Consider the following 230686-nt stretch of genomic DNA (forward strand, 5'->3'; position numbering starts at 1 on the left):
AGCGTCACTCAGTGGCTGGCCATTGGTGCAATTATCACGGCTTCGGTGGGCGCAACGATGTCGATGCGCAAAGAGAGTCCTGCGCTGGTTGCCGCCGACTGATTTGAGAAATATTTTCATTTAAATCAAGACTGGTCATTGTGCCGCACATCCACGATCTTTAAGCTGTCATGGAACGTCAACTTTTATGTTATCTAATTGACAAGACAGGGACGCAAGGGAGCATCAGGAAGAAGCTGCAGAAATTGACCCGGGCGATAGATCCGGCACGTATTAAGGACGGGAATGAAACGAATTTTGCTCATCCTGGCCATAGTGGCCATTGCCGGATGCGCGGCGACTGCAAAAACTGAAGTCAAACGCGGCAAGAAAGGCCTGCACATCAATTGCTCTGGCCTCTCATCATCCTGGGATCAATGCTATAGCAAGGCGATCAAAGCCTGCGGCGAAAAGGGCTACAAGGTAATTGCCCGCTCTGGCGAAGATGACGCCGAGCCTGGCGACTACCTGTTCGGGCTCAATCCAGCGGGATACACCAGTCGCAGCATGATCGTGATCTGCAAATAAAGAACATTACGTACAAAGGGCAGCCAGATGGCCGCCCTTTGTGCTTTTAGGCATTCTCCGTATCAGATCGCCTGGGTGCGGTTCAGCAACCATTGCAGTGCCGCCCCGTCGAGCAGCGGCGCAAGGCGATCACGCACCTGCTGATGGTAGCCGTTGAGCCAGTTTCGTTCGCACTCGCTCAACAACTCCGGCAGCAAGCAACGCGTGTCAATCGGGCACAGGGTCAAGGTTTCGAACTCAAGGAAGTCGCCAAACTCACTACGCCCCACTTCGCGATTGAACACCAGGTTCTCAATCCGAACCCCCCACTGCCCAGGCCGGTAGGTGCCCGGCTCGATCGATGTGATCATCCCGGCCTGCATGGCTGTTTGCGGTGTGCTTGCCGCTTGGTAGGCAATCACCTGCGGCCCTTCGTGCACGTTCATGAAATAGCCAACGCCGTGACCTGTGCCATGACCGTAATCGACCTGATCGGCCCAGATCGGCGCGCGAGCAATGGCATCGAGCAAAGGCGAAAGAATGCCGCGTGGGAATCGCGCACGGGACAGGGCAATCACCCCTTTGAGCACACGGGTGCAATCCTGTTTCTGCGCTTGACTCGGCGCCCCTACGGGCACCATGCGGGTGATGTCTGTCGTCCCTCCTAGGTATTGGCCGCCCGAATCAATCAATAGCAGGCCATCACCTTCAATACGCGCGTGAGACGCTTCAGTTGCCCGATAATGTGGCATGGCGCCGTTGGCGTTGAACGCCGCAATGGTCGCAAAGCTCAGGGAAACGAAACCCGGACGGCGCGCGCGGGCAGCACTGAGCTGCTCATCGATCGTCAGCTCCGACACTGGCTCACGCCCCAACGCCGCCTCCAGCCAGGCAAAAAACTCGCACAACGCTGCGCCGTCCTGCTCCATCGCATTACGAATGTGAGCCAGGTCCTCGACACTTTTTTGCGATTTGGCCAGGGTGGTGGGGTTGAGCCCTTCAACCAGGCGCACTTGGGCAGGCACATTGTCGATCAAGCCTTGAGTGACCCGAGCAGGATCGACCAGCAACCGACTGCCCGCCGGCAGTTTGGCCAATGCCCAATGGATGGCTGCATAGTCGCGCACATCGATGCCTTCGGCTGCAAGCGCGTGGCGCAGATCATCGTCTAGCTTGTCTGGCGCCACGAAGAGTGTTGCCTTTTCCATGTTGATCAACGCAAACGACACAAACACCGGATTGTAGGGGACGTCGCTGCCACGCAAATTGAACAGCCAGGCAATATCGTCCAGGGTGGCAATGAAGTGGCAGTCAGCTCCCCGCTCACGCATCACCTGGCGCAACTGCGCAAGCTTGTCTGTGCGACTGACCGTAGCCTCCGGTGGCAGGTGGGCATACACCGCGTTGCCCGGCAAAGGCGGGCGCCCTTCCCAAACCTGTTCAAGCAGATCTCTGGACGTCAACAAACTCGCGTTACGGGCAGCCAGGCGCTCGCGCAGTTGACGCGCTGAAGCCAAGGCCATGACCGCACCGTCAACGGCTACCACGCCACCCTCTTTGACCTGTTCACCCAGCCATTCCAGGGGCCCCGGCTTGCCTGGCTGCAGTTTCACCAATTCAATACCGCTACCGGCAAGCTCTTTCTCAGCTTGCTCCCAATAGCGGCTATCCGCCCACAAGCCGGCGAACTCCGGCGTCACAACCAAGGTACCGACCGAGCCGAGAAAACCAGACAACCATTGCCTGCCCTGCCAGTACTCCGGCAGGTATTCGGACAGGTGCGGATCAGCCGAAGGCACCAGCAAGGCGTCGATCCCTTCTCGATTCATGACCTGACGCACTGCTGCCAGGCGTACGTGCACAGCGCCTTGCGGTGAAGATTGGGTGTTCATGCTGACTCCTGCTACCACGGCATCCGTTGTTATAGCCGCAGATAATGGAACAGCCTTCAGCCTCCGGCAACCGCCCAGAACGGCTGTGTCTGTAACGAAGCTTTGATTGCTGCCACAGCCTGATCGATATCGTCCTCCTGAGTGTATCGACCAAGGCTCAGGCGAATGGTCTGGCGCGCGGCCTGCGCCTCAATCCCCAATGCCAACAAGACGTGCGAGGGCTGGTTGCTGGATGAATTGCAGGCCGATGTGGATGAAAACGCCAGGCTGTCAGCCAACGACGCAAAATCAGGGCTCTGAGCGTTGAACGTCAGGCTCAGGGTATGCTCGATACGCTGGGAGGGACTGCCGTTAAGTACCAACCCGGGAATTTCAAGCAGCTGGGCTAGCAGCCGCCTGCGTAACAGAGCAATACGCTGCACCTCTTCATCCTGTAAGGCTGCCGCCAAGGCAAACGCTACCCCCATGCCGGCAATCTGATGGGTAGCCAGGGTGCCTGATCGCAAGCCGCCCTCGTGCCCTCCCCCATGTATTTGCGCGCACAGCAATGGCCGGGCTCGCTCACCGACGTACAAGGCACCCACACCTTTGGGCCCATAGACCTTGTGGGCAGAGAATGACATCACATCTACAGCCCACTGCTTCACATCGATGGTTAGCTTGCCAACCCCTTGTGCAGCATCCACATGCAACAAGGCGCCGTGTCGACGAACGAGCTGGCCGATGCTGGCGATGTCATTGACGGTACCGAGCTCATTATTCACCAGCATCAACGAGACCAGCACCGTGTCATCGCGCAGCGCAGCCAATACCGCTTGCGGACTGATCAGGCCCTGAGCGTCGGGTGCCAGGCGCGTCACCGCAAAGCCTGCTTGCTCCAGTTGCGAGACGGTATCCAGCACGGCTTTGTGCTCAATCTGACTGGTGATGATATGGCCACCCTGATGGCCCTGGGCGAGCCCCTTGAGCGCAAGGTTGTTGGATTCGGTAGCACCCGAGGTCCAGATAATCTGCGACGCTTCGGCCCCCACCACACTGGCAACCTGAGCGCGTGCCTGCTCTACAGCCAGTCGCGCCTCACGGCCGTAGCGGTGCGACCCGGACGCTGGATTGCCGAAATTGCCTGAAGCACCCAGACACTGGACCATCACCGGGATGACGCGCTCGTCGACGGGTGTCGTTGCGGCGTAGTCGAAATACAACGGGAAAGGGTTCATCGCTGCAGGCTCTCTGGTTGTCCATGTCGAGTGAAGTAGCCGGCGCCTTTATATAAAGAAGGCTGACCGTGGTTTCATAGTGCCTTACCACGCCATAGAACAATAAATTATTATAATTACTATAAATATAACCAAAAAATAAAATCAGGATTGCTGGTGAACTTCCGGCCTCCTCAGCCTTCACAACAGTACAGTCCTGATCCGGGGAAACCACCACACGCCCCGGCACCTGCCGCCGAGGAAATGCCCATGCCTCGATCGACCGATCACAAACAGGGCGTCGTGCTGCTCGATACGCGCCAGCACACGCCTGATCATGAGCACAGCGTGCACCTCAAGCTGGCTGAACGCCTGGCGCAGCTGCTCCATACACAGGTGGTGGCGCCCGAAGCATCACCTTCGGCGCACGACAATCTTTACTACCTGCCCACCGAGACCCTGATTGATCCGGCCCGCTACCAGGAGATGGGCATCGTCTCGGACCAGGACCTGTTCGGCGGCATGGTGGCCAGGCCCTATATGGCCACCAAGGCCATTTCCCACCCCTTACCCGCCAATGCCCGCTACCCATTGGGCTGGACCGATGATTTTGCTCGTCAAGCCAGCGATGCATTGCTGCGTGGCTACACGGTATTCAGTTTGGCAGATGCCCGAAGCGCCGCGGCACTGTTACTGCGTGACGGCCCATTACGGATTAAACCGGTGCGAGCCACCGCAGGGCGAGGCCAAACGGTGGTCACTTCGATGGCGCAAGTCGAAAACGCGCTGTGTAACCTGGACGAAAAAGCGTTATCGCTCTGGGGCCTGACACTGGAGGAGAATTTGACTCAGGTGCAGACGTACAGTGTCGGGCAAGCTTTGGTCGCTGGCATTTTGTGCAGCTACTACGGTACTCAGCAGTTAACCCGCGACCATGACGGCGAAGAAATCTACGGCGGCTCGGACCTGGTCGTGGTGCGGGGCAACTACGACAACTTGCTGCAGCTTGAGCTGGAAGACCCGCTACGCCTGGCCATCACTCAAGCCAGGCTCTATGAACAGGCGGCACTGCAGAACTTTCCTGGTTTTTTTGCCTCGCGCCGCAACTATGACGTGGCCCGCGGCCTGAACCACGAGGATAAAGCGCGTAGCGGAGTGCTCGAGCAATCCTGGCGCATTGGTGGCGCCAGCAGTGCCGAAGTGCTGGCGCTGCAGGCATTTGCCGCGGACCCGGCGCTGTCGCGCATCCGCGCCTCCACCCATGAGGTGTTCGAAGCACCCAAGTTGCCCGACGACGCAATCATTTTCTATCAGGGGGATGACCGTGAACTCGGCAGAATCTGCAAATACGCAAGGCTGCGCGACTATGACCATCCATAGCGAAGCCATTGAAATCAACGTCGGTGACGAACGCATCGCCGCAACCATTCTCAGCCCCGGCGACAAAGTACCGGGCATTCTTTTTGTTCATGGTTGGGGCGGCAGTCAGCAGCGTGACTTGGCTAGAGCCAAGCAGATCACCGGCCTGGGTTGTGTATGCATGACTTTCGACCTTCGCGGCCACGAGAAAACCGCCAGCCAGCGCTTGAGCGTCACCCGTGAGCACAATCTGGCAGATCTGCTTGCCGCCTATGATTGCCTGGCCAATCACCCGGCCGTCGACACCCAGGCCATTGCGGTTATCGGTAGCAGCTATGGCGGCTACCTGGCCACCCTGTTAACCGCCCAGCGTCCGGTCAAGTGGCTCGCCCTGCGGGTACCGGCCCTGTACTGGGATGACGAGTGGACACTGCCTAAACAGGGCCTTGATCGCCAACGTCTGAACGACTATCGCCGACGGCCACTGGGCCCTGCCGACAACCGCGCACTGGGTGCCTGCGCCGAATTTGCCGGCGATGTACTGCTAGTCGAGTCGGAAAAGGACGATTATGTACCGCACAGCACACTGATGAGCTACCGCTCGGCATTCGTCAGCGCTCATTCACTCACCCACAGAATCGTCGACGGTGCCGATCATGCACTGTCCAGCGATCGTAACCAGAAAGCCTACAGCTCGATTCTCAGCGCCTGGATCAGCGAAATGGTCATCGGTGCGCGCCTCGATCACTACCCTCACCACTCCCCTTGGTACTCTTGAGCTACCGGCACTTGGCAATGCAGGCCGTCGCTGCTGCTACGCACCAGGCTGCTGAGGGTTTGAAACGCGGCGAAATTCACACCTTTAGCCTGATGCTGACGAATCAGTTGCAAAAAGGGCTCCTGCTCGAAACTGCTGGCCGCCGACTCCCAGGCGCTGCGCGACTGCCATTGCAGGTACTGCATCACACGGCGACCATCCATGCTGGCCTGAATACTCGCGCCGAGCAAACCCTCATGGCGCAGGGCCAATGCCTCACTGCGCTCGGTCAGTGCCTGGGCCAGGGCGTGCTGGTGGGCAGGTATCACTTCGAATTCGATCATCTGGTTAAAGCACAGGCTGCGCTCAGAAACCATCATGGGCATGTTCTCCCTGTCATTGAACTTGCGATACGACGGCAGGCAGGGTAAAACCTCGAGTTAACTCAAGGTCAAGAGATTTATCCGTATGATCCAGCCTTGTACCGCCGAGAAGGTCATGACCGTTGGCCAACTAGCGGCCCGCAGCGGGGTTGCGGTCACTGCCCTGCACTTCTACGAAAGCAAAGGACTGATCCACAGTACCCGCAGCAGCGGCAATCAGCGCCGCTATCCCCGAGAAACCCTGCGCCGCGTGGCAGTCATAAAGATGGCCCAACGCCTGGGCATCCCCCTGGCCACTATTCATGCCGCATTGCAGACGTTGCCTGTTGGCCGCGCGCCCAGTGTTGCTGACTGGCAACGGCTGTCCGAACAATGGCGCCAAGACCTGAATCAACGAATTGAAAAGCTGTTGGTGCTGCGCGATCAGCTCGATGGCTGCATAGGATGCGGCTGCATGTCGCTGCAAAGCTGCCCGTTACGCAATTGCAATGACCAACTGAGCGAGCACGGGCCCGGACCGCAGTTGCTGCAGCCTGGCCCGGAAGCGGCTGAATGAAACGCCAGCCTTCGCTCAGCCAACGCTATCAACGGCCCGCCGCCGATAGTCGCTCGGCGCAAGCCCTGTGATTTTGTAGAAGACTTTGCGAAAGGCTCCTGGGTCTTGATAACCCACACCCCAGGCTATCTGGTCGATGCTGCGGTTGGTGAACTCCAGCATCCGGCAGGCACGCCCCACCCGCACCTGCTGGCAATATTCGGTTGGCTTGAGGCCTGTGGCACTGCGAAAACGACGCAGAAAAGTCCGCGACTCCAGGCCCGCACAATCGGCCATGACCTTCAGGTTGACGTCCCGCGCACCGCTGCTTTGCAACCAGTGCTGCACCTTGAGCACCGCTTCGTCACCGTGATCCAGGCGTGGACGAAAGACGCTGCCTGGCGCAGCACCGCTAACACGTTCTACCGCCAGAAAGCGCGCGGTTTCGGCAGCCAGGGTTTCACCCTGAAAACGTTCGACCAGTTTCAACCCCAAATCCGTCCAGGCCATTAACCCGGCCGAGGTGATGATGTCGCCATCGTCGAGCACGGGCAGGTTGGCCTCGACGTTCACCGCCGGAAAGCGCTCTGCCAGCGATTGCGCAAAATTCCAATGCGTCGTGGCTGGCCGGCCATCGAGCAGACCACTGGCGGCAATAAAAAACACCCCGACGCAGACTGAAACCAGCAAGGCACCTTCGCGATGCCAACGACACAGGTCCTGTCGATAGCGCTCAAGCAACTCAGGTGAAGGGGCCTGCGTCAGGCTTGGTGGAATGATCATTACCCGGGGCTGGTGCTGCCCACCCGCAAGGCTGTCGAACACCACCGTCAACTGGCGCTGCTCATTCTCGCTCCAATGGCTGACGCGCAGCGCTGGCCGCTCCAGTGCCCCCAGTTCCAGACGCAAGCGATTGGCGATGGCAAACAGGTCGGTCAAGCCATGCACGGCAGCCGCCTGCGCACCGGGGTAGACCAGCAAACCGATTTCCAGGGTGTCGCGACCTTTGTCCATTGTCAGTTTTTCCCGCCAATTTGTCGTTCGCGCCAATCTGCAAACGTACTGCCCAAGCCTATAACTATCACCTCATCACAACCACTCGTACCCGCACTGAGGTTTTTACAATGAGTAAGCATGCACTGATCGTTATCGACATTCAGAACGACTACTTCCCAGGTGGCAAATGGACCCTGGAGGGTGCGGACCGCGCCGCCGACAATGCCGCCCGCGTGCTGGCTGCGACGCGGGCGAAAGGCGATCTGGTGGTGCATGTGCGCCATGAGTTCGAGTCAGCCGATGCGCCGTTCTTCACACCTGGATCAGAAGGCGCGCGCATTCACCCCAAGGTTGCGGCCCAGGCGAATGAACCGGTAGTGCTTAAGCATAAAGTCAATTCATTCCTCAACACCGAGCTCAAGGCCTTGCTCGACCAGCACAACATCGCAGCCGTGACGGTCGTCGGCAGCATGAGCCATATGTGCATCGACGGCTTCACCCGTGCAGCGGCTGACTTTGGCTATGACGTCAGCGTGATCCACGATGCCTGCGCTACCCGTGACCTGGAGTTCAATGGCGTGACAGTTCCTGCTGCACAGGTGCATGCTGCCTACATGGCCTCCCTGGCATTTGCTTACGCCCAGGTGATTGCCACTGAAGACTTCCTGGCCAGCAATACCCGCTGACCCCGTTGCGGGGCGGCCTGCTACGCGCTTCACCTGGCGTGCCCCGCAGATCAGATCACAACGTTACGCACAAAGCGCGTGGCGACTTCACCTTCATTGCGATAGGCGTGAACGCAGTTACTGGCGTAACTGAAAAAGTCTCCCGCATGCAAGTGGTGAAGCTGGTCACCAATGGCCAGTGTCAGGCAGCCCTCGGCCACATACAGTTGTTCGCTCCAACCGTCAGCGTCGGCCTCGCATTGATAGACCTCGCCCGGTTCCAGACGCCATTCCCACAGTTCCACTTCACGACTGGCAACGGAGCTGGCCAACAACACCGCCCTGCTACCGGGATGAACCCCGGCCCAAGCCAGCTCGTTGATGCGGCTCGGATCACGGTTGTCGGGGGCTTGAATCAGATCGCTGAAGGCAGCCCCCAGTGCCTCGGCAAGGCGATCCAGGGTGGTCAGGCTGACATTCTTTTCCCCGGCTTCAATAGCGACCAGCATGCGTCGACTGACCCCGGACTTTTCTGCCAAAGCACTCTGGCTGAGTTCAGCGGCGAGGCGCAGGCGTCGAATATTCTGACTGACATGCTGTAGGACGGAGGCACGCTGGCTGGTGTTTTTGTGCACTATATTGCTCACAGATTGGGTTTGCGCAGTATACTGCCCACTTCGCCGCAATTGTGCGTCGACCCTCTTCCGTGTGCAAGGCCATGAACTCGATCAACAGCACAGAACGTCCTTCCGTCTCCTTTCGGCTTAGCCGGGCTGAGTGGGTACTGGTGTTTATCACCATGCTCTGGGGCGGCACCTTTTTGCTCGTCCACAACGTTATGACTGTCAGTGGGCCGATGTTCTTCGTCGGCCTGCGCTTTGCCGCTGCTACGTTATTCGTCGGTCTGGTTTCGGCGCGGGCGCTGTCGGGGCTGACCGCTACAGAATTCAAGGCCGGCGTGCTGATCGGTGTATCGATCATGCTGGGCTATGGTTTGCAAACTTACGGGCTGCAGACGATCAGCAGCAGCCAGTCGGCGTTTATCACAGCCTTGTACGTACCCTTTGTACCGTTGCTGCAATGGCTGGTACTGGGCCGCCGCCCGGGGCTGATGCCCAGCCTGGGCATCGGTTTGGCCTTTTTCGGCTTGATGCTCCTGGCCGGCCCCGAAGGCGGCTCACTGCAGTTCAGCACCGGCGAAATCGTCACCCTGGTCAGCGCCGTGGCAATTGCTGCAGAAATCATCCTGATCAGCCGCTACGCGGGAAAAGTCGATGTGCGCCGGGTGACCGTGGTGCAGTTGGCGACTGCTTCGGTGCTGTCATTCATGATGGTCGTGCCGACCCGGGAGCCACTGCCGGACTTTTCCTGGTTGTTGCTGCTCAGCGCGCTGGGGCTGGGGGCGATGAGCGCGATGATCCAGGTGGCCATGAACTGGGCGCAAAAATCGGTATCACCAACGCGGGCAACCCTGATTTACGCAGGTGAGCCGGTCTGGGCGGGGGTCGTTGGGCGCATCGCGGGGGAGCGGCTTCCCGGCATTGCCCTGCTCGGTGGGCTGCTGATCGTGATCGCGGTGATTGTCAGCGAACTGAAAATCAAACGCCGGGATCACATGGACGATGCGTTTGAAACGCCTGCTCAAGGGCGAGAAGCCGAAGGCTAACGGCCAAATCCGGTCTATCCTTTGAAAAAAACTGTTATAAAAAAATCGTTTGATACAGCGTGTTTGTAGAATTCTGCCACAGCTTGTGTGTTGGTGATCGACGGTGCGCCACGTATGATCCCTTACAAACTTCTGCAGATTAGATATCTATGTCCTTGATAGTGCTACTGCTTCTGCCGTTTATCGGCAGCTGCCTGGCGGCTGTCTTGCCGCACAACGCCCGTAATAGCGAGTCGTTGCTTGCCGGGCTGGTCGCCTTGGTGGGCACCGTCCAGGTCGCTTTGCTGTACCCACAGATCGCCCACGGCGGGGTGATCCGTGAGGAGTTCCTATGGCTGCCAAGCCTGGGCCTGAACCTGGTTCTGCGCATGGACGGCTTCGCCTGGCTGTTCTCCCTGCTGGTGCTGGGCATCGGTACGCTGGTATCGCTGTATGCGCGCTATTACATGTCGCCACAAGATCCGGTCCCCAGGTTCTTTGCCTTTTTCCTGGCGTTCATGGGCGCCATGCTTGGCCTGGTGATTTCCGGCAACCTGATCCAGATCGTATTCTTCTGGGAACTGACCAGCGTCTTTTCGTTCTTGCTGATCGGCTACTGGCACCACCGCGCCGACGCCCGGCGCGGCGCCTATATGGCCCTGATGGTTACCGGTGCTGGCGGCTTGTGCTTGTTGGCGGGGGTGCTGCTGCTCGGCCATGTGGTTGGCAGCTACGACCTGGACAAGGTCCTCGCTGCCGGCGAGCTGATTCGCAGCCATGCCCTCTACCCTGTTCTGCTTCCTCTGATTCTCCTCGGCGCACTGAGTAAAAGCGCACAGTTTCCCTTCCACTTCTGGTTGCCCCATGCAATGGCGGCGCCCACTCCGGTTTCGGCCTATCTGCACTCGGCGACCATGGTCAAAGCCGGGGTATTTCTGTTGGCGCGTCTCTGGCCGGTGCTCTCCGGCAGCGAAGAATGGTTCTGGATCGTCGGCGGTGCAGGCGCTTGCACCCTGTTGCTGGGCGCCTTTGCGGCAATGTTCCAGAACGATCTCAAAGGCCTGCTGGCGTACTCAACCATCAGCCATCTGGGCCTGATCACCCTGCTGCTGGGCCTGAACAGCCCACTGGCAGCGGTCGCAGCGGTGTTCCATATCCTCAACCACGCGACCTTCAAAGCTTCGCTGTTCATGGCTGCCGGGATCATCGACCACGAAAGCGGCACCCGTGACATCCGCCGCCTCAGCGGCTTGTACCGGCTGCTGCCGTTCACGGCAACGCTGGCCATGGTCGCCAGTGCCTCGATGGCAGGTGTGCCACTGATGAACGGCTTCCTGTCCAAGGAAATGTTCTTTGCCGAGACGGTGTTCATCAGCTCCAGCGCCTGGATTGAAGCGGCATTGCCCGTGATCGCCACCGTGGCTGCAACCTTCAGCGTGGCCTATGCCCTGCGCTTCACTGTCGATGTGTTCTTTGGCCCACCTGCCACCGACTTGCCACATACCCCCCACGAACCTCCACGCTGGATGCGTGCGCCAGTCGAACTGCTGGTGCTGACCTGCCTGGTGGTGGGCATGTTCCCAGCGCAGTCCGTCGGCCCATTGCTGGCTGCGGCCGCGCTGCCGGTGGTCGGCGGCACACTGCCCGAGTACAGCCTGGCCATCTGGCATGGCTGGAATGCACCACTGATCATGAGCCTGATCGCCATGAGCGGCGGCATCGTGCTCTACCTGCTGCTGCGCAACCAGCTCAAGCTGGGGCGTTTCCCGCACCCGCCTTTGATCGAGCGGTTCAATGGCAAGCGCCTGTTCGAACACGGTCAGGTGCTGTTGATGCGCGCGGCGCGCCGTTTCGAACGCGTAATGACCACCCGACGCCTGCAGAAGCAGCTGTTCATGCTGGTGCTGGTAGCGTTTCTGGCTGGCCTGCTGCCAATGCTGCAAAGCGGCTTGAGCTGGGGTGACCGGCCAAAAATTCCGGGCTCAGGCGTGTTCGTCACGCTTTGGCTGATCGCCATTGCCTGCGCCCTGGGTGCGGCCTGGCAAGCCAAGTACCACCGTCTGGCCGCCCTGACCATGGTCAGTGTGTGTGGCTTGATGACCTGCATCACCTTTGTCTGGTTCTCTGCTCCAGACCTGGCGCTGACCCAACTGGCGGTCGAAGTGGTCACCACGGTGCTGATCCTGCTTGGCTTGCGTTGGCTGCCACGTCGTATCGAGGGTGTTTCACCTGTGTCAGGCAGCCAGGAGCAGGCGCGTGTCAGACGCCTGCGCGACCTGATTCTGGCGGTACTGGTGGGTGGCGGCATGGCGCTGCTCTCCTACGCGATGTTGACCCGGCCAACGCCCAACGACATTTCTTCGTTCTACCTGAGCCGAGCCCTGCCTGAAGGCGGCGGCACCAATGTGGTCAACGTCATGCTGGTCGACTTCCGCGGCTTCGACACCCTCGGTGAAGTCACGGTGCTGGTCGCCGTAGCGCTGGCAGTGTTCGCCCTGCTGCGCCGCTTCCGCCCGCCGCGCGAAAGCATGCAACTGCCAGCCCAGCAGCGCCTGCTTGCGCCTGATGTGGTTACCGACCTGGTCAACCCGCGCCAGGCGGCCGACACGGCCCTTGGCTTCATGATGGTCCCTGCAGTACTGGTGCGCCTGTTGCTGCCGATTGCCCTGGTGGTGTCGATGTACCTGTTCATGCGTGGGCACAATCAGCCTGGCGGCGGTTTCGTCGCGGGGCTGGTGATGTCGGTGGCCTTCATTCTGCAGTACATGGTGGCCGGCACTCAGTGGGTAGAGGCGCAAATGAGCCTGCGACCGCTACGCTGGATGGGCACTGGCCTGCTCTGCGCTACCCTGACCGGTGGCGGGGCAATGCTGCTTGGCTATCCGTTTTTGACCACCCATACCGCCCACCTGCACCTGCCGTTGCTCGGTGATATTCACGTGGCCAGTGCATTGTTCTTCGATGTCGGTATTTTCACCGTCGTGGTCGGTTCGACCCTGCTGATTCTCACGGCCCTGGCTCACCAGTCGGTACGCGGACACCGTCCGGCCGCCCAACCCAAAGCCCTGCAGACAGGAGCCGCCTGATGGAAGAAGTCATAGCAATCGCCATTGGCGTACTCGCAGCCTCAGGTGTCTGGCTGATCCTGCGCCCACGGACCTTCCAGGTGGTGATGGGCCTGTGCCTGTTGTCCTACGGGGTCAACCTGTTCATTTTCAGTATGGGCAGCCTGTTCATCGGCAAGGAGCCGGTCATCAAGGACGGCGTACCTCATGACCTGTTCAACTACACCGACCCGCTGCCTCAGGCACTGGTGCTCACGGCCATCGTCATCAGCTTTGCCATGACTGCACTGTTTCTGGTGGTGCTGCTGGCCTCTCGCGGCTTGACCGGTACCGACCACGTGGATGGCCGGGAGCCCAACGAATGAGCTTCATGAACCAACTGATCATTGCACCGATTCTGCTGCCATTACTCACTGCAGCGCTGATGCTGTTGCTAGGCGAAAAACGCCGGCCACTCAAGGCCCGCCTGAACCTGCTCTCAAGCCTGCTGGGGTTAGCGATTTCGATTACCTTGCTGGTGTGGGTTCAGGCCCAAGGCCAGGCCAGCGCCATCGGTGTCTACCTGCCGGGCAACTGGCCGGCACCCTTCGGTATCGCCCTGGTGGTCGATCGGCTTTCCGCCCTGATGCTGGTGCTGACCGGTATTGTCGGCATCAGCGCCCTGCTTTTCGCCAGGGCCCGCTGGGACAGCGCCGGGGCCAGCTTTCACGCACTGTTCCAGATTCAGCTGATGGGCCTGTACGGCGCCTTCCTGACCGCCGACCTGTTCAACCTGTTCGTCTTCTTCGAAGTGCTGCTGGCCGCGTCCTACGGCTTGCTTCTTCACGGTTCCGGACGGGCACGGGTCAAGGCCGGCTTGCACTACATCGCCATCAACCTGTTTGCCTCGTCCCTGTTTCTGGTCGGCGCGGCGATGCTCTACGGCGTCACCGGCACCCTGAACATGGCCGACCTGGCGTTGAAAATCCCGTTGGTGCCGGAGGCCGACCGCGGCTTGCTGCATGCCGGCGCGGCCATCCTGGCCATCGCCTTCCTCGCCAAAGCGGGCATCTGGCCGCTGAACTTCTGGCTGGTGCCAGCCTACGCCGCCGCCAGCGCACCAGTGGCCGCACTGTTCGCGATCATGACCAAGGTCGGCATCTATACCGTGCTGCGCCTATGGACCTTGCTGTTTTCCGGCCAGGCTGGCGCTTCATCATTCTTTGGTGGCGACTGGCTGGTCTACGGCGGCCTCGCCACCCTGGGCTGTGCCGCAGTGTCGATTCTGGCAGCGCAGCGCCTGGAGCGAATGGCCGGCCTCAGCATCCTCGCTTCGGCGGGCACCCTCATCGCTGCCATCGGCTTCGGCCAGGTGGCCTTGACCTCCGGCGCCTTGTTTTACCTGGTCAGCTCGACCCTGGCACTGTGCGCACTGTTCCTGCTGGCCGAGTTGATCGAGCGCTCACGCTCAGCCAACGAACTGCCGCTGGATGACGACGATTGCCACCCCTCGCCGCTGGAATCACTGCATCCCCCCAAAGGCATCAACCTCGACGACGATCAGAACGCCGTCATCGGCCAGATCATTCCATGGACCATGGCTTTCCTGGGCCTGAGCTTCATTGCCTGCGCCCTGCTGATCATCGGCATGCCGCCACTCTCGGGCTTCATTGGCAAGGTCAGCCTGATTGCCGCCCTGTTCAATCCTCTGGGCCTGGGCACCACACCCGAGCAGCCACTTTCAGCTCAAGGCTGGGCTTTGGTGGTGTTGCTGATACTCTCCGGCCTGGCGTCGATGATTGCCCTGACCCGCGTCGGTATCCAACGCTTCTGGACACCACAAGAGCGGCCATCGCCCGCGCTGCGCTACTACGAATGTGTTCCGATTGTCGTTCTGCTCGGCCTGTGTATTGCCTTGAGCGTGCGCGCCGAACCCCTGCTGCGCTACACCCAGGACACTGCAGCAAGCCTGCAGGACCCTGAACAATATGTCAGTGCCGTGCTCAGCACCCGGCCAATCCCCGGCCCTACCAGCCAGGCCGCCAGCGCACAGGTACAGCCATGAAACGCGTATTTCCCGCCCCACTGCTGTCGCTGTCACTGTGCCTGTTGTGGTTGGTGCTGAACCTTTCGCTGAGCCCGGGCAATCTGTTGCTGGGCGTCCTGTTGGGTGTCGCTGCACCGCTGCTGATGGCTCCCTTGCGCCCGGTATCGGCACGCATCCGTCATCCCTGGACTGTGCTGCGCCTGATCGCGCGGGTAGGCGTTGATGTGCTGGTCTCGAACCTGCAGGTAGCACGTGGCGTTTGGGCGGCCAAACGCCGTGCACCGCAGTCGCGCTTCGTTCACATCCCACTGGACCTGCGTGATGCCCATGGCCTTGCGGCCTTGTCGATGATCACCACGGTGATTCCGGGCACCATCTGGTCAGAGCTGGCACTGGATCGCAGCATCTTGCTGTTGCATGTTTTTGATCTGGACGATGAGGTGCAGTTCATTGAACATTTCAAACAGACCTATGAACGTCCGCTGATGGAGATCTTCGAATGACTGGCCTGCTTGCCAACGCCATTCTCGCCAGCTTGTTCATCTTTGCCCTGGCCATGGCCCTGACCCTGTTCCGCTTGTTTCGTGGCCCCTCTGCCCAGGACCGCGTCCTGGCGCTGGACTACCTGTACATCCTGGCCATGCTGATGATGCTGGTCCTGGGTATCCGTTATGCCAGCGACACCTACTTCGAAGGGGCACTGCTGATTGCCTTGTTCGGCTTTGTCGGCTCGTTCGCCCTGGCCAAGTTCCTACTGCGTGGCGAGGTGATCGAATGAGCAATGTGAATGAGCTACCCCTGTGGGTCGAGGTGCTGGTTGCGGCGCTGTTGCTGCTCAGCAGCCTGTTCGCCCTGAGCGGAGCACTGGGCCTGATCCGCTTGAAAGAGTTTTTTCAGCGCATGCACCCACCTGCCCTGGCCTCAACCCTGGGCACCTGGTGTGTCGCCTTGGCATCGATTCTGTACTTCTCGATGCTCAAGCATGAGCCTGTGCTGCATGCCTGGTTGATCCCGATTCTGATGGCAATCACTGTACCTGTGACCACCTTGCTGCTGGCTCGCGCGGCGCTGTTCCGCAAGCGTATGGCTGGCGATGAAGTGCCCGAAGAAATCAGCAGTGGCCGCGATCGGGGCCACTAAGCGCTATTGGGTCAGCGCTTGCAGCTCGCGACGTACCATCGCCGCGTACTCAGGCGGGCTCAACTGATACAACTCAGTAGCCACCCAGTCAAACCACGCGCCCTGTAATCGCGGGCGCTGTGCCAGCCACTGCTCGGCTTGCTCACGGGCCTGAGCCTGGTGCAACGCATGGAAATCGGCGCGCCCCTGTGGCGCACTCGCCGAATCACTCATTCGCTGGCCTTGAACGTGGTCAGTTCACCTTTGCGCCATTTGGCGGCCTTGCCAGTGGCGGTCTTGAGGATTTTGCCCAAGCCTTCCTGAAGCTGTTGGTGAGCGGCAAAGATCATCACTACACCCTGACCTTCACGCAAGACAATACCCTCGCCTTCAGGTACTGAAACAAATGCGTAGTCACCCAAGCCATACACCGTCAGCTTGATGTCGCGGAAACGAACTTCCAGCTTGCCACCTTCACGGCTCGGCAATACTGCGGCGCGAAAATGATCGCCTACCTTCAGTTCCAGCCGCTGTTTATCATCGACAACCATCGCTGTTTCAGTGTCGATTTCGGCCATGTACAAGCCTTCCGCGTTTTGTTCGGTGACATAAACAAAACGCGATTGAAACTGTTTGACCAATTTGGCCCGAAGATCGCCCAGCACAAACAGGGCATGTGTATCCAGATTACTGACTGCCAATGAACAATTCCTCAAACCGATTACACGACGCCACCGCAGGAGCAACAGGGCTCCGTGAAGGCACGTCACTTCAATGTCGAAGTCTGAAAGACTAATGGGTAGATGCACGAGATGTCTGTGCGGATGGGCCTTGCAGCGTGCAGGAATTATCCCCCCTGCGAGCCAGCTTGGGCCACACGACAGGCATTCGGCAGATTTCCGTCAATGGAAACGTACTTTCTGACATCAAAACTGTCAGGAAAGTGCGATAGATACATCCTGGCCCCTCGGCAGAACGGGCGCCCGGATCTGATCTACATATCACAGGGAAGGAATATGCACGAAAACACCGAAATCCGTCGAGAGGCAAGCCGCATTTCTTACATCAACAACAATAGCTCAGGCCCATCCGCGAACGGCAAGCGCCATATAGTGATACCTGCTGGCATCAACTTCTTTCATATCACCGAACAGGCCACCGGGCAGGTGAAGGGATTCCGCTGCCGGCATACCGACGCCTGTGAACTGGCGCGAACACTGGAGCGTTGAACGCATGTTCAAACGGCCTGGCGCGCTGCTCCGGGCCGTTGATCACTGTGTAACTGCATCAGCCATGCGTTTTGGCATTCGACGGCTTCAGCACGACTACCGAAGGCTGTGCCGCGCCGCTCGCCATTTACCAATACCACCCAGCACACCCGCTTGCCCTGCGCCTGCATAGACGCAGGAACGCCACTGCCAATCATCACCGCTACATCGACTTGGCTATTCATCATTCCCTCCGGAATTTAATTAGCAACCTAACGATGTGCTCATCATACGCCCGCAGTGGCAGCGGAAAAAGCTATTGCCGACATAGCTGTGTTGCATTAGCCGCAACAAAGCCCGGGCGATAAACGCCAAGGCCCCGCGGATCGCTCCTCGGGGCCTTGGCCAGACTGCCGGTCAGATCTGACGCTGATGCTTGTCGATCTGCTCGTGGCGCTCTTGGGCTTCGATGCAGTACTTGGTAGTTGGGCTGATCAGCAGGCGCTTGAGGCCAATCGGCTCGCCGCTGTCGTCGCACCAACCAAAGCTGTCGTCTGCGATACGGCCCAGGGCCATTTCCAGTTGCGGCAGCAGGCGCTGGTCACGCTCGATGGCGTTGACCAACCAGTGGCGCTCTTCCTCGACCGAGGCAGCATCGGCCGGGTCAGCCGGGCTGTCCAGGCTCTCGATGGTAATGCGGCTCTGTTCGATGCGCTCCTGGGTCTCGACTTTCATCGACTTCAGCAACTCGGTGAAGAACGCCTGTTGCTCGGCGTTCATGTAGTCATCGGCCGGCATGGCCAGCAACTTTTCCTTGGTCATCGATTTCTCTATGAAAATAACGTGCATTTAAGCGATTGGATTGCCATCACCGACAGTTCGCCGACGGCGGAATTCTTCAAGCACCCTGCGGCACTCTATTTCGAGGGGCGGCAGTCTAAGGCGCCGCGCCGCACTGGGCAACAAAAATGACAGGGCAATAAGCCGAAACGGCCCGGAATCCGCCAATCGGCTGTGCCGAACCTGCCACAGGCACTGCAGAGTGCCACTGTTTATCCAACTTTGGACAGTGCGCCGGCTAATAAGCTGTAACAATTACCCGGCGATCAAGCCAATAACTGGCTTAATACTGCGCGCAACTTGCCAGGCTTCACCGGCTTATTGAGCAACGGCGCCTTCAAACGCTGCATGGCCCGGCGACTTTGCTCACTGCGATCAGCAGTGATCATCACGGCGGGAATGGCACTGGCGAAATGTGTACGCAGATCACGCACCACATCACACCCGGTCAAGCCCTGGTCAAGATGAAAATCGGCCAGTACCAGTTCAGGCGCTGTCCCGTCCAACGCCGTCAGTGCATCCTCCAGGTCGCAGGCCGTGACGACTTGGCAGCCCCACTGGGCCAACAACGCAGCCATGCTCTGGCGGATGCTCAGCTCATTATCGAGCACCAGCAAACGCCGCCCCGGTAGCGGGTCACCCACATGGGCCTGAGGCAGTAGCGCTAAAGGTGGTAGCGGCTGCCCGGCAGACAGCGGCACTTCGATACTGAATACCGAACCTCGCCCCGGCCAGGAACGCACCTGCACCCGATAGTCGAGAATGCGGGCAATACGTTCAACGATTGCCAACCCTAAACCCACCCCCTTGCGATCCGCTGCGCGGCCAACATCAAGCTGGTTGAACTCAAGGAAGATCGACTGCAAGCGCTCCTCGGCGATACCACGCCCGCTGTCCCAGACTTCGATGCGCAGATGGCTACCGCGTTGCCGCCAGCCCAGCAGTACGCGACCGCGCTCGGTGTAGCGACAGGCATTGCTGAGGAAATTGCGCAAAATACGCGTCAACAAACGCAGGTCGGTACGCACCACCCGCTCGCCGCCGCGCACCTGCAACCCCAGCCCTGCTGCCTCGGCCACCGGCTGAAACTCCGAAGCGAGCGGACGCAACACTTCATCCAGGCGATAAAGGTCAAGATCGGGTTTGATCGCGGCCTGGTCCAGACGCGAGATATCCAGCAGGTCGGTCAGTAAGTCTTCGGCACCTTCCAGCGCCTGGTGCGCTCGCTCCACCAACAACTGCTCTGACGCTGCAAGGCTACGCTCGCGCAGCGTCGAGATCAGCAGACGGGCAGCATTGAGCGGCTGCAGCAGGTCATGGCTGGCCGCGGCGAGGTACTTGTCTTTGCTCAGGTTAGCCGCCTGCGCAGCATCACGCGCTTCGATCAACTCATTGGTGCGCTCGGCGACACGCTGCTCCAACTCGTCGTTGAGTTGCTGCAGGCGCGCCTGCGCCTGCTTGCGCTCGGTGATATCAGCCACGAAACCTTCGACAACGCCCTCTTCATCAGGGCGCAACAACAGGTTCATCAATACATCGATGCTACTGCCATCACGCCGTCGCAAGCGGGTCTCATAGCCCAGCAGCGCATGCTCACGCTGCAGCACCTGAACGATTGCGAGCAGTTCACTGGCACCACCAACGAACAGTTCACTGGCCAGGTCCAGGCGCGAGAACATCACCGCCTGCGGGTCCGGATAGCCAAGCATGCGCGCCAGGGCCGGATTGGCCGCACGCATGCCCTGCTCCAGGCTGGCCTGAAAAATCCCGTGCACCGCGTGTTCGAACAGCCATTTGTATCGATTGCGCTCAGCCTCCAGCTCATCCAGACGTGCCGCCAACTCCGGGTAGTGGCTTTTGCGTACGGTGTGATTGCTCAGGCCCAGCAGGCCCGCCAGCGCATCACCCTGTGGATCAGAGGGCTTCGCCATAAACAACCTCGACATCACGCTGACTGGAGCTGCGCGGGTTGGTCAAAATGCACGGGTCGCCCATGGCATGGCGGGACAAGAACGGAATGTCGCTGCTGCCAACGCCATGCAAACCCAGGGTTTCATGAAAGCCCACGGCATGCTTGAGGGCAATCAAATGCTCAACCAGGCGGCGGCGCACCTGTTCATGGTTAAGCCCGCGGCAGTCGATCCCCAGGGTCTGGGCAATGACCTTGAAGCGGTCCGGTGCGGCGCTGTAGTTGAAGGCCACCACATGCTCTACCAGCACCGCATTGCACAAGCCATGGGGCAGATCGAGAAAACCACCGAGGCTGTGTGACATCGCGTGCACGGCGCCAAGGATGGCGTTGGAAAACGCCAGCCCGGCCTGCATGCTGCCGAGCATGATCTTCTCGCGCAGGGCAATATCCTGCGGGTTGGCAATCATTTCCACCAAATGCCCATTGATCAGGCGTATCGCCTCCAGGGCATGCGGGTCGGTCAATGGTCCATGCCCCGTGGAAACGAACGCCTCGATGGCATGCACCAGCGCATCGATACCGGTACAGGCCGAGAGGAACGGATCCATGCTCAAGGTCGTTTCCGGATCGATCAGCGATACATCCGGCACTACCGCCTTGCTGACAATCGAGAATTTCATGCGTTGCTGCTGGTTGGAGATGATCACGAACTGTGAGACGTCGGCTGAGGTTCCGGCTGTGGTTGGCACCAGAATCAGCGGTGGGCTGGGCACCCGAATGGTGTCGACCCCCTCGAACTCGAGAATGTGCCGGCCATGGGCGACAACAATGCCGATACCCTTGGCGCAATCCATCGGACTGCCACCGCCAACGGCAACGATCACATCGCATTGTTCCTGGCGATAACGCTCTGCACCGCTCATGACTTCTTCAACCCGCGGATTAGGCGAGACTTCGGCAAACAGGCTGTAGTCAATGCCTTGCCCTTGCAAGCTGGCCTCGATGTCGGCCACCCAGCCGGCGGCGATTACCCCTGGGTCACTGACCAGCAACACCTTGCGGGCACCGAAGGTCCGCGCGTAATTGGCGACATGATGCCGACAGCCGGCACCAAAGATGATTTCCGGGGAAACGAACTTGCGCAACTGGCTCAGATTGGGGCTCATGCAACGCCTATTCTTGTTGTTCTAGGAGTAGTGAGCCTCAGCCTAAAGCATCCAGCCGGCATTGCAATGTGCCGCTCCAGGCGCCCAGCACCGGCACCCGCCGTGGCAGGCAATGGCGGGTGCCGGTGACAGTATCGACACGCAGATCAATCAGCGATTGGCGAAGTACATCGTGACTTCAAAACCAATACGCAGATCGGTGAACGCAGGTTTCTTCCACATAGATACAGCCTCCTCTGGCACCACTCAATTGCGGCGTATTCAGTAATACACCGATGCCGGGCAGGCTCAAATGCTACTTTCGAACCGATTTCGACCCGCTACCGGACAATTGGCCGGGTGCTAAATAACTACCGCACGCAGGCTGTGCCCGGGCGGCTTGATAGCCGTTCTCTTTGCATTGAGCACGGTAGCAACCATGAAAAATCTTGAAGCAAATTCGCTGCAAGTCGGCCTCTTTGACTGCCGATTGACGCGCACCTTCAGTGAGCGCCCAACGCTTTTTACCGTCGCGGGCCAAGTCCTGAGCGAGCAGTGGCAGTCTCGCAACATAAGCGCCCATGCCCCCCTGACGTTGTTCCTCTCCAGTAAAACCACAACGCCGCAACAGCGTTTCATTCGCCCGTTGCAGCACGTACTGCTGGAGCGCTACTGCCGCCGCCAGACACTCAACCTCGATGCCTACCAGGACATCATTACTAGCGATCCTGATAGCCAATGGGGGCTTGAAATTGACTTGCACAGTGTCGAACTGCTGATCAACGACTGCGGCCCGCTGATACTGGATATCTTTCAACAGGCACTGATCGATTACTGGAACACTGCCGACGACTCAGAGCAGACACCCTGGCAGTGGTACACCCAGTACCTGGCCGATCAATACCACGCTATCGTCGAGGCGAGCGTGAAGACGCGGGCACTAACGCCGGACACCACGCACATGGCAGGTCTGGTCAAACTGCACAGTGCCAGCGATGCCCACGATCGCCACGCAGACAGTGAGCACCCGAACGTCTCGTTGCTAACGCTTGACCTGAGTACGCGCGGGCAGCTTGACGCCGACCTGGCTGGCGCCTTGTTGATCGAGCCTAAGCACCCTGCCAACCAACACGCCTCAGTGTTGCTCTACACCCTGACCGGCCAGTTGGTTGCCTTTGCCTCACGCCAAGCGGTGTTGGAAAATCTTGCCCAGCGTTGGCCACAGCAACCTGAGCATACCCCGCAGGTTTACCTGGAACCTGCGCCCGTGCATATGTTTGAACAACAGGCCCGCGCCCTGATCGACCAACAATTGCGCGTCATCAATACGCTGGCTGGCAACTGTCGCTCGCAGTACGATGCCGCGCAACTGAGCATTGATATCGATCGCCTGACTTCAATGCTCGACATTTGCAATGGCAGCGAACCGGCCTACCGTCAACAACTGATGGGCAAGCTACCTGACTGGCTGCGCAATGCCGACAACCCGACACTGATCCGTTTCAGTTCGATGCTAAGCGCCGTGGCCAAGGGTTACGCGCATGCCAACGGCACGTTCTGGCTCGATGATGTTGATGATGCCGAACACTTTGCCTACAAGAAACTGACGCAACAGCTGAGCGCCGACCACCCCGACAACGAACTCGAGCCTTGGGACGTCGACGTGATCAATCATCAGGTCGAGGCGGCGGCAATCCCCGGCCAGGACAGCCTGATCACTGATGGGCTCATCAAAACGGTGCACTTCTCTCTGGCGCAATTGGCGATTGCCAACCTGGGGCTGCTCAAACCCGGGCAAGTCGAACTCAAGACACACTCTGGCAGCCCCTTACCCAGCTGGTTTACCGAAGATTATCTGCGTACGCTGATCAGCGAACTGGATATCGCTACCCGCTACCCACAGATGCTGCGCAGCACACTGCTGGCAGACGAACCGCAACGTCAGCGGCGCCAGCGCCTGCTTGCCGACCAGCTCGCCACACAGCTACCCGCCCTGGCCATGGAACGCCACCTCAATGGCGGGCATCTGAGCATCACTGCGGTTGACGGTATCTGCCAGGTGTTCCAGCACGTTTCCAGCAACGCGCAGAGCACTTGGGTAATGCGCTCTCTCGGGTTCATCAGTGAGCCTGGCGCCACCCCCGACCAGGCTCAAAACACCTGGCTGATCGAGGCCAGCGAAGGCACCTGTGTCCTGTACCGTCCGATGGCTGTAGAACCACTGCTTGAATTCGCCGATCGCCGGGCACTGTTCACTGCTATCAGCACTGCCGGTCAGTTGCAGGACGACCTGCTGCAGCGCTTGCCAGCGACCGCCCGACGCATCTATGCCCACGGCGGCTTCCACGAGCCGCACTTACCGTTTTCGGTCGAAGACGACTTCACCGTACCGACCCACACGCCTGCCCCGCCTCAACTGTCGAGACAAGCACCGCTCACCGACCTGGCTGCTGCGATCTATCCAGCTTGCGTCGAAGAAGCCATCACGCGCTTTGAGGAAAACGCCCACAGTACTCGCGAGACCCGCTGGGCGCGTTGGGAGCAATTGGGCTGGCTGTTGTTCAACACGCTGCTACCGCTGGCTGGCGCCACGCTGGCGCGTGCAACCTGGTTGGTACAGATGGAAATGGCCTTGATCCAGTACGTCGACGCCGCCAACAAGCGCGACCCAGCGCATCGGCGTGTCACTCTAGCCAATCTGCTATCGAGCGTCGCCCTGCTGGTGCTCAGTCACACGCAACGACCGCTCAAATTGGGGGCTCAGCCCCTTGAGCCAACCAATCCGGCCAGCGCCGAAGCACTTGAGATAAACCCAGCACAAACCGCTGCCCTGGACTACAGCTGGTCACAACCCGCCCAGCAGTTGAGCGCAGTACAACGCCAGGCACTTGAGCCGCTACAGGCCACACACTCGATCAGCGAACTGGGCATGCCGATCATCAGCGGCGCCAAGCGTGGTCTGTACCCGTACAACGACCAGTTGTGGGTGAATCTGCAGGGTACGATCTATCGGGTTGAGCTCGACCCGCACAGCGATCAGCCGCGTATTGTCAGCCCTGCCACTGTACAAACAACGGGTCCATGGTTGCGTAGAGATCAGCAAGGACGCTGGCAACTCGACCTTGGCTTGCGCCTGCGTGGCGGCATGCCGCGCAACAGTCGAATCGCGCAGCGCAAAGCCGAAAACGAAAGACAGGTAGAAGAATTGCGCTCGGCATTCGAGGCGATCACCGCCCACGTGTCGCAGCGTCAGAAGGAGCTCAACAAGCTTGCTCAGGTGGTCGATAAGTTCCAGGAACTTACCATCCTCAACAGTACTGCCGACAAGTTACGCACACTGGATACCTACTGGACTGAATACCTGAGCACGCTCAAGGCAAAAAATGCTGTTGCACCGTTGGTGAATTACAAATCCGCTTTGTCGCTTGGCCTCTTTCAGAGGTTTGCTATCCAATGGACCAAGCAAAAAGCGCTCGTCAGCATATTGAATTTGCACAAGCAAAAATTCGATGTGTACATGAGTCAGATCAAGGCTGAGGCAGCATCAGAAGCACCGGCTGTTGGGGAAGGCGCTGGTCTTGAGGTCAATTGGCGTGCAGCGTTGCAGATTCTCGATGACATGACGCCGCAACTGGATGACATTGTGCTCAGCAGTGAACAGCTTCCGCCGACCCGTGAGCAATTGCGTCAACTGGACAGCAACTACAAGCCTGAGATTCGCGAGATGAACCTGAGCGCGGAACAGCTGCTCATGGAAAACCCGGACAGGAGCATCTTCTACGCCCATACCCTGCGCCTTGAGGTTAACTACCAGAAGTTGCTCCTCAACCCCGAGCACGAGCCACGCATTGCCGTGCTGCTCGATCGTTTCTGGAACAACTTGAATCTGTTCAAATCCCAACGTCTGCGCCTGTACGCGCTGGAAGACGTCGGTGAAGAGCTGAAGGCTCAACTGCTCCGTGACATGGCCGCGATCCTTAAAGGTGCCATCCGCCGCCTGGATAACCTGGCGTATGAGCTGACGGAAAACAAACAACAGAAAATCATTCTGGCGCTGCGCAAAGACCTGGCCTTCGCCACTCAAAACGTGGAAGCGGCGGTGACTGACTACCTCCCCACCGCCACCGTCGAACAGCTGCAACAGAAAACCCCAGGCTTGATCGAAACACGCGATCAAGGGCTGCTGCTTGGCACACCGCGCGAGGGCGACGACAGCCTTGTCGACATTTACGACGCCAACGATACAAACCGCCTCGCCACCTACCGCCAGGGGCAAAGCGGATGGGAGAAGGTCTCTGATGCCCCTTCCCCCGCCGCGCCCGCTGCCAGCCAGCAAAGCTGGGCGCGACTGCTGAGAACAAGTGAAGAACTCATCCACAATGCCAACCGCGACCTGAGGTTTCTGGAATCACGCGCTGCGTGGGACTACATACCTGCCGATATCGAAGACATGCTCGAGCATCAGCAGCAGCGCATTGCCGCCCAACGCGACGCCCTGCGCCAGCGCCTGAGCGAAGACACCGCTATCGGCAAGCCCGTGGATGATTCGGCGCAGCAGACGATCGACAGGCTGGACACACAGACTCACGTACTGACCGAACAGGCCCGTACATTGCGGATCAACGCGGCCCTGAGGCAAGCACCGAGGATGGGAGAACTGGAGTACTTGTTGCAACACAACCAGGTCAGCATTCAGGCCAGTGGTGCACGTAAGCTGCTGCCCAAAGTGAAGGGGCGGCAGGACGACTACTTTGACGAGTACGAGATCCGCCACAACGGCCAGCCGCTGTGGTATGCCCACTTTCATTACCGAACCCGTGACGCCGCCAAAACCGCTTTCGTTGCCGGACACCTGAAGAGCGCCAGTCAGCGTTACCTGCGTGGTCAGGTGCAGGTTGACGCCGCCACCGGAAAAACCGTTGAAGTGCATCGCAGCCCCATCAGTACGGGCGCGGCGAAGCAGTACTTTTTCAACCTGTAGCACAAGCAAACGGGCCGCTATGCGGCCCGTCGTTCAAGCGCAAGATAGTCCGAGGATCAGCGATCCTTGAACTGCGCTTCGCGCTTGGCGACAAACGCCGCCATACCTTCCTTCTGATCTTCGGTGGCGAAGGCAGCGTGGAAGACCCGACGCTCGAAACGCACACCCTCGCTGAGGGTGACTTCGAAAGCGCGATTGACGCTTTCCTTGACCATCATGCTCACCGGAATCGACTTGCTGGCGATGCTTGCCGCCACCTTCAGGGCCTCTTCAAGCAATTGCTCCTGAGGCACCACGCGGGCCACCAGGCCTGCACGCTCGGCTTCTTCGGCGCCCATCAGGCGACCGCTCAAGCACAGCTCCATGGCCTTGGCCTTGCCGACGGCGCGGGTCAGACGCTGAGTTCCGCCCATGCCCGGCAGCACGCCGAGGTTGATTTCCGGCTGGCCGAACTTGGCATTGTCGGCGGCCAGAATGAAGTCGCACATCATCGCCAGCTCACAGCCACCGCCCAGGGCAAAGCCCGAGACCGCAGCAATGATTGGCTTACGCCGGTTGGCGATACGGTCAGCATCGCTGAACAGGTCATCAACGTAGATCTGCGGGTAACGCAGGTCGGCCATTTCCTTGATGTCGGCACCGGCAGCGAAGGCTTTGGCAGAGCCGGTGAGCACCACGCAACCGATCGCCGGGTTGGCCTCAAGCTGATCCAGCGCCTGATTGATCTCACCGACGATCTGCGCATTCAGCGCGTTCAGCGCTTGCGGTCGGTTAAGGGTGATCAGACCGACCTTGCCGTGGATCTCCAACAAAATGGTTTCAAATGACATGCAAGCTGCTCCCGTCAAAGATTGCGCGCAATAACCATGCGCTGAATATCGCTGGTACCTTCGTAAATCTGGCAGACCCGCACATCGCGGTAAATCCGCTCCAGCGGAAAGTCACTCAGATAGCCATAACCGCCCAAGGTCTGCAAGGCATCCGAGCAGACCTTTTCGGCCATTTCCGAGGCAAACAGCTTGGCCATCGACGCTTCGACCAAGGCCGGACGCCCGGCATCACGCAGCGCTGCGGCATGCAGCACCATCTGCCGGGCCACGGCAATGCGGGTGGCCATATCGGCCAGGCGAAAGGCCACGGCCTGGTGCTCGATCAGCGCTTTGCCGAAACTTTCACGCTCGCGGGCATAATCGCGCGCCACTTCAAAGGCGGCACGAGCCATACCTACCGATTGCGAGGCAATGCCGATACGCCCGCCCTCGAGGTTAGCCAGGGCAATTTTATAGCCTTCACCCTCCTCACCCAGACGGTTGGCCACCGGCACACGCACGTTGTCGAAAACGATCTGACAGGTATCGGAAGCATGCTGACCGAGCTTGTCTTCAACCCTGGCAACCTGGTAACCCGGTGAATCGGTGGGCACGATAAAGGCGCTGATACCGCGCTTGCCGGCGTCAGGGTCGGTTACCGCGAACACAATCACCACCCCGGCATTCTGCCCGGAGGTAATGAACTGCTTGCAGCCGTTAAGAACGTAATGATCACCGTCGCGGCGCGCCCGGGTTTTCAGGCTGCTGGCATCAGAGCCCGCTTGCGGCTCGGTCAGGGCGAACGCGCCCAGCATCGCACCGCTGGCCAATGGCGTGAGGAACTGTTGCTTCTGCTGCTCGTTACCGAACTTGAGGATCGGTACACAGCCTACCGAGTTGTGCACGCTCATGATGGTTGAGCAGGCGCCATCGCCCGCAGCGATTTCTTCCAGGGCCATGGCATAGGCTACATAGCCGGTATCGCTGCCGCCCCACTGCTCTGGCACCAGCATGCCGAACAGGCCCAGTTCAGCCATTTCTTCAATCGCTTCTTTGGGAAAGCGATGCTCTCGGTCCCATTGCTCGGCAAACGGGCGCAGACGCTCTTGAGCGAATTGACGGACCGCGTCGCTGATCTGCTGTTGTTCTTCATTGACTAGCATGGTGCACCTCAGTACAGACACTCGACGGCCATCGCGGTCGCTTCACCGCCACCAATGCAGATGGCCGCCACACCGCGACGCAGGCCTTTCTGGCGCAAGGCCGCCAGCAGGGTCACCAGAATACGCGCGCCCGATGCGCCGATCGGATGCCCCAGGGCGCAGGCGCCACCGTGGATGTTGACCTTGTCGTGGGGCAGGTCCAGGTGCTTCATGGCCGCCAGGGTCACCACGGCAAAGGCTTCGTTGATTTCGAACAGATCGACGTCGGCCAGGTTCCAGCCGGTGCGCTTGATCAGCTTGTCGATCGCGCCAATCGGTGCGGTTGGGAACAACGCTGGCGTATCGGCAAAGGCGGCATGGCCATGAATCACCGCCAGCGGCTTGAGTCCCTGTTTTTCTGCCTGTGAACGGCGCATCAACACCAGCGCCGCCGCACCATCGGAAATCGAACTGGAGTTCGCTGCAGTCACCGTACCGCCGTCACGAAATGCTGGCTTGAGTTGCGGGATCTTGTCCAGGCGGGCTTTCGGTGGCTGCTCATCGTCGCTGATCAGGCGTTGAGTCTTGCCTTCGGTCACTTCTACCGGAACGATTTCACTGGCAAAGCTGCCGTCTTTGATGGCCTGTTGTGCGCGGGTCAGCGAGGCGATGGCAAAGTCGTCTTGTTGCTGGCGGGTAAAGGCGTTGGCCGCTGCGCAGTCCTCGGCGAAGGTGCCCATCAGGCGCCCTTTGTCGTAGGCGTCTTCAAGGCCATCGAAGAACATGTGGTCAATAATTTTGCCATGCCCCATGCGATAACCGCTGCGCGCCTTGTCCAGCAGGTACGGCGCGTTGGACATGCTTTCCATACCACCGGCCACGACCACATCGGCGGTACCGGCCAGCAGCAGGTCATGGGCCATGATCGCGGCCTGCATGCCCGAACCACACATTTTGTTCAGGGTGGTGCAGGTGGTGGATTTATTCAGCCCGGCGCCCAGGGCAGCCTGACGCGCGGGCGCCTGGCCAAGGCCGGCAGGCAACACGCAACCAAACAGCACTTGCTCGACGCTGTCGGCAGCAACGCCGGCACGCTCTACAGCAGCGCGAATAGCAACGGCGCCCAGCTGCGGTGCGGTGAGGCTTTTCAGGTCACCTTGCAGGCCACCCATGGGGGTGCGCACAGCGCTGACGATTACAATCGGGTCATTGGCGAGGGTCATGTCTACTACTCCTGCAATTACTTGGCGGCCATGCGCAAGGCACCGTCGAGACGGATCACCTCGCCATTGAGCATGCTGTTTTCGATGATGTGCCGGGCCAGCGCCGCGTACTCTTGCGGGCGCCCCAGGCGTGGCGGGAACGGCACCCCGGCGGCCAGCGAGTCACGTACTTCCTGGGTCATGCCGGCCATCATCGGTGTTTCGAAAATGCCTGGGGCGATGGTCATCACGCGGATGCCGAAACGCGCCAGTTCACGTGCTGCCGGCAAGGTCAGGCTGGCGATGGCGCCCTTGGAAGCGGCATACGCCGCCTGGCCAATCTGGCCGTCATAGGCAGCAATCGACGCGGTGTTGATGATCACCCCACGCTCACCATCCTCACTGGCTTGACCTTCGGCCATCACCGCAGCGGCCAGGCGTAGCAGGTTGAAACTGCCGACCAGGTTGATATTGATCACCCGGCTGAAGCTGTCCAGGCCGTGCGGGCCGTTCTTGCCCAGCACCTTTTCCGCGCCCACCACACCGGCGCAGTTGATCAGCCCGTGCAGGCTGCCGAACGCCGCGACAGCCGCATCAACCGCGGCCTTGGCAGCGGCTTCCTGGCTGATGTCGGCCACGGCAAAGTGCGCCTTGCTGCCCAGTGCCTGGGCTTTGGCCTGCACCGCTTCGGCGTTGAGGTCGACCAGCATGACCTGTGCACCGGCGGCGATGAGCATTTCGGCGGTAGCGGCGCCAAGGCCCGAGGCCGCACCGCTGACAATGAAGTTTTTATTGGCGATCTGCATGATGCTGTGTCCTCAAGCGCTGGCGGTCTGGGCCAGCGCAGCGTGTTGTTTGGCAATTTCCTGGTTACGCAGGATGAAGCGCTGCAGCTTGCCGCTCGGGGTCTTGGGCAGCTCGCTGACGAATTCGATTTCCCGTGGATAAGCGTGGGCATACAGGCGCTGGCGCACGTGCTGTTTCAGGGCTTCAGCCAGTTCCTCGCCGGGTTGTTGACCGCTGGCCAGCACCACGAACGCCTTGATCAGTTCGGTGCGCTCCGGATCTGGTTTGCCCACCACCGCCGCCTCGATCACTGCAGGGTGCTCAATCAGTGCACTCTCGACATCAAACGGCCCGACCCGGTAACCGGAGGTGGTGATCACATCATCGCTGCGGCCAACGAAGCTGATGCTGCCATCGGCGTTGAGCTCAACGGTGTCACCACTGAGGTAGTACTTGCCGACGATCGATTTGGTAGGCACACCGTGATAACCACCGAACCAGCACAGCGGTGACTGCTCGCGGTCAACAGCGAGAATGCCCGGCTGGCCGGCAGGCAACTCCTGGTGCTGGTCATCGAGTACGACAATGCGGTGGCCGGGGATGGCATAACCAGCCGCCCCCAGGTGCACCGGGTGCTGTAAACCGTGGTGGTTGCACAACACCATGCCCAGTTCGGTCTGGCCGTAATGGTCATGGATGGTCACGCCCAGTTCCTGGCCGAACCAGCGGATCACTTCCGGGTTGAGCGGCTCACCGGCGCTGCTGACCACCCGCAAACGGCCCTTGATCGGGGCTGAGAATGCATCACCGGCGGCAATCAACAGCCGATAAGCCGTCGGTGAGCCTGCCAGGTTGCTGATGGCGTACTTGTCGATCACCCGGCAGGTGCTCTCGACGCTGAACGGACCATCGAAGAAGGTGGTGGAATGGCCGAGCGCCAACGGGCCGGTCACGGCGTAATACAAACCATAGGCCCAGCCCGGATCGGCCAGGTTCCAGAAATTGTCTTCATCACGCAGGTCGATGGCGTCGCGCATGTAGCCCTGAAAGGCGACGATGGCGCGCAGCGGCACCAGCAACGGCTTGGCCGGCCCGGTGGTGCCGGAGGTGAACATCATCAGAAACGGCGCATCGCCGTTGAGCAGCACCGGCTCGCACAGGTCGCTGGCAGCCGCCACGGCTTGATGGAAGTCCAGGTCGCTGGAGCCGCTTGCAGCGTCGATACAAATGATCGACGGGCACCCCTCCACATCATCGAGCTTGCCGCGATTGCCGCGATCAGTGATGACCACGCGCGCACCGGACTGATGCACGCGATGTTCGACCGCTTTAGGCCCGAACGCAGTGAACAGTGGCTGATAGACAGCGCCCAGGCGCCAGGTGGCCAATACGGTAACCAGCAGTTCAGGAATGCGTGGCAGCAAACCGGCAACCCGATCGCCTGGCCCTACTCCCTGAGCGCGCAGGACATTGGCGAAACGTGCAGCCTGCTGTTGCAACTGCTCGAAGCTGTACTGGGCACTCTGACCGTCGCGGCCTTCCCAGTTCAGCGCAATCTTGCCGCTGCCAACATGGCGATCACAGCATTCGACACAGGCATTGAGCCCATCGAGGCTGCCGTGCAGGGCTGCCTCAGCCACCTGAAGATAGTCAAAGCCGCTCGCGGCTACAGCGTAATCACGCATCGTCAGACTCCTGGTTGTTATTGTTGGAGTAGCACCATGAATCTGACGATAGTCGCGCTGGATGGCCCCCGGGACAATGGCCAAAGCTGTCAAACTGGATGACTGGTTTGGCCTGGCCCTGGGTGGGCTTCAACGACCTCCTTCACCCGCCAGGTCAGCAGCCAGTGCTTCCTGGGTGAGCTTCAGGGCCAAGGCCTTGATTGCCTGCTCGCGCTCGCTGGCCAGTTGATTGGCCTGCTGCAGGTAGGCACCTTCGCTCAGGTCTTCCTGATCGCTCAACGCATCGAGCCGCGTCCAGAACGGTTGCTCGACCGTAGTGAATCGCTCGGCATACTCACGACGCAAGTGTTCCAGCCAAAAATCCCGCTCACTGATAAATTGCGCCAGCGCAGCGCTGCCTTCAGCTTCACGGACAGCCGCAGCGGCGTCGGCAAGCTGCGTTTCGCTGACTCTGGCAATCTCCTCAAACTGCATGGTGCTGGGCTGGCCCGGCAAACCAAGCTGACGCGCAAGGCCGCTGCGATAGGCCAGGCTCACTTCGATTTCATCGACACCGCGCCCTGCTGCAATTCGCGCGGCGATATCTGCACGGGCAATCCGCTCGACCTGATCCAGGCGGAACAAGCGCCTTGCCAGGTCAAGCCGAGCAGCCTGAGCGCTGCCGAGCGTAGTGTTTTGCAAGGCACGTGCAACAAACACCCGAACCTCCAGGGCACTGAAACACGACGCAACACTGTCGACACAGGTACGCGGATTGCCGGCCAGGCTGAACAGTTCCTGACGTAGTTCAGTGCTGCGCTGCGCCGCTTCGAACATTTCCCAGACCCGGCGTTCAAGATCTTCCCGGGCCCGGCGAAAGTCACTGGTCCCGGAGAGTTCACTGATCAGTTGAAAGAAGTCATCACTGCCCGGTTCGGCCCGCAGACTGTCCCATAGCGTGAGGTGCTGTTGTTGTACCTCTGCATCTGCGAGCTGCGTCCACAGCTGCCGAGAAGCCTGTTCACCCTCCTCTTCGGCCTGTGCAGGAACAGAGTCGGGCGCAGCCAGGCGTTGTTGAACCGCAGGGCTCAGGGCATTGCCCTGCATCGCAAGCGTTCGTCGGAACGAGCGAGGCGCCTGCAGGATCATTTCCGGAATAGTGCTGATGCGGTTGTTACGCAGGTCGGCATACTCAAGAAACGAGCATCGGATCAACCCCGACGGGACTGTCTGCAACGCACAGTTACGCAGGTACAACTCGCTTAGGTGCGACAGATTGCGCAGCTCCAAACTGACTGCCCCAAGCGGGTTATGGCATAACATCAAACTCTGCAACTGCTGCAGGCTACCCAATATGCCTGCGCCAAGCTGGGTCATCTGGATCATATTGTTGTTCAACTGCAGCACCCTCAGCTCTGTAAGCCGGACAAGGCTTGCCGGTACAGTGGTGAGGCGGTTGCCACTCAAATTCAGCCGGTTAACCCCCCTAAAACAGCGCAGAAATCCAGCAGGCAACAGGCGCAACTGCAGGTTCACCAGCGTCAATTCCGTGACATGAGCAAATTCGACCCGTGCAGGAATCTCCGGTAACGTCTGAATCGCGCTACCGATCAGGGACAGGCGCATACCATGCGGATTGCCATGGCGGTCGATGGACCGATCACCCTGCAAGCGCCAGCAACGACGCAGTTCGTCGGCAACCGAGCGACGCGTAGCAGGCCCGGAAGCTTGCCCAACCTCAGCTTCCCAGGTCACCAGGGCCGCATCCAGTAACTGGAACTCCTGCTCCTGGTCCAGCAAATTGTCAAAGGCTGAGCCTGGCGCTTGCAGCAACAGGTTCAGAAAATCTTCCACCTGTTGATCAGTGAAGCCGAGATACAGGGCCCGAATACGCGCACGCAGTGTGGCTTCTGCTTGACTGCGCCCCTCCCCGCGACCACTGAGCAAATACCCCACCCGGCCATCTGCCAGGCGTTGTCCAGGGTTGAACCAAGGCTTGATCTGCGGCCATCCCAGCATACGCTCCAACGCTTTAGGTTGCGTAGGCATCCAGCGCTGCAGATCTTGCCGTACCTGGTTGGCGGCACTGTTGGTATCCCAGCCCAGACGCGTCCGATCGGCTTGCGGCAAGACCGCAAGCAGCACCTCAGGCAGACCGGCCGGATCATCGACCTCAACATCCAAAGCGCCCCCCTGTTCGTCGCTCAGCTCAAAACGCCCATCGCGCCACACCATCACCCAAGGGTTGCGGTTCTGCGGATCAAGCACCGCAAGGCGGCGGCCATATTTAGAGCCTTCGCGCAGCTCAAGGTTGACAGTGCTCGGCCAACTGGCGTGTTTACGAAGCAGGTTGAACACCAGATCCACCGTGTCGGGCTGATAGCTTTGACCTAGAAACAACCCTTCACGCATCCGGGTCAGCCGGGCATGGCGCAGCAGCGAACGCGCCTGCTCCGCCAGTGCCAGGGGAATTTTCCGGCTTTCGGTGATGCGCAGCCGCTGCGCATCACCCGCTTGCCTGAGCAAGTACGACGCGTAAGCATCGGGCAACCCGGGAAAATCCCGCTGAATCACCGCCAGGCCATCCTCTGCGGGCACATATTGCCGGGCGAAATGCTCAAACAGCCCCGAGCGCAACTGTCCGGCCTTTGCCACAACTTCAGCGCGCTGCTCGGCATCGCTCAGCCCTGCGGGATCAATCTGCGCCAGGCACCAGTTGTAGAACGCCTTCTCGGCTTGCTGTGTCGGTTGCTTTTCAAGATCGGCGAAAAAAGCATCGACCCGAGCATCGACACTGAAGCGCTCCAAGGTGTCACGCAGGCTCACCGGCAGCGCTCGATTCTCGACCAACAGACCGCGCAGTTCATCTTCATCGACACCTGCAACCTGCAGAACCTGCTCAATACGCTGCGCATCGAGACTCGCCGCGTCAGGCCACAGCCGACGCAACAGCCGTGCACTGCCTTGCCACTCCAGTGGTCGTTCAAAATCCAGGCGCCAACTACGCTCGCCATTGGACTGCAACCAAGGGCCGTAGGCGTCCTCCCGCTGAGGATGCTGCAACTGCCAACGACCCTGACGCTGGCGAACCTGGTAATAATTGCTTTCGTGCCGCCACCAGTAGCGTTGACCATCACTGTGCAAACCATTGCTCTGCACCTGGGCCAACTCGGGTACGCCGCTTGCGATGTAGGGTTGCAGGTCTTCAGACCACAACCGTGGCGCATCGGCAGCGTTGCTGACCGGTACCAGCCCCTCAACAAAAGCGCTGCGCGCAAAACCTTTGGCAATGACATGGGCACCGCCAGCGACCGCAGCCCCAACTGCCAGGGTTTCAGCCACACCTAGTAAATGTTCCAGCGCCTCATGCTGACGGCCACGTGACCAGTCGCGCACCCCTTCGTAGGTTTCCGAGGTCAATTGCACGACCGTCTGAGCCAGTAACAGCGTGCCCAGCACCGGGACGAAAAAACCGGCCACATTGAGCATCACCAGCCCCGCGTTCTGCATCGCTTCCAGGCGCTTTTCCGAGGCTGCGTGATCGGCATCATCAGTCGGCACCAGCAGTTTGCGGGCATCGTCCTTGATGCGCTGAACCTGCTGAGTTGCCAGGCTTGCGAAGATATCACCAACAGGGGCCTGCCCAGCCACTTGCAGGTCTGGTACGGGATCTGCGAGACGCTTACGCAAGGTATTGAGCATTGCCGGTAACTGCCCAAGGTTGACCCGGCGCCGCAGGTACTGCTCATCCTGTGCGCAGCGCAACTGCGTAGCCAGGGTATCGTTCAACGACTGCCAGGACTCGAACCCGTAGAGCTCCCGCTCGGGCGCTGCGGGCAGGTACAGCACCACGCGAAGCACCTGGCCATCGGCATCTTGCTGCTCAACTGCCAATGCGCCATCAATGGCGCAGTCGAGCAGCCGGAACTGCAACACCTGCCAGCCGGAGCCCGGCGTGTGAAGTTGCGCGGTGTCAGCCACCAAGCGGCGTAACATCTCCAGTTCGGCCGCGGTAATCTCACCCTTCATCGAAGCAATTTCTGCCGCCAGTGCCAGCCCGCTGCGCTTGTCCAGCGTCAAGGTGGTCAGTGCCTTGGCATCAAAGGCCTGATCAAGGTGCGACTGATAACTCTGCCCTATGTCTTCCTCACGACAGAACAGGCTGATAGCGTCGGTTTCTGCACTGACCAGATCAGCCTGACTGGTAACCGGGTCGGGATCTATATCAGACGTGGCCAGGCCTGAGCCGAGGTAGAAGCTCGCATCTGACTCGAAGTTCTGCATCAGTCGCTGCAACGCCGGTTGATGAATAAAGCGGATCGAGTCCTCAGGCAGCAGCCCGCCCACAGGGACACGGAATGAACGCCTTACCTCACGCCAGTAAAGCGCACGAATATCGTCAATGAGTGCCAAAGGCCCCTGCAAAAAAGGCTCAAGCTGGTTAACGGCATAAGCATCCGGCGAGGTGATTGCAGCCACCAGCGTATGTAACTGCTCTTGCGTGTGCTTATGTGCGCCAATGCGCGCGCGTAATGCGTTGATCTGCTCGGGTGAAGCCTGCTTCAACCAGGCGGGCAGACGCGCCTTGATAAAGTCATCGGTTGCATCGGTGATCTTTGCTTCCACGGCAGCGCTGGATTGCTTGGGGGGCATGACGGTCGTCCATCAGAGGAATGAACCGTCAGCCTCCGCCGTTCAGGCCGATCAATGCAGCAGGAAAGCCCTCGCCTTCAAGCCTGTGCCTGGCCCTGCAAAATCACCGTTCGATAATGCCCCGGGTTACACCCGAACCACTTGCGAAACGCCTTGTAGAACGAGCTGCTGTCAGCAAAGCCCAAACGCTCGGCAATTTCCGCAAAGCTCAGCTCGACTTCCGCCAGCCAGATGATCGCCAGCTCCCGCCGCACGCTGTCTTTGAGGCCTTGATAGGTCTGGCCTTCTTCGGCCAGGCGGCGACGCAGGGTCGATGCCGACAGACACAGTTGACGCGCCAGGCTATCGGCATCGGGCCAGTGGCCGGGGGTCATCTGCAACAGATCCTGACGGATGCGCCGCGCCAGGCTGGCGGGGTCGCGGTACTTGACCAGAATGTTGCCCGGCAATTCGCACAAAAAACGCTGCAGTTCTTCCTCGCTGCGTTTGAGCGGCAGGTCAAGGCAATCGGCAGCGATGATCATCCGTGTACGCGGGCGATCGAATTGCAGATTCTCCGAGAACATCACCCGGTAATCATCGCAAAACGGCGGCTCGACACAGCGCAGCTCGATGGCCAGGATCGGAATGCGCCGCCCGGCCAGCCAGCAGGCCACGCCGTGGACAATCATCCAGAAGGTGAAATAGGTAAAGGCGCGGCGCGGCTGCTCACGCGGCTCGCCAATGACAATCTCGGCCAGGCTTTGCTGACGGACCAGGCTGGGTTGCACATCTTCGAGCATCAATGACAGAAAGGCCAACGCCGTTTCCAACCCGGCGCCGAGCGTTGGCTGCGCCATCGCTGCACGACAGAGAAACGCCAGGCTGCCACTGCGCAGGCCACGCGGGTCCATGCCGAAGAATTCATCATGGCCACGCCGCGCCAGCAATCGCCAGAGCTGTGCGTAGGCACTGGCCGGCACCCGCGCATCGGCCTGTTCAAGCAGCGCCGGATCGATGCCGATGCGGTTGAGCAGCGCCTGCGTCGGCGCGCCCGGCGCACAGCTCTGCAGCAATGCCTCGCGCACCAATTGCATGGAGATGGTGTCTTTGCCCGCCATCAACAGTTTTTCGCCTTACCCGACTGGTTTGACCGCCATCTTAGGGGCCGCAAGAAAAAATGCCAGCACCGCTTCACGGGCTGGGTGCCAGGCTCAGGAATGCCTGGATCAAGCGCAGTTCACGGCGACGCTCCAGACAGCCGATCATGTGCTGGTTGACCAGGCCTGCCCCGATGATCTCGCGCGCCACCACGCGCGGGTCATGGCTCATCTCTACCGACGAGACGATTCCGATACCCAGCTCGGCGGCGACCGCTTCGGTTACCGCCTCACGGCTGTCCAGCTCAAGCAGCACCCGCGGCTGCACCTTGGCCTGCACACAGGCCTGGTCAAAGGTGCGTCGGGTGATCGAACTGGGCTCGCGCAGTACCATGATCTGCCGGTCCAGGGCACTGAGCGCCAGTGCCTGGCGGTCTGCAGCCAACGGATGGCCGGCCGGCAGCAAGGCACAGATCTGCGATGCGCCCAGATGTTGCAGGTACAGCCCCTTGCGCGGCTCGACCTCGGTCAGCACCGCCACGTCCGCATGTTCACTGAGCAGCGCCGCCAAGGTCTCCTGGGCATTGCCCAAGCGCAAATTAACGGTAATGCCGGGATAGCGCGCACGCAATTGCGCGAGCATCGGCATGACCCGGTGTGGCCCGTCGGCCGCGACTTCCAGGCGCCCGGTGAGCAACTGGCGATTGGCCTCAAGCATGGCCTGGGCTTCCTCGGCCAGACCAAACATGGCCCGCGTGATCGCCGCCAGGCGTGTGCCCTCCTCAGTCAGCTCGACGCGCCGGGCGGTGCGCCGCAACAAGGTGATCTGGTAGTGCTCTTCCAGGGCCTTGATATGCCCGGTGACCGCCGGCTGGCTGATGAACAACCGCGCCGCAGCACGGGTAAAACTGCCCTCGCGGGCCACCGCATCGAACGCACGGAGCTGAAACAGGTTCATATCTATCGGCCTGACTTATGGCTGGCATAACAACAAACAATTTGATTGATGACGCGCAGAATTGCAACTTAGGCCCCGTAGTTTCAGCCCACCGCTTGTGAGGAACTTCGGAATGAGCAACGCCCCTATCCTGCTGACCCCTGGTCCATTGACCACCTCGTCCCGCACCCGCCAAGCGATGATGGTGGACTGGGGCTCCTGGGACCGTGATTTCAACCAGCTGACCGCCAGCCTGTGCGAGCAACTGCTGGCCATCGTCAACGGCGCCGACAGCCACCACTGCGTGCCCCTGCAAGGCAGCGGCACCTTCGCCGTGGAAGCGGCGATCGGCACCCTGGTACCACGTGATGGCAAGGTTCTGGTGCTGATCAACGGTGCCTATGGCCAGCGTCTGGCGAAGATCTGCAAAGTGCTGGGCCGTGCCTACAGCACCTTTGAAACCGCTGAAGACGAACCGACCACCGCTGCCGACGTCGACCGCCTGCTGGGCGCTGATGCCAGCATCACCCATGTGGCACTGATCCACTGTGAAACCAGTACCGGCATCCTCAACCCGTTGCCCGAGATCGCCCAGGTCGTGGCCCGCCACGGCAAGCGCCTGATCATTGATGCCATGAGCTCCTTCGGCGCGCTGCCGATCGATGCCCGCGAAGTACCGTTCGACGCCCTGATCGCCGCCTCCGGCAAATGCCTGGAAGGTGTACCGGGCATGGGCTTTGTCTTCGCCAACAAAACTTCGCTGGCTGCGGCTGAAGGGAACTCACCGTCCCTGGCCATGGACCTGCAAGACCAACACGCTTATATGGCCAAAACCGGCCAATGGCGCTTCACCCCGCCAACCCATGTGGTTGCCGCGCTGCATGAAGCACTGTTGCAGTACAACGAAGAAGGTGGTTTGCCCGCCCGCCACCAGCGCTATGCCAGCAACTGCAAAGTGCTGCTCGACGGCATGGCGGCCATCGGCCTGCACAGCTTTCTGCCGGCCGAGATCCAGGCGCCGATCATCGTCACCTTCCACGCGCCGAATGACCCGCGCTATCAGTTCAAAGACTTCTACGAGCGGGTCAAGGCCAAAGGCTTCATCCTCTACCCGGGCAAGCTGACCCAGGTGGAAACCTTCCGCGTCGGTTGCATCGGCGTCGTTGGCCCGGACGGCATGCAAGCCGCCGTGAACGCCGTGGCCGACGTGCTGCGGGAAATGGAAGTACTGGACATCTGAACCGCCGACCCTCTTTCTAGGAATGTGCACATGAACTACAGCAATCCAACCCAACTGCAAGCCGCCATCCTCGACTGGGCCGGTACCGTGGTCGACTTCGGCTCCTTCGCCCCGACGCAGATTTTTGTTGAAGCTTTCGCCGAGTTCGACGTTGAGGTGTCCATCGAAGAAGCCCGCGGCCCGATGGGCATGGGTAAATGGGACCACATCCGCACCCTGTGCGATCAACCGGCTATTGCCGAACGTTATCGCAAGGTGTTTGGTCGCACCCCGACTGACGACGATGTGACCGCAATCTACGAACGCTTCATGCCCTTGCAGATCGAAAAGATCGCCGTGCACTCGGCGCTGATTCCCGGCGCCCTGGATACCCTGACGGGCCTGCGCAACGAGGGCCTGAAAATTGGCTCCTGCTCCGGCTATCCGAAAGTGGTGATGGACAAAGTGGTCGAGCTGGCCGCACAGAATGGTTATGTCGCCGACCACGTGGTGGCCACCGATGAAACGCCGAACGGTCGCCCTTGGCCTGCCCAGGCACTGGCCAACGTGATTGCCCTTGGCATCGATGATGTTGCCGCGTGCGTGAAAGTCGACGACACCGTGCCAGGCATCCTCGAGGGCCGCCGTGCTGGCATGTGGACTGTGGCGCTGGTGTGTTCGGGGAACGCCCTGGGCCTGACCTACGAAGGTTACCGTGCCCTCGCCTCGGACAAGCTGGACAGTGAACGCAAGCGCATCCACGCACTGTTCGAAGGTTCACGCCCGCACTACCTGATCGACACCATCAATGAACTGCCGGAAGTTATCGCTGATATCAATAAGCGTCTGGCGCGTGGGGAGATGCCGCAGGCGGTGTAATAAACAGAGCTTTGATCGCGGGGCAAGCCCGCTCCTACCGGGTAGGAGCGGGCTTGCCCCGCGAAGCTTTACTCCTGATACCGCTCTACCCACGCCGCATATCTATCGATAAAGCCCTGCAGGAACGGCCGCGTCTTCTCCGACAGCTTGCCATTCTCATCAAACAGACTCGCCGCCCCGCCGATGTAGGCCTCCGGCTGTTGCATGCACGGCACATCGAGAAACACCAGGGACTGGCGCAAGTGATGGTTCGCGCCAAAGCCGCCCACCGCCCCCGGCGAAACACTGATGACCGCGCCAGGCTTGCCACTCCAGGAACTTTGCCCATAGGGCCTGGAGCCCACATCAATGGCGTTTTTCAGCACCCCTGGCACCGAGCGGTTGTATTCCGGGGTAACGAACAGCACCGCATCACTGTCGCGCAGTTGTTCACGGAAGGCGGTGTAGGCCGCCGGCGGTTCAACATCGATGTCTTCGTTGTAGAGCGGCAAATCGCCGATTTCGACAATTTTCAATTTGAGGTTAGCGGGCGCAAGCTCCGCCAGTGCCAGGGCGACTTTGCGGTTGAGAGACGCCTTGCGCAAGCTGCCGACAACGACGGCTACCGAATACTCCTGACTCATGGCAATTTCCTGACATAGAGGACAAAGGAACTTGTAGGTATAGATGATCTGCCCAGCGGCGAAAGTTTTTTTCCGAGCGGGCAAAACTACAGGGGTAATCGGTGGTCTATGCCTGACAGAAAATTCCTAGAGGTTGCACGGTAAATGACAGCAGTACTTGTCGGACGGTTTCATGCACGGGACGCAGAAGGCCGCATCTACCCCGTTCATGAGTTTCAGGAAGCCATTCCGAACGCCGACGGTAGCGCCCCTTCCCTGCCCATTACCACCTACACCCTGGCTATTGGCGATAAGGTCAATCATTTGGGTGATGACCGCTTCGAACTGGCCCGTACCGGCGTCGAGATTATCCGCATCCCGTGATGCAATCGACGGTATAGACCCGCCCGTGCGCCCCGGTCTGATGCTGCAGGCCATGCACATCAGCGACAAAACCGGGGAAGCCGCTGTCGAAGGCCGCGGCGAATGCCAGATAATCAATGATCGAACGCGTCGCTTCGGTGAAGCGCTCGCCAGGCATCACCAGCGGTATACCTGGCGGATACGGCACCAGCATGACTGCGGCGACCCGCCCAATCAGTTGGTCGATCGGCACCGCCTCTACCTCCCCGCGCACCATCCGGTCATAGGCGTCAGCAGGCTTCATCACCACTTCGGGCAAGCGTGTAAACAGCCGCTTGAGCTGTTTGGCCGTGGCATTGCTGCGGTAACAGGCGTGCAACTGATCACACAGGTCACGCAAACCCAAGCCCTGATAGCGCAGTGGATCAAGGCGGGCGACACAAGGCAGGCTCTCCAGCAGGTCGGTGTTGGCGTCGTAGTTGCGTTTGAACTCCAGCAACTCCGTCAGCAAAGTGCTCCATTTACCCTTGGTAATGCCCATGGAGAACAGCACCAGAAAGGTATAGAGCCCGGTTTTTTCCACCACCAGGCCTCGCTCCCAGAGAAATTTGCTGACCACCGCCGCCGGAATGCCATGTTCGCTCAATGCACCACCCGCATTGAGCCCGGGCATAACCAAGGTCACCTTGATCGGATCAAGCAACACATAGTCATCGCTGACCTCGGCAAACCCGTGCCAGTCGGCGTGCGGCGCCAACAACCAATCGCTTGTGCTGAGTTGATGCACACCCTCGCCCTGGGGTGGCTGCCAGATGCTGAACCACCAATCGTCGGCGGCAATGTGCTGGCGCAAATTGGCCATCGCCCGGCGAAAGCTCAAGGCCTCGTCGAACATTTCCTGCATCAACGAACGCCCTGCAGGCCCTTCCATCATGGTCGAGGCCACATCCAACGACGCCAGGATGCTGTATTGCGGTGAGGTGGAAATATGCATCATGAACGCTTCGTTGAAACGGTCACGGTCCAGTTGCCGGGTGCCCCCATCCTGCACATGAATCATCGACGCCTGGCTGAAAGCCGCCAGCAGTTTGTGTGTCGAGTGCGTACTGAACACTAAGGGGCCATCCGCGCTACGCGACGTGCCCATGGCATAGCGACCGGCAAAAAACGGATGGAAGGCCGCGTAGGCATACCAGGCCTCATCGAAATGCAGCACTTCGACACTGTTGCCCAGCACCTGCTTGATCAACTCGGCGTTGTAGCACAGGCCGTCATAGGTCGAATTGGTCACCACCGCCAGTTTCACCTTGGGCTCGCGCCCCTGGGTCAAGGGGTTGGCCTGGATCTTGGCGCGAATCGATTCCGCGCTGAATTCACTCAGCGGAATCGGCCCGATGATCCCCAACTCATTGCGCTCTGGGCACAAGTACAGCGGGATCGCACCGGTCATGATGATGGCGTGTACCACCGACTTGTGGCAGTTGCGGTCAACCAGCACCAGATCGTCTCGTCCGACCATCGAATGCCAGACGATTTTGTTGGCCGTGGAGGTGCCGTTGATCACGAAAAACGTGTGGTCGGCCCCGAAATTCTTTGCCGCTCGGCTTTCAGCTGCCGCCAAAGGGCCGGTGTGATCGAGCAACGAGCCCAGCTCAGGTACCGACACCGAGAGATCCGAACGCAGGGTGTTTTCGCCGAAGAACTGATGGAAAGCCAAGCCGACCGGGCTTTTGCGGTAGGCCACGCCGCCGCCATGCCCCGGGGTGTGCCAGGAATAGTTGGACTGTTCGGTGTGCTGCACCAACGCTTTGAAAAACGGCGGCAACAGGCCATCGAGGTAGTTGTGCGCTGCCCGCGCCACTTGCCGGGCCAGAAACGGCACGGTGTCTTCAAACAAATACAGAATGCCGCGCAGCTGATTCAATTCGCTCATGACATCGGCCGGCGCATTTTCCAGGGTGACCTGTTCGCCCAGGGCAAAGATCGGCAAGTGCGGTGCGCGCATCCGCGCCAGGCGAATCAGCTCAACCATGTTCTGCAACAGATGGCGGTTCTCACCCGCACCTTCGGCGGCAATCAGCATGCAGGCCAGACCGTGATGGGTCGAGGCAACCAGGCGGCCTTCGCTGTAATCGACTGCCGAAAGAATGGTGAAGCCGTCCTGGGCCAGCTCTTGGGCAATACCGCGTACGCGCTCGCCCGCTACCGAGTCGGTCTTGATATCGCGGTGAACGATCAGGACAGGGAACTTGAGGTCCTTGTACATGAGGGGGCGTCTACTCCGAATGACACGCTTGTCATTTCAGGGTAGAAGCTTGCACGCCCCCTTGCGCGGCAATCTGCCTCAGGTACGCTCGGCCAACTGCTGCCACAACGCCGGGCCACCGGCCGACTTGGCAATGGCTTCCAGGCGAGCGAGGTGAGCTTCAAGCTCTTGCTCGGTGGCCTGAATGATCCGGCCCGGTTGCCGGCCGCTGAGGCGACGAATTTCGCTGCCGCGGCTGCCTTCACCGCCTTCCTCGCCCTCTGCGCCCTGCCCGGCCAGCGACAGGCTGGTCTGGCCGCCCGTCATGCTCAGGTAGACGTCAGCCAGCAGCTCCGAGTCGAGCAATGCGCCGTGCAGCTCACGGCCCGAGTTGTCGATACCGTAGCGTTTGCACAAGGCATCAAGGCTGTTGCGCTGCCCGGGGTGGCGGGCGCGCGCCATCATCAGGGTATCGAGGATGGTGCAATGCTGTGAGATGTCAGCGCGATCATGCTGACCGACCAGGGCGAACTCGTTGTTGATAAAGCCAACGTCGAACGCTGCGTTGTGGATGATCAGCTGAGCGCCCTGGATGAACTCGAAGAATTCATCGGCCACTTCGGCAAAACGCGGTTTGTCGAGCAGGAAGGCGTCGGTGATACCGTGTACGCCAATCGCCCCTTCGTCGCTCTCGCGGTCCGGCTGCAGATAGACGTGAAAGTGACGCCCGGTCAGACGTCGGCCCATCAATTCGACACAGCCGATCTCGATGACGCGGTGGCCGTCGGTAACCGGCATACCCGTGGTTTCGGTGTCCAGGACGACCGACCTGTTGCTCTGAATCTCCACGCCGGTGGCCTCCTGTCGCCTACAACTTGCTTGGTGAAAGCCGCGCATTCTACCTCAGCTCGCGGCCAAGTGGCGGCTGGTGTTCTCAGCGCAGCCCGCGCACTTCGTCAACACCACGGTTGGCCAACTGGTCGGCACGCTCGTTGCCATGATGGCCAATATGCCCGCGCACCCATTTCCAGGTCACTTTGTGGCGCCCTACCTGTTCGTCGAGCAGTTGCCAGAGGTCGGCGTTTTTAACCGGCTCTTTGGCGGCGGTTTTCCAGCCGCGCTTCTTCCAGTTGACCATCCACTCGTTGATGCCCTTCATCACGTACTGGGAGTCGGTGACCAACAGCACCTCACACTCGCGCTTGAGGGCTTCCAGGCCCTTGATCGCGGCCATCAGTTCCATGCGGTTGTTGGTGGTTTCCGGCTCGCCACCCCACAGCTCCTTCTCGACGCCCTTGCAGACCATCAGGACGCCCCAGCCACCCGGGCCAGGATTGCCCTTGCAGGCACCATCGGTAAAGATTTCGACGCTATCGCTCATTTACAGCCTTTTCATCAATGATTGTGGCCTGCGTGATGCGCAGGGCCGGACACTCAGGGTTCGGAGTGGCGTCGGTTGACCTTGGCCATCGGCAAGGGCAGCAGTTTGCCCATGGGTTCGCGGCGTTCCAGGCGCAATGGCCGCAAACCGACCACCATCTTGCGCGCTACCAGCAGATAGACGCCACCCCCAGCACCTTGCCAGCCGCTGGCAACTCGCTCCCAGCCCGCAAGACGCTGTTGCCAGGCCGGCGACGCGAGCGGCGGACGATAGCACCCGAACCGGCGTTTCTCCAGCGCGAAGCCCAGCAGGTTAAGCCAGTCGCCGACCCGTGACGGGGAAATACAGCGCGCCTTGCGCAACGCATCGTGGGCGAACACACGACGCACGCCCCAACTGCTCCAGGGGTTGATGCCGATGATCACCAGATGCCCGCCCGGGCGCACACTGCTGGCGGCTTCACGCAGCAGGCCATGGGGCGACAGGCTGAAATCCAGGCCGTGCTGCAACACCACCACGTCGGCAGCGTGTTCGCTCAGCGGCCAGGCCTGTTCTTCACAAACGATCTCGACCCCCGGCAACGGCGCGCCAAGACGCACGTTGCGTTGCACCTGCGGCGCTTTCGGCGGCGGCTCGGCACAGGGCCCGTAGTGCACCAGATAACCGCCAAAGTAGCGCCCCAGCTCGTCTTCGAGCAGGCGCTGTTCTTCATGAAGCATCAACTGCCCCAGAGGGCCGGCGAACCAGTCGCGGGCCAGGCTGATCAGCTCCAGCCACTGCGGATCGGCCTGGGCGAAGGCTTGATCGGTCATTGCAGTCTCCCTTGAAGGTTCTCGACAGCGTGCATAGCTACTAAGATGCACCCATGTCCAACGTTTGGCGAATTGCACCATGATACAGATCGATGCCCTGCGCGCTTTCACCGACAACTACATCTGGTTGTTACAAGACACTGCCAACCAGCGTTGTGCGGTGGTCGACCCGGGCGATGCGGCACCGGTGCTGGCGTGGCTCACCGCCCACCCGGGCTGGCAGCTGAGCGACATCCTCATCACCCACCACCATCACGACCATGTGGGCGGTGTCGAAGCCCTGAAGAAAGCCACTGGCGCCCGGGTCTGCGGCCCAGCCAACGAACGCATCCCAGGCCGCGACCTGGCGCTGGACGACAATGCCAGCCTCAACGTTCTCGGCCTCGACCTGCAAGTGCTGGCCGTGCCTGGGCACACCCTGGGGCACATTGCTTATTATTGCGGGCAAACGGCCACCCCGCTGCTGTTCTGTGGCGACACGTTGTTTGCCGCAGGATGCGGACGCTTGTTCGAGGGCACCGCCGAGCAAATGCACCATTCGCTACAGCGCCTGGCTGCTCTGCCCGCCCAGACTCTGGTGTATTGCACCCATGAGTACACCCTCAGCAACCTGCGTTTTGCCAAGGCGGTGGAGCCGGAAAACCAGCACATTGCCCAACGTTTTGACGACGTTACCCAACTGCGCGCGCAAGATCGCATCACGTTGCCATCAACCCTGGCACTGGAAAAACTCACCAACCCCTTTTTGCGCACCGCCGAAACATCCGTTAAAGAAAAAATAGACGAACGGAGTGCCCGCATAACCCCTACGCAAAGTGCTGTTTTTGCTGGATTACGGGCTTGGAAGGACAGCTTCTAAGCAGCGGCTGCTAGGACCCAAAAGTTCTCAAAGGTTGACCACAGGGGGGCCGCTTTCTAGAATCGCCCGACATTTTTGCCCGGAACTTTGTCCTCGCCAATGTCGTCCAATAGCCGCAGAACCTTCAATTCCGTCGCCCTGACGCGCCTGGCCCAAGCCAGTGCGCTGGCCCTGGCCGCCACCCTGGTGGGCTGCCAGAGCACCCGTCAGATCGACGAATCCGAGAGCGTTCGCGCGCACAACTACCAGGCGCGGATGAAGCAAAAACCGGTGTTCGTGCCGGTCAAGCAAGCCGAGCAGGCGCCTCAGGATGTCTGGGAGCGCATGCGCCAGGGCTTCGCCCTGCAAGACGACATGGCGGTCAATCCGCGCATCGAACAGCAACGCCTGTGGTTCGCCAGCAACCCGTCGTTCCTGGAAACCGCCGGTGACCGTGGCAGCCTGTACATCCACTACATCGTCGAGCGCCTTGAAGAGCGCAACATGCCGCTGGAACTGGCCCTGTTGCCGGCGATTGAAAGCGCCTACAACCCGATGGCCTATTCCCGCGCCCATGCGGTAGGCCTGTGGCAATTCATTCCCTCGACCGGCCGCCACTTCAACCTGCGTCAAACCCGCTTCTACGACGGCCGTCGCGACATCACCGCCTCGACCAACGCGGCGCTGAACTACCTGACCCGTCTGCACGACATGTTCAACGGTGACTGGTTGCTCGCCCTGGCGGCCTACAACGCCGGCGAAGGCACGGTCAGCCGGGCGATCGAGCGCAACGAGCGGCTCGGCTTGCCTACCGACTACTGGAACCTGCCTCTGCCGCAGGAAACCCGTGACTACGTGCCAAAACTGCTGGCGCTGTCGCAAGTGGTCATGACCCCGCAGGCCTATGGCGTCAACCTCAACCCGATCGCCAACGAACCCTACTTCGAAGCTGTCGCCATCAACGACCGCCTCGACTTGTCGCGGGTCGCCGAGCTGGCCGAGATCGACGAAGACGAGCTGTTCCAGCTCAACCCGGCGTTCAAGAAACGCATGACCGTCGATGGCCCGAAACAACTGCTGGTGCCCACAGCCAAAGCGCAGATGCTGACCGCCAGCCTGTCGAACCTCAAGCCTGAAGAGCTGTTGTCCTTGCAGCCTAAAAAGGCCGTATTCGAAGCGGCCCTGGCTGAAGCAACGCCGCGTACGAGCACCACTCGCAACAGCCGCTACCGGGTCAAGCGTGGCGACAGCCTGGGCAGCATTGCCAAGGCCAACAAGGTCAGCGTCAAAGACCTGCAGCGCTGGAACAAACTCTCCGGCCACCGCCTCAAGGCCGGCCAGACCCTGGTGATGCAAAGCGCCCAGCCGGTACAGGGCAAAAACCAGAAAAAATCCACCCAGTACAAGGTCCGCAAAGGTGACTCCCTGTACCTGGTGGCCAAGCGCTTCAACGTCGAGATGCAGCACCTCAAGCGCTGGAACCCTCGCAGCGGTCACGCCCTCAAACCCGGCCAGACCCTGACCGTCTACCTGCCGCACTAAGTCCCAGGTTTGCTGTAGGAGCGGGCTTGCCCCGCGATGCGATGTGACTGATACACCGCAATCGCGGGGCAAGCCCGCTCCCACCAGGCCATCTCCGGTCTTTTTCCAGTCCATACAAGCTGTTACTGTAGCCGCAACAAAGCCCAAGCCGCCTGGATCGGATCGCCGACTTGATACGTCCCCTCCTGTTGCTGACATTCAGCCTGGCCTTGAGCTTTCCTGCGGGCGCCACAATCAGCGAAAGCCACGGTTACGCCCAGTTCGGCACGCTCAAGTATCCAGCCAAATTCACCCACTTCGACTGGGTCAATCCGCAAGCGCCCAAGGGCGGTACCTTGCGTGCCATGGCATTCGGCACGTTCGACACCCTTAACCCCTATACCTTCAAAGGTTCAAGCCCGGTTACCACCCCCAACTTCTTGCAGTATGGGGTCACCGAGCTCAACGAGCCGTTGATGGTCGGCACTGGCCAATACGACCCGTCGGGCGATGAACCCACCTCCAGCTATGGCCTGATCGCCCGCTCTGTGGAGTACAGCGAAGACCGCAGCTGGGTGGTATTCAACTTGCGCGAAGAAGCGCGATTTCATGACGGCCAACCGATCACCGCCAGCGATGTAGCGTTTTCCTACCGCACGCTGCTCAAGGAAGGCCACCCGATCTATCGCACTAACCTGCAGGAAGTGAAACGGGTCGACATCCTCAACCCGCGACGTATCCGCTTCGTGTTCAAACGCGCCGGTAATCCGCTGCTGATCCTGCGCCTGGGCGAGATGCCGGTGCTGCCGGCGCATTACTGGAAAGGTCGCGACTTCAAAGCCACCACCTTCGAACCGCCGCTGGGCAGTGGCCCCTACCGCATCACCCAGGTTCAGCCGGGGCGACGCCTGGTGTTCGAGCGTGTTGAGAACTATTGGGGCAAGGACCTTGCAGTCAATCGCGGCAAGTACAACTTCGCCCGCGTAGAGTATGAGTTCTACCGCGACAGTGCCGTGGCCTTCGAAGCCTTCAAAGCCGGCGAGTTCGATATCTATATCGAACATCAGGCCAAGAATTGGGCCAACGGCTACAACTTCCCGGCCGTGCGCCGTGGCGAGGTGATCAAGGCACAAATCCCGCACAAGATCCCGACCCAGACCCAAGGGCTGTTCATGAACAGTCGCCGGGCCACCTTCAGTGACGCGCGGGTTCGCCAGGCCCTGGGCCTGATGCTGGATTTCGAGTGGACCAACCGCACCTTGTTCAGCAGTGCCTATCGCCGTGCAAAGAGCTACTACCCTAACAGCGAGTTCGCCGCCAAGGGCCTGCCGGTGGGGAAGGAATGGTTACTGTTGGCGCCCTACCGGGATGAGTTGCCTGCGGCGATGTTCACCGAGCCTTACCAGGTCAGCCACACCGACGGGCGCGGCATCAACCGCCAGACCCTGCGCAAAGCACTCGGCCTGCTGACCCAGGCGGGCTGGAAACTCAATGGCCAGCGCCTGGTCGACAGCCAGGGCAAGCAACTCAAGCTTGAGCTGTTACTGGTGAACCCCAACCTCGAGCGGATTCTGCAGCCGTATGTCGAGAACCTTGCCAGTATCGGCATCGACGCACGCTTGCGCACTGTCGACCGGGCCCAGTACAAACAGCGCCTGGACCAGTTCGACTTCGACATGATCCTGATGACCTTGAACCAGACCCTCAGCCCGGGCCTTGAGCAGTGGCTGTACTTTCACTCCAGCCAGGCCTCGACCAAAGGCAGCAAGAACTATGCTGGCGTCAAAGACCCGATCATCGATCACCTGCTCGACACCCTGCTTGCCGCCAACAGCCGCGATGAACAAGTGGCGGCGGCGCGGGCCCTGGACCGGGTATTGCTGTGGCACCACTACATGATTCCCAACTGGTACCTGGATAACCATCGCCTGGCCTACCGCAATCGGTTCGCCTTCGTCGCCACGCCGCCCTATACCCTGGGGCTCAACAGCTGGTGGATAAAGCCTTCGGAGAATGCCCAATGATGTCACTGCCCGACCTGCGCCTGAAGGCCTGCGCGGTGCTGCTGGCCTGCTTTAGTTTCCAGGCACTGGCCGCCCCGCAACATGCACTGACCCTGTACGACGAGCCGCCGAAGTACCCGGCAGACTTCAAGCACTTCGAGTACGTCAATCCGGACGCCCCTAAAGGCGGCACCTTCCGCCAGGCCGGTTTTGGCGGCTTCGACAGCCTCAACCCGTTCATCAACAAAGGGGTGCCGGCCGATGACATCAGCCTGATCTACGACACCCTGATGACCCAAAGCCTCGACGAGCCGTTTACCGAGTACGGGCTGGTGGCCGGCAAGATCGAAAAGGCCCCGGACAACAGTTGGGTACGCTTCTACCTGCGCCCCGAAGCGCGCTTCCATGACGGCCACCCGATACACGCCGAAGACGTGGTGTTTACCTTCAACACCCTGGTCAACAGTGGCGCCCCGCTGTTTCGCACCTACTACGCCGATGTTGCCGAGGTGATCGCCGAAGACCCGCAGCGCGTACTGTTCAAGTTCAAGCACAGCAACAACCGTGAGCTACCGCTGATTCTCGGGCAACTGCCGGTGCTGCCCAAACACTGGTGGGAAGGACGTGAATTCACCAAGGGTAACCTGGAGGTCCCCTTGGGCAGCGGCCCTTACAAGGTTGCCGAGGTAAAGGCAGGGCGCTCGATCCGCTACGAGCGCGTCAAGGACTACTGGGGTAAAGACCTGGCGGTCAACCGTGGTTTCTACAACTTCGACGTGATGACCACCGACTACTACCGCGACAGTTCGGTGTCGCTGGAAGCGTTGAAAGCCGGCCAGTTTGACTACCGCCTGGAAACCGCAGCGAAAAGCTGGGCCACCGCCTACGACGTGCCCGCTGTCCGCCAGAAACGCCTGCTCATGGAAGAGCTGCCCAACGGCAACCCGACCGGCATGCAAGGCTTCGTCTTCAATATTCGCCGCCCGCTGTTCCAGGATGTCCGGGTACGCGAGGCGCTAAGCCTGCTGCTGGACTTCGAGTGGACCAACAAGCAACTGTTCAACGGCGCCTATACCCGCACCGGCAGTTACTTCGAAAACTCCGACATGGCCGCCCGCGGCTTGCCTGATGCCGCTGAACTGAAGATTCTCGAGCCGTTGCGCGGCAAGATCCCCGATCAAGTCTTCACCCAGGCTTTCAGCAATCCGGTGACCGATGGCAGCGGCATGATCCGCGAGCAGCAACGCAAAGCCTACAAACTGCTGCAGGACGCCGGCTGGCGCATCGTCGACGACAAGATGGTCGATACCCAGGGCAAACCGGTGTCCATCGAATTCCTGCTGGCCCAGACCGAGTTCGAGCGCATCCTGCTGCCGTTCAAACGCAACCTCGCCGACCTGGGCATCGACCTGGTGATTCGCCGGGTCGATGTGTCCCAGTACATCAACCGCCTGCGCTCGCGTGATTTCGACATGATCGTCGGTGGCTACCCGCAGTCCAACTCACCGGGCAACGAACAGCGCGAATTCTGGCAGAGCGCCGCTGCCGACAACCCCGGCAGTCGCAACTTCATCGGTCTCAAGGATCCGGCCATCGACAGCCTGGTCGAAGACCTGATCAACGCCGACTCACGGCAAAGCCTGATCGAGCATTGCCGGGCCCTGGACCGGGTGCTGCAGTGGGGCTACTACGTGATCCCCAACTGGCACATCAAAACCTGGCGGGTGGCGTACTGGAACCACATTGGCCATCCGAAGGTATCGCCCAAGTACGACATCGGCATCAACACCTGGTGGATCAAGCCGGATGTCGAGCCGTCGATACCCTTGAACCCTGCGCCAGATGCGCCACCGACCGAAGGGACGCACTAGCATGCTGGCCTATATCTTTCGGCGTTTGCTGCTGATCATCCCCACCTTGCTGGGCATTTTGATCATCAACTTCGTGATCATCCAGGCTGCCCCCGGCGGCCCGGTCGAGCAGATGATTGCCAAGCTCGAGGGCTTCGAGGGCGCCACCAGCCGTATCGCCGGTGGCGGTGCCGAAGTTTCGGTGGCCGGCTCCAACTACCGTGGCGCCCAGGGCCTGGACCCGGCGCTGATCAAAGAAATCGAAAAGATGTACGGTTTCGACAAATCGGCACCGGAACGCCTGTGGATCATGATCAAGAACTACGCCCAGCTGGATTTTGGCGAGAGCTTCTTTCGTGATGCCAAGGTCATCGACCTGATCATCGAAAAGATGCCGGTGTCGATCTCGCTGGGGCTGTGGAGCACCCTGATCATGTACCTGGTGTCGATCCCCCTGGGGATCGCCAAAGCCACCCGCCACGGCAGTCACTTCGACGTCTGGACCAGCTCGGCGATCATTGTCGGCTATGCGATACCGGCATTCCTCTTCGCCATATTGCTGATCGTGGTGTTTGCCGGTGGCAGCTACCTGGACTGGTTTCCGCTGCGCGGCCTGACCTCGAACAACTTCGATGAGCTGAGCACCACCGGCAAGATCCTCGATTACTTCTGGCACTTGGTGTTGCCGGTCACCGCGCTGGTCATCGGCAACTTCGCCACCATGACCCTGCTGACCAAGAACAGCTTCCTCGACGAGATCAACAAGCAATACGTGGTGACTGCCAAAGCCAAAGGCTTGAGCCCTAACCGGGTGCTCTACGGCCATGTGTTCCGCAACGCCATGCTGCTGGTGATCGCCGGTTTCCCCTCGGCATTCATTGGCATTTTCTTCACCGGCTCGCTGCTGATCGAGGTGATTTTCTCCCTCGACGGGCTGGGCCTGATGAGTTTTGAGGCGGCGATTAACCGAGACTACCCGGTAGTCTTCGGCACCCTGTTCATCTTCACCTTGCTGGGCCTGGTGGTGAAACTGATCGGCGACCTGACCTACACCCTGGTCGACCCGCGAATCGACTTCGACAGCCGGGAGCACTGAGATGAACCTGTCCCCTCTCAACCGTCGACGCTTCGAGCGTTTCAAAGCCAACCGCCGCGGCTGGTGGTCACTGTGGCTGTTCCTGATCCTGTTCGGCCTGAGCCTGGGCGCCGAACTGATCGCCAACGACAAACCGCTGGCAGTGCGCTACGACGGCGAATGGTATTTCCCGGCGCTCAAGCGCTACCCGGAAACCACCTTTGGCGGCGAGTTTCCGCTGGAGGCCAACTATAAGAGCCCCTACATCCGCGAGCTACTGGCAGCCAAAGACAGCTGGGTGCTCTGGGCACCGATCCCGTTCAGCTACCAGAGCATCAACTACGACCTCAAGGTGCCTGCCCCGGCGCCACCTTCGGCACAGAACTGGCTGGGCACCGACGATCAGGGCCGTGACGTGCTGGCACGGGTGATCTACGGCTTCCGCATCTCGGTGCTGTTCGCCTTGACCCTGACCATTCTCAGCTCGATCATCGGCGTGGTGGCCGGCGCCGTGCAGGGGTTTTATGGCGGCTGGGTAGACTTGATCGGCCAACGCTTCCTGGAAATCTGGTCGGGCCTCCCCGTGCTGTACCTGCTGATCATTCTCGCCAGCTTCGTGCAGCCAAACTTCTGGTGGCTGCTGGGGATCATGCTGCTGTTTTCCTGGATGAGCCTGGTAGACGTGGTACGCGCCGAGTTCCTGCGCGGGCGCAACCTGGAGTACGTTCGCGCGGCCCGCGCCCTGGGCATGCAGAACGGCCCGATCATGTTCCGGCACATTTTGCCCAACGCCATGATCTCGACCATGACCTTCATGCCGTTCATTCTCACTGGCGCCATCGGCACCCTGACCGCGCTGGACTTCCTCGGCTTCGGCCTGCCGCCGGGCGCACCCTCGCTGGGTGAGTTGGTGGCACAGGGCAAGTCCAACCTGCAGGCGCCCTGGCTCGGCATCAGTGCCTTCGCCGTGCTGGCGCTGATGCTCAGCCTGTTGGTATTCATTGGCGAATCGGCCCGCGATGCCTTCGACCCGAGGAAATAAGATGAGCAACCCAACCTTGATCGAAGTGCGTGACCTGTCTGTCGAGTTCGTCAGCGGCGAGCAAACCCAACGCGTGGTCGAAGGCATCAACTTCGACATTCGCCGCGGCGAAACCCTGGCGCTGGTGGGCGAAAGTGGCTCAGGCAAATCGGTGACTGCCCATTCGATCTTGCGTCTGCTGCCCTACCCGCTGGCCCGCCACCCCTCCGGTACCATCAAGTACGAAGGGCGCGATCTGCTGACCCTGGACGAAAAGCAGATGCGCAGTATTCGTGGCAACCGCATCGCCATGATCTTCCAGGAGCCGATGACCTCGCTCAACCCGCTGCACAGCATCGAAAAGCAGATCAACGAGATCCTCCTGCTGCACAAGGGCCTGCGCGGCAAGGAGGCCTCTGCACGCACGCTGGAGCTGCTTGAGCTGGTGGGCATACCTGAGCCGCAGAAACGCCTCAAAGCCCTGCCACACGAGCTCTCAGGCGGCCAGCGCCAGCGTGTGATGATCGCCATGGCCCTGGCCAACGAGCCGGAACTGCTGATTGCCGACGAGCCGACCACCGCCCTGGACGTCACGGTACAGCTGAAGATCCTTGAGTTGCTCAAATCGTTGCAGGCGCGCCTGGGCATGGCCCTGCTGCTGATCAGCCATGACCTGAACCTGGTCAAACGCATTGCCCACCGGGTGTGCGTGATGCAGCGTGGCTGCATTGTTGAACAGGCCGATTGCACAACCTTGTTCCAAAACCCGCAACACCCTTACACCCAGATGCTCCTGGGCGCCGAACCCAGCGGTGGCCCGGCAGACAACCCGGCAGGCAAGCCGATGCTTGAAGTCGAAGACCTGCGCGTGTGGTTCCCGATCAAAAAAGGCCTGTTGCGGCGTACCGTTGATCACGTCAAAGCGGTGGACGGCATCAACTTCAGCCTGCCCCAAGGCCAGACCCTGGGCATCGTTGGCGAAAGTGGTTCGGGCAAATCTACCTTGGGCCTGGCGATTCTGCGCCTGCTGGGCAGCCAGGGCGGCATTCGCTTTCAGGGCACCGCACTGGAAGGCCTGAATCAACAGCAAGTACGCCCGTTGCGCCGGCAGATGCAGGTGGTGTTCCAAGACCCGTTCGGCAGCCTCAGCCCGCGCATGTGTGTCAGCGATATCGTGGGCGAAGGTTTACGTATTCATCGAATTGGCACCGCAGCCGAACAGGAGCAGGCGATCATCGCTGCTCTGCAGGAAGTCGGCCTGGACCCACAAGCCCGCCACCGCTACCCCCATGAGTTTTCCGGCGGCCAGCGTCAGCGCATCGCCATTGCGCGGGCCCTGGTACTCAAACCGGCGTTGATCCTGCTGGATGAACCCACCTCGGCACTGGACCGCACCGTGCAGCGTCAGGTGGTGGAACTGTTGCGCTCGCTGCAGAGCAAATACAACCTGACCTACCTGTTCATCAGCCATGACCTGGCGGTGGTCAAGGCGCTGAGCCACCAGTTGATGGTGGTCAAACAGGGCAAGGTGGTGGAACAGGGAACGGCAGCGCAGATCTTCGCCGCCCCGCAACACACCTACACCCGCCAGTTGCTGGAGGCGGCGTTCCTGGCACCGGTAGGAGCGGGCTTGCCCCGCGATACGGTGTGACTGATACACCGCAATCGCCGGGCAAGCCCGCCCCTACCACAGGAAACAGAAAAGGCCGCATAAGCGGCCTTTTCTGTTTCAAGCGTGGATCACTCAGTAGCGAGTGATGTCCGCCTTGGCTTCCAGCTGCTTGCGGTACGCCGCGAAGTCCTGCTGGCCAGCACGCGAAGCGAGGAAACGACGGTAGGCCGATTTCTCTTCGTCAGTGGCAGCAGCACCGTCGTTGACACCGTTCAGACGCAGTACCACCAGGCTACCGTCGTTCAGCGCTACGCTGCTGTACACCGGCTTGTCCTTGGCTTCTGGCTTGGCCATGCGGAACACTGCCTGCAGCTCAACCGGGTCAATGCCCTCCTGGTTGCGCGAGACCGCTTCCTGCACCTTCCAGCCCTGACCGTCCTGAGCGGCATCCGGCGCGATGGTGCCATTACGCAGACCCGCGATCAACGCATCAGCCTTGGTTTTCAGCGCAGCAGTTGCCTGCTCTTTGGCCAGGTGCTGACGGATGCTGTCGGAGACCACGTCCAGCCCCAGTTGCTCAGGCTTGAGGTGTTCCTTGACGCGCAGTACCACGACAGTTTCCGGGTCCAGCTCGAGCGCAGTGCTGTTGGCACCCTCTTCCAGCACTTCTTTGCTGTAGGCGGCCTGAATCACGGCACGGTTGGCGGTGATGCCATCACCACCTTCACGACCGAAGGCTGCCGAGGTGTGTACCTTCAGACCCAGGTCCTGGGCTGGCTGAGCCAGGTCCGACGCTTCGAATGCAGCGTCTTCCAGTTGCTTGGTCACTTCAACAAAGCGCTGCTCGACCTGCTGGGTCTTCAGTTCGCGGGTCAGCTTGTCTTTCAGGCTGGCGAAGGTCGGCACTTCAGGTGCCTGCACGTCCAGCAGCTTGATCAGGTGGAAGCCGTACTCGGTGCGTACCGGAGCCGAGACCTGGTCCTTGTTCAGCGCATACAGCGCCTCTTCGAAGGCTGGATCGTAAACACCCTGCCCGGCGTAGCCGAGGTCGCCGCCGTTGTTAGCCGAGCCTGGATCCTGGGAGAATTCCTTGGCCAGTGCGGCAAAGTCTTCACCCTTGGCCAGACGCTGCTGGATCTCTTCGATCTTGGCCTTGGCCTGGGCTTCGTTGACCTTGTCGGTGACTTCGATAAGGATGTGCGCCGCATGACGCTGCTCGGCCAGGTTGGCGATTTCCTTCTCGTACAGCGCCTTGAGCTGGTCTTCGTTGACCGTCACTTGATCAAAGAAAGACGACTTCTTCAGCTCGATGTAGTCGATAACGACCTGATCCGGGCTCATGAACTCTTTGGCGTGTTCGTCGTAGTGTGCCTTGACCTGCTCGTCAGTGACCTTGATCGCAGCCGGGTCAGCCTTGAAGGTCAGCGAGGCGAAATCGCGGGTCTGCTTTTCCAGGCGAGCGAAGGCATTGACCTGTTCATCGGTCACAAAACCGCTGCCGGCCAGGCCTGCGCGCAGTTGGCCGATGAGCATTTCCTGAGCCAGCATCTGGCGGAACTGCATACGGCTGTAGCCCATCTGGCGAATCACCTGATCGAAGCGCTCGGCACTGAACTTGCCATCCACCTGGAACTCAGGCGTTTGCAGGATCAGTTGGTCGAGTGCAGCTTCGGAGAAGGCGAACTTGGCGTCTTCAGCGCCCTGAAGCAGCAGCTTACGGTCGATCAGACCCTTGAGCGCTGCATCACGCAGCATGTTCTCGTTGAGCAGCGATGGATCGAAATCCTTGCCCAGCTGTTGCATCAGCTGCCGACGTTGCATGTCGACGGCCTGGCTCAGCTCGCTCTGGCTAATGGTTTCACCATTGACCTTGGCAGCGTCCTGGCTGTGGGTGGTGGCCTGGAAGATGGCATCGAAGCCGGTCAGTGCCATCAAGGCTACGATGACACCGATGATGGTCTTGGCAATCCAACCTTGTGAATTGTCCCTGATATTCTGCAGCATGCGTCCCCCAGAAACGGTTGTACTGAATGAAACAACCGTGGAGCGTGGGTAGATTCCTGATAGAAGAAAGGCGCATCCGAGGATGCGCCTTCTCGTAACTGGCCAAACAACGGGTGCCTTTGAGTGCGCCTGTATGTTCAGCAGCCAAGCCAGGCAGCAGCCTGGCCGGCTTAGGCGTGAGCCTGAAGGAAGGTCTTAGTTGACGGCTTCTTTCAGTGCCTTGCCAGCCTTGAAGCCTGGCTTCTTGGCAGCAGGGATTTCCAGAGTCTTGCCGGTTTGCGGGTTGCGGCCGGTGCGAGCTGGACGATCGGTAACGGAGAAGGTACCGAAACCTACCAGTACCACGGAGTCACCTGCCTTCAGGGCGCCGGTGACGGATTCGATTACTGCGTCCAGCGCGCGGCCAGCAACAGCTTTCGGGATGTCAGCAGATGCGGCGATAGCGTCAATCAGTTCCGACTTGTTCACTCTAAGTCCCCTTATATCTCTATTGAGTTGTATCTAAGTATGTAATGAAAAGCTTAACGAGCGCTGGGTGGCCTAATGACGCTTAAGCGCCGCTTTATAACAAGGGCCTGAAAAAACTGTCAAGAAAGCCCCCCAGCCAAATACGTACTAGTGCGTGCTAATTCTTTCCTTGGAATCGCTGTCGCGCTTTTCATCCTTGGCGACTATCTCGGGAGCCACATCTGGTAAGGGCTCCGGGGCGTATTGCAGCGCAATTTGGAGGACTTCGTCAATCCATTTGACCGGTTTAATCTGAAGATCCTGCTTAATATTCTCAGGAATTTCTTTCAAATCCCGCACATTCTCTTCAGGAATGATCACCGTCTTGATTCCACCACGGTGTGCCGCCAGCAGTTTCTCTTTCAAACCGCCAATGGCCAGCACCTGTCCACGCAGGGTAATTTCACCCGTCATGGCCACATCGGCACGTACCGGGATCTGGGTCAGCGCCGAGACCAGGGCGGTGCACATGCCGATACCGGCACTTGGACCATCCTTGGGCGTCGCGCCTTCCGGCATGTGGATATGGGTATCGCGCTTCTCGTGGAAGTCGGCCGGGATGCCCAGGCTTTTCGCCCGGCTACGGACAACCGTCTGCGCTGCCGTGATCGACTCGACCATGACATCGCCCAGCGAGCCGGTCTTGATCAACTGACCTTTGCCCGGAATCACTGCCGCTTCAATGGTCAGCAACTCACCACCGACCTGAGTCCAGGCCAAGCCAGTCACCTGCCCCACCTGATCCTGCTGTTCGGCCAGACCATAACGGAACTTGCGCACGCCGAGGAAATGCTCCAGCTGCTCACCGGTGACCTTGACGGCCACTTGCTTGTTACCGGCGTGCTCCTTGACCACCTTGCGGCAGACTTTGGCGATCTGGCGCTCCAGGCCCCGCACACCAGCTTCGCGGGTGTAGTAGCGAATGATGTCGCGAATCGCCGACACATCGACTTCCAGCTCGCCCTTCTTCAGGCCGTTGGCCTTGATCTGCTTGGGCGTCAGGTACTTCACGGCGATGTTGATCTTCTCGTCTTCGGTGTAACCCGGCAGACGGATGACTTCCATCCGGTCCAGCAGCGCTGGCGGGATGTTCATCGAGTTGGAGGTGCACAGGAACATCACATCGGACAGGTCGTAATCGACCTCCAGATAGTGATCGTTGAAGTTGTGGTTCTGCTCGGGATCGAGCACTTCAAGCAATGCCGAGGCCGGATCGCCACGCATGTCGCTGCCCATCTTGTCGATTTCATCGAGCAGGAACAGCGGGTTGCGTACGCCCACCTTGGTCATTTTCTGAATCAAACGGCCCGGCATCGAACCGATGTAGGTACGCCGGTGACCGCGAATCTCGGCTTCGTCACGTACGCCGCCCAGGGCCATGCGCACGAACTTGCGGTTGGTAGCGCTGGCAATCGACTCGGCCAGGGAAGTTTTGCCCACCCCAGGAGGACCCACCAGGCACAGCACCGGACCACGGATCTTTTTCACCCGCTTCTGCACGGCGAGGTACTCAAGGATGCGCTCCTTGACCTCTTCCAGGCCGTAATGGTCGGCATCGAGGATTTCTTCAGCCTTGGCCAGGTCCAGGCGCACCTTGCTCTGGGCCTTCCACGGCACCTGCACCAACCAGTCCAGGTAAGAACGCACCACGGTTGCTTCAGCAGACATCGGCGACATCTGTTTGAGCTTGTTCAGCTCAGCTTGAGCCTTGGCGTAGGCATCTTTCGGCAGGCCGGCAGCGTCGAGACGCTTCTTCAGCTCTTCGACTTCGTTGTGACCTTCTTCGCTGTCGCCGAGCTCTTTCTGAATGGCCTTCATCTGCTCATTCAGGTAGTACTCGCGCTGACTGCGCTCCATCTGCTTTTTGACCCGGCCACGGATGCGCTTTTCAACCTGCAGCAGGTCGATTTCAGCGTCCAGCAGTGCCATCACGTGCTCGACACGGGTGGCCAGATCGAGGATTTCGAGAATTTCCTGCTTCTGCTCGATTTTCAGGGCCATGTGCGCGGCCATGGTGTCGACCAGGCGCCCCGGCTCATCGATGCTGTTGAGCGACGACAGGACTTCAGCCGGGACTTTTTTGCCCAGCTGAACGTATTGTTCAAATTGTGACAACAAGCTACGAACGAAGACTTCAGACTCGCGTTCGGCGGTCTGCGACTCGTCAATCAGCGAAACTTCGGCGCGAATATGGCCATCAACTTCGTTGAAACGCTCGACTGCACCGCGCTGCTCGCCTTCGACCAGCACTTTAACGGTGCCATCGGGCAGTTTCAGCAGTTGCAGGACAGTGGCAATGGTACCGACGCGGTACAGGGCATCTTCGCCTGGATCGTCATCAGCGGGGTTCTTCTGGGCCAGCAGGAGGATCTGCTTTTCGCCCGTCATTGCGGCCTCAAGGGCTTCGATGGACTTCTCGCGCCCCACGAACAGTGGGATGACCATGTGCGGATAGACGACGACATCGCGCAATGGCAAAAGAGGCAAGTCGAGGGTGGTCTTCATGATTTCGCCTCTACAGCGGCCTTATGGCCGGAAACCGGTGGAATTTGAGCGTGGGTTTAATGTGGGGGCAGCCCCGCAAAAAAACAAGCTCTACGACAGGAAAAGCAAAGGGGCCCGAAGGCCCCTTGCTGATTCGAGCCGTTTGGCGACTCAGACGTCAGGTGCAGCTTTGGCTTGCGGCTCGCTGTTCTCGTAGATCAGCAGCGGCTGCGAAGAACCATCGATGACGCTCTCGTCGATCACCACTTTGCTGACATCCTTCTGCGAAGGAATCTCATACATGGTGTCGAGCAGGATGCCTTCGAGGATCGAACGCAGGCCACGGGCACCGGTTTTGCGCTCCAGGGCTTTGCGAGCCACGGATTTGAGCGCATCACTGCGGAACTCGAGGTCTACACCTTCCATCTCGAACAGCTTGGCGTACTGCTTGGTAAGGGCGTTCTTCGGCTCGGTGAGAATCTGCATCAGCGCAGCTTCGTCGAGCTCGTCGAGGGTCGCCAGCACCGGCAGACGGCCGACGAATTCCGGGATCAGGCCAAACTTGACCAGATCGTCAGGCTCGACCTCACGCAGCGATTCACCGACTTTCTTGCCTTCCTGCTTGCTGCGCACTTCGGCACCAAAGCCGATGCCGCCGCGGGTGGAACGGTTCTGGATGACCTTTTCCAGGCCAGAGAACGCACCGCCACAGATAAACAGGATGTTGCGCGTATCGACCTGCAGGAATTCCTGCTGCGGATGCTTGCGGCCACCTTGCGGCGGAACCGAGGCAACCGTGCCTTCGATCAGCTTCAGCAACGCCTGCTGCACGCCCTCGCCCGAGACGTCACGGGTGATGGACGGGTTGTCCGACTTGCGCGAAATCTTGTCGATTTCGTCGATGTAGACAATGCCCATCTGGGCCTTTTCCACGTCGTAGTCGCACTTTTGCAGCAGTTTTTGAATGATGTTCTCGACGTCCTCACCCACGTAACCGGCTTCGGTCAGGGTGGTGGCATCGGCGATGGTGAACGGCACATTCAACAGACGCGCGAGGGTTTCGGCGAGCAGGGTTTTACCCGAGCCCGTCGGACCGATCAGCAGGATATTACTCTTGCCGAGCTCGACATCGTCGTTCTTCTTGTCGCGTTGGTTCAGGCGCTTGTAGTGGTTGTACACCGCTACCGCCAGTACCTTTTTCGCACGCTCCTGACCAATGACGTATTGATCCAGGATGGTGCTGATTTCTTTCGGCGAAGGCAGTTTATGCGCGCTGCTTTCGGCCTGGGCTTCCTGCACCTCCTCACGGATGATGTCATTGCACAGGTCGACGCACTCGTCGCAGATAAATACCGAGGGGCCGGCAATCAACTTGCGCACTTCATGCTGGCTTTTGCCGCAGAAGGAGCAATAGAGCAATTTGCCGTTGTCCTCGCCGTTACGGGTGTCAGTCATTCGATCGATCCAATCCGGTAGGCTTGCAACACAAGATGAAGGCAATTGCGGGCTTTTTCAAGTCCACAGGTGGCGGGAAAGCCCAACCACCTGCTTTCACGCCTTATCAGACAGCCATTTGCCGCTTGTCGTGTACCGAGTCGATCAGACCGTACTCGGCGGCACGTTGCGCGCTCATGAAATTGTCACGCTCGGTATCACGCTTGATGGTCTCGAGGTCCTGGCCGGTGTGATAGGCCAGCAGCTCGTTCAGGCGCGACTTGATGGAGAGGATTTCCTTGGCGTGGATTTCGATGTCCGTGGCCTGCCCCTGGAAACCACCCAGCGGCTGGTGAATCATCACCCGCGAGTTCGGCAGGCAGTGGCGCTTGCCCTTGGCACCGGCTGCGAGCAGGAAGGCACCCATGGAGCACGCCTGACCGATGCAGGTGGTGGAGACGTCCGGCTTGATGAACTGCATGGTGTCGTAGATCGACATACCCGCAGTTACCGAACCGCCCGGCGAGTTGATGTAGAGATGGATATCCTTGTCCGGGTTTTCCGCTTCAAGGAACAGCAACTGCGCCGCGATCAGGTTGGCCATGTAGTCCTCTACCGGGCCGACCAGAAAGATCACCCGCTCCTTGAGAAGGCGCGAGTAGATGTCGTAGGCGCGTTCGCCACGAGCGGATTGCTCGATAACCATCGGGACCAGACCGCCTGCGGCCTGGATGTCAGAGCTCTGCTGATAATAAGAATTGCGGGACATGTCCTGCACTCACTCCCAAATAGTCATGTCTTGAATACGCACAAGCCAGCTCGAAGGCTGGCTTGTGGTGTTTTCTTACGAGAGAAGAAAATCAGTCAGCGGCAGGTGCCTGTGCTGGCTTGATCGCTTCTTCGTACGAGACCGATTTGTCGGTCACAGTAGCTTTCTGCAGAACAGTATCCACAACTTGTTCTTCCAGCACAACCGAACGCACTTCGTTCAGTTGCTGGTCGTTCTTGTAGTACCACGCTACGACCTGCTCAGGCTCTTGGTAAGCCGAAGCCATTTCTTCGATCATTTCGCGAACGCGAGCTTCGTCAGGCTTGAGCTCGTTCTGCTTGACCACTTCAGCGACGATCAGACCCAGTACAACGCGGCGCTTGGCTTGTTCTTCGAACAGCTCAGCTGGCAGTTGCTCAGGCTTGATGTTGCCACCGAACTGCTGAACGGCTTGAACGCGCAGGCGGTTCACTTCGTTTTCCAGCAGGGCTTTTGGCACTTCGATCGGGTTGGCAGCCAGCAGGCCGTCCATTACCTGGTTCTTGACCTTGGTCTTGATGGCCTGACGCAGTTCACGCTCCATGTTCTTGCGAACTTCGGTGCGGAAGCCGTCGATGCCGGTTTCCTTGATACCGAACTGGGCGAAGAACTCTTCGTTCAGTTCTGGCAGCTTAGGCTCGGAAACGCTGTTGACGGTAACAGTGAACTCGGCTGCTTTGCCAGCCAGGTCGAGGTTCTGATAGTCCTCAGGGAAGGACAGGTTCAGTACGCGCTCTTCACCGGCTTTGGCGCCAACCAGGCCTTCTTCGAAGCCTGGGATCATGCGACCCGAGCCCAGTACCAGCTGGGTGCCTTTGGCCGAACCGCCAGCGAACACTTCACCGTCAACCTTGCCGACGAAATCGATGTTCAGTTGGTCTTCGTTCTGGGCAGCGCGATCGACCGCTTCGAAACGAATGTTCTGCTTGCGCAGCACTTCCAGCATGTTGTCCAGGTCGGCGTCAGCCACTTCAGCGCTCAGGCGCTCAACGGCGATCGAGTCGAAACCGGCAACGGTGAACTCTGGGAACACTTCGAAAGTAGCGATGTATTCCAGGTCTTTACCTTTTTCGAACGACTTTGGCTCGACGGCAGGTGCGCCAGCCGGGTTCAGCTTCTGCTCAACCACAGCTTCGTAGAAGGAAGCCTGAACCAGATCGCCGAAGGCTTCCTGGCGGGCAGCATCTTCATAACGCTGACGGATCACGCTCATAGGCACTTTGCCAGGGCGGAAGCCTGGAACCTTGGCGCGACGGGCAGTCTGTTGCAGACGCTTGTTGACTTCGGTCTCGACGCGCTCTGCCGGAACGGCGATGGTCATGCGACGCTCGAGAGCAGAAGTATTTTCAACAGAAACTTGCATGGATATTCCTCGTTGCACAGACGTTAGCCGGCGATACCCGACTCCAGAATCAAGGGCAAGCATTCTAGTGGCTCAAAGGCCAGAAGTCACCCCGTTCAAGACGACGGGAAAGCACGCCGGTCCATTTCATTTACAGCCCTTGGCCAAAACCTTGGCCAAGGGCGCTCAAGACCCGCTGTTCAAGGCCTGGACGCCGCCTCTCATCGAGACAACCCGCCCGGCGCCAAACAGCCAGAATTACTTGTCAAAACACTACAAAACCGCCAGTGGGCACTCAGGGCGCCGCACTGTCGATCTCGTTGATGCTGCAATACTCTTCCCACTCCATGCCCAGCGCCTCAGCCACTTGCCGGTGCACGTCAAGGCGCATGGCCTGGAGTTCCTCGTCGGAGCTGGCGATCAGTTGCAGGGTCAATTCCCACGGCTCAAGGCCCTGCTCCTGCGCCGCATCTTCAAAGGCCCACTCGATTTGCTGTTGCTGCTCATGGGCGCTGAGCCCGGCAATTTCTTCGAGTAGCTGCGGATTGGCCGCGGCGAAACGCTGTAACGCGCTGGCCTGGCGTTCTTTTGAAATCATGGCGCTGTCCTCACTACCTTGCCGTTAGCAACGGCCTCAACCGGCTGAAATCTATCAGCTTTTGACCCTTTGTCACCAGTGTCGGCGATGCCACCGCAATGGCCCATCAAACACAAACAATTATCAATTGATAATGCGTATCGTTATACTAGCGAAACTTTTGCTTCACACCGGCACACACCCGATGGAATCCAGCCCCTCCTCTGTTTCAGCCAACACGCGCCTACAAAGGCTCTACCAGGATCACCATCACTGGTTGCATCGTTGGCTGCGCCAGCGTATCGGCTGCCCGGAGCACGCCGCCGACATTGCCCAGGACACGTTTCTGAGCATTCTCAGCGGTAAAGACCTATTCAATATCCGTGAACCACGGTCGTTCCTGTCCACGGTGGCGCGCAGACTGATGGCCAACGTCTATCGCCGCCGCCAGGTGGAGCAAGCCTACCTTGAGGCCCTGGCCTTACTGCCCGAAACGGTTGAGCCCTCGCCAGAGGTGCGCTTGCTGGCCCTGGAAGCACTGACCCTGCTTGACCGCCTGCTCGACGACTTGCCCGGCAAGGTACGCGAGGCATTTCTGCTGTCGCACCTGCAAGGGCTGAAAATTGCCGAAATCGCCGAACGCCTGGGGGTCAGTACCCGCTCGGTCAAGCTGTACCTGGTCAAGGCCAACCAGCATTGCTTCTTTGCCGCACTGCCATGAATACCTCCAGGCCCGACTTCGACCCTCGCACCACCCGCGAAGCCGCACAATGGCTGACACTGGCCATGGAGGGCGATCTGAGCCCTGACCAGCAGCAAGCGTTGCAACGCTGGCGTGCAGCCAGCCCGGACAATGATCGCGCCTGGCTGCATATCGAAGCGATGCGCCATCGCTTCGCCGCGCTGGAGCCTCAGGCCAGCTACCGCAGCCTGTCTCAGCGCCCCGTGCATGAGCGCCGGCGCGTGCTCAAAGCATTGCTACTGTTGGGCCTGGTGGGCGGCGCCGGGCACCTGAGCTACCGTGCCAGCCAGTCTTCGTCCGCAACCCTTGCCTTCAGCAACGGCGCCCAGGCACCCCGCACCCTCAGCCTGAGCGACGGCAGCCAACTGACACTGGATGCCGAGAGCGAGATCAGCGTGCAGTTCGACGCACATCAACGCCTGATTCACCTGCATAAAGGGCGCGTGCTGCTGAGCAGTGGCCACGATTCAGGCAACGCCAATCGCCCTTTAAGCGTGCAGACGTCACAGGGCAGCGTACGCGCGCTCGGCACCCGTTTCGTCGTCGAGCTGCGACCCGACGCCACTCAGGTTGCACTGTTCGAAGGCGCGGTGGACGTGCACCCCCTGCAAACCGGCGCACCACCGCTGCGCCTCAGTCCAGGGCAGCACGCACGTTTTTCCAGCAGCCAAATTGAAAACCAGGGCCGTGCCGCCCAGGAACCGGCCTGGAGCCAGGGCGTACTGATTGCCGACGCCATGCGCCTCGACGCCTTCCTCGCCCAGTTGGGCCGTTATCGCCCCGGCCTGCTGCGCTGCAGCGATGAAGTGGCCAGCCTGCATATTTCCGGGGTGTATCCGCTGGCCGATAGCGATGCTGTACTCGATGCCCTGCCCCACGCCCTGCCGGTGCGGATTCAGCGCCGCAGCAACTATTGGGTCACCGTCGCTGCGCGCTGAGCCGGTTACAACGCAAGCTCGATACGCACGCCCTCAGTAGCCCCCTGCACGACGCGCACCTGCGCAGCAAATACCTGCGCTATTCGCTCGGCACTCAACACTTCAGCCGGGGTTCCACTGGCACGCAATTGGCCGCGCTCAAGCAACCACAGGCGATCACAGTAGTGCGCCGCCAGGTTCAGGTCGTGCAGCACACACACCACGGCAATCCGCGGCGAACGCGCCAGACGGCGCAACAGACGCATGAGGTTCTGCTGCTGGCCGATATCCAAGGCACTGGTAGGCTCATCGAGCAACAGCAGGCACGGCGGCCGCTCATCGTCCTGGCGCAACGGATTAATCGCCAGCTGGTTAATTGCCCGGGCAATAGTCACCCGCTGCATTTCGCCACCCGACAACGACAGCACGCCACGCTCAAGTAAATGGCCGATGTCCAACGCGTCAATGATTGCGGCAAGCGGCTCACCGGCATGGGCCTGGCCGAGGCGAATAAATGCATGCACTGGCCAGTCAAACGCGCTTTCAACGTGCTGAGTCACCAACGCCCGCGAGCGCGCCAGTTGCTGCGGGCGCCAGGCGTGCAACGGTCGTCCGAGCAAGCGGATTTCACCTTGCGCAGGCTTCAGATACCCAGAAATCAGCGACAGTAAGGTGCTCTTGCCCGCGCCATTGGGGCCAATCAAACCGAGTAGTTGCCCTGCTTCTATATGCTCATGCAACGGTGCGAGGGCAAATGGCTGCTCCAGGCTGACATCAATCAATTCCAGCATGTCAGAACTCCCGCGCCTTGCGCCCCAGCAGCAACCAAAGGAAATACGGCCCACCGATCACGCTGGTGACCAACCCCACCGGAATCTCTGCGGGGCTGGTCAAACTGCGCGCCAGGGTATCGGCGAGCAACAGCAGAATCGCGCCACACAACATCGAGGCAGGAATCAACAAGCGGTGACCCGGGCCGAAATACAGGCGCAAACAATGCGGCACCAACAAGCCGATAAAACCGATGATGCCGGTAAGCGCCACACACAGGCCAACGCCCAGCGACGAAGCCAGCACCACGCGATTTTTCAGGCGCTCGCTGTCGAGCCCCGCCGCATGCGCGCTGACTTCACCCAGCTGGAACAGGTCGAGGTCCGCCGCGCAACGCGCCAGCACCCACAAGGCCAACGGCAATACCAGGCACGCCACACTCAAGGTCGACCATTCGGCGCTACTCAGACTGCCCATGCCCCACAGGCTCAACTGGCGCAGCTGCTCTTCGCTGGCCAGGTAGGTGAGGATGCCACCCAAGGCGCCGGTCAGGGTGTTGATCACCAAGCCGGCCAACAGCAAGGTGATGGTCGATTCCCGCCCCTGATAGCCGCGGCCTATGTGAAAAATCACCAAGGTCACCAGCAAGGCGCCGATAAACCCGGCGAAAAACTGCCCGTACAGCTCGAACCCGGCGAAGCGGCCATTGAACAGCACGATCCAGATCGATACCGCCAGCCCCGCACCACTGGCCTGACCGAGCAAGGTCGGGTCGGCCAGCGGATTGCGAAACAGCCCCTGCATCGCGGTACCGCCGGCCGCCAGGGTCGAGCCAACCAACACCGCCAACAGCAAGCGCGGCAGACGCACTTCACTCCACACCTGCCATTCCAAAGGCGCGGGCAACACCCCGAGGAAAATCCTTGGCGACAAGCCAATGCTGCCCACCAGCGAACACACCGTGAGCAAGGCACACAGCCCCGCCAGCATCAACAGCAAAGTCGGCAACGACGTAGTGCGTAGCGTACTCATGGGAACAACGCTCCGGCATCCTGGCGCAACTGCAGCATCGCTGCGACCGTACGTGGCCCAAGGTTGAGCAACGCCTGATCGTCGATCTGCACTACCCGTCGCGCCCGGCCCGCCGGAGTCAGCGCCAGGCCGCCCAACTTCCACAAGCTTTCTTCACCGCCGAGCGCTTCCAGCCCGGCCTTGCTGATGATCACAAAGTCCGGCGCCAGCGCCACCATCGACTCTCCCGCCACCTGTTTGTAGGCGTTGAAGCTGGCACAGTTACTGATCCCGGCCTGTTCCAGCGCGGCATTGGCCTCGGTGCCTTGCCCCATGACCAGGGGCGTCATGCCGGTGCGATTGAAGATGAACAGCGCTTTGGGGCCTTTGAGTGGTGGCAGCCCGGCCAGTTTGGCGGCCAGCGCCTGCTGTTCGGCAATCAGCGCTTGCGCCTGAGCCTGTCGCCCCATGATGCTGGCTACTTGCTCAATTTTGCGAGGAATTTCGGCGATCGACTTGCCTCGCCCCACCTTGTTCACTTGCAGCCCCACCGCCTCAAGCTGGCGCACGACAATGGCCGGTCGCGCGGCATCGCTGATCAATACACGCCGTGGCTTGAGGCTCAAAATGCCTTCAGCCGACAACTGGCGCAGGTAGCCCACCGACGGCAAGCGGGCAATGGCAGGCGGAAAATGACTGGAGTCGTCGCGCCCCAGCAGGCGCGGTGTGGCCTGCAACTGATCGACAATTTCCGCAAGGTCGGCGCCGATTACCAGGGTGTCGGCCGGCTCGGCCTGGGCAACGGAAAACCAACCAACCGCCAGCAACAACACGCTCAATGAAGCCGCATTCATGGGTAAATTCCTTGTCTTCATCAGCGTCAATGGGCCGTGGTTTTCGATGGTTCGTCACAGCGTGGCGCACTGGCCGACAAGGCCGCTCCAGTGGCGTCGTGACTGGGCAACAGCCACAGGTAATCAGCGTCCTGATGCGTCACTGGCTGCCCCTGCTCACCCATCACCAGCACCTTGAGGGCGGCACTCCCCGGACCTTGCCTGAGGTACAGCGGCGCGCCTTGGGTTTTCAACGTGTGCAGGGTGCCGGCAAACAGCAGCCGGGGCGCAGACGCGCCATCCAGCACTTGCGCCATGCGCTGATCGCGGGCGTGCTGAATAGCCAGCATGGCGTTCAGGCGCGCTTGATCGATCTGCCCGCAATGCATGTCAACAATCTGCTTGCGCTGCTGCGCGGCCACGGCGGGGCTGGCGAACAAGGCCGTTGTATCGGAAGGCGGCGAGTTGATCAGCGCGCTACGCTGCGCTGCGGAAATATTGCCGGCCAGCAATGGCGCAGGTGCCTGCATCAAGGATTCGACCAGGGCGCCGTACTGCGCCCAACTCCAACGCTCATCCCAACGCATGATGTGCCTGAGGCGCTTGCTGCGCACCTGATTGCCTTCGGCCAACCAAGCCTGAACCTCGTTGACCGGACGCTGCTGATCACTGCTAAGCATTTCCAGCACCACCGCGCCCTGTGGCCGCTGCTCGGCCAAACGCGTTGCCAACCATTGCTCGATCAGGTGATGGACCGGATTCTCATGCACCTCGCCAACCATCACAGTGTCGGCAGCCGCCAGCTCAGCAAGCAGCCGGGTGGCCGGGATCTGCTCACCGCTGGCCAGGTCGACAATCGCGCCCCACTGCGGGATGCTCGCTTCAGCCTGACGGTAAGCCGTGTCGGCCACCGGCGCATTGACGCTGGCGCAACCTGCGCACAACGCCAGGCCTAGCCATATAAAGGAAGACTTGAACATAAACAGGACCTGTCAGTATTCGAGGGTGAAGCCAAACGAGGTAGTGCGACCGCGACCATTGCCTTGGTCCATGACCGCCGACATCAGGTAGTCCACCGAAGCGCTGTTGTCGTAGACCTTGTTGCCGACGTTCTCGACGTTGACGAACAGGCTGAGGTTTTCCTGCACTCGGTAGTTGCCGTACAGGTTCCAGATCACCCCAGTCGATTTGCTCTTTTTGGTCTCGTAGTAGTCCCAGCTGATTTCAGAGGGACCCGCATACTCGCCACGAGCACCGATCACCAGGCGCTCGTCGAACCAACGGGTGCCCAGATCCAGTGTCCAGTAGCGGTCTGGCTGACTGTTGATATCTTCCAGCTCGATACCGGAAGTGGTCGGTGACTGGGTGGTGGCGCGCGTCCAGGACAGGGTGCTGTAGAAGAAGCCCGCGTCGTATCGGCCCTCGATCTCGTAGCCGCTCATACGCACTTGTTCAGGCCAGTTAACCCAGTTCAGCTTTGACGCTTCTTCGCCGTCGTCATCAACAATGTTGAACGACTGCGGGGTAATGTAGCCGTCGATCTTGCTGATAAAGCGGTTGACCTTGAGCTGACCGTAATCGTCGGCACTCAACAGGCCACTGCGGGTCAGGTTGAAACCGAACTCATAGTTGGTCGAGCGCTCCTGACGCAGGAACGGGTTGGCGCCGACGCCATCCGCGTCACTGCCGTCGGCCTCAAGCGGTACTTTCTCGAAGAACATCTCCTGCACCCGCGGCGCCCGCGAGGTGCGCGACCAACTGGTGTAAAGCTGCATCCACTCATAGGGTTTTACCGAAAACCCTACGCGCGGATTGAAGCTATGCTCGCGACTGGTCACATCGATGTCGCCACCACCGATGTCCAGACACTGACCAATGATCGAACACTTGGGCACATGCCCGCTGACCTTGTAGCCGTCGTAGTGTGCAGCCAGGGTCAGGGCATAGATGTCGTAGTTAAAATCCAGGGTGGTGAACAGGCTATGGGTCTGCTGTTTGCCTTCTGGGTTGGCGCCACGTTTTTCCGGGGTCTGGGCGACGAAGTCATCCGTGTAGTAACGCCCGCCATTGCTCCAGCTGGCTTCCACCGGCCCCAGGTTGAAGCGACTGACGTTGGTCAGATCGAAACCGTGGGTGTCGTCGCGGGTTTTGCGGCCGATGTAGGTGGAGTCCTCCACGGGCGGGTATTCCAGCCGGGTTTTGTTCTGATAGGCGTTGACCGTCAGGTTCAGCCACTCGCTGTAGGGGGTAAACGCGTACTTGGCGCGGTAGGTTTCGTTATGCAGCTCCCAGGGGTAGTTGTGGTAGAACTCGTTGCGGTAATGCACGCCGGTCAAATCCAGACGGTGCATGTCGTTGGGCTGCAGACGTACCTTCAACAACCCTGAGCGCGGGTTCTGCTTGGTGGTGTCATAACTGTTGCTCTGACCGTTACTGGTTTTGTATTCGCCGGTCTGGGTACTGCTTGCGGCAGCGACCACGCCGTAAACACCTTCACTGTCCTCAGGCAGCGTGCGCGCACCGGCCGCCAGCATCCGCGTGTTGCCATAGCCGTTGTTGCCAGTGCGGTAGGTGGTGCGCAGACCAACGCGGTGCTCCGGCTTGACGATGTCGTCGATTTCAAAGGTACGAAAGTTGGCGCTGCCACCCAAGGTATTGGCGCCTTCAGCGCCGTCGACCGAGCCGCGCTGAATATCGACACCGGCCACCAGGTTGGGGTCTACGAACGCCATCGGCCCGCCCGAGCCGTGACCGGCGTTGTTACGAAAGGTCTGGGTAACCCCGTCAATCATGGTGTTGACCCGGCCATAACCGGACAAACCGCGTATGTTCACGGAAATCCCCGGCTGACTGCGCGAATGCAAGGTGTAGGTGCCGGGCATCGAACGCACCAGGCTGTTGAGGTCCTGACGCTCGACATGCGCATCGCGACTGCTCTGGATAGCACCCGGTCGATCCGCCTGGGCATTGACCAGCGTCGCCCCCACCTCCATGGCCGTGTTGTTGCGCGCGTTGACCCGCAACACATAGCTGCGATCTTTCATGCGCTCAATCCACAAGCCCGTGCCGTTGAGCAGCAAGTCGAATGCTTCTTTAACGGAGTACTCACCCTCAAGGCCTTGGGTCGTACGATTCAGAGTGAGCTCAGGTGCGTAAGTCAGGATGATGCCGGTGCGCGTAGCCAACTCATTCAAGGCAGGCCCCAACGGCCCCGCCGCAATCCGATAGGCCTGGCGCGCTGGCGCCTGATGCGCGCTGCTCTCCACCGCCTGAGCCATCGACCCGCCCGCACAACCCGCCGCCAGTAACGCCGCAGTCAAGGCATTGCGGGCCAGTCCGTTTTTATTGTGATGCGCACCCCGAACGGTGGCCAACTGCGTGCGGTTCACTTGAAGCTCCCTAGACGGTGAATGTCGTTGTTACTAGAGAGGTCACGCGAGTCGGCGAAAAAGGGAAATCTAAATCAGAATCTTTTACATATTTTTCGTGAACGTGATGATTTGCCTGGCGACTGAACGGCAAGGGCGATATGAATGCTGGAAAAATAATGCGCGCTAACGGAAGAGCGAGACGCTTGAAGACCTGCAGAAACGAAAAAAGCCGCACTAGGCGGCTTTTTCGAGGCTTTCATGCACTTCAGCGAAGGGCAGTGAAAGCTTGGATGGTGCGGACGAAGAGACTCGAACTCTTACAGCTTGCGCCGCTGGAACCTAAATCCAGTGTGTCTACCAATTTCACCACGTCCGCATGAAGCTTTTAAAGCAAAGGCGCCGGATTTTCATCGGGCGCCTTCTGGAATATGGGGTGGACGATGGGGATCGAACCCACGACAACAGGAGTCACAATCCTGTGCTCTACCAACTGAGCTACGCCCACCATATTGCATTTACCGCTTTACTTGTGCCTAAGCTGCCTATTGGCGCACCCGGCAGGACTCGAACCTGCGACCATCCGCTTAGAAGGCGGATGCTCTATCCAGCTGAGCTACGGGCGCATATTTAATCTGCTTTCTGTTACGATTACAAATTAACTTTTAGCCGTACCGAACAAGCTACCAAATCCGCTCATTCTGCCTGACCTTGCTAACCAGTGCTAGGCTCTGCCCGACAAGTGCGACGAATGTTATAGACGAGTGGTTAGGTCGTCAACTCTTTTTTGAAAAAAATTCATTTTATTTAAGGGGTTAGGGAAATGGCCGGACCAAGCGCCTTTGCCCTCGGCCCCCTTCATGCGAGAATACGCGCTCTTTTTATTCCCTCTCGATGGTTAATCACGCGACATGACTGCACACCTTATTGACGGTAAGGCGATCGCCGCCAACCTGCGCCAGCAGATCGCCCAACGTGTTGAGGAGCGTCGCCAGCAAGGCCTGCGTACTCCAGGCCTGGCGGTGATCCTGGTCGGCACCGACCCCGCTTCCCAAGTCTATGTTTCGCACAAGCGCAAGGATTGTGAAGAAGTCGGCTTTATTTCCCAGGCATTCGACCTGCCCAGCGAGACCACGCAGCAGGCCCTGACTGACCTGATCGATCGCCTTAATGATGATGCGAACGTCGACGGTATCCTGCTGCAGTTGCCACTGCCGGCCCATCTGGATGCGTCGTTGCTGCTCGAGCGCATTCGCCCGGATAAAGATGTCGATGGTTTCCATCCTTATAACGTCGGTCGCCTGGCCCAACGTATTCCTCTCCTGCGCCCGTGCACACCGAAAGGCATCATGACCCTGCTGGAAAGCACCGGTCAGGACCTGTACGGCATGAACGCAGTGGTCGTCGGTGCGTCGAACATTGTCGGCCGCCCGATGGCGATGGAACTGTTGCTGGCCGGTTGCACCGTGACCGTGACCCACCGTTTCACCAAAGACCTGGCCGGCCACGTTGGCCGTGCTGACCTGGTGGTGGTGGCTGCAGGTAAACCTGGCCTGGTCAAAGGTGAGTGGATCAAGGAAGGCGCGATTGTCATCGACGTCGGTATCAACCGTCAGGAAGATGGCAAGCTGGTTGGCGACGTGGTCTACGAGACCGCCCTGCCCCGCGCTGGCTGGATCACCCCGGTACCAGGTGGCGTCGGCCCGATGACCCGTGCTTGCCTGCTGGAGAACACCTTGTATGCGGCGGAAACGTTGCATAAGTAAGGTGTGATGGCTGGATCAAAAACGGTGCCTGTGAAGGTGCCGTTTTTTTGTGCCTGGCTTTAAGTTGATCGCGGGGCAAGCCCGCTCCCACCGGATGTGATGTTTTGCCTGTGGGAGCGGGCTTGCCCCGCGATAGCAATGATTTCCTACCAGTAGCAGCGAAATGTGGAGATGCGGTAGGCGTTTTCTGTCAGACCGTTCTGAATCATACTGCCGGCGCCGTTGCGCTGTTGTGCCAGCGCCTGCGCGGGCCTAGGCTGCTGCCGTCGCTGGAAAATCCAGTGATCGGATTTAGCAGTCCGGCTCATAACTCGATGTCGACGGCACAACGCTTTATGGCGGTTGTACGTGGGGCGCCTTCGGGTGCGCCGGGTTCCTCGAGTTACCGGTCTGCTAACCCGCGTACAGCTGCCACCCTTTGTTTAGCAGCAAGGCGTGGTTGCTTCATAACTTGAGGGCAATCATGAAAAAAATCGTCCCTGATCCACCCAGCCTCGACCTGGCCAAGGCTTCCACTGCCGATACCCCTTTCGGCACCAACCTCATGTTCAACATCCGCGCTGGCATCCCCGCCGAAGAAGCGCTGCTGCATGCCTGTCAGTTACTGCGCTGCGCTGAAGCCACAGTCTGCGATGCGCTTGATCACCTCACGCTCAATGACCGCTCCTTGGTTTCGGGTGCCGGTCAGCACATCGAGACGGCGCGGGCGCTGGTCGATGCCGTGCTTGATGGCGTCGGGGTGCAACGGATTTAAAGCATTTCAGCGGGCCGGTGGGAGCGGGCTTGCCCCGCGATGCGATGTCGGCTGACACACCGCTATCGCGGGGCAAGCCCGCCCCCACATGGGCTATTTGCGGGCCGCCTCCCACGACTTGAGCAGTTCGCTGTAGCTCACGGTTTCGCCTTTGGGCTTTTCGTTCGCCAGTTTCGGTTTCGGCGCACCCGGCTGGTCAAACCAGTACTGGGCATCTCGCTCCGGATTGAGTTTCGGTGCGCAGGTGGCCTGCGCTTTGGAGCGTTCCAGGCGTTCGAGGATTTTGTCCTGATCCCGGGCCAGTCCATCCAGCGCCTCTTGCGGCGTTTTTTCACCGCTGGCCGCTTCGGCAATGTGGCTCCACCACAGCTGCGCCAGGCGCGGATAGTCCGGTACGTTGGTGCCGGTCGGGGTCCATTGCACGCGCGCCGGGCTGCGGTAGAACTCCACCAATCCACCCAACTTGGGCGCCAAATCAGTCATGGCCTGGGAGTTGATGTCCGACTCACGAATCGGCGTCAGGCCAACGATGGTCTTCTTCAGCGAGACGGTTTTGGAGGTGACGAACTGGGCGTACAGCCAGGCCGCCAAGCGCTGTTTCTCCGGGGTCGATTTGAGGAAGGTCCAGGAACCGGCATCCTGGTAGCCCAGCTTCATGCCCTCTTCCCAGTACGGCCCTTTCGGTGAAGGCGCCATCCGCCATTTCGGCGTGCCATCGGCGTTCATCACCGGCAATCCCGGCTTGGTCATGTCGGCGGTAAAGGCGGTGTACCAGAAAATCTGCTGGGCGATGTTGCCCTGCGACGGCACCGGCCCCGACTCGGAGAAGGTCATGCCCTGGGCTTCAGGTGGCGCATACGCACGCATCCAGTCGACGTACTTTTGTGTGGCATACACCGCCGCCGGGCCGTTGGTGTCGCCACCACGGGTAACGCTGGAGCCCACTGGGTGGCAGTCTTCTACGCGAATACCCCACTCATCCACCGGCAATCCGTTGGGCAAACCCTTGTCGCCACCACCGGCCATGGAGAACCAGGCATCGGTAAAGCGCCAACCCAGCGAGGGGTCTTTCTTGCCGTAGTCCATATGCCCGTAGACGCGCTTGCCATCGATCTCTTTGACGTCTTCGCTGAAGAACTTGGCGATGTCTTCGTACGCCGACCAGTTCACCGGCACCCCCAGCTCGTAGCCGTATTTTTCCTTGAACTTGGCTTTCAGCTCGGGCCTGTCGAACCAGTCGGCACGAAACCAGTAAAGGTTGGCGAACTGCTGATCAGGCAACTGATAGACCTTGCCGTCGGGCGCGGTGGTGAAGGAAAGGCCGATAAAGTCTTTCAGGTCCAGAGTCGGCGAGGTGTAGTCCTTACCTTCATTGGCCATCAGGTCGGTGATCGACTCTGTCTTGCCATAGCGAAAGTGCGTACCGATCAGGTCCGAGTCGTTGACCCAGCCGTCGTAGATGTTCTTGTCCGACTGCATCTGGGTCTGCAGCTTTTCGACCACGTCGCCCTCTTGCAGCAGGTCGTGGGTCAGTTTTATCCCGGTGATTTCAGTGAAGGCCTTGGCCAGGACTTTCGATTCATATTCGTGGGTAGCAATGGTTTCTGACACCACGTTGATCTTCATGCCGCGAAACGGCTCGGAGGCTTTGATGAACCACTTCAACTCCTCCATCTGCTGCTCCGGGGTCAGGGTCGAGGGCTTGAACTCGCTGTCGATCCATTTTTTCGCCGCGTCTTCATAGGCGTCGGCCCAGGCGCTGGCGTGGAAACTACCCAGCACAAGCAAGGCGGCCAGGGTCAAATGTCGCCGGTTTTTGTTGTTGTCGAACATCGTGATCTCCCGATTGAGTATTCCCATGGAGCCTGACCGAACCCGTTCGGCTAACCCCAGCGCATCACCACCAACAGCCACACCACCGACAGCAGCGAGGCCACCCAGAGACTCCAGTCGCTGGCCCCGATCACCAACAGGTGCAGGTACGCACTGACCAAAAGCCCGATGAACAAACGATCACCACGGGTGGTGGCAATCGGTAGAAAGCCGCGGCGCTCCACACAAGGCCGCCGCACTTCAAACAGGGTCATGCCCACCAGCAGCAGGCCAATGGCAGAAAAAAACAGCGCCGTCGGCAAGGTCCAGGCCATCCATTCCATAGTGCGCCTCCTTACACTCGGCCCAGGGCAAAGCCCTTGGCCACATGGTTACGGACAAACCAGATCACCAGCATGCCCGGCAAAATCGTCAGCACCCCAGCCGCCGCCAACACGCCCCAGTCGATCCCCGAAGCCGAGACGGTGCGGGTCATCACTGCTGCAATGGGCTTGGCACTCACTGACGTCAAGGTGCGCGCCAGCAGCAATTCGACCCAGGAAAACATGAAGCAGAAAAACGCCGTGACGCCGATGCCCGAGCCAATCAGCGGGACAAAAATCTTGATGAAAAATCGCGGAAAGCTGTAGCCGTCGATGTAAGCGGTTTCGTCGATTTCCTTGGGCACCCCAGACATGAACCCTTCAAGAATCCACACCGCCAATGGCACATTGAACAGGCAATGCGCCAGGGCCACGGCGATGTGGGTATCGAACAAACCGATCGAGGAATACAGCTGAAAGAATGGCAACAGAAACACCGCTGGCGGCGCCATGCGGTTGGTCAGTAGCCAGAAGAACAAGTGCTTGTCACCGAGAAAACGATAGCGCGAGAAGGCATAAGCGGCCGGCAAGGCCACACTCAGTGAAATCACCGTGTTCAGGCACACGTAGTACAGCGAGTTGATGTAGCCGTTGTACCAACTGGGGTCGGTAAAAATCACCCGGTAGTTGTCGAAGGTGAATTGCTGCGGCCACAGGGTCAGGCCGCCGAGGATTTCCGTGTTGCTCTTGAACGACATGTTCAGCAGCCAATAGATCGGCACCAGCAAAAACAGGATGTACAGCAACAAGGGCAGCGCTTTGCGTGGGTTCATGGCCGCCTCCTAGTCTTTATCGGCATGGGTCATGGCGGTATAGAACAGCCACGACACCAACAAGATGATCAGGAAGTACACCAGCGAAAACGCCGCAGCCGGGCCAAGGTCAAACTGCCCTACCGCCATTTGCGTCAGGGTCTGGCTGAGGAAGGTGGTGGCGTTACCCGGCCCGCCTCCAGTCAGCACAAAAGGCTCGGTGTAGATCATGAAGCTGTCCATGAAGCGCAGCATCACCGCGATCAACAGCACGTTCTTCATTTTCGGCAGCTGGATGTGGCGGAACACCGCCCAGGCCGAGGCGCGGTCGATGCGCGCCGCCTGATAGTAGACATCCGGGATCGCCCTGAGCCCGGAGTAGCACAACAACGCCACCAGCGAGGTCCAGTGCCAGACATCCATCACCAGCACCGTGACCCAGGCATCCATGGTATTGGCCGCGTAGTTGTAGTTAATCCCCAACTGATTGAGTGAAGCGCCGAGCAAGCCGATGTCGGCACGGCCGAAAATCTGCCAGATGGTGCCGACCACGTTCCATGGAATCAGCAGCGGAATCGCCATGACGATCAAGCACAGCGACGACCAGCGGCCCTTGGTTGGCATGGTCAGGGCAATGGCGATGCCTAACGGAATCTCGATCAGCAGCACGCAGGCGGAATACACGAACTGGCGCAGCAACGAGTCGTGCAGGCGTGGGTCCTGCAGCACCTGGCGGTACCAATCAGCACCGACGAAATAACGGCTGGACTGATCGAAAATGTCCTGCACCGAATAGTTGACCACAGTCATCATCGGTATCACGGCGCTGAACGCCACCAGCAGGAACACCGGCAGCACCAGCCACCACGCCTTGTTATTGGGCACCTTGTTCATGGCCCGACCTCCAGCAGTTCGTCGTTGACGTAGACCATCAACCACTGCGCCGGAAAGCTGATCCACGCCTGCTGCGCCGGGACTGTGCGGTCTTCACCCAGGCGCACTTTGAGCGTCACGCCTTGCAGCGCCACCGTGAGAATCCGGTAGGTGCCCAAGTCTTCGACATCCACCACCTCGACACTGAAGGCGTCATCAAAGGGCGCTTCGCGCAGGTGCACGAACTCCGGGCGAATGCCCACCTGCACACGCGCCTCAGGTATGCGCGCCAGGTGTGCCTGCAGCGCCTCTGGCAGCGGCAGATGCACGCCAGCGAAGCCGACACCGCCGGGTTGCGGCTGAACATCGATCAGGTTCATGCCGGGGCTGCCAATGAAATAGCCCACAAAGGTGTGGCGCGGACGCTCGAACAATTCCCGTGGCGTACCGAACTGCACAATCTGCCCGCCGTACATCACCGCGATCTTGTCAGCAAAGGTCGAGGCTTCCAGTTGATCGTGGGTCACGTAGATCATGGTGATATTGAACTGCTCATGAATCTGCTTGAGCTTGCGCCGCAGCTTCCACTTCAGGTGCGGATCGATCACCGTCAGCGGCTCGTCGAACAGAATCGCCGACACGTCATCACGCACCAGCCCACGCCCCATAGAGACTTTCTGCTTTTCGTCGGCACTGAGGTTGCGGGCCTTGCGCCGCAACGCTGGACCGAGGTCGAGCACCTCGGCGATTTCTTCCACTTTGCTGCGTACCCGCGCTTCATCCAGGCCCTGGTTGCGCAAAGGGAACGCGAGGTTGTCGAACACCGTCATGGTGTCGTACACCACCGGGAACTGAAACACCTGGGCAATGTTGCGTGCCTGCGGTGACAGCTCGTTCACTACGTTGCCATCGAACAACACCTGGCCATGGGAGGGGCTGAGCAAGCCGGAGATAATGTTGAGCAACGTCGATTTGCCGCAGCCTGAAGGGCCGAGCAAGGCGTAGGCGCCGCCCTGGGCCCAGACATGGTCGAGTTCGCGCAACGCGTAGTCATTTGCCGATTCGGGTTGGCGGCTGTAGCTGTGGGCCAAGTGCTGCAGGCGAATCTCAGCCATCAGGCCCTCCTCACTTCACGCACACCGGGTGCTTGTACCAGCTGCCCGGCACTGTCGAAGACAAACAGTTTGTGGGTCGGAATGAACACCCGAATCGGCGCATCGACGTGGTACTCGTGCACCCCGAACAGGTGCAAGATCAGGCGAAAGTGTTCGTTGCGCACATGCAGGAAGGTTTCTGAGCCGCTGATTTCCGCCAGCTCGACGCGTACGGCCAACTCCAGATCATCGTCGTTGGACGGCACCAGGCTGATATGACTAGGCCGCACACCAAAACGGTAATCACCATCGCCGATCCGACGCAGGTCGGCATTCATGGCAAAGTGCACGGCCCCGGCAAAGCTCACTTCATTACCACTGATGCGTCCGGCGATCAGGTTGATCGGCGGTTCGGAGAACAGCTCGGCTGCCAGTACGGTGGCGGGCTGATGATAGACCTGAGCGGTTACCCCGCTTTGCACGATGCGGCCTTCATGAACAATGGTTGTGGTGCCACCCAAGGCCAGCGCTTCATTGGGTTCGGTGGTGGCATACACGGCAATGCAGTGGCGGGCCGCGAACAGCTCACGCATTTCCTGGCGCAGTTCTTCACGCAGCTTGTAGTCGAGGTTGACCAGCGGCTCGTCGAACAGAATCAGTTCGGCGTCCTTGACCAGTGCCCGGGCCATCGCCGTGCGCTGCTGCTGACCACCAGACAGCTCCAGGGGCAGGCGCTGCAAAAAAGGTTCGATACGCAGCATCTGCGCGGTCTGATGAACCTTGTGACGGATTTCTTCCTCACCCATGCGTGCCTGGCGCAACGGTGAGGCAATGTTCTCGAACACGCTCAAGGTCGGGTAGTTGATGAACTGCTGGTACACCATCGACACGTTGCGCTGGCGCACGGGCTTGCCGGTGACATCTTCACCGTTCATCAGCACCCGCCCCTGATCGGGGCGATCCAGCCCGGCCATCAAGCGCATCAGGCTGGTTTTGCCCGACAACGTACGACCGAGCAGGACGTTGAACGAGCCCGGCTCAAAGCTGAGGCTGGCATCGACAATCCAGCGCTGGTTGTCGACGGTACGGCTGACGCGTTCCAACGTAAGCGACATAGGGCGACCTTGGTGTGCGTGGTCAGGCAAGCGCTGGCGGTAACGCCAGTTTCGTGCCAGTGTCGCCACCGATCAGCAAGCTATTGATCCGATGAGACTTTCTCTTTCCGCTACGCCAGCAACGATTGGCCACTGAACAGAAATGAACAGCCTGCACTGAACACCTGAACAGCCCTGACGTTGACAATGAACAGGACTGAACAACACTGGATCTCACAAAAACAACAAACCGCCCCCGGCAGAGGAAAGGCCTATGGCCGTCTCCAGTGCGTCCCATGCCCAACTGATCCAGGCTTCATGGACGCGCTGTCGCGACTACGGCCTGGAGCCGCTGTCGGTGCCCGACTTCGCCGGGTTGTCCGGCGCCAGCCTCGAAGAACTGCTCGAACGCCAGCAGCGTCTGCTGTGCACCACCCGTGACGAGGTCATCCCGCAGTTCAATCACCTGCTGGGCAATAGCAGCTACCTGATCATGCTCAGCGATGCACAAGGCCACTTGCTGGAAACCTGGGGCACGCGACGTTTCATCGACCCACGCCAGCAACACGGCTTTGTCGCCGGGGCGCGCTGGCTCGAACAAGGAGTTGGCACCAACGCCATCGGCACCGCACTGGCCTGTGCCGAGGCGGTGCATGTCAGCCAGGATGAGCACTTCCTCAAGCACAACCGCTTCATGGCCAGCGCTGCGGCGCCGTTGTTCGACGCGCAACGGCAACTGATCGGCGTGCTGGATGTGTCCAGCGACAGCTACCTGCCCGCCTCGCAAACCCTGGGCATGGTGCGGATGATGAGCCAGAGCCTGGAGAACCGTCTGATCATCGCGCGTTACGCCGGGCAATACCGGCAACTGAGCTTCAACACCGGCTCGAACAACCTCGACAGCCAATGGGCCGGCCTGCTGCTGTTCGATGACCGCGGCCATATCGTTGCCGCCAATCGCCGAGCAGACAGCCTGCTGGGCCAGCCCGCACTGCAGTGCAATCTCGAACAGCTATTCCAGACGCCGCTGTCGGCGCTGATGGGGCACGCAGCCGGACAGCCCTTTGCCGTGCAGGTCACTGGCCGCAATCGCTTTCACTGCCTGATTCATGCAGCACTGGAAAGCCCCGTGACAGCGGTGAGCAAACGCCCCGCAGCCGACACTGACCCGCGTATCCGCAAAGCCCTGCACCAGGCCGGGCTGCTACTGGAAAAAGACATTCCGTTGTTGATCCAGGGTGAAACCGGGGTCGGTAAAGAGGTGTTCGTCAACGCCCTGCACGCCGCCAGCAGCCGCCGCAACCAAGCACTGATTGCAGTGAACTGCGCGGCCATACCGGCTGAACTGGTGGAGTCGGAACTGTTCGGCTATGAGAAAGGTGCGTTCACCGGCGCCCACCACAAGGGCAACCCGGGGCTGATCCGCAAAGCCGAGCACGGCATTCTGTTCCTCGATGAAATCGGCGACATGCCGCTGCCAACGCAAGCACGCCTGCTGCGTTTTCTGCAGACGCGCAGCATCCAGCCACTGGGCAGTGGCGAGCCGGTGCCCGTGGATATCCGCATCCTCTCCGCCACCCACCAAAACCTTTGTGAGTGCGTGCGCCAGGGGCGTTTTCGCCAGGACCTGTACTATCGCCTGGCCGGGCTTAGCCTGACGTTACCGCCGTTGCGCGAACGCAGCGACCGCCTGGCCCTGATCGAGCAGATCCATGCGCAGTACCGCGACCCACAAGCACCGACGGCCTTGAGCAACACGGTACTTCAGCACTTGCTGCAACACCCCTGGCCAGGCAACGTGCGCCAGCTGGCGAGCACCCTGCAAGTCGCCCTGGCCCTGGCAGGCCAGCAGCCGGTCGCCCTGGAACACCTGCCCGACAGTTTTTTCGCTGAATTGCCGACTGCAGGCAACATCGAACAAGCGCCAGCACCGGCGCCCGATGAGCACGACCTGAACCTGCGCCTGCAAGCGCTCAAAGGCAACGTCTCCGCCCTCGCCCGCGACCTGGGCATCAGCCGCACCACCCTCTACAAACGTTTGCAGGCGCAAAATCAGACCGATACCTGCGACACACCCGCACGCACCTGAGCACAGCCGATTCCGCTGCCAAACCACATATTTCAGCTGAAGCGGCTGAGCCCTCGCCGCGCTTCAGCCGAGATCGCCTGCACATTGGATCGACAATAAGCACACTGCCCCAGAATCCGTGCTGCGGTGCCCATAACAAAGGAGTTCATCATGACCCGCTATATCGATGTGACCGATCTCAGCCGCCTGGTTGCCCACAAAGGCCTGAGTACCTGCATCAGCGAAATGGCCGAGTACATTCGTGAGGACTACCTGCGCTGGCACGACTTCGAAAAATGCCCACGGCTGGCCAATCATTCACCCGATGGCGTGATCGAATTGATGCCGGTGTCCGACACCCACCTGTATGCCTTCAAGTACGTCAACGGCCACCCGAAAAACACCCAGCGCGGCATGCTCACGGTAATGGCCTTCGGCGCCCTGGGCGACGTTGATACCGGCGCACCGGTACTGCTCAGCGAAATGACCCTGACCACGGCGATTCGCACCGCCGCCACCTCAGCCCTGGCTGCACGCTACCTGGCCCGCCCGGACAGCCGCCGCATGGCACTGATCGGCAACGGCTCGCAAAGTGAATTCCAGGCACTGGCGTTCCATGCCCTGCTGGGCATCGAAGAAATCAGCCTGTACGACATCGACCCCAAGGCCAGCGCCAAACTGGTCGCCAACCTCAGTGCTTTCCCACAGTTGAAAGTGAACATTGCCGGCTCTGTAGCTGAAGCGGTACGTGGTGCCGATATCGTTACCACCGTCACCGCTGACAAAGCCTACGCCACCATTCTGACTCCCGACATGATCGAACCCGGTATGCACCTCAATGCCGTGGGCGGCGACTGCCCGGGCAAGACTGAACTGCACCGTGAGATCGTCGAGCGTGCGCGGGTGATCGTTGAATACGAACCGCAGAGCCGTGTTGAAGGCGAAATCCAGCAGATGCCCGCCGACTCACCAACCACCGAGTTCTGGCAAGTGGTCAGCGGCAAAGCCCCCGGCCGCGAGCATGCCGAACAGGTGACCTTGTTCGATTCGGTCGGTTTCGCCCTGGAAGACTATTCCGCACTGCGCTACGTGCTCGACACGGCTAAAGCCCTGAACATTGGCCATGACATCGCCTTGGTGCCGGAGCTGGCCAACCCTAAGGACCTGTTCGCCCTGCTCAAGCAACCGCCGGTAGGAGCGGGCTTGGCCGGCGATAGCGATCCTTCAGGCACATTGCCTCGCGGGGCAAGTCGGGTCGCCGCACCGCCGCTCCTACAGACGCTGACCAAGGAAGGTCGTACCATGTCCATGGTCAACCATTGATTGAAGTGAAGCCGAGCCTGTATGGATACCAAGGTCAACAACCCGCAGGGCGCAGCGCCGCTGGACCGGATCGACGAAGCCATCATCGAGGTGCTGCGCCATGACGGGCGGATCACCTTTGAAAAGCTCTCGACACTGGTACACCTTACCCCTCGCCCCTGTCTGGAGCGCGTGCGCAAGCTGGAGCGGCGCGGAGTGATTCGCGGCTACAGCGCGATCATCGATGAACAAAAGGTTTCACCCGGATTGTCACTGCTGGTGCTGGTGGCCCTCTCCAACCAGAGTGGGCGCGCCGCGCAAAAAGCCTTTGAAGCCTGCATACGCGACTGCCCGCAGGTGTTCGACTGCCAGTTGATCAGCGGCCATTTCGACTACAGCCTGCGTATGCGCTGTCGCGACATGGAGCACTACCGGGTGCTGACCGAAATCTGGATGAACAACGACGAGCTGCACATCGACAAGCTGGTGGCGCACCCGGAGCTGGCGGTGGTGAAGAACATCGCACCGCAGCACTGAGCAGCGCACAACCTCAAGGACGCGGCGGGCTGATCGGCTCGCTGCGCGACCAGTCCAGCAGCAGGCTATAGGCTACGGCCAACAGCGTCGGGCCGATAAACAGGCCAATGAAGCCGAAGGCCAGCAAGCCACCGAACACCCCCAACAGCACAATCACCAACGGCAAGTTGCCGCCACGGCTGATCAGGTAAGGCTTGAGCACGTTGTCGACGCCGCTGATGATGAAGGTGCCCCAGATCCCCAGGAACACCGCCATGCCGTACTCGCCTTGCCAGGCCAGCCAGGCAGTGGCCGGCACCCAGGCCAGCGGCGGGCCCATGGGGATCAGGCTGAGCATGAAGGTGACGATACTCAGCACCAGGGCGCCCGGCACGCCGGCAATCAGGAAGCCGATCAGCGCCAGGATCGCCTGCGCCGCCGCGGTACCGATCACGCCGTTGACCACCCGTTGCACCGTACCTGCAACCAGCCCCAGGTAATACTCGGCACGGTCACCGATCAGCCGATCCAGCAGGCGCAAGACGAACGCCGACAGACGTGGGCCGTCACGATAGAAAAAGAACACGAACACCAGGCTCAAGGTCAGTTCGAGCATGCCGCTGCCGATCTGTGCGCTGCGCGCCAGCAACCAGTTGCCGACCTGGCCCAGATAGGGTTTGAGCGTGGTCAGCAAGGCAGCACCTTGTTGATCGAGGGTGTTCCACATGCGCACCAGGCGCTCGCCCACCAGTGGAATGCCCTGCAGCCAGTCCGGTGCATCGGGTAGGCCGTCGACCTGCACATCACGGACAAATGCCGTGGCATCGCGGATGTGATCGGCCAGGTTGAACCCCAACCACACCAGCGGCAAGGCCACCAACAAGATCCATAACGTGGTCAACAAACCGGCCGCGAGGGTTTCGCGACCGCCCAGCAAGCGCGTCAACAAGCGCATCAACGGCCAGCTGGCATACGCCAGAATCGCCCCCCAGAGTAACGCCGACATGAACGGCGCCATCACCCAGAGGCCGGCGCCCAGCAGGCCGAGCAGGATGATCTGTACCAGCAGGCGGTCATTGTTAGGCATGCGGTACTCGCTCAACGAATCAGTTCGACGTGAAAGCCATCAGTCTTGGCGTCACCTACTTCAAGGCGAGCCACGCGTACCCCAGCCTTGCCCAGTTGCTCGCGCCAGGCTTCGGCCTGTGCGCCACTCAAGCTGACGCGCAGGGTACTGTCCAGATTCAGGCTGCGCCCCAACAAGGTGACCCAGGCCGGTAATGGTTCGCCCACCAGATCAGGGTAGTCCAGCTTGCCGGTATCACGCAGTTCGCGCAGCACGGTGGCCGGCGTGGGCAGCAGCTCACCCAGGGGCGCGTCGGCGACGAACTCCTCGACATGCAGGTAGGCCCGTTTATTGCCACGGGTAATGCTGTACAGCGCAATCAGGGTGTTGTTCTGCTCGGCAGAACGGCGCAACAGAATGAATGCCTGTTGATCATCGGAGCCCGACAGCAGGCGGTTCTTGAATACTTCATTGGCCCACAGGCTGTTTTCGCCGCAATCTCGCGCCTGGCACCAGAACAGCGGGTAGCCGCCGTCGTTCTGCAGGGCTTCGCGCGCCGTGGTGAAGGCTTCATTGGCCGCACGCTCAGGCGGTAGCTCATAGGTAACAGAGCTGACCTGGCCGCGGCTTTCGACTTTACCTTCCACCCGCAGCTGGTTGCTGATCTTGCGCAAGCTCCCCAGTGGGTAGATGCGCTCTTGCAACTGCGACGGGCGCTGATCGACCACTTTGGCGTCAACCGGCACCGGTAGCCCGTCGGCGAGCGATGGCAGGCTCACCAGCATGCCCAGCCCGGCGATCGCCGCCCGGACGCAATACGTAAGCTTCATAGGCACGCCACGCTATGCAGGCGACCGAAGAGGTTTGAGGGGGTAGTGATGTCTTGCTCGTTCATGGTTGTCTCCCTGTTCAACCCGCCAAGCCTCGACAGTTGACCGCCGCAAGTCAAGAAGTGCTAAAGAAGTGATTGAAACAGTCTGCAACAAGGGCCGCGCCCGCTTCGTCATTTACATGCAAATGGTGACCACCCGGCAACACCTCGTGACTGAAGGGTAGCTGCGAAAGCAATTCGTCGTGACGGGCAAGCATGCCGTCGGCAGCGACCACCAGTTTAGCCGGGCAAGCAATGCGCTGAACGAAGCTCAATGCCTGGGCCTGGCTCAAGCGCGTGGGTGACGGCAAGGTCAGGCGGCTGTCGCTGCGCCAGCTGTACCCCCCCGGTACCGCCATCAGCCCGCGCTGGGCCAGCAACTGCGCCGCGTCGCTGCTGACCGCCACAACCCCTTTCATCCGCGCCTTGATCGCTTGCTCCAGGCTGGGGTGTACGGCCTTGCGCTTTTTCCCCAGGTCCAACTGCGCCTGCAAGGCCATGCCCATACGCTCGGCGGCATCCTGTGGGCCGCTGGTGGGCGGAATCAAGCCGTCGATCAACGCCAGGCGGGTAATGCGCTCCGGCAGCGAACCGGCCAGCACCACGGAAATGATCGCCCCCAGTGAATGACCGATCAGGGCAAAGCGCTCCCACCCCATGTGCTCGGCAACCCGCAGCACATCATGGGCGTAATCCCACAAGGCATAGCCTGCCCCGGCGGGACGGTGATCGGAATGACCGTGGCCAGCCAAATCAAGGGCGAGGATGCGCAGGCCCGACAACCTCGGCGCCAGCCGGGCGAAGCTGTTAGCGTTGTCGAGCCAGCCGTGCAAGGCGATCACCGGCATGCCGTCGGCCGGGCCGCTCAGTTGCGCGGACAACTCGATATGCCCCAGGCTCAGACGAATCTCTTGCATGTCAGTACTCACTTGGTCACCTGCTGCCAACGGTCAAACAGGCCCTTGATCAGGCTTGCGGTATCGGTAGGCCGTTCCAGCGGGAACATGTGCCCGCCCGGCAAGCTGTGATATTCACCCTGCGGCATGCTGCGCACGGCCAGGGCGTGATGGCGCCGTACAATCCGGCTGGAGCTGCCCCTGACCATCGCCAGCGGCAAGTCCAACAGTCTGGGCGATGCAGGTCGGCTGTGCGGAATGTTGCGATAGATGCTGATTTCAGTGGCCGGATCGAAGCGCAGGCGCAAGCCTTCATCACTGTCTTGCAAGCCATGTTCCAGATACGCCTCCAGGCACTCTGGATCGAAATGGCGGAACAGCGATTTGCTGGAAAAATAGGCGCGGGCACTGTCACGGTCAGTGAACGCTTCGCGGCGTCCCAGGGTACGCCCCGCCGGGGTAATACGGTCGATGAAGCCTAGGCGTTTGGCGGCCTGCAACATCCATTGATCAACCCGGGTCAGCACCGGCGAATCGAGCATGACCACCCCGCGATAATATTCGGGGCAACGCAGCGCCGCATGCAGGTGCAATACGCCACCCAGCGAATGCCCCACACCCCACACCGGGCCAGGTTGCTGTTGCAAATGATGAATCAGCTCATCTACCAGTTGCTGCCAGTTGGCGTCGACAGGAAATCTTGGGTCATGGGCGTGCTGCGGCAGGTGAAACACCTGATAGTCCGGTGCAAGCGCGGCAAACAGCTTGCCGTAGGTACCCGAAGGGAAACCGTTGGCATGGGCGAAAAAAATCTGCTGCGACATGGCGCCTGTCCGTAGGAACGTGATGTGCCATTGTCGGCAAGCTACTCACAACCGGCAATGTTCGGAAAAGCCATCACCGAGGGCAATCAGGTCAATACTCGCCAAAACTGGCCATGGAACGGCGCAGGCACGCCTGGATGTACGCCAGTTGATGCTCCAGCGCTTCACGGGCGCGACGTTTGTCTTCTGGGTCCAGATCCAGCTGACGCAAGGCCAGGCAACTGCTCTGCAGCAGATGCGCCATGCGGATACTGGCCTGGCGCAGTTGGCCGAGTTCGTACTGGCCTTCGAATTTGCGCATCAGATAGTCGAACTTGGCGTCGGTGCTGTCACGCAGCAAATGGTACTCGGCGAAGTCCAGTACTTGATCGTTTTGCACTTTGTCCAGCGTCGGCTTCAGGTCTACCGAGCTCACCAATTGCGGGTACTTGTTGCTCATTGCTCGTTCCCTTGGGCCACCTTGCCCACAATTTTGGCGAACGCTAGCAAGCCGTCTATGCCGCGACAACTGGTAATTTTGTCAATGCGATCAGCGGCCCCGGCTGGACGGGGCCGCCTGTTCACGGATGGGAAAGGCTGCGCAGGGTCATCAGCCCGGCCAGCGGCCAGTCGCCTTCGAGCTCGGCCAGGCTTGCCGTGGACATCGGCGGACCTTGCCGAGTCCCTTGCTCGAGCATCCCCACCAGGGTACTCACCAGCGGCTGATGGCTGACCAGCAGCACCTGCTCCAGGCCCAGTGTGTCCAACTCGGCGATGACCGCCTGCGGGTCGCTGTCCGGGGTCAACCAGGGCACTGTCTGCACCGGCTCGGCAAAGCCCAGCGCTTGGTGAACCAGTCCGGCAGTCTGCTGGGCGCGAACATAGGGGCTGGCAAGGATCGCCTGCAGCGGCTCGCCAAGCAGTACTGCGGCGCTGCGTAGCACTTGCTCACGACCGTGCGCGGTCAAGCGGCGCTCGGCGTCGGTGTTGGCCCTTGGTTCGGCTTCGCCATGACGCAACACCCAGAGCTTCACAGCTTGGGCTCCTCGTCACGCACCGGATGCGGCGCCGGCGGTACGCTATGGGCCTGCTCGCCTTCTGGCGCGCGCGGCGCTGGCCAGTCGGCGAACGGCCAAGGCTTGGTGTCGCTGTGGAAGCTGCCGAAGCGGCCGATTTGCGCCAGGTACTGGCTGAGGCTATCGCCAAAGTTCATCAGGCTGGCACTGGGCGCACCGTAGATCAGGCGGTAGATCAGTTGCACCAGCACCAATCCGCCCAGCAACAATTCTGCTAACTGCCAGACCACCAGAAACACCAGCATCCACAACACCCGCAGGATGATCGACTCGCGCTGGGCCTGGTTCGGGGATTCGTTCATGTCTTGCTCCTGTACTCAGTTGAAACCGCTGGTGGAGATAAAATCGACATCGGTTTTCGGTTCGGCGCGCATCAGCAGTTCAATCACCTGATTCAACGTGCGCCCTTCAAACAGAATGGCGTGCAAGCCCGCTACCAGCGGCATGTAGACTTGCACCTCCTTCGCCTTGACCTTGAGCACCTTGAGCGTATTGACGCCCTCCGCCACCTCGCCCAGGCGGTTGACCGCCTCCTCCAGGCTCAAGCCCTGCCCCAGGGCGTGGCCGACCTGATAGTTGCGGCTCTTGGGCGAGGAACAGGTGACGATCAGGTCGCCGACCCCGGCCAGGCCAAGGAAGGTCATCGGGTTGGCACCCTGGCTGACGGCAAAGCGAGTCATCTCGGCCAGCGCCCGGGTGATCAGCATGCTTTTGGTGTTCTCGCCCATGCCCAGGGCCACGGCCATACCGGCAATGATGGCATAGACGTTTTTCAGCGCCCCGCCCAGCTCAACGCCAAAACGGTCACTGCTGGCATACACGCGGAAGGTGCGCCCATGCAGCACAGCCTGCACACGCTGGCACAGCGCTTCGTCTTCACTGGCTACCACGGTGGCGGTCAGCGCATGCTCGGCCACTTCACGCGCCAGGTTTGGCCCGGACAGCACGCCGATACGTGCCTGGGGCGCGATTTCTTCAAGGATTTGGCTCATCAACTTGAAGCTTTGCGCTTCGATGCCCTTGGTCAGGCTGACCAGCATCTTGCCACCCAGCAGTTGTGCATGCGGGGCCAGCACACTGCGCAACGCGCTCGACGGCAAGGCGACAAAGATCAGCTCGCAGTCGTTCAAGGTCGCCAGCAGGTCATTGACCGGATCAACGCCTGGGTGAATCTTCACCCCTTTCAGGTAACGCGGGTTTTCCCGGTTGTTGCGCATGGCTTCGGCCTGCTCGGGATCGCGCATCCATTGGCGAACGCCGATGCCGTTTTCCGCCAGCAAATTCGCTACAGCGGTGCCGAAACTCCCGCCTCCCAGAACTGCAACAGGCTGCTGTTCAGTCATATACGATCCGTTAAAACCAATTAAAGTGGCGACTCCCGCATTATACGGAGCGCCCGTGCCAGAGCCAGCGCCAGATGTGTGAATTGGCTTTGCTATTGATGGACCCGGCACTGAAAAATGCTGGCCACTCGGTTAACATGGCCGGTTTGAACCCGATACCAAGGCCGCACCGTGTCATTTGGCCCTCCTGCTACGCGCCCCGTTATTTTGCTGACCGCCTTGTTGGGCGGACCTTCGATGGCTGACGATCTGTTTGTCGACAACCAGACCCTGCCACAGGTGCTCACCGCCACCCGGCTGAAACAATCTCCAGCCGCCGTGCCTGGCAGCATGACGGTGCTCGACAACGCGCTGATTCGCGCCAGCGGCGCCCGCGATATTCCTGAACTGCTGCGCCTGGTGCCGGGCATGATGGTCGGCTACAGCGCCAGCAATCAGCCCACGGTCAACTACCACGGCAGCAACGTCAACGATGCCCGGCGCATGCAAGTGCTGATCGATGGGCGCTCGGTATACCGTGCAGGTTTGGCCACGGTGGACTGGAGCGACATCCCGCTGGCAATGGAGGATATCGAGCGTATCGAGGTGTTCCGCGGCCCCAACACCGTCAGCTATGGCGCCAACGCCTTGATGGCAGTGGTCAATATTCTCACGCGCAAGCCGGCAGACAGCCACGGCACGCGCCTGAAAGTCACCCGCGGCCAACGCGGCATCAACGACTGGTATGCCAGCCAGGGCAGCGGCTGGGACGGTGGCGACCTGCGCCTGTCGCTGTCCGGCATGCAGGATGACGGCTTCGATGAAACCCTCAACGGCCAGGACTACCGCGACAGCCGCCGCCTCAACCGCTTGAGCCTGAGCATCAGCCACGCCCTGGCCAGCAACCAGAGCCTCGATTGGCAGTTTGCCGCCAAAGAAGGCAGCAACCAGCGCCCCTACACGTATCAGCCGGTGTTCTACGGCGTTACTGCCAGTGGCGACAACTCCGATGTCAACGCCAAGGACTATGCAGGCTCGGTGCGCTGGAACATTGATTTCAATCCCGAGCACAGTCTTTATGTGCAAGGTTCTGCCCAACATTGGGACCGCCAGCAGGTATGGCGCGCTTGTGATGCGGCGATTTCGTTCAGCCCGGAGCTCACCCGCCTGTGGCAGCTCAACCCGAACTACGCTGAACAACTGGCGCGCAATATTCGCGCGCCAGTGCCTGCCGGCAGTGCTCAAGAACGCGCCCTGGGCCGCGTGGTACGACAGCAATGGGGCAATGGGGGCGCCACCCAGGTCTGCGGTGACATCGATCAGAGCACCCGCGAAACGCGCTACGACCTGGAACTGCAAGACACCCTGAGCCTGTCCGATAACCTGCGTCTGGTCAGTGGCGCCAACTACCGCTATGACCGCGCCGATTCGCAAACCTATTTCAATGGCAGCCTCGACGACAGCACCTGGCGCTTGTTCGGTCATCTGGAATGGCGCGCCGATGAACACTGGGTGATCCAGGGCGGGGCCATGTACGAAGATGCGCGGCTATCTGGCAGTTCGCTCACCCCACGCCTGGCCGTCAACTACCTGATCACCCCGCGTCACGGTTTGCGTGCCGTGTATTCCGAAGCGGTGCGTTCACCGGACATGTTCGAGAACAACGTCAACTGGAGCTATCGGGTCAACAACCTGACCCCTGGCGCGTTCGGCCAAAGCAGTGCCCAGTACTTCGTCAAGACCCGCGGCCCGGGCAACCTCGAACAGGAGCGCATGCGCTCGCGGGAACTGGGCTATAACGGTTACTTCGCGGATGCCGACCTCAACGTTGACCTGAAACTGTTCCATGACGAAATCACCGGCATGATCAGCGAGCCACTGCGCAACAACCAGTACATTGCCAGTAACAGTAACAAGGCCCGTTTCAGCGGCGCTGAGGCACAACTGGATTGGCAACTGAGCCCCGCTGATCGCTTTCGCCTGACCTACGCCCATGTCGATGCCTGGGCCAGTAATCCCGCTGACCGCCGCCTGAGTGCGCACAACAGTGGCTCGGCCGGCTGGCTGCGCGATTGGGGGCAAGGTTGGTCCAGCGCGCTGTTCTACTATGGTGACGACGAACTGAATGAATACCGCTTCGAACGCCTCGACCTGCGCGTAGCCAAGCGCCTGCAATGGCAGCGTACTGAGCTTGAGCTGGCGGGCGTGGTGCAGCAGCGCCTGGATGATGAGCCCACCACCCATGCAAACAACCGCTACGATAGCCGCCACGTGATGTACTTCAGTGCGGAGTTGGCGTTCTGATGCGCAGGTTACGGTGCTGGCTGCTACTGGCCTGCCTGTGGCCATCAGGCCTGCTATTGGCCAGTGAGATCCTGATTACCGGCAGTCAGGACAGCCCCGGTGTCGAGCAATTTGTCCAGGCCCTGCGTGAACGCCGGCCTGCCGACAACGTGCACTTCGTACCCGTGCATGAGCTGGCCCGCCCTTCCCGGCTGAGTCCGGCGACCCGCTTGATCCTGCTGGACAGTGCGGGCCTTGAGTGGCGCCTGAGCGAAGTGGCTGGGCCGCCAGCGCTGGCGTTGCGGGTCAGCCGGGTGCAAGCGCAGCAGCGCCTGGGCAAACTGCGCCCCCCCTACCTGAGCCTGTTGTGGAGCGATCCGCCCCTGGAGCGGCAGTTGCGCCTGACACGTTACCTGCTGCCCGAGGCCCGCCGTGTTGGTGTGCTGTACGCCGAGCACAGCCTGTTTCTGGTTGAAGAACTGCGCCGCGCTGCCAAGCCCATGGGCTTGGAGATCATCGCCCAGGCCTGGCCGGATCTACGCGACAGCCGTCCACTGCACGACCTGCTACAGCGCAGCGACGTGCTGCTGGGTATTGATGACCCGCATCTGTTCAACTCCAAGACCGCGAAAAATGTGCTGCTGAGCAGTTACGGCCGACAGATGGCCTTGATCGGCCCCAACGCCGGCTTCGTCCGCGCTGGCGCCCTCGCCAGCACCTTGAGTAACCAGGACGACTGGCTGGCGGTACTCGACCGCCTGCTCGATCAAGTGCCGGTCAAGTGGCCGCGCACGCTATACCCCGACCATTTCAGTGTCATCGGCAACCAGCAGGTTGCACGTGCCCTGGGCATCGAGACCATCGACCCCGAAAGCGCCGCGCTGGCGTTGGCCGAAGGAGAACGCAGACCATGAGGCGTCGCCTGAGCTGGGACATCCATACCCGCACACAAATCATCAGCCTGGGGCCAGCCTTGTTGCTGACGCTGCTGCTGATCAGCTTTTTTACCTTCGTGCGTATCCAGGATTTGCGCCAGGAACTCAACCATACCGGCCAACTGATCGCTAACCAGCTGGCGCCAGCGTCGGAGTACGGGGTTATCGCTGGCAACGACGAAGTGCTTGAAAGCCTGATGCGCGCCACCCTGAGCATCCCCCATGTGCGTTTCCTCGAGGTGCAGGACAGCAGCAACCATATCCTGGTGTATGTCGAGCAACCGGACGAGCACGACAACCGCGCACAACAAGTCGAAGTGTTCCAGGCCCCGATTCGCCTGCAACAAATCCGCCTGGACAACGATTTCCTGCACAACGGCAGGCAACCGCTGAAAAACGTCGGCGATGACTATCTGGGCCGGGTCATCGTTGGCATGTCCAACGATGCGTTCAGCGAACGCCAGCAGGAAATCGTCATCAAGGCCGGCATCCTGGCCTTGTTCGCCTTGCTGTTCACCTTTTTGCTGGCCCGCCGCCTGGCACGAAGCCTGGCCAAACCCATCAGTGACATGGGCGATGCGGTCAAGGCCATCCAGCAAGGTGACTTCAATGCCCCCTTGCCGGTGGTCGATGACAGTGAACTCGGCCATCTGGCCCGCCATATCAATAACCTGGCGTGCGCCCTGGCGCAGGCCAGTCGTGAACAACAGCAAGCCATGTCGCAATTGATCCAGGCCCGTGAGGAGGCCGAACAGGCGAACAAGGCCAAATCCGACTTCCTGGCGATGATGAGCCATGAACTGCGCACCCCGATGAATGGTGTACTGGGCATGCTGCAGTTACTGGAAACCACGACACTGAGCGAGGAACAGGCCGAATACACGGCCGTGGCCAGCGAATCGACCGGGCATTTGCTTAAGGTCATCAACGATATTCTCGACTTCTCGCGGATCGAGCGCACCAGCCTTGAGCTCGAACACATCGACTTCAACCTGGGCGAACTGATCGGCAGCAGCGTGCAATCCTTCCAGCATCTGGCGGCCCAGCGCGGTTTGAGCCTGACCCTGCAGCTACCGCCTGGCATCGGTCAGCTGCAGGTGATTGGCGACCCGACCCGGATCCGTCAGATTCTGCTCAACCTGGTCGGCAATGCGCTGAAGTTCACCGAACAGGGCAGCGTGCGCATCGAGCCGCGCTGGCAGGTGCTCGACCGCCAATTGATCTGGTTTGCCTGCGCCGTGCACGACACCGGTATTGGTATCGACAATGAGCGCCTGGAAACCATGTTCGTCGCCTTCCAGCAGGCCGACAGTTCGATTTCCCGGCGCTACGGCGGCACCGGCCTGGGCTTGTCGATCGCCCGCACCCTGGCTGAACGCATGGGCGGTACCCTGCGCGGCGAAAGCCGTGAAGGCCAGGGCTCGACCTTCACCCTGGAAATGCCTCTGGCGCTGTCGGTTCAGCAAGCACCTCGCTTGCCTAGCCAGAACAACGAGCGCGAAGACGAAGGCCAGGGCCGTCGGATTCTGCTGGTTGAAGACAATCCGGTTAACCAGACCGTGATCGAAGCCATGCTGCGCAGCCTTGGATTCGAGGTGCACATTGCCGTAGACGGTGCCCAGGCAGTGTCTCAGGCCTCGCGCCAGCGGTTCGCTGCGACACTGATGGACTGCCGGCTACCGATCATCGATGGTTACGAAGCCACCCGCCGCATTCGCCAACTGCCACAGGCTGCGGCCATGCCGATCATCGCCTTGACTGCCAATGCGCTGCAGGGCGATCGCGAGCGCTGCTTGAATGCAGGGATGAATGATTACCTGGCCAAGCCGTTCAAACGCACTGACTTACAGCAAATTCTGCAGCGTTGGCTGCCCGATCAGTCAGCTGCGACTGGCGATTAATCTGAAATTGCGGCAGTCTTATGAACTGGACAGGCTGGTCAAAAGGCCTGAAAATAAAATTTCAGTGCACAAGTGTACTTCTTTGACCGGTGCGCTGTGACTTTCACTACAACGCAATAGTCTATGTGTAGGCTACCGCCCCAAACACAAGCGTTTTGGGTCGGCCGGGAAGATTTGCCCCCCTGCCACACGGGGATTATTGAGGAGCTCGCATGACCAAACAAAACGCCTTTACTCGGGAAGACCTGCTGCGCTGCAGTCGCGGTGAGCTGTTCGGCCCAGGTAACGCGCAACTGCCCGCCCCGAACATGCTGATGGTGGATCGCATCACCCATATCAGCGACGAGGGTGGCAAGTACGGCAAAGGTGAATTGGTCGCCGAGCTGGATATCACCCCGGACCTGTGGTTCTTCGCCTGCCACTTCGAAGGTGATCCGGTGATGCCAGGCTGCCTGGGCCTTGACGCCATGTGGCAGCTGGTCGGCTTCTTCCTGGGCTGGCAAGGCTTGCCAGGTCGCGGTCGCGCCCTGGGCTCCGGCGAAGTCAAATTTTTTGGCCAGGTACTGCCTAGCGCCAAAAAAGTTACGTACAACATTCACATCAAGCGCGTCCTGAAGGGCAAGCTGAACATGGCCATCGCCGATGGCTCGGTCAGTGTCGACGGTCGCGAGATCTACACCGCCGAAGGCCTTCGGGTCGGCGTCTTTACCTCCACTGACAACTTCTAAGGGTTATCCGCATGCGCCGCGTCGTTATCACTGGTCTGGGCATTGTTTCGTGCCTGGGCAATGACAAAGAGACCGTCTCCGCCAACCTGCGTGCAAGCCGCCCTGGCATCCGTTTCAACCCGGAATATGCCGAAATGGGTCTGCGTAGCCAGGTTTCCGGCTCCATTGACCTCAACCTTGAAGAACTGATTGACCGTAAGGTGTTCCGTTTTGTCGGTCACGCCGCCGCCTACGCCTACCTGGCCATGGCCGACGCGATCAAGGACTCGGGCCTGACCGAAGAACAGGTGTCCAACCCACGTACCGGCCTGATCGCCGGCAGCGGCGGCGCATCGACCCTGAACCAGATGGAAGCGCTGGATATCCTGCGCGAAAAAGGCGTCAAGCGTGTTGGCCCGTACCGCGTCACCCGCACCATGAGCAGCACCGTGTCGGCGTGCCTGGCCACCCCGTTCAAGATCAAGGGCCTGAACTACTCCATCGCTTCGGCGTGCGCTACCAGTGCTCACTGCATCGGTACCGCCATGGAGCAGATCCAGATGGGCAAACAGGACATCGTGTTTGCCGGTGGCGGTGAAGAAGAACATTGGAGCCAATCGTTCCTGTTCGACGCCATGGGCGCACTGTCCAGCAAGCGTAACGACACCCCGGAAAAAGCCTCCCGTGCCTACGACGCTGACCGTGATGGTTTCGTCATTGCCGGTGGTGGTGGCATGGTCGTTGTCGAGGAGCTGGAGCACGCGCTGGCCCGTGGCGCGAAAATCTACGCTGAAATCGTTGGCTACGGCGCTACCTCCGACGGCTACGACATGGTCGCCCCGAGCGGCGAAGGCGCTATCCGTTGCATGCAGATGGCCATGTCGACTGTCGACACCCCGATCGACTACCTGAACACCCACGGCACTTCGACTCCGGTCGGTGACGTTGCTGAAATCAAGGGCGTTCGTGAAGTGTTCGCTGGCAAGGCGCCGGCCATCAGCTCGACCAAGAGCCTGTCCGGTCACTCCCTGGGCGCCGCTGGTGTTCACGAAGCGATCTACTGCCTGCTGATGATGGAAGGCAACTTCATTGCCGGTTCCGCCAACATCGACGAGCTGGACCCTGAAGTGGCCGATCTGCCGATCCTGACCAAAACCCAGGAAAACGCCAAGATCGACACCGTCATGAGCAACAGCTTCGGCTTCGGTGGCACCAACGCCACCCTGGTGCTCAAGCGCTGGGAAGGCAAATAAGGGCTAACCCCCTTAATCAAAAACGCCCCGACTCGTCGGGGCGTTTTTGTTTCTAGCCGGTAGGAGCGGGCTTGCCCCGCGATAGCGGTGTGTCAGCCACATCGCATCGCGGGGCAAGCCCGCTCCTACCGGCTACACCGAAAAGCGTCCTACCAGGCCATTGAGCTCGATGGCCAACTGCGACAGCGCCTGACTCGCCGCGTTAGTCTGATTGGCCCCCGCCGAGGTCTGCAACGCCAGGTCGCGAATATTGGTCAGGTTGCGATCCACTTCACGTGCCACCTGCGCCTGCTGCTCTGAAGCACTGGCGATCACCAGGTTACGCTCATTGATCAGGCTGATCGCTGCGGCAATCTCCTCCAGGGCCGCCCCGGCGGCATGCGCACCGTCCAGGGTGATACGTGCGCGCTCATTGCTTTGCTGCATGCCTTCGACGGCACGATCTGTGCCCTGCTGGATCCCACTGATCATCTGCTCGATTTCCCGGGTCGACTGCTGGGTACGATGCGCCAACGCCCGCACCTCGTCGGCCACCACGGCAAAACCACGCCCGGCATCACCGGCACGGGCAGCTTCGATCGCAGCATTGAGGGCCAACAAGTTGGTTTGCTCGGCAATCGCACCAATCACATCCAGCACCTTGGTGATGCCGTGAACCTGGTGCGCCAACTGCCCCACCTCCTCGGCATTGGAGGTCACCCCGGCCGCCAGCGATTCGATCGAGGCGACGGTCAAGCGCACTTGTTCACGTCCCTGGCGGGCAATCCGGTCCGACTCACGGGACGCCTCAGAGGTGGCCACCGCGTTGCTCGCCACCTCCTCCACTGCCGTGGTCATCTGATTGACTGCGGTCGCCGCTTGCTCGATTTCCTGATTCTGCTGCATCAGGCCTCGGGTCGCGTCTTCGGTCACCGCGCTAAGCTCTTCGGACGCCGACGCCAACTGATTGGACGAATCGGAAATCCGCCCAATGGTGTCGCGCAGGCTGTGCTGCATTTGTTTGAGCGCCGCCAGCAGTCGCGCCGGCTCGTCCGTGCCATGGACGGCAATTTGCGGGGTCAGATCGCCAGTAGCCACCACCTCGGCCACCTGCAGTGACTGGGCCAGCGGTTGGACGATACTGCGGGTCAGCGCCAACGCCAGAATCACAGTTACCACCAGCGCGCCAAGCGACAGTGCAATCACCCAGACCCGCGCGTTGACGTACACCGCTGCAGCCTGATCGGTCGCGATATTGGCGTGCTGATTATTCAGTGCAATCAGTTCATTGAGGGTGGCGGTCAACTGATCGGCCAATTGATTCATTTCGCCATTGACCAACGCCACCGCGGCTTCGACCTGACCTTGACCCGAGTGCTCTGTGACCTGAGCCTGCAGCGCCAGGTATTGCCGCTCAAGCTGCAAGAAACGGTCGAACAGGGCTTGCTCCTCAGGCAACACAATCAATACCTGGTACTGCTGCTGCGCCTTACTCAGGCCCGCTTTGAGTTCCTCAATACGCGCCTTGTTCTGTTGCAGCGACTGCGGGTCGCGATTGATCAGCAAACGCAGGGTCAGCGCGCGAATGCGCAAGGTGTCTTGCGTCATTTGCCCAACCACGATGACGCTAGGCAACCAGTTGTTGTCCACCTGTTCGGACTGCTGGCGCATGCTGGCCATCTGCATCAGCGCAAAAACGCCCAGCGCACACACCAGCAACGCCACCAAACCAAAGCCCAAACTCGCCCGCGGGGCGATATTCATGCGTCTCAAGTTCATCTTTCGGCTCCTTCCAAAAGCGCAGCCACGCTGTGCAACCGTCCTTGCTCTAGACGATATCGGCCTTTGGAAAAATTGCCTTAGACGAAAACATGATATCAATACGCCTGCTCATCGCGAGTACAGGCGCGCAACACCTCAGCGCACGGTAAAGCGCTGCTCGGCTAGCAAACGATCGCCCTGGAAGACCATGAAATGCCATTGCCCCGGCACCACTTCGTGGTTTTCAGTGAATTCGTAGGCCATGACGTCCTGGGCCGCACCCGGCACCAGTTTCTGTACCACTTCGAACTTGTCATGGCGCTTGCCGTCAGGCGTGCGTACGCCTGGAGTGAGGTACAGCAAGGTCAGCGGCGTGTCGTCCGCGACTTTGCCTTCCAGGCGATAACGCATGCCGAACTTACTGCCCAGGCGCGCCGGAATCTGGTCGGTGTGCTGGATTGTCTGGTTGCTCTGGGTCAGCACCCGTTCGCCAGGCTGAAAGTTCTGGTGGCGGGTTTCGAACAGGCCGTACTCTACCGCGCCCTCGACCCGGACCTCGGCACTGGCCAGGCCACTGACCAGCAACAAGCCGCACACTGCACTGCAACGACTGAAAAACATGACGCGCTCCATCAGGATTGATGGCGGCAGGCTATGACGCTGGCATGACAGACTGATGACAGCTGCAGTGTTTACCCTCAGGTCACGGACGTTTTTTCGGCAGTACGGCCAGAAAGTTGTCTTGAGCCACCTTCTGCGCGACATCGGCGGGCAAGGCATCGAGGAACGGATCGAAGCTGTGCAACTGCTCGCCGACCGTGTCGAAGCGCCCCACTACATCAGAACCGAGCATGAAGCGCTCCGGGAAGCGTTTGACCAGCGCCACCCATGCCTCCCTGGGCTTGCCCTGCTCATCCAGCAAGTAAGGCTGCAAAACGCTCCAGGACAGATCGACATACAGGTTGGGGTAGCTGTCCAGCAGGCGTGTCAGCGTCGGCAGGAGGAAATCCATCTGCGTCTGATGGCGGTGGATTTCCATGCTGGTGCCGGCATGAGCCCAGATAAAGCGGGTGTGCGGGTGATTGCGCAGTGGCTCTTCGATTTCGGCCAGGTACAGCGGGTTTCGCTCACGCTTGGAGGTGATGTTGGAGTGAATCAATACCGGTAGATCCTGCTCGGCCGCCAAGTGGTAGATGCGGGTCATGGCTTCGTTGTTGGCCCGCGGCGTATCGCCACTGGTAAGCGCGGTGAGGTCGTCATGCCGGGTGAAGACTTCGCCAATCCCCTGCCAAAGTCCCGGATACAGCTCGAGCATGCGCTCGATGTGGGCCACGGCATTCTTGTCTACCGGGTTGAAACCGGTCAGAAAGGGATGAAAGCGCTGGCGCTGTTGAGGCGGCAGTTTCTCCAGCGCCGCCGCAACGTAGATGTCCGTCGCGCTATACCAATAGGCATCGGCATCGTCACCGGCATAGTAGCGTGGGCGCTTGGGTTCGTCTTCATGCCATTTTTTCGCTACCGCCACCCCGGAGATCATCGACTGGTCGATGCGCGCCTTGTCCATCGCCTTGAGCAACGCCTCCATTCCTTCGGTTTCCTGAAAGAAGTCGACGTAGTGCAGGTGCGCGTCGCTGTAGCGGTACTCACGCGCCTGTACGCTTTGCAGCGTCAGCCCCATCAATACGATCCAGCCCAACTGCCTGACAAACATTGCGCACTCCTGTTGACGATTCAGACAGGGTAGACCGGCCGGGCCGCGCTGCAGTTCAGCTGCCACCTGTAACAGGTTATGCTCAGGGTCATCATCCCCGGACTGGAGCCCACCGTGAGCAGCCCTTTGGTCATCCGCCCTCGCGCCGAAACCGTGGAAGGTCAACCGATCTTGCGCCCGCTGCCCTCTGCGCAGTGTCGCAGCGTCGGACCCTTCGTGTTCTTCGATCACATGCTCGAAACCGAGTATGCCGCTGGCAAGGGCATCAATATCCGCCAGCACCCACACATCGGCCTGTCCACCCTCACCTACCTGTTTGAAGGCGAACTGCTGCACAAGGACAGCCTCGGCTCCGATCAACGCGTCCAGGCCGGCGACGTCAGCTGGATGACCGCCGGTAGCGCTGTTGCCCATGTCGAGCGTACACCGGCCGACCTGCTGGCCAGCGGCTCGCGCGTGCACGGCCTGCAGATCTGGCTGGCGTCACCGAAAGACAAAGAACAGGGCCCAGGCCATTACAGCCATCACCCCGCTGCAACCCTGCCGGTCAGCGATAACCTTGGGGTGCAGATTCGCCTGATTGCCGGTAATGGCTTCTGCCTGCAGTCGCCGGTACCGGTGCTGTCACCCACCCTCTATGCCCTGGTACAGCTGCAGGCTGCCACGACCCTGAGCATTCCTGACGAGCATCAAGAGCGTGCGCTGTATGTGCTGAGCGGTGAAGTCAGCCTGGATGGCGAAAGCGTAGCGCCCCATAGCCTGGTGGTACTGCCGGTTGGTGAGCAGATGAGCCTGTACGCCGACAGCGAGAGCCAGCTGGTGCTGTTCGGTGGCGCGCCGCTGGATGGGCCACGGCGAATGAACTGGAACTTCGTCGCCAGCGATCCGGCGCTGATCGATCAGGCCCGGGCGCGCTGGGCGGCAGGTGATTGGCCGACCGTGCCAGGGGAAAGCGAGCGGATCGAGTTGCCTTGAATATGATCGCGGGGCAAGCCCGCTCCCACTTGGAACTACAAACTCTGTGGGAGCGGGCTTGCCCCGCGATTTCTCAGGCTTTGAACACTTCATCCAGCAAATTGAACATCGCCTGGAACGCCCGTTTGGAGGTCCGCGCGTCGTACTTCATCTTGCCGGGGATATTCGCCGCCGTATCGGTGAACGAGTGCACCGCACCGCCATAGCTGACCACTTGCCAGTCAACCTTGGCCGCATCCATTTCCGCCGCGAACGCTGGCAGTTGCTCAGCAGGTACAAACGGATCGGCCGCGCCATGCAACACCAGCATCGATGCCTTGACCTTGCCTTCCTGAGCCGGCAGTGGCGTGTCGAGGGTGCCATGGAACGACACCGCGGCCTGTAGCCGACTGTCTTCACGGGCCAGCTCCAGCGCACAGCAACCGCCAAAGCAGAAGCCGAAGGTCGCCAGTTTTCCAGGTTGCAGCACGGCCCTGGATTGCCCAAGCAACTGGTCAAGCGCAGCCTTCATGCGCTTGCGCAGCTCGACCCGGTCGTCTTTGAGCGGCGTCATTGCAGCGCCCGCTTCATCCATGTTCGAGGGGCGCAGGGTCTGCCCGTAGATATCCGCCAGCAACACGACGTAGCCTTGCGCGGCGACGTCACGGGCGATGCGCTCGGCGCCTTCACCCACCCCCATCCAGTTCGGTGCCATCAACAGCCCCGGCTGCTCCCTGGCACCCTGGGCATAGAACAAACGGCTCTCATAGGCTTTGCCGGCAACATGATAGACCAGCGATTCGACGGTTACCTTGCTCATGCACTTCTCCTTGCACCATGAAAAAAGCCCGCCGAAGCGGGCTTTCCTGCAACTACTTAAGCCGATAATTCGACCAGCAGCTTGTTCAGTCGACGAACGTAAGCCGCCGGGTCTTTCAAGCTGTCGCCCGCCGCCAGTGCGGCTTGATCGAACAGGATGTGCGAGAAGTCGGCGAAACGGTCTTCGCTCTGCTCGTTATCCAGCTTCTCGATCAGCGGGTGGGCTGGGTTGAATTCGAAGATCGGCTTGGAGTCCGGCACCTTCTGCCCGCTGGCTTCAAGGATCTGGCGCATCTGCAGGCCGAGATCCTGTTCACCAATCGCCAGAATCGCTGGCGAATCAGTCAGACGGTGCGATACACGCACTTCGCTGACGCTTTCACCCAGCGCGGCTTTGAGACGCTCTACCAGGCCTTCTTTTTCCTTGGCGACTTCTTCCTGGGCTTTTTTGTCCTCTTCGGAGTCCAGCTTGCCCAGGTCCAGGTCACCGCGAGCAACGTCGACAAAGTTCTTGCCGTCGAATTCGCTCAGGTAGCTCATCAGCCACTCGTCGATGCGATCGGTCAGCAGCAGCACTTCGATGCCTTTCTTGCGGAAGACTTCCAGGTGCGGGCTGTTTTTGACCTGCGCGTAGGATTCGCCAGTGAGGAAGTAGATCTTGTCCTGACCTTCCTTGGCGCGCGCCAGGTAATCCGCCAGCGACACGCTCTGCTCACCGCTTTCATCGCTGGTAGAGGCAAAACGCAGCAAACCGGCGATTTTTTCCTTGTTGGCGAAGTCTTCTGCCGGGCCTTCTTTCATCACCTGACCGAAGTTCTTCCAGAAGCCCTTGTACTGCTCAGGCTCGTTCTTCGCCAGCTTCTCCAGCATGTCCAGTACGCGTTTGGTCAGCGCCGACTTCATCGAGTCGATGATCGGGTCTTTCTGCAGGATTTCCCGCGACACGTTCAGCGACAGGTCGTTGGAATCGACCACGCCTTTGATAAAGCGCAGGTACAGCGGCAGGAACGACTCGGCCTGGTCCATGACGAACACACGCTGAACGTAGAGTTTCAGACCGCGCGGTGCTTCACGCTGGTACAGGTCAAATGGCGCGCGTGCCGGTACATACAGCAGCGAGTTGTATTCGAGTTTGCCTTCAACCTTGTTGTGGCTCCAGGCCAGCGGGTTCTCGAAATCGTGACCGATGTGCTTGTAGAACTCCTGGTATTCCTCGTCCTTGATCTCGGTACGCGGACGGGTCCACAGGGCACTGGCGCGGTTGACGGTTTCCCACTCTTCGGCCGGCTTGTCTTCGCCTTCAGCCGCTTCGGCCTGCTTTGGCAGTTCGATCGGCAGGGCGATGTGGTCGGAGTATTTCTTGATGATGTTGCGCAGCCGCCAGCCGTCAGCGAACTCTTCTTCACCCTTCTTCAGGTGCAGAACAATGCGGGTACCGCGCTCGGCTTTTTCCAGGGTGGCGACTTCAAAATCGCCTTCGCCCCTGGACGACCAGTGCACGCCTTCAGTGATTGGCGCACCGGCACGGCGGCTGAACACGTCAACCTTGTCGGCAACGATGAACGCCGAGTAGAAGCCCACACCGAACTGCCCGATCAGGTGCGAGTCTTTTTTCTGGTCACCGGTGAGGTTCTTCATGAAGTCGGCAGTGCCCGACTTGGCGATGGTACCCAGGTGGGTAATCACGTCCTCGCGGCTCATGCCGATACCGTTGTCTTCGAGGGTGACGGTGTTAGCGTCCTTGTCGAAGCTGACGCGAATTTTCAGCTCGGCCCCGCCTTCGAGCAGCTCAGGCTTGGCCAGTGCTTCGAAGCGCAGCTTGTCGACGGCATCGGAGGCGTTGGAAATCAATTCACGCAGGAAGATTTCCTTGTTCGAATACAGGGAATGGATCATGAGGTGCAGCAGCTGCTTTACCTCGGTCTGGAAGCCCAGGGTTTCTTTTTGAGTTTCCACACTCATGGTCTTCAACACTCCAATCTGATGACAGTAGTCGCTCGGCAGGCGAGCACAAAGGCCCAAGCCTGCTTTTACGGCGGGATGCAATGCAGATGGGGGCGCGACAGGCTATTTCAAGGGCAGCTTGATTTCTTCGATTTTGAAATGCGCCCGGGCAGTGGCAATGGCCTCGCCCTCATTGCCCTGCCACGCGGTGATGGCCATGTTGGTCACCCGCCGCCCCTGGCGCCACAGCTGGCAACGGGCATAGGTGTCGCGAAATTGCCCGGCACGCAGGTAGTCGATGGAAAAATCAATGATTTTAGGGACCGTTGCACTCTCACTGAAAATCATCAGGTACAGGGCTGCCGAGAGCTCCATGAACCCGGCGATCACGCCGCCATGGATCGCCGGCAGTAACGGATTGCCGATGTTGTCGCGATTGACAGGTAAACAGAACAGCAGATCCTCGCCGTCGCGACTGCACTGGATGCCGATCAACCCCGCGTAAGGAATCAGCGCTAACAGCGGCTGGTAGTTACCTTCTGCGTGGGCCAGGCGTAATTGCTGGTGTACCTCTGGCGGGATCATTGCCCACGCTCCTTCAACGCATTGCCAAAACTCACACCGCCCTTGATGCCCTTGCCCAAGCGCATGAACGTACCGACTACGTGCGCAATCGGCTGCTCGGGGTCGTCCTGATAGGCCATGCCGCGGGTGAAGATGACATCCCGGGTCACCCGATAACACTCGGCTCGACCATAGATATCCTGCCCGGCTTTGGCCGGGTGCATGTAGTCGATGCGCAGGTCCAACGTCGGGCAAACTTCGAATTCAGCCAGCGCGCACAACGTGGCCATGCCGCAGGTGGTGTCCATCAGCGTGGTCAACGCACCACCGTGAATCGCCCCGGTTTGCGGGTTGCCGACGATCTTGGGCGAATAAGGCAACACCAGGGTCATCCCCTCGGCATCTGCATGCTCCACGCGCATCTGCAGTACTTGGCAATGCGGCAGCGCAGAAAGAAATCGCTCGGCCATGGCCTTCAATGGCGTATTTTTCATATCACTAAGGCCCCTGTGGTTATTAAGTCGATGCACATGCCTAGAGAAAAGTCTATATAGATCCGGCACTTATATATCTGTAAAGTACATGGAACTTCTGTCCGTTACTTGAGCTCAAAGGAACAAGTAACTTATTCCCCAAGGAGATACACCCATGCGTAAACCTTTTGCTTTTGCCGTAATGCTGGCCGCCGCCCTGGGTCTCGCTGCTTGCGATAAAGCCAGCGAAGACAAGGCTCAGGATGCTGCGCAACACACCGAAAACGCCCAGCAGAAGATGGACGAAGCTCAGGATAAAGTGAACGAAGCTGCAAAAGAAAACGCCGAAGCTGCCAAAGACAGTGCTGAAGCGCAACAAAAGGCCGCTGAAGAAGCCGCCAAAGAAGCCGCTCCTGCTGCTCCAGCTGCTCCAGCCGAAGCAACTCCTGCTGAGCCTGCTAAATAAGCACGCACAGTGGAATAAAAAAAACCCGACATCTGTCGGGTTTTTTTATGCCTGCACTTCTAGCGCTTTAACGATTCAGTTAATTGCGGCGTCTTTATTCGGCTCCGCCGCTGGCACCTCGGTCGGGGTATACACCAATACATCCAGCACATCGGAATGGAACTCGCGCCGATACAGCACTAAAACAACCCCCGCACTCATCAGCATGAACAGCCAAGGGCTGATAAACCAACTGAGCATGGCCATGCCGAAGTAATAGGAGCGCAGGCCGAAGTTGAACTGGTTGGCCGCCATCGACACAACCCGCGCTGCTCGCTGGGCAAACGCCTTACGCTCTAACTCACTGACATAGCGCTCACCGACCATTGGCGCCGAGCCCACCAGCACGGCCGCAAAGTTGTATTGGCGCATACACCAGCTGAAGGTAAAGAAGGCATAGACAAATACTGTGGCCAGGCACAGCAGTTTGATTTCCGACATACCCTGAGTGGCCTGCTGCACCAATGGCAGATCAGCCAGTAGCGACACCGCACGATCAGAGGCGCCGAGCACGGTCAGAATACCGGCCAGAATAATCAGGGTACTGGAGGCAAAGAAAGAAGCGTTGCGCTCAAGATTGGCAATTACACTGGCGTCGGCAATGCGGTTGTCGCGCATCAGCATGCGGCGCATCCAGTCTTCGCGGTACAAGTGCAGCACACTGGCCAGGCACGCGGTGTCTCGCCCCTTCCAGGTGGCATAGCGGGTGTATCCGCCCCAGCAGACCACAAACCAAACGGCCGCCAGCAAGTGAATCAGGTTGTTTTGAATGAAGCTCATCAGAGGTCCCGGTAAAGAGTTGCATGCACATTAACGCGCATTGACCCGCTTTCGACGCTTAACCACAAAAAAAGACACGTCTTAAAGGATTGGCTTGCAGCAGGGTAGGAGCGGGAAAAAGCCTATGGCAAGCATAAAAAAAGGTTCTTCACGGATTTCCGGGGCAGGATTGGCGTTGGCGTTGGGGCCTGCGAGCTTATCCAATAGCTGTGGTGGCACTACTGGCCCCTTCCGCCCTTACGGCGGCCTACTTTTTCTTGGAAAAGTAGGCAAACCGCTCGCTCCTGCATCCGGCCCTACGCTGCGCTCCGGGTTCCTTCGCTCCGGCATTGCTCCCGCGAGGACCACGCTAACGGGCCATCCATGGCCCGAAGCGCTTGACGGGCTCCTGCCCGTCACCTCACTGCGCAATACCTCCACTCAGCCTTCTGAAGTCGCAGACCGCGGCGCCTGAACCAACGCGTACGCAAAGCCACAAGCCACAAGCGTACAGATCATCCAAACCGCCACTAGCGAAGCTAACGCCAGCCCGGGCGCCGCCCGTAACTTAGCGACTTCAGGAGGCCGAGTGTAGGTGACTGGAGGGCCAGGTGGGAGCGGGCTTGCCCCGCGATCTGGCGCGAGAAAACAAATCGCGGGGCAAGCCCGCTCCCACCGGCAGGGCCGGATGCAGGAGCCAGCGGTTTTGCTTACTTTTCCCAAGCAGAAAAGTAAGCCGTCGTAAAGGCGAAAGGGGCCAGTGGTGCCACCACAGCAATTGGATAAGCCCACAGCCCTCGAAGCCAAAGCCAACCCTTCCCCGACAATCCGTGAAGAACCTAAAAAAAACCCCGCATCCTTACGGATACGGGGTTTGGAATCTGCCCTGCCCTCTGCACTATGGCTTGTGGCCGACGTCAGGCGTGAGGCTGATTCTCAGGCCAGCGCTTCGCGCGGCTTGCCCAGCATACGGTCACAGACCACTGCGCCGGCCAGGGTGATTACCGAAGGCACGAGCCACGCAAGGCCTTGCTCGCTCAATGGAAGATGACCCAGGGCTTCTGGCAGATGCGAGGCCAGGCTGGTGCCTTTAATGGCATCAACCATACCGAACAGCAACGACACCGCCATCACCGGCCCGAGAATACGAGCCTGGGAGTTCCACAAGCCTTTGCAGAAGCTCAAGCCCACCACCACGATGCATGGCGGGTAAATCGCGGTCAGTACCGGAATCGAGAACGCGATCAGCTTGGTCAGGCCCAAGTTGGAGATCAGCAGCGAGAAGGCGCACAAGATCAGCACCAAGGTACGGTAAGACAACGGCAGCACCTGGCTGAAGTACTCAGCGCACGCACACGTCAGGCCCACTGCAGTGACCAGGCACGCCAAGGCAATCAGTACCGCCAGGAAACCGCTGCCCAGCGAACCGAAGGTATGCTGAACATAGGCATGCAGAACCGCTGCACCGTTGGTCGCGCCTTGGGCAATTTCATGGCTGCTGGCACCCAGACGGAACAGGCTGATGTACACCAGCGCCAGACCGACACCGGCGATCAGGCCAGCGATGATCGCGTAGCGGGTGATCAACCGCGGCGACTCGACGCCACGGGAGCGAATGGCGTTGACGATGACAATACCGAACACCAGCGCGCCGAGGGTATCCATGGTCAGATAGCCATTGATAAAGCCCTGGGAAAACGCCGACGCTTCATACGCAGGCAAAGCGTCACCGCTGGTGCCTGCTGGCAACATGAAGGCAGCAATGCCCAGCGCAGCCAGCGCGATGATCTTCAGTGGTGCCAGAAAGCGCCCGACGGTATCGAGCAACTTGCCGGGATACATCGACACCGCCAGCACCAGCAGGAAGTACAGCAGGCTGTAAATGAACAGTGCCGTCGGACTCTCACCGGTCAGTGGCGCGACGCCCACTTCGAAGGACACCGTTGCAGTACGCGGGGTGGCAAACAGCGGGCCTACCGACAGGTAGCACACTGCCGCCAGCAAGCCGCCAGCGACCTTACCGATCGGGCTGCTCAACGCGTCCATACCGCCGCCCACTTTAGCCAGGGCAACAACGGTGATGACGGGCAAGCCGACTGCAGTGATCAGGAAGCCCAATGCCGCCATCCACACATGCGGACCCGACTGCAGGCCGACGATCGGCGGGAAGATGATATTGCCCGCACCGACGAACAACGCGAACGTCATAAAACCAAGCGCCAGGATGTCCTGGCCTTTCAACACTTTCATTAAGGAAATACCACACTTCTGAAATCGGGATTTAGAGAGGGATTTCCCCTTGGGTGAGGGAAAATGTAGCCCGTCCGGATGAGACAAGCCCTTTAAAGCATGCCCGTACCCTTTTGGGGTACCGACACGAAAGTGAGGACAGTGTAACCAAGTTGTACCGATAGCGCACCGCCACCTAGAGCGCTGTCCGATGAACGCATCTGTTTGTCGCCTGAGTGACAGCAAAACAGGTGTCACTTAGTGCAACCAGCTATTAGTGTAGGAGCGGGCTTGCCCCGCGATAGCGATCTGTCAGTCACATCGCATCGCGGGGCAAGCCCGCTCCTACCAAAAACGCAAACAAAAAGGCCACCCGAAGGTGGCCTTTTTGTTCACTGGGCAGTGATTACTTCTTCACTTCCCAGCCAGTCAGCTCGGCCAGGGCCTTGCCGATGTCTGCCAGCGAACGGACGGTTTTCACACCGGCGTCTTGCAGGGCAGCGAATTTCTCGTCTGCAGTGCCTTTGCCGCCGGAGATGATGGCGCCAGCGTGGCCCATACGCTTGCCCGCAGGAGCGGTAACACCAGCGATGTAGGAAACCACAGGCTTGGTCACGTTAGCCTTGATGTAAGCAGCCGCTTCTTCTTCAGCCGAACCGCCGATCTCACCGATCATAACGATCGCTTCGGTCTTCGGGTCTTCCTGGAACAGCTTCAGGATGTCGATGAAGTTCGAACCTGGGATCGGGTCACCACCGATACCAACGCAGGTGGACTGACCGAAACCGGCGTCAGTGGTCTGCTTGACGGCTTCATAGGTCAGGGTGCCGGAACGCGAAACGATACCGACCTTGCCTGGCAAGTGGATGTGACCTGGCATGATGCCGATCTTGCACTCGCCCGGAGTGATGACGCCTGGGCAGTTAGGGCCGATCAGGGTAACACCCAGCTCGTCGCACTTGACCTTGGCATCCAGCATGTCCAGGGTAGGAATGCCTTCGGTGATGCAGACGATCAGCTTGATGCCGCCGAAAGCCGCTTCCAGGATCGAGTCTTTGCAGAAAGGAGCTGGAACGTAGATAACCGAAGCGTCAGCACCGGTAGCCGCAACGGCTTCTTTAACGGTGTTGAACACTGGCAGGCCCAGGTGAGTGGTGCCGCCCTTGCCCGGAGTCACGCCGCCAACCATCTTGGTGCCGTAGGCGATGGCTTGTTCGGAGTGGAAAGTACCTTGCGAGCCGGTGAAGCCCTGGCAGATAACTTTGGTGTCTTTATTGATCAGGACGCTCATTACTTGCCCTCCGCAGCTTTTACAACTTGTTGAGCAGCGTCGGTCAGGCTGGTGGCCGCAATGATGTTCAAACCGCTTTCTGCCAGTACTTTAGCGCCCAGTTCAGCGTTGTTGCCTTCCAGACGGACGACAACCGGAACTTTAACACCCACTTCTTTCACTGCACCGATGATGCCTTCGGCAATCATGTCGCAGCGAACGATGCCGCCGAAGATGTTGACCAGAACGGCCGCGACATTGCTGTCGGACAGAATGATCTTGAAGGCTTCGGTCACGCGCTCTTTGGTAGCACCACCACCTACGTCGAGGAAGTTGGCTGGCTTGCCGCCGTGCAGGTTGACGATGTCCATGGTACCCATGGCCAGGCCAGCACCGTTGACCATGCAGCCGATGTTGCCTTCCAGGGCCACGTAGTTCAGCTCGAAGCTGGCAGCGTGGGCTTCACGAGGATCGTCTTGCGACGGGTCGTGGAAGGTTTTCAGCTTAGGCTGACGGTACATGGCGTTAGCGTCGATGTTGATCTTGGCATCGAGGCAGTGCAGGTCGCCGTCGGCCTTGATGACCAACGGGTTGACTTCCAGCAGGGCCAGGTCGTGTTCTTTGAACAGCTTGGCCAGGCCGACGAAAATCTTGGCGAACTGTGCAACTTGCTTGCCTTCCAGACCCAGCTGGAACGCCAGTTCACGACCTTGGAATGGCTGAGCGCCAACCAGCGGATCGATAGTAGCCTTGATGATCTTCTCAGGAGTTTCGTGAGCGACTTTCTCGATGTCCACGCCACCTTCGGTGGAAGCCATGAACACGATACGACGGCTCGAACGGTCGACTACAGCGCCCAGATACAGCTCTTTGGCGATGTCAGTGCAGGATTCGACCAGGATCTTGGTCACTGGCTGACCGTTGGCGTCAGTCTGGTAGGTCACCAGACGCTTGCCCAACCATTGCGCAGCGAACGCCTTGGCGTCTTCTTTGCTGCGAACCAGCTTGACGCCGCCCGCTTTACCGCGACCACCAGCGTGGACCTGGGCTTTAACAACCCACTCCGAACCGCCGATCTTTTCGCAGGCTTCTGCAGCTTGCTCAGGGGTATCGACTGCGAAACCCTTGGAAACTGGCAGGCCGTATTCAGCGAACAGCTGCTTACCCTGATACTCGTGAAGATTCATGCTTTTTACCGTCTTCGTTAGGTACTGCGCTTCGGCGCTGCGCTCTTTTGGAGTGCCGCGCCACCTGTGACCACATGCCCCCGGTATGCTCCGGGAGTTCGAGTCCGGCGGACTTTCCGCGGTGAGTCATGCACGCAAGACTCACGACGGGCCACCCGCCGTGGTTTCTTATTGTTTAACGCTTCTTACGGTTGGCTACGTGAATGGCACCGCCATTCACTGCCAGTGCGGCTTCATGCAGCGCTTCGGACAGGGTCGGATGGGAGAAAACCATCATGCCCAGGTCTTCAGCGCTGGTGCCGAATTCCATTGCGATTGCACCCTGCTGCACCAGTTCGGCAGCCGATGGGCCAATCACGTGTACACCCAGAACGCGGTCGGTCTTGGCATCGGCGATGACCTTGACGAAACCACCGGTATCGTTGGCAGCCATCGCACGGCCGCTGGCCGCGAACGGGAAGGTGCCCACGTTAACCTCAACGCCTTCAGCCTTCAAGGTTTGTTCGGTTTTACCGACCCATGCGATTTCCGGGTGGGTGTAGATAACCGAAGGGATCAGGTCGTAGTTCATCTGGGCTTTGTGGCCTTTGATGCGCTCGACAACCATGATGCCCTCTTCCGAGGCTTTGTGCGCCAGCATCATGCCACGAACCACGTCACCGATGGCGTAAACACCCGGTACGCTGGTCGCGCAGTGATCATCAACGAAGATGAAACCACGCTCGTCGATGGTCACGCCGCTGTCGGCAGCCAGCAGATCAGTGGTCACTGGACGACGGCCGACCGCAACGATCAGCTTGTCGAAGGTGATTTTCTGTTCGCCGTTGGCATCGGTGTAGGTCACTTCGACTTCAGCGCCGTTGACCTTGGAACCGGTGACGCGTGCGCCCAGCTTGATGTCCAGACCTTGTTTGGTCAGGGTCTTCAGGGCTTCCTTGGAGACGGCGGTGTCAGCAGCCATCAGGAAGGTGTCCAGTGCTTCCAGAACGGTGACTTCGGCACCCAGGCGAGCCCAGACCGAACCCAGTTCCAGACCGATGACACCTGCACCGATCACGCCCAGACGCTTAGGCACAGCCTGGAATTCCAGGGCGCCAGTGGAGTCGACGATGACGTTCTGATCGACCGGAGCCGGTGGAATGTCGATCGGACGCGAACCGGAAGCCAGGATCACGTTTTCGGCTTCGATGATTTCGGTGGTGCCGTCAGCCTTGGTGACTTCGACTTTCTTGCCAGCCAGCAGTTTGCCGTGACCCTGGATCGAAGTAACGCCGTTGGCCTTGAACAGGGTGGCAACACCGCCGGTCAGGTTCTTGACGATGCCAGCCTTGCGGCCAACCATCGCAGCGACGTCCATTTTGACTTCGCCGGTGGAGATACCGTGGACGTTGAAGCTCTCTTTGGCTTCCTTGTACTTCCAGGAGCTGTCCAGCAGCGCCTTGGATGGAATGCAACCCACGTTCAGGCAGGTACCGCCGAGGGCCAGTTTGCCTTCGCCGTCAGTGTACTTCTCGATACAGGCAGTGCTCAGACCGAGCTGCGCAGCCTTGATAGCAGCTACATAGCCGCCAGGACCTGCGCCAATCACTACCACGTCGAATTTCTGGGTCATAAAAGATTCCTTTTAGCTTCAAGCCACAAGCTGCAAGCTGCAAGACGACCGGCTTCCAGGGGAAGCGTGGCGCTTGCAACTTGCAGCTGTTTTTTTAGATGTCCAGCAGCAGACGAGCTGGATCTTCCAGCAGGTTCTTGATGGTCACCAGGAAGGTCACGGCTTCTTTACCGTCGATCAGGCGGTGATCGTAGGACAGTGCCAGGTACATCATCGGACGGATTACGACCTGACCATTGACGGCCATAGGACGCTGGATGATGTTGTGCATGCCCAGGATAGCAGCCTGCGGCGGGTTGACGATCGGGGTCGACATCATCGAACCGAAGGTACCACCGTTGGTGATGGTGAAGGTACCGCCGGTCATTTCGTCGATCGACAGTTTACCGTCACGCGCCTTCTTGCCGAAGGTAGCAATGCCGTTCTCGATTTCAGCCAGGCTCATCAGCTCGGCGTTACGCAGAACCGGTACCACCAGGCCACGGTCGCTGGAAACGGCAACGCCGATGTCCGCGTAACCGTGGTAGACGATGTCGGAGCCGTCGATCGAGGCGTTGACAGCCGGGAAGCGTTTCAGCGCTTCGGTAGCGGCCTTGACGAAGAACGACATGAAGCCCAGGCGTACGCCGTTGTGGGTCTTCTCGAACAGGTCCTTGTACTTCGAACGCAGGGCCATGACTTCGGTCATGTCGACTTCGTTGAAGGTGGTCAGCATGGCCATGTTCGACTGTGCTTCAACCAGGCGCTTGGCCACGGTGGCACGTACACGGGTCATCGGAACGCGCTTCTCGGTACGATCGCCAGTGGCGACAACCGGTGCAGCAGCGGCAGCGGCAGGCTTGGCAGCAGGCGCAGCAGCCGGAGCGGATTTCTTCGCTTCGATGGCAGCGACGACGTCTTCCTTGGTGATGCGACCGTCTTTACCGGTGCCCTTGATGCTGTTCAGCGCGATGCCGTTCTCTTCAGCCAGCTTGCGAGCAGCCGGAGCGCCGATGGCGTCTTCGTCGCCAGCAGCAGGCGCAGCAGCGGCAGCCGGAGCAGCAGCTGCTGCAGCGGCAGGAGCAGCGGCAGCAACGCCACCTTCTTCGATCGAACCCAGGACTTCGTCGGACAGGACGGTTTCGCCCTCGCCCTTGACGATAGCGCCCAGTACGCCGTCAGCAGTTGCCAGGACTTCCAGAACGACTTTGTCGGTCTCGATGTCGACGATCAGCTCGTCGCGCTTGACGGCTTCGCCCGGTTGCTTGTGCCAGGTGGCAACGGTGCCATCGGCAACCGATTCCGGGAAAGTAGGGGCTTTGATCTCGATAGCCATTATCAGTGGTTCCTTAAATTCGGTTTCTAGTGCGCGATGGCATTAAACAGTGAAAGCATCTTGCAGCAGCTTTTCTTGCTGCTCAGCGTGCATCGAAGCATAGCCACAGGCTGGTGCTGCCGAAGCATCACGACCGGCGTATTCCAGAACCAGCTCTTTATTGTGGCGGGTCAGGATACGACGCATGTGGTGCTGGCTGCTGTACCAGGCGCCCTGGTTCATCGGCTCTTCCTGGCACCACACCACATCTTTGAGATTGGTGTACGGCGCGAGGATCTCGACCAGATCGTCCTCAGGGAATGGATACAGCTGTTCGATACGCACGATGGCGATGTCTTCACGGCCTTCGGCACGGCGTTTTTCCAGCAGATCGTAGTAGACCTTGCCGCTGCACAGGACCAGGCGAGTGACCTTTTTCGGATCGAGGGTATCGATTTCCGGGATCACGGTCTGGAACGAGCCTTCGGCCAGTTCTTCCAGGGTCGAGATGGCCAGCTTGTGGCGCAGCAGCGACTTAGGTGTCAGTACGATCAGCGGCTTACGCAGCGGACGGATGACCTGGCGACGCAGCAGGTGGTAGATCTGAGCCGGCGTGGTCGGTACGCAAACCTGGACGTTGTGCTCGGCGCACAGCTGCAGGTAACGCTCCAGACGTGCCGAGGAGTGCTCAGGCCCCTGCCCTTCATAACCGTGTGGCAGCAACATGGTCAGACCGCACAGACGGCCCCACTTGTGCTCGCCGCTGGTGATGAACTGGTCGACAACCACCTGGGCGCCGTTGGCGAAGTCGCCGAACTGGGCTTCCCAGATCACCAGCGCGTTTGGCGTGGTGGTGGAGTAGCCGTATTCGAAGGCCAGTACTGCTTCTTCCGAAAGGAAGGAGTCGTACAGGTCGAAACGTGGCTGACCGGCGTACAGGTTCTTCAGTGGCAGGTAGGTGCTGGCGTCTTTCTGGTTGTGCAACACCGCGTGGCGGTGCGAGAAAGTGCCGCGACCAATATCCTGACCGGTCATACGGATCGGATGACCTTCGAACAGCAGGGTCGCGTAGGCCATGGTTTCGGCGTAGCCCCAGTTGATCGGCAAGCCACCGGCCTGCATCTTCTGGCGATCTTCGTAGATCTTCGAAACCTGACGCTGAACCACGAAGCCTTCTGGCAGTTCCAGCAGCTTGGCCGACAGTTCCTGCAGGGTCTTGAGGTCGAAACGGGTGTCGTGACGCGCCGTCCAGGTGTGACCCAGGTATGGACGCCAGTCAACGAACAGCTCTTTGTTCGGCTCTTTGACCAGGCTCTTCACTACGTGCAGGCCGTTGTCCAGCGCGTTGCGGTACTCGTCAACCTTGGCCTGAACGCGCTCGGCATCGAGGCGGCCCGCCTGAATCAGGCTTTCGGCGTACAGTTCACGGGTAGTGCGCTGCTTGGCGATCTGCTGGTACATCAGCGGCTGGGTGCCGTTCGGTTCGTCAGCCTCGTTGTGGCCGCGACGACGGTAGCAGACCAGGTCGATGACCACGTCACGCTTGAACTGCATGCGGTAGTCAATGGCCAGCTGGGTCACGAACAGTACCGCTTCTGGATCATCACCGTTTACGTGCAGGATCGGCGCCTGAATCATTTTGGCGACGTCGGTGGCGTACTCGGTGGAACGCGAGTCCAGCGGGTTGCTGATGGTGAAACCAACCTGGTTGTTGATCACGATGTGCACAGTACCGCCGGTCTTGAAACCGCGGGTTTGCGACATCTGGAAGGTTTCCATGACCACGCCCTGGCCGGCGAATGCTGCGTCACCGTGCAGGGAGATCGGCAGAACCTTGTCACCAACGGTGTCGTTGCGACGGTCTTGACGGGCACGTACCGAGCCTTCAACCACTGGCGATACGATTTCCAGGTGCGAAGGGTTGAACGCCATGGCCAGGTGAACTTCACCACCGGCGGTCATCACGTTGGACGAGAAGCCCTGGTGATACTTAACGTCACCGGAACCCAGCTCGACCTTCTTCTTGCCTTCGAACTCGTCGAACAGCTCGCGCGGGTTCTTGCCGAAGGTGTTGACCAGCACGTTCAGACGGCCACGGTGGGCCATGCCGATCACAACTTCTTTGGTACCGTAGGAACCGGAACGCTGAATCATCTCGTCCAGCATCGGAATCAGGCTTTCGCCGCCTTCCAGGCCGAAACGCTTGGTGCCCGGGTACTTGGTGCCCAGGTATTTTTCCAGACCTTCTGCTGCGGTCACACGCTCGAGCAGGTGGCTCTGGACATCCGCGGAAACGGCCGGACGCCCACGAACGCTCTCCAGACGCTGCTGGAACCAGCTGCGCTGCTCGGAGTCGACGATGTGGGTAAATTCGGCGCCAATGGTGCGGCAATATGTCTGCTGCAAAGCGTCGAAGATTTCGCGTAGGCTCGCTTCCTCTTTGCCGATGAACAGGTCGCCGGCACGGAAGGTCGTATCAAGATCGGCATTGGTCAAGCCGTAGTGATTGATCGACAAGTCTACTGGCGCAGGGCGCTGCCACAACCCCAGGGGGTCGAGCTTGGCGGCTTGGTGGCCGCGCATACGGTAGGCCTGGATCAGTCGCAGTACTTCAACCTGCTTCTTCTCGTGTTCACTGCTCACGCTTCCGGCGGAAACCGGTTGGGCGCGGCGCTGGTTCTTTGCCAGCAGTACGAAATGGTCGCGGATTGTCGAGTGCGATACATCGGTAGCGGTGCTGCCTTCGGCGGGCAACTTCTGGAAGTAAGTGCGCCACTCTTCTGGCACAGCGTTAGGGTCGTGCAGGTAAAGCTCATAGAGCTCTTCCACATATGCAGCGTTACCACCTGAAAGGTGGGCGCTTTCCCACATGCGCTGCATCACGCTTTCTTGCATGCTTGGTCACCCTCGGTTAGGGGACGGATCGGCGAGAGCCATAGCAAGCCTGGAAAAGTCCCAATGCAGCGACCGAACCAAGCCACCAAGGATCCCACAGATTTTCCGGGTACCAGCCCGGAAGCCCCTGCTGGTCTCATATCTTCATAGGTAAAAGCTCGGGCTTTGTGGGCCTTCGCTTGGTTTCACCTTGGTGCGGGCAGATGCCCGCACCTTGGCGTGCTACGGGTACAACACTTTTAAAATCAGGTACCGCTTTGCAGCAACATGTTACGTACGTGACCGATTGCCTTGGTCGGGTTCAGACCTTTAGGGCAAACGTTTACGCAGTTCATGATTCCGCGGCAGCGGAATACGCTGAACGGATCGTCAAGCGAAGCCAGACGCTCCTGGGTCTTGGTGTCACGGCTGTCGGCCAGGAAGCGATAGGCCTGCAACAGTGCAGCTGGACCGAGGAACTTGTCAGGGTTCCACCAGAACGATGGGCAGGACGTAGAGCAGCAAGCGCACAGGATGCACTCGTACAGACCGTCCAGCTTCTCACGCTCTTCTGGCGACTGCAGACGCTCGATGGCCGGAGCCGGCGTGTCGTTCTGCAGGAATGGCTTCACCTTCTCGTACTGCTTGTAGAAGATGCTCATATCGACGACCAGGTCACGAATGACCGGCAGTCCAGGCAACGGACGAATGATCAGCTTGTTACGCTTGACCACGGCCGACAGCGGCGTGATGCACGCCAGGCCGTTCTTGCCGTTGATGTTCATACCATCGGAGCCGCAAACACCTTCGCGGCAAGAACGACGATACGAGAAACCTTCGTCCTGTTCTTTGATCAGTGCCAATACATCCAGCACCATCAGGTCTTTGCCACCGGTATCGACCTGGAACGTCTGCATTTTCGGCGCAGAGTCGGTATCGGGGTTGTAACGATAGACTTCGACTTGCAACATAGCGACCACCCCTTAGTAAGTCCGGACTTTTGGCTCGAACGCCGGTACGGTTTTCGGCGCGAAGTTGACGGCGCGCTTGGCAACGCGCTTTTCGCCCGGGAAGTACAGGGTGTGGCACAGCCAGTTTTCGTCGTCACGGTCTTCGAAGTCTTCACGGGCGTGGGCACCGCGGGACTCTTTACGAACTTCTGCAGCGATTGCAGTGGCTTCAGCAACTTCCAGCAGGTTCTGCAGCTCCAGCGCTTCGATACGCGCGGTGTTGAAGGCCTGGGACTTGTCGTTGATCTTGACGTTGGCAATGCGCTCACGCAGTTGCGCCAGCTGCTCGATACCCTTCTGCATGTATTCGCCAGTACGGAATACACCGAAGTAGTTCTGCATGCAGCTTTGCAGCTCGCGACGCAGGGTAGCCACGTCTTCGCCAGTGTTGCGCTCGTTGAGCTTGTTCAGACGGCTCAGGGCAACGTCGATATCGGTGTCGCTGGCGTCGAGGTATTCAATACCGTCGCTCAGCGCTTTTTCCAGGTGCAGACCCGCCGCACGGCCGAATACCACCAGGTCGAGCAGCGAGTTGCCGCCCAGACGGTTGGCACCGTGAACCGATACGCACGCCACTTCACCTACTGCGAACAGACCTGGGATGATCTGGTCGACGCCGTCGGCGTCCTGGGTGATGGCCTGGCCATGGATGTTGGTGGCAACGCCGCCCATCATGTAGTGGCAGGTTGGAACAACAGGAACCGGCGCAACAACTGGGTCAACGTGTGCGAAGGTCTTGGACAGCTCACAGATGCCTGGCAGGCGGCTGTGCAGAACTTCTTCACCCAGGTGGTCAAGCTTGAGCATCACGTGGTCGCCGTTAGGGCCACAGCCGTTACCGGCGATGATCTCTTTAACCATGGAACGGGCCACAACGTCACGACCAGCGAGGTCTTTGGCGTTAGGCGCGTAACGCTCCATGAAACGCTCGCCATGCTTGTTGATCAGGTATCCACCTTCACCACGGCAACCTTCGGTAACCAGTACACCGGCACCGGCAATACCGGTCGGGTGGAACTGCCACATTTCGATGTCCTGAACCGGCACGCCTGCACGCAGGGCCATACCGATACCGTCACCGGTGTTGATCAGGGCGTTGGTGGTGGAGGCGTAGATACGGCCCGCACCGCCAGTGGCCAGTACGGTGGCCTTGGACTTGATGTACAGGGTTTCGCCGGTTTCGATGCAGATCGCGATGACACCGACGAACGCGCCTTCCTGGTTTTTCACCAGGTCAACAGCGTAGTACTCGTTCAGGAACGTGGTACCTGCTTTCAGGTTGCCCTGATACAGGGTGTGCAGCAGCGCGTGACCGGTACGGTCGGAAGCAGCACAGGTACGGGCGGCCTGGCCACCTTTACCGTAGTCCTTGGACTGACCACCGAACGGACGCTGGTAGATACGGCCGGTTTCGGTACGCGAGAACGGCAGACCCATGTGGTCCAGTTCGAAGACCGCAGCCGGGCCTTCCTGACACATGTATTCGATAGCGTCCTGGTCACCGATGTAGTCGGAACCCTTGACGGTATCGTACATGTGCCAGCGCCAGTCATCGTTCGGGTCGGCCGAAGCGATGGCGCAGGTGATACCACCCTGGGCCGATACAGTGTGCGAACGGGTCGGGAAGACCTTGGTGATCACGGCAGTCTTGTGACCACCCTGGGCCAGCTGCAGCGCAGCGCGCATGCCGGCACCGCCGCCACCAATGATGATGGCGTCGAATGTAATCGTAGGAATGTTAGCCATGAATCAGATACCCCAGAGAATCTGCACACCCCAGACGAAGTACGCGAACATCGCGACACCACATACCGCCTGGAACAGGAAACGTACAGCAGTCGCCGACTTGCCCAGCGCCATCGGCGTCAGGTAGTCGGTAGCGATGGTCCACATGCCGACCCAGGCGTGAGCGCCCAGGGCAACCAGTGCCAGCAGACTGAAGATACGCATCGCGTTGTTGGAGAACAGAGCGTGCCACTGGGCAAACTCGATGCCCGGGTGCGCGACCAGGTATCCGATCAGGAAAATGAAATAAGCCGCGAGAACGACCGCAGAAACACGCTGCGCCATCCAGTCATAGAGGCCCGAACGCGAGAGGTTCGTGACGTTGGTTACCATATCCAAACTCCTGCCAGCACGATCACCACCACAGAGACGGCGATGATAATTTTCGAGCCCAGTCTTCCGCCTTCCAGCGTCTCACCGATGCCCATGTCCATGATCAAGTGGCGCACACCGGCAACCAAGTGATACAGCAAGGCGGACAGGAGGCCCCATGCCACGAATTTGGCCAGCGGACTGGTCAAGCATGCCTTCACCTCGGCGTAGCCTTCCTCCGAACCCAGGGATTTGCCCAATGCATAAAGCATGATGCCAAGGCCCAGGAAGAGGATGATGCCGGAAACACGATGAAGAAATGACGTAACGCCGGTAATGGGGAGTTTGATGGTCCTTAGGTCTAGGTTTACAGGTCGTTGGCTTTTCACGGCTTTTTTCACACTGAAGAGCCCCTAGCAAGCAGGGCAAAGTTGTTGGTAAGTGTACTGGTCAGGTACCCACCACCCAGGGAGTGACGACCCCAGCAACACGGGCTTGCAAGCCCCTGGCGGTCGGGGGCCGATTATAGACAGTTAGGCTACTAATGACAACGCAAGGCCCTAGCCCAAATAGCGGATTGCCTTTAGCGCATAAAAGGCGTAAACGGGCGGCAATTTCGAGGAAAAACCGCGCCCAAAGCCCTTTACAACCGTGCTTTAGGCAAATTGACATTCGAATTTATCTCACTATAGTGGTGCGGGCCCTGCGTGGGGGGTCTGTCTGATGATTTCAAGCATTAATAGGAGGCCACATGGCTGACAAAAAAGCGCAGTTGGTCATCGAGGGCGCAGCCCCCGTCGAGCTGCCCATTTTAACCGGCACCGTTGGTCCCGATGTTATCGACGTTAGAGGGTTGGGGGCCACGGGTCACTTCACTTTCGACCCTGGTTTCATGGCGACCGCATCCTGCGAGTCGAAGATCACTTATATCGATGGCGACAAGGGTATCCTGCTGCACCGCGGCTATCCGATCGAACAGCTCGCCGAGAAATCCGATTACCTCGAGACCTGCTACCTGCTGCTCAACGGCGAACTGCCGAATGCCGAGCAGAAGGCCCAGTTCGTCAGCACCGTGAAGAATCACACCATGGTGCACGAGCAGTTGAAGTCCTTCTTCAACGGCTTCCGCCGCGACGCCCACCCGATGGCCGTCATGTGCGGCGTAGTAGGCGCCCTGTCGGCGTTCTACCACGACTCGCTGGACATCAATAACCCGCAGCATCGCGAAATTTCCGCGGTACGCCTGGTCGCCAAAATGCCGACCCTGGCAGCGATGGTGTACAAGTACTCCATGGGTCAACCCATGATGTACCCGCGCAACGACCTGTCGTATGCAGAAAACTTCCTGCACATGATGTTCAACACCCCGTGCGAGATCAAACCGATCAGCCCGACCCTCGCCAAGGCAATGGACCGGATTTTCATCCTCCACGCCGACCACGAGCAGAACGCATCGACTTCCACCGTACGCCTGGCCGGCTCTTCGGGTGCCAACCCGTTCGCCTGTATCGCTGCCGGTATCGCTGCACTGTGGGGCCCGGCTCACGGCGGCGCCAACGAAGCGGTACTGACCATGCTCGATGAAATCGGCGATGTCTCGAACATCGACAAGTTCATCGCCAAGGCCAAAGACAAGAACGATCCGTTCAAGCTGATGGGCTTCGGTCACCGCGTTTACAAGAACCGCGACCCGCGCGCCACCGTCATGAAGCAAACCTGCGACGAAGTCCTGCGCGAGCTGGGCATCAAGAACGACCCGCAGCTGGAACTGGCCATGCGTCTCGAAGAGATCGCCCTGACCGATCCGTACTTCATCGAGCGCTCGCTGTACCCGAACGTCGACTTCTACTCGGGGATCATCCTCAAGGCGATCGGCATTCCAACCAGCATGTTCACCGTGATCTTCGCCCTGGCGCGGACCGTCGGCTGGATCTCGCACTGGAAAGAAATGCTCTCCAGCCCGTACAAGATTGGCCGTCCACGCCAGCTGTACACCGGCTACGAAGCACGCGACATCGTCAAGCTGGAAGACCGCAAGTAAGCCCTGCGCTGAACACGAAAAAGGCTGCCCTCGGGCAGCCTTTTTTATGGTGTGTGTGCAACTGTTTTGCACCACCTGTGGGAGCGGGCTTGCCCCGCGATTGCGGAACGTCTGACACACCGCGATCGCGGGGCAAGCCGGACCGCCGCTCCTACAGTTACGGCAAAGTGCTAGCTTCGCGCAACTGTATTCCTCAACTACGGCTTTTCGGCCTTCGCTTTCAATGCCTTGAGGGTATTGAACGGCGCATCCACCACAAACTTGTTCGCCACCACCGACGGCACGCTGCCACCTGGCTCGGTGTGCACCTGGTACGTCACCTCGGTACCGCCATCTTTGGGGGTCAACTTCCAGAAACCATCAACCTTGGCGACACGCACAAAGCCCTTCTCTTCCGGCACGTAAGTCGGCAGCCCTTCAAGCTTGCGGGTCAAGCTACCGTCGGTCGCCTCAATCGTGGTGACATGCAAAACGGAATCGCGCGGGGTAACCGGCCATGGCGTATTGAACTGGGTGTAAGTCCAGCTTTGATTACCCTCGGACTTGAGCAGCTTTTGCGACTTGCATTCATGAATCCAGGCACAAGCACCGACAACGTCTTCCTGCAATGCCCTGACCTTTGCCAGCGGCGCCTTGATAAAGGTCACGCCACGATAGGCCTTGTAGTCGGAACCGGCGACCTCACTCAGGTCCACCTTGATGCCCTCTTCGCTCTTGGCCTGCTTCCAGTTTTCGGCCTGTGCCAAAGGCACCAACACCGCACTCAGACCCAAGACCAGTGCCACTTGCTTAAACGATCCCATTCTTTTGTTCCTTATTGTCCAGGTTCTGCGCTTCAAGCTGCCGTCACTTGCTCCAACCACCCCAGGATTCTGATCGCTTCATCACGATCACCGCCGCACACCTCGACATCAGCCTTGAAACCGCCACACACCGCAGGCCGCTCCGGCTTGCCAAACAATGCGCAGAGATTGCTCACCGACAGATGCAAACACCGCTCCCCGGCCGGCTTGCCCTTGGGCATACCCGGCATGGGCGAGCTGATGGAAGGCGCGATGCAGCAGGCGCCACATCCTTCACGGCAATTCATGACAACAGAATCCTCGGTACAGCAAATGATGAATGAACCCGGATAGTAACCGCTTAAACGGTCGTTTGAAATTACTGGCCACATGAAAAATGTCGCGAATAACCATGACCTGCAGGTCGGGCAGTGACTACTGCTTGAACTCGAACTCGATGGCAGCGCCTTCGATGTCTGACTGACGCGCATCATTGCGCAGCTGCAGTTGCATTTCGTTGCTCAGCAACCGGCCGTTCAACTGGAACGGACTTTCAGAAGGTGGCTTTTCACCAAACAGATGAGGCAACAACGGCTTGGGTGTTGGCACGGCATCCTGGGTAGCCGGCTTGAGATCCTTGACCATCTCGGCCGGCAGACGCAGATCCAGCTTGGCAGAGGGCAACGCGGGCGGTACAGCTTTGCCCTGCTTCGACTTGCTGTGCCCCGTCTTGGCAACCGGCTTTTTCTTCACCGGAGCAGGCTTGACCTGCTTCTGCTGGGCTTTGGCCTGAGCTTTCGGCGCGGCATTCGCTTGCTTTGCCGACGCAGTGGGAGGTGATGTCTGGGCCATGACGTTGCCGTTGGCTGCCAGCAAACCCAACAGGCACACCAACAGACTGACCTGAGACAAGGCTTTCATATACACCCAAAATCACCTGCAAAGAGGTATATGCTCCCCGTTCCCGGGAAGACTGGCAAGCTTGATTACAAACCTAGAAAAAGTTAGCCGCGCCCGACTCCTGACACAGCTGGCTGGCAAGCATACCCAAGGTCATCAGGGCACGCTCCGCCTCGCGATTCCAAGGGATACCGCAGTTCAAGCGAATGCAGTGGTTGAACTGCTCTGTATTACTGAAAATCAGCCCCGGAGCGATACTGATCCCCTGCTGCAGCGCACGCACATGCAACTCCTGGGTATTGACCCGCCCAGGCAAGCTGACCCACAAAATGAAACCGCCGGTCGGCCGGGTCATCTGCGTGCCTTCAGGGAAATGCTGCTGTACCGCCAATTGGTAAGCACTGAGATTTTTCCGGTATTCCTGACGGATGTAACGCAAGTGTCGATCGTAACCGCCATTTTCCAGATAGGAGGCAACCCCCATCTGGGTCACGCTGCAGGCTGAGTGCGTGGTAAAGGTCTGCAAGCGCTGGATTTCCGCCTGATACTTACCGGCGATCATCCAGCCAATGCGCACCCCGGGCGACAGGGTCTTGGAAAAGCTTGAGCAGTAGATCACCCGTCCCAGGCGATCAAAGGCCTTGAGGGCTTTACTCTTGCCCTGCTCGAACATCAACTCGCCGTAGATATCGTCTTCGACAATCTGGATATCGAAATCCGACGCGAGGCGCAGCAACTGCTTCTGCCGATCTTCCGGAATGGTGCCACCCAGCGGATTACTCAGCCGCGCCGTCAGCACCAAAGCCTTGATTGGCCACTGATTGGCGGCCAGTTGTAGCGCTTCCAGGCTGATGCCTGTCGAAGGATCACTGGGAATTTCAATGACCTTGAGCCCCAACAGATCAGCCAACTGCAGCAAGCCATAGTAAGTCGGCGATTCGGCAGCAATCAGATCACCCGGCTTGGTCAACACCCGCAGCGACATCTGCAGGGCATCCACACAGCCGTGAGTGACCACCACTTCACTGGGATCAACCACCACCCCCGCATCTCGCATGCGAATGGCAATCTGCCGACGCAGAGGCTCGAAGCCCGGGCTGAACATATAGCTGAACGCCCGCGGACTATGGAATCGCGTGACCTTGGCCAATTGCTGGTGCAACGCGCGCACTGGCAAATAATCGACATGCGGCACTGCCGCACCGAACGGGAACACGCCATCGCGACGCGCTTCGGCCAGCACCTGCTGAATAATGCTGCTGCGCGTCACCAGACCAGGGCGCTCTACCCGGGCGATATCCGGCGTCTGCGCGGTCAAAGCCGGAGTTTGGTGCACGTAGTAGCCCGACTGCGGCCGCGCCCGGATCAAGCCTTGATCTTCAAGGTTGGCGTAGGCCTGCAACACCGTGGCATGGCTGACATTGAGCTGCGAACTCATCTTGCGCACCGACGGCACTCGCTCACCGGGCTGATAGACACCACGACGAATGTCTTCGGCCAGTTGCTGGGCGATACGCTGGTAGAGCAGCAGGTTGGTCATGATCGGTTCTCGACACGCAGGCAATGTAATTATTTTTGTACGACTCAGAATTCGAGCCAGAATACCGGAACAGTTGCAAAGTGTACTGGGACAGATTGAAGAATAGTCGACAATACAGTTGTGTGACAGCCCCACCTCGTCTCAACTGCCCTACCCCGGTAGGAGCGGGCTTTCCCCGCGATTGCGGTGTGCCTGACAGCGCGCAATCGCGGGGCAAGCCCGCTCCTACCGTTAAGGCCATAAAAAAACCCGGTGAGGGGTGCTCACCGGGTTTTCAGCTTCAGCACTCAGCGCGCCGCGCCAAGCCTGCCTTTCTCGTCGGAAAAGACGATCTCGACTCGACGGTTCTGCGCCCTGCCCCGTTCCGAAGCGTTGGCCTCGACCGGGTACTGGTCGCCATAGCCCTCTACCTGGATGCGTTTTTCATCAACACCCAGATCAACCAGCATGTCCGCCACAGCCTGAGCGCGGTCACGGGACAACTTCAGATTGTCTTCCGACGAACCCGTGCTATCGGTGTATCCCTCGATACGCACAACTCGCTTGGGGTTGAGTTGCAAGAATTGCACAAGCTTGAGCACGGTCCGGCTGGCAGAATTTTTCAGCTCCGCATGACCGGTATCGAACAGCACATCACCCAGCGTCATGACCAGACCGCGATCGCTCTGGGTGGTGGCCAAACTGACAATTTGCGCCTCCAGCCACTTGCCCTGCTGCTGCACGCTGGCCAGCTTGGCCTCACGCAGCGCCAACTGCAGGCGCTGACGCTCAAGCTCAAGCTTGGCCAAGCGCTCCTGATTCAGTACCAGGTTGCTGTGCTCACGAGCGATATCGCTGTAACGCTGACTCAGGTAAGCATAGTGACGAACATCGGCGCCGGTCCCCAGATAGCTGGACAGACGCTCCGCCCGCGCCAGCGATTCACCGGCACGGATCACATCGCGCGGCGCACTGCGCAGCACATTGGAATCGTCTTTCACCGTCTGGAATTTCGCTGTCGCTTCATCCAGCGCCGTCTCGCTGCGCTGGCTGGCACAGCCTTGCAGGCCGACAAGACCCAGCAACAATAATGCCGCCATAGGCTTGATCGAACTCATGGCTGCTCCCCCAATTGCTTACGCAGGCGGTTGACCCGCGACTGCAGCAGCTCCAATTGCTCTTTGCTTTTGCTGGTCAGCACCCGCGCCTCCGCCAGACGCGCATCCAGCTCGGCCTGCTCGGCACGCATCCGCGCATCACGATAAGCCTCATTGCTCATGTTGACCTGGGCACGCGCCATTTTGTCTTCGGCCATTTTCAGCTCTGGCACTTCATTGGTCGCACCAACGGCCTTGGCTTGTTCCAGTGCCTGCTCAGACAGACGTAGCTGTTCATTAGGCGCCGGGTCATTGGCGCATCCAGCCAAGGCCAGCAGCGCCACGGCGGCGAATAGTGAATGAGTTCTCACACAATTTTCCTACTGTTTAGGGGCATCCAGCGATTTCTGCACCTGCGCCTTCCAGCGCTCGACGTTTTGCTGCAGTACCGCTTGGGACACGCCGGAGGCCGGCAATTCTGTCAGCTTTTTTGCCAGTTGCCCACGTAACCACGCGTCATTGCAGGCCGAGTTATGTGACAGCGCCAGATACAGGCCTGGCCGGTCCACTGGCAGACCGCGGGCAATCAACGCATTGCTCATGCCCAGGCTTTGTGCCATGGCCATACCGGCATAGCGCCCGGCCAGCACGTAGTCGACTTGTCCCAGCAACAATTTCTGGAAGGCCTGAGTCAGATTCTGCGCCGGAGCAAGCTGTAACTGGCTCTTGGCGTAGGCTGAAAATTCGGCGGTTAAACGCGCTTTTTCCGAAACACTGCCGCGCTGTTCGCGCAGGTCGGACAAGGTGTCGTAGACCAGTGGCGAATCGTGGCGGGTCCAGACGACGTACTCGTTGCTGAGCAACGACGGGTGTATGTAGTCCACGCGGGTAAGTTCCGCGACGGCGAAAGGCGAGTCGATCAGCAGGTCCACGCGACCACTGCGTACTTCTTCCAGCGCCTGACTGCGCGAACCGCTGTCGAGAACTTCAACCTTCACCCCCAGCTCAGCGGCCACCTGCTTGAACAGGTCAACACTGGCACCGATCAGGTGTCTGGGGTCTTGCGGGTCACGCCACGAATAAGGGGGTGCATCAGGGCTGCCAGTGGCCACCAGGCGCTCACATTTGCCCACCGCCAACACCTGTGACGGCAACAACACGACCGCGCACAACAGTGCCGTGTTCATCCGGCCAAGCCATCCCATGCATCTGCCTCCCAACCCGTCATCCGAAAACAAAAAAGCCCGGTCCGCGGGCTGCGCAAGACGTCGCTTGCACAACCCGCCCGGACCGGGCTCTTTTATAAGTGAAGCTGCCGGATTAAACCAGCTTCTCCAACTCAGGTACGGCTTCGAACAGGTCAGCAACCAGGCCGTAGTCAGCCACCTGGAAGATCGGCGCTTCTTCGTCCTTGTTGATCGCAACGATCACTTTGGAGTCTTTCATACCGGCCAGGTGCTGGATCGCGCCGGAGATACCGACGGCAATGTACAGCTGTGGCGCGACGATTTTGCCGGTCTGACCGACCTGCATGTCGTTCGGTACGAAACCTGCGTCGACGGCGGCGCGCGAAGCACCGACCGCAGCGCCGAGCTTGTCGGCCAGGGCGTACAGGTGCTTGAAGTTGTCACCGTTCTGCATGCCACGGCCGCCGGAAACGACGATCTTGGCAGCGGTCAGCTCAGGGCGGTCGGATTTGGCCAGCTCTTCGCCAACGAAAGCCGAGGTACCGGCGTTGTGCACAGCAGCAACTGCTTCAACAGCAGCCGAACCACCTTCAGCGGCAACGGCGTCGAAGCCGGTGGCACGGACGGTGATGACCTTGACGGCAGCGTTCGATTGCACGGTGGCAATGGCGTTACCGGCATAGATCGGACGCTTGAAGGTGTCAGCCGATTCTACCGAGATGATTTCGGAGATCTGGTCGACGTCCAGCTGGGCGGCAACGCGCGGCAGGATGTTCTTGCCGTTGGAGGTGGCCGGTGCCAGCACGTGGCTGTAGCCCTTGCCCAGTTCGGCAACCAGCGGCGCTACGTTTTCTGGCAGCAGGTTGGCGTAGGCGGCGTTATCGGCAACCAGCACCTTGGCCACGCCAGCAATCTTGGCAGCAGCTTCAGCGACGCCACCGACGTTCTGGCCTGCGACCAGCACGTGGATGTCACCGCCGATCTTGGCGGCAGCAGCAACAGTGTTCAGAGTGGCCGGGGCAACGGCACCGTTTTCGTGTTCAGCGATAACCAGGATAGTCATTTAGATTACCTTCGCCTCGTTCTTCAGTTTCTCGACCAGTTCAGCAACCGACTTGACCTTGATACCTGCGCTGCGAGCAGCCGGCGCTTCGACTTTCAGGGTCTTGTTGGTGGAGGCAGTGGAAACGCCCAGCGCGTCTGGAGTAACGGTTTCCAGTGGCTTCTTCTTGGCCTTCATGATGTTCGGCAGCGACGCATAGCGTGGCTCGTTCAGGCGCAGGTCGGTAGTGACGATCGCAGGCAGGTTCAGCGCTACAGTCTGCAGGCCGCCGTCGATTTCACGGGTAACGTTGACTTTGTCGCCAGCCACTTCAACTTTGGAAGCGAAGGTGCCCTGGGCGAAGCCGGTCAGCGCAGCCAGCATCTGGCCGGTCTGGTTGTTATCGCTGTCGATGGCTTGTTTGCCAAGGATTACCAGCTGAGGCTGTTCTTTGTCGACAACAGCCTTGAGCAGTTTGGCGACGGCCAGCGAGGTCAGCTCTTCAGCGGACTCAACCAGCACCGCACGGTCAGCACCCAGTGCCAGGGCAGTACGCAGTTGCTCCTGGGCAGTGGCCGGGCCGACGGTAACGACGACGATCTCGCTCGCCACGCCTTTTTCTTTCAGGCGCACGGCTTCTTCTACGGCGATTTCGCAGAAGGGGTTCATGGACATCTTGACGTTAGCAAGGTCGACGCCGGAGTTGTCCGCCTTGACGCGAACCTTGACGTTATAGTCGACCACTCGTTTGACAGCTACAAGAACCTTCATGGATTCCTCGTTACTCTCCGGTGAAAAGAATGTCGCCTGGGGCAAACCCGGCGATTGCGCGTGGGTACAAGGGCACCTCTAAAAACGATTGCAGCCGGTAGAATTTAACCCTGACCCAGCAGTCTTTATTCGACCTTGCTACAGCAAAACCCTCGGGCATTTTCTGTCGCGGTGTGTAAACTCCACTACAAGGCGGGCTACGGCCCTCCTGCCCTGCTTTTCGCCAGGTTTTTAGGGGTGCACCTGCATCCGGCGGTCAGCCTACGGCGAGCGCAAAACCGCTCGTATCTTGACCGTAACGCCCAATCCGGTCAATACGGCAAATCGGTCAGATTCACGCCGCGCGTCTTTGATTTTACTGGCCTGCGGCAAATTCAAACAAACGTTTGTATTGGACCTGCCGAGTGGTGTAGATATAATGCGCGACCAAGAGAAAGCGGTGTAGTCCGTCATCGTTCGAGCTACAGCTTGAGCGCGGTAAAAATGACCGCCTGCCACCCACCAACAAAGAAAAACTGATGAGCCTTGAGTAGGAGAGAACCTGTGGAACGCGAATACATGGAATTCGACGTGGTCATTGTCGGCGCTGGTCCGGCTGGCCTGTCCGCTGCCTGCCGACTGAAGCAGAAAGCCGCCGAAGCCGGTAATGAAATCAGCGTCTGCGTGGTCGAGAAAGGCTCGGAAGTCGGTGCCCACATCCTCTCCGGCGCAGTCTTTGAGCCGCGCGCTTTGAACGAACTGTTCCCGGACTGGAAAGAGCTCGGCGCCCCGCTCAATACCGAAGTCAAACGCGACGACATCTACGTGCTCAAGGATGCTGGCAGCTCGGTCAAGGTCCCGGACCTGTTCGTGCCCAAGACCATGCACAACGAAGGCAACTACATTATCTCCCTGGGCAACCTGTGCCGCTGGCTGGCCCAGCAGGCGGAAAACCTGGGTGTAGAAATCTACCCGGGCTTTGCTGCCCAGGAAGCACTGTTCGACGAAAACGGCGTGGTCCGCGGGATCATCACCGGCGACCTGGGTGTCGACCGTGAAGGCAACCCTAAAGACGGCCTGTACACCCCCGGCATGGAACTGCGTGGCAAGTACACCCTGTTCGCCGAAGGCTGCCGTGGCCACATCGGCAAGCAACTGATCAAGCGCTTCAACCTGGACAACGAATCCGATGTTCAGCACTACGGCATCGGCCTGAAGGAAATCTGGGAAATCGATCCGGCCAAGCATGAGCAAGGCCTGGTGGTGCACACCGCAGGCTGGCCGCTGGATGTCATGGCCAAGGAAAACACCGGTGGTTCGTTCCTCTATCACCTGGAAAACAATCAGGTGGTGGTCGGTCTGATCGTCGACCTGTCGTACAGCAACCCGTTCCTGTCGCCGTTTGACGAATTCCAGCGCCTCAAGCATCACCCGGTGATCAGCCAGTACCTCGAAGGCGGCAAGCGCATCAGCTACGGCGCCCGTGCGCTGGCCAAGGGCGGCCTGAACTCGCTGCCAAAAATGGTGTTCGCCGGTGGCGCCCTGATCGGCTGCGACCTGGGCACCATGAACGTGGCCAAAATCAAGGGCAGCCATACCGCCATGAAGTCCGGCATGCTGGCTGCCGAAGCCGTGGCCGATGCCCTGCTGGCAGGTGGCGAAGGTGGCGATCAACTCAACAGCTACGTCACTGCCTTCAAAGCCAGCTGGCTCTACGAAGAACTGTTCTCCAGCCGCAACTTCGGCCCGGCCATGCACAAGTTCGGCCCGATGCTCGGTGCAGCGTTCAACTACGTCGACCAGAACTGGTTCGGCGGCAAGCTGCCGTTCACCCTGCATGACACCAAGCCGGATTACGCCTGCCTGAAGCTGGCTGCCGACTCCAAGCGCATCGACTATCCGAAACCGGACGGCAAACTCAGCTTCGACAAGCTCAGCTCGGTGTTCCTCTCCAGCACCAACCATGAAGAAGAACAACCCTGCCACCTGAAACTGACCGATGCTGGCATTCCGATCGGCACCAACCTGCCGCTGTACGACGAACCGGCGCAACGCTACTGCCCGGCCGGCGTATACGAAGTGGTTACCCAGGAAGAAGGCAACAAGCGCTTCCAGATCAACGCCCAGAACTGCGTGCACTGCAAGACCTGTGACATCAAGGATCCTTCGCAGAACATCACCTGGGTGACGCCGGAAGGTGCAGGCGGCCCGACTTACCCGAACATGTAAGTCAGCAGCCAGCAAAAAGCCCCCTCGCCTCACGGTCAGGGGGCTTTTGTTTGATGGGTGCCTTATCCAGGTGGGAGCGGCTTGCCCCGCGATCTTGGCGCATCAGTTAGATTGCATCGCGGGGCAAGCCCGCTCCTACCGGCGTCAGCAGCCTAACGCTTCTTCCTCATACGCCACTGGCTGGCGCCCTGCGTAATAGACTACCGTCAGCACCCCTACCAACCCCATCACCAGGCTGAACAGTACGCACACCCATGGACTCCACGGCATCAGCGCAATCAACAGCAACGGCGTGACACTGGCCCACAGCGCGTAGGCAATGTTGTAAGTAAAGGAAATCCCCGAAACCCGCACCGCTGCCGGGAACAACCCGACCATCACCGACGGCACCACCCCCACCACGCCCGAGGCCAGCCCCGCCAGCGCATAGGCCAGCCCCGGCCACTGCCAGCCCGCCACCAGACTGGCGTACAAGGCACCGATACCCAGGGGCAACAGCAGGCTGTAAAACATAAGCGCTCGCCAGGCACCCATCCGGTCAACCAGTAGCCCCGCCAATACACAGCCAATATTGAGAAAAACGATCCCCAGACTGCTCAACGCAAAGGTGTCTCCAGCACTCATGCCAAAGCGCTGCTGCATCACCGTCGGGGTGATCACCACCAACACCACCACCGCCGAGGTCAACACACACGTCAGCAGTACCGCAGGCAACAGCGCCTGGCGGTGCTCCTTCAGCACGGTACGCAATGGAAAAGCCACCGGCTGCTCGCGGCGCTCACGCAGCGCGAGGAACACCGGGGTCTCGCTCAACCAGCGACGCAGCCATACGCCGATCACACCGAACACCCCACCCAGCAGAAACGGGTAGCGCCAGGCGTAGTCCAGAATTTCCTGCGCCGTGAACCACTGCGCCAGCGCTGTTGCCGTCAAGGCCCCCAACAGATAGCCGAAAGTCAGGCCCGCCTGCAGAAAACCCAAGGCATAACCGCGACGCCCGAGCGGTGCATGTTCGGCCACGAACACCCAGGCGCTGGGCACTTCACCCCCAACTGCAGCACCTTGAAAGATACGCAGCGCCAGCAAAATCAACGGGGCGAAGTAACCGATGCCTGCGTACGTCGGCATCACACCGATCAGCAGGCAGGGTAAGGCCATCATCAGGATGCTCAAGCTGAACACCTGCTTGCGCCCCAGATGATCGGCAAAATGCGCCATCAGGATGCCGCCCAGCGGTCTGGCCAGGTAACCGGTGACAAAAATGCCGAAACTTTGCAGCAACCGCAGCCACTCGGGCATATGCGGCGGAAAGAACAACTGGCTGAGCGTCAGGGCAAAAAACACGAAGATGATGAAATCATAGATTTCCAGCGCGCCGCCCAATGCTGCCAGGCTCAGGGTCTTATGGTCACTGCGCGTCAGGCGTAACGCTGGCGCAGGCGTGGTGGCTGTCATAGAGGCATCCGTCAAACGAAAGGCATTGGCACGCGGCTCGGCGCACCTCGGCGAACGTGACAGGATAGCAAAATGCACCCCAAGGGTGCGTAGGCTGCGACCGGGATTAGCGGGTAAAGATCGACGGTGGAAACGCCATCCGCCGCTGTGAGAAGCCTGTATGTGCCGTGCGATCGGGCACGCCAGGCAATTGCCCGATGACTTTCGGCATGTCGATGATCGTCATGAAGCTCTGCAGGGTTTCGTTGTCGGGCACCTTGGGCAGGCTGACGTTCACTGCCTCGCGCCGGGCAGTAGGGATAGTAGGCAGTTTCAAGTGCTGGGACTCATACAGCAGCGCATGCTGGATCTGGGCATTCATCCGGCAAAAACGCTCAAGGTCGACGCCGACATGGCTGGCCAGATCGATATTGCCCACCAGCAAGTTGAATGGCTGTAACGCGCCTTGCACCAGGTGCTGCAGATCCTCAAATGATTCAACCGGTGCGATGCGGTAATAACCCATGCCATTGAGCATTTTTTCCAACTGCATCAACTGCATCGGATGCTCATCGGCAATCAGGATCCGCATGGATTTATTAGGCATCGTCAATGACCAGGGCATATAGGCTTTAGCGACTTTGCTTGACCCTACTGCGCCAAAAAATCTACTGCAGGCTGTGGTGGCGGGCAGATCGCCAGATAATTGTCTGTCTGTATTGATAGTTGTAGGGAAAGCCTGAGAAATCAAGCAAGGTTCAACGGAATTTTCACACTTGGTTGTTGTCTCGCTTCAGCACTCCCACTGACGCATGCGCACACGGCAATGTTTCATCGCGTTGACGATGTGCTTTTCCACCAAACTACGAGAAATTCCCAGACGTTCGGCAATCTCCTGATGCGATAAACCTTCCAGTTTGCGCAGCAGAAAACTGTCGCGACAGAGCGGATTCAGTTCGCCAAGGGCACGCTGTATCAATTCCAGGCGCTGGTGCAGCTCCATGTCTTGAGATGGCGCAGGGGAAAAGAACCGTTCGTCGCTGTCGAGCACGTCCAGCGGCTCGACCTGACGCAGCAACCCACGACGATGGCCATCGATCACCAGGTTCAGGGCCGTGCGATAAAGGAAGGCGCGTGGGTGTTCGATCTCGGCATCGCCGGTGCGCTCGAGCACCCGGGTATAGGCATCATGTGCGACGTCTTCAGCCGCCTGACGGTTACCCAGGCGGGCGCAGAGGAAACTCACCAATTCACGATAGTAATTTTCCAACACAGCACCTGGCCGTTACATCGGCGCGAATTCCCTGACTCAAGGAAGAGGATTATGAATGATGGCAATAGGCGATAATACAAATTACAATTATTCTCAGCAAGCGTGATCCTACCCCCTCCTCCCGTGATAATGAGCCAGGATGGCTGTCCACAACGTCGGCATGAGTAAATTCTTCAGCGAGCCCCTCGTTTATCGGGGAGCCTCCCATGCCTGTCTTGCCTGCCAGCATGATTCCACGGCCCAACCCTTTGGCTGGAACCCCACATGAGACGTCCTTCCACAACGCGCCGCCTTTTGTTCTGCGGCATCGGCCTGCTCAGCGTGGGTGCCCTGCTCGCCTGGAAAACCCTCGACAGCGGCGCTGACCCGCATAGCACCGTAACTGTCACCCGTGGCGAAATCGAAAGCAGCGTGACTGCACTGGGCACCCTGCAACCCAGACGCTACGTGGACGTCGGCGCCCAGGCGTCGGGGCAGATCCGCAAACTGCATGTAGAAGTGGGAGACCAAGTCAAAGAAGGTCAACTGCTGGTGGAAATCGACCCCTCAACCCAGCAGGCCAGGCTCGACGCCGGGCGTTTCTCGATCGACAACCTCAAAGCCCAGCTCGCGGAACAGCAGGCCCAGTACCAGTTGGCCGATCAACAACTGAAGCGCCAACGTAACCTTGCCGCTGGCGGCGCCACTCGTGAGGAGGACGTGCAAAGCGCCCAGGCCCAGCTCAAGGTCACCCAGGCGCGCATCGACATGTACCGCGCGCAGATCCGCCAGGCCCAGGCCAGCCTGCGCAGCGACGAAGCAGAACTGGGGTATACCCGTATTTATGCGCCGATGACCGGCACCGTCGTCGCCGTTGACGCCCGCGAAGGCCAGACCCTCAATGCCCAGCAGCAAACCCCGCTGATTTTGCGCATCGCCAAACTGTCGCCAATGACCGTCTGGGCCCAGGTTTCCGAAGCGGATATCGGCCATGTAAAACCCGGCATGGCGGCCTACTTCACCACCCTGGCCGGAGGTAAGCGGCGCTGGACCAGCACCGTGCGGCAGATTCTGCCGATACCGCCCAAGCCACTGGATCAGTCCAATCAAGGTGGCGGCAGCCCGACGAGCGCCAGCGGCGGCAGCTCCACGAGCAAAGTGGTGCTCTACACCGTGTTGCTGGATGTCGAGAACCCCGACAACGCTTTGATGGCGGAAATGACCACGCAGGTGTTTTTCGTCGCCGGTCGGGCCAGCAAGGTGCTGACCGTACCGGTGGCTGCGCTTGATGATGATGCCAACGACGAAAACCTGCGCATCGCCCAGGTCCTCAACGCCAACGGCAAAGTCGAGCAACGCCAGGTCCGCACCGGGCTCAGCGACCGCCTGCGGGTGCAGGTGCTTGAAGGCCTGAACGAAGGCGATCAATTGCTGATCGGTGCCCCGACGGCCAGCGGAGGTTGAATGAGTACGCCGCTGATTGAACTGCGTGACATCCGCAAGTCCTATGGCGGGGTCGACACCCCGAAAGTCGAAGTGGTACGTGGCATCAGCCTGGCGATCCACCCGGGCGAGTTTGTCGCCATCGTTGGCGCTTCGGGCTCCGGCAAATCGACGCTGATGAATATCCTCGGCTGCCTCGACCGGCCAACCTCCGGTGATTACCTGTTTGCCGGCAAAGATGTCGCCACCCTGGACAACGACGAACTGGCCTGGCTGCGCCGAGAGGCCTTCGGCTTTGTGTTCCAGGGCTACCATTTGATCGCCTCGGGCTCAGCCCAGGAAAATGTCGAGATGCCCGCCATTTACGCTGGCACCCCCGCGTCAGAGCGCCATGCCCGCGCCGCCGCCTTGCTCGATCGCCTGGGTCTGGCCAGCCGCAGCGGCAATCGTCCGCACCAGTTGTCCGGCGGCCAGCAACAACGGGTATCGATCGCCCGCGCCTTGATGAACGGCGGGCACATCATTCTGGCCGACGAACCGACTGGCGCCCTCGACAGCCAGAGCGGCGCCGAAGTCATGGCCTTGCTCGACGAACTGGCCGCCCAAGGCCATGTGGTGATCCTGATCACCCACGACCGCGAGGTTGCCGCTCGGGCCAAGCGCGTCATTGAAATCCGTGACGGCCTGGTCATCAGCGATTCGACCAACGAACACACCGCCCCACCCCCGGCCAACCCTGGCTTGCAGGCCGAAGACCTGCGCCAACGGCTAAACCAGGGCGCCACCCACAGCGGCGCCTGGAAAGGCGAGATGCTCGAAGCCTTGCAGGCGGCCTGGCGGATCATGTGGATCAACCGCTTCCGCACCGCCCTGACCTTGCTGGGCATTGTCATCGGCGTGGCCTCGGTGGTGGTGATGCTCGCTGTCGGCGAAGGCAGCAAGCGCCAGGTGATGGCGCAGATGGCTGCGTTCGGCTCCAACATCCTTTACCTGGGGGGCACGGCCCCGAGCCCGCGCGAACCGGCCGGGATCATCACCCTCGATGATGTCGCCGCCGTCGGTAGCCTGCCGCAGGTGAAGATGATCATGCCGGTGATCGGCAATTCGTTGATGGTGCGCTTTGGCAACAACAACCATGAGTTCTACGTGGGCGGCAACAACACCTTCTTCTCGGAAATTTTCAACTGGCCGGTCGTTGAGGGCAGCTTCTTTACCGAAGCCGACGAGCAGGCCGCAGCGGCGGTCGCGGTGATCGGCCAGAAGGTCAAGCAAAAGCTGTTCGGTGACCAGCTCAACCCGATTGGTCAGTACATCCTGGTGGAGAACGTGCCGTTTCAGGTGATCGGCATTCTGCAAGGCAAAGGCGCGAGCTCCGGCGATCAGGACAGTGATGAACGGATTGTGGTGCCCTACTCCGCTGCGGCTATCCGCTTGTTCGGCAGCCAACACCCGGAGTACGTGACCATTGCCGCCGCCGACTCGCGACGGGTGGCCGAAACCGAGGCGGCAATCGACAAGCTGATGCGCAAGCTGCACCACGGCAAGCAGGATTACGAACTGAGTAACGACGCCGCCCTGATCCAGGCCGAAGCACGCACGCAAAACACCCTGTCACTGATGCTTGGTTCGATTGCGGCGATCTCGCTGCTGGTCGGCGGCATCGGGGTAATGAACATCATGTTGATGACCGTGCGCGAGCGCACCCGTGAAATCGGCATCCGCATGGCCACCGGCGCACGTCAGCGCGACATCCTGCGCCAGTTCCTCAGTGAGGCGGTGCTGCTGTCGATGGTCGGCGGCCTGACCGGCATTGCCCTGGCCTTGTTGATCGGCGGCACACTGCTGCTGGCCGACATTGCCATCGCTTTTTCCCTGGCCGCCGTTCTCGGCGCCTTTGCCTGCGCAGTGGTCACCGGCGTGGTGTTCGGCTTCATGCCGGCGCGTAAAGCCGCTCAGCTTGACCCGGTCAAAGCCCTTACCAGCGAATAATCCATGAACCTGCCCAGCCGTTTCAGTGTGTTGTCCATCAGTGTGTTCATCGCCGCCTGCAGTAACAGCCCCACGCCACCGGACAGTGGTGTGCAGGCGCCTGACGCCTGGCAAGGCCAGAGCAACGAGAACTTGCCAGCGGTGCAACAGGACTGGTGGCAACAGTTCGCCAGCGCAGCGCTCAACGAGTTGATCGAACAAGCACGCAGCGGGAGCTACGACCTCGCCGCCGCCACCGCCAGGGTCCGCCAGGCGCAGGCTTCGGCGGTAATCGCCGGGGCGCCGCTGTTGCCGGAAGTAAAGTTTGGCCTGGATGGCAGCCGCCAGCGTCTGTTGCGCGGCAATGGCTTCGACCAGCTCGATGCCAGCAGCAGCGAACGTACCAGCACCTCGTTCAACACCACCTTGAGCGCCAGCTACGAAATCGACTTCTGGGGCGGCAAAGTGGCTGCCCGCGACAGCGCCGTATTTGCCCTGGATGCCAGTCGTTACGACCGCCAAACCGTAGAGCTGACCTTGCTCAGCGGGGTCGCCAACAGCTACCTGCAGAGCCTGGCGCTGGCCGAACAAGTGCGCATCGCCAAACTCAACCTGACCAACGCCCAGGACGTATTGCGCCTGGTGCAGACCCGCTACGACTCAGGCTCGGCCACCGCGCTGGAACTGGCTCAGCAACAGAGCCTGGTTGCCGGTCAGGCCCGCCAGGTGCCGCTGTTCGAACAACAGCTGCAAGAAGCGCGCATCACCCTGGCAACCTTGCTGGGTAAGCCGGTGCAGCAACTGCCGCCGCTCCAGGAGTCCCTCGACGGGGTGCGCTGGCCGACGATTGGCAGCGGCGTACCGAGCCAGTTGCTCAGCCGCCGCCCCGATATTGCCGCCGCCGAAGCACGTATGGCCGCCGCCCAGGCCAATGTTCAGGTGGCACGCGCAGCGATGCTGCCAAGCCTGACCCTGGGCGCGGACCTGGGATCAGGTGCCGACACCTTTGCCCAGATTCTGCGCAGCCCCTACTACACCCTCAGTGCCGGGCTGGCCGCACCGATCTTCAACAACGGCCGCCTGCGCGCCGAACGCGACAAAGCCCAGGCGCAGCAGGAAGAACTGCTGGAAAACTACCGCAGTACAATCGTCGCGGGGTTTGCCGATGTTGAAAAAGCCCTGAATGCCATCAGTGGCGTGGATGATCAGCGCCAGTGGCAGGATCAGGAAGTCGAGCATGCGCAGACTGCCTTTACGCTGTCGCAAAGCCGTTATCAGGCCGGTGCCGAAACTTTGCTGACGGTACTGGAGACACAGCGCACGCTTTATCAGGCCCAAGATCAGCAGGCGCAACTGCGGCTGGCGCGCCTGCAAGGCAGCGTGGCGCTATACAAAGCCCTCGGCGGCGGCTGGCAAACCGCCGCTCCCACAGGTGGTGCAAGACGGTATCTCCCACCGAAGAAGGGGGTCAGGACAGGTGCCGTGCGTACCACGGCCGCCGAGGCACGCGGCGAAACAGATCGGCAATCTTGTCGTCTTCACCAAAGGTCAGACGCAACGCCAGTTTCATGGTTTCCACATCCATTTCCACCGACTTGCCGGGAAAGGCTCCGGGCACGGTGCTGCAACCATGGGTCACCGGGCCCAGCCAAGGGTCTTCGACCTCGACCCAACGCCCCGGCGCAAACCACTTCACCCCATTGACCTCACGCCTGCGCACCTGGCCAGGATTGTGCCGTTCATGGGCGCGGTACCAGTCTTCGACGCGGTCGTCGATCCAGCCATGGAACCCCCAGAACACTGGGCTCACATGGGATGAAAAGGGATCGCCAAGAAAGTCATTCTCCGCACCGAACCAGCGCGAAGCGAAATCCGCCGGATCACGGGCAAAAGGCACCGGCGCGCCATTGACCGGATCGCGTGGCACCGAAGCCCAGCACATGTGCAGCCAGTCATGCAGGTTCATCTCAAGCTCGGAGCCAAATGCACCGAGGGTCAGTTTCGACAAGTAGAGCGGATCCTGATACTGCGATTCCCACACTTGAAAGTTACTGCAGAAGGTTTCGCCGGCCTTGATCGCCGACACCCACTGACCATAGGCCTCATCGTCTGGCGCCAGCCAGGTGGGCGGAACGCAATAACCATTGTGGTTATCGAAGTAACGGGCAAAGCCCTGCCGGTCCTGTTCGACGCTGGGCCTGGGCAAGGGAAAGTGCGGCCAGGACGGTAAGTCCTGCATGGAGCGCGCGGTGCCCAGCATGTGCCGGTGCATAAACAGAAAGTCGACACCCGAACCGTTGCGATGCTTGCGCGGGCCGCGGGCATCGCGCTCCAGCTCACGCGGCCCGGGCTGCCAGCCCAGACCGCGCAGGGCCTCCCGTTTCTCTGCGCTGAGGTCGTGCCACTTGTCGCGGGTTGCATGCCAGAGTTGATGGAACAGACGATGTTCGGCGCTGATCAACCACGCCTGGAGTTGCGCGGTGTACGGCAAGCGTTCACGCGCTTCCGGAAACAGGCGTTTAACGGCAACGAAATGGCTGTCGAGCAACGGCAAGGCCATGGAACGATCCAGCGGCTGCAGGCGACCACTCAAGGTTGCGCTGCCGGCATTGGCAAAATCGCCCCAGACCTCATCCAGGCTGGCAACACACTCATAACCCGGACCGCCCTGATTACTCAGCAAGCGCCAACGCACCTGGGCGCTGGAAGCCCCCACCAGGTCACCGACCACGCGGTACGCCACAGGCCCCTGCCCCTCAAGACGGCTTTGCTCATCGACAAAACCTCGCAGCCCACGCCCTTTGTTGGCGACATCCAGGTACAGCTGCAAGCCGTGCTCGGGCAAACCCGCCAGCCCGGCCTGGCTGCCGTGAACACGCAGGTCCCACACGCCACGCAACTGATCAGCCAACTGCTGACCGGCCGTATCGGCCAGTTCAACGCTGGCCTCACCCGCTGTAACAATGTCGTCTTCCGGGTCGTGGGTCAGTTCTTTGTGTGCGTAATACACCGCCGGCACCGCTGCACCTGCCACCGCCAGACCCGCTATGAATCCTCGCCGCGATATCGTCATTGGCCTACTCGTTTCCGCGCAGGCTGGCGACCGCTGCGGTCAGCGCACGACCAAAGCGTGCAGCCACTTCATCGACCTGCTCAGCGGTGATGACCAATGGTGGCAAGAAACGCACGACCGCCCCGTGGCGGCCACCGAGTTCAAGAATCAAGCCGCGTTTGAGGCATTCACGCTGCACCAGCGGCGCCAACTGTGGGCAGGCGGCCGGGTGGCCGAGGGCATCCAGGGTGGCGGCCGGATCCACCAGCTCAACCCCGAGCATCAAGCCACGGCCACGAATATCGCCCAGTTGCGGGAAATCCTGCTGCAGGCGGCGCAGGTGCCCGCTCAAACGCTCGCCCATGGCCTCGGCATGGGCACACAGGTTGTGTTCCTGGATGTACTTCATCACCGCCGAACCTGCCGCCATGGCCATCTGGTTGCCGCGGAAAGTTCCGGCATGAGCGCCAGGCTGCCAGGTGTCCAGCCACTGGCGATACACCACCACGGCCAGCGGCAGGCTGCCGCCGATGGCTTTGGACATGACCACCACATCCGGCACGATGCCGGCGTGTTCGAAGGCAAACATCTTGCCGGTGCGGGCAAAACCGCTCTGGATCTCATCAACGATCAGCGCCACACCGGCCTGCTCGGTAATCCGCCGAACACCGCGCAGCCATTCCACATCAGCCGGAATCACTCCGCCCTCACCTTGCACGGCTTCAACAATCACCGCAGCGGGCAATTGCACGCCACCTTCCGGGTCGCTCAGCAGGTTCTCCAGGTAGTGCAGGTTGACCTTGACCCCAGCCTCACCGCCCAGTCCGAACGGGCAGCGGTAGTCGTAGGGATACGGCAGAAACTGCACGCCATTGCTCAGCAGCCCGGCCAGTGGCTTTTTCGGCCCCAGGCTGCCCATCAGGCTCAACGCGCCTTGAGACATGCCGTGATAAGCGCCCTGGAACGACAACACAGTGGTGCGCCCGGTGGCCGTACGTACCAGCTTCAATGCCGCTTCCACCGCATCGGTTCCGGTCGGCCCGCAGAACTGAATCCGTGCTTCGTCACGCAACGCTTGTGGCAACAGGCCGAATAGGTCCTGGACGAACTGGTCCTTGACCGGCGTGGTCAGGTCGAGGGTGTGCAGCGGTAGCTCGTCGGCCAGCACCTGCTGAATGGCCTCGATCACCACCGGATGGTTGTGCCCCAAGGCCAGGGTGCCAGCGCCCGCCAGGCAATCGATGAACTGACGCCCTTCGACATCTTCGACATACAAGCCCCGGGCCTTTTTTAACGCCAGCGGAATACGTCGTGGATAGCTGCGGGCATTGGACTCCTGCTGCTTTTGCCGGGCCAGCAAGGGCGACTCTTCGAAGTGATAAAGCGTTTCGGCAACGCTGATAGCGACTGACATCTGAGGAAACCCTCGCAAGCAAGCGGATTGTTATCGCTTGAAAAACGCTTCAGCGCCGCGAGGATTTAGCAAAACCAACGTTTTAATTGGTAGGAGCGGGCTTGCCCCGCGATTGCGGTTTTTCAGATACACCACGATCGCGGGGCAAGCCCGCTCCTACTGTGCTCGTTGGGGGATGTGCATGAACACGCGCAAGCCGTCGCTGTGGCTGTCGAAGCGCAGCGAACCGGCGCAGCGCTGCACGATAGCCTGGACGATCGCCAGCCCCAGACCGCAACTACCACTTTGCCCGGTGCGCCAGAACCGCTCGGTCAGGCGCTCAAGGTCTTGTTCGGCAATGCCCGGCCCGTGGTCACGAACCAGGAACGCTACCCGGCCCTTTTCCATCTGTACCGCCAACTCCACGGGTTCGCTACCACGGGTGTGGCGCAGCGCGTTATCCAACAGGTTGCGCAAGGCCGTCACCGCCAGTGGCGAAGGCATGTCGAGAAATGCCTGGGCAGCGTCCGGTGCCAGTCGCAGGTCGACCCGCTGCGCATTCGCAAGCCCGGTGTCCTGGATGGCCTGGCGGGCAACCTGTTCGGCATTGCACTGAACACCATCTTCGAACGACAGGCTGCCCTCGACCCGCGCCAACAACAGCAGTTGCTCCAACGTCCGGTGCAAGCGGTCTGCGCCTTGCTCGGCGTGCTCCAGGGCCTGTTCACGGGTTGCCCCTTCGGTCATGCGCGCCACCTGCAGGTGGGTCTTGATCGCGGTCAACGGTGTACGCAGCTCATGGGCGGCGTCATCGGTGAGGCGGCGCTCGCGCTCAATGGTCTGGGCGATGCGTTGGAACAGCTGGTTCTGGGTGTCTTGCAATGGCTGCAACTCACTCGGCAGGCCACGCACCTGCAAGGGTTCCAAGGCGTCGGGGCTGCGCCTGCGCAAGGCATCGCGCATGCGGTTGAGCGGCGCCAGGCCCTTGCCAATGCCGATCCACAACAATCCCAGGCTGCCCAGCAACGCCACCAGCACCGGTGCCGACGCGGCCAGCAGAATCGAACGGTTCAGCGCCTCGCGCTCCTGATGGCGATCGGCCGTGGTGATACGGACGTCACCGCGATAATAGGTAAAGGTACGCCAGCGCGCGCCCTCGATGGTCTGGTCGCGAAAGCCGCTGCGATCGTCTTCGAGGTTGTGTTCCTGATTGTGGTTGCGGGCAATGATTTCACCGCGCAGCGAGCTGACCTGACAGGCCATGCCGTCCGGTACGCTGAGCTGATCGGCACTCAACTGGGTGCCGCCGCCCTTGGCTACCAGCGGTTGCGGCAACTGATCGATCAAGCCGGCTACCATTCGCGCCGACGCCACCAGGCGCTGATCGAGGGAAAACATCATCTGGTAGCGCAGATCGCGCAGCATCCAGGCCGCCGCCAGGGCCCAAATCAGCACAAAGGCGGCACCGAGGATCAGCGTCAGGCGTACACGCAGGCTCATTGCGATGCAGCCTCGGGTAGCTGTGCCGGCCCCAGGCGATAACCCAGGCCGCGCACGGTTTCAACGATACCGTTGCCCAACTTGCGCCGCAGGTGATGGATATGCACGTTCAAGGCGTTGCTTTCCACCTCGTCACCAAAGCCGTAGACGCTGTCTTTGAGCTGTTCACTGGAGAGTACCCGGCCACGGTTGTGCAACAGTGCCTGCAACAGCGCCTGCTCACGTCGCGACAGGTCGACCGGCACCCCGCCCAGGCAAGTTTCGCGGCTGCTCGGGTCGTAGCTGAGCGGACCGTGTTCGATGATATTGACCGCGCGCCCGGCCGAGCGGCGCAACAGGGTGTGCAGCCGTGCCGCCAGCTCACGCAGATCAAACGGTTTGAGCAGGTAATCGTCGGCACCGGCCTGCAGGCCATCGACCCGATCGGTGACCGCGTCGCGCGCAGTCAGCACCAGCACCGGCAGCGTCTCCCCTTGCTGGCGCAGGCGCTGCAACAATTTCAGGCCATCTTCATCGGGCAAGCCCAGGTCCAGCACCATGACATCGAAGCTGGCGGCCTGGAGCATGGCCTGGGCTGCAGCTGCACTTGCCACCCGGTCCACCGTCATGCCCTGGGCGGTCAGCCCCGCAGCGATGCCGCTGGCAATCAGGTCGTCATCCTCGCAGAGCAGTACGTGCATGGTGGGTCTCACAACTAAAAATGGCAGTGAAGCGCAGGCGGATTAACTCAGGATTATGCCGCGCCGACAGCGGATCGTCTCGGCTTGTGCGACAACCGACGCGTTGTGGTTAACACTCGGTTAATCGCGCTCGGCCAGGATCAGGCGCTTACTGCACTACCAAGGCTTTGAGATGCGCACTTTATTAATTGCCCTGATGCTCCTGTTCAGCGGCCTTTCCCAGGCCAACCCCTTCGCCCAGAGTGACTTTCTGCCGGTGGACAAAGCCTTTGTGTTCAGCAGCGAGCGCCTGCCATCCGGCGAAATGCGCCTGCACTGGAAAATCACTGATGGCTATTACCTGTACCAGAAGCGCCTGAAGTTCGACGGCCTGCCTGCTGAACAACACCCCACGTTGCCAGAAGCCCTGCCCTACCATGATGAATACTTCGGCGACACGCAGGTTTACCGAGGCGAACTGGAGCTGATACTGCCAGCCAGCGCCACGGGGCAGTTACGCATGGGTTGGCAAGGCTGCGCCGATGCCGGCTTGTGTTACCCGCCGCAAACCAGCCTGGTCAGCCTGAGCGACACGCCGGCGGCCGAACAAGCCAATGAACAGGCCAGCGACCAAGCCTTGGCGGGCGGCCTGCAACAGTCGACCCTGGCCTGGAGCCTACTGGCCTTCTTCGGCCTCGGCTTGCTGCTGGCCTTTACGCCGTGCTCGCTGCCGATGCTGCCGATTCTCGCCGGCCTGGTGCTGGGCAACGGCGTCAGTGCGCGTCGTGGCTGGCTGCTGGCCAGCGTCTACATCTTGAGCATGGCCCTGGTCTACGCCGCGCTCGGGGTGATCGCCGCACTGCTCGGTGGCAGCCTGCAGGCCTGGCTGCAACAGCCCTGGCTGCTCGGCACCCTGGCCGGCCTGTTCGTCTTGCTGGCCTTGCCGATGTTTGGCGTGTTCGAACTGCAGTTACCGGCCTGGCTGCGTGATCGCCTGGAACGTGCGGGCCACGGCACCCGCGGTGGCAATCTCTACGGTGCCGCCCTGCTCGGCGCCCTTTCAGGATTGCTGATGGGGCCGTGCATGACTGCACCACTGGCCGGTGCCCTGCTGTATATCGCACAGAGTGGCAACGCCGTTCACGGCGCCCTGGTGCTGTTCACGCTTGGCCTGGGCATGGGCTTGCCGCTGTTGCTACTGGTGACCCTGGGCAATCGCTACCTGCCACGTCCTGGCCCGTGGATGAACCTGGTCAAGGGCCTGTTCGGCTTCGTGTTCCTGGCCATGGCCCTGTACACCCTGCGCACTGTGCTGGAGCCGTCGCTGTGGCTGGGCCTGGGCGGCGCCTGGTTGATTGCCTTGGCCTGGGCGGCGTGGCCTGCACTACACAACCTACGGCCGATCCGCGCACTGCCGTTGCTGGCCGGATTCTGGGGCAGTTTGTTGGTGATTGGTGCTGCCGCAGGCGGCAGCGACCTCTGGCAACCCTTGCAACCGTTCCGCGCCGGTACCGCCACAGTCGCCAGCGTGGCCCACAGCGACGCATTCGTCACCGTCACCCGACCGGCTGAGCTGCAACGCGAACTGGACAACGCCAAAGCCAGGGGGCAGTGGGTAATGCTGGACTACTATGCCGACTGGTGTGTGTCGTGCAAAGTCATGGAAAAGCAGGTGTTCGGCCGCGCTGATGTACTGGCGGCCCTCAACGGTGTGCATTTGATCCGTCTGGATGTAACTGCCGATGCACCGTCGAGCCGCGAACTGATGCAACGCTACCAGGTGCCCGGCCCGCCCAGCCTGATCTGGATCGGCCCGGAGGGCAACGAGCGCCGCGCCCGACGTATCACCGGCGAAATCGATGCGAAGAACTTCCTCGAACAATGGGCCCAGACCCGGAGTCAAGGCTGATGCTGACCGTGAACCTCGGGCCGCTGACCATGGCCGTCGATCATCTGTTGCTACTGGGCGCACTGGCCTTGGCCACATTGGTTGGCTGGCGGGTGGCCAAGCGCGAGGGCGACAACCCCGAATCGGTGCTGTTCGGCCTGTTCCTGCTGGGGTTGTTGGGCGCGCGTTTGGGGTTTGTGCTCAGCTACTGGCCGATGTACCGCGACGACCTGATTCAGATCGTCGACCTGCGCGATGGCGGCTTCCTGCTCTGGCCGGGGCTGCTGGTGCTGGCACTCGGCGCCGTGTGGCGCGGCTGGCGGCGCCCGACACTGCGCCGCCCGTTAGGCTGGGGCCTGTTCAGCGGTTTGCTGTTCTGGGTGCTCGGCAGCATGGCCAGTCATTTGTATGAACAAGGCACGCAATTGCCCGAAGTGAGCCTGTACAAGGCCAACGGCCAGGCGGTGCAACTCACCGATTACAAGGGCCGGCCACTGGTCATCAACCTGTGGGCCACCTGGTGCCCGCCGTGCCGACGGGAAATGCCAGTGCTGCAACAAGCGCAGCACGACCATCCTGATATCACCTTCCTGTTCGTCAACCAGGGGGAAACCCCGCAAACGGTCAGTAATTTTCTCGCCACGACCGGGCTGAACCTGTCCCACGTGCTGTTCGACGGCGGTGGGCAGCTGGCGCAGAAAGTCGGCTCCATGGCCCTGCCCACTACCCTGTTCTACAGCGCTGACGGCCGCCTGGTCGGCAGTCACCTGGGCGAGCTATCACGGGCCAGCCTCACCCACGCCCTGGAATCCTTCGAGCGCAGCCCTGCGCCCGCCGTCACCCATACTTCAAGGAACGACGCATGCACCCTTTGTTGAAACTGCCGCTGGGCCTCACCCTGGGCCTGCTGGCCAGCCACACCGCCATGGCCGAATCGCTGCCCAAAGCCGTGCAGCAAATCGAAGCCAAGGGGGTAAAGATCAAGGGCAGCTTCGATGCCCCGAACGGCTTGCGCGGTTATGCCGCCGAGTATCAGAACCGCGGTATGGCCTTGTACCTGACCCCAGACGGCAAGCACGTGCTGGTCGGTAGCCTGTTCGACGAGCAAGGCCAGGACCTGAGCGAAGCACCTCTGCAGAAGCTGGTGTACGCACCGATGGCCAAGGAAGTCTGGGCGAAGATGGAAAAGACCGCCTGGATCGCCGACGGCAAAGCCGATGCTCCGCGAATCGTCTACCTGTTCAGCGACCCTAACTGCCCTTACTGCAACATGTTCTGGCAGCAGGCTCGGCCGTGGGTCGAGTCGGGCAAGGTGCAGTTGCGCCACATCATGGTCGGTATCATCCGCGAAGACAGCCCAGGTAAGTCGGCAGCGCTGCTGGCCAGCAAAGACCCGGTGCAGGCGCTGCTCAAACACGAGAGTGCAGGCAAAGCCAGCACGCTCAAGGCCCTCGACAAGATTCCCGAGGCCGTGCAGGCCAAGCTCGACAGCAACCTGGCGTTGATGGAAGAGCTGGGCCTGTCTGCGACGCCAGCGATTTTCTACCTCGACGAACAGCAACAGCTGCAAACCCAGCAAGGTGCGCCGCGCCCGGAAATGCTCGGAAAAATTCTGGGTAAACGCTGATTCCCTGACAGCGGCGTGTAACGTCCACCCGATCACGGCGTCTGGAGAGTACCCCTCATCTGAAAGGAACTCTCCATGACCCACTCCACTTACCTCAATACCTTTGTACGCTCCTCTTTCGATATCCAGCTGGTGCGCTGGAGCCTGATCGTGATCTTCATCGGCTTTGGCTACACCAAGTGGTTTGACTATGAAGCCCAGGCGCTTATTCCCCTGATCGGCAACAGCCCATTGCTGTCCTGGATGCATGCCGCCTTTGGCATCCAGGGCGCCAGCTACGCCCTGGGTGTGGCCGAGTGGGCCATCGGCGCCGCCTTGCTGATCGGCATCTGGTCACCCACCTGGGCAGTGGCCGGGGCGCTTGGTTCGGCACTCACCTACCTCACTACCCTGACCTTGATCCTGACCACCCCTGGTGCCTGGGAAAGCAGTGCCGGTGGCTTTCCCGCCATGGGCGGTGCGACGTCCTTCCTGATCAAGGACGCCGTGTTGCTGGCCGCTTCGGTGGTGTTGCTCAAACACGACCTACGCCGCACCTGCTCTACCCTGGCCCAGGCCTAAGTCCTACAACGCCTCGAGCTCTGCCATCAGGTCACTGAGCCGGTCGACTTTATCGTCGCTCAACTCACTGGCCTCAAGGCTCTGCACATAAATGGCCAGCTCCTCGACGGTGCTGCACTCGAACATCGCCCGTAACGGCACGTTCAGTTGCAGCGCCTTCTGCACCCTTGAGGCGATCTGGGTCGCCAGCAATGAGTGCCCGCCCAACTCAAAGAAGTTGTCGCACACGCCCACCCGCTCGACCTTGAGCACCTCGGCCCAGATCGTTGCCAGGGTTTGCTCCAGCTCGCTACGCGGTGCCAGGTAGTCCTGTCGCTGCGCAGTGGCGAAGTCGATAGTGGGCAACGCCTTGCGGTCGAGCTTGCCGTTGGCATTGAGGGGCAGTTGCTTGAGCCAGGCCCAATGCAACGGCACCATGTACTCGGGCAACTCGGCCCGCAGGCGTTGCTTGATCGATTCGAGCAGCGCATCGGTATCGGCTGCCGCGTCGCTGGCCACCAGGTAGCCGACCAGGTGTTTGCCATTAGCGCCTTCCTGCACACCTACCGCGGCATCGCGCACTTCGGTCTGCTCGTGCAGGCGCGCTTCGATCTCGCCCAACTCGATACGGTAGCCACGGATTTTCACCTGATGGTCAATCCGCCCGACGTACTCGAGCACTCCGTCCATGCGCCGCCGCGCCAGGTCGCCAGTGCGATACAGGCGCTCACCCGGTGCCCCGAACGGATGCGGAGTAAAGGCCAGTGCGGTGCGCAGCGGGTCGCCGACATAACCACGGCCAACCCCAGTACCCGCGACACACAGCTCACCGACTGCCCCCAGCGGTACCAGCGCCTGATCTTCACCCAGCAAATACAGCTGGTTGTTGTCGGTTGGCGTACCGATGGGCAGGTAGCTGCCACGGGTCGAAGCGGCATCGACGCGGAAGAAGGCCACATCATCGGAGCACTCGGCTGGCCCGTACGCGTTGACCAGGCCGATCTGCGGATAGCGCTGCAGCCACTGCGAAGCCAGCTCGGGTGGCATCGCTTCGCCAGTCGGCAGCATCCAGCGCAAGCCGTCCAGTTGTTGATGTTCATTGGCGAGCATGCCTTGAATCAACGACGGCACGCTCTCCAGCACGGTGATGCCACAGGCCTGAACGTGCGCAAGCAGGCCCTGCGGATCGTGGGCGATGGCACTGGGCACAATCTCCACCTGCGCCCCGAACAACGGCGCGGCCAGGAACTGCCAGACCGAAATATCGAAACTTTGCGAAGCGGTCTGGGCGATCACATCCTGTTCACTCAGTTGCAGGTAAGGCACCTTGCTCAGCTGGTTATTGAGCATGCCGCGCTGTTCGACCATCACCCCCTTCGGCAAGCCGGTGGAGCCGGAGGTGTAGATCACATAGGCAAGGTTATCCGGTGCGCTGTAGATACCCGGATTGCTATCGGGCCAGGCGCCCTCCTGAACCTGTTCCCAGATCAACAGTTTCGGACGCCCGGCACAGGCCAGCTCATCCAGTAGCGCCCGGCCCTGCTCGGCACAGGCCTGACTGCACAACAGCACCGGTGTGCGGCTGAGTTCAACGATGCGCTGCAGACGCGCGGTCGGCAGCCCTGGGTCGAGCGGCAAGTAGCCAGCGCCAGCCTTGAAACTACCGATGATCATGCCCAGCAAAGGCAAATCACGCTCGGCCAGCAGTGCCACTGGTTGGTCCACGCTGACTCCAGCCGCGACCAGGGCATGGCCCAGACGGTTGGCCTGGGCATTGAGCTGGGCATAGCTGAGCGACTGCTCCAGGCAGCGCGCAACCCGTTGCTGCGGCCGGGCGGCAACCTGTGCTTCGAACTGCTGCACATAGCTCTGCTCCAGCGGATAAGCCCGTGCGCTGCGGTTACAGTCTTCAAGCAGGAAGCGCCGCTCCTGCTCACCGAGCAATGGCATCTCGCTCATGTCAGCGTGGAAGCCGTCGGCCAGTGCCAGCAACAGACGCTTGAACTCGGCCAGCAGGCGTTCAACGGTGGCGGTATCGAAATAACGTTGGTCGAACGACAGGTGCAGTCCCAAGTCATCGCCTGGATAGCAGACAGCGGTCAACGGGAAGTTGGTGTGGGTCCGGCCGGAGTCAGAGCTGGCGTTCAGGCTTTGCGCGCGATCCAGCACGGCCACCTCCACCGGCGCGTTCTCGAACACGAACAGGCTGTCGAACAGCGGCTGGCCTTTGGGCAGCTCGCTGCATTCCTGAATGCTCACCAATGGCAGGTATTCGTACTCGCGCAATTGCATGTTGAGGTCGAGCAGGCCTTTGAGCCACTGCTGCACCGTGCAACGCTCACCGGCTGCCGGCAATTTCACCCGCAGGGCGATACTGTTGATGAACAGTCCGACCGTGCGCTGCATCTGCGGCATGCTCACCGGACGTCCGGCAACGGTGACCCCGAACAGCACATCACGCTCGCCGCTGTAGCGGCTCAATACCAGGGCCCAAGCTGCCTGAGCGAAGGTGTTGATCGTCAGCTGATGGGCCTGGGCCAGCTCACGCAAGCGCGCGCCCTCGCTGATAGCAAGGCGAGTGTAACAGTCACCGACAATCATCCCGGCATTTTCCGCGCCGTGGTCACGCAGCAGCGGCCGGTCGCTTGGCACCGCGGTGCTGCGCTCAAAGCCCTGCAGGTTATCGCGCCACCACTGACGCGCAGCCTCCAGATCCTGGTGCTGCAGCCAACTGATGTAGTCGCGGTAGCGCGGTGGCACCGGCAACTGCGCCTCGCGGCCTTCGCCGAGGGCCATGTACAGCTCGAAGAAATCGTTCATCAGCAACGAGCGGCACCAGGCATCGATAAGGATGTGGTGGTTGCTCATCATGAACCAGTAGCGGTCGGCGCCCACCCGAATCAGCCGCAGGTGGAACGGCGCCTGCTGCAACAGATCGAAGCCTGCTTCGCGCTCCTGCTTGTGCAGGGCCTGAAGACGCGCTTCCTGTTCATCCTCGGCCATGTCGGCCCAGTCGAGATAATCCAGCGCCGTGCTGCCCGGTTTGTGGATGATCTGCAGCATGGCTTCGCCAGCGTTCCAACTGAACGACGCGCGCAACGCTTCGTGACGGGCGACCACGGTTTGCCAGGCCTGGGCAAAGCGCTCGCGATCGAGGGCGCTGTTGATCCGGTAGCGATCCTGCATGTAGTAGATGCCGGTGCCGGGCTCGAGCAAGGTGTGCAGCAACAGCCCTTCTTGCATCGGTGTCAGCGGGTAGACGTCTTCGATCTGCGCAGCAGGCACGGGCAGGCTGTCGATCTGTTCCTGACTCAGCTGTGCCAGCGGAAAGTCCGACGGCGTGAAGCTGCCATTGCCCGGGGTCAGGCAGTGCTCGACCAGCCCCAGCAATTCGGCTTTGTAGGCCTCAGCCAGCAGCTCAATGGTGTGGGCGTCGTAACGCTCACGGCTGAAAGTCCAGCGTAGTTGCAACTCACCGGCAAACACCTGGCCATCAACGCTCAACCAGTTAGGCAACGGCGCCTCTTGGTCATGCGCCTCGCCCACCGGCTCATCCACCGGCTGGAACAGGGCATCGGCGGTAAATTGCTGATCGAACTGGCCGAGGTAGTTGAAGGTAATCCGCGCCTGCGGCAACGCCGCCATACGTTCGCGCACACCGGCATCGGCCAGATAACGCAGCACGCCATAGCCCAGCCCCTTGTGCGGCACCTGACGCAATTGCTCCTTGATCGCTTTGATCGACGCCGCCTGTCCGGCCGCACCGGCATCAGCCGAAGGGCTCAGGCTCAGCGGGTAAGCACTGGTGAACCAACCGACACTACGCGTCAGGTCCATATCGTCGAACAGGTGTTCACGACCGTGGCCCTCCAGTTGCACCAGCACCGAGGTGTCCCCGCTCCAGCGGCACAGCACTCGCGCCAGGGCAGTCAACAGCAGGTCGTTGACCTGGGTGTGATAGGCCGCAGGGGCTTGGCTGAGCAATTGCCGGGTTTGACTGCTGTCCAGGCGCACGCTGAGGGTATGCGCCTGCTTGTACAGGTTCGCCCCTTGCGGGTGATCGCAAGGCAGTTCGCGATGCGCGGTGCTCAGTTGCGTCTGCCACCAGTGCTGCTCTTCGCGCAGCGAGTCGCTGCTGGCATAGGCTTGCAGACGCGCCGCCCAATCACTCATGGCGCGGGTTTTGGCGGCCACCGCCTGGCCACGGTAAAGCGCTTGCAGGTCTTCAAGCAGCACGCGCCACGACACGCCGTCCACCACCAGGTGATGGATCGCCAGCAACAGCCGCTGCTGCCCTTGCGCATCGTCGACCAGCAAGGCCCGCAGTAACGGGCCGTTGCCCAGGTCGAGGCTACGTTGCACGTCGCTGTACAACTGCTGACAGTCAGCAACGCTGTTCACCGACACCTGCCAGAGCAGTTCGCGGCTGTCGCCTTGCCTGTAATCGCCTTGCCACTGACTGTTGTGCTGGCTGAAGCGCAGGCGCAGCACATCATGATGCGCGACCAGTTGCTGCAAGGCCTGCTCCAGCGTTTTAGCCACCAGGCGTTCGACCGGCGCCAGTAGCACGGCCTGGTTCCAGTGCTGCGGTTGCGGCACCTCGCTGTCGAAGAACCATTGCTGAATCGGCGTCAGTACCGCGCGACCGCTCAACGGCCCTTGATCGACCTGTGTGTCGTCATTGCGGCGTACCACTGCAGCCAGGGTCTGGACAGTCTGGTGCTGGAACAGATCGCGCGGGGTGAAGTGCAGCCCCGCCTGGCGGGCACGGCTGACCACCTGGATCGACAGAATCGAATCGCCACCCAGCTCAAAGAAGTTGTCGTGTACACCGACCTGCGGCAGGTTCAACACTTCACACCAGAGGTTGGCGAGCTGCTGCTCCAGCGCGTTGCGCGGTGCTTCATAGTGTTCACGCGCTTGCTGCAAATCGGGCGCAGGCAAGGCCCGGCGGTCGAGCTTGCCGTTGGCCGTCAGCGGCATCTGCTGCAGCAGCACCAGATGCGTCGGCACCATGTAGTCCGGCAGGTGCAGCCGCAGCTCGGCCTTGAGTGCTTCACGCAGTGCATGCTGTGCGCTGGCATCGCCCTGCGCCTGGTCACACACCAGGTAAGCGGCCAGTTGTTTACCGCCCGGCATATCCAGCGCCAGAACCACCGCCTCACGTATCGCCGCATGCTCCAGCAGGCGGGTTTCGATTTCGCCCAGCTCAATACGGAAACCGCGAATCTTCACTTGATGGTCGATACGCCCGACGTACTCGACCAGGCCGTCGTCGCCCTGACGCACGAGGTCGCCGGTACGGTACAGACGCCCACCGTCTTGACTGAACGGGTCGGCGACAAAACGTTCAGCGCTCAGCCCCGGACGCTCATGGTAACCCTGGGCCAGACCGGCACCGCCCACATACAACTCACCCACCCCGCCCTGCGGCAAAAGGGCCAGATCGGCATCCAGAATGTAGGCCACGCGCGCACCGACCACGCTGCCGATCGGCACACTGGCGGCCCCTGCGGGCAACTGCTCTGGCGCCAGGCACGCCAGCGGCATGACCACGGTTTCCGTCGGCCCATAGGCATTGAAGAACTGCTGTGGCGCAAAGGCCTGGCGAATCCGCTGCAGGTGTTCACCCGTCAAGGCTTCGCCACCGGTGATGCACAGGCGCACCGGCAAGATCTGCTCGCGGCTGGCCAGCCATTGCGCCAGTTGGCTGCCATAGCTTGGGGTAAAGCCGAGGATGGTCACCTGCTGCTCAGCAATCAAGCTGCAGATTTCCTCCGCCCCCCACTGCCCCTGGGCACGCAACACGACCCGTGCGCCACACAACAATGGCGCGAGCAAACGCTCGGTCGCGGCGTCGAAGTTGATTGAATAGAAGTGCAGTTCACAGTCATCACTGCGCATGCCGAAACGTTCGATCACGGCCTGGCAGTGCATGGCGATTTCACCACGGCTGACCACCACGCCCTTGGGGTTGCCAGTGGAACCGGAGGTGTAAATCAAATAGGCCTGATGCCCCGGCAAACTTTGCTCAGGCAAGGGCTCTGGGCTGACTGCGGCCAAGGCCGGGCCGTCGTCCTCCAGACACCAACGCGCCAGCTGAGCCGGCAACTCGCCCAATGCCTCGAACAGGCTGCGCTGGCCGAGCAGTACGCTGATGCCGCTGTCTTCGATCATGTAATGCAGGCGCTCGAGCGGGTACTCGGGGTCCAGCGGCACATAGGCGCCGCCAGCCTTGAGAATCGCCAGCAACCCGACCACCATTTCCAGCGAGCGCTCCAGCGCCAGGCCCACGCGCACCTGCGGGCCGACACCGCGCTCGCGCAGCACTCGGGCCAGTTGATTGGCGCGTGCGTCGAGCTCGGCATAGCTCAGGTGTTGCCCGGCGAAGGTCAGCGCCACCGCCTGCGGCTGACGCGCCGCCTGGGCGCTGAACAGCCCTTCGATGGTTTGCTGCAGATCGGCTACACGGTCGCCTGCAAGGCTACTGTGCAGGCGCTGCTGCTCATCGCCGGTCAGCATCGGCAATTCGCACAGGCGTTGCTCGGGGTTGTCGAGCAGCGCCGCCAGCAATTGCTGCCAGTGCCTGGCCATCTGCGCGATACGCGGCTCGTCGAACAGGTCGCAGCTGTAGGTCAGGCAGCAACCCAGACGGCGGTCCAGATCCGTCACCTCAAGGTTGAGGTCGAACTTGGTCGCGCGGGCGTCGTTGACCAGGTAGTCCACCTGCATACCCGACAACTCGCGACGCTGCTGGAACTCCCAGCGCTGCACGTTGCACATCACCTGGAACAGTGGGTTGTAAGCCGTGCTGCGGGCTGGCTGCAACGCTTCGACCAGTTGATCGAACGGCAGGTCTTGATGGGACTGCCCCTCGATCACGGTCTGACGCACCTGATCGATCAATTGCCCGACGCGCATCTGCCCGTCGAGCTGGCAACGCAACACCTGGGTGTTGAGGAAAGCGCCAATCAGGCCTTCGCTTTCCGGACGAATGCGGTTGGCCACTGGCGCGCCGATGCGCAGGTCTTGCTGGCCGCTGTAGCGATAGAGCAGCACCGCCAGGGTTGCAGTCATGGTCATGAACAGGGTCAGGCCACGCTCGGCATTGAAGTCACGCACCCGCGCCGCCAATTGCGGGCTCAGGTCAAAACGGTAGAGCTCGCCACGGTGGCTTTGCAGCGCTGGGCGCGGGCGGTCAGTCGGCAGTTCCAGCACGGGATGCTTATCACCGAGCTTGGCCTTCCAGTAATCGAGCTGGCGTTGGCTTTCACCAGCCTCCAGCCATTGCCGCTGCCAGACGCTGTAATCCAGGTACTGCACCGGCAAGGGTTGCAGCGGTGAGTCGCGCTCATCGACAAAGGCCTCATACAGCTCGCCCAGTTCGCGGGCAAAGATGTCCATCGCCCAGCCTTCGGTGACGATATGGTGCAGCGTCAGCACAAAGTAATGCTCGTGCTCGGCGGCCTTGACCAGGCAGGCACGCAGCAACGGCCCGCGCTCCAGGTCGAACGGTTGATGTGCCTGTTCATCGGCAAAGGCCTGAAGGCGCTGTTCACGGGCAGCGGGCGTGTCGGCAGAAAAGTCCTGCCAGTGCATCTGCACGGTGCTGTCGCTGTGCACGCACTGGTACGGCACACCATCAATGCTCGGGAAGGTGGTGCGCAGGGTTTCATGGCGCACGATCAAGGCTTGCAACGCCTGCTCGAAACGGCTGACATCCAGCACGCCGCGCAGACGGGCCATGCCGCCAACGTTGTAGGCCGGGCTGTCCGGTTCCATCTGCCAGAGGAACCACATGCGTTGCTGGGAGAACGACAGCGGCACCGCCTGGCGCCGATCGATGCGGGCGATTTCACCCTGCAGATTGTGCGCGCCGCTGTGTTGAAGGCGCTCGACCTCCTGGGCAAAAGCGCCCAACTCGCTGGCCTCGAACAACACCCGCAACGGTAACTCGACATTGCACGCCTGACGGGTACGGGAAATGATCTGGGTCGCCAGCAGCGAGTGCCCGCCAAGGGCGAAGAAGTCGTCCTGCAAACCGACCTGCTGCAGCCCCAGTACGTCACGCCAGATGGTCGCGATCTGCTGTTGCAACGCAGTGCTCGGTTCGATGTGCGCACGGCTGCTCCATACCGGCTCCGGCAGTGCCTTGCGCTCGATCTTGCCACTCGGGCCCAGCGGCATCTGCGCCATGTGTACCAACGCCGCCGGCACCATATAGGCCGGCAGTTGCTCAGCCAGGGCGGCCATCAACCCGGCGTTGTTTTCCGCGCCCGTGTAATAGCCGACCAGTTGCGCGCCAGCGACCGTCTGACGAATCAGTACCAGCGCCTGGGTGACCCCTGGCTGACTCAGCAAGCAGGCCTCGACTTCTTCCGGCTCAACACGAAAACCGCGCAGCTTCACTTGCTGGTCGAGGCGCCCGAGGTACTCCAGCGCCTGCACAGACGGAGCCCAGCGTGCACGGTCGCCACTGCGGTACAAGCGCTGGCCATCAGCGTCTGGATGCGGGACAAAACGTTCGGCCGTCAGCCCCGGACGACCCAGGTAACCGCGCGCCACGCCCGCCCCACCGAGGTACAGTTCACCTGGCACACCGGGGGCACTGAGCTGCAGCTCATCATCAAGTACCTGACACACCACATTCGCCAACGGCCGGCCAATCGGCGAGCGGGCGCCATCGGCCGCACTGCACTGCCAGTGCGTGACGTTGATGGCGGTTTCGGTCGGGCCGTAGCGGTTGTGCAAGGCCACCTGCGGCAACACGTTCAACACCCGGTCACGCAGCGCGGCAGACAACGCCTCACCACCACTGAACAGGCGGCGCAAGCTGCTGCACTGCGCAGCCTGGGGTTCTTCAATGAACACCTGCAACAGCGCTGGCACAAAGTGCAAGGTGGTAACGCCGTACGCGCGCACCAACGCGGCGATGCGTTGCGGGTCACGGTGCTCGCCCGGCCCGGCCAGGACCAGGCTGCAGCCAGTCACCAGCGGCCAGAAGCATTCCCACACCGACACGTCGAAACTGATCGGCGCTTTCTGCATCAGCACATCGTGCTCATCCAGCCGATACTGCGCCTGCATCCACTGCAAGCGCTCGGCGAGGGCCGCATGGGTGTTGCCGACCCCTTTCGGTTGCCCGGTCGAACCCGAGGTGTAGATCACGTAAGCGAGGTTATCGCCGTGCAGGTGCAGGCCAGGTGGTTGGCACGGCCAGCTGTCGAGTTTGAGGCGGTCCATGGCAATCGCACTGACGCCCTCGACCTGCGGCAAACGCTCCAGCACATCGCTGTGACTGAGCAACAGGCTCGCACCGCAGTCGGCCAGCATGTAGGCCAGACGTTCACAGGGGTAATCGACGTCCAGCGGCACGTAGGCGCCGCCTGCCTTGAGAATGGCCAGCACACCAATCAGCAACTGCGGCGAGCGCTCGGCGGCAATCGCCACACACACATCCGGGCCAACGCCCTTGTCGCGCAGGTAATGGGCCAGACGGTTGGCCTGCTGGTGCAGGCTGGCGTAATCGAGTGCACCGCCGTCCCACAGCAAAGCGCTGCGGTGTGGCGTCAAGCGCGCTTGTTCATTGAGCTGCTCGACCAGCCACTGCTGTGCCTGCGGCGCGGGCGACTGCCCCCACTGCAGCAGTTGTTCACGACCTGGACCATCGAGCAACTGCAGCTCGCCAAGCAACACTGTCGGATCTGCGCAGACCTGCTCCAGCACGCTGAGCAGGCTGGCCGCCAGGCGCTGCACCGTCGCGGCGTCGAACAGATCGCTGGCATAGTCGAAGGCCAACGACAAACGCCCCTGATGATCTTCTTCACTGTGCAGCTGCAGGTCGAACTTGGCTTCGCGGCTGTGCCACGGCAGTTCTTCGGCGAGCAGTCCGGGCAGGCGACGCAATGCACTCAGGTCGCGTTGCTGGTGGTTGAACATGACCTGAAACAGGCCTTGCTCACGGGCTTCGGGAAAGGCCGCAAGCAATTGCTCGAACGGCAGGTCCTGATGCGCCTGCGCCTGCACGGTGGCTTGGCGTACCTGAGCGAGCAACTCAACGAACGACTGGCGCGCATTGAACTGTGCACGCAGCACCTGGGTATTGATGAAGAAGCCGACCAGGCCTTGGGTTTCCAGGCGCGGGCGGTTGGCATTCGGTACCCCGACACGAATGTCGGACTGCCCGCTGTAGCGATGCAACAGGCTCTGGAAACCGGCGAGCAAAACCATGAACAGCGTGCTGTCGTGCTGGCGAGCGGTGCTGCGCAGTGCCTCGGCAAGCGCCGCCGGTACGCGCAGGCTCAAGCGCGCAGCCGCCTTGTGCTGCAGGTTTGAGCGCGGATAGTCGGTGGCCAGATCGAGCACCGGATGCTCATCCCCCAGTTGCGCTTGCCAGTAGGTCAGTTGCCGCGCCGCTTCACCCTCGGCCAGCCATTGCCGCTGCCAGTTGCCATAGTCGGCGTAGTCCAACGCCAGCTTCGGCAAGTCGGCCTGCAGGCCCTGACTGTGCGCGGCATACAAGCGCGAGAATTCATCGATGAGGATATTCAGCGACCAGCCGTCAGCGATGATGTGGTGCAGGGTTACCCACAGCTGATGCTCTTCGCTGCCCAGGCGCACCAGGGTGACGCGCAGCAAGGGGCCAAGCTGCAAGTCGAACGGCTGCTGCGCTTCGGCCTCACGTCGTGCCTGCACCTGGGCACTGTCGACATCGCTCAGGTCCAGGTGCTGCAGCGTAAAATTCAGCGCAGGTAGAATGCGCTGCAGTGCCTGCTCCTGTTCTTCGAAAAACACGGTACGTAATGATTCATGGCGGGTAACCAAAGCCTGGAAGCTGGACTGCAAGGCGAGCGGATCCAGCTCACCACGCAAACGCAGCGCACCGGGAATGTTGTACGCCGCGCTGTGCGGCTCCAGTTGCCACAGCAGCCACAGGCGGTTTTGCGCGAGTGACTGCGGCACTGCCTGAGTACGGGTAACCGCCTCAATTGCGCTATTGGTGGTACCGCTCTGCTGCGCGGCAGCCAGTGCCGTGCAGAAGTCACCCAGCAGCGGCGCCTCGAATAGCATGCGCACGCTCAACTGCAGGTTCAGTTCATCACTCACCCGCGCAGTGAGCTGGGTGGCGGCAACCGAGTTGCCGCCCAGCAGGAAGAAATGATCATCCAGGGCGACCTGCGCCACACCCAGTTGTTCGCACCACAAACGCGAAACCAGGCTGTGCAACGGGTTGTCTTGCGGGTTCGCTGCGACCGTCTGAGCCTGAAGCGCGTCCGGGAATCGGGCATAGCAGTCGAGGCTGCCATCGTTCATGCGCACGCGGCAGGCCGAACGTTGCAGCTTGCCGCTGGAGGTTTTCGGCAGCGCCCCCGGGTTCAGCAGCAAGACCACTGCCGGGGCTTGCTGGCAGGCATCGGCAACGACCTGACGCACAGTCTTGAGCAACGTGGCCGGGGTGATGATCTTCTGCACATTGCGACTGATCTCGACGGCAACGCCGATGCCCTCCTCGCCCTGATCATCGACGGCAAACACCGCCACACGGCCTTTGCGCAGGCCTTCGACTTCCCGCTCCAGGGTCTTCTCCAGATCCTGTGGGTAGAGGTTGTGGCCGCGCACAATCAGCAAATCCTTGAGGCGGCCAGTCACGAACAACTCGCCCTCACGCAGAAAGCCCAGATCGCCTGTGCGCAACCAGGTGTGCCCGCCTTGTTCGACAAAGGTCTTCGCGGTTGCCTCAGGATTACGCCAATAGCCTTTAGCGATGCTCGGGCCACGGGCCCAGATCTCGCCGACCTGGTTGTCCGCCAGCACCGTCAGTTGCTGCGGCTCGACGATCTGCACGGCATGCTCGGGCTGGCTGCGTCCGCAGCTCATTTGCACCAGATCCGCACCCGGCTCGGCGTTATTGCAGGCCAACGCGCTGGCGTTCAGGCTCAGCGCAGCAATGCCCTGCCCCCGGCGGCTGCCGCTGACAAACAGTGTCGCTTCCGCCAGGCCGTAGCTGGCGAAGAAGCTCTGGGCGCTAAAACCACACCCGGCAAACTTTTGTGCAAAGGCCTGCAGGCTGTCCTGACGAATCGGCTCCGAGCCGGAATAGGCCACACGCCAGCGGCTCAGGTCGAGGTTGGCCAAGGCGGCACTGCTGACCCGCTCGCTGCACAGCCGATAGGCGAAGTCGGGGCCACCGCTGATGGTGCCACCATGATCACTGATCGCCTGCAGCCAGCGTTGTGGACGCGCCAGGAAGTAGGCTGGCGCCATCAACACGCACGGCACGCCACTGAAAATCGGCTGCAGCAAGCCGCCAATCAGCCCCATGTCGTGGTACAGCGGCAACCAGCTGACGATGACATCATCCGGATTCACATCGATTCCGAAACCATGACGGATCAGCACCTCGTTGGCCACCAGGTTGCCGTGACTGACTTGCACCCCCTTGGGCAACGCCGTGGACCCGGAGGTGTACTGCAAGAAGGCAATGTCATCGGCCTGCAGCGCCGGGGCCTGCCAGGCATCGGCCAACGTTGCGTCCAGGCCATCGACCGCCAGCAAGTGCGGCGCTTGGTCCTCGGCCAGTACTTCAAGGCCCTGCAGGGTGTCGTGCAACGCGCGGGTGGTCAGCAACAGGCGCGGTTCGGCGTCCTCGATGATCGACAGCAGCCGCTCCTGATGATGACGGCGCGAAGACTCCGGCGGATACGCCGGCACCGCAATGACCCCGGCGTACAAACAGCCGAAAAACGCGGCGACGTAATCCGGCCCACTGGGGAACAGCAAAATCGCCCGATCACCGAATTCGGTACGTGCTTGCAAGGCGCCAGCGATGCTGCGGGCACGCAGGTCCAGGTCCCGGTAGGTCAGCACCGCTTGCTCTTGCGGGTCACCGGCCAGAAAGCGCAAGGCGACCTGCTGCGGGGTTTGCGCAGCACGTTGTGCCAGTGCCTGGACCAGCGTAACCGGGAGTTCGAAGGCGTCCGTCATGGGAAGGTTCCTGCCAGAGTCTGTACGTGAAATCAGGGCTCGACAGGGGCGCGCTCCGGCTAGGCGGGTGCACCTGGCGCGTGTCGAGCGCCGGGGGATGTACACAGAGGAACGGATGGACAGGGCAAATAATTAGATCCTTCGCTGATTGCCAGGGAAGGACTGGCCTTTGTAGGAGCGGGCTTGCCCCGCGATTGTGATCTGTCAGTGAAATGGCTTCGCGGGGCAAGCCCGCTCCCACTGTTTGAAGTGCGTCACAGGCTGAGGCTTATAACCAAAATAATTTGATACGCATTAACTTTCGCATTTGACAACAATTATCATTACGAATAATTTGTCGCTCGTCGCAGGCAGCCTCCCCCCTCAGGAGAGCTCCCTCTCCATCTTCGAGACAAGGTGATGTCCATGGCGGAACAACTATCCACAAGTAAGTGCGATTCACCGTTACTCAAGGCGTTTGTCGACAACCGCAGCATTCTGGTCAAGATCGCTGCACGCATTACGGGCTGTCGTTCCCGCGCCGAAGACGTGGTGCAAGATGCCTACTTCCGGCTGGGTTCCGCGCCGCACATCACCTCCTCGTTCAAAGCGCAACTGAGCTACCTGTTTCAGATCGTGCGTAACCTGGCCATCGATCACTACCGCAAGCAATCGATGGAGTTGAAATACTCCGGCAGCGAAGAAGAAGGCCTGAACGTCGTGGTTCATGGCGCGTCGCCTGAAGCCACGCACATCAACTTCGCCACCCTGGAACACATCGCCGACGCCTTGAACGAACTGCCGCAACGCACCCGTTATGCGTTCGAGATGTACCGCCTGCACGGGGTCGCGCAAAAAGACATCGCCAAAGAACTGGGCGTTTCCCCCACCCTGGTCAACTTCATGATTCGCGATGCCCTGGTGCATTGTCGGAAAGTCTCAAGCCAGAAGGCTTGAGAGCGGCAAGCTGTAAGCTTCAAGCGGCAAGTTGCGTGCTTGCCGCTTACAACTTGCAGCGATCAAAGAAGCGTTCCCGCCCCAGCACCATCAAAGCCGCACGTTTGTGCGGGAAGTCGAATTCCTTTTCGCAGTGAAAGCACTGGTCGTGCATATAGCCGATCATTTTGCCGTTGTCGGCGCGTGGCTCTGCCACTACGCGCTGGGTGCGCGGGTCGTCGAGAAACAGGTAGTGCACCAGGGCCGATAGCCAGCTCGCTACTTTATGCGGGCCACGGTGATGCTCTTCACCCACCAGCATGTGAATACCCCGGTCATAGTCATCGGCCGGGTAAAACGGGGCGATGCGGTCTTCTTTGGCCCAGTAGGCTTCGAAGTAGGCAAATGGCTGGTCGTCGAAGCAACCGATCAAGGTCAAGCTGTGCGGGTCGGCCTGCAGCTTGTTCAGGTAGTCACGGTGCTGTTCAAGGCTGCCGCCTTCCTGCCAGAAGTTGAGGACCCGCGGGTTGTTCTGCCAGCGGTTGAAACGCTCAAGGTCCGTGTCGATTTCCAGGGTGCGCAGTGATACCCAGGCGCCCAGGCGCGCATCGAAGCGCCGATACACTTCACCACGCGGTTTCGGCGCGCGGCGCGGGTGGCGTTTGCCTTCGCTGATTTGCATCTGTTGCGGGTAAACGCCGGCATAGGCATGGCCTAACCAGGGCTGCGGCAATTGCCAGAACTGCGTGCGTTCACAGAGGTACACACCGGCTTGGGCGTGCGCCACCAGCAAGCCGCTGAGCAGCGCATCAGTGGGCAGCTCTTTGAGGTGCCAGCTCAAACGCTGACAGCCAGGGTCACGGGCGAACAGCCAATAACAGGCCGCCCACAAGGCCTGCGCCGCGCGCTCCCGGGCCAGTTCTTCAAGGTGAACCTGCAATGTTTCACCGCGTTCGAGGCGCACACGGATCAGTGGGCTGCCTTCGAGCACCAGGCTCAGTTGGCAATCACTTTCATCGGCGTTGAGGCTGCGCCAGCGCGGTAAAGACAAGGTTTGCGAAGCTGCGTCGAACGGCATGGTCTTGGCTCACATAGGAAAGGTGCTCACCTGTGTGAACGTGGCCGTGCGCGGGAAATTTAGTCGGCCGCGGGCGAACTCACGCTGATGCGGTAGGGCTGGAATATGCGCAGCAATTCACCCTTGTCGCGCAGCTGCTGCAGCAGGTCGGCAAACACCGGGCCACTGATCGGCGCGCCCGGGCGCAGCAACGCATAGTGGTGGTAGATCTGATCGACGCGCTCGGAGATCAGCAACTGCCCTTTGCTTTTGGGGTTACGCACCAAAAAATCGCTGAGGTAGGAACGCGTGACTAGGGCGATGTCCGCTCGGCCGCGCTGCACCATCAGCAAGTTGCTGTCATGGGAATAGGTCAATGTGGCGTTGTAGTGCTCGCTGAGGAACTGCGGGTCGGGATTGAAGCCGGAAAAGGCGTAGTGGTAACCGCTGTACAAGGCCAGGCGCTTGCCACGAAGGTCGGCAAAATAACCTTCATCACGGTCTGGTTGAACACGGGTGACAAACACCTCGGCGTCTTCCAGGCCCATATCGACCGCCTCATGTTCGATACCCTGCCAGCCCCACTCCGGGTTTTCGAAGATTGCCATGTCGGTGCGCCCTTGACGCAGATCGCCGAAGCGCCGCGGGATCGAGGTGGGCACCAGAACGAAACGGTAGTGTTGCTGGGCATTGTTCAATGCCTCGACCAGCTGCGGCAACAGCCCGGTCTCGGCACCCTTTTCAGGACGCACTGTATAAGGAGGGAAATGCGCAGCCCCCACCTTGACTTCGATTTCTTCGAACGCCTGGGCCACCGGCGCCAGCCACCCTGTGGCAAGCATCAACAGAAAAGGCACAGCCTGACGCGTGGGCGTTGAACTCAAAGCTACACACTCTTTGCGGGTTTAACCGGGTAGCGCCTAAGCTAGGCGTTTTCCGGGCGCGACACAACTATCGAATGCGCCAAATGGCCATCAGGCAAAATGCCAGGGATATCCCAAGCGTTCAAGTTTGGCTACGCTCTAGCGAGTCTTGCAAGGGAACTTACTATGGGGCATTGGTTGGTGATCGACCTGGAAGCAACCACAGATGATGGCGGTTGGCCGGTCACAGAAATGGAAGTCATCGAAATTGGCGCGACCCTGGTCAATCGACAAGGCCGGGAAGTCGACCATTTCCAGCGTTTTGTCAAACCGCGGCGGCGCCCGCAACTCACCCCTTTTTGCCGTGAGCTGACCCACATCAGTCAGGCCAGTGTCGACAGCGCCGTGTCGTTCAGTGAAGTCTGGGGCCAGTTCGAGCGCTGGATCGGCCATCATCGGGGGCACCTGCAAGCCTGGGTCAGCTGGGGCGACTATGATCGCCAGCAATTGCTGCAGGAATGGCAACAACACCAGTTGCACAGCCTGCTCGCCGAACTGCCACACATCAACCTCAAGCAGCGGTTTGCCAAGGCCCGCCAACTGCAGCGCCCGCTGGGCCTGAACGGTGCCCTGCAACTGGCCGGCCTGCAGTTTTGTGGCCAGCAGCACCGCGCCCTGGAAGATGCCCGCAATACCGCACGCTTGCTGCCTCTGAGCCTGCCAGCCAATGGCACCTGAAAGCGGATGACGGCGCCAGACGCCTTGGGCATACTGGCCAACCTTTTCAGCCCCTTTTCAGGAGTCGCCCATGTTTAAGGTCAACGAGTACTTTGATGGCACCGTCAAGTCGATCGCATTCGGTACCGCCGAAGGTCCGGCCACGGTCGGCGTGATGGCCCCCGGCGAGTACGAATTCGGCACCGCCCAACGCGAAATCATGCATGTGGTGTCTGGCGCCCTGACCGTCAAACTGCCGGACAGCGACAACTGGGAAACCTTTTCGGCTGGCAGCCAGTTCAATGTGCCAGCGAACAGCAAGTTTCAGCTGAAAGTGGCGGTTGATACGGCTTACCTGTGTGAGTATCGCGGCTGATCAGCTAAAACCGTCGCGGGGCAAGCCCGCTCCCACCTGAAATTACAGACTGTGTGGGAGCGGGCTTGCCCCGCGATCGATCAACGCAAAAACGCCACAATTCGCTCTGCAGCCGTTTGCAGATGATCAGCATGGCTGAACCCCGACGCCTTCAATGGCTTCAGGTCATGGTCCCCCGCTTGCAGCCAGCACAGTTCAATCGCGGGCGATAAGCTATAACCTTCCACCGTTTGCCGATTCCCCAAAGCATCGCGTTCACCCTGAACGATCAACGTCGGCGTCTTCAACTCGGCCAAATGCGCCACCCGTGGCTTCTCCGGTTTACCAGCGGCATAGAAGGGATAGCCCAGGCACACCAGTGCATCCGCCGCCAACTCATCCGCCAGCAAACTGGCCATGCGCCCGCCCATTGACTTGCCGCCGATGGCCAAAGTCCCAGTGACCAATGGTCGCACCTGCTCATACACCTCGCGCCAGCATTCCAGCAGTTTTGCCTGCGGATTTGGCGGCCTTTTGCCACCATCGAGGCGCCGCTGGACCATATAGGGAAACTCGAAGCGCAGCACCCCCAGCCCTTGTGCCGCCAGCCTTTGCGCCATTTCTTCCATGAACTCACTGTCCATCGGCGCACCCGCGCCATGGGCCAGAATCAGACAACACAAAAGCGCGCCATCCTCCTGATTTTGCGGGGCATTCCACCGCCAGCCACGCCGTTCGATCAGTTGCGCCCATTGATCCCCGTCAATACCGGCCAATTGCCCATTACTCATGCTTGCCTCGCTATTTAGCCTGCCTATAACCGTGGATGGGAACCCATACATGAACACAACCAGCAGTACCGCCTACAACTACAAGGTGGTCCGCCAATTCGCCATTATGACGGTGGTGTGGGGAATCGTCGGGATGGGGCTCGGCGTTTTTCTTGCCGCGCAACTCGTCTGGCCTTCGCTCAACTTCGACCTCCCCTGGACCAGCTTCGGGCGTCTACGCCCGCTGCACACCAACGCGGTGATTTTCGCCTTTGGTGGCTGCGCGCTGTTCGCCGCTTCCTACTATTCGGTCCAGCGAACCTGTCAGACCACCCTGTTCTCACCACGCCTTGCCGCCTTTACCTTCTGGGCCTGGCAATTGGTGATCGTGCTGGCCGCCGTCACCTTGCCGCTGGGTTATACCAGCTCCAAGGAATACGCCGAACTGGAATGGCCGATCGATATCCTGATCACCATCGTCTGGGTCGCGTACGCCGTGGTGTTCTTCGGTACCCTGCTCAAGCGCACCACCAAGCACATCTATGTGGGTAACTGGTTCTTCGGTGCATTCATCATCACCGTGGCGATCCTGCATATCGTCAACAACCTGGAAGTACCGGTCAGCCTGACCAAGTCCTACTCGCTGTACAGCGGCGCCACTGACGCCATGGTGCAGTGGTGGTACGGCCACAACGCCGTGGGCTTCTTCCTGACTGCAGGCTTCCTCGGCATGATGTACTACTTCGTGCCCAAGCAAGCCGAGCGTCCGGTGTATTCCTATCGCCTGTCGATCGTGCACTTCTGGGCGCTGATCACCCTGTACATCTGGGCCGGTCCCCACCACCTGCACTACACCGCCCTGCCAGACTGGGCGCAGTCGCTGGGCATGATCATGTCGCTGATCCTCCTGGCACCGAGCTGGGGTGGCATGATCAACGGCATGATGACCCTCTCGGGCGCCTGGCATAAGCTGCGCAGCGACCCGATCCTGCGTTTCCTCGTGGTATCCCTGGCGTTCTACGGCATGTCGACCTTCGAAGGTCCGATGATGGCGATCAAGACCGTCAACGCCCTGTCGCACTACACCGACTGGACCATCGGCCACGTCCACGCTGGCGCGTTGGGCTGGGTAGCGATGATCTCGATCGGCGCCCTGTACCACATGATCCCGAAAGTCTTCGGCCGCGAGCAGATGTACAGCCTGGGTCTGATCAACGCGCACTTCTGGCTGGCCACCATCGGCACCGTGCTCTACATCGCTTCGATGTGGGTCAACGGCATCGCCCAGGGCCTGATGTGGCGCGCCGTGAACAGCGACGGCACGCTGACCTACTCCTTCGTCGAAACCCTGGTGGCCAGCCACCCAGGCTTCATCGTGCGCTTCGTCGGCGGGGCGATCTTCCTCACCGGCATGTTCCTGATGGCCTACAACACCTGGCGCACCGTGCGTGCCCCAGCGGCCGTGGCCGCGCCTGCCGCCGCGCAGCTGGCTTGAGGAGATCCAGATGAAACACGAAGTAATCGAGAAGAACGTCTTTCTGCTGGTGCTGCTGATGGTGTTTGCCGTGAGCATCGGCGGCCTGACCCAGATCGTCCCGTTGTTCTTCCAGGACGTCACCAACAAGCCGGTTGAGGGCATGAAGCCCTACACCGCGCTGCAACTGGAAGGCCGCGACATCTACATCCGTGAAGGCTGCGTACAGTGCCACTCGCAGATGATCCGGCCGTTCCGCGCCGAAACCGAACGCTATGGCCACTACTCGGTAGCCGGTGAGAGCGTCTGGGATCACCCCTTCCTGTGGGGCTCCAAGCGTACCGGCCCGGACCTGGCCCGTGTCGGCGGCCGCTACTCCGATGACTGGCACCGCGCGCACCTGTACAACCCGCGCAACGTGGTACCGGAGTCGAAGATGCCGGCCTACCCGTGGCTGGTCGCAAGCCCGGTAGACAGCAGCCACACCGAGACCAAGCTGCGCACCATGCGCACCCTCGGCGTGCCCTACACCGATGCTGACATCAGCGGCGCTGTGGAGTCGATCAAGGGCAAGACCGAAATGGATGCTTTGGTTGCCTACCTGCAGGTGCTCGGCACCGCGATCAAGAACAAGAGGTAAGGGCCATGGACTTCACACTGGATATCGGCCAGCTGCGCGGCCTGGGCACCCTGCTGGTGGCCATCGCCTTCATCGGCCTGTCGTTGTGGGTGTTCAACCGGCGGCGTGACCGCGAGTTTGCCGAGGCAAGCCTGCTGCCATTCGCCGATGACCGCCAAGCACCTGCCGCCAACGAACCCGCACCGAGGAGTAACGGGCAATGACCACCTTCTGGAGTACGTACATCTGCGTACTGACCATCGGCAGCCTGATCGGCTTGACCTGGCTGCTGCTGGCCACGCGCAAGGGCGAAAAGCCCAACGGCGGCGACCAGACCATGGGCCACAGCTTCGACGGCATCGAGGAGTACGACAACCCGCTGCCACGCTGGTGGTTCTGGCTGTTCGTCGGCACCCTGGTGTTCTCGGTTGGCTACCTGATCCTCTACCCGGGCCTGGGTAACTGGAAAGGCATCCTGCCGGGTTATCAGGACGGCTGGACCCAGGTCAACGAATGGCAAAAGGAAATGGACAAGGCCGACGCCAAGTTCGGTCCGATCTTCGCCAAGTTCGCCGCCATGCCGGTTGAGGAAGTGGCCAAGGATCCGCAAGCGCTGAAAATGGGTGGCCGTCTGTTCGCCTCCAACTGCTCGGTGTGCCACGGTTCCGACGCCAAGGGTGCCTACGGCTTCCCTAACCTGACCGACAAGGACTGGCGCTGGGGCGGTGATCCGGAGACCATCAAGCAGTCGATCATGAACGGCCGCCACGGCGTCATGCCGGCTTGGGCCGAAGTGATTGGCGAGCAAGGTGTGGCTGACGTCGCCGGTTTCGTCCTGACCAACCTCGACGGACGCAAACTGCCGGAAGGCACCAAGGCTGACGTGGCCAACGGCGAGAAACTGTTCGCCACCAACTGCGTGGCCTGCCACGGTCCTGAAGGTAAAGGCACCCCGGCCATGGGCGCGCCTGACCTGACGCACCCGCAAGCGTTCATCTACGGTTCGAGCTTCGCGCAACTGCAGCAGACCATCCGTTACGGCCGTCAGGGCCAGATGCCTGCGCAAGAAGCCATTCAAGGCAACGACAAGGTCCACCTGCTGGCCGCCTATGTCTACAGCCTGTCCCAGGGTGACGCAGCACAGGGCGAGAACCTGACTGCCAAGTAAATCCAACGCGTAACTGAGCCTTGACTCAAACCGCCGCATCCCTCCGGATGCGGCGGTTCCATTTCCCCCTTGCGACCAAGTGTCGCACCTCCCCCACCGCCCCGCCTTGCACCCGCCTTGATCGGAACTAAGCTTGTTGCCACAGCGACCGTAACCCAAGGGCCGTGAATCCCCTTGACCGGTCGTGACTGTTGAAGAATGCGTGCAAAGGCAGACGGGATCGGCTCGACCTCTTTGTAACCCGCATGCCGGCAACGGAAACGGGGCACAACAAGCCTGACCGATTGGACAAGAAAAGATGAATAACGGTACACATATCAATCAGATAATTGTGTACACTTTGTCCGCCAACAATGCCCGGAACAGCGGTAGAACGGGCTTTGGCAAAGGTCGGCGCGGGAGCCATCGCGTTGCAATAACCACACGGTTTATACATACTTGCGCCGATTTTTTAACCTACAAAAACACCCAAACCGTGGAACCTTAGAATGAGCACAGCAATCAGTCCGACTGCTTATAACTATAAGGTCGTCCGCCAGTTCGCCATCATGACGGTGGTCTGGGGGATCCTTGGCATGGGGCTTGGAGTCTTCATCGCCTCGCAACTGGTATGGCCCCAGCTGAACCTGGACCTGCCATGGACGAGTTTTGGACGCCTTCGCCCACTGCACACCAACCTGGTGATTTTCGCCTTCGGTGGCTGTGCGCTGTTTGCCACTTCCTATTATGTCGTGCAGCGAACCTGCCAGACGCGACTGATTTCCGACAGCCTCGCGGCCTTCACCTTCTGGGGTTGGCAAGCGGTGATCGTCGGTGCGCTCATTACCCTGCCACTGGGTTACACCACGACCAAGGAATACGCCGAGCTGGAATGGCCGATCGCCATTTTGCTGGCCATTGTCTGGGTCACCTACGGTGTGGTGTTCTTCGGCACCATCGTCAAGCGTAAAACCAAGCACATTTATGTGGGTAACTGGTTCTACGGTGCCTTCATCGTCGTGACCGCGATGCTGCACATCGTCAACCACGCGTCCTTGCCGGTCAGCCTGTTCAAGTCGTACTCGGCTTACTCCGGTGCTACCGACGCGATGATCCAGTGGTGGTACGGCCACAACGCCGTGGGCTTCTTCCTGACCACCGGCTTCCTCGGCATGATGTACTACTTCGTACCCAAGCAGGCCGAACGCCCGATCTACTCCTATCGCCTGTCGATCGTGCACTTCTGGGCACTGATCACCCTGTACATCTGGGCCGGTCCGCACCACCTGCACTACACCGCCCTGCCAGACTGGGCGCAGTCGCTGGGCATGGCCATGTCGATCATTCTCCTGGCACCGAGCTGGGGCGGCATGATCAACGGCATGATGACCCTGTCGGGCGCCTGGCATAAGCTGCGCACCGACCCGATCCTGCGTTTCCTCGTGGTGTCGCTGGCGTTCTACGGCATGTCGACCTTCGAAGGTCCGATGATGGCGATCAAGACCGTCAACTCGCTGTCGCACTACACCGACTGGACCGTTGGCCACGTACACGCCGGCGCGTTGGGCTGGGTAGCGATGATTTCGATCGGCGCCCTGTACCACCTGATCCCGAAAGTCTACGGCCGCGAGCAGATGCACAGCATCGGCCTGATCAACGCACACTTCTGGCTGGCCACCATCGGCACCGTGCTGTACATCGCTTCGATGTGGGTCAACGGTATCACCCAAGGCCTGATGTGGCGTGCAATCAACGATGACGGCACCCTCACCTATTCCTTCGTCGAGGCCCTGCAGGCCAGCCATCCGGGCTTTATGGTCCGCGCCCTGGGCGGTGCGTTCTTCGCCTCCGGCATGCTGCTGATGGCCTACAACGTATACCGCACTGTCCGCGCGTCGAAACCGGCCGAAGCTGAAGCCGCCGCTCAGATCGCTGTAGTGGGAGCCCACTGATGAAGCACGAAGTAGTCGAGAAGAATATCGGCCTGCTGGCCTTCTTCATGGTCATCGCCGTGAGTATCGGCGGCCTGACCCAGATCGTCCCGCTGTTCTTTCAGGACGTCACCAACAAGCCGGTTGAAGGCATGAAGCCACGCACCGCGCTGGAACTGGAAGGCCGTGACATTTACATCCGCGAAGGCTGCGTACAGTGCCACTCGCAGATGATCCGTCCGTTCCGCGCCGAAACCGAACGCTATGGCCACTACTCGGTAGCCGGTGAAAGCGTCTGGGATCACCCGTTCCTGTGGGGTTCCAAGCGTACCGGCCCGGACCTGGCCCGTGTCGGCGGTCGTTACTCCGACGACTGGCACCGTGCTCACCTGTACAACCCGCGCAACGTCGTGCCTGAGTCGAAAATGCCGGCCTACCCCTGGTTGGTAGAGAACAAGCTCGACGGCAAAGACACGGTCAAGAAGATGGAAGTCTTGCGCACCCTCGGCACGCCGTACACCGATGCAGACATTGCCGGTGCCCGCGACGCAGTCAAGGGCAAGACTGAAATGGACGCCCTGGTTGCCTACCTGCAAGGCCTGGGCACCATCATCAAAAGCAAACGGTGACATTGATGGATATCGGGATGATTCGTGGCCTGGGCACCGTCGTGGTGATGGTGGCCTTTATCGGCCTGGCGTTGTGGGTGTTCAGTTCTCGGCGCAAGTCCGAGTTCGACGAAGCGACCATGCTGCCCTTCGCGGATGATCCCGAAGCCAGCAAGCACGTCGAGCAAGCGCAAGCGAAAGCGTCTAGGAGTAACAACGAATGACTACCTTCTGGAGTCTGTACGTCACCGTTCTGAGTCTGGGCACCATCTTCGCCCTGACCTGGCTGCTGCTGTCCACCCGCAAGGGCCAGCGCAGCGATATCACTGAAGAAACCGTGGGCCATGCCTACGACGGCATCGAGGAATACGATAACCCGCTGCCGCAGTGGTGGTTCTGGCTGTTCGTCGGCACCATCGTTTTTGCCCTCGGTTACCTGGTGCTGTACCCGGGGCTGGGCAACTGGAAAGGCGTGTTGCCCGGCTACCAGTACCTGGACAACGAGAAGAAAACCGCGTTCGCCAACGGCCAGGCTGGCTGGACCGGCGTACACGAGTGGGAAAAGGAAATGCTGCGTGCAGATGCCAAGTTTGGGCCGATCTTCGCCAAATTTGCTGCCATGCCGATTGAAGAAGTGGCCAAAGATCCTCAAGCCCTGAAGATGGGTGGCCGCCTGTTCGCCTCCAACTGCTCGGTGTGCCACGGTTCCGACGCCAAGGGTTCCTACGGCTTCCCTAACCTGACCGACAACGACTGGCGCTGGGGCGGTGATCCGGCCACCATCAAGACCACCATCATGGGCGGTCGCCATGGCGTGATGCCGGCCTGGGCAGAAGTGATCGGCGAGCAAGGCGTTGCTGACGTTGCCGCTTACGTGCTGACCAACCTGGACGGCCGCAAGCTGCCAGAAGGCGCGAAAGCTGATGCCGCCAATGGCCAGAAGATTTTCGCAGCCAACTGCGTGGCTTGCCACGGTCCTGAAGGTAAAGGCACCCCCGCCATGGGCGCACCTAACCTGACCCACCCACAGGCGTTCATCTACGGTTCGAGCTTCGCGCAACTGCAGCAGACCATCCGTTACGGCCGTCAGGGCCAGATGCCTGCTCAGGAAGCGATCCAGGGCAACGACAAGGTCCACTTGCTGGCCGCCTATGTCTACAACCTGTCGCATCAAGGTGAAAAGGCGGCTGAAGCGAAGTAATTCGCATAGCCACCCCAAAAGCCCCGTCAGTGCAGACTGGCGGGGCTTTTTTTATAGGCGCTGACGGTGGGAATAACATGTAGGAGCGGGCTTGCCCCGCGATTGCAGTTTGCCAGCCACAACGCTTCGCGGGGCAAGCCCGCTCCCACAACTGATGGCGCAAGACAATGGCCCCCAAACCACCCGCTTGACCCAGATCACTTGACACGCCCACTACACTAAACACCAGGCAAACCCAACGCGACTAAAGGTCGCAGCGTGCCCCATGTTGCCACTACAGGCGTATCATCCGCCCTAGAGCAGCATAAACGTCTGACTGCGATCGGCATGTACTGATCGTGGCACTCTTCCACTGCCGTGGGACTCAATGATGAGCAAGCAAATTCCAGTACATGATGTCACCCCGCCTGCCAATAAAAACAAAGACAGCGTAGACCTCTACGCGTCTCGGGAAAAAATCTACACCCGTGCCTTCACCGGCATTTTCCGTAATTTGCGCATGGTCGGTGGCGCCGTCCTGTTCCTCCTGTACTTCGGTACGGTGTGGCTGAACTGGGGTAATCATCAGGCGGTCTGGTGGAACCTGCCAGAGCGTAAGTTCTACATCTTTGGCGCGACCATCTGGCCACAGGATTTCATCCTGCTGTCCGGCCTGCTGATCGTTGCCGCCTTTGGCCTGTTCTTCATTACCGTGTTTGCCGGTCGGGTGTGGTGTGGCTACACCTGCCCGCAAAGTGTCTGGACCTGGATTTTCATGTGGTGCGAAAAGGTCACTGAAGGTGACCGCAACCAGCGCATGAAACTCGACAAGGCACCGATGAGTGCCAACAAATTCCTGCGCAAACTGACCAAGCACAGCCTGTGGCTGCTGATCGGCTTCGTCACCGGCATGACCTTCGTCGGCTACTTCTCGCCGATCCGCGAACTGGTCGTCGAATTCTTTACCGGCCAGGCCGACGGCTGGGCCTATTTCTGGGTCGGCTTCTTCACCCTGGCCACCTACGGCAACGCTGGCTGGCTGCGTGAGCAGGTGTGCATCTACATGTGCCCTTATGCCCGCTTCCAGAGTGTGATGTTCGACAAAGACACCCTGATTGTGTCTTACGATCCACGTCGTGGCGAAACCCGCGGCCCGCGCAAAAAAGACGTCGACTACAAAGCCAAAGGCCTGGGTGATTGCATCGACTGCACCATGTGCGTCCAGGTATGCCCGACCGGCATCGACATTCGCGACGGCCTGCAGATCGAGTGCATTGGTTGCGCGGCGTGCATCGACGCCTGTGATTCGATCATGGACAAGATGAACTACCCCAAAGGCCTGATCAGCTACACCACGGAGCACAACCTGTCCGGGCAGAAAACCCATATGCTGCGCCCGCGCCTGATTGGTTACGCCGTGGTGTTGCTGGCAATGATTGCCCTGCTCACCAGCGCCTTTGTGCTGCGTCCGCTGGTAGGCTTCGACGTCAGCAAAGACCGCGTCCTGTATCGCGAAAACGCCCTGGGCCGGATCGAGAACGTCTACAGCCTGAAGGTGATGAACAAGGATCAGCGCGACCACGTCTACGTGCTGGAAGCTGCCGGTCTGCCAGGCCTGAAGCTGGAAGGCGCGAAGGAAATCCGCGTTACCGCCGGCGACATTGTCAGCCTGCCAGTACAACTGTCGATGGCCCCGGAAGAACTGCCATCGAGCACCAACGAAGTCACCTTCATCCTCAAGGACGCCGACGACAGCGCCACCCAGGTTGAAGCCAAGAGCCGTTTCATCGGCCCGCAAATTCGATAAGAGACTGAGCCTATGCCTTCTGCAACTGCCGCAAGCCCTTGGTACAAGCACCTCTGGCCGTGGATCATCATCGGCGTGCTGGCCACTTCGGTGACCTTGAGCCTGACCATGGTGACCATCGCGGTGAACAACCCCGACAACCTGGTCAACGACAACTACTACGAGGCCGGCAAAGGCATCAACCGCTCGCTGGACCGCGAGTTGCTGGCCCAGACCCTCAAGCTCCAGGCCAGCGTGCACCTTGACGAGCTGACCGGTGAAGTCGAGCTGCGCCTGAGCGGTAACAGCCAGCCGAAAACCCTGGAACTGAACCTGATCTCGCCCACCCAGCCAGAGAAGGACCGCCGGGTCATCCTCGCCCAGAGCGCCGGCGAAGCCGGGCGTTACGTGGGTCAGCTGACGGACAGGGTCGAAGGACGTCGCTTCGTTGAACTGCTTGGCAGTGAGAACGAGCATGTCTGGCGCCTGTTCGAAGAAGAACAGGTTGGCCATGATGTGACCCTGCAGCTGGGTGATGAAGCGCTGCAAGGGGCTGAACACCTCGAGAATTGAGTCGTCATTGATCGCGGGGCAAGCCCGCTCCCACGTGGGAGCGGGCTTGCCCCGCGATCAGCTCCCTCCGACCTCACGACAGATCGCTATGACCAGCCCCACGCCCTGCTACCACTGCGCCCTGCCCGTTCCTGCCGGCAGCCACTTCACCGCCGTGGTACTCGGCCAATCCCGGCTATTCTGCTGCCCGGGCTGCCAGGCTGTGGCCGAAGCCATTGTTGCCGGCAACCTCGAGAGCTATTACCAGCACCGCAGCGAAGCCAGCGCCAACCCCGACGCCCTACCCCAGCAATTGGTCGACGAACTGGCCCTGTACGACCGCGCCGACGTGCAAAAGCCCTTCGTGCGCCACAGCGGTGAGCTCGCCGAAACCACCCTGCTGATTGAAGGCATCAGTTGCGCGGCCTGTGGCTGGTTGATCGAAAAGCACCTGCGCAACCTGCCAGGAGTCGCCGAGGCACGCCTGAACCTGTCCAACCATCGCCTGCACGTGAACTGGGCCGACAGCCAGTTGCCGCTGTCCAAGCTGTTGGCCGAACTGCGCCACATTGGCTACGCCGCTCACCCCTACCAGGCTGATCGTGCGGCCGAACAATTGGCCAACGAAAACCGCACGGCCCTGCGCCAACTCGGCGTCGCCGGCCTGCTGTGGTTCCAGGCGATGATGGCGACCATGGCCACCTGGCCAGAATTCAATATCGACCTGAGCCCGGAACTGCACACCATCCTGCGCTGGGTCGCGCTGTTCCTCACCACCCCCATCGTGTTCTACAGCTGCGCCCCGTTCTTCCGAGGCGCGGCCCGCGACTTGCGCACCCGCCACCTGACCATGGACGTCTCGGTCTCCCTGGCGATTGGCCTGGCGTACGGCGCCGGCATCTGGACCGCCATCACCGGCAGTGGCGAGTTGTATTTCGACGCGGTGGGCATGTTCGCTCTATTCCTGTTGGCCGGTCGCTACCTGGAACGCCGCGCACGTGAACGTACCGCTGCTGCCACGGCACAACTGGTCAACCTGCTGCCCGCGTCCTGCCTGCGCCTGGGGGCGGCAGGTCAAAGCGAGCGGATCCTGCTCAGCGAACTGCAACTGGGCGATTGCGTACTGATCCAGCCCGGTCATGTGGTGCCGGCCGATGGCCGTATCGTCAACGGCCAGTCGAGCATTGATGAATCGCTGCTGACCGGCGAGTACCTGCCTCAGCCGCGCCGCGCCGGTGATGCGGTGACCGCCGGCACCCTGAACATCGAAAGCGCGCTGACCGTCGAAGTCCAGGCCCTGGGCCAGGACACACGGCTATCGGCAATCGTTCGCCTGCTTGAACGTGCGCAGTCGGAAAAGCCGCGCCTGGCGGAAATTGCCGACCGCGCCTCGCAGTGGTTCCTGCTGTTCTCGCTGGTGGCTGCCGCAGCCATTGGCTTGTTGTGGTGGCAACTGGACCCGTCCCGGGCGTTCTGGATTGTTCTGGCCATGCTGGTCGCCACCTGCCCTTGCGCGCTGTCACTGGCCACGCCAACGGCACTGACGGCCGCCACCGGCACCCTGCACAAACTCGGTTTGCTGCTTACCCGCGGTCACGTCCTCGAAGGCCTGAACCAGATCGACACGGTGATCTTCGACAAGACCGGCACACTCACCGAAGGCCGCCTGACCTTGCGCGCCATACGGCCGCTGGCCGAGGTTGATGCCGATCAGTGCCTGATGCTCGCCGCCGCTTTGGAAAACCGCTCCGAGCACCCGATTGCCCGCGCCTTCGGCCGTGCCAGCACCGCCGCCGATGAAGTCCACGCCGAACCGGGCCTGGGGCTTGAAGGCGTGGTGCAAGGTCAACGCCTGCGCATCGGTGAGCCGGGTTACGTGTGCGCCCTGAGTGGCACCACCGCGCCAACGATGCCCGCCGAACCCGGCCAATGGCTGCTGCTGGGCAACAGCCAGGGCGCGCTGGCCTGGCTGGTACTCGATGATCGCCTGCGCCATGACGCCGCCGACTTGCTCGCCGCCTGTCGCGCCCGTGGCTGGCAGACCTTGCTGTTGTCGGGCGACAGCTCGCCGATGGTGCACAGCGTGGCCAGCGAACTGCAGATCGACCAGGCCATCGGCGGCCTGCGCCCGGACGACAAGCTGGAAAAACTCAAAGCCCTGCAGCAACAGGGGCGCAAAGTGCTGATGCTCGGCGACGGTGTCAACGATGTACCGGTGCTGGCCGCTGCCGACATCAGCATCGCCATGGGCTCGGCCACCGACCTGGCCAAGACCAGTGCCGACGCCGTGCTGCTGTCCAACCGCCTCGATGCCTTGATCCAGGCCTTCAGCCTGGCCAAACGCACCCGTCGGATCATTATCGAAAACCTGCTCTGGGCAGCGCTGTATAATGGCCTCATGTTGCCTTTCGCCGCCCTCGGCTGGATTACTCCGGTATGGGCGGCGATCGGCATGTCGGTGAGTTCGCTGATCGTCGTGCTCAACGCCTTGCGCCTGACCCGGGTCAGCGCCCTGGCCAGCAGCGATTCAGCCACCCGTACCTCTGACCCCGCCACGGCCTGATCAGGAGCTAACATGCCCGCGCTTTACGTCATGATTCCGGCCGCGCTGCTGATCGTCGCCATCGCTGTGTACATCTTCTTCTGGGCGGTAGACAGCGGCCAGTACGACGACCTCGACGGCCCGGCCCACAGCATCCTGTTCGACGACCAGGACCCACAACACACCGCGGCGATGGACGAAGCCGACGGCAAGAAACCCGACGACGGCGCACCACCTCGTGCTTGAACTGCTGCCCCTGCTCAGCTCGGCGCTGATCCTTGGCTTGCTTGGCGGCGGCCACTGCCTGGGCATGTGTGGCGGCCTGATGGGCGCGCTGACCCTGGCGATCCCTAAAGAGCAGCGCCAGCGCCGCTTCCGTTTGCTGCTGGCCTACAACCTCGGACGTATCTGCAGCTACGCCCTGGCTGGCCTGTTGCTGGGCCTGGCCGGCTGGGCGGTGGCCAGCAGCCCGCTGGCGTTGGGCATGCGTGTAGTGGCTGGGTTATTGCTAATCAGCATGGGCCTGTACCTGGCCGGCTGGTGGAGCGGCCTGACTCGCATCGAGGGCCTGGGCCGCGGCCTGTGGCGCCATATCCAGCCAATCGCCAACCGCCTGCTGCCGGTGTCGAGCTGGCCGCGCGCGCTGCTGCTGGGCGCACTGTGGGGCTGGCTGCCGTGTGGTCTGGTCTACAGCACCCTGCTGTGGGCCGCCAGCCAGGGCAACGCGGTCGACAGCGCCCTGCTGATGCTGGCCTTCGGGCTGGGCACCTGGCCGGTATTGCTGGCCACCGGACTGGCCGCCGAGCGCACCAGCGCCTTGCTGCGCAAACGTGGCGTGCGCGTCGCCGGTGGCGTGCTGGTGATCCTGTTCGGCATCTGGACCCTGCCCGGCCCACATCAACACTGGCTGATGGGCCACTGAAGCCACGTTGATGCAAATCAAGATGTATACACTGACGCGCGCCTAGAATTTGCACACTGCTGCTCATTCTGGGGATTGCCCACATGCTCGACGCACTCCGTTGGGACTCCGACCTGATCCGTCGCTACGACCTGTCTGGCCCACGCTACACCTCCTACCCCACCGCGGTGCAACTGCACAGCGAAGTCGGCTCATTCGACCTGCTGCACGCCCTGCGTGACAGCCGCCGCGCGGTGCGCCCGCTGTCGCTGTATGTGCATGTACCGTTCTGCGCCAACATCTGCTACTACTGCGCCTGCAACAAAGTCATCACCAAGGATCGCGCCCGCGCCCAACCTTACCTGCAGCGCCTGGAACAGGAAATCCAGTTGATCGCCTGTCATCTGGACCCCAAGCAGACTGTCGAGCAACTGCATTTCGGTGGCGGCACCCCAACCTTCCTCAGCCACGTTGAATTGCGTCAACTGATGGCGCACTTGCGTCAGCACTTCAATCTGCTCGACGACGACTCAGGCGACTACGGCATCGAGATTGATCCGCGCGAGGCCGACTGGCCGACCATGGGCCTGCTGCGTGAACTGGGCTTCAACCGCGTCAGCCTGGGCGTACAAGACCTCGACCCGGCAGTGCAACGCGCCATCAACCGCCTGCAAACCCTGGAACAGACCCGGGCCATCATCGATGCGGCGCGCACCCTGCAATTTCGCTCGATCAACCTCGACCTGATCTATGGCCTGCCCAAGCAGACCCCGGAAGGCTTCGCCCGCACCGTCGAAGAAGTGATCAAACTGCAACCCGACCGTCTGTCGGTGTTCAACTATGCCCACCTGCCGGAACGCTTCATGCCGCAGCGGCGCATCGACAGCAATGACCTGCCGGCCCCTTCGGCCAAACTGGAAATGCTGCAGCGCACCATTGAGCAACTAACCGAAGCCGGCTACCGCTACATCGGTATGGACCACTTCGCCCTGCCCGATGACGAACTGGCTATTGCCCAGGAAGAATCGACCCTGCAACGCAACTTCCAGGGTTACACCACCCATGGACATTGCGACCTGATTGGCCTCGGCGTTTCAGCGATCAGCCAGATCGGCGACCTGTACTGCCAGAACACCAGCGACCTCAACACCTACCAGGACACCCTGTCCAGCGCTCAACTGGCCACCAGCCGCGGGCTGATCTGCAACGCAGACGATCGCCTGCGTCGCGCCGTAATCCAGCAACTGATCTGCCATTTCGAACTGGACTTCAACAGCATCGAAGAGGCCTTTACCATCGATTTTCGCGGTTACTTCAAAGACCTCTGGCCCGACTTGCAAGCCATGCACAAAGACGGCCTGATCAACCTCAGCAACGAGGGCATCCAGGTACTGCCCGCGGGTCGCCTGCTGGTGCGTTCGGTATGCATGGTTTTCGATGCCTACCTTGGCTTACACAATCAGCAACGATTTTCCCGAGTGATCTGATCCAGCTTCGGACACGGTTTACAGTAATACATGTAAAGCACACTATGTTTAATGGAGGTCGGACGATAAGCCGCACCTCTATCAGCCCACCCTATCCGGGTGCGGGCTGGCCCAAACCCCATGCCCTGAGTTACCCTTACGGCTTATGTGTGCTTTCCAGCAAGGAATGAAGAAATGTCCGAGCCAGTTAAACTGCGCCCCCACAACCAGGCCCACTGCAAGGATTGCAGCCTGGCGCCTCTGTGCCTGCCATTGTCGTTGAACATGGAAGACATGGATGCACTGGATGAAATCGTCAAACGCGGGCGACCGCTGAAAAAAGGCGAGTTTCTGTTCCGCCAGGGTGACAGCTTCGCTTCGGTCTACGCAGTGCGCTCCGGCGCCCTGAAAACCTTCAGCTTAAGCGATAGCGGCGAAGAACAGATCACCGGCTTCCACCTGCCCAGCGAACTGGTCGGCCTGTCCGGCATGGACACCGAAACCTATCCGGTATCGGCCCAGGCCCAGGAAACCACGTCGGTGTGCGAAATCCCCTTCGAACGCCTCGATGAGCTCTCGGTGCAACTGCCGCAGCTGCGTCGCCAGCTGATGCGGGTCATGAGCCGCGAAATTCGTGACGACCAGCAGATGATGCTGCTGTTGTCGAAAAAAACCGCCGATGAGCGAATTGCCACTTTCCTGGTCAACCTCTCGGCGCGTTTCCGTGCCCGTGGTTATTCGGCCAATCAGTTCCGCCTGAGCATGTCGCGCAACGAAATCGGCAACTACCTGGGATTGGCCGTGGAAACTGTTTCACGGGTTTTCACCCGCTTCCAGCAAAACGGCCTGATCGCCGCTGAAGGCAAGGAAATCCACATCCTCGACCCGATCCAGCTGTGCGCGCTGGCCGGTGGTGCGCTGGAGAGCTGAGGCCGCTGGATAAGGGTATACTGGCGGGCATTCGTTTTCAGGATACCCGCCTCATGTATAGCGACGCCTTCGACCTCAAAGCCCTGATCCGCCCCGTACCGGACTTCCCGAAAGCCGGCGTGATCTTTCGCGACATCACGCCGCTGTTCCAGTCGCCACGTGGCCTGCGCCATGTGGCTGACGCCTTCATCGAGCGTTATGTCGAGGCCGAGTTCAGCCACATCGGCGCCATGGACGCGCGCGGTTTTCTGATCGGCTCGATCATCGCCCACCAACTGAACAAACCGCTGATCCTGTTCCGCAAGCAGGGCAAGCTGCCGGCCGATGTGCTTGCCGAAGGCTACCAGACCGAATACGGCGAAGCGTTCCTTGAAGTGCATGCCGACAGCCTGTGCGAAGGCGATTCGGTGCTGATTTTCGATGACCTGATCGCCACCGGCGGTACCTTGCTGGCGGCCACCAACCTGGTACGACGCATGGGTGCCCAGGTGTTCGAAGCGGCAGCGATCATTGACCTGCCGGAGCTCAGCGGCTCCCAGCGCCTGAATGCGGCAGGTGTGCCGACCTTCTGCCTGACCGAGTTTTCGTTGAGCGAGTATTGAGTTCGATCGCGGGGCAAGCCCGCCCCCACACACCTTGTGGGAGCGGGCTTGCCCCGCGATGCTTACAACGAAATCGGCTTACGCCCGGCAAACGAATGCGCCAGCGTCCCACCATCAACCAATTCCAGCTCACCGCCCAAAGGCACGCCATGGGCAATCCGCGAAGCCACCAAGCCTTTATCGGCCAGTAACTGCGCAATGTAGTGCGCCGTCGCTTCGCCTTCCACCGTCGGGTTGGTCGCCAGGATCACTTCGGTGAAGGTGCCCTGCTCTGCAATCCGCGCCATCAACTGCGGAATGCCAATCGCCTCTGGCCCCAGGCCATCAAGCGGTGACAAATGCCCCTTGAGCACGAAGTAACGACCGCGATAGCCGGTCTGCTCCACGGCATAGACATCCATCGGCCCTTCAACCACGCACAGCAGCGAGTCATCACGACGCGGATCGGCACACTGCGGGCACAGCTCCTGCTCGGTCAGGGTTCGACACTGGCTGCAATGGCCAACGCCTTCCATGGCCTGGCTCAGCGCTTGTGCCAGACGGGTACCGCCACTGCGATCGCGCTCAAGCAGTTGCAAGGCCATGCGCTGGGCGGTTTTCTGGCCAACGCCGGGCAAGGTGCGCAAAGCATCGATCAGTTGGCGGATCAGTGGGCTGAAACTCATGGTCATTAGCCTGAAAATTGAAAAAAGCGGGAAAAACAACAATGGGAGCAACGACCGAACGGCCGCGCTCCCATCGCAGGTACTACAGCCGATGGCTTAGAAAGGCATCTTGAAACCAGGTGGCAGTTGCATGCCAGCGGTCATACCGCCCATTTTTTCCTGGCTGCTCTGCTCAACCTTGCGAACAGCGTCGTTGACGGCGGCGGCGATCAGGTCTTCCAGTACTTCTTTGTCTTCCTGCATCAGGCTGTCATCCAGGCTGATGCGCTTGACGTCGTGACGACCGGTCATCACCACGCTCACCAGACCGGCGCCGGATTGGCCGGTCACTTCGGCGTTGGCCAGCTCTTCCTGCATCTTGGCCATTTTTTCCTGCATCTGCTGGGCCTGCTTCATCAGGCCGGCCATGCCACCTTTCATCATGGGGATCACCTCAAACTTAGACTTACGGGGTGCGGCGAGGACCAGGCCCTGGCCGCTTTGTGTTTATTCGCCCTGGGCTACTACCTGGGCATCTACAGGCTCAATGGTATCGTGTCGAACCATGGCGCCAAACTGCTTGATCATCTGCTGGATGAGCGGATCGGCGTCAATCGACGCCTCGGCCTCACCCTGACGCTCGGCACGCTTGCGTGCTGCCGCCTGGGCCGGGGTTTCCTGCTCCGGGCGGATCAACTCGATAGACAGTTTGAGCGTGCGACCGAAGTGCTGGTTCAACGCATCGTTCAAACGTCGCTGCTGGGTGGCATTGAACAGCGCACTGTGCGCCGGGTCCAGGTGCAGCAGCCAGTCATCGCCGTCAGCGGCGATCAACGTGCAGTTGGCGGCGATACTGCCGGTCATCCCGGAGATCGGCAACTGCGGGAATAATTCCAGCCATTGCAAGGCCAGGCCTGTGGCCGGCTTAGCCGCTGGCAGCGGCTCAGGCGCAACCACCGGCGCATCCTCATGCACATGCTCGATGGCCAGTTCATCCAGATAACTGTAGCTGGCCGGATCCATTTCCGGCTCATAGTAATCTTCATCCAGCGGCGGCTCGTCGTCGCGCTCCATGCCGGCCGGGCTGTAACCGATCGAGTCGTCCAGCGGTGGTTCGTCCTGGCGCTGCGCCGCAGCGGCTGCTGGCGCCGCCTGCGCTGCCACTACAGGTTCAGGTTCAGGCTCAGGTGCTGGCGCAGCAACGGCCGGAATTGGATCGTTCCACGGCAGATCGACCTCCGCCGCAGGTGCTGCAACCTCGGCCTCAACCGCGACCTCGACAGGCGCCGGTTCAGGTTCGGCAACGGGCTCAGGTTCGGGCGCCGCAGGTGCAGGCTCGACAACCGGTGCAGCCACCACAGCCGGCGCAGCGACGCTCGCTGCTGCCACCGTGTGTGCCGAATCAGCTGTGGCCTGGCTGATCCCCACCGGCTTTAGTACCGGCGTCGGGGCGTCATTGGTATCGGCCGGGCGGAAGGCCAACATCCGCAGCAGAACCATTTCGAAACCGCCCCGTGGATCGGGCGCCAACGGCAAGTCGCGACGGCCGATCAGGCCCATCTGGTAGTAGAACTGCACGTCTTCGGCAGGCAAAGCCTGAGCCAGCGCCAGCACCCGGTCACGATCGCCCTGGCCGTTGTCCACCGCCTCAGGCAATGCCTGGGCAATCGCCACGCGGTGCAGCACATTGAGCATTTCGGCCAGCACGCCACTCCAGTCCGGCCCTTGCTCGGCCAGCTGGCGTACTGCCTCAAGCAGCGCACGGGCATCGCCTTCCAGCAGCGCCTGCAGCACGCCATAGACCTGACCATGGTCGAGGGTACCGAGCATGGCCCGCACATCGGCAGCCAGTACCTTGCCTTCACCGAAGGCAATGGCCTGGTCGGTGAGGCTCATGGCATCGCGCATCGAGCCATCGGCGGCACGCCCCAGCAGCCACAGCGCATCGTCTTCGAACGGGACGTTCTCGGCACCCAGCACATGGCTCAAGTGCTCGACCACCCGCTCGGGCGTCATGTTCTTCAGGGAAAACTGCAGGCAGCGCGACAGAATGGTGGCTGGCAGCTTCTGCGGGTCGGTGGTCGCCAGGATGAACTTGACGTAGGGCGGCGGCTCTTCCAGCGTCTTGAGCAAGGCGTTGAACGAGTGGCTGGAGAGCATGTGCACTTCGTCGATCAGGTAGACCTTGAAGCGCCCACGGCTCGGCGCGTACTGCACGTTGTCGAGCAGTTCGCGGGTGTCTTCGACTTTGGTGCGGCTGGCGGCGTCGATCTCGATCAGGTCGACAAACCGGCCCTCATCGATTTCCCGGCACACCGAACACGTTCCACAGGGGGTGGAGGTAATGCCGGTTTCACAGTTCAGGCATTTGGCGATGATCCGCGCGATGGTAGTCTTGCCCACGCCGCGGGTCCCGGTGAACAGGTAAGCGTGATGCAAGCGCTGGTTGTCCAGGGCGTTGATCAATGCCTTGAGCACATGGGTCTGGCCGACCATTTCGCGGAACGAGCGCGGACGCCATTTACGTGCAAGAACCTGATAACTCATCGAAAACCGTCAAATAGATAGACCAAAGACCGCTAATCCTAGCGGAGCAGGCCTGAAATTGCATCCGCTATACCGTCCAACCCGGTAAGCTTTGTACGCCAGGATGCTGATGCGACACAGGGAGAAGTAGATGCGTTGGGTTTTCAGTCTGTTGTTGCTGTATGTCGGTCAGCTGTCGGCACAGTCGTTACCGCCATTGCGTTTTGCAATCACAGACAGCTGGAGCATGCCGCTGGTAAGGGTCGAGTACGGGCAACCGGTGGAAGGGATCGTCTTTGACCTGATGAACCGCCTGGCCAGCCACCTGCAGCGTCGCCCCGAATATCACGTTTTACCGCGCTTGCGCTTGCAGGCAGCAATGCAGCGTGGCGGCATCGATGTACGCTGTTTCGTGATGCCCTCCTGGAGCACAGAACCGTCAGACACCTTCAGCTGGACCCCGCCACTGTTCCAGCAGCGCGACTGGCTGGTTGCAGACCATCGGCATACCCTGCCGGCAAGTCTGGCGACCCTGCCCAGCCAAACCATTGGCACCGTGCTGGGTTTTCAATACCCCACCTTGCAGGCGCAATTCGACAGTGGCTACTTTGAACGCGACGACGCCCGCACCCAACTGCAAGTACTGCAAATGCTCCAGGCCGGTCGTTACCGCTACGCGATCAGCAATCAAGCGAGCCTGGACTGGTTCAACAGCCAACTGCCTCCCGATGAACGCCTTCAGCCGCTGCTGGTGCTTGAGGAGCAACAATTGGGCTGCATGGTGCGCAACGACCCCTCGATCCCTACGCAAGGCATCCTGCAAACACTGCAACGGATGAAGCAAAGCGGTGAAATCGAGCAAGTCTTCGAGCGTTATAGCCATCTGAGCAGTTCAGCTGCAGCACCGACCGACAATCAATAGCCGTGTGATTCGCGGAATTTTTGCTGCTGGTGGTACTCGACCCACTCAACCACATCGTACGGCAGGTACAACTGCTGGCGGGCGCGTGACAGGGCAATGTACACCGCGCAGATGCGCTGATCGAAGGCGTAGGCGTCCTTGAACATGACGTTGCTCAGTAACTCGGGCGTCAACAGCACCCGGTCGAACTCCATCCCACCCGCCGTGTCCGCCATCATCAGCATGCAGCTTTTACCCGGCGCGCCGAGCAGCCGGTTCAGGCGGTTCATATCGGCAACCTTGAAGCCATTGGCCAGCGCTTGCTCGACCCACAGAAACGCCTCATCAAAGCGGTTGGCGTCGCGCACCTGTTGCCAATCGGCCAGCTCGCTGAAATATACGTGCGGCCCTTCCAGGCTGTGTTCAAGGCTGTAGAAGCGGGGATTGAACAAGGCGATAGCCGTGGACATGAAGCGCTCAAGATCGGCCTGCGCCGCTTTATCCGGGAAACTGAACGGGCAGTTGGCATCGTGCAGCTCGATCATCCACTTGATCGTGTCCCAGTGCGATGCCGTCAGCACCACACAACCCTCAGGCGGCACAAAGCCCAGCGGGTAATGCTCGATCCCGACGTCAGCATCACGCGCCCCTTCAAACGGCACCTTGCCCTTCTCGGTATGCTGATCAATCAATGGATTGACCAGGCGCTCGACATTGCGACCGGAACGCACCGAATAGCTGACATCGCTCTGGCGCACCTGACGTGCGCGCCAGACCCGCTCGCCGCTGGCTTGCTGGTATTCATCACCGAGGGTGATCAGCACCTGTCGGCCACGCTCGATGATCTGTAGCAGCGACGCAGGAATGTCCTGACTCTCATCGATCAGCACATGACTGTAGCGCGCTGGCACCACACAGCCGGCCAGGCTGGCACGCTTGATCAGCAACAACGCCTCGAAACCGGTGCGACTCCCCCAGGACGGATTTGCCTCCAGATAGGTCCACAGACGGCTGGAATATTCCAGCAGCACCTTGGTATCCACGTTACTCAGCGCTTGCTTGAAATGCGGCAGATGTTTGGCCGCCAGGCTGTGATCGCGGGACTGGCAATAGCGCTCGAGCACCTTGAGACAGACATCCAGGGTCGCTGCGCCTTCGTGACCGCGAAAACCGAGAATGTTCAGCGTTTGCGCCAGCGCCTGCTTGTTTGGCTGCCTGGCCTGGGCAGCGGCCGTTTGCGGACGCCCCCCGGGCATCAGCGCCCGGGCAAAGGCCATGAAAGTGCGACCGACCTTGTCACTGCCGGCACTGCCCATACGCTGGCGAAGCGCTGCCAGCTTTTCAGCGGTGCGCGCCAGCACCAGTGTTTTCTCCGGTTGCAGGCATTCCAGCAAGGTACCGAGCAGGTGACTTTTGCCGATGCCGGCATAACCCTGCACATGCAGGTCTTCGTCCAGATTGGCGCGAAAGGTTCTGACCAGCTTGTCTTGCGCACCACTCAACCAGCGCTCGCGCTGCCGAGGCGTAACCATCTGCTGGTTGAACGGATTGTTGCGCTGATGGTGGCGGACCCGGTAACCGACATCCCATTTGCCATCGGCCAGCAGATACTCACGCGCTGCCGCCTCCTCGGCCAACAGAAAGCGCACATTCACGCTCTTGAGCGCATTAAGACCGAAGTACAGCTTGCGCGGATCGAACAAGCGCTGCGCTTCCGACAGCAGCCCGACTGCTGCTGAATGCTGTGCATCGACCGCCCAGGCAATCAGCCGAGCCAGAATCTTCTCTACTGCATCAGCATTCAGGTCTTTCTCCGCCGCCTGCGCCAGGTTCTGGATCACCAGCAGCGCTGCCAGCTCAGGATCAGACAGGTCACTGAGTGCCTGGGCCCCCTCCGCCGCCAACAAGCCTGTACAGACTTCTTCGGTAATCGGCAAAAACATCGGGCTGGATAGATCAACATGTTCCGGGTGCATACAACCTCACAGCCAGGGCAAACAGGTCACTGGATCGCGCCTGGCCAAACGCTTCATTCAATTCAAGATACTGGGGATGACGGCTTGTCGATAACGCCAAGGTCAAAATGATAACTGCCCAAAGTGCCGGACATACCGCCGGGGTAGCTGTGCGCTTGAGCCGCTGATACGCCCTTCTGCGCGTCGAGCAGCCCTTGCAGCTCATAGACCGCCATGTCCAGCAGCCTGCGCAAGTCTTCCGCACTATTGGCGCTCACCTGCAGCTGCAGATCGAACAGACCGGCCGCTGGCCGCAGCGGCTGTTCAGTCTTGGCCGGGGTGCTCACCGCCGCTGCCAGAATGGCCGCATGCTCGTCATCCATAAGGTCCAGCACCTGCGACAGTTCCAGGGTCTTTTCCGGATGCGACTGCATTTGGTCCTTGATGTCCAAACGACGGATCTGCCATTCCCGCAGCTTTTCTTTGGTCAGGTCGTCTATTTCGTCCACGTGCGCAATCTCTCGGTGCTTGGGGTTGAAGTATGCCAAGTTTCGAGGGCGATGGCAGAACGGGAACGTGCGGGAACGCCCTATGGCCGGAAAGATGGCACAGTGCTACCATTCGGCCGCCTTTTCACACCCCCACCACCACCCAAAGGACTGATCGAGTGACCTACTTTCGTCTGCTGTTAGCTTCAGCAATTATTGCGCTTGTGACGGGCTGTGCCTCACCGGCTCAAATCTCCGGCATGTCGGTAACCGCTGATCAAGCTTCGGCACATACCTATGACGCCCATCTGCAAAACAATGTGCAGCTTTCTGAAGTCAATGGCGGAGATAAAACCAACCCGCTGTGGACCTCGGAAATCGACGGACCTGACTTCCGTGCAGCGCTGGAGCAATCACTTGCCAGCGCCAAATTGCTCGGCAGCACATCGGCGCCTTACGCACTGCGCGCCAACCTGCTGCGCGTCGATCAGCCTATCTTCGGCTTGAACTTTGAAGTCACCAGTGAAGTGGAATACACCCTGACCGAGACCACTACCGACAAAGTGATTTTCCGCGAAATCATTCGCACGCCGTTTACTGCTGGCGTGGGTGATTCGGTCATTGGTATCAAGCGCCTGCGCCTGGCCAACGAGGGCTCGGCTCGGGCGAACATCAATAGCATTCTCAAGCGACTGAGTGACCTCAAGATTGATGCCAAACAGGTTTCGCTGAGGGACTGAATACCGCGGATATTCCGGTAGGAGCGGCGGTGCGGCGACCCGACTTGCCCCGCGATGTGCTGTATAGCGGCAGATCGCGGGGCAAGCCCGCTCCCACAGCAAGCAGCAAGCAGCAAGCACTGTGCACCACTCAGGTGTACCTGAACGCTGTTTCACTTCGAGATTTTTGAGCGAGAAATCCTTGTAGAACCAAGGACTTAGAGATAGGTGGCGACCCCACCAGCCACACCCCGGCACTCGATGTTCCCGCTATGGCTGCTCCCTTCCGGGCCTGACCAGGTTAACGGGTAATCAATGCGGGGGGACCGATGGGGTCACCATAACGCAACTCATCTGGCGATGAGCCGCGCCATTGTACCGGCATCAAGTGAAGATACAACCTCTATTTGAAAAAAAACCATCCGCACTCAATGACTTGGCGCTGCTTCAGGGCATTTCTCCAGGTATGGACGGTGGTGCCTGGGTGATGCACAGGTGAATAAAGTGCAGCTTGGCCACCACCGGCTTGCCCAGGACGAAGGGATAGAAATCCACCTGCCCCATGCTGCGCGACAGTTCATTGAGCATCGCCGACAGTTCGACCCAGGCATTGAGGAACGCCAGAAAGCGCTCGGCTTGCGGGTCGTCAGGCTGGTACAGGTCCTGACGCTGGAACGGCGGGTAGTCGAGGTCCAGGCTGCTGGCGTTCATGCCCAGGGCCAAGGCGGTGTCCAGAGCGTCGGTCATGTGCAGGTAGTGCGCCCAGGTTTCCGCCCAGTCTTCCCAAGGGTGCATGGTGGCGTAGGCGCTTACATGGCTTTGCGCCCAGTCACTGGGGGCACCCTGCTGGTAGTGACGGTCCAGGGCCTCGGCGTAGCTTTGGCGATCGTCACCGAACAATGCTCGAAAGGCGTCCAGCCAGGGCGACTCGGCAATCAGTTGGTCCCAGTAGTAATGCCCGACTTCGTGGCGCAGGTGCCCAAGCAAGGTTCGATAGGGCTCGTGCAATTGCACCCGCACGCGTTCGCGCCAGTCATCGTCGGCCTCACGCACATCGAGGGTGATCAAACCATTGGCGTGGCCGGTGACAGGCGCGTTGCCTTCAAGGTCTACACCGATGAAGTCAAAGGCCAGGCCTTGCGGGTTTTCTTCGCTTTTCGGCGTGACAGCAAGCCCCAGGTGCAGCAACTGCGCGGTCAAGCGGCGCTTGGCGGTTTCCAGTTTGCGCCAGCGCGGCAGGTTGTCAGCAATCGACAGGTCGGGGATGGTGCGGTTCAAGCGGCAGGCCAGACAAAAGCTGTGAGGCTCATCCGCCGCCAGCAGCCAGTTGCAGGCCGCTGCCGTATCGAGATTGGCGCAGCGCCGCAGGGCGCCGACCTCGGGTTCGCCATCGAGCACCCACAGGCCTTCACCAGCCCCTGCAGAGAGGCTGCCCACCTGATTACCCTGCGGCCAGTAGCCCAACGCCGCCTGGCAGGCCAGGCACTGGCTGTTGCGAAAAAACACCGACTGCCCGCAGCGACACTGCCAGACCCGATCCGGGCGCTGTTCACGGCTGACAAAGGTCGCCGCTATCCTGGCGCCCAGTTGCTCGAAAAAACGGTACATGGCGATCCCTCCTGGCTGCTTGCCAAGCCTAGACCATCGCGATCGCCGTGCACGGTTGGCTTACACGCTGATGCCGTGCTCACCGAGGAAAGTTACGAAGGTGTCTTCGTCCAGCACCTTGAGGCCCAGCTCGTTGGCTTTGGCCAGCTTGGAACCGGCGCCCGGCCCGGCCACCACGCAGTGGGTCTTGGCCGACACCGAGCCCGCCACCTTGGCACCCAGGCTTTCCAGCTTGTCTTTGGCGATATCGCGGCTCATGCGCTCCAGCGAGCCGGTCAGCACCCAGGTCTGCCCCGCCAGCGGCAAGCCGGCAGCAACCTTCTTCTCGCTGGTCCAGTGCATGCCAAAGTCGCGCAGTTGGGCTTCGATGGCCAGAGCCAGTGCGGCATTTTCCGGCACCTGAAAATAGCTGCGTACGGCATCTGCCTGCTTGGCCGCCAGGGCCTGGCGCAGGTCGATACCGTCAGCGGCGATGATTTTCTCCAGGCTATCGAGCTTGGCTACCAGCTTTTCAGCGCCGGTCGGCCCGACCGAAGGGATGTCCAGTTTGGCAATCAGGCCAGCCAGCGTGGTGCTGGCCGCAAACTCAGCGGCCAGTTCGCCTTCATCCTGAAGCTGCAGTCCATGCGCCAACAGTTGAGCGATGACCGAACGGTTGTGATCGTCTTCAAAGAAGCTGTGAATTTCGTGGGCCACTTCCAGGCCGATGTCCGGCAGGTAGGTGAGCACTTGCGGCAGTGCCGCCATGACCCGCTGCAACGAGCCCAGCGAGCGCGCCAGCACTTTGGCGGTCTCCTCGCCGACATCAGGAATACCCAGGGCGTAGATGAACCGTGCAAGGCCAGGTTTCTTGCTGGCAGCAATCGCCGCCAGAAGGTTTTTGCTCGACAGCTCAGCAAAGCCTTCCAGGTCGACGACTTGCTCGAAGGTCAGTTGGTACAGATCGGCCGGGGAACGAATCAGCCCCTCATCGACCAGTTGCTCGACGCTTTTTTCACCCAGCCCTTCGATGTCCATGGCCCGGCGCGAAACATAGTGAATGATCGCCTGCTTGAGCTGAGCGGCACAGGCCAGACGACCGACACAGCGGTACACCGCGCCCTCACTGACGGTTTCCTTGCCCTTGCTGCGCTTGATCAACTGGGTGCGCTCTACGTGCGAGCCGCACACCGGGCATTCAGTCGGGATATGCACCGGCCGGGCGTTGTCAGGGCGGCGCTCGCTAACCACCTGCATGACTTGCGGGATCACATCACCGGCACGACGGATGATCACCGTGTCACCGATCATCAGCCCCAGGCGCGCCACTTCGTCCATGTTGTGCAAGGTGGCATTGGACACCGTCACCCCCGCCACTTTCACAGGTTTCAGACGCGCCACCGGGGTCACAGCACCGGTACGCCCGACCTGGAATTCAACGTCCAGCACTTCGGTGAGCTCTTCCATGGCCGGAAATTTATGGGCGATGGCCCAGCGTGGCTCACGTGCGCGAAAACCCAGCTCGCGCTGCGAGGCCAGGCTATTGACCTTGAACACCACGCCATCGATCTCATAAGGCAGGTCATTGCGGCGTGCGCCGATGTCGCGGTAGTACTCCAGGCATTCAGCAACACCAGCGGCATGACGCAATTCGCGGCTGATCGGCATGCCCCAGGCCTTGAGCTGCTCCAGGGTGCCGATATGGGTGTCTGCCAACGGTGCCGACACCTGGCCCAGGCCATAGCAGCAGAATTCCAACGGACGGCTGGCGGTGATTTTCGAATCCAGTTGGCGCAGGCTGCCAGCGGCAGCGTTACGCGGGTTGGCGAAGGTTTTGCCACCAGCTTCGATCTGCGCCTGGTTCAAGCGTTCGAAGCCGGCCTTGGACATGTACACCTCGCCGCGCACCTCAAGCACCGCAGGCCAGCCCTCGCCCTGCAACTTGAGGGGAATGTTGCGCACGGTGCGCACGTTAACGCTGATGTCTTCGCCCGTGGTGCCATCACCGCGGGTAGCGCCTTGCACCAATTGCCCGTCGCGGTACAACAGGCTGACGGCCAGACCATCGAGCTTGGGTTCGCAGCTGTAGTCCACCGCCGCACCCTCAGCGAACAGGTCACCCGCCGGCAGGTCCAGACCTTCGACCACCCGCCGGTCGAACTCGCGCAGGTCGTTTTCTTCGAAGGCGTTGCCCAGGCTCAGCATCGGTACTTCGTGACGCACCTGGCTGAAGGCCGATAAGGCGGCACCACCTACACGCTGGGTCGGCGAGTCGGCAGTGACCAGCTCGGGGTGTTCGGCTTCCAGGGCCTTGAGTTCGTTGAACAGACGGTCGTATTCGGCGTCCGGAACGCTGGGCTCGTCGAGCACGTAGTAGCGATAGTTGTGCTGGTCGAGCTCGGCACGCAGTTCGAGGATTCGGGATTCGGCGGTCATTTGCGTATTCTCTTGCAAAGCAAAAGAGCAGCCTGGGCTGCTCTTGCGTGTTCGGGTTGGCCTTTGCAGGCCTGATCGCGGGGCAAGCCCACTCCAACGGTGGGAGCGGGCTTGCCCCGCGATGCAATTAACGTTTCTGCGTCAGTGCACGGCGCTCGAACTCAACGATGCGCTGGCGATAGTGCTCAATGGTTTGCGCGGTCATCACGCTGCGCTGATCGTCCTTGAGTTCACCGTTGAGCTCATGGGCGAGCTTGCGCGCAGCAGCCACCATGACATCAAAGGCCTGCTTCGGATGGCGCGGCCCCGGCAAGCCAAGGAAGAAGCTCACGGCGCGGGTGCTGAAGTGGTCGATGTCGTCCAGGTCGAACACGCCTGGCTTGACCGCGTTAGCCATCGAAAACAGCACTTCGCCATTACCGGCCATGCTTTCGTGACGGTGGAAAATATCCATCTCGCCGAAACGCAAACCGCTTTCCAGAATGTTCTGCAGCAGAGCCGGGCCTTTGAAGCCGCCCTCGTCACGGGAAATCACGCTGATCACCAGGACTTCTTCAACCGGAGGCAGGTCACGGTTTTCGTTGCTGTTGAAGGCGTTGCCGTTGGCACGGGTTTCATCCGGGAAGTCGTCGTCAACGCTGGCAAACAGGTCGGGCTCGCGTTCACGCGGTTCGGCCGCCAGGTTCAGGTCACCCTGCTGCGGCTCATTGTTGCGCTTGCGCTTGGCGGCTTTCGGCTTGCTGTTGCTGCTGTCGCGCTCGCGCCCCGCACTCATCGACGGCAGGTCATGCTCGTCCAGTTCAGGCTCTTTGTGGGTATCCAATACCCGCGACGGACCGATCAATTCGGGGCTGCTGTCGTCGTCCGGGGCATTGGAGAAGCTGCGATCCAGGCGGAACTTCAGCTTGCCCTTGCCACCGCGCATACGACGCCAGCCGTCGAAAAGAATACCGGCAATGACAATAATGCCGATGACGATCAGCCACTCGCGCAGACCGATTTCCATGTAATCCTGTGCCTCTGTAAAAAATGCTGAAAAATAAAGGGTTTAAACCCCTTTAAAACGTGGCGCCAACTCTATGTTCTGACAGGCGTTTTACCCACGCGAAAAATAAGTGACATTAAGCTAGCACGACCAAAGATAACTTTACACCGTCTGTCGCAACTGACAGGGGCATTTACCGCAGGTTCACGCTTAATCGCCTCCATTCACGCGTCGACCATGGCCATTGCCTCCTCCACATCCACGGCAACAAGACGTGAACAACCCGGCTCATGCATGGTAACCCCCATCAACTGATCCGCCATCTCCATGGCGATCTTGTTGTGGGTGATATAGATGAACTGCACCGTTTCACTCATTTCCTTTACCAGTCGGGCGTAACGTCCGACGTTGGCATCGTCCAGCGGCGCATCGACTTCATCGAGCATGCAGAACGGTGCCGGGTTCAATTTGAAAATGGCAAACACCAGGGCCAGTGCGGTCAGCGCCTTCTCGCCACCTGAGAGCAGGTGGATGGTGCTGTTCTTCTTGCCCGGCGGCCTCGCCATGATCGTCACCCCTGTATCGAGTAAATCTTCGCCCGTCAGTTCCAGGTAAGCACTGCCGCCACCGAAAACTTTTGGGAAAAGTGCCTGTAATCCGGCATTTATCTGATCAAAGGTATCTTTGAAACGGTTGCGGGTTTCCTTGTCGATTTTGCGAATCACGTTTTCCAGGGTGTCGAGCGCTTCGACCAGGTCGGCATCCTGGGCATCCAGATAACGCTTGCGCTCAGACTGCTGCTGATACTCGTCGATGGCCGCCAGGTTGATGGCGCCCAGGCGCTGGATACGGGCGTCGATGCGCTCCAGTTCCTGCTCGGCCTCCTGTTCGCTGGCGGTTCCGCTCAAGGTACCGAGCACCCCTTGCAAGTCGTAACCGTCAGCCAGCAGCTGTTCCTGCAGGGTTTTGCGTCGCACGCTCAGCCCCTGCCATTCCAGGCGGTGCTGCTCCAGCTGGCCACGCAGCAGTTGCGCCTGTTGTTCGGCCTGCGTGCGGCGTTTTTCCGCATCGCGCAGTTCGCGGTCCGCTTCATCCATATGCAGACGGGCCTGACGCATTTCGTCATCGACGCTCATGCGCTTTTCCAGCAGCTCTTCGAGCTTGAGACGCAACTCTTCCAGTGGCGCCTCGCCCTCCTCCAGGTTCAAGGTGAGCTGTTCACGTTTTTCAGTCAGGCGCTCGGACTGCAGCTCCAGGCGCTCCAGAGCCTGGCGGGTGGAATCGTGCTGAGCGCGCAGCGAACCCAGGCGCACCGCCAGCTGGTGGCCGTGGTCCTTGTGCTGACGGGCTTCCTGACGCACCCGATCCAGGCGCTCACGCAGGCTGTCGCGCTGGGCCAGCAGCAACTCGCGCTGCTCGGTGTCTTGGGCCATCAGCTCAAGGGCTTCCTGCAGCAGCAAACGCGACTCGCCAAGGTTTTCGCTTTCAAGGCTGCGCTGACCCAGCAGTTCAGCCAGCTCTTCTTCCAGGCGCTGACGGCGCAAGCTCAATTGCTCGGCGCGTGCCTTGCCCGCCGACAAGCGTGCGTTGGCTTCGCTTTGCTGACGCGTTTCGTCCTGGGTACGTCGGCGCAGGTGCTCGCGCTGTTGTTCCAGCGCTTGCTGCTGTTCGCGCTGCTCCAGCAGTTGGGCCTCCAGCAGTTCAAGAGCCGCTTCCTGCTCCTGGCACTCAAGACCCAGGCGCTCCAGCTCCTGGCCACGGGCCAGCACTCCACCCTGGGCATCGCTGGCACGGTTGACCCGCAGGAAATGCCGCCCCACCCAATAGCCATCACGACTGATCAGACTCTGGCCATCACGCAACTGGCCACGCTGGGCCAACGCCTGCTCCAGGCTTTCCACTGGCACGACCTGACCCAACCAAGGCGCCAGATCGACGCGCCCTTCGACTTTATCGAGCAAGCTGCCAGCCACACGCCCACAGTCAGCGGTTGATTCCAGCAAGCGCAAATCCCCCTGGCTGAACGCCGTCAGGTCCAGGGTGCTGAAGTCATCCACCAGCACCGCCTGCAGATCAGCGCCGAGTACGGTTTCTACCGCCAACTCCCAGCCCGGCTCGACGCGCAGACCTTCGGCCAGGCGTGGGCGCTGTTCCAGGCCCTGGTCGCGCAACCATTGCGCGGCGCCATCACCCGGGTCGAGCGCGGCTTGCTGCAGGGCCTCCAGCGAAGCCAGGCGACCGCCCAGGCGTTGCAGTTCGCCTTGTGTCTGCTGCTGTGCCTGGGTGGTCTGTTGCAGTTGCTCGCGCAACGCCTCCAACTGCTCAACTGCCTGCTGCTCTTGCAGTTGCAGGTCTTCGAGCAGCAGCTCGCTGCTGGCCACTTGTTCGGCCAGGGCCAGAATCGCCAGGTCTTCCGGGTCGGCGCTGAGCTGGTCGCGTTCTTCTGCCAGTTTGCGCTGGCGTTCGGCCAGGCGCTCCAGGGCTTGCTCCAGCTGCTGGATACGCGCCTGCTGCACTTCAGCCTGGCGGCGCGGCTCGGCGGAGCGGGTGTTGAACGTGTCCCACTGCTCTTGCCAGCCGTGCATGGTGCTTTCGGCGTCTTCCAGGGTAGCCGCCGACTCTTCAGCGGCAGCCAGGGTCAGTTCCTGCTCAGGTTCGAGCATTTCCAGCTCTTCACTGAGGGTGGCCAGCAAGGTGCGGTCATGGCCCAGGTGCGACTCGGTTTCCAGACGCGAACGCTCGGCTTCTTTAAAGTCGTCCTGAAGCTGACGCAGGCGCTGCTGGCCATGCTGGATGCTTTGCTCGACCCGGGCGATGTCGCCACCGACCGAATAGAAGCGCCCCTGCACCTGACCAAAACGCTCGGACAGTTCATGATGGCCATCACGCAGCCGCTCGATACTGGCATCGGCGTTGCGCTGCTGCGCCACCAGCGCCTCAAAGGCCACTTCCTGATCGCCGATCACCCCTTCGCGCTGGGCCACCTGTTGGTCCAGCGCCTGCCAGCGCAACGCCGCCAGCTGCGCCTTGAGCTGACGCTCCTCGGCTTTGTATTCCTTGTACTTCTCTGCCGCCTGGGCCTGGCGATGCAAGCGCTCCAACTGGCGCTCCAGCTCTTCACGCAGGTCGGTCAGGCGCTCGAGGTTTTCGTGGGTACGGCGGATACGGTTCTCGGTTTCGCGGCGCCGCTCCTTGTACTTGGAAATCCCCGCCGCTTCTTCGATGAAGTTGCGCAGGTCTTCCGGCTTGGCCTCGATCAGCTTGGAAATCATCCCCTGCTCGATGATCGAGTAACTGCGCGGGCCCAGGCCAGTGCCGAGAAAGATATCGGTGATGTCACGGCGCCGGCATTTGGTACCGTTGAGGTAGTAGGTGTTCTGCGCGTCGCGGGTGACTTTGCGGCGAATGGAGATTTCCGCGTAGGCAGCGTATTCACCGACCAGGGTGCTGTCGGAGTTGTCGAACACCAGCTCGATACTGGCCTGGCTTACTGGCTTTCGGCTGGTGGAGCCATTGAAGATGACGTCGGTCATCGACTCGCCGCGCAGGTTCTTCGCCGAGCTTTCGCCCATCACCCAGCGCACCGCATCGATGATGTTGGATTTACCGCAACCATTGGGGCCGACTACGGCAGCCATGTTGCTGGGGAAGTTGACCGTGGTCGGGTCGACAAACGACTTGAACCCGGCCAGGCGAATGCACTTGAGGCGCATGCTCAGGCAGTCGCCAACGCCGCCAGCACCAGCTCGCAGCTGCGCTGGCAGTATTCGGCCAGCACGCTGCGGATGCGTGCCTGATCGCGCGCAACCACGGCTTCGAGCAGGCTGGCAAACAAGGCGAGGAAGTCGCTCATCTCCGCTTTGCGCTGATCCAGCGCCAGGTAATAGGCGCGGCTCATGGCCGGTTGCAGGTTTTCAACGGTTTCCTGCAGGTACGGGTTGTTGGCGAACGGGTACGCAGCGCGCATCACCGCAAAGCTCTCTTCAACAAAGACCTTGATGTCCTGGCGCTCCAGGGCACTGGTCAATCGTTGCTGGATCGCCAGAAACACCAGCAGATCAGCCTCAACGCGCCAGTGCTGGGCCACGGCATTGCCCAACAGGATGTACAACTCACCCATCAAGGTGCACAGGCTGCGCACGCCATGCTCGTCGAGCTCGGTAACGTGGGCGCCGCGACGCGGCAAGATGGTGACCAGATGACGGCGCTCAAGGATCAGCAAGGCTTCACGCACCGAACCACGACTGACATTCAAAGCCTGAGTAACCTTCTGCTCCTGAATACGCTCAGCAGGCTTGAGCTCGCCGCGGATGATCCGTTCGGCCAGGTAGTGGGCAATTTGCTCGGAGAGGCTGTCCGGCGCCTTGAACGTCATGGTTTTCCTTCAAAATCATTGATCTGTGCAGAGGGCGCAATTGTAGCGCACTTGCCCTTGCGCCGCGCAGGGGCCTGGACACGGAAGTTGGCACGAATGACGCAAAAGATTTACCCGTTCTATAGCCAACTATGCTCTATAGAGAAGCGCCTGAGGCAGGTGGGCAATGCTATGGAAATTTTCCTGACCCAAAGGTCAGAAAATTGTTGACCTAAAAATCAAGTCTGCTTACAGTCCGCTCAACAACAATAAACCGCGTGTGAGGCCTTCCGTGATCCAGTTTCTACTCAACCAGGAGCTGCGCAGTGAGCATGCCCTGGATCCCAACCTGACTGTGCTGCAATACCTGCGCGAGCACTTGGGCAAGTCCGGTACCAAGGAAGGCTGCGCCAGCGGCGATTGCGGTGCCTGCACCGTAGTGGTCGGCGAGCTGGCCGAAGATGACGATGGCCGTGAGCACATCCGCTACCGCAGTCTGAACTCCTGCCTGACATTTGTTTCGTCGTTGCACGGCAAGCAATTGATCAGCGTCGAAGGGCTTAAACACCAAGGCCAACTGCACAGCGTGCAACAGGCCATGGCTGACTGCCATGGTTCGCAATGTGGTTTCTGCACCCCAGGCTTTGTCATGTCGCTGTTTGCCCTGCAAAAGAACAGCGATGCACCTGATCTGCACAAAGCCCAGGAAGCGCTGGCCGGCAACCTCTGCCGTTGCACCGGCTACCGGCCGATTCTGGCCGCCGCTGAACAATCGTGCTGCAACGCCCGGCCAGACCAGTTCGACAGCGCCCAGGAACAAACCATCGCCCGCCTGAAAGCCATTGCCCCGAGCGAAACCGGCGAGCTCAACAGTGGCGACAAACGCTGCCTGGTGCCCCTGACCGTAGCCGACCTTGCCGACCTGTACGGCTCGCATCCTGAAGCTCGTTTGCTGGCCGGCGGTACCGACCTGGCGCTGGAAGTGACCCAGTTCCACAAAACCCTGCCGGTGATGATCTATGTCGGCAACGTCGCCGAACTCAAACGCATCGACCACTTCGACGAGTACCTGGAAATTGGTGCTGCCACGCCGCTGACCGATTGCTATGACGCCTTGAGCCACGAATACCCGGACTTTGGCGAGCTGCTGCACCGTTTTGCCTCGCTGCAAATCCGTAACCAGGGCACCCTCGGCGGCAACATCGGTAACGCCTCGCCGATCGGCGACTCCCCGCCCCTGCTGATTGCGCTGGATGCGCAGATCGTTCTACGCAAGGGCGAGAGCACCCGCACCCTGGCGCTGGAAGACTACTTCATCGACTACCGCATCACTGCCCGCCAGGAAAGTGAGTTCATCGAGAAGATCGTCGTGCCGCGCGCCCGCAGTGCCTGGACGTTCCGCGCCTACAAGGTGTCCAAGCGTCTGGACGACGATATTTCCGCAGTCTGCGCCGCGTTCAACCTGCAGATTGAAAACGGTGTGGTGCAGGCCGCGCGTATCGCCTTCGGCGGCATGGCGGCCATCCCGAAACGGGCCCGCGCCTGTGAAGCTGCGCTGGTGGGCAAAGCCTGGAACCAGGCCAGTCTGGAACGCGCCTGCCAGGCCCTGGCCGAGGACTTCACCCCGCTGTCGGACTTCCGCGCCAGCAAGGAATACCGCCTGCTCAGCGCGCAGAACCTGCTGCGCAAATACTTCATCGAACTGCAAACGCCGCACATCGAAACTCGGGTGACCGCTTATGTCTAACCATCATGTCGCCAAAAGCCAGGCAGAAATGGCCGAGTTGTTCGCTCAGGACCTGACTACCGGTGTCGGCCGCAGCCTCAAGCACGACAGTGCCGACAAACAGGTCAGCGGCGAAGCACAGTACATCGACGACCGTCTGGAATTCCCGAACCAGCTGCACGTGTATGCGCGTATGTCCGACCGCGCCCATGCACGGGTGCTGAAGATCGACACCAGCCCGTGCTACGCCTTTGAAGGTGTGCGGATTGCCATCACCCATGAAGACATTCCCGGCCTGAAAGACATCGGCCCGATCATGCCCGGCGACCCGCTGCTGGCGATCGACAAGGTCGAATTCGTTGGCCAGCCGGTGCTCGCCGTCGCCGCCCGCGATCTGGAGACCGCGCGCCGTGCGGCGATGGCGGCGATCATCGAGTACGAAGACCTGGAACCGGTGCTGGACGTCGTCGAAGCCCTGCGCAAACGCCATTTCGTGCTGGACAGCCACACCCACAAACGCGGCGACTCGGCCACGGCCCTGGCGAGCGCGCCGCAGCGTCTGCAAGGCACCCTGCACATCGGTGGCCAGGAGCACTTCTACCTGGAAACCCAGATCTCCTCGGTGATGCCCACCGAGGACGGCGGGATGATTGTCTACTGCTCCACCCAGAACCCGACCGAAGTGCAGAAGCTGGTCGCAGAAGTGCTCGACGTACCGATGAACAAGGTACAGGTCGACATGCGCCGCATGGGCGGCGGTTTTGGCGGCAAGGAAACCCAGGCGGCAAGCCCGGCCTGCCTGTGCGCGGTGATCGCGCGCCTGACCGGCCAGCCCACCAAGATGCGCCTGCCGCGCGTCGAAGACATGCTGATGACCGGCAAGCGCCACCCGTTCTACGTCGAGTACGACGTCGGTTTCGACGACAGCGGCCGCCTGCACGGCATCAACCTGGAACTGGCGGGCAACTGCGGTTACTCACCGGACCTGTCGGCATCCATCGTCGACCGCGCGATGTTCCACTCCGACAACGCCTATTACCTGGGCGATGCCACGGTCAACGGTCACCGCTGCAAGACCAACACCGCGTCGAACACCGCCTACCGCGGCTTCGGTGGCCCGCAGGGCATGGTCGCCATTGAAGAGGTGATGGACCACATCGCCCGCCACCTGGCGCTCGACCCGCTGGCCGTGCGCAAAGCCAACTACTACGGCAAAACCGAGCGTAACGTCACCCACTACTACCAGACCGTCGAGCACAACATGCTCGAAGAAATGACCGCCGAACTGGAAGCCAGTGCCGACTACCATGAGCGTCGCGAGTCGATCCGCCGCTTCAACGCCCACAGCCCGATCCTCAAGAAAGGCCTGGCGCTGACCCCGGTGAAATTCGGTATTTCCTTTACCGCCAGCTTCCTCAACCAGGCCGGTGCCCTGGTGCACGTCTACACCGACGGCAGCATTCACCTCAACCACGGCGGCACCGAGATGGGCCAGGGCCTGAACACCAAGGTGGCGCAGGTGGTGGCCGAGGTGTTCCAGGTTGACTTCGAGCGCGTGCAGATCACTGCGACCAACACCGAAAAGGTACCCAACACCTCGCCAACGGCCGCCTCTTCCGGCGCCGACCTGAACGGCAAGGCAGCGCAAAACGCTGCAGAAACCATCAAGAAACGTTTGGTCGAGTTCGCCGCACGCCAGTACAAAGTCACCGAAGAAGACGTCGAGTTCCGCAATAACCATGTGCGTATCCGCGACGAAATCATCAGCTTCGACATGTTGATCCAGCAGGCCTACTTTGCCCAGGTGTCGCTGTCGAGCACCGGTTTCTACAAAACGCCGAAGATCTACTACGACCGCAGCCAGGCCCGTGGTCGCCCGTTCTACTACTTTGCTTTCGGTGCAGCCTGTGCCGAAGTGATCGTCGATACCTTGACCGGCGAGTACAAGATGCTGCGTACCGACATCCTGCATGACGTCGGTGCCTCGCTGAACCCGGCCATCGACATCGGCCAGGTGGAAGGTGGCTACGTACAGGGCATGGGTTGGCTGACCACTGAAGAGCTGGTGTGGAATGCAAAGGGCAAGTTGATGACCAACGGCCCGGCCAGCTACAAGATCCCGGCGGTGGCCGACATGCCGATCGATTTTCGCGTGAAGCTGGTGGAAAACCGCAAGAACCCGGAAGACACCGTGTTCCACTCCAAAGCTGTGGGTGAGCCACCGTTCATGTTGGGCATCGCGGCCTGGTGTGCGATCAAGGACGCGGTCGCCAGCCTCGCTGATTACCGTATGCATCCGCAGATCGATGCACCGGCAACGCCTGAGCGCGTGCTGTGGGGCTGTGAACAGCTGCGTAAGGCGGTGGCGGCGCAACAACCGGCTGCTGAGGTTGAGACTGTGACGCCGTGAGGTGTCCATCGCGGGGCAAGCCCGCTCCTAACGTGGGAGCGGGCTTGCCCCGCGATCAAAGAGGCAAGTGAACTATGCACACCTGGATCAACGCCCTCGCCGACCTGCAAGCCCGCGGAGAAGCCTGCGTGCTGGTAACCATCATCGAGGAGCGCGGCTCAACGCCACGCAATGCCGGCTCGAAAATGGTGGTCAGCGCCGAGCAACTGTTCGACACCATCGGCGGCGGACACCTTGAATACAAAGCGATGAAGATCGCCCGGGAAATGCTCGCCGAACGCCGCGAGTCCCCCCATCTGGAACGCTTCAGCCTGGGCGCCAGCCTGGGCCAGTGCTGTGGCGGCGTCACCGTACTGCTGTTCGAACCGATGGGCCAGGTACAAGCGCAGATCGCGGTATTCGGTGCAGGCCATGTTGGCCGCGCTCTGGTACCCTTGCTCGCCGCGCTGCCCTGCCGGGTGCGCTGGATCGATTCGCGCGAGCAGGAGTTTCCCGAGTACATACCCGCCGGGGTCAGCAAGATTGTCAGTGAAGAGCCGGTCGATGAAGTCGACGAACTGCCCGCTGGCAGCTACTGCATCGTCATGACCCACAACCACCAGCTGGACCTGGAACTGACGGCCGCCATCCTCAAACGCAATGACTTCACCTGGTTCGGCCTGATCGGCTCGAAAACCAAGCGCGTCAAGTTTGAACACCGCCTGCGTGAACGCGGCTACAGCGATGAGCGCCTGCAACGCATGCGCTGCCCGATGGGCCTGGCCGAAGTCAAAGGCAAGCTGCCGATTGAAATCGCCGTGTCCATCGCCGCCGAAATCATTGCCACTTACAACGCCAGCTTCGGCCAGCACGACAACGCTGCCAACGCCGGCCCGATTGCCCAATTGCTGCCGCCCTCTCGGCGCAGCCAAGCCATATGACGAGAGCCCTATGAGCGCAACCCGCAAAGCCTACCGTGCTGCCATCCTGCACAGCGTCGCCGACCCCGCCGAGGTGGGAATCGAAGCGTCCTATCAGTATTTCGAAGACGGCCTGCTGCTGATCGACAACGGTAAAATCAGTGCCCTGGGTCACGCCAGCGATCTGCTGCCGACCCTGGCGGCCGACATCGAGGTGCAACACTATCAAGACGCCTTGATCACCCCGGGTTTCATCGACACCCACATTCACTTCCCGCAGACCGGCATGATCGGTTCCTACGGCGAGCAACTGCTCGATTGGCTCAACACCTACACCTTCCCGTGCGAAAAGCAGTTTGCCGACAAGGCACATGCTGACAAGGTGGCGAAGATCTTCATCGAAGAGCTGCTGCGCAACGGCACCACCACCGCCCTGGTGTTTGGCAGCGTGCACCCGACCTCGGTCAATGCCTTCTTCGAAGAGGCCGAGCGCCTGGACCTGCGGATGATTGCCGGCAAGGTGATGATGGACCGCAACGCCCCGGACTACCTGACCGATACCGCCGAATCGAGCTACGTTGAAAGCAAGGCGCTGATCGCGCGTTGGCATGGCAAAGGTCGCCTGCACTATGCCGTGACCCCGCGCTTCGCCCCAACCAGCACGCCGGAGCAACTGGCCCTGGCCGGACAACTGCTCGGCGAGTTCCCTGACCTGTACATGCACACTCACCTGAGCGAGAACCTCAAGGAGATCGACTGGGTCAAGGAACTGTTCCCAGAGCGCAAGGGCTATCTGGACGTTTACGATCACTTCAAGCTGCTGGGCGAACGCTCGGTATTCGCCCACGGCGTACACCTGTGCGACGACGAATGCCAGCGCCTGGCCGAAACCGGCTCGGCCGTGGCCTTCTGCCCGACGTCCAACCTGTTCCTCGGCAGTGGTTTGTTCAACCTGCCACAGGCCGAGCGATTCAAGGTCAAGGTCGGGCTGGGTACCGACGTGGGTGCGGGCACCAGTTTCTCGCTGCTCAACACCCTTAACGAAGCCTATAAGGTCATGCAACTGCAGGGCGCACGCCTGAGCCCGTTCAAGTCGCTGTACCTGGCCACCCTCGGTGGCGCTCAGGCGCTGTACCTGGATGACCGGATCGGTAGCCTCAAGCCGGGCAACGATGCCGACTTCGTGGTGCTCGATTACAAGGCCACGCCGCTGATGGACTACCGCATCCAGCAGTCGAACAGCATCGACGAAACCCTGTTCGTGCTGATGACCCTGGGGGATGACCGCACCATCAAGCAGACCTTTGCCGCGGGTCGCTGCGTGCATCAGCGTTGAAAACATCGCGGGGCAAGCCCGCTCCTACAGTAGGAGCGGGCTTGCCCCGCGATCAATTTCAGCCCTTGAGCGGTACCGAACTACCGCGTTTCTTGGTCTGCAACAGGTGTGAAAAAACCGCATGCAGATCATCCGAAGCGCTGTCTTCGTCGAGGTTGAGCTTGCTGTCGATGTGATCCATGTGATGCATCATCAGGCTGACGGCCTGATTGGCATCACGGGCCTCGATCGCATCGATCAGTTGCATGTGCTCATCGTACGAGCAGTGCGAGCGGTTGCCGCTTTCGTACTGGGCGATGATCAACGAGGTTTGCGAGACCAGGCTGCGCTGGAAGCTGATCAACGGGGCATTGCCTGCAGCCTCGGCCAGTTTCAGGTGGAACTCACCGGACAAGCGAATACCGGCGCCCCGATCGCCGCGGGAAAAGCTGTCACGTTCTTCACGCACCATCTGGCGCAACTCGTTGAGCTGCTCGGCGGTCGCATGCTCGACCGCAAGCTCAGTGATCGCACGCTCGACCAAACGCCGGGAAAAGAACACCTGACGGGCTTCCTCAACCGTAGGGCTGGCCACTACCGCGCCGCGATTGGGCCGCAACAGCACCACACTTTCATGGGCCAGGCGCGACAGCGCACGGCGGATGATGGTTCGGCTGACGCCAAAGATCTCGCCCAGGGCTTCCTCGCTCAACTTGGTACCCGGCGCCAGACGCTGCTCGAGAATAGCCTCGAAAATGTGCGCGTAGACGATGTCGTCCTGGGTTCCGCTGCGCCCGGCCTTGCCGGTACGCACTGGTTTCTTGAGAGGTTGCAGCTGTTCGTTCATGGGCACTCGAGCGTGGAGATCGACCTATCGGACCCTGACTGTAATAGCAGCCAGTAGGGCAAAGGCAAGTCTTGGTAAGAAAATTAAACGATAAAGGTATGCGCACATTGTACACAGCCGCAGCGATTTCTGCAGGGGATGATGGCCTTTATAGCGACGCGACGAAATTATTTGCGCACAGCAACGAAAACATTATTTGCATTCTTTGTATACAAACGCATAATCCGTCGTGCAACTTCCTGACCCAGAAGTCAACTAACGGTCCGGACGCCTGCCATCCCATCCGCCTCACAGAGCCCCCAGTGCGTGCGCAGGACAAGCTCTGAAAAACAAGAAAAGACTTGAGGAGTACTCGCTGTGGAAAGCCGCAAATCCGAAGCCCCTACGCTGGATCTTGCTCCGCCGCTCGAAACGAGCTTGCTGGAGCGGATTTTCAAACTCAAGCTACATGGCACCACCGTCAAGACCGAAATGATCGCTGGGTTGACCACCTTCATCACCATGGCGTACATCATCTTCGTTAACCCCAACATCATGGCCGATGCCGGTATCGATCATGGAGCGGCATTCGTCGCCACCTGTATCGCCGCCGCCCTCGGTTGCCTGTTGATGGGCCTGTATGCCAACTGGCCGGTAGGCCTGGCACCGGGCATGGGGCTCAACGCCTTCTTTACCTACACCGTGGTCGGGACCATGGGCTACACCTGGGAGGCCGCGCTGGGCGCGGTGTTCGTCTCTGGGGTGCTGTTCATGCTGCTGACGCTGTCGCGGGTGCGTGAATGGCTGCTCAACAGCATTCCCGTCAGTTTGCGTCATGCAATGGGTGCCGGCGTCGGATTGTTCCTCGGACTGATCGGTCTTAAAACTGCCGGGATTGTCGTCGACAGCCCCGCTACCCTGATCAAGCTCGGCTCCCTGCACGAGCCAGGTCCGCTGCTGGCGGCGATCTGCTTTCTGATGATTGCCGTGCTGAGCTACCACCGCGTGTTCGGTGCGATCCTGATCAGCATCATCGGTGTCACCTTGGCCGGCTGGGGTCTGGGCCTGGTCGAATACGGTGGCCTGTTCTCGCTGCCGCCAAGCCTGGCGCCGACCTGGATGGCCATGGACGTAGCGGGCGTGTTCAACGTCAGCATGATCGCTGTGGTATTCGCCTTCCTCTTCGTGCACATGTTCGACACCGCCGGTACGCTGATGGGCGTCGCCCAACGGGCCAACCTGGTGAATGCCGACGGGCGTATCGAAAACCTGTCGCGTGCGTTGAAGGCCGACAGTGCGTCGAGCGTATTCGGTGCCGTGGTTGGTGTACCGCCGGTCACCAGCTATGTAGAGAGTGCTGCGGGTGTAGCGGCAGGCGGACGTACGGGCCTGACGGCGGTAGTGGTCGGCTTGTTCTTCATCGCCGCGATGTTCTTCGCCCCGCTGGCAGGGATGATCCCGGCCTACGCCACGGCAGGTGCGCTGATTTATGTCGCCATGTTGATGATGGGCAGCATGGCTCACATCAACTGGGATGAAGCCACTGACAGCATTCCGGCCATTGTCACGGCCATCATGATGCCGCTGACTTTCTCGGTTGCCGACGGTATTGCCTTGGGCTTTATCACCTTTGTCGTGCTCAAGGCCGGTACCGGTCGTTTCAGCGAAATCTCCGCGAGCCTGTGGGTGCTGACGGCGATCTTCATTGCCAAGTTTGTGTTCCTGTAAGCCGCGCTGCAACACGACCAAGCCTCACCTTCGGGTGGGGCTTTTTTATGGGTCTTCACGGGTTATTGGGGGAAGGCCTGGGATTGGGATTGGTTTGAGGGATGTGGGCTTATCCGTTTTTTGTGGTGGCCGTGCTGGCCCCTTCCGCCTTCACGGCGGCCTCCTTTTTTCTTGGAAAAAGGAGGCAAAACCGCTGGCTCCAGCATCCGGCCCTGCCGGTGGGAGCGGGCTTGCCCCGCGATTTGCTGTATCGCGCCAGATCGCGGGGCAAGCCCGCTCCCACCGTGACAAGCCCTCCACTCGACCTCCTGAAGTCGCTAAATTACGATTGTGGGGGCTTGTGGCTTTGCTTTTGCTTTGTGCGCGCGTTAGTTCAGACGCTGCGGTCTGCGACTTCAGGAGGCTGAGTGGAGGCATTGCGTAGTGAGGTGACGGGCAGGAGCCCGTCAAGCGCTTCGGGCCATGGATGGCCCGTTAGCGCGGTCCTCACGGGAGCAATGCCGGAGCGAAGGAACCCGGAGCGAAGCGCAGGGCCGGATGCAGGAGCGAGCGGTTTTGGTTCCTTTTGCCAAGACAAAAGGGACCCGCCGTAAGGGCGGAAGGGGCCAGCATGGCCACCACAAAAAACGGATAAGCCCGCAGCCCTCAAAGCCAAAGCCAAAGCCAATTCTTCCCCGACAATCCGTGAACCCAAAAAAAAGCCCGCAGTGTGAGCGGGCAAGGACCTACGAAGATTCTTCTAGCGACCAACTAGCTTCCGCGGTAGGTCGAGTAACTGTATGGCGAGATCAGCAGCGGTACGTGGTAGTGATCCTGCTCGGCACTGATGCCAAAACGCAGTACCACCACATCAAGGAAGGCATGCTCCGGCAGTTTCACGCCACGGGCGCGGTAGTAGTCGCCGGCATTGAACTGCAGCTGATACACACCACTGCGGTAGTCATCACCTTGCAGCAGTGGCGCGTCGCAACGGCCATCGCTGTTGGTCAGTGCAGTGTTCACCAGCTCCAACTGCTGGCCTTCAACCCGATACAGCTCGACTTTGATCGAGCTGCCAGGGCAGCCGTGAGCGGCATCCAGTACATGCGTGGTCAAACGTCCCATTGCTTGCTCGCCTCTGTTCTATCTGTGGGCAAAAAATCCCGCACGGCACCGGGAAAAGACACGGCAGTGTGCGGCTGTCGGATTATTAAGACATTTTTCTGTAAAATTGTACACAATAATTCGGTATTCTTTCCTGGCACGCCCGCTACCTCCTGTAAATACGCCATCAGTCGCAAAACCACGCCGCTGGCCGACGAATGCGTCATTAGCTGACCAGTCAGGCAGGTTTCTTGCACAGGTTTTTTGGGGCGAAAACTGAAAGAAATACGAAAAAACAGGCTTACAAACGGCAAACAAAGTTGTATACAATCATCTCATCGACGTGGGCATTCCCCTACACGGGCGCCACGCCATCCGTTTACACGAATAAGAAGGAAGACTGCAGTGAGCGCTGACTATCCTCGCGACCTGATCGGTTACGGCAACACCCCACCCCATCCGCGCTGGCCGGGGAATGCCCGCATTGCTTTGTCTTTCGTGCTCAATTACGAAGAAGGCGGTGAACGCAACATTCTTCACGGGGACAAAGAGTCAGAAGCTTTTCTCTCGGAAATGGTTGCCGCCCAGCCGCTGCAGGGCGCGCGCAACATGAGCATGGAATCGCTCTACGAATACGGCAGCCGCGCCGGTGTCTGGCGCCTGCTCAAGCTGTTCAAGGATACCGGCGTACCGCTGACCATCTTTGCAGTGGCCATGGCCGCCCAGCGTCACCCGGACGTGATCCGCGCCATGGTTGAAGCCGGTCACGAGATCTGCAGCCACGGCTACCGCTGGATCGACTACCAGAACATGGACGAGGCCCAGGAGCGCGAGCACATGCTCGAAGCCATCCGCATCCTCACCGAACTGACCGGCGAGCGCCCACTGGGCTGGTACACCGGCCGCACCGGCCCGAACACCCGTCGCCTGGTGATGGAAGAAGGTGGTTTTCTCTATGACAGCGACACCTACGACGACGACCTGCCCTACTGGGAAGCGAACAACCCGACCGACAAGCCGCACCTAGTGATCCCCTACACCCTGGACACCAACGACATGCGCTTTACCCAGGTCCAGGGTTTCAACTGCGGCGAGCAGTTCTTCCAGTACCTCAAGGACGCCTTCGACGTGCTGTACGAAGAAGGTGCCGAAGCGCCGAAGATGCTGTCCATCGGCCTGCACTGCCGCCTGGTCGGCCGCCCGGCACGCCTGGCAGCACTCAAGCGCTTCATTGAATACGCCAAGAGCCACGATCAAGTCTGGTTCACCCGGCGCGTGGACATCGCCCGTCACTGGCATGCCACCCACCCTTACAAAGCCGAGAACGTCTAATGACCGCTTTCAAAACCCTCACGCCGTCGTCCCTGGAGCGCAGCGCGTTCGTCGAAGCCTTTGCCGACATCTACGAGCACTCGCCGTGGGTCGCCGAAAAGGCTTACGACCTGGGCCAACTGCAGGAAGTCGACCAGATCGAAGCCCTGCATCAGCGCATGAGCGACATTCTGCTCAGCGCCGATCATGCCGCTCAGCTGGCACTGATCAATGCTCACCCGGATCTCGCCGGCAAAGCTGCCATCCAGGGCGAGCTGACTGAATCGAGCACCAACGAACAGGCCGGCGCCGGTATCCACCAGTGCACCGCCGAAGAGTTTGCACGCTTCACCGAACTCAACGACGCCTACAAGGCCAAGTTCCACTTCCCGTTCATCATGGCGGTCAAAGGCAGCAATCGGCACCAGATCCTCGCCTCGTTCGAGAAGCGCATCCACAACTCGGTCGAGGCCGAGTTCAAGGAAGCGCTGGCGCAGATCAACCTGATTGCCCTGTTCCGCCTGCTGCAACTTTAAGGGTAAGCCCGACCTTACCCTCCACAACACAGAATAAAGAGAATCCGCATGCGCACTTTAGTGATTGAGCCATTGACCAAAGAAGCCTTCGCCCCTTTCGGTGACGTGATCGAAACCGACGGCAGCGACCACTTCATGATCAACAACGGCTCGACCATGCGCTTCCACAAGCTGGCCACGGTACAAACCGCCCAGCCCGAGGACAACGCGATCATCAGCATCTTCCGCGCCGACGCGCAGGACATGCCGTTGACCGTTCGCATGCTGGAGCGCCATCCGCTGGGCAGCCAGGCGTTTATTCCGCTGCTCGGCAATCCGTTTCTGATCGTGGTCGCGCCCGTTGGCGATGCACCTGTATCAGGTTTGGTCCGTGCTTTTGTCAGTAATGGCAAGCAGGGCATTAATTACCATCGCGGCGTCTGGCACCACCCGGTGCTGACGATCGAAAAGCGGGATGACTTCCTGGTGGTTGATCGCAGTGGTACTGGCAACAACTGCGATGAGCATTTTTTCAATGAGGATGAGCAATTGATCCTCGCCCCCCACCAATAAGAGAAGACTGAGCATCCGGCTACAGGATGCCAGGGTAAGAGGTAAAGACTGTGGAAGCACATCTGTTGGAATGGCTGAACCTGAGCGTGCGTTGGGTTCACATGATCACTGGCGTAGCATGGATTGGCGCGTCGTTCTATTTTGTCTGGCTGGAAAACAACCTCAACCGCGCTAACCCGCGCGACGGTCTTTCTGGCGATCTCTGGGCGATCCACGGTGGCGGGATCTATCACCTGGAGAAATACAAGCTGGCTCCGCCAAAAATGCCGGAGAACCTGCATTGGTTCAAATGGGAAGCCTACTTTACCTGGATGTCGGGTATTGCCCTGCTGTGCCTGGTGTTCTATTGGAACCCGACCCTGTACCTACTGGCCCCTGGCAGCACCCTGAGCGGTGGTGAAGGTATCGCCATCGGCGTGGGTTCGCTGATCGCTGGCTGGTTCATCTACGACTTCCTGTGTGACTCGCCTCTGGGCAAGCGCCCTGCACTGCTCGGTCTGGTGCTGTTCGTGCTGGTCATTGCTGCCTGCTACGGCTTCAGCCAAGTGTTCAGCGGTCGTGGTGCTTACCTGCACACCGGTGCAATCATCGGCACCATCATGGTCGGTAACGTGTTCCGCATCATCATGCCGGCCCAGCGTCAGCTGGTCGCCGCCATCGAAGCCAACCAGACTCCGGATCCGGTACTGCCGGCCAAGGGCCTGCTGCGTTCGCGTCACAACAACTACTTCACCCTGCCGGTGCTGTTCATCATGATCAGCAACCACTTCCCGAGCACCTACGGTAGCCAGTACAACTGGCTGATCCTGGCCGGTATCGCTGTGGCTGCAGTGTTGGTTCGTCACTACTTCAACACCCGTCACGACAGCAACAAGTACGCCTGGACCCTGCCAGTCGGTGCCCTGTCGATGATTTGCCTGGCTTACGTCACTGGCCCTGCGCCAATGCCGACTGCCCCTGAGCAAGCAGCCGCCAAAGTCGAATACCAACCCCTGCCGGAAACCGCGCTGGGTGGCAAAACCGCCGCAGAAAAAGCTGCTGAAAAAGCTGCCGAACCTGCCCAGGCTGCCGCACCTGCCGAAGCGCCAGCAGCAGAAGTCGCCAAACTCGACGATGCCGGTTTCGACAAGATCCACAGCGTCATCCAGGAACGTTGCGCCGTGTGCCATTCGGCCAAACCGACCAGCCCGCTGTTCAGTGCTGCTCCGGCCGGCGTGATGCTCGACACCCCGCAACAAATCCAGCAACAAGCCGCTCGCATTCAGGCACAAGCAGTCACCACGCAGATCATGCCGTTGGGCAACATCACTCAGATGACCCAGCAGGAACGTGAACTGATTGGTGCCTGGATCGCCAAAGGTGCACCGACCAACTAAGCAAAAAGCTTCAAGCGGCAAGCTACAAGCTACAAGCTGCAAGCCAAGCGCGCTCCCCTGCTTCTTCTTGAAGCCTGGCGCTTGAGCTTGCAGCTCAAAGAATAAAAACAAAACCGAGGTGTTGCATGTCCGAGTCACGCAAGGCGTACATCCCTGTTGCGCCCCCACGACAGCCACTGCCCATGCTCCAACTGTTCCTGGTGGGTCTACAACATGTCTTGCTGATGTACGGAGGCGCGATTGCAGTGCCCCTGATCATCGGCCAGGCCGCCGGCCTTTCTCGTGAAGAAGTCGCTTTCCTGATCAATGCCGACCTGCTGGTCGCTGGTGTCGCCACCATCGTCCAGTCGTTCGGCATTGGTGCTGTCGGCATCCGCATGCCGGTCATGATGGGTGCAAGCTTTGCTGCCGTCGGCAGCATGGTGGCCATGGCCGGTATGCCCGGCGTCGGCCTGCAAGGTATCTTCGGTGCAACGATTGCAGCCGGTTTCTTCGGCATGCTGATCGCACCGTTCATGTCCAAAGTGGTGCGTTTCTTCCCGCCGTTGGTGACCGGCACGGTCATCACCTCCATCGGCTTGTCGCTGTTCCCGGTTGCTGTGAACTGGGCCGGTGGCGGCGCTGAAGCCGAGTCCTTCGGCTCTCCCATTTATCTGCTGGTTGCCGCCCTGGTTCTGACCACTATTTTGCTGGTCAACCGCTTCATGCGCGGTTTCTGGGTCAACGTTTCGGTGCTGATCGGTATGGGCCTGGGCTACATCCTCGCCGGTTCCATCGGCATGGTTGACCTCTCCGGCCTCGATGAGGCGCCGTGGGTGCAAGTGGTTACCCCGCTGCATTTCGGCATGCCGACCTTCAGCCTGGCGCCGATTCTGTCGATGTGCCTGGTGGTGGTGATCATCTTCGTTGAGTCCACTGGCATGTTCCTGGCCCTGGGCAAGGTCACCGACCGTGAGGTCACCCCGGGCATGCTGCGTCGCGGCCTGATGTGCGACGCCGGTGCGTCCTTCGTGGCCGGTTTCTTCAACACCTTCACCCACTCCTCGTTTGCCCAGAACATCGGCTTGGTGCAAATGACCGGCGTGCGTTGCCGCTATGTCACCGTAGTGGCCGGTGGATTTCTGATCCTGCTCAGCCTGCTGCCCAAGGCAGCCTTCCTGATCGCTTCGATTCCACCTGCGGTACTGGGTGGCGCCTCGATTGCCATGTTCGGCATGGTCGCGGCCACCGGAATCAAGATCCTCCAGGAAGCCGACATTGCCGACCGCCGCAACCAGTTGCTGGTGGCCGTCAGCGTTGGCATGGGCCTGATTCCAGTCGTACGCCCGGAGTTCTTCGCGCAGATGCCGCAATGGATGGAACCGATCACCCACAGCGGCATCGCCATGGCCACCGTCAGCGCGTTGATCCTCAACCTGCTGTTCAACATCCTCGGTGGCGCCGAACGCGCGGCGCATAACGACGCCGTCCACCAGCACTGAGTTTTTGGGCGGCGCTTGCCGCCCAGCTTCACCCAGGCAACTCGCAAGACCGTCAACCCGTAGGAGCGGGCTGGCCGGGGCGCTTCGCGCCGAAAAAACCGAAAACCAACAATAACAAAGCCGGGAATCACAACATGAAAGGCATCACCACCTCCCTTCTGTTGGGTAGCAGTCTGCTGGCCGCCGTGCCAGCCAACGCAGGGGACCTGTTGCTCTGGCACACCAACAGCCTCTCCTACCTCTATGGCAAGGACTTCCAGGTCAACCCTGCAATCCAGCAGACTGTGACCTTCGAACACGCCAACCAGTGGAAATACGGCGACACTTTCCTGTTCATCGACAAGATCTTCTACAACGGCGGCACCGACCGCAACAAAGGCAACAACACCTACTACGGTGAGTTCAGCCCGCGCCTGTCGCTCGGCAAGATCTTTAACCAGAATCTGCAGTTCGGCCCAATCAAAGACGTGTTGGTGGCCATGACCTATGAGTCAGGTGAAGGCGACAACGAGGCCTACCTGATTGGCCCAGGCTTCAACCTGAACGTTCCCGGCTTTAACTACTTCAACCTGAACTTCTACCTGCGCAACACCGAGGGCAGCCGCCCGGGTGACGGTGTCTGGCAGATTACCCCGAGCTTCTCCTACACCATCCCTGTGGGACGTTCCGACATCCTGATTGATGGTTACATGGACTGGGTGGTCGATAACGACGAAACCCGGCGCGGCACCTACCACGCCAACCTGCAGTTCAACCCACAGGTCAAATACGACCTGGGCAAGGCCCTGAACCTGGGCGCCAAGCAGTTGTACGTGGGTGTTGAGTACAGCTACTGGAAAGATAAATACGGTATCGAGAACAGCGGTCGCCTGGACACCAATCAGAGCGTGACCAGCGCCCTGGTTAAGGTTCACTTCTAAAACCTGACCAAACGCACAGTTTTAGTGATACCTGCTCCAGGACGGAGCACTTGAGGACCCGCGCGCAAGCCAGTAATCTGCGCGCCCCCTCGCTCAGGGCAGGATGGATCCTGCCTGCGTTTGCTGACCGCTCAGTCAATGAATTCGGGCGGTTGGCAAGCGTCACGCCAACCTGAAACACCCTTTTCATTTGTTCAGAAAGACGTCGAGCAGGACTGTTGCCCCGCCCCCAAAAAGCTGGCGCGACTCTTGCCAAACAGGTGTGGACAATCGAAAAAAACTGACTCAAAAGACAAGTATTCAAGCTAACGGCACCATTCAGAGTACCGACAACAAATCCAATCTAAGGGAGCAACACAGCGATGCGCATTACCAATAGCCTGATTCTCGCGGGCGGCCTGTTGGCGGCCAGCACCGCCGCCACCGCCGGTGATCTGCTGCAATGGCAGAACAACAGCCTGACCTACCTGTGGGGCAAGAATTTTGCGGTCAACCCGGAAATTCAGCAGACCGTAACCTTCGAGCATGCTGACGGCTGGAAGTACGGCGACAACTTCTTCTTCGTCGACAAGATCTTCTACAACGGCGACAAGGACTTCAACAACGGCGATAACACCTACTACGGCGAGTTCAGCCCGCGCCTGTCGTTCGGCAAGATCTTCGACCAGAAACTGGAATTCGGCCCGATCAAAGACGTGCTGCTGGCCATGACCTACGAGTTTGGTGAGGGCGATACCGAGTCCTACCTGATCGGTCCTGGTTTCGACCTGGCCATCCCAGGCTTCGACTACTTCCAGCTGAACTTCTACCAGCGCAACACCGAAGGCAGCCGTGCCGGTGACAACGTCTGGCAGATCACCCCGGTGTGGTCGTACACCATTCCTGTGGGCAAGTCCGACATTCTCATCGATGGTTTCATGGACTGGGTGGTCGATAACGACGCCACCAGCCGTCGCGGCACCTACCACGCCAACCTGCACTTCAACCCACAGGTCAAATACGACCTGGGTAAAGCGCTGAACTGGGGTGAGAAACAACTGTACGTCGGTTTCGAATACGACTACTGGAAGAACAAGTACGGCATCAAAGACAGCGATGCCTTTGATACCGACCAGAACACTGCAAGCTTCCTGGTGAAAGTGCACTTCTAATTGAAGTGATCGCCGGGCAAGCCCGCTCCTACTGTGGGAGCGGGCTTGCCCCGCGATACAATTCTCAACCTTTAATGGTACGCCAAACCTTACCGACAACAGCCACCACCGCCAGCACCACAGCCCCGGCAACAATCCCCAGCCCACCATTGAGCAACGCCCCGGTCAGCGCCCCACCCCGCCCTTCACTGAACGCCTCGATGGCATGATGCAGCGGCGCCACGCCATGCACCAGAATCCCGCCACCGACCAGAAACATCGCTGCGGTACCAATCACCGACAGGCTTTTCATCATGTACGGCGCCGCGCGCAGAATGCCGTTACCCACGGCCTGCGCCACACGGGAGGCTTTCTGGGTCAGCCACAGGCCCAGATCATCGAGTTTGACGATACCGGCCACCAAGCCATAAACGCCGATGGTCATGATGATGGCAATGCCCGACAGCACAACAATCTGCTGGGGTAACGGCGCCGTCGCAACCGTACCCAGGGTGATCGCAATGATCTCTGCCGAGAGAATGAAATCGGTACGCACTGCGCCCTTGATCTTGCTCTGCTCAAACGCCACCAGATCAACTGCCGGGTCCGCCAGTGCCTCGCTTCTGGCCTCATGCTGGGCCTGCTCTTCAGCGCTGCTGTGGAGGAATTTGTGGGCGATCTTTTCGAACCCCTCAAAGCACAGGAACGCACCGCCCACCATTAGCAGCGGAGTCACCGCCCAGGGGATGAAGGCGCTGATCAACAAGGCTGCCGGTACAAGAATCAGCTTGTTGATGAACGAACCCTTGGCCACCGCCCAGACCACCGGGATCTCCCGTTCGGCACGCACCCCGGTGACCTGCTGGGCATTGAGCGCCAGGTCATCACCCAATACACCTGCGGTCTTTTTTGCCGCGACCTTGGTCATCAACGAAACATCGTCGAGCACGGTGGCGATGTCATCGATCAATACCAAAAGACTGCTTCCTGCCATGGGACTCCCCTTGAACCCTGAAAATTTCAGGTGGCGTTTATCACGAAACACAGGTTATCGCACTCAAGGACGATTCCCTCGCCCGCAGTGGCCCATTCCTTCAACAATCGGAAATTCCGCCTGCTTTCGCCTGTTTTACCACTGGTTAGCATCCGTTTCGCCACACGCATTCAGCGTAGCGTCTACTTTCTAACCAATGGAGTTACCACATGTCGACAGGAAAACTCGGCCTGCTCGCGCTTGCGCTGTACGCAAGCCAATCAATGGCAAGCGGCGTCGAATACTGCCCTAACGTCTCGGCCATCAGCCACATCAACGGGATCTATACAGCAGCGACCGCCAGCGGTCAGGGCTAATGGCTTGGCGTGCTTCAAGGGCCTGTCACAGGCGCCCTGGTCACATTCGATAGCGCGCTGTTTTTCCCGGACAACAACACCAAAGTAGGCACCCTGAACAAATGCACCTACCGCACTGCAGAGGGCAAACCCGTCGACCTGCGCTACCGCCCGGAGGTGACTCCGGATGTTCGGGTGCAATTACAGCGCACTGAAAACTGGGTAGAGAAGTCCGGGCCGTTCGGTATTTCCTATTTCGAATGCAACAACTCGGCCGAGATGGCCTGCGCCTTCACCGAAGCTCGCTCCTGAGGTGACCGCGTGACCGCCCGCTTTCTCCTGTGCCCGGTACGCCGTCGGCGGGGGGAAAGCGCTGGGCTGCATGTTCTCGATTGATTTTCGGTGCTACCATCCGCGCTCGCAGCGTCAAAGGACCGTCCAGCACCATGAGCACCATTCGCGAGCGCAACAAAGAACTGATCCTGCGCGCAGCCAGTGAGGAGTTCGCCGACAAAGGCTTCGCCGCCACCAAAACCAGTGACATCGCGGCCAAGGCCGGGCTGCCCAAGCCAAACGTCTACTACTACTTCAAATCCAAGGAAAACCTCTATCGCGAGGTGCTGGAAAGCATTATCGAGCCGATCATGCAGGCATCGACGCCGTTCAATGCCGACGGCGAGCCGAAAGAGGTACTGAGTGCCTACATCCGCTCCAAAGTGCGCATTTCCCGCGACTTGCCCTTTGCGTCCAAAGTGTTTGCCAGCGAGATCATGCACGGTGCGCCACACCTGAGCAGCAGCCAGGTCGAACAGCTCAACGAGCAGGCCCGGCACAATATCGAGTGCATCCAGGCCTGGATCGACCGTGGCCAGATTGCCGCAGTTGACCCGCACCACCTGATGTTCAGCATCTGGGCAGCAACCCAGACCTACGCGGACTTCGACTGGCAGATTTCGGTGGTCACCGGCAAAGCCAAGCTTGAAGACAGCGACTACGAGGCGGCCACGCAGACCATCATTCGTCTGGTGCTCAAGGGCTGTGAGCCTGAGGTGTAAGCAGCGCGGGGCAAGCCCGCTCCCACCAAAGCCGGTAGGAGCGGGCTTGCCCCGCGAAAAACCTTAAGCCGCTACCCCCGCATCAGCGGTCAACCCCGCCTCCTCGATCGCACTGATCGCGCACTGCTCATCGATATCCGACGTATCGCCACTGATACCGATCGCCCCCAACACCACGCCCTGCTGATTACGAATCAGCACGCCACCCGGCGCCGGCACCACCGGGCTTTGCCCCAGGCCATTGAGCGCGGCGAAAAACGCCGGGCGCTGCTGTGCGTCCAGCGCCAGCAGGCGCGAGCCCTTGCCCAGCGCAATCGCGCCCCAGGCTTTGCCCATCGCCACTTGCGGGCGTAGCAGGCTGGCGCCGTCTTCACGTTGCAAGGCCAGCAAGTGGCCGCCGTTGTCGAGCACCGCCACGGTCAAAGGTGCGGCGGAGATCTTGCGACCCGCAGCCAGCGCGGCGTTCACCAGGCTGACAGCGACTTTCAGGGTCAATGCGTTCATGGAAAGGTCCTCTTGTTGTTAGAAGCCCTGAGGGCAGGTGTGAAAGCAATAGAACAAATAGAACACAATGGCGAATTTTTTTGTATACAATATTTCGAGAGCGATAAACCAATTCTGACGAAATGCCTTTTTTATGGCCTTCCCGACGAAAGCACCCATCGCCGATGAAAATGGATTGACCAGAGTCGCCTGGCGTGAATACACTCTGACGAAAAGCCATTTGTATACAATTACAAAATCAAAGAGGCACAAAACCATGAGCAAAATGAGAGCAATTGATGCAGCCGTTCTGGTGATGCGCCGCGAAGGTGTTGAAACCGCGTTTGGTATCCCGGGTGCTGCAATCAACCCGCTGTACTCGGCCCTGAAGAAAGTTGGCGGTATCGATCACGTCCTCGCTCGTCACGTTGAAGGCGCCTCGCACATGGCCGAGGGCTACACCCGCACCAAGGCCGGCAACATCGGCGTGTGCATCGGCACCTCCGGCCCTGCCGGCACTGACATGGTCACCGGCCTGTACAGCGCCTCTGCCGACTCGATCCCAATTCTGTGCATCACCGGCCAGGCGCCGCGTGCCCGTATGCACAAAGAAGATTTCCAGGCCGTTGACATCACCAGCATCGTCAAGCCTGTCACCAAGTGGGCAACCACCGTTCTCGAACCAGGCCAAGTGCCGTACGCGTTCCAGAAAGCCTTCTACGAAATGCGCTCCGGCCGTCCAGGCCCTGTGCTGATCGACCTGCCGTTCGACGTGCAGATGGCCGAAATCGAATTCGACATCGACGCCTACCAGCCGCTGCCAGTACAAAAGCCAGCTGCTAACCGCGTACAGGTCGAGAAGGCCCTGGCCATGCTCGACACCGCCGAGCGTCCACTGTTGGTTGCTGGTGGCGGCATCATCAACGCTGACGCCTGCGACAAACTGGTCGAATTCGCTGAACTGACCGGCATTCCAGTGATCCCGACCCTGATGGGCTGGGGCATCATCCCTGACGATCACCCGCTGATGGTCGGTATGGTCGGCCTGCAGACCTCGCACCGCTACGGCAACGCGACCATGCTCAAGTCTGACGTGGTTCTGGGTATCGGTAACCGTTGGGCCAACCGTCACACCGGTTCGGTTGATGTCTACACCGAAGGCCGCCGTTTCATTCACGTCGATATCGAACCGACCCAGATTGGCCGGGTATTCACCCCTGACCTGGGTATCGTTTCCGACGCTGGTGCCGCACTGGACGTGTTCCTGGAAGTGGCCCGCGAGTGGAAAGCCGCTGGCAAGCTCAAGGATCGCAGCGCCTGGCTGGAAGACTGCCAACAGCGCAAGTCCAGCCTGCAGCGCAAGACCCACTTCGACAACGTGCCGGTCAAGCCACAGCGCGTGTACCAGGAAATGAACCAGGTGTTCGGCAAAGACACCTGCTACGTCAGCACCATCGGTCTGTCGCAAATCGCCGGTGCCCAGTTCCTCCACGTGTACAAGCCACGTCACTGGATCAACTGCGGTCAGGCCGGCCCACTGGGCTGGACCATCCCTGCTGCACTGGGCGTGGTAAAAGCCGACCCAACTCGCAAGGTTGTTGCGCTGTCGGGCGACTATGACTTCCAGTTCATGATCGAAGAACTGGCGGTAGGTGCGCAGTTCAACCTGCCGTACGTTCACGTACTGGTGAACAACTCCTACCTGGGTCTGATCCGTCAGGCGCAGCGTGGCTTCGAGATGGACTACTGCGTGCAGCTGGCGTTCGAAAACGTCAACGCGCCAGAGCTCAATGGTTATGGTGTCGATCACGTCGCCGTGGTTGAAGGTCTGGGCTGTAAGGCCCTGCGTGTTACCGAGCCTGACGAAATCGCCCCGGCCCTGCTCAAAGCGCAAAAACTGGCTGAAGAGTTCAAGGTTCCGGTGGTGGTCGAGGTTATCCTCGAGCGCGTGACCAACATTTCCATGGGTACTGAAATCAACGCGGTCAACGAATTCGAAGACCTGGCCCTGGTCGGCAACGACGCGCCAACCGCGATTTCCCTGCTCGACTGAACGTAGCAAAGGCCCTGTTGCGATAGGCGCAGGGCCCACTTTTGCAAGGAGACAACCATGCCACGCTTTGCCGCTAACCTGTCCATGCTGTTCACCGAGCAGGACTTCCTCGCCCGTTTCAAGGCTGCAGCCGATGCTGGCTTCAGCGGTGTCGAATACCTGTTCCCGTACGATTTCAGCTCGGCTGAGATCAAGCAGCAGCTCGATGCCCACGGCCTGACCCAGGTGCTGTTCAACCTGCCAGCCGGTGACTGGGCCAAAGGTGATCGCGGCATCGCGTGCGATCCGGCCCGTGTCGAGCAGTTCCGCGCCGGTGTCGACCTGGCCATTGCCTACGCTCAGGTACTGGGCAACACCCAGGTCAACTGCCTGGCCGGTATCCGCCCACAAGGCCCGGATTGCGCCACCGTGCGCAAGACCTTCGTCGACAACCTCAAGTACGCCGCCGACAAGCTGCAGGCTGCCGGGATCAAGCTGGTCATGGAAATGATCAACACCCGTGACATCCCGGGCTTCTACCTGAACACCACCCAGCAAGCCCTGGACATTCAGGCCGAAGTGGGCAGCGACAACCTGTTCCTGCAATACGACATCTACCACATGCAAATCATGGAGGGCGACCTGGCCCGCACCATGGAAGGCAACCTGGCCAAGATCAACCACATCCAGCTGGCCGACAACCCGGGCCGCAACGAGCCGGGTACCGGTGAAATCAACTACCGCTTCCTCTTCGAACACCTGGACCGCATCGGTTACCAGGGCTGGGTGGGCTGTGAATACAAGCCGCTGACCACCACCGAAGCAGGCCTGGGCTGGTTGAAAAGCCACAACGCAATCTGAATTCTCGGTAGGAGCGGGCTTGCCCCGCGATGCGATAGTGACTTCAACACCGCTATCGCGGGGCAAGCCCGCTCCTACAGGTCACCCCATCAAACAATTACAAGAGGCAATTCTCATGGCTAAAATCGGATTTATCGGCACTGGCATCATGGGCCTCCCAATGGCCTCGAACCTGCAGAAAGCAGGTCACAGCCTGTTTGTCTCCACCCATCACGACGCAGCACCCGCCGACCTGATCGCTGCCGGTGGCGTGGCCCTGGCCAACCCGAAAGAAGTGGCCCAGGAAGCTGAGTTCATCATCGTCATGGTGCCCGACACCCCACAGGTTGAAAGCGTGCTGTTCGGCCAGAACGGCGTTGCCGAAGGCGTTGGCCCGAACAAAGTCGTCATCGACATGAGCTCGATTTCGCCAACCGCGACCAAAGCCTTCGCCGAGAAAATCAAAGCCACCGGCGCCGCCTACCTGGACGCCCCGGTATCGGGCGGTGAAGTCGGCGCCAAAGCCGCAACCCTGAGCATCATGGTCGGTGGTTGCCCGAAAGCGTTCGAACGCGCACTGCCGCTGTTCCAGGCCATGGGCAAGAACATCACCCGCGTCGGTGGTAACGGCGACGGCCAGACCGCCAAGGTTGCCAACCAGATCATCGTTGCCCTGAACATTCAGGCAGTTGCCGAAGCCCTGCTGTTCGCCGCCAAGAACGGCGCTGATCCTGCCAAGGTGCGTGAAGCACTGATGGGCGGCTTCGCCTCCTCGAAGATCCTCGAAGTGCACGGCGAGCGCATGATCAAAGGCACCTTCGATCCAGGCTTCCGCATCAGCCTGCACCAGAAAGACCTGAACCTGGCCCTGCAAGGCGCCAAGGAACTGAACATCAACCTGCCCAACACCGCCAACGCCCAGCAAGTGTTCAGCACCTGCGCGGCCATCGGTGGCGCCAACTGGGACCACTCGGCACTGATCAAAGGCCTGGAACACATGGCCAACTTCTCGATCCGCGGGGACGAGTAAGCCGCACGCGGCACGTTTCGAGCGCTAAGAACAAGCAGATCGCGCATCGATCTACCTGGTCTTGAAGCTCAAAACTTGAAGCTTGCCGCTACAAAGAGCACCACCCGCCTCTGGGTCGGCCTGCACGGAGGCAGATCCAGGGGCGTTTTCGATTCTGCAGAATAATAAGATTGGAGCCTGACATGTCGCTCGATCCGCAACACTTTCTGCGCGAGCTGTTCGCCACGGCGATCGACGCCGCGCACCCTCGCCAGGTGCTTGAAGCACACCTGCCCAGCGACCGCAGCGGTCGCGTTATCGTCATTGGCGCCGGTAAAGCCGCAGCGGCCATGGCTGAAGTGGTTGAACGCAGTTGGCAAGGCCCAGTTTCCGGCCTGGTGGTGACCCGCTACGGTCACGGCGCCAGTTGCTCGAAGATTGAAGTGGTCGAAGCCGCCCACCCGGTACCTGACGCCGCAGGCCTGGCCGTGGCCAAGCGCGTGCTGGAGATGGTCAGCAACCTCAGCGAAGACGACCGCGTAATTTTCCTGCTGTCTGGCGGCGGCTCTGCCCTGCTGGCACTGCCGGCCGAAGGCCTGACCCTGGCCGACAAGCAACAGATCAACAAGGCGCTGCTCAAGTCTGGCGCCACCATCGGCGAGATGAACTGCGTACGCAAGCACCTCTCGGCGATCAAGGGTGGCCGTTTGGCCAAGGCCTGCTGGCCTGCCACGGTGTACACCTATGCGATTTCCGATGTACCGGGCGACCTGGCCACGGTCATCGCCTCGGGCCCGACCGTGGCCGACCCGAGCACCTCGGCTGAAGCCCTAGCGATTCTCAAGCGCTACAACATCGAAGCGCCTGCAGCCGTCACCGCCTGGCTGAACAATCCGGCCTCGGAAACGGTCAAGGCCGATGATCCGGCGCTGGCACGCAGCCACTTCCAGTTGATCGCCCGCCCACAGCAATCGCTGGAAGCGGCCGCGGTCAAAGCCCGCCAGGCCGGCTTCAGCCCGCTGATTCTCGGCGACCTGGAAGGCGAGTCGCGGGAAGTGGCGAAAGTCCATGCCGGTATCACCCGCCAGATCGTCCTGCACGGTCAGCCACTGTCGCCGCCCTGCGTGATTCTGTCCGGCGGGGAAACCACGGTCACCGTACGCGGCAATGGCCGTGGCGGGCGCAACGCCGAGTTCCTGCTGAGCCTGACCGAAAGCCTCAAGGGCCTGCCGGGCGTATACGCCCTGGCCGGTGACACCGATGGCATCGACGGCTCGGAAGACAACGCTGGCGCGCTGATGACCCCAGACAGCTATGCCCGCGCCGAGGCCCTGGGCCTATCGGCCAGCGATGAACTGGACAACAACAATGGCTACGGCTATTTCGCCGCGCTCGATGCCTTGATCGTTACTGAGCCAACGCGCACCAACGTCAACGACTTCCGCGCCATTCTGATCCTTGAGAGTGCCAAACCATGACGCCTGATAAAAAAGTCAAAATCCTCGCGACCCTGGGCCCTGCCATCAACGGCATCGACGACATCCGCCAACTGGTCGAGTCTGGCGTCAACATCTTTCGCCTCAACTTCAGCCACGGCGAACACCAGGACCACGCCCTGCGCTACCAGTGGATTCGTGAAGTAGAGAGCCAGCTGAACTATCCGCTGGGCATCCTCATGGACCTGCAAGGGCCGAAACTGCGTGTTGGCCGTTTCGCTGAAGGCAAGGTGCAACTGCAACGCGGTCAGGCCCTGCGCCTGGACCTGGACAGCACCCCCGGCACCGCCGAGCGGGTCAACCTGCCGCACCCGGAAATCATCGCTGCGCTGGAACCCGGCATGGATTTGCTGCTCGATGACGGCAAGCTGCGCCTGCGCGTTACCGCCAAGCACAGCGATGCGATCGAGACTGAAGTGCTCAACGGCGGCGAGCTGTCTGACCGCAAGGGCGTCAACGTCCCGCAAGCGGTGCTCGACCTCAGCCCGCTGACCGCCAAGGACCGCCGCGACCTGACCTTCGGCCTGGAACTGGGGGTCGACTGGGTTGCCCTGTCGTTCGTTCAGCGCCCGGAAGATATCGTTGAAGCACGTCAACTGATCGGCGATCGCGCCTACCTGATGGCCAAGATCGAGAAGCCTTCGGCAGTCACCCAACTGCGCGCCATCGCCGAATTGAGCGACGCGATCATGGTGGCCCGTGGTGACCTCGGTGTGGAAGTGCCGGCCGAGAGCGTGCCGCAGATCCAGAAGAGCATCATCAATACCTGCCGCGAGTTGGGCAAACCGGTGGTGGTTGCCACGCAGATGCTCGAATCGATGCGCTTCTCCCCCGCCCCTACCCGCGCTGAAGTCACCGACGTGGCCAATGCCGTGGCTGAAGGCGCCGATGCAGTGATGCTCTCGGCGGAAACCGCCTCGGGTGATTACCCGCTCGAAGCCGTGCAGATGATGAGCAAGATCATCCGTCAGGTCGAGAATGGCCCGGACTACCAGGCACAACTGGACGTTGGCCGGCCAAAAGCCGAAGCCACGGTGTCGGATGCGATCAGCTGTGCGATCCGTCGAATCAGCGGCATTCTGCCGGTGGCGGTGCTGGTCAATTACAGCGAGTCGGGTGCTTCTACCCTGCGTGCGGCCCGCGAACGGCCACGGGCGCCGATCCTCAACCTGACCCCGAACCTGGCCACCGCGCGTCGCCTGAGCGTCGCCTGGGGCGTGCACTCGGTGGTTAATGATCGCCTGCGTCAGGTCGATGAAATCTGCTCGACGGCGCTGGAAATTGCCCAGGCACAAGGCATGGCCAGCCGCGGCGACACCCTGTTGATCACTGCCGGTGTGCCTTTTGGCAAGCCGGGATCGACTAATACGCTGCGGATCGAGACGTTGATTTGATGTAAAAACATCGCGGGGCAAGCCCGCTCCCACAGGTTTTCCAACAACCCTGTGGGAGCGGGCTTGCCCCGCGATAGAATCACCCGAAATTCCACGTGGGAAAACCCGGCCCGACAGAGGCTGCCCCACTCCACATCAACCCAGACTGCCCCCATGTACACCAAGAATTTCGTCAACCCGTGCCCCGACTGGGCCACGGCCTTGCTCAATGGCTTCAGCCAGGTCCTGCTGCAGCGCAGCCCGCTGTGTGGGCTGTTGTGCCTGCTGGCCATCACCCTGACCGCACCCGACCTGGTTGGCGGCGCCCTGCTCGGCGCCCTCGCCGGCCTGCTCACTGCCCAGCGTCGCGGCTACAACCGCACCGATCGCCAAGCCGGCCTGTACAGTTACAACGGTGTGTTGATCGGCCTGCTGCTCAGCTATGCACTGCCCTGGTCGGCGATCCTGCCGCCGCTGATCATCGCCGCCGGTGGCCTGAGCAGCATGCTCGTGCACCAGTGGCTCAAACGCGCCAGCTCCAACCTGTTGCTGCCGGCCTACACCGCGCCGTTCGTGCTGATCGGCTGGGCTGTGCTGCTGGTCAGCCAACCGAGCGCCAGCGCCGCCACGGCCGTAGAGCCCAATGCGCTCTATGCCCTGGTTCGTGGCCTGGGCCAGATCTTTTTGCTGGATAACCCGCTGGCTGGCCTGCTGATCGCCATCGGCCTGCTGATCGCCAACCGCTATGCCGCCGCCTGGGCCCTGCTCGGCGCTGCATTGGGCGGCAGCGTTGCCCTGCTCGGTGGTGAAGCCAGCGCCGCGTATGCCGGCCTCTACGGTTTCAACGCCGCCCTGGCAGCATTGGCCTTCAGCCAGACCCGCAAGCAACCCTGGCTGCCGCTGCTGGCGATGCTCCTGGCCATCGTGCTGCAACCTGTGGTCGCGCAGTTGCCGGTGCCCGGCCTGACCGCGCCGTTCATCCTCGCCTGCTGGCTGGTACTGATCGGCCAGCGCCTGAGCCGCCAGCCCCTGGCCCGTCGTGCCAGCCGCTTGCATAGCTGAGACGCTGCCCCTAGGCTCAGCTCCATTGTGCAATGGAGTTGAGCATGGACACCCCTTCGAGCTGGCGCGAGCGGCTCTACATCATCGTTTTTCAAACCGATACCGTCGCTGGCCGACGCTTCGACAGCATCCTGTTGCTGATCATTCTCGCCAGCCTGATCACCGTGGTGCTCGACAGTATCGACGAGGTTCACCAGAACTACGCCGGCCTGCTGGCCATGATCGAATGGGGCTTTACCGCGATCTTTCTGGCCGAGTACCTGACGCGCCTGTACTGCTCACCCAAACCCTTGCGCTATGCCTTCAGCTTCTACGGCCTGGTCGATCTGCTGGCGATCGTGCCGGGGATCATTGCCTTGTATTACAGCGACGCCCAGTACCTGCTGATCATCCGCGTAATCCGAATGCTGCGGATCTTTCGCGTGCTCAAACTCAGCCCTTACCTCAAACAGGCGCATTACCTGCTGTCGGCACTGCAGGGCAGCAAGCAGAAAATCATCGTGTTTCTGCTCAGTGTCTCGACCCTGGTCACGGTGTTCGGCACCTTGATGTACGTAGTCGAAGGCCCCGAGCATGGTTTCACCAGCATTCCCAAAGGCATCTACTGGGCCATCGTGACCCTGACCACGGTCGGCTTTGGCGACATCGTGCCCAAGACACCGCTCGGCCAGGTGATTTCCTCACTGGTGATGATCACCGGTTATTCGATCATTGCCGTACCAACCGGGATCTTCACCGCAGAACTGGCCAATGCCATGCGCGGTGAACAGCTCCAACACGACTGCCCGGTGTGCCGCAAAGGTCACCATGAACACGGTGCCGCGTTCTGCTCACGTTGCGGTAACGCGTTATTCAAGAAAATGGAATAAGCAAAGTACTTTTTAATCTTTTAGCGCCTAAGGCCGAACCGCTATAGTCGATGGCATAATGCCTTTAACGCCAATTCGAACAAGGAATGCGCAGTGAAAAAACTCTTTAGTGCCTCGCTTCTGGCTGCCGGCCTCGCTCTGGGCTCATTGGCCCAGGCCGCCCCTGCCCCGCTGCTGAACGTCTCTTATGACGTGATGCGCGACTTCTACAAAGACTACAACGCCGCCTTCCAGAAACACTGGGAAGCCGAGCACAAAGAGAAAATCACCGTACAGATGTCGTTTGGCGGTTCGAGCAAGCAAGCGCGCTCGGTGATCGATGGCCTGCCGGCTGACGTCATTACCATGAACATGGCCACCGACATCAACGCCCTGGCCGACAACGGCAAACTGGTACCCGAGAATTGGGTTACGCGCCTGCCGAACAACAGCGCACCGTTCACCTCGGCCACCGTGTTCATCGTCCGCAAGGGCAACCCAAAAGCCCTGAAAGACTGGCCTGATCTGCTCAAAGACGGCGTCCAGGTCATCGTACCGAACCCGAAAACCTCCGGTAACGGCCGCTACACCTACCTGTCGGCCTGGGGCTATGTGCTCAAGAACGGCGGCGATGAAAACAAGGCCAAGGAATTTGTCGGCAAGCTGTTCAAGCAAGCGCCGGTACTCGATACCGGTGGCCGCGCCGCCACCACCACCTTCATGACCAACCAGATTGGCGATGTGCTGGTGACCTTCGAGAACGAAGCCGAAATGATCGCCCGTGAGTTCGGTCGTGATCAGTTCGAAGTCATCTACCCGACGGTTTCCGCCGAAGCCGAGCCACCGGTAAGCGTGGTCGACAAAGTCGTCGACAAAAAAGGCAGCCGTGCCACCGCAGAGGCCTACCTGAAGTACCTGTGGTCGCCAGAGGCCCAGGAAATTGCTGCCAACAACTACCTGCGTCCACGTGACCCAGCGGTGCTGGCCAAGTACACCGACCGTTTCCCGAAAGTCGATTTCCTCTCGGTGGAAAAAACCTTTGGTGACTGGCGCACCGTGCAGAAGACTCACTTCAACGACGGTGGTGTGTTTGACCAGATTTACACCGGGCAGTAAGTAGTCGCTGATCGCGGGGCAAGCCCGCTCCAGTAGGAGCGGGCTTGCCCCGCGATCGTTCCCCCCGCTAACCCGATCATTGGCTACCCTTTCCGTCATCCACGGTTCAAGGAGTATCCAGTGACCCGATCCCTCGTCGCCCTGCTGCTTGGCTGCCTGCTGAGTCTTCAGCTGGCCAGCGCCGCCGGCCTGGTGCCCACCAGCACCAAACCAGCCGAACCGGCAGAACCCGTGGTTCAAGGCGGTCTGCTCGGCGCAATTGCCGATGGCCTGGACAATGTCAGTGAAGAACTGAATGTCGATAATCACCTGGTCGACAACTGGCGCCTGCGCGCTAACCGCGCCGCCGACGAGGTCGATGAGCTGGTCACCCACCATTCCGGGCTCAGCCCTCTGGAACTGTGGCGCGATTTCGCCCTGCTGACCATCACCTGGCTGCTGGCTTTCGCCGCCCTCACCAACCTCGGCCGTCTGCTGGCACGCACCTGCAACCGCGCGCGTCTGCTGCGCGAGCGCGCACGGCCACAGCAGGTGATCAAATACCTGCTGTCTTACACTCTGCCGGCGCTGCTGAGCCTGATCGTCACCCTCTACGTCAGCCATTTCCTTGCGTTCTCGGCAGGTCGCGCGCTGGGCATGAGCCTGGCCTACGCCACCAGCAGCGGCATTTTTTCCACCTCGATCATTCTCTGCTTGATCACCCTGTTCGACGCCGGGCACAAGCGCACGGCGGTACGCATCATTCGCCAGGTGGCGCCACGCCCATTGTTTCTGATCGGCTTTCTGGCAGCCTGGAGCGATGCCCTGACCAGCCCGCAAATCGCCCGCTTTCTGGGTGGCAATATCACCACCAGCGTCGCTGCCGTGACTGGCCTGCTGGCCACCCTGGCGTTTGCCGCGTTGGTGCTCAAACTGCGCCGGCCAGTGGCGCACCTGATCCGTAACCGTGCCCTGCACGACCGCTTGCAACACCATGCCTTGCAAGAAACCCTGCGGATATTCTCGGTGCTGTGGTTTCTGCCGATCCTGATGATGATCCTAGTCTCGGCGGTGAACCTGATCGGCGCCGGTGAAGAGAGTCAGCGCGCACTGCAAAAGGCCTTGCTGACTTCGATACTGCTGA

General features: G+C 60.4%; 194 protein-coding genes, 3 tRNA genes, 1 other RNA gene and 3 pseudogenes (2 of these 201 cut by a window edge). 93 read left to right on the plus strand and 108 right to left on the minus strand.

The features are described 5' to 3' along the window. Together rhtA and ACVWSC_RS19455 are read left to right on the plus strand one after the other, a co-directional pair. Positions 1–102, plus strand: the final stretch of a protein-coding gene (gene rhtA / locus ACVWSC_RS19450) for a threonine/homoserine exporter RhtA (RefSeq protein WP_442108746.1). The gene continues 786 nt to the left of window position 1, outside the view; 102 of the gene's 888 nt are visible here — the last part of the coding sequence; the start codon falls outside the window, past its left edge; the stop codon is at positions 100–102. A 183-nt stretch (positions 103–285) separates the two neighbouring features. Then, entirely contained in the window at positions 286–567 is a 282-nt protein-coding gene (locus ACVWSC_RS19455; RefSeq protein WP_442108747.1) for a hypothetical protein, read from the plus strand. 62 nt (positions 568–629) lie between these two features. Here ACVWSC_RS19455 and ACVWSC_RS19460 read toward each other — a convergent pair whose 3' ends face one another. Further along, positions 630–2438 carry an aminopeptidase P family protein gene (locus ACVWSC_RS19460; protein ID WP_442108748.1) on the minus strand — a complete coding sequence of 603 codons (1809 nt, stop codon included), beginning with the start codon at positions 2436–2438 and terminating at the stop codon, positions 630–632. Between the two features lie 56 nt (positions 2439–2494). Beyond that, complete coding sequence (locus ACVWSC_RS19465) at positions 2495–3655, minus strand: cysteine desulfurase family protein (protein ID WP_442108749.1); 1161 nt, start codon at positions 3653–3655, stop codon at positions 2495–2497. A gap of 243 nt (positions 3656–3898) precedes the next feature. Between ACVWSC_RS19465 and ACVWSC_RS19470 the strand changes: the two genes are divergently transcribed. After that, the gene (locus ACVWSC_RS19470) at positions 3899–5014 is read left to right on the plus strand and encodes a DUF3182 family protein (protein WP_442108750.1); all 1116 of its coding nucleotides are present in this window, start codon (positions 3899–3901) and stop codon (positions 5012–5014) included. After that, on the plus strand, positions 5001–5771 hold the full coding sequence (locus tag ACVWSC_RS19475) for an alpha/beta hydrolase family protein (RefSeq protein ID WP_442108751.1): 771 nt from the start codon (positions 5001–5003) through the stop codon (positions 5769–5771). The genes ACVWSC_RS19470 and ACVWSC_RS19475 overlap by 14 nt, the downstream gene beginning before the upstream one ends. Here the strand turns inward: ACVWSC_RS19475 and ACVWSC_RS19480 are convergent. Further along, the gene (locus ACVWSC_RS19480) at positions 5747–6130 is read right to left on the minus strand and encodes an antibiotic biosynthesis monooxygenase (protein WP_442108752.1); all 384 of its coding nucleotides are present in this window, start codon (positions 6128–6130) and stop codon (positions 5747–5749) included. The two genes, ACVWSC_RS19475 and ACVWSC_RS19480, sit on opposite strands and share 25 nt — an antisense overlap. A gap of 88 nt (positions 6131–6218) precedes the next feature. Between ACVWSC_RS19480 and soxR the strand changes: the two genes are divergently transcribed. After that, on the plus strand, positions 6219–6689 hold the full coding sequence (gene soxR / locus ACVWSC_RS19485; RefSeq protein ID WP_442108753.1) for a redox-sensitive transcriptional activator SoxR: 471 nt from the start codon (positions 6219–6221) through the stop codon (positions 6687–6689). Positions 6690–6704: 15 nt separating this feature from the next. Here soxR and ACVWSC_RS19490 read toward each other — a convergent pair whose 3' ends face one another. Beyond that, positions 6705–7682, minus strand: coding sequence for a GlxA family transcriptional regulator (locus ACVWSC_RS19490; protein ID WP_442108754.1), 978 nt, complete (start codon positions 7680–7682; stop codon positions 6705–6707). A 110-nt stretch (positions 7683–7792) separates the two neighbouring features. Here ACVWSC_RS19490 and ACVWSC_RS19495 point away from each other — a divergent pair, with 110 nt between their 5' ends. After that, complete coding sequence (locus ACVWSC_RS19495) at positions 7793–8350, plus strand: cysteine hydrolase family protein (protein WP_442108755.1); 558 nt, start codon at positions 7793–7795, stop codon at positions 8348–8350. A gap of 50 nt (positions 8351–8400) precedes the next feature. Here ACVWSC_RS19495 and ACVWSC_RS19500 read toward each other — a convergent pair whose 3' ends face one another. Next, positions 8401–8964, minus strand: a complete 564-nt coding sequence (locus ACVWSC_RS19500; RefSeq protein ID WP_442108756.1) for a helix-turn-helix domain-containing protein — start codon at positions 8962–8964, stop codon at positions 8401–8403. Between the two features lie 83 nt (positions 8965–9047). On the opposite strand from ACVWSC_RS19500, the gene ACVWSC_RS19505 reads away from it, so the two are divergent. The 7 genes from ACVWSC_RS19505 (at position 9048) to ACVWSC_RS19535 (ending at position 16205) form a co-directional block, all read left to right on the plus strand. Continuing rightward, positions 9048–9995 (plus strand): DMT family transporter, encoded by a 948-nt coding sequence (locus ACVWSC_RS19505; RefSeq protein WP_442108757.1) that lies wholly within the window; start codon positions 9048–9050, stop codon positions 9993–9995. A 149-nt stretch (positions 9996–10144) separates the two neighbouring features. Beyond that, entirely contained in the window at positions 10145–13060 is a 2916-nt protein-coding gene (locus ACVWSC_RS19510) for a monovalent cation/H+ antiporter subunit A (RefSeq protein WP_442108758.1), read from the plus strand. Then, complete coding sequence (locus tag ACVWSC_RS19515; protein ID WP_442108759.1) at positions 13060–13404, plus strand: Na+/H+ antiporter subunit C; 345 nt, start codon at positions 13060–13062, stop codon at positions 13402–13404. The genes ACVWSC_RS19510 and ACVWSC_RS19515 overlap by 1 nt, the downstream gene beginning before the upstream one ends. Beyond that, positions 13401–15083, plus strand: coding sequence for a monovalent cation/H+ antiporter subunit D (locus tag ACVWSC_RS19520; protein WP_442108760.1), 1683 nt, complete (start codon positions 13401–13403; stop codon positions 15081–15083). The genes ACVWSC_RS19515 and ACVWSC_RS19520 overlap by 4 nt, the downstream gene beginning before the upstream one ends. Beyond that, positions 15080–15568 (plus strand): Na+/H+ antiporter subunit E, encoded by a 489-nt coding sequence (locus tag ACVWSC_RS19525; RefSeq protein ID WP_442108761.1) that lies wholly within the window; start codon positions 15080–15082, stop codon positions 15566–15568. Before ACVWSC_RS19520 ends, ACVWSC_RS19525 begins: the two co-directional genes overlap by 4 nt. Then, entirely contained in the window at positions 15565–15843 is a 279-nt protein-coding gene (locus ACVWSC_RS19530) for a K+/H+ antiporter subunit F (RefSeq protein ID WP_038612978.1), read from the plus strand. The genes ACVWSC_RS19525 and ACVWSC_RS19530 overlap by 4 nt, the downstream gene beginning before the upstream one ends. Next, the gene (locus ACVWSC_RS19535; RefSeq protein ID WP_442108762.1) at positions 15840–16205 is read left to right on the plus strand and encodes a Na+/H+ antiporter subunit G; all 366 of its coding nucleotides are present in this window, start codon (positions 15840–15842) and stop codon (positions 16203–16205) included. Before ACVWSC_RS19530 ends, ACVWSC_RS19535 begins: the two co-directional genes overlap by 4 nt. Before the next feature lie 3 nt (positions 16206–16208). Here the strand turns inward: ACVWSC_RS19535 and ACVWSC_RS19540 are convergent, their stop codons facing one another. Further along, positions 16209–16418 (minus strand): hypothetical protein, encoded by a 210-nt coding sequence (locus ACVWSC_RS19540; protein WP_442108763.1) that lies wholly within the window; start codon positions 16416–16418, stop codon positions 16209–16211. After that, positions 16415–16885: a hypothetical protein gene (locus tag ACVWSC_RS19545; RefSeq protein WP_442114336.1), complete on the minus strand. Its 471-nt coding sequence runs from the start codon at positions 16883–16885 to the stop codon at positions 16415–16417. The genes ACVWSC_RS19540 and ACVWSC_RS19545 overlap by 4 nt, the downstream gene beginning before the upstream one ends. Positions 16886–17200: 315 nt before the next feature. Between ACVWSC_RS19545 and ACVWSC_RS19550 the strand changes: the two genes are divergently transcribed. Then, positions 17201–17413 carry a hypothetical protein gene (locus tag ACVWSC_RS19550; RefSeq protein ID WP_442108764.1) on the plus strand — a complete coding sequence of 71 codons (213 nt, stop codon included), beginning with the start codon at positions 17201–17203 and terminating at the stop codon, positions 17411–17413. A gap of 8 nt (positions 17414–17421) precedes the next feature. On the opposite strand, the gene ACVWSC_RS19555 is transcribed toward ACVWSC_RS19550, so the two are convergent. From ACVWSC_RS19555 to pqqA, 5 genes are all read right to left on the minus strand, one after another. After that, the gene (locus ACVWSC_RS19555; RefSeq protein ID WP_442108765.1) at positions 17422–17637 is read right to left on the minus strand and encodes a hypothetical protein; all 216 of its coding nucleotides are present in this window, start codon (positions 17635–17637) and stop codon (positions 17422–17424) included. 172 nt (positions 17638–17809) lie between these two features. Continuing rightward, on the minus strand, positions 17810–18214 hold the full coding sequence (locus ACVWSC_RS19560; RefSeq protein ID WP_442108766.1) for a TraR/DksA family transcriptional regulator: 405 nt from the start codon (positions 18212–18214) through the stop codon (positions 17810–17812). Positions 18215–18498: 284 nt separating this feature from the next. Next, the gene (locus tag ACVWSC_RS19565) at positions 18499–20163 is read right to left on the minus strand and encodes a PAS domain-containing hybrid sensor histidine kinase/response regulator (protein WP_442108767.1); all 1665 of its coding nucleotides are present in this window, start codon (positions 20161–20163) and stop codon (positions 18499–18501) included. Beyond that, on the minus strand, positions 20147–21310 hold the full coding sequence (gene ercA / locus ACVWSC_RS19570) for an alcohol dehydrogenase-like regulatory protein ErcA (RefSeq protein ID WP_442108768.1): 1164 nt from the start codon (positions 21308–21310) through the stop codon (positions 20147–20149). Before ercA ends, ACVWSC_RS19565 begins: the two co-directional genes overlap by 17 nt. A 150-nt stretch (positions 21311–21460) precedes the next feature. Then, the gene (gene pqqA / locus ACVWSC_RS19575; RefSeq protein WP_009394664.1) at positions 21461–21532 is read right to left on the minus strand and encodes a pyrroloquinoline quinone precursor peptide PqqA; all 72 of its coding nucleotides are present in this window, start codon (positions 21530–21532) and stop codon (positions 21461–21463) included. 196 nt (positions 21533–21728) lie between these two features. Here pqqA and ACVWSC_RS19580 point away from each other — a divergent pair, with 196 nt between their 5' ends. Beyond that, entirely contained in the window at positions 21729–26270 is a 4542-nt protein-coding gene (locus ACVWSC_RS19580) for a hypothetical protein (protein ID WP_442108769.1), read from the plus strand. 56 nt (positions 26271–26326) lie between these two features. Here ACVWSC_RS19580 and ACVWSC_RS19585 read toward each other — a convergent pair whose 3' ends face one another. The 8 genes from ACVWSC_RS19585 to ACVWSC_RS19620 all read right to left on the minus strand — a co-directional run bounded on the left by ACVWSC_RS19585 (position 26327) and on the right by ACVWSC_RS19620 (position 38563). After that, positions 26327–27100, minus strand: coding sequence for an enoyl-CoA hydratase (locus ACVWSC_RS19585; RefSeq protein WP_442108770.1), 774 nt, complete (start codon positions 27098–27100; stop codon positions 26327–26329). 14 nt (positions 27101–27114) lie between these two features. Further along, positions 27115–28242, minus strand: coding sequence for an acyl-CoA dehydrogenase (locus ACVWSC_RS19590; RefSeq protein WP_442108771.1), 1128 nt, complete (start codon positions 28240–28242; stop codon positions 27115–27117). An 8-nt stretch (positions 28243–28250) separates the two neighbouring features. Beyond that, on the minus strand, positions 28251–29444 hold the full coding sequence (locus ACVWSC_RS19595; protein WP_442108772.1) for an acetyl-CoA C-acyltransferase: 1194 nt from the start codon (positions 29442–29444) through the stop codon (positions 28251–28253). Positions 29445–29461: 17 nt separating this feature from the next. Further along, the gene (locus tag ACVWSC_RS19600; protein ID WP_442108773.1) at positions 29462–30229 is read right to left on the minus strand and encodes an SDR family NAD(P)-dependent oxidoreductase; all 768 of its coding nucleotides are present in this window, start codon (positions 30227–30229) and stop codon (positions 29462–29464) included. Positions 30230–30241: 12 nt separating this feature from the next. Further along, positions 30242–31894, minus strand: coding sequence for an AMP-binding protein (locus ACVWSC_RS19605; RefSeq protein ID WP_442108774.1), 1653 nt, complete (start codon positions 31892–31894; stop codon positions 30242–30244). Between the two features lie 129 nt (positions 31895–32023). Then, on the minus strand, positions 32024–36526 hold the full coding sequence (locus tag ACVWSC_RS19610) for an NEL-type E3 ubiquitin ligase domain-containing protein (RefSeq protein ID WP_442108775.1): 4503 nt from the start codon (positions 36524–36526) through the stop codon (positions 32024–32026). 77 nt (positions 36527–36603) lie between these two features. Further along, on the minus strand, positions 36604–37626 hold the full coding sequence (locus tag ACVWSC_RS19615; RefSeq protein WP_442108776.1) for an AraC family transcriptional regulator: 1023 nt from the start codon (positions 37624–37626) through the stop codon (positions 36604–36606). Between the two features lie 73 nt (positions 37627–37699). After that, entirely contained in the window at positions 37700–38563 is an 864-nt protein-coding gene (locus ACVWSC_RS19620) for a LysR substrate-binding domain-containing protein (RefSeq protein WP_442108777.1), read from the minus strand. A 112-nt stretch (positions 38564–38675) separates the two neighbouring features. Here ACVWSC_RS19620 and ACVWSC_RS19625 point away from each other — a divergent pair, with 112 nt between their 5' ends. Both ACVWSC_RS19625 and phnX read left to right on the plus strand, forming a co-directional pair. Further along, a complete protein-coding gene (locus tag ACVWSC_RS19625) occupies positions 38676–39782 on the plus strand; it encodes a 2-aminoethylphosphonate--pyruvate transaminase (RefSeq protein ID WP_442108778.1) in 1107 nt (368 codons plus the stop codon). Positions 39783–39812: 30 nt separating this feature from the next. Then, on the plus strand, positions 39813–40640 hold the full coding sequence (gene phnX / locus ACVWSC_RS19630; RefSeq protein WP_442108779.1) for a phosphonoacetaldehyde hydrolase: 828 nt from the start codon (positions 39813–39815) through the stop codon (positions 40638–40640). Between the two features lie 68 nt (positions 40641–40708). On the opposite strand, the gene ACVWSC_RS19635 is transcribed toward phnX, so the two are convergent. Continuing rightward, positions 40709–41263, minus strand: a complete 555-nt coding sequence (locus ACVWSC_RS19635; protein WP_442108780.1) for an NADPH-dependent FMN reductase — start codon at positions 41261–41263, stop codon at positions 40709–40711. Positions 41264–41407: 144 nt separating this feature from the next. On the opposite strand from ACVWSC_RS19635, the gene ACVWSC_RS19640 reads away from it, so the two are divergent. Beyond that, positions 41408–41626, plus strand: a complete 219-nt coding sequence (locus tag ACVWSC_RS19640) for a hypothetical protein (RefSeq protein WP_442108781.1) — start codon at positions 41408–41410, stop codon at positions 41624–41626. On the opposite strand, the gene ACVWSC_RS19645 is transcribed toward ACVWSC_RS19640, so the two are convergent. The 4 genes from ACVWSC_RS19645 to ACVWSC_RS19660 all read right to left on the minus strand — a co-directional run bounded on the left by ACVWSC_RS19645 (position 41610) and on the right by ACVWSC_RS19660 (position 46043). Then, positions 41610–43871, minus strand: coding sequence for an Orn/Lys/Arg family decarboxylase (locus ACVWSC_RS19645; RefSeq protein WP_442108782.1), 2262 nt, complete (start codon positions 43869–43871; stop codon positions 41610–41612). The genes ACVWSC_RS19640 and ACVWSC_RS19645 overlap by 17 nt on opposite strands. A 78-nt stretch (positions 43872–43949) precedes the next feature. After that, the gene (dnaQ, locus tag ACVWSC_RS19650; RefSeq protein WP_442114337.1) at positions 43950–44693 is read right to left on the minus strand and encodes a DNA polymerase III subunit epsilon; all 744 of its coding nucleotides are present in this window, start codon (positions 44691–44693) and stop codon (positions 43950–43952) included. Between the two features lie 91 nt (positions 44694–44784). Further along, complete coding sequence (gene rnhA, locus ACVWSC_RS19655) at positions 44785–45231, minus strand: ribonuclease HI (protein ID WP_038613019.1); 447 nt, start codon at positions 45229–45231, stop codon at positions 44785–44787. A gap of 53 nt (positions 45232–45284) precedes the next feature. Next, complete coding sequence (locus tag ACVWSC_RS19660) at positions 45285–46043, minus strand: methyltransferase domain-containing protein (protein ID WP_442108783.1); 759 nt, start codon at positions 46041–46043, stop codon at positions 45285–45287. A 79-nt stretch (positions 46044–46122) separates the two neighbouring features. Between ACVWSC_RS19660 and gloB the strand changes: the two genes are divergently transcribed. The 7 genes from gloB to ACVWSC_RS19695 all read left to right on the plus strand — a co-directional run bounded on the left by gloB (position 46123) and on the right by ACVWSC_RS19695 (position 56002). Then, a complete protein-coding gene (gene gloB / locus ACVWSC_RS19665) occupies positions 46123–46902 on the plus strand; it encodes a hydroxyacylglutathione hydrolase (protein WP_442108784.1) in 780 nt (259 codons plus the stop codon). Between the two features lie 99 nt (positions 46903–47001). Then, a complete protein-coding gene (locus ACVWSC_RS19670; protein WP_442108785.1) occupies positions 47002–48423 on the plus strand; it encodes a transglycosylase SLT domain-containing protein in 1422 nt (473 codons plus the stop codon). A gap of 170 nt (positions 48424–48593) precedes the next feature. Continuing rightward, positions 48594–50426 carry an extracellular solute-binding protein gene (locus ACVWSC_RS19675; protein WP_442108786.1) on the plus strand — a complete coding sequence of 611 codons (1833 nt, stop codon included), beginning with the start codon at positions 48594–48596 and terminating at the stop codon, positions 50424–50426. Next, positions 50423–52276 carry an extracellular solute-binding protein gene (locus ACVWSC_RS19680; protein WP_442108787.1) on the plus strand — a complete coding sequence of 618 codons (1854 nt, stop codon included), beginning with the start codon at positions 50423–50425 and terminating at the stop codon, positions 52274–52276. The genes ACVWSC_RS19675 and ACVWSC_RS19680 overlap by 4 nt, the downstream gene beginning before the upstream one ends. A gap of 1 nt (position 52277) precedes the next feature. Next, positions 52278–53351, plus strand: coding sequence for a microcin C ABC transporter permease YejB (locus tag ACVWSC_RS19685; RefSeq protein WP_442108788.1), 1074 nt, complete (start codon positions 52278–52280; stop codon positions 53349–53351). Position 53352: 1 nt separating this feature from the next. Continuing rightward, complete coding sequence (locus tag ACVWSC_RS19690) at positions 53353–54372, plus strand: ABC transporter permease (RefSeq protein WP_442108789.1); 1020 nt, start codon at positions 53353–53355, stop codon at positions 54370–54372. 1 nt (position 54373) lies between these two features. Next, the gene (locus tag ACVWSC_RS19695; protein ID WP_442108790.1) at positions 54374–56002 is read left to right on the plus strand and encodes an ABC transporter ATP-binding protein; all 1629 of its coding nucleotides are present in this window, start codon (positions 54374–54376) and stop codon (positions 56000–56002) included. Positions 56003–56095: 93 nt separating this feature from the next. Here ACVWSC_RS19695 and ACVWSC_RS19700 read toward each other — a convergent pair whose 3' ends face one another. The 7 genes from ACVWSC_RS19700 to ACVWSC_RS19730 form a co-directional block, all read right to left on the minus strand. Beyond that, positions 56096–57967, minus strand: a complete 1872-nt coding sequence (locus ACVWSC_RS19700; RefSeq protein ID WP_442108791.1) for a SurA N-terminal domain-containing protein — start codon at positions 57965–57967, stop codon at positions 56096–56098. Between the two features lie 195 nt (positions 57968–58162). Next, the gene (locus tag ACVWSC_RS19705) at positions 58163–58435 is read right to left on the minus strand and encodes an HU family DNA-binding protein (RefSeq protein WP_038613039.1); all 273 of its coding nucleotides are present in this window, start codon (positions 58433–58435) and stop codon (positions 58163–58165) included. A gap of 147 nt (positions 58436–58582) precedes the next feature. Beyond that, positions 58583–60979, minus strand: a complete 2397-nt coding sequence (gene lon / locus ACVWSC_RS19710; protein ID WP_442108792.1) for an endopeptidase La — start codon at positions 60977–60979, stop codon at positions 58583–58585. A gap of 150 nt (positions 60980–61129) precedes the next feature. Further along, entirely contained in the window at positions 61130–62413 is a 1284-nt protein-coding gene (gene clpX / locus ACVWSC_RS19715; RefSeq protein ID WP_028945302.1) for an ATP-dependent Clp protease ATP-binding subunit ClpX, read from the minus strand. Positions 62414–62519: 106 nt separating this feature from the next. Beyond that, positions 62520–63161: an ATP-dependent Clp endopeptidase proteolytic subunit ClpP gene (gene clpP / locus ACVWSC_RS19720; protein ID WP_028945303.1), complete on the minus strand. Its 642-nt coding sequence runs from the start codon at positions 63159–63161 to the stop codon at positions 62520–62522. 91 nt (positions 63162–63252) lie between these two features. Further along, a complete protein-coding gene (gene tig, locus ACVWSC_RS19725; RefSeq protein ID WP_442108793.1) occupies positions 63253–64563 on the minus strand; it encodes a trigger factor in 1311 nt (436 codons plus the stop codon). A gap of 274 nt (positions 64564–64837) precedes the next feature. Next, positions 64838–65140 carry a DUF6388 family protein gene (locus tag ACVWSC_RS19730; RefSeq protein WP_442108794.1) on the minus strand — a complete coding sequence of 101 codons (303 nt, stop codon included), beginning with the start codon at positions 65138–65140 and terminating at the stop codon, positions 64838–64840. A gap of 184 nt (positions 65141–65324) precedes the next feature. Here ACVWSC_RS19730 and ACVWSC_RS19735 point away from each other — a divergent pair, with 184 nt between their 5' ends. Together ACVWSC_RS19735 and ACVWSC_RS19740 are read left to right on the plus strand one after the other, a co-directional pair. Next, positions 65325–65840: a sigma-70 family RNA polymerase sigma factor gene (locus ACVWSC_RS19735; RefSeq protein WP_442108795.1), complete on the plus strand. Its 516-nt coding sequence runs from the start codon at positions 65325–65327 to the stop codon at positions 65838–65840. Next, on the plus strand, positions 65837–66799 hold the full coding sequence (locus ACVWSC_RS19740; protein WP_442108796.1) for a FecR domain-containing protein: 963 nt from the start codon (positions 65837–65839) through the stop codon (positions 66797–66799). Before ACVWSC_RS19735 ends, ACVWSC_RS19740 begins: the two co-directional genes overlap by 4 nt. Before the next feature lie 5 nt (positions 66800–66804). On the opposite strand, the gene ACVWSC_RS19745 is transcribed toward ACVWSC_RS19740, so the two are convergent. The 8 genes from ACVWSC_RS19745 to ACVWSC_RS19780 form a co-directional block, all read right to left on the minus strand. Continuing rightward, positions 66805–67569, minus strand: a complete 765-nt coding sequence (locus ACVWSC_RS19745; RefSeq protein WP_442108797.1) for an ATP-binding cassette domain-containing protein — start codon at positions 67567–67569, stop codon at positions 66805–66807. A gap of 1 nt (position 67570) precedes the next feature. Then, on the minus strand, positions 67571–68581 hold the full coding sequence (locus ACVWSC_RS19750; RefSeq protein ID WP_442108798.1) for a FecCD family ABC transporter permease: 1011 nt from the start codon (positions 68579–68581) through the stop codon (positions 67571–67573). Continuing rightward, complete coding sequence (locus tag ACVWSC_RS19755; RefSeq protein WP_442108799.1) at positions 68578–69414, minus strand: heme/hemin ABC transporter substrate-binding protein; 837 nt, start codon at positions 69412–69414, stop codon at positions 68578–68580. Before ACVWSC_RS19755 ends, ACVWSC_RS19750 begins: the two co-directional genes overlap by 4 nt. A 26-nt stretch (positions 69415–69440) precedes the next feature. Beyond that, a complete protein-coding gene (locus ACVWSC_RS19760; protein WP_442108800.1) occupies positions 69441–70373 on the minus strand; it encodes a ChaN family lipoprotein in 933 nt (310 codons plus the stop codon). Positions 70374–70385: 12 nt separating this feature from the next. Beyond that, positions 70386–72782 (minus strand): TonB-dependent receptor, encoded by a 2397-nt coding sequence (locus ACVWSC_RS19765; RefSeq protein ID WP_442108801.1) that lies wholly within the window; start codon positions 72780–72782, stop codon positions 70386–70388. 273 nt (positions 72783–73055) lie between these two features. Continuing rightward, positions 73056–73140: transfer RNA gene (locus ACVWSC_RS19770), tRNA-Leu, on the minus strand. A gap of 53 nt (positions 73141–73193) precedes the next feature. Then, positions 73194–73269: transfer RNA gene (locus tag ACVWSC_RS19775), tRNA-His, on the minus strand. A 41-nt stretch (positions 73270–73310) separates the two neighbouring features. Then, positions 73311–73387 (minus strand) — tRNA-Arg (locus ACVWSC_RS19780). Between the two features lie 285 nt (positions 73388–73672). Here ACVWSC_RS19780 and folD point away from each other — a divergent pair. Further along, a complete protein-coding gene (gene folD, locus ACVWSC_RS19785) occupies positions 73673–74527 on the plus strand; it encodes a bifunctional methylenetetrahydrofolate dehydrogenase/methenyltetrahydrofolate cyclohydrolase FolD (protein WP_442108802.1) in 855 nt (284 codons plus the stop codon). A 463-nt stretch (positions 74528–74990) separates the two neighbouring features. Then, positions 74991–75281, plus strand: coding sequence for a DUF6124 family protein (locus ACVWSC_RS19790; RefSeq protein ID WP_442108803.1), 291 nt, complete (start codon positions 74991–74993; stop codon positions 75279–75281). Between the two features lie 93 nt (positions 75282–75374). On the opposite strand, the gene ACVWSC_RS19795 is transcribed toward ACVWSC_RS19790, so the two are convergent. The 6 genes from ACVWSC_RS19795 to ACVWSC_RS19820 are packed head-to-tail and all read right to left on the minus strand — an operon-like array spanning position 75375 to position 81310. Then, positions 75375–77114: an ABC transporter substrate-binding protein gene (locus ACVWSC_RS19795; RefSeq protein WP_442108804.1), complete on the minus strand. Its 1740-nt coding sequence runs from the start codon at positions 77112–77114 to the stop codon at positions 75375–75377. A 50-nt stretch (positions 77115–77164) separates the two neighbouring features. Next, entirely contained in the window at positions 77165–77437 is a 273-nt protein-coding gene (locus tag ACVWSC_RS19800; RefSeq protein ID WP_442108805.1) for a DUF2160 domain-containing protein, read from the minus strand. Positions 77438–77448: 11 nt separating this feature from the next. Then, positions 77449–78249, minus strand: a complete 801-nt coding sequence (locus tag ACVWSC_RS19805; protein ID WP_442108806.1) for a carbohydrate ABC transporter permease — start codon at positions 78247–78249, stop codon at positions 77449–77451. Positions 78250–78258: 9 nt separating this feature from the next. Next, positions 78259–79122, minus strand: coding sequence for a carbohydrate ABC transporter permease (locus ACVWSC_RS19810; protein WP_442108807.1), 864 nt, complete (start codon positions 79120–79122; stop codon positions 78259–78261). Continuing rightward, positions 79119–80216, minus strand: a complete 1098-nt coding sequence (locus ACVWSC_RS19815) for an ABC transporter ATP-binding protein (RefSeq protein WP_442108808.1) — start codon at positions 80214–80216, stop codon at positions 79119–79121. The genes ACVWSC_RS19810 and ACVWSC_RS19815 overlap by 4 nt, the downstream gene beginning before the upstream one ends. Further along, positions 80216–81310: an ABC transporter ATP-binding protein gene (locus tag ACVWSC_RS19820; RefSeq protein ID WP_442108809.1), complete on the minus strand. Its 1095-nt coding sequence runs from the start codon at positions 81308–81310 to the stop codon at positions 80216–80218. Before ACVWSC_RS19820 ends, ACVWSC_RS19815 begins: the two co-directional genes overlap by 1 nt. 253 nt (positions 81311–81563) lie before the next feature. On the opposite strand from ACVWSC_RS19820, the gene ACVWSC_RS19825 reads away from it, so the two are divergent. The 3 genes and pseudogenes from ACVWSC_RS19825 to ACVWSC_RS19835 all read left to right on the plus strand — a co-directional run bounded on the left by ACVWSC_RS19825 (position 81564) and on the right by ACVWSC_RS19835 (position 85196). After that, entirely contained in the window at positions 81564–83378 is a 1815-nt protein-coding gene (locus tag ACVWSC_RS19825) for a sigma-54-dependent Fis family transcriptional regulator (protein ID WP_442108810.1), read from the plus strand. Between the two features lie 150 nt (positions 83379–83528). Next, positions 83529–84548 (plus strand): annotated as a pseudogene (locus tag ACVWSC_RS19830) (ornithine cyclodeaminase); the annotation flags it as partial. A 153-nt stretch (positions 84549–84701) separates the two neighbouring features. After that, positions 84702–85196 (plus strand): Lrp/AsnC family transcriptional regulator, encoded by a 495-nt coding sequence (locus ACVWSC_RS19835; protein WP_442108811.1) that lies wholly within the window; start codon positions 84702–84704, stop codon positions 85194–85196. A gap of 13 nt (positions 85197–85209) precedes the next feature. On the opposite strand, the gene ACVWSC_RS19840 is transcribed toward ACVWSC_RS19835, so the two are convergent. From ACVWSC_RS19840 to ACVWSC_RS19875, 8 genes are all read right to left on the minus strand, one after another. Beyond that, a complete protein-coding gene (locus ACVWSC_RS19840) occupies positions 85210–86262 on the minus strand; it encodes an AI-2E family transporter (protein ID WP_442108812.1) in 1053 nt (350 codons plus the stop codon). An 11-nt stretch (positions 86263–86273) separates the two neighbouring features. Beyond that, on the minus strand, positions 86274–87071 hold the full coding sequence (locus ACVWSC_RS19845; protein WP_442108813.1) for a DUF4892 domain-containing protein: 798 nt from the start codon (positions 87069–87071) through the stop codon (positions 86274–86276). A gap of 115 nt (positions 87072–87186) precedes the next feature. Continuing rightward, a complete protein-coding gene (locus tag ACVWSC_RS19850) occupies positions 87187–88029 on the minus strand; it encodes an alpha/beta hydrolase (protein WP_442108814.1) in 843 nt (280 codons plus the stop codon). A gap of 8 nt (positions 88030–88037) precedes the next feature. Beyond that, the gene (locus tag ACVWSC_RS19855; protein ID WP_442108815.1) at positions 88038–88832 is read right to left on the minus strand and encodes an alpha/beta fold hydrolase; all 795 of its coding nucleotides are present in this window, start codon (positions 88830–88832) and stop codon (positions 88038–88040) included. 91 nt (positions 88833–88923) lie between these two features. Further along, entirely contained in the window at positions 88924–89271 is a 348-nt protein-coding gene (locus ACVWSC_RS19860; RefSeq protein WP_442108816.1) for a hypothetical protein, read from the minus strand. A 121-nt stretch (positions 89272–89392) separates the two neighbouring features. Further along, a complete protein-coding gene (gene sixA / locus ACVWSC_RS19865) occupies positions 89393–89845 on the minus strand; it encodes a phosphohistidine phosphatase SixA (RefSeq protein ID WP_442108817.1) in 453 nt (150 codons plus the stop codon). Next, complete coding sequence (locus tag ACVWSC_RS19870) at positions 89842–90189, minus strand: DUF4389 domain-containing protein (protein ID WP_442108818.1); 348 nt, start codon at positions 90187–90189, stop codon at positions 89842–89844. Before ACVWSC_RS19870 ends, sixA begins: the two co-directional genes overlap by 4 nt. Before the next feature lie 15 nt (positions 90190–90204). Beyond that, positions 90205–91230, minus strand: a complete 1026-nt coding sequence (locus tag ACVWSC_RS19875; RefSeq protein ID WP_442108819.1) for an NAD(P)H-dependent glycerol-3-phosphate dehydrogenase — start codon at positions 91228–91230, stop codon at positions 90205–90207. A gap of 204 nt (positions 91231–91434) precedes the next feature. Here ACVWSC_RS19875 and ACVWSC_RS19880 point away from each other — a divergent pair, with 204 nt between their 5' ends. The 5 genes from ACVWSC_RS19880 to fabB all read left to right on the plus strand — a co-directional run bounded on the left by ACVWSC_RS19880 (position 91435) and on the right by fabB (position 98288). Then, positions 91435–93513, plus strand: a complete 2079-nt coding sequence (locus ACVWSC_RS19880) for a TonB-dependent receptor plug domain-containing protein (RefSeq protein WP_442114338.1) — start codon at positions 91435–91437, stop codon at positions 93511–93513. Beyond that, positions 93513–94406: an ABC transporter substrate-binding protein gene (locus ACVWSC_RS19885; RefSeq protein ID WP_442108820.1), complete on the plus strand. Its 894-nt coding sequence runs from the start codon at positions 93513–93515 to the stop codon at positions 94404–94406. Before ACVWSC_RS19880 ends, ACVWSC_RS19885 begins: the two co-directional genes overlap by 1 nt. Further along, complete coding sequence (locus ACVWSC_RS19890) at positions 94403–96328, plus strand: ATP-binding protein (protein WP_442108821.1); 1926 nt, start codon at positions 94403–94405, stop codon at positions 96326–96328. The genes ACVWSC_RS19885 and ACVWSC_RS19890 overlap by 4 nt, the downstream gene beginning before the upstream one ends. Before the next feature lie 212 nt (positions 96329–96540). Continuing rightward, complete coding sequence (gene fabA, locus ACVWSC_RS19895) at positions 96541–97056, plus strand: 3-hydroxyacyl-[acyl-carrier-protein] dehydratase FabA (protein ID WP_442108822.1); 516 nt, start codon at positions 96541–96543, stop codon at positions 97054–97056. Positions 97057–97067: 11 nt separating this feature from the next. Continuing rightward, positions 97068–98288, plus strand: a complete 1221-nt coding sequence (gene fabB, locus ACVWSC_RS19900) for a beta-ketoacyl-ACP synthase I (protein ID WP_442108823.1) — start codon at positions 97068–97070, stop codon at positions 98286–98288. 132 nt (positions 98289–98420) lie between these two features. Here fabB and ACVWSC_RS19905 read toward each other — a convergent pair whose 3' ends face one another. From ACVWSC_RS19905 to ACVWSC_RS19920, 4 genes and pseudogenes are all read right to left on the minus strand, one after another. Beyond that, positions 98421–99497 (minus strand): methyl-accepting chemotaxis protein, encoded by a 1077-nt coding sequence (locus tag ACVWSC_RS19905; protein ID WP_442114339.1) that lies wholly within the window; start codon positions 99495–99497, stop codon positions 98421–98423. Positions 99498–99551: 54 nt separating this feature from the next. Then, positions 99552–100046 (minus strand): annotated as a pseudogene (locus ACVWSC_RS19910) (MCP four helix bundle domain-containing protein); the annotation flags it as partial. 138 nt (positions 100047–100184) lie between these two features. Beyond that, positions 100185–100649 carry a DUF3859 domain-containing protein gene (locus ACVWSC_RS19915; protein WP_442108824.1) on the minus strand — a complete coding sequence of 155 codons (465 nt, stop codon included), beginning with the start codon at positions 100647–100649 and terminating at the stop codon, positions 100185–100187. A gap of 82 nt (positions 100650–100731) precedes the next feature. After that, entirely contained in the window at positions 100732–101739 is a 1008-nt protein-coding gene (locus ACVWSC_RS19920; RefSeq protein WP_442108825.1) for an amidohydrolase family protein, read from the minus strand. 114 nt (positions 101740–101853) lie between these two features. Here ACVWSC_RS19920 and ACVWSC_RS19925 point away from each other — a divergent pair, with 114 nt between their 5' ends. Next, entirely contained in the window at positions 101854–102714 is an 861-nt protein-coding gene (locus ACVWSC_RS19925) for a pirin family protein (protein ID WP_442108826.1), read from the plus strand. Positions 102715–102787: 73 nt separating this feature from the next. Here ACVWSC_RS19925 and ACVWSC_RS19930 read toward each other — a convergent pair whose 3' ends face one another. From ACVWSC_RS19930 to ACVWSC_RS19945, 4 genes are all read right to left on the minus strand, one after another. Next, on the minus strand, positions 102788–103513 hold the full coding sequence (locus tag ACVWSC_RS19930) for a dienelactone hydrolase family protein (RefSeq protein WP_442108827.1): 726 nt from the start codon (positions 103511–103513) through the stop codon (positions 102788–102790). Positions 103514–103569: 56 nt separating this feature from the next. After that, entirely contained in the window at positions 103570–105474 is a 1905-nt protein-coding gene (htpG, locus tag ACVWSC_RS19935) for a molecular chaperone HtpG (protein WP_442108828.1), read from the minus strand. 105 nt (positions 105475–105579) lie between these two features. Further along, positions 105580–106041 carry a PaaI family thioesterase gene (locus tag ACVWSC_RS19940; protein ID WP_442108829.1) on the minus strand — a complete coding sequence of 154 codons (462 nt, stop codon included), beginning with the start codon at positions 106039–106041 and terminating at the stop codon, positions 105580–105582. After that, a complete protein-coding gene (locus ACVWSC_RS19945; protein WP_442108830.1) occupies positions 106038–106514 on the minus strand; it encodes a PaaI family thioesterase in 477 nt (158 codons plus the stop codon). Before ACVWSC_RS19945 ends, ACVWSC_RS19940 begins: the two co-directional genes overlap by 4 nt. 154 nt (positions 106515–106668) lie before the next feature. On the opposite strand from ACVWSC_RS19945, the gene ACVWSC_RS19950 reads away from it, so the two are divergent. Continuing rightward, on the plus strand, positions 106669–106959 hold the full coding sequence (locus tag ACVWSC_RS19950; RefSeq protein WP_133217182.1) for a hypothetical protein: 291 nt from the start codon (positions 106669–106671) through the stop codon (positions 106957–106959). Between the two features lie 75 nt (positions 106960–107034). On the opposite strand, the gene ACVWSC_RS19955 is transcribed toward ACVWSC_RS19950, so the two are convergent. The 11 genes from ACVWSC_RS19955 to sdhC form a co-directional block, all read right to left on the minus strand. Beyond that, entirely contained in the window at positions 107035–107778 is a 744-nt protein-coding gene (locus ACVWSC_RS19955) for a DUF599 domain-containing protein (protein WP_442108831.1), read from the minus strand. Positions 107779–108693: 915 nt separating this feature from the next. Beyond that, positions 108694–110007 carry a branched-chain amino acid transport system II carrier protein gene (gene brnQ, locus ACVWSC_RS19960; protein ID WP_442108832.1) on the minus strand — a complete coding sequence of 438 codons (1314 nt, stop codon included), beginning with the start codon at positions 110005–110007 and terminating at the stop codon, positions 108694–108696. Between the two features lie 385 nt (positions 110008–110392). Continuing rightward, the gene (gene sucD / locus ACVWSC_RS19965) at positions 110393–111277 is read right to left on the minus strand and encodes a succinate--CoA ligase subunit alpha (protein ID WP_038613108.1); all 885 of its coding nucleotides are present in this window, start codon (positions 111275–111277) and stop codon (positions 110393–110395) included. After that, positions 111277–112443: an ADP-forming succinate--CoA ligase subunit beta gene (gene sucC / locus ACVWSC_RS19970; protein ID WP_442108833.1), complete on the minus strand. Its 1167-nt coding sequence runs from the start codon at positions 112441–112443 to the stop codon at positions 111277–111279. Before sucC ends, sucD begins: the two co-directional genes overlap by 1 nt. A 175-nt stretch (positions 112444–112618) precedes the next feature. Further along, positions 112619–114055, minus strand: coding sequence for a dihydrolipoyl dehydrogenase (gene lpdA / locus ACVWSC_RS19975; protein WP_107025469.1), 1437 nt, complete (start codon positions 114053–114055; stop codon positions 112619–112621). A 94-nt stretch (positions 114056–114149) separates the two neighbouring features. Next, positions 114150–115370, minus strand: a complete 1221-nt coding sequence (gene odhB, locus ACVWSC_RS19980; RefSeq protein ID WP_442108834.1) for a 2-oxoglutarate dehydrogenase complex dihydrolipoyllysine-residue succinyltransferase — start codon at positions 115368–115370, stop codon at positions 114150–114152. Between the two features lie 42 nt (positions 115371–115412). Then, entirely contained in the window at positions 115413–118244 is a 2832-nt protein-coding gene (locus ACVWSC_RS19985) for a 2-oxoglutarate dehydrogenase E1 component (protein WP_442108835.1), read from the minus strand. Positions 118245–118489: 245 nt separating this feature from the next. Next, positions 118490–119194, minus strand: coding sequence for a succinate dehydrogenase iron-sulfur subunit (locus ACVWSC_RS19990; RefSeq protein WP_045188779.1), 705 nt, complete (start codon positions 119192–119194; stop codon positions 118490–118492). A 12-nt stretch (positions 119195–119206) separates the two neighbouring features. Next, positions 119207–120979: a succinate dehydrogenase flavoprotein subunit gene (gene sdhA / locus ACVWSC_RS19995; RefSeq protein ID WP_442108836.1), complete on the minus strand. Its 1773-nt coding sequence runs from the start codon at positions 120977–120979 to the stop codon at positions 119207–119209. Positions 120980–120982: 3 nt separating this feature from the next. Further along, positions 120983–121351, minus strand: a complete 369-nt coding sequence (gene sdhD / locus ACVWSC_RS20000; RefSeq protein ID WP_028945358.1) for a succinate dehydrogenase, hydrophobic membrane anchor protein — start codon at positions 121349–121351, stop codon at positions 120983–120985. After that, complete coding sequence (gene sdhC, locus ACVWSC_RS20005) at positions 121345–121731, minus strand: succinate dehydrogenase, cytochrome b556 subunit (protein WP_177494597.1); 387 nt, start codon at positions 121729–121731, stop codon at positions 121345–121347. The genes sdhD and sdhC overlap by 7 nt, the downstream gene beginning before the upstream one ends. 350 nt (positions 121732–122081) lie before the next feature. Here sdhC and gltA point away from each other — a divergent pair, with 350 nt between their 5' ends. Beyond that, positions 122082–123371: a citrate synthase gene (gltA, locus tag ACVWSC_RS20010; protein WP_128324477.1), complete on the plus strand. Its 1290-nt coding sequence runs from the start codon at positions 122082–122084 to the stop codon at positions 123369–123371. Between the two features lie 197 nt (positions 123372–123568). On the opposite strand, the gene ACVWSC_RS20015 is transcribed toward gltA, so the two are convergent. From ACVWSC_RS20015 to ACVWSC_RS20055, 9 genes are all read right to left on the minus strand, one after another. After that, positions 123569–124174 (minus strand): START domain-containing protein, encoded by a 606-nt coding sequence (locus ACVWSC_RS20015; protein ID WP_442108837.1) that lies wholly within the window; start codon positions 124172–124174, stop codon positions 123569–123571. A gap of 32 nt (positions 124175–124206) precedes the next feature. Then, positions 124207–124461 (minus strand): YkgJ family cysteine cluster protein, encoded by a 255-nt coding sequence (locus tag ACVWSC_RS20020; protein ID WP_442108838.1) that lies wholly within the window; start codon positions 124459–124461, stop codon positions 124207–124209. A gap of 127 nt (positions 124462–124588) precedes the next feature. After that, positions 124589–125074: a translation initiation factor 2 gene (locus tag ACVWSC_RS20025; protein ID WP_442114340.1), complete on the minus strand. Its 486-nt coding sequence runs from the start codon at positions 125072–125074 to the stop codon at positions 124589–124591. Between the two features lie 73 nt (positions 125075–125147). Beyond that, positions 125148–126593: an aminotransferase-like domain-containing protein gene (locus ACVWSC_RS20030; protein WP_442108839.1), complete on the minus strand. Its 1446-nt coding sequence runs from the start codon at positions 126591–126593 to the stop codon at positions 125148–125150. A gap of 287 nt (positions 126594–126880) precedes the next feature. After that, positions 126881–127690, minus strand: a complete 810-nt coding sequence (locus ACVWSC_RS20035; RefSeq protein ID WP_442108840.1) for an OmpA family protein — start codon at positions 127688–127690, stop codon at positions 126881–126883. Next, on the minus strand, positions 127687–128040 hold the full coding sequence (locus ACVWSC_RS20040) for a DUF4398 domain-containing protein (protein ID WP_442108841.1): 354 nt from the start codon (positions 128038–128040) through the stop codon (positions 127687–127689). Before ACVWSC_RS20040 ends, ACVWSC_RS20035 begins: the two co-directional genes overlap by 4 nt. 9 nt (positions 128041–128049) lie before the next feature. Further along, entirely contained in the window at positions 128050–128856 is an 807-nt protein-coding gene (locus tag ACVWSC_RS20045; RefSeq protein WP_442108842.1) for a substrate-binding periplasmic protein, read from the minus strand. Positions 128857–128989: 133 nt separating this feature from the next. Next, positions 128990–129919, minus strand: coding sequence for an electron transfer flavoprotein subunit alpha/FixB family protein (locus ACVWSC_RS20050; protein WP_133216685.1), 930 nt, complete (start codon positions 129917–129919; stop codon positions 128990–128992). Beyond that, the gene (locus ACVWSC_RS20055) at positions 129920–130669 is read right to left on the minus strand and encodes an electron transfer flavoprotein subunit beta/FixA family protein (RefSeq protein ID WP_009396278.1); all 750 of its coding nucleotides are present in this window, start codon (positions 130667–130669) and stop codon (positions 129920–129922) included. Between the two features lie 543 nt (positions 130670–131212). On the opposite strand from ACVWSC_RS20055, the gene ACVWSC_RS20060 reads away from it, so the two are divergent. After that, positions 131213–132877, plus strand: coding sequence for an electron transfer flavoprotein-ubiquinone oxidoreductase (locus ACVWSC_RS20060; protein ID WP_442108843.1), 1665 nt, complete (start codon positions 131213–131215; stop codon positions 132875–132877). A gap of 144 nt (positions 132878–133021) precedes the next feature. Here the strand turns inward: ACVWSC_RS20060 and ACVWSC_RS20065 are convergent, their stop codons facing one another. The 3 genes from ACVWSC_RS20065 to ACVWSC_RS20075 form a co-directional block, all read right to left on the minus strand. Beyond that, a complete protein-coding gene (locus ACVWSC_RS20065) occupies positions 133022–134332 on the minus strand; it encodes an MFS transporter (RefSeq protein WP_442108844.1) in 1311 nt (436 codons plus the stop codon). Positions 134333–134438: 106 nt separating this feature from the next. After that, entirely contained in the window at positions 134439–134918 is a 480-nt protein-coding gene (locus ACVWSC_RS20070) for a histidine kinase (RefSeq protein ID WP_442108845.1), read from the minus strand. A gap of 186 nt (positions 134919–135104) precedes the next feature. Then, positions 135105–135581, minus strand: coding sequence for a sigma-70 family RNA polymerase sigma factor (locus ACVWSC_RS20075; RefSeq protein WP_442108846.1), 477 nt, complete (start codon positions 135579–135581; stop codon positions 135105–135107). Positions 135582–135848: 267 nt separating this feature from the next. Between ACVWSC_RS20075 and ACVWSC_RS20080 the strand changes: the two genes are divergently transcribed. From ACVWSC_RS20080 to ACVWSC_RS20090, 3 genes and pseudogenes are all read left to right on the plus strand, one after another. Then, complete coding sequence (locus ACVWSC_RS20080; RefSeq protein ID WP_442108847.1) at positions 135849–137027, plus strand: efflux RND transporter periplasmic adaptor subunit; 1179 nt, start codon at positions 135849–135851, stop codon at positions 137025–137027. After that, on the plus strand, positions 137028–138995 hold the full coding sequence (locus ACVWSC_RS20085) for a MacB family efflux pump subunit (RefSeq protein ID WP_442108848.1): 1968 nt from the start codon (positions 137028–137030) through the stop codon (positions 138993–138995). Between the two features lie 3 nt (positions 138996–138998). Beyond that, positions 138999–140393 (plus strand): annotated as a pseudogene (locus ACVWSC_RS20090) (efflux transporter outer membrane subunit); the annotation flags it as partial. Positions 140394–140442: 49 nt separating this feature from the next. Here ACVWSC_RS20090 and pvdP read toward each other — a convergent pair. The 4 genes from pvdP to ACVWSC_RS20110 form a co-directional block, all read right to left on the minus strand. After that, positions 140443–142047: a pyoverdine maturation tyrosinase PvdP gene (gene pvdP / locus ACVWSC_RS20095; RefSeq protein ID WP_442108849.1), complete on the minus strand. Its 1605-nt coding sequence runs from the start codon at positions 142045–142047 to the stop codon at positions 140443–140445. A 4-nt stretch (positions 142048–142051) separates the two neighbouring features. Beyond that, on the minus strand, positions 142052–143440 hold the full coding sequence (locus ACVWSC_RS20100) for an aspartate aminotransferase family protein (protein WP_442108850.1): 1389 nt from the start codon (positions 143438–143440) through the stop codon (positions 142052–142054). A 156-nt stretch (positions 143441–143596) separates the two neighbouring features. After that, the gene (locus ACVWSC_RS20105) at positions 143597–144919 is read right to left on the minus strand and encodes an ATP-binding protein (protein WP_442108851.1); all 1323 of its coding nucleotides are present in this window, start codon (positions 144917–144919) and stop codon (positions 143597–143599) included. Beyond that, positions 144916–145599, minus strand: a complete 684-nt coding sequence (locus tag ACVWSC_RS20110; protein ID WP_442108852.1) for a response regulator — start codon at positions 145597–145599, stop codon at positions 144916–144918. The genes ACVWSC_RS20105 and ACVWSC_RS20110 overlap by 4 nt, the downstream gene beginning before the upstream one ends. 172 nt (positions 145600–145771) lie before the next feature. Here ACVWSC_RS20110 and dsbD point away from each other — a divergent pair, with 172 nt between their 5' ends. The 4 genes from dsbD to ACVWSC_RS20130 all read left to right on the plus strand — a co-directional run bounded on the left by dsbD (position 145772) and on the right by ACVWSC_RS20130 (position 149654). After that, on the plus strand, positions 145772–147487 hold the full coding sequence (dsbD, locus tag ACVWSC_RS20115; protein ID WP_442108853.1) for a protein-disulfide reductase DsbD: 1716 nt from the start codon (positions 145772–145774) through the stop codon (positions 147485–147487). Further along, complete coding sequence (locus ACVWSC_RS20120) at positions 147487–148344, plus strand: TlpA family protein disulfide reductase (RefSeq protein ID WP_442108854.1); 858 nt, start codon at positions 147487–147489, stop codon at positions 148342–148344. The genes dsbD and ACVWSC_RS20120 overlap by 1 nt, the downstream gene beginning before the upstream one ends. After that, entirely contained in the window at positions 148329–149093 is a 765-nt protein-coding gene (dsbG, locus tag ACVWSC_RS20125) for a thiol:disulfide interchange protein DsbG (RefSeq protein ID WP_442108855.1), read from the plus strand. The genes ACVWSC_RS20120 and dsbG overlap by 16 nt, the downstream gene beginning before the upstream one ends. Positions 149094–149168: 75 nt before the next feature. Then, positions 149169–149654 carry a YkgB family protein gene (locus tag ACVWSC_RS20130; RefSeq protein ID WP_442108856.1) on the plus strand — a complete coding sequence of 162 codons (486 nt, stop codon included), beginning with the start codon at positions 149169–149171 and terminating at the stop codon, positions 149652–149654. Between the two features lie 3 nt (positions 149655–149657). On the opposite strand, the gene ACVWSC_RS20135 is transcribed toward ACVWSC_RS20130, so the two are convergent. Beyond that, positions 149658–162617: a non-ribosomal peptide synthetase gene (locus ACVWSC_RS20135; RefSeq protein ID WP_442108857.1), complete on the minus strand. Its 12960-nt coding sequence runs from the start codon at positions 162615–162617 to the stop codon at positions 149658–149660. Between the two features lie 405 nt (positions 162618–163022). Between ACVWSC_RS20135 and ACVWSC_RS20140 the strand changes: the two genes are divergently transcribed. Further along, a complete protein-coding gene (locus tag ACVWSC_RS20140) occupies positions 163023–163553 on the plus strand; it encodes an RNA polymerase factor sigma-70 (RefSeq protein ID WP_442108858.1) in 531 nt (176 codons plus the stop codon). A gap of 46 nt (positions 163554–163599) precedes the next feature. On the opposite strand, the gene ACVWSC_RS20145 is transcribed toward ACVWSC_RS20140, so the two are convergent. Continuing rightward, on the minus strand, positions 163600–164610 hold the full coding sequence (locus ACVWSC_RS20145; RefSeq protein WP_442108859.1) for a GNAT family N-acetyltransferase: 1011 nt from the start codon (positions 164608–164610) through the stop codon (positions 163600–163602). A gap of 59 nt (positions 164611–164669) precedes the next feature. Beyond that, positions 164670–165431 (minus strand): substrate-binding periplasmic protein, encoded by a 762-nt coding sequence (locus tag ACVWSC_RS20150; protein WP_442114341.1) that lies wholly within the window; start codon positions 165429–165431, stop codon positions 164670–164672. A gap of 207 nt (positions 165432–165638) precedes the next feature. On the opposite strand from ACVWSC_RS20150, the gene ACVWSC_RS20155 reads away from it, so the two are divergent. Both ACVWSC_RS20155 and ppnP read left to right on the plus strand, forming a co-directional pair. Then, positions 165639–166190, plus strand: a complete 552-nt coding sequence (locus tag ACVWSC_RS20155; protein ID WP_442108860.1) for a 3'-5' exonuclease — start codon at positions 165639–165641, stop codon at positions 166188–166190. 70 nt (positions 166191–166260) lie between these two features. Then, positions 166261–166545, plus strand: coding sequence for a pyrimidine/purine nucleoside phosphorylase (gene ppnP, locus ACVWSC_RS20160; protein WP_010225980.1), 285 nt, complete (start codon positions 166261–166263; stop codon positions 166543–166545). Between the two features lie 80 nt (positions 166546–166625). Here ppnP and ACVWSC_RS20165 read toward each other — a convergent pair whose 3' ends face one another. Then, on the minus strand, positions 166626–167315 hold the full coding sequence (locus ACVWSC_RS20165; RefSeq protein ID WP_442114342.1) for an alpha/beta family hydrolase: 690 nt from the start codon (positions 167313–167315) through the stop codon (positions 166626–166628). Between the two features lie 49 nt (positions 167316–167364). Here ACVWSC_RS20165 and ccoN (ACVWSC_RS20170) point away from each other — a divergent pair, with 49 nt between their 5' ends. From ccoN (ACVWSC_RS20170) to ACVWSC_RS20245, 16 genes are all read left to right on the plus strand, one after another. Continuing rightward, positions 167365–168789: a cytochrome-c oxidase, cbb3-type subunit I gene (ccoN, locus tag ACVWSC_RS20170; protein ID WP_442108861.1), complete on the plus strand. Its 1425-nt coding sequence runs from the start codon at positions 167365–167367 to the stop codon at positions 168787–168789. 10 nt (positions 168790–168799) lie between these two features. Beyond that, positions 168800–169408: a cytochrome-c oxidase, cbb3-type subunit II gene (gene ccoO, locus ACVWSC_RS20175; protein WP_038613174.1), complete on the plus strand. Its 609-nt coding sequence runs from the start codon at positions 168800–168802 to the stop codon at positions 169406–169408. A 5-nt stretch (positions 169409–169413) separates the two neighbouring features. Next, complete coding sequence (locus ACVWSC_RS20180; RefSeq protein WP_442108862.1) at positions 169414–169611, plus strand: cbb3-type cytochrome oxidase subunit 3; 198 nt, start codon at positions 169414–169416, stop codon at positions 169609–169611. Continuing rightward, positions 169608–170555: a cytochrome-c oxidase, cbb3-type subunit III gene (gene ccoP, locus ACVWSC_RS20185; protein WP_442108863.1), complete on the plus strand. Its 948-nt coding sequence runs from the start codon at positions 169608–169610 to the stop codon at positions 170553–170555. Before ACVWSC_RS20180 ends, ccoP (ACVWSC_RS20185) begins: the two co-directional genes overlap by 4 nt. A gap of 488 nt (positions 170556–171043) precedes the next feature. After that, on the plus strand, positions 171044–172486 hold the full coding sequence (gene ccoN, locus ACVWSC_RS20190; RefSeq protein WP_442108864.1) for a cytochrome-c oxidase, cbb3-type subunit I: 1443 nt from the start codon (positions 171044–171046) through the stop codon (positions 172484–172486). Continuing rightward, on the plus strand, positions 172486–173094 hold the full coding sequence (gene ccoO / locus ACVWSC_RS20195; protein ID WP_105641559.1) for a cytochrome-c oxidase, cbb3-type subunit II: 609 nt from the start codon (positions 172486–172488) through the stop codon (positions 173092–173094). Before ccoN (ACVWSC_RS20190) ends, ccoO (ACVWSC_RS20195) begins: the two co-directional genes overlap by 1 nt. A gap of 5 nt (positions 173095–173099) precedes the next feature. Beyond that, positions 173100–173297, plus strand: coding sequence for a CcoQ/FixQ family Cbb3-type cytochrome c oxidase assembly chaperone (locus ACVWSC_RS20200; protein ID WP_010225992.1), 198 nt, complete (start codon positions 173100–173102; stop codon positions 173295–173297). Continuing rightward, complete coding sequence (ccoP, locus tag ACVWSC_RS20205) at positions 173294–174274, plus strand: cytochrome-c oxidase, cbb3-type subunit III (RefSeq protein ID WP_442108865.1); 981 nt, start codon at positions 173294–173296, stop codon at positions 174272–174274. The genes ACVWSC_RS20200 and ccoP (ACVWSC_RS20205) overlap by 4 nt, the downstream gene beginning before the upstream one ends. Positions 174275–174644: 370 nt before the next feature. Then, positions 174645–176060: a cytochrome c oxidase accessory protein CcoG gene (ccoG, locus tag ACVWSC_RS20210; protein WP_442114343.1), complete on the plus strand. Its 1416-nt coding sequence runs from the start codon at positions 174645–174647 to the stop codon at positions 176058–176060. A gap of 12 nt (positions 176061–176072) precedes the next feature. Further along, positions 176073–176612, plus strand: a complete 540-nt coding sequence (locus ACVWSC_RS20215; protein WP_442108866.1) for a FixH family protein — start codon at positions 176073–176075, stop codon at positions 176610–176612. Positions 176613–176700: 88 nt separating this feature from the next. Then, the gene (locus ACVWSC_RS20220) at positions 176701–179154 is read left to right on the plus strand and encodes a heavy metal translocating P-type ATPase (RefSeq protein ID WP_442108867.1); all 2454 of its coding nucleotides are present in this window, start codon (positions 176701–176703) and stop codon (positions 179152–179154) included. 12 nt (positions 179155–179166) lie between these two features. Then, entirely contained in the window at positions 179167–179379 is a 213-nt protein-coding gene (gene ccoS / locus ACVWSC_RS20225) for a cbb3-type cytochrome oxidase assembly protein CcoS (protein WP_028945394.1), read from the plus strand. Beyond that, positions 179372–180055 (plus strand): sulfite exporter TauE/SafE family protein, encoded by a 684-nt coding sequence (locus tag ACVWSC_RS20230; RefSeq protein ID WP_442108868.1) that lies wholly within the window; start codon positions 179372–179374, stop codon positions 180053–180055. The genes ccoS and ACVWSC_RS20230 overlap by 8 nt, the downstream gene beginning before the upstream one ends. A gap of 83 nt (positions 180056–180138) precedes the next feature. Next, positions 180139–181521 (plus strand): oxygen-independent coproporphyrinogen III oxidase, encoded by a 1383-nt coding sequence (gene hemN, locus ACVWSC_RS20235; protein WP_442108869.1) that lies wholly within the window; start codon positions 180139–180141, stop codon positions 181519–181521. A gap of 174 nt (positions 181522–181695) precedes the next feature. Further along, positions 181696–182430, plus strand: coding sequence for a Crp/Fnr family transcriptional regulator FnrA (gene fnrA, locus ACVWSC_RS20240; protein WP_442108870.1), 735 nt, complete (start codon positions 181696–181698; stop codon positions 182428–182430). 53 nt (positions 182431–182483) lie between these two features. Then, positions 182484–183032: an adenine phosphoribosyltransferase gene (locus ACVWSC_RS20245; protein ID WP_442108871.1), complete on the plus strand. Its 549-nt coding sequence runs from the start codon at positions 182484–182486 to the stop codon at positions 183030–183032. 62 nt (positions 183033–183094) lie between these two features. Here the strand turns inward: ACVWSC_RS20245 and recR are convergent, their stop codons facing one another. The 3 genes from recR to dnaX all read right to left on the minus strand — a co-directional run bounded on the left by recR (position 183095) and on the right by dnaX (position 186223). Continuing rightward, complete coding sequence (recR, locus tag ACVWSC_RS20250) at positions 183095–183697, minus strand: recombination mediator RecR (protein ID WP_442108872.1); 603 nt, start codon at positions 183695–183697, stop codon at positions 183095–183097. A gap of 96 nt (positions 183698–183793) precedes the next feature. Next, on the minus strand, positions 183794–184120 hold the full coding sequence (locus ACVWSC_RS20255) for a YbaB/EbfC family nucleoid-associated protein (RefSeq protein ID WP_075802553.1): 327 nt from the start codon (positions 184118–184120) through the stop codon (positions 183794–183796). Positions 184121–184183: 63 nt separating this feature from the next. Beyond that, positions 184184–186223, minus strand: coding sequence for a DNA polymerase III subunit gamma/tau (gene dnaX, locus ACVWSC_RS20260; protein WP_442108873.1), 2040 nt, complete (start codon positions 186221–186223; stop codon positions 184184–184186). Positions 186224–186353: 130 nt separating this feature from the next. Between dnaX and ACVWSC_RS20265 the strand changes: the two genes are divergently transcribed. After that, a complete protein-coding gene (locus ACVWSC_RS20265) occupies positions 186354–187124 on the plus strand; it encodes a substrate-binding periplasmic protein (RefSeq protein WP_442108874.1) in 771 nt (256 codons plus the stop codon). Here the strand turns inward: ACVWSC_RS20265 and ACVWSC_RS20270 are convergent. Further along, entirely contained in the window at positions 187118–189079 is a 1962-nt protein-coding gene (locus ACVWSC_RS20270) for a hypothetical protein (protein ID WP_442108875.1), read from the minus strand. The genes ACVWSC_RS20265 and ACVWSC_RS20270 overlap by 7 nt on opposite strands. Positions 189080–189141: 62 nt before the next feature. Continuing rightward, on the minus strand, positions 189142–189567 hold the full coding sequence (locus tag ACVWSC_RS20275) for a hypothetical protein (RefSeq protein WP_442108876.1): 426 nt from the start codon (positions 189565–189567) through the stop codon (positions 189142–189144). 32 nt (positions 189568–189599) lie between these two features. On the opposite strand from ACVWSC_RS20275, the gene ACVWSC_RS20280 reads away from it, so the two are divergent. Beyond that, positions 189600–190286 (plus strand): hypothetical protein, encoded by a 687-nt coding sequence (locus ACVWSC_RS20280; protein ID WP_442108877.1) that lies wholly within the window; start codon positions 189600–189602, stop codon positions 190284–190286. A 214-nt stretch (positions 190287–190500) separates the two neighbouring features. Here ACVWSC_RS20280 and ffs read toward each other — a convergent pair. The 6 genes from ffs to ACVWSC_RS20310 form a co-directional block, all read right to left on the minus strand. Beyond that, an RNA gene (gene ffs / locus ACVWSC_RS20285) (signal recognition particle sRNA small type) lies at positions 190501–190597 on the minus strand. 115 nt (positions 190598–190712) lie between these two features. Further along, complete coding sequence (locus ACVWSC_RS20290; RefSeq protein WP_442108878.1) at positions 190713–191873, minus strand: zinc-binding metallopeptidase family protein; 1161 nt, start codon at positions 191871–191873, stop codon at positions 190713–190715. A 60-nt stretch (positions 191874–191933) separates the two neighbouring features. After that, positions 191934–194288 carry an NAD-dependent DNA ligase LigA gene (ligA, locus tag ACVWSC_RS20295; RefSeq protein WP_442108879.1) on the minus strand — a complete coding sequence of 785 codons (2355 nt, stop codon included), beginning with the start codon at positions 194286–194288 and terminating at the stop codon, positions 191934–191936. A 127-nt stretch (positions 194289–194415) separates the two neighbouring features. Continuing rightward, entirely contained in the window at positions 194416–195294 is an 879-nt protein-coding gene (gene zipA, locus ACVWSC_RS20300; RefSeq protein ID WP_442108880.1) for a cell division protein ZipA, read from the minus strand. A gap of 203 nt (positions 195295–195497) precedes the next feature. Then, positions 195498–198986, minus strand: a complete 3489-nt coding sequence (smc, locus tag ACVWSC_RS20305) for a chromosome segregation protein SMC (protein WP_442108881.1) — start codon at positions 198984–198986, stop codon at positions 195498–195500. A gap of 2 nt (positions 198987–198988) precedes the next feature. Further along, positions 198989–199648, minus strand: a complete 660-nt coding sequence (locus tag ACVWSC_RS20310) for a GntR family transcriptional regulator (RefSeq protein WP_442108882.1) — start codon at positions 199646–199648, stop codon at positions 198989–198991. 271 nt (positions 199649–199919) lie between these two features. Here ACVWSC_RS20310 and xdhA point away from each other — a divergent pair, with 271 nt between their 5' ends. From xdhA to guaD, 4 genes are all read left to right on the plus strand, one after another. Then, positions 199920–201374, plus strand: a complete 1455-nt coding sequence (gene xdhA, locus ACVWSC_RS20315; protein WP_442108883.1) for a xanthine dehydrogenase small subunit — start codon at positions 199920–199922, stop codon at positions 201372–201374. Further along, a complete protein-coding gene (gene xdhB / locus ACVWSC_RS20320; protein ID WP_442108884.1) occupies positions 201367–203763 on the plus strand; it encodes a xanthine dehydrogenase molybdopterin binding subunit in 2397 nt (798 codons plus the stop codon). The genes xdhA and xdhB overlap by 8 nt, the downstream gene beginning before the upstream one ends. 74 nt (positions 203764–203837) lie before the next feature. Next, positions 203838–204683: a xanthine dehydrogenase accessory protein XdhC gene (gene xdhC, locus ACVWSC_RS20325; protein WP_442108885.1), complete on the plus strand. Its 846-nt coding sequence runs from the start codon at positions 203838–203840 to the stop codon at positions 204681–204683. 10 nt (positions 204684–204693) lie between these two features. After that, positions 204694–205998, plus strand: a complete 1305-nt coding sequence (gene guaD / locus ACVWSC_RS20330) for a guanine deaminase (protein ID WP_442108886.1) — start codon at positions 204694–204696, stop codon at positions 205996–205998. A 58-nt stretch (positions 205999–206056) separates the two neighbouring features. Here the strand turns inward: guaD and ACVWSC_RS20335 are convergent, their stop codons facing one another. After that, positions 206057–206824 (minus strand): GntR family transcriptional regulator, encoded by a 768-nt coding sequence (locus tag ACVWSC_RS20335; protein WP_442108887.1) that lies wholly within the window; start codon positions 206822–206824, stop codon positions 206057–206059. 357 nt (positions 206825–207181) lie between these two features. Here ACVWSC_RS20335 and ACVWSC_RS20340 point away from each other — a divergent pair, with 357 nt between their 5' ends. Beyond that, positions 207182–208531: an NCS2 family permease gene (locus tag ACVWSC_RS20340; RefSeq protein ID WP_442108888.1), complete on the plus strand. Its 1350-nt coding sequence runs from the start codon at positions 207182–207184 to the stop codon at positions 208529–208531. Positions 208532–209281: 750 nt separating this feature from the next. On the opposite strand, the gene uraH is transcribed toward ACVWSC_RS20340, so the two are convergent. Next, positions 209282–209635, minus strand: coding sequence for a hydroxyisourate hydrolase (gene uraH / locus ACVWSC_RS20345; protein WP_133217234.1), 354 nt, complete (start codon positions 209633–209635; stop codon positions 209282–209284). A gap of 384 nt (positions 209636–210019) precedes the next feature. Here uraH and puuE point away from each other — a divergent pair, with 384 nt between their 5' ends. The 7 genes from puuE to ACVWSC_RS20380 all read left to right on the plus strand — a co-directional run bounded on the left by puuE (position 210020) and on the right by ACVWSC_RS20380 (position 216941). After that, entirely contained in the window at positions 210020–210946 is a 927-nt protein-coding gene (gene puuE, locus ACVWSC_RS20350; protein WP_442108889.1) for an allantoinase PuuE, read from the plus strand. Beyond that, the gene (gene uraD / locus ACVWSC_RS20355; RefSeq protein WP_442108890.1) at positions 210946–211461 is read left to right on the plus strand and encodes a 2-oxo-4-hydroxy-4-carboxy-5-ureidoimidazoline decarboxylase; all 516 of its coding nucleotides are present in this window, start codon (positions 210946–210948) and stop codon (positions 211459–211461) included. The genes puuE and uraD overlap by 1 nt, the downstream gene beginning before the upstream one ends. Before the next feature lie 48 nt (positions 211462–211509). Continuing rightward, positions 211510–212013, plus strand: coding sequence for an ureidoglycolate lyase (locus tag ACVWSC_RS20360; protein ID WP_128324414.1), 504 nt, complete (start codon positions 211510–211512; stop codon positions 212011–212013). Positions 212014–212063: 50 nt separating this feature from the next. Beyond that, a complete protein-coding gene (locus ACVWSC_RS20365) occupies positions 212064–213389 on the plus strand; it encodes a urate hydroxylase PuuD (RefSeq protein WP_442108891.1) in 1326 nt (441 codons plus the stop codon). Between the two features lie 125 nt (positions 213390–213514). Continuing rightward, complete coding sequence (locus ACVWSC_RS20370) at positions 213515–214870, plus strand: nucleobase:cation symporter-2 family protein (RefSeq protein ID WP_442108892.1); 1356 nt, start codon at positions 213515–213517, stop codon at positions 214868–214870. 134 nt (positions 214871–215004) lie between these two features. Further along, a complete protein-coding gene (locus tag ACVWSC_RS20375) occupies positions 215005–215790 on the plus strand; it encodes an outer membrane protein OmpK (RefSeq protein ID WP_442108893.1) in 786 nt (261 codons plus the stop codon). 362 nt (positions 215791–216152) lie between these two features. Continuing rightward, positions 216153–216941: an outer membrane protein OmpK gene (locus tag ACVWSC_RS20380; RefSeq protein ID WP_442108894.1), complete on the plus strand. Its 789-nt coding sequence runs from the start codon at positions 216153–216155 to the stop codon at positions 216939–216941. A 64-nt stretch (positions 216942–217005) separates the two neighbouring features. Here the strand turns inward: ACVWSC_RS20380 and ACVWSC_RS20385 are convergent, their stop codons facing one another. Continuing rightward, positions 217006–217914, minus strand: coding sequence for a DUF808 domain-containing protein (locus ACVWSC_RS20385; RefSeq protein WP_442108895.1), 909 nt, complete (start codon positions 217912–217914; stop codon positions 217006–217008). A gap of 209 nt (positions 217915–218123) precedes the next feature. Between ACVWSC_RS20385 and ACVWSC_RS20390 the strand changes: the two genes are divergently transcribed. The 3 genes from ACVWSC_RS20390 (at position 218124) to ACVWSC_RS20400 (ending at position 219304) form a co-directional block, all read left to right on the plus strand. Beyond that, positions 218124–218270, plus strand: a complete 147-nt coding sequence (locus tag ACVWSC_RS20390) for a hypothetical protein (protein ID WP_442108896.1) — start codon at positions 218124–218126, stop codon at positions 218268–218270. A gap of 9 nt (positions 218271–218279) precedes the next feature. Next, positions 218280–218561 carry a DUF3757 domain-containing protein gene (locus tag ACVWSC_RS20395; protein WP_442108897.1) on the plus strand — a complete coding sequence of 94 codons (282 nt, stop codon included), beginning with the start codon at positions 218280–218282 and terminating at the stop codon, positions 218559–218561. A gap of 134 nt (positions 218562–218695) precedes the next feature. Then, complete coding sequence (locus ACVWSC_RS20400; RefSeq protein WP_442108898.1) at positions 218696–219304, plus strand: TetR/AcrR family transcriptional regulator; 609 nt, start codon at positions 218696–218698, stop codon at positions 219302–219304. A gap of 63 nt (positions 219305–219367) precedes the next feature. On the opposite strand, the gene ACVWSC_RS20405 is transcribed toward ACVWSC_RS20400, so the two are convergent. Next, positions 219368–219808 (minus strand): GlcG/HbpS family heme-binding protein, encoded by a 441-nt coding sequence (locus ACVWSC_RS20405; RefSeq protein WP_442108899.1) that lies wholly within the window; start codon positions 219806–219808, stop codon positions 219368–219370. Between the two features lie 256 nt (positions 219809–220064). Here ACVWSC_RS20405 and gcl point away from each other — a divergent pair, with 256 nt between their 5' ends. From gcl to ACVWSC_RS20450, 9 genes are all read left to right on the plus strand, one after another. After that, positions 220065–221840: a glyoxylate carboligase gene (gene gcl / locus ACVWSC_RS20410; RefSeq protein ID WP_442108900.1), complete on the plus strand. Its 1776-nt coding sequence runs from the start codon at positions 220065–220067 to the stop codon at positions 221838–221840. A gap of 57 nt (positions 221841–221897) precedes the next feature. Continuing rightward, on the plus strand, positions 221898–222680 hold the full coding sequence (gene hyi / locus ACVWSC_RS20415; RefSeq protein WP_442108901.1) for a hydroxypyruvate isomerase: 783 nt from the start codon (positions 221898–221900) through the stop codon (positions 222678–222680). Positions 222681–222795: 115 nt separating this feature from the next. After that, positions 222796–223689: a 2-hydroxy-3-oxopropionate reductase gene (locus ACVWSC_RS20420; protein ID WP_442108902.1), complete on the plus strand. Its 894-nt coding sequence runs from the start codon at positions 222796–222798 to the stop codon at positions 223687–223689. Positions 223690–223871: 182 nt separating this feature from the next. Further along, positions 223872–225146, plus strand: a complete 1275-nt coding sequence (locus tag ACVWSC_RS20425) for a glycerate kinase type-2 family protein (protein WP_442108903.1) — start codon at positions 223872–223874, stop codon at positions 225144–225146. Next, on the plus strand, positions 225143–226558 hold the full coding sequence (gene pyk / locus ACVWSC_RS20430; protein WP_442108904.1) for a pyruvate kinase: 1416 nt from the start codon (positions 225143–225145) through the stop codon (positions 226556–226558). The genes ACVWSC_RS20425 and pyk overlap by 4 nt, the downstream gene beginning before the upstream one ends. Positions 226559–226711: 153 nt before the next feature. Further along, positions 226712–227599: an urea transporter gene (locus ACVWSC_RS20435; protein ID WP_442108905.1), complete on the plus strand. Its 888-nt coding sequence runs from the start codon at positions 226712–226714 to the stop codon at positions 227597–227599. A gap of 44 nt (positions 227600–227643) precedes the next feature. Then, positions 227644–228468 (plus strand): ion transporter, encoded by an 825-nt coding sequence (locus ACVWSC_RS20440; protein ID WP_442108906.1) that lies wholly within the window; start codon positions 227644–227646, stop codon positions 228466–228468. A 93-nt stretch (positions 228469–228561) separates the two neighbouring features. Next, entirely contained in the window at positions 228562–229563 is a 1002-nt protein-coding gene (locus ACVWSC_RS20445) for a sulfate ABC transporter substrate-binding protein (RefSeq protein WP_442108907.1), read from the plus strand. Positions 229564–229683: 120 nt separating this feature from the next. After that, positions 229684–230686: the start of a mechanosensitive ion channel family protein gene (locus ACVWSC_RS20450; protein ID WP_442108908.1), read on the plus strand. Its footprint extends 1037 nt past the window's final position; 1003 of the gene's 2040 nt are visible here — the first part of the coding sequence; the start codon lies at positions 229684–229686; its stop codon lies off the right edge, out of view.

The organism is Pseudomonas sp. NUPR-002 (genome assembly GCF_056322725.1).

Excerpts from the sequence above, each read along its gene's own strand:
- ACVWSC_RS19820 (WP_442108809.1), bottom strand. The coding sequence starts at position 81,310 with ATGTCGCTTACGTTGGAACGCGTCAGCCGTACCGTCGACAACCAGCGC.
- ccoN (WP_442108864.1), top strand. The coding sequence starts at position 171,044 with ATGAGCACAGCAATCAGTCCGACTGCTTATAACTATAAGGTCGTCCGC.
- ACVWSC_RS19600 (WP_442108773.1), bottom strand. The coding sequence starts at position 30,229 with ATGCAGATCGCCAATAAAAACTTCATTGTCAGCGGTGCGGCCTCGGGC.
- lon (WP_442108792.1), bottom strand. The coding sequence starts at position 60,979 with ATGAAGACCACCCTCGACTTGCCTCTTTTGCCATTGCGCGATGTCGTC.
- dsbG (WP_442108855.1), top strand. The coding sequence starts at position 148,329 with ATGCACCCTTTGTTGAAACTGCCGCTGGGCCTCACCCTGGGCCTGCTG.
- ccoS (WP_028945394.1), top strand. The coding sequence starts at position 179,167 with ATGCCCGCGCTTTACGTCATGATTCCGGCCGCGCTGCTGATCGTCGCC.
- ACVWSC_RS20220 (WP_442108867.1), top strand. The coding sequence starts at position 176,701 with ATGACCAGCCCCACGCCCTGCTACCACTGCGCCCTGCCCGTTCCTGCC.
- ACVWSC_RS20200 (WP_010225992.1), top strand. The coding sequence starts at position 173,100 with ATGGATATCGGGATGATTCGTGGCCTGGGCACCGTCGTGGTGATGGTG.
- ACVWSC_RS19475 (WP_442108751.1), top strand. The coding sequence starts at position 5,001 with ATGACCATCCATAGCGAAGCCATTGAAATCAACGTCGGTGACGAACGC.
- ACVWSC_RS20140 (WP_442108858.1), top strand. The coding sequence starts at position 163,023 with ATGGCGGAACAACTATCCACAAGTAAGTGCGATTCACCGTTACTCAAG.
- fnrA (WP_442108870.1), top strand. The coding sequence starts at position 181,696 with ATGTCCGAGCCAGTTAAACTGCGCCCCCACAACCAGGCCCACTGCAAG.
- ACVWSC_RS19610 (WP_442108775.1), bottom strand. The coding sequence starts at position 36,526 with ATGCCCCCCAAGCAATCCAGCGCTGCCGTGGAAGCAAAGATCACCGAT.
- ACVWSC_RS20015 (WP_442108837.1), bottom strand. The coding sequence starts at position 124,174 with ATGGGATCGTTTAAGCAAGTGGCACTGGTCTTGGGTCTGAGTGCGGTG.
- ACVWSC_RS20420 (WP_442108902.1), top strand. The coding sequence starts at position 222,796 with ATGGCTAAAATCGGATTTATCGGCACTGGCATCATGGGCCTCCCAATG.
- ccoG (WP_442114343.1), top strand. The coding sequence starts at position 174,645 with ATGAGCAAGCAAATTCCAGTACATGATGTCACCCCGCCTGCCAATAAA.
- ACVWSC_RS20390 (WP_442108896.1), top strand. The coding sequence starts at position 218,124 with ATGTCGACAGGAAAACTCGGCCTGCTCGCGCTTGCGCTGTACGCAAGC.
- ACVWSC_RS19730 (WP_442108794.1), bottom strand. The coding sequence starts at position 65,140 with ATGATTTCAAAAGAACGCCAGGCCAGCGCGTTACAGCGTTTCGCCGCG.
- ccoP (WP_442108865.1), top strand. The coding sequence starts at position 173,294 with ATGACTACCTTCTGGAGTCTGTACGTCACCGTTCTGAGTCTGGGCACC.
- ACVWSC_RS20360 (WP_128324414.1), top strand. The coding sequence starts at position 211,510 with ATGCGCACTTTAGTGATTGAGCCATTGACCAAAGAAGCCTTCGCCCCT.
- sucD (WP_038613108.1), bottom strand. The coding sequence starts at position 111,277 with ATGAGCGTCCTGATCAATAAAGACACCAAAGTTATCTGCCAGGGCTTC.
- ACVWSC_RS19845 (WP_442108813.1), bottom strand. The coding sequence starts at position 87,071 with ATGAAGCTTACGTATTGCGTCCGGGCGGCGATCGCCGGGCTGGGCATG.
- ACVWSC_RS19750 (WP_442108798.1), bottom strand. The coding sequence starts at position 68,581 with ATGAGTACGCTACGCACTACGTCGTTGCCGACTTTGCTGTTGATGCTG.
- ACVWSC_RS20380 (WP_442108894.1), top strand. The coding sequence starts at position 216,153 with ATGCGCATTACCAATAGCCTGATTCTCGCGGGCGGCCTGTTGGCGGCC.
- ACVWSC_RS19985 (WP_442108835.1), bottom strand. The coding sequence starts at position 118,244 with ATGCAAGAAAGCGTGATGCAGCGCATGTGGGAAAGCGCCCACCTTTCA.
- gltA (WP_128324477.1), top strand. The coding sequence starts at position 122,082 with ATGGCTGACAAAAAAGCGCAGTTGGTCATCGAGGGCGCAGCCCCCGTC.
- ACVWSC_RS19940 (WP_442108829.1), bottom strand. The coding sequence starts at position 106,041 with ATGATCCCGCCAGAGGTACACCAGCAATTACGCCTGGCCCACGCAGAA.
- ACVWSC_RS19890 (WP_442108821.1), top strand. The coding sequence starts at position 94,403 with ATGAGGCGTCGCCTGAGCTGGGACATCCATACCCGCACACAAATCATC.
- ACVWSC_RS20135 (WP_442108857.1), bottom strand. The coding sequence starts at position 162,617 with ATGACGGACGCCTTCGAACTCCCGGTTACGCTGGTCCAGGCACTGGCA.
- ACVWSC_RS20120 (WP_442108854.1), top strand. The coding sequence starts at position 147,487 with ATGCTGACCGTGAACCTCGGGCCGCTGACCATGGCCGTCGATCATCTG.
- xdhB (WP_442108884.1), top strand. The coding sequence starts at position 201,367 with ATGTCTAACCATCATGTCGCCAAAAGCCAGGCAGAAATGGCCGAGTTG.
- ACVWSC_RS19885 (WP_442108820.1), top strand. The coding sequence starts at position 93,513 with ATGCGCAGGTTACGGTGCTGGCTGCTACTGGCCTGCCTGTGGCCATCA.
- ACVWSC_RS19615 (WP_442108776.1), bottom strand. The coding sequence starts at position 37,626 with ATGGCGGGCAAAGACACCATCTCCATGCAATTGGTGCGCGAGGCATTG.
- ACVWSC_RS20165 (WP_442114342.1), bottom strand. The coding sequence starts at position 167,315 with ATGAGTAATGGGCAATTGGCCGGTATTGACGGGGATCAATGGGCGCAA.
- ACVWSC_RS20020 (WP_442108838.1), bottom strand. The coding sequence starts at position 124,461 with ATGAATTGCCGTGAAGGATGTGGCGCCTGCTGCATCGCGCCTTCCATC.
- ACVWSC_RS19755 (WP_442108799.1), bottom strand. The coding sequence starts at position 69,414 with ATGAATGCGGCTTCATTGAGCGTGTTGTTGCTGGCGGTTGGTTGGTTT.
- sdhD (WP_028945358.1), bottom strand. The coding sequence starts at position 121,351 with ATGGTAACCAACGTCACGAACCTCTCGCGTTCGGGCCTCTATGACTGG.
- htpG (WP_442108828.1), bottom strand. The coding sequence starts at position 105,474 with ATGAGTGTGGAAACTCAAAAAGAAACCCTGGGCTTCCAGACCGAGGTA.
- ccoP (WP_442108863.1), top strand. The coding sequence starts at position 169,608 with ATGACCACCTTCTGGAGTACGTACATCTGCGTACTGACCATCGGCAGC.
- ACVWSC_RS20110 (WP_442108852.1), bottom strand. The coding sequence starts at position 145,599 with ATGCACGTACTGCTCTGCGAGGATGACGACCTGATTGCCAGCGGCATC.
- ACVWSC_RS20100 (WP_442108850.1), bottom strand. The coding sequence starts at position 143,440 with ATGTCAGTCGCTATCAGCGTTGCCGAAACGCTTTATCACTTCGAAGAG.
- ACVWSC_RS19510 (WP_442108758.1), top strand. The coding sequence starts at position 10,145 with ATGTCCTTGATAGTGCTACTGCTTCTGCCGTTTATCGGCAGCTGCCTG.
- smc (WP_442108881.1), bottom strand. The coding sequence starts at position 198,986 with ATGCGCCTCAAGTGCATTCGCCTGGCCGGGTTCAAGTCGTTTGTCGAC.
- ACVWSC_RS19860 (WP_442108816.1), bottom strand. The coding sequence starts at position 89,271 with ATGAGCAACAAGTACCCGCAATTGGTGAGCTCGGTAGACCTGAAGCCG.
- ACVWSC_RS19620 (WP_442108777.1), bottom strand. The coding sequence starts at position 38,563 with ATGAACCTGTTTCAGCTCCGTGCGTTCGATGCGGTGGCCCGCGAGGGC.
- ACVWSC_RS20385 (WP_442108895.1), bottom strand. The coding sequence starts at position 217,914 with ATGGCAGGAAGCAGTCTTTTGGTATTGATCGATGACATCGCCACCGTG.
- ACVWSC_RS19535 (WP_442108762.1), top strand. The coding sequence starts at position 15,840 with ATGAGCAATGTGAATGAGCTACCCCTGTGGGTCGAGGTGCTGGTTGCG.
- ACVWSC_RS19455 (WP_442108747.1), top strand. The coding sequence starts at position 286 with ATGAAACGAATTTTGCTCATCCTGGCCATAGTGGCCATTGCCGGATGC.
- ACVWSC_RS19515 (WP_442108759.1), top strand. The coding sequence starts at position 13,060 with ATGGAAGAAGTCATAGCAATCGCCATTGGCGTACTCGCAGCCTCAGGT.
- ACVWSC_RS19565 (WP_442108767.1), bottom strand. The coding sequence starts at position 20,163 with ATGGCGAAGCCCTCTGATCCACAGGGTGATGCGCTGGCGGGCCTGCTG.
- ACVWSC_RS19915 (WP_442108824.1), bottom strand. The coding sequence starts at position 100,649 with ATGTTTTTCAGTCGTTGCAGTGCAGTGTGCGGCTTGTTGCTGGTCAGT.
- soxR (WP_442108753.1), top strand. The coding sequence starts at position 6,219 with ATGATCCAGCCTTGTACCGCCGAGAAGGTCATGACCGTTGGCCAACTA.
- uraD (WP_442108890.1), top strand. The coding sequence starts at position 210,946 with ATGACCGCTTTCAAAACCCTCACGCCGTCGTCCCTGGAGCGCAGCGCG.
- hemN (WP_442108869.1), top strand. The coding sequence starts at position 180,139 with ATGCTCGACGCACTCCGTTGGGACTCCGACCTGATCCGTCGCTACGAC.
- fabA (WP_442108822.1), top strand. The coding sequence starts at position 96,541 with ATGACCAAACAAAACGCCTTTACTCGGGAAGACCTGCTGCGCTGCAGT.
- uraH (WP_133217234.1), bottom strand. The coding sequence starts at position 209,635 with ATGGGACGTTTGACCACGCATGTACTGGATGCCGCTCACGGCTGCCCT.
- ACVWSC_RS20050 (WP_133216685.1), bottom strand. The coding sequence starts at position 129,919 with ATGACTATCCTGGTTATCGCTGAACACGAAAACGGTGCCGTTGCCCCG.
- ercA (WP_442108768.1), bottom strand. The coding sequence starts at position 21,310 with ATGAGCCCCAATCTGAGCCAGTTGCGCAAGTTCGTTTCCCCGGAAATC.
- ACVWSC_RS19470 (WP_442108750.1), top strand. The coding sequence starts at position 3,899 with ATGCCCATGCCTCGATCGACCGATCACAAACAGGGCGTCGTGCTGCTC.
- ACVWSC_RS19950 (WP_133217182.1), top strand. The coding sequence starts at position 106,669 with ATGCGTAAACCTTTTGCTTTTGCCGTAATGCTGGCCGCCGCCCTGGGT.
- ACVWSC_RS20440 (WP_442108906.1), top strand. The coding sequence starts at position 227,644 with ATGGACACCCCTTCGAGCTGGCGCGAGCGGCTCTACATCATCGTTTTT.
- ACVWSC_RS20025 (WP_442114340.1), bottom strand. The coding sequence starts at position 125,074 with ATGAAAGCCTTGTCTCAGGTCAGTCTGTTGGTGTGCCTGTTGGGTTTG.
- ACVWSC_RS19540 (WP_442108763.1), bottom strand. The coding sequence starts at position 16,418 with ATGAGTGATTCGGCGAGTGCGCCACAGGGGCGCGCCGATTTCCATGCG.
- odhB (WP_442108834.1), bottom strand. The coding sequence starts at position 115,370 with ATGGCTATCGAGATCAAAGCCCCTACTTTCCCGGAATCGGTTGCCGAT.
- pyk (WP_442108904.1), top strand. The coding sequence starts at position 225,143 with ATGACGCCTGATAAAAAAGTCAAAATCCTCGCGACCCTGGGCCCTGCC.
- ccoO (WP_105641559.1), top strand. The coding sequence starts at position 172,486 with ATGAAGCACGAAGTAGTCGAGAAGAATATCGGCCTGCTGGCCTTCTTC.
- ACVWSC_RS20180 (WP_442108862.1), top strand. The coding sequence starts at position 169,414 with ATGGACTTCACACTGGATATCGGCCAGCTGCGCGGCCTGGGCACCCTG.
- ACVWSC_RS19635 (WP_442108780.1), bottom strand. The coding sequence starts at position 41,263 with ATGAGTCAGGAGTATTCGGTAGCCGTCGTTGTCGGCAGCTTGCGCAAG.
- ligA (WP_442108879.1), bottom strand. The coding sequence starts at position 194,288 with ATGACCGCCGAATCCCGAATCCTCGAACTGCGTGCCGAGCTCGACCAG.
- clpX (WP_028945302.1), bottom strand. The coding sequence starts at position 62,413 with ATGACTGACACCCGTAACGGCGAGGACAACGGCAAATTGCTCTATTGC.
- ACVWSC_RS19560 (WP_442108766.1), bottom strand. The coding sequence starts at position 18,214 with ATGACCAAGGAAAAGTTGCTGGCCATGCCGGCCGATGACTACATGAAC.
- recR (WP_442108872.1), bottom strand. The coding sequence starts at position 183,697 with ATGAGTTTCAGCCCACTGATCCGCCAACTGATCGATGCTTTGCGCACC.
- ppnP (WP_010225980.1), top strand. The coding sequence starts at position 166,261 with ATGTTTAAGGTCAACGAGTACTTTGATGGCACCGTCAAGTCGATCGCA.
- ACVWSC_RS19660 (WP_442108783.1), bottom strand. The coding sequence starts at position 46,043 with ATGACCGATCAAGCCTTCGCCCAGGCCGATCCGCAGTGGCTGGAGCTG.
- ACVWSC_RS19810 (WP_442108807.1), bottom strand. The coding sequence starts at position 79,122 with ATGAACAAGGTGCCCAATAACAAGGCGTGGTGGCTGGTGCTGCCGGTG.
- ACVWSC_RS19790 (WP_442108803.1), top strand. The coding sequence starts at position 74,991 with ATGAAAAAAATCGTCCCTGATCCACCCAGCCTCGACCTGGCCAAGGCT.
- ACVWSC_RS19805 (WP_442108806.1), bottom strand. The coding sequence starts at position 78,249 with ATGAACCCACGCAAAGCGCTGCCCTTGTTGCTGTACATCCTGTTTTTG.
- dnaX (WP_442108873.1), bottom strand. The coding sequence starts at position 186,223 with ATGAGTTATCAGGTTCTTGCACGTAAATGGCGTCCGCGCTCGTTCCGC.
- ACVWSC_RS20080 (WP_442108847.1), top strand. The coding sequence starts at position 135,849 with ATGAGACGTCCTTCCACAACGCGCCGCCTTTTGTTCTGCGGCATCGGC.
- sucC (WP_442108833.1), bottom strand. The coding sequence starts at position 112,443 with ATGAATCTTCACGAGTATCAGGGTAAGCAGCTGTTCGCTGAATACGGC.
- ACVWSC_RS20030 (WP_442108839.1), bottom strand. The coding sequence starts at position 126,593 with ATGACCAACCTGCTGCTCTACCAGCGTATCGCCCAGCAACTGGCCGAA.
- fabB (WP_442108823.1), top strand. The coding sequence starts at position 97,068 with ATGCGCCGCGTCGTTATCACTGGTCTGGGCATTGTTTCGTGCCTGGGC.
- ACVWSC_RS20265 (WP_442108874.1), top strand. The coding sequence starts at position 186,354 with ATGCGTTGGGTTTTCAGTCTGTTGTTGCTGTATGTCGGTCAGCTGTCG.
- ACVWSC_RS20065 (WP_442108844.1), bottom strand. The coding sequence starts at position 134,332 with ATGACAGCCACCACGCCTGCGCCAGCGTTACGCCTGACGCGCAGTGAC.
- xdhC (WP_442108885.1), top strand. The coding sequence starts at position 203,838 with ATGCACACCTGGATCAACGCCCTCGCCGACCTGCAAGCCCGCGGAGAA.
- ACVWSC_RS20335 (WP_442108887.1), bottom strand. The coding sequence starts at position 206,824 with ATGAACGAACAGCTGCAACCTCTCAAGAAACCAGTGCGTACCGGCAAG.
- ACVWSC_RS19525 (WP_442108761.1), top strand. The coding sequence starts at position 15,080 with ATGAAACGCGTATTTCCCGCCCCACTGCTGTCGCTGTCACTGTGCCTG.
- ACVWSC_RS19520 (WP_442108760.1), top strand. The coding sequence starts at position 13,401 with ATGAGCTTCATGAACCAACTGATCATTGCACCGATTCTGCTGCCATTA.
- ccoO (WP_038613174.1), top strand. The coding sequence starts at position 168,800 with ATGAAACACGAAGTAATCGAGAAGAACGTCTTTCTGCTGGTGCTGCTG.
- ACVWSC_RS19640 (WP_442108781.1), top strand. The coding sequence starts at position 41,408 with ATGACAGCAGTACTTGTCGGACGGTTTCATGCACGGGACGCAGAAGGC.
- lpdA (WP_107025469.1), bottom strand. The coding sequence starts at position 114,055 with ATGACCCAGAAATTCGACGTGGTAGTGATTGGCGCAGGTCCTGGCGGC.
- ACVWSC_RS19625 (WP_442108778.1), top strand. The coding sequence starts at position 38,676 with ATGAGCAACGCCCCTATCCTGCTGACCCCTGGTCCATTGACCACCTCG.
- ACVWSC_RS20255 (WP_075802553.1), bottom strand. The coding sequence starts at position 184,120 with ATGATGAAAGGTGGCATGGCCGGCCTGATGAAGCAGGCCCAGCAGATG.
- hyi (WP_442108901.1), top strand. The coding sequence starts at position 221,898 with ATGCCACGCTTTGCCGCTAACCTGTCCATGCTGTTCACCGAGCAGGAC.
- ACVWSC_RS20145 (WP_442108859.1), bottom strand. The coding sequence starts at position 164,610 with ATGCCGTTCGACGCAGCTTCGCAAACCTTGTCTTTACCGCGCTGGCGC.
- ACVWSC_RS19695 (WP_442108790.1), top strand. The coding sequence starts at position 54,374 with ATGAGCAACCCAACCTTGATCGAAGTGCGTGACCTGTCTGTCGAGTTC.
- ACVWSC_RS20150 (WP_442114341.1), bottom strand. The coding sequence starts at position 165,431 with ATGCTTGCCACAGGGTGGCTGGCGCCGGTGGCCCAGGCGTTCGAAGAA.
- ACVWSC_RS19795 (WP_442108804.1), bottom strand. The coding sequence starts at position 77,114 with ATGTTCGACAACAACAAAAACCGGCGACATTTGACCCTGGCCGCCTTG.
- ACVWSC_RS19855 (WP_442108815.1), bottom strand. The coding sequence starts at position 88,832 with ATGTCGCAGCAGATTTTTTTCGCCCATGCCAACGGTTTCCCTTCGGGT.
- ACVWSC_RS19955 (WP_442108831.1), bottom strand. The coding sequence starts at position 107,778 with ATGAGCTTCATTCAAAACAACCTGATTCACTTGCTGGCGGCCGTTTGG.
- ACVWSC_RS20070 (WP_442108845.1), bottom strand. The coding sequence starts at position 134,918 with ATGCCTAATAAATCCATGCGGATCCTGATTGCCGATGAGCATCCGATG.
- ACVWSC_RS20270 (WP_442108875.1), bottom strand. The coding sequence starts at position 189,079 with ATGCACCCGGAACATGTTGATCTATCCAGCCCGATGTTTTTGCCGATT.
- ACVWSC_RS20370 (WP_442108892.1), top strand. The coding sequence starts at position 213,515 with ATGTCCGAGTCACGCAAGGCGTACATCCCTGTTGCGCCCCCACGACAG.
- ACVWSC_RS20280 (WP_442108877.1), top strand. The coding sequence starts at position 189,600 with ATGCCAAGTTTCGAGGGCGATGGCAGAACGGGAACGTGCGGGAACGCC.
- ACVWSC_RS19605 (WP_442108774.1), bottom strand. The coding sequence starts at position 31,894 with ATGCGTGATTACGCTGTAGCCGCGAGCGGCTTTGACTATCTTCAGGTG.
- gloB (WP_442108784.1), top strand. The coding sequence starts at position 46,123 with ATGATACAGATCGATGCCCTGCGCGCTTTCACCGACAACTACATCTGG.
- ACVWSC_RS19580 (WP_442108769.1), top strand. The coding sequence starts at position 21,729 with ATGAAAAATCTTGAAGCAAATTCGCTGCAAGTCGGCCTCTTTGACTGC.
- ACVWSC_RS19465 (WP_442108749.1), bottom strand. The coding sequence starts at position 3,655 with ATGAACCCTTTCCCGTTGTATTTCGACTACGCCGCAACGACACCCGTC.
- ACVWSC_RS20085 (WP_442108848.1), top strand. The coding sequence starts at position 137,028 with ATGAGTACGCCGCTGATTGAACTGCGTGACATCCGCAAGTCCTATGGC.
- ACVWSC_RS19490 (WP_442108754.1), bottom strand. The coding sequence starts at position 7,682 with ATGGACAAAGGTCGCGACACCCTGGAAATCGGTTTGCTGGTCTACCCC.
- ACVWSC_RS19760 (WP_442108800.1), bottom strand. The coding sequence starts at position 70,373 with ATGTTCAAGTCTTCCTTTATATGGCTAGGCCTGGCGTTGTGCGCAGGT.
- ACVWSC_RS19930 (WP_442108827.1), bottom strand. The coding sequence starts at position 103,513 with ATGAGCAAGGTAACCGTCGAATCGCTGGTCTATCATGTTGCCGGCAAA.
- brnQ (WP_442108832.1), bottom strand. The coding sequence starts at position 110,007 with ATGAAAGTGTTGAAAGGCCAGGACATCCTGGCGCTTGGTTTTATGACG.
- ACVWSC_RS19700 (WP_442108791.1), bottom strand. The coding sequence starts at position 57,967 with ATGCTGCAGAATATCAGGGACAATTCACAAGGTTGGATTGCCAAGACC.
- guaD (WP_442108886.1), top strand. The coding sequence starts at position 204,694 with ATGAGCGCAACCCGCAAAGCCTACCGTGCTGCCATCCTGCACAGCGTC.
- ACVWSC_RS19585 (WP_442108770.1), bottom strand. The coding sequence starts at position 27,100 with ATGTCATTTGAAACCATTTTGTTGGAGATCCACGGCAAGGTCGGTCTG.
- ACVWSC_RS20035 (WP_442108840.1), bottom strand. The coding sequence starts at position 127,690 with ATGAGTTCGATCAAGCCTATGGCGGCATTATTGTTGCTGGGTCTTGTC.
- ACVWSC_RS19920 (WP_442108825.1), bottom strand. The coding sequence starts at position 101,739 with ATGTTTGTCAGGCAGTTGGGCTGGATCGTATTGATGGGGCTGACGCTG.
- tig (WP_442108793.1), bottom strand. The coding sequence starts at position 64,563 with ATGCAAGTTTCTGTTGAAAATACTTCTGCTCTCGAGCGTCGCATGACC.
- ACVWSC_RS19645 (WP_442108782.1), bottom strand. The coding sequence starts at position 43,871 with ATGTACAAGGACCTCAAGTTCCCTGTCCTGATCGTTCACCGCGATATC.
- ACVWSC_RS19800 (WP_442108805.1), bottom strand. The coding sequence starts at position 77,437 with ATGGAATGGATGGCCTGGACCTTGCCGACGGCGCTGTTTTTTTCTGCC.
- ACVWSC_RS19530 (WP_038612978.1), top strand. The coding sequence starts at position 15,565 with ATGACTGGCCTGCTTGCCAACGCCATTCTCGCCAGCTTGTTCATCTTT.
- ccoN (WP_442108861.1), top strand. The coding sequence starts at position 167,365 with ATGAACACAACCAGCAGTACCGCCTACAACTACAAGGTGGTCCGCCAA.
- ACVWSC_RS19815 (WP_442108808.1), bottom strand. The coding sequence starts at position 80,216 with ATGGCTGAGATTCGCCTGCAGCACTTGGCCCACAGCTACAGCCGCCAA.
- ACVWSC_RS19825 (WP_442108810.1), top strand. The coding sequence starts at position 81,564 with ATGGCCGTCTCCAGTGCGTCCCATGCCCAACTGATCCAGGCTTCATGG.
- ACVWSC_RS19835 (WP_442108811.1), top strand. The coding sequence starts at position 84,702 with ATGGATACCAAGGTCAACAACCCGCAGGGCGCAGCGCCGCTGGACCGG.
- zipA (WP_442108880.1), bottom strand. The coding sequence starts at position 195,294 with ATGGAAATCGGTCTGCGCGAGTGGCTGATCGTCATCGGCATTATTGTC.
- ACVWSC_RS20435 (WP_442108905.1), top strand. The coding sequence starts at position 226,712 with ATGTACACCAAGAATTTCGTCAACCCGTGCCCCGACTGGGCCACGGCC.
- ACVWSC_RS19850 (WP_442108814.1), bottom strand. The coding sequence starts at position 88,029 with ATGCAAGAGATTCGTCTGAGCCTGGGGCATATCGAGTTGTCCGCGCAA.
- ACVWSC_RS20425 (WP_442108903.1), top strand. The coding sequence starts at position 223,872 with ATGTCGCTCGATCCGCAACACTTTCTGCGCGAGCTGTTCGCCACGGCG.
- ACVWSC_RS19870 (WP_442108818.1), bottom strand. The coding sequence starts at position 90,189 with ATGAACGAATCCCCGAACCAGGCCCAGCGCGAGTCGATCATCCTGCGG.
- ACVWSC_RS20055 (WP_009396278.1), bottom strand. The coding sequence starts at position 130,669 with ATGAAGGTTCTTGTAGCTGTCAAACGAGTGGTCGACTATAACGTCAAG.
- ACVWSC_RS20400 (WP_442108898.1), top strand. The coding sequence starts at position 218,696 with ATGAGCACCATTCGCGAGCGCAACAAAGAACTGATCCTGCGCGCAGCC.
- ACVWSC_RS19480 (WP_442108752.1), bottom strand. The coding sequence starts at position 6,130 with ATGATGGTTTCTGAGCGCAGCCTGTGCTTTAACCAGATGATCGAATTC.
- ACVWSC_RS20310 (WP_442108882.1), bottom strand. The coding sequence starts at position 199,648 with ATGACGTTCAAGGCGCCGGACAGCCTCTCCGAGCAAATTGCCCACTAC.
- ACVWSC_RS20405 (WP_442108899.1), bottom strand. The coding sequence starts at position 219,808 with ATGAACGCATTGACCCTGAAAGTCGCTGTCAGCCTGGTGAACGCCGCG.
- ACVWSC_RS19745 (WP_442108797.1), bottom strand. The coding sequence starts at position 67,569 with ATGCTGGAATTGATTGATGTCAGCCTGGAGCAGCCATTTGCCCTCGCA.
- ACVWSC_RS20045 (WP_442108842.1), bottom strand. The coding sequence starts at position 128,856 with ATGAACACGGCACTGTTGTGCGCGGTCGTGTTGTTGCCGTCACAGGTG.
- ACVWSC_RS19945 (WP_442108830.1), bottom strand. The coding sequence starts at position 106,514 with ATGAAAAATACGCCATTGAAGGCCATGGCCGAGCGATTTCTTTCTGCG.
- ACVWSC_RS20155 (WP_442108860.1), top strand. The coding sequence starts at position 165,639 with ATGGGGCATTGGTTGGTGATCGACCTGGAAGCAACCACAGATGATGGC.
- ACVWSC_RS20290 (WP_442108878.1), bottom strand. The coding sequence starts at position 191,873 with ATGTACCGTTTTTTCGAGCAACTGGGCGCCAGGATAGCGGCGACCTTT.
- ACVWSC_RS19840 (WP_442108812.1), bottom strand. The coding sequence starts at position 86,262 with ATGCCTAACAATGACCGCCTGCTGGTACAGATCATCCTGCTCGGCCTG.
- ACVWSC_RS19680 (WP_442108787.1), top strand. The coding sequence starts at position 50,423 with ATGATGTCACTGCCCGACCTGCGCCTGAAGGCCTGCGCGGTGCTGCTG.
- ACVWSC_RS19735 (WP_442108795.1), top strand. The coding sequence starts at position 65,325 with ATGGAATCCAGCCCCTCCTCTGTTTCAGCCAACACGCGCCTACAAAGG.
- sdhA (WP_442108836.1), bottom strand. The coding sequence starts at position 120,979 with ATGGCTAACATTCCTACGATTACATTCGACGCCATCATCATTGGTGGC.
- phnX (WP_442108779.1), top strand. The coding sequence starts at position 39,813 with ATGAACTACAGCAATCCAACCCAACTGCAAGCCGCCATCCTCGACTGG.
- ACVWSC_RS19875 (WP_442108819.1), bottom strand. The coding sequence starts at position 91,230 with ATGACTGAACAGCAGCCTGTTGCAGTTCTGGGAGGCGGGAGTTTCGGC.
- ACVWSC_RS19550 (WP_442108764.1), top strand. The coding sequence starts at position 17,201 with ATGCACGAAAACACCGAAATCCGTCGAGAGGCAAGCCGCATTTCTTAC.
- pvdP (WP_442108849.1), bottom strand. The coding sequence starts at position 142,047 with ATGACGATATCGCGGCGAGGATTCATAGCGGGTCTGGCGGTGGCAGGT.
- folD (WP_442108802.1), top strand. The coding sequence starts at position 73,673 with ATGACTGCACACCTTATTGACGGTAAGGCGATCGCCGCCAACCTGCGC.
- clpP (WP_028945303.1), bottom strand. The coding sequence starts at position 63,161 with ATGTCCCGCAATTCTTATTATCAGCAGAGCTCTGACATCCAGGCCGCA.
- ACVWSC_RS19555 (WP_442108765.1), bottom strand. The coding sequence starts at position 17,637 with ATGAATAGCCAAGTCGATGTAGCGGTGATGATTGGCAGTGGCGTTCCT.
- ACVWSC_RS19670 (WP_442108785.1), top strand. The coding sequence starts at position 47,002 with ATGTCGTCCAATAGCCGCAGAACCTTCAATTCCGTCGCCCTGACGCGC.
- ACVWSC_RS20215 (WP_442108866.1), top strand. The coding sequence starts at position 176,073 with ATGCCTTCTGCAACTGCCGCAAGCCCTTGGTACAAGCACCTCTGGCCG.
- ACVWSC_RS19595 (WP_442108772.1), bottom strand. The coding sequence starts at position 29,444 with ATGACCCTCGCCAATGACCCGATTGTAATCGTCAGCGCTGTGCGCACC.
- ACVWSC_RS20105 (WP_442108851.1), bottom strand. The coding sequence starts at position 144,919 with ATGAGCCTGCGTGTACGCCTGACGCTGATCCTCGGTGCCGCCTTTGTG.
- ACVWSC_RS20245 (WP_442108871.1), top strand. The coding sequence starts at position 182,484 with ATGTATAGCGACGCCTTCGACCTCAAAGCCCTGATCCGCCCCGTACCG.
- ACVWSC_RS19685 (WP_442108788.1), top strand. The coding sequence starts at position 52,278 with ATGCTGGCCTATATCTTTCGGCGTTTGCTGCTGATCATCCCCACCTTG.
- ACVWSC_RS19740 (WP_442108796.1), top strand. The coding sequence starts at position 65,837 with ATGAATACCTCCAGGCCCGACTTCGACCCTCGCACCACCCGCGAAGCC.
- ACVWSC_RS19690 (WP_442108789.1), top strand. The coding sequence starts at position 53,353 with ATGAACCTGTCCCCTCTCAACCGTCGACGCTTCGAGCGTTTCAAAGCC.
- rnhA (WP_038613019.1), bottom strand. The coding sequence starts at position 45,231 with ATGAGCGATAGCGTCGAAATCTTTACCGATGGTGCCTGCAAGGGCAAT.
- ACVWSC_RS20130 (WP_442108856.1), top strand. The coding sequence starts at position 149,169 with ATGACCCACTCCACTTACCTCAATACCTTTGTACGCTCCTCTTTCGAT.
- ACVWSC_RS19460 (WP_442108748.1), bottom strand. The coding sequence starts at position 2,438 with ATGAACACCCAATCTTCACCGCAAGGCGCTGTGCACGTACGCCTGGCA.
- dsbD (WP_442108853.1), top strand. The coding sequence starts at position 145,772 with ATGCGCACTTTATTAATTGCCCTGATGCTCCTGTTCAGCGGCCTTTCC.
- gcl (WP_442108900.1), top strand. The coding sequence starts at position 220,065 with ATGAGCAAAATGAGAGCAATTGATGCAGCCGTTCTGGTGATGCGCCGC.
- ACVWSC_RS19495 (WP_442108755.1), top strand. The coding sequence starts at position 7,793 with ATGAGTAAGCATGCACTGATCGTTATCGACATTCAGAACGACTACTTC.
- ACVWSC_RS19505 (WP_442108757.1), top strand. The coding sequence starts at position 9,048 with ATGAACTCGATCAACAGCACAGAACGTCCTTCCGTCTCCTTTCGGCTT.
- ACVWSC_RS19590 (WP_442108771.1), bottom strand. The coding sequence starts at position 28,242 with ATGCTAGTCAATGAAGAACAACAGCAGATCAGCGACGCGGTCCGTCAA.
- ACVWSC_RS20375 (WP_442108893.1), top strand. The coding sequence starts at position 215,005 with ATGAAAGGCATCACCACCTCCCTTCTGTTGGGTAGCAGTCTGCTGGCC.
- ACVWSC_RS19990 (WP_045188779.1), bottom strand. The coding sequence starts at position 119,194 with ATGTTGCAAGTCGAAGTCTATCGTTACAACCCCGATACCGACTCTGCG.